General features: G+C 46.0%; 201 protein-coding genes, 1 tRNA gene, 1 other RNA gene and 2 pseudogenes (1 of these 205 cut by a window edge). 86 read left to right on the forward strand and 119 right to left on the reverse strand.

Translation table 11 applies throughout. The features are described from left to right. Positions 1 to 119: 119 nt before the first annotated feature. From NF543_RS13980 to NF543_RS14005, 6 genes are all read right to left on the reverse strand, one after another. On the reverse strand, positions 120 to 440 hold the full coding sequence (locus NF543_RS13980; protein ID WP_257957506.1) for a TfoX/Sxy family protein: 321 nt from the start codon (positions 438 to 440) through the stop codon (positions 120 to 122). A 7-nt stretch (positions 441 to 447) separates the two neighbouring features. Continuing rightward, entirely contained in the window at positions 448 to 813 is a 366-nt protein-coding gene (locus NF543_RS13985; RefSeq protein ID WP_257957507.1) for a VOC family protein, read from the reverse strand. A 176-nt stretch (positions 814 to 989) separates the two neighbouring features. Next, positions 990 to 1259, reverse strand: a complete 270-nt coding sequence (locus NF543_RS13990; RefSeq protein WP_257668955.1) for a cyclic nucleotide-binding domain-containing protein — start codon at positions 1257 to 1259, stop codon at positions 990 to 992. A 113-nt stretch (positions 1260 to 1372) separates the two neighbouring features. Further along, complete coding sequence (locus NF543_RS13995) at positions 1373 to 1864, reverse strand: anthrone oxygenase family protein (protein ID WP_257668956.1); 492 nt, start codon at positions 1862 to 1864, stop codon at positions 1373 to 1375. 11 nt (positions 1865 to 1875) lie between these two features. Continuing rightward, positions 1876 to 2703, reverse strand: coding sequence for an SDR family oxidoreductase (locus tag NF543_RS14000; RefSeq protein ID WP_257668957.1), 828 nt, complete (start codon positions 2701 to 2703; stop codon positions 1876 to 1878). A gap of 85 nt (positions 2704 to 2788) precedes the next feature. Then, the gene (locus tag NF543_RS14005; RefSeq protein ID WP_257668958.1) at positions 2789 to 3559 is read right to left on the reverse strand and encodes a helix-turn-helix domain-containing protein; all 771 of its coding nucleotides are present in this window, start codon (positions 3557 to 3559) and stop codon (positions 2789 to 2791) included. Between the two features lie 598 nt (positions 3560 to 4157). Between NF543_RS14005 and NF543_RS14010 the strand changes: the two genes are divergently transcribed. Both NF543_RS14010 and NF543_RS14015 read left to right on the forward strand, forming a co-directional pair. Beyond that, on the forward strand, positions 4158 to 5252 hold the full coding sequence (locus NF543_RS14010; RefSeq protein ID WP_257668959.1) for an AI-2E family transporter: 1095 nt from the start codon (positions 4158 to 4160) through the stop codon (positions 5250 to 5252). A gap of 53 nt (positions 5253 to 5305) precedes the next feature. Next, positions 5306 to 6118 (forward strand): hypothetical protein, encoded by an 813-nt coding sequence (locus tag NF543_RS14015; RefSeq protein WP_257668960.1) that lies wholly within the window; start codon positions 5306 to 5308, stop codon positions 6116 to 6118. Between the two features lie 109 nt (positions 6119 to 6227). Here NF543_RS14015 and NF543_RS14020 read toward each other — a convergent pair whose 3' ends face one another. Continuing rightward, positions 6228 to 6707: a dihydrofolate reductase family protein gene (locus tag NF543_RS14020; protein WP_257668961.1), complete on the reverse strand. Its 480-nt coding sequence runs from the start codon at positions 6705 to 6707 to the stop codon at positions 6228 to 6230. 180 nt (positions 6708 to 6887) lie between these two features. Here NF543_RS14020 and NF543_RS14025 point away from each other — a divergent pair, with 180 nt between their 5' ends. Then, a complete protein-coding gene (locus tag NF543_RS14025; protein WP_257668962.1) occupies positions 6888 to 7070 on the forward strand; it encodes a hypothetical protein in 183 nt (60 codons plus the stop codon). 3 nt (positions 7071 to 7073) lie between these two features. On the opposite strand, the gene NF543_RS14030 is transcribed toward NF543_RS14025, so the two are convergent. The 3 genes from NF543_RS14030 to NF543_RS14040 all read right to left on the reverse strand — a co-directional run bounded on the left by NF543_RS14030 (position 7074) and on the right by NF543_RS14040 (position 12424). Continuing rightward, on the reverse strand, positions 7074 to 7625 hold the full coding sequence (locus NF543_RS14030) for a hypothetical protein (RefSeq protein WP_257668963.1): 552 nt from the start codon (positions 7623 to 7625) through the stop codon (positions 7074 to 7076). A 41-nt stretch (positions 7626 to 7666) separates the two neighbouring features. Continuing rightward, positions 7667 to 8200 (reverse strand): hypothetical protein, encoded by a 534-nt coding sequence (locus NF543_RS14035; RefSeq protein WP_257668964.1) that lies wholly within the window; start codon positions 8198 to 8200, stop codon positions 7667 to 7669. Between the two features lie 225 nt (positions 8201 to 8425). Then, positions 8426 to 12424, reverse strand: a complete 3999-nt coding sequence (locus tag NF543_RS14040; protein WP_257668965.1) for an ATP-binding protein — start codon at positions 12422 to 12424, stop codon at positions 8426 to 8428. A gap of 215 nt (positions 12425 to 12639) precedes the next feature. On the opposite strand from NF543_RS14040, the gene NF543_RS14045 reads away from it, so the two are divergent. From NF543_RS14045 to NF543_RS14055, 3 genes are all read left to right on the forward strand, one after another. Beyond that, complete coding sequence (locus NF543_RS14045; RefSeq protein ID WP_257668966.1) at positions 12640 to 12990, forward strand: VOC family protein; 351 nt, start codon at positions 12640 to 12642, stop codon at positions 12988 to 12990. A gap of 362 nt (positions 12991 to 13352) precedes the next feature. Continuing rightward, positions 13353 to 14477: a DEAD/DEAH box helicase gene (locus NF543_RS14050; protein ID WP_257668967.1), complete on the forward strand. Its 1125-nt coding sequence runs from the start codon at positions 13353 to 13355 to the stop codon at positions 14475 to 14477. A 37-nt stretch (positions 14478 to 14514) separates the two neighbouring features. Beyond that, positions 14515 to 14835, forward strand: coding sequence for a hypothetical protein (locus tag NF543_RS14055; RefSeq protein WP_257668968.1), 321 nt, complete (start codon positions 14515 to 14517; stop codon positions 14833 to 14835). A gap of 108 nt (positions 14836 to 14943) precedes the next feature. Here NF543_RS14055 and NF543_RS14060 read toward each other — a convergent pair whose 3' ends face one another. From NF543_RS14060 to NF543_RS14070, 3 genes and pseudogenes are all read right to left on the reverse strand, one after another. Next, a complete protein-coding gene (locus NF543_RS14060; RefSeq protein ID WP_257668969.1) occupies positions 14944 to 15366 on the reverse strand; it encodes a DUF3995 domain-containing protein in 423 nt (140 codons plus the stop codon). Positions 15367 to 15392: 26 nt separating this feature from the next. After that, positions 15393 to 16391 carry a TlpA disulfide reductase family protein gene (locus tag NF543_RS14065; RefSeq protein WP_257668970.1) on the reverse strand — a complete coding sequence of 333 codons (999 nt, stop codon included), beginning with the start codon at positions 16389 to 16391 and terminating at the stop codon, positions 15393 to 15395. Between the two features lie 24 nt (positions 16392 to 16415). Beyond that, a pseudogene (locus NF543_RS14070) lies at positions 16416 to 16733 on the reverse strand (peroxiredoxin family protein); the annotation flags it as partial. Positions 16734 to 17831: 1098 nt separating this feature from the next. On the opposite strand from NF543_RS14070, the gene NF543_RS14075 reads away from it, so the two are divergent. The 4 genes from NF543_RS14075 (at position 17832) to NF543_RS14090 (ending at position 21335) form a co-directional block, all read left to right on the forward strand. Then, positions 17832 to 18197: a VOC family protein gene (locus NF543_RS14075; RefSeq protein WP_257668971.1), complete on the forward strand. Its 366-nt coding sequence runs from the start codon at positions 17832 to 17834 to the stop codon at positions 18195 to 18197. A 628-nt stretch (positions 18198 to 18825) separates the two neighbouring features. Next, positions 18826 to 19800 (forward strand): pentapeptide repeat-containing protein, encoded by a 975-nt coding sequence (locus tag NF543_RS14080; RefSeq protein WP_257668972.1) that lies wholly within the window; start codon positions 18826 to 18828, stop codon positions 19798 to 19800. Then, entirely contained in the window at positions 19800 to 20567 is a 768-nt protein-coding gene (locus tag NF543_RS14085; RefSeq protein ID WP_257668973.1) for an ABC transporter ATP-binding protein, read from the forward strand. The genes NF543_RS14080 and NF543_RS14085 overlap by 1 nt, the downstream gene beginning before the upstream one ends. Continuing rightward, positions 20568 to 21335 carry an ABC transporter permease gene (locus tag NF543_RS14090; protein ID WP_257668974.1) on the forward strand — a complete coding sequence of 256 codons (768 nt, stop codon included), beginning with the start codon at positions 20568 to 20570 and terminating at the stop codon, positions 21333 to 21335. 5 nt (positions 21336 to 21340) lie between these two features. Here NF543_RS14090 and glk read toward each other — a convergent pair whose 3' ends face one another. From glk to dinB, 10 genes are all read right to left on the reverse strand, one after another. Further along, positions 21341 to 22378, reverse strand: a complete 1038-nt coding sequence (gene glk / locus NF543_RS14095; RefSeq protein ID WP_257668975.1) for a glucokinase — start codon at positions 22376 to 22378, stop codon at positions 21341 to 21343. Positions 22379 to 22723: 345 nt separating this feature from the next. Next, positions 22724 to 24313, reverse strand: a complete 1590-nt coding sequence (locus tag NF543_RS14100) for an arylsulfatase (protein ID WP_257668976.1) — start codon at positions 24311 to 24313, stop codon at positions 22724 to 22726. Positions 24314 to 24315: 2 nt separating this feature from the next. Next, on the reverse strand, positions 24316 to 24513 hold the full coding sequence (locus NF543_RS14105; RefSeq protein WP_257668977.1) for a hypothetical protein: 198 nt from the start codon (positions 24511 to 24513) through the stop codon (positions 24316 to 24318). A 133-nt stretch (positions 24514 to 24646) separates the two neighbouring features. Continuing rightward, entirely contained in the window at positions 24647 to 25561 is a 915-nt protein-coding gene (locus NF543_RS14110; protein ID WP_257668978.1) for a helix-turn-helix domain-containing protein, read from the reverse strand. An 18-nt stretch (positions 25562 to 25579) separates the two neighbouring features. After that, complete coding sequence (locus tag NF543_RS14115; RefSeq protein WP_257668979.1) at positions 25580 to 25828, reverse strand: Atu4866 domain-containing protein; 249 nt, start codon at positions 25826 to 25828, stop codon at positions 25580 to 25582. Beyond that, on the reverse strand, positions 25795 to 26631 hold the full coding sequence (locus NF543_RS14120; protein WP_257668980.1) for an SDR family oxidoreductase: 837 nt from the start codon (positions 26629 to 26631) through the stop codon (positions 25795 to 25797). The genes NF543_RS14115 and NF543_RS14120 overlap by 34 nt, the downstream gene beginning before the upstream one ends. Before the next feature lie 201 nt (positions 26632 to 26832). Beyond that, a complete protein-coding gene (locus NF543_RS14125; protein WP_257668981.1) occupies positions 26833 to 27294 on the reverse strand; it encodes a VOC family protein in 462 nt (153 codons plus the stop codon). A 109-nt stretch (positions 27295 to 27403) separates the two neighbouring features. Continuing rightward, entirely contained in the window at positions 27404 to 28828 is a 1425-nt protein-coding gene (locus NF543_RS14130; RefSeq protein ID WP_257668982.1) for an exonuclease domain-containing protein, read from the reverse strand. Positions 28829 to 28832: 4 nt separating this feature from the next. Beyond that, a complete protein-coding gene (locus NF543_RS14135; protein WP_257668983.1) occupies positions 28833 to 31769 on the reverse strand; it encodes a DNA polymerase III subunit alpha in 2937 nt (978 codons plus the stop codon). Beyond that, the gene (dinB, locus tag NF543_RS14140) at positions 31750 to 32937 is read right to left on the reverse strand and encodes a DNA polymerase IV (protein ID WP_257668984.1); all 1188 of its coding nucleotides are present in this window, start codon (positions 32935 to 32937) and stop codon (positions 31750 to 31752) included. The genes NF543_RS14135 and dinB overlap by 20 nt, the downstream gene beginning before the upstream one ends. A gap of 74 nt (positions 32938 to 33011) precedes the next feature. Here dinB and NF543_RS14145 point away from each other — a divergent pair, with 74 nt between their 5' ends. Continuing rightward, entirely contained in the window at positions 33012 to 33806 is a 795-nt protein-coding gene (locus NF543_RS14145; RefSeq protein WP_257668985.1) for an XRE family transcriptional regulator, read from the forward strand. A 163-nt stretch (positions 33807 to 33969) separates the two neighbouring features. Here the strand turns inward: NF543_RS14145 and NF543_RS14150 are convergent, their stop codons facing one another. The 10 genes from NF543_RS14150 to NF543_RS14195 form a co-directional block, all read right to left on the reverse strand. After that, entirely contained in the window at positions 33970 to 34980 is a 1011-nt protein-coding gene (locus NF543_RS14150) for a glycosyl hydrolase family 28-related protein (RefSeq protein ID WP_257668986.1), read from the reverse strand. Positions 34981 to 35039: 59 nt separating this feature from the next. Continuing rightward, positions 35040 to 36548: a glycoside hydrolase family 28 protein gene (locus tag NF543_RS14155; RefSeq protein WP_257668987.1), complete on the reverse strand. Its 1509-nt coding sequence runs from the start codon at positions 36546 to 36548 to the stop codon at positions 35040 to 35042. A gap of 14 nt (positions 36549 to 36562) precedes the next feature. Beyond that, positions 36563 to 38746: an alpha/beta hydrolase gene (locus NF543_RS14160; protein ID WP_257668988.1), complete on the reverse strand. Its 2184-nt coding sequence runs from the start codon at positions 38744 to 38746 to the stop codon at positions 36563 to 36565. 25 nt (positions 38747 to 38771) lie between these two features. Further along, positions 38772 to 40760 carry a RagB/SusD family nutrient uptake outer membrane protein gene (locus NF543_RS14165; RefSeq protein WP_257668989.1) on the reverse strand — a complete coding sequence of 663 codons (1989 nt, stop codon included), beginning with the start codon at positions 40758 to 40760 and terminating at the stop codon, positions 38772 to 38774. A 12-nt stretch (positions 40761 to 40772) separates the two neighbouring features. Then, a complete protein-coding gene (locus tag NF543_RS14170; RefSeq protein WP_257668990.1) occupies positions 40773 to 44273 on the reverse strand; it encodes a TonB-dependent receptor in 3501 nt (1166 codons plus the stop codon). 128 nt (positions 44274 to 44401) lie between these two features. Continuing rightward, entirely contained in the window at positions 44402 to 45598 is a 1197-nt protein-coding gene (locus tag NF543_RS14175) for a FecR family protein (RefSeq protein ID WP_257668991.1), read from the reverse strand. 71 nt (positions 45599 to 45669) lie between these two features. Then, positions 45670 to 46248, reverse strand: a complete 579-nt coding sequence (locus NF543_RS14180; protein WP_257668992.1) for an RNA polymerase sigma factor — start codon at positions 46246 to 46248, stop codon at positions 45670 to 45672. A gap of 100 nt (positions 46249 to 46348) precedes the next feature. After that, entirely contained in the window at positions 46349 to 47455 is a 1107-nt protein-coding gene (locus NF543_RS14185; RefSeq protein WP_257668993.1) for an adenylate/guanylate cyclase domain-containing protein, read from the reverse strand. A gap of 221 nt (positions 47456 to 47676) precedes the next feature. Then, on the reverse strand, positions 47677 to 48627 hold the full coding sequence (locus tag NF543_RS14190) for an endonuclease/exonuclease/phosphatase family protein (protein WP_257668994.1): 951 nt from the start codon (positions 48625 to 48627) through the stop codon (positions 47677 to 47679). A 22-nt stretch (positions 48628 to 48649) separates the two neighbouring features. After that, on the reverse strand, positions 48650 to 48982 hold the full coding sequence (locus NF543_RS14195; protein WP_257668995.1) for an MmcQ/YjbR family DNA-binding protein: 333 nt from the start codon (positions 48980 to 48982) through the stop codon (positions 48650 to 48652). Between the two features lie 164 nt (positions 48983 to 49146). Between NF543_RS14195 and NF543_RS14200 the strand changes: the two genes are divergently transcribed. The 7 genes from NF543_RS14200 (at position 49147) to NF543_RS14230 (ending at position 54577) form a co-directional block, all read left to right on the forward strand. Continuing rightward, positions 49147 to 49707 carry an RNA polymerase sigma factor gene (locus NF543_RS14200; protein ID WP_257668996.1) on the forward strand — a complete coding sequence of 187 codons (561 nt, stop codon included), beginning with the start codon at positions 49147 to 49149 and terminating at the stop codon, positions 49705 to 49707. Positions 49708 to 49728: 21 nt separating this feature from the next. Further along, on the forward strand, positions 49729 to 50097 hold the full coding sequence (locus NF543_RS14205; protein WP_257668997.1) for a hypothetical protein: 369 nt from the start codon (positions 49729 to 49731) through the stop codon (positions 50095 to 50097). Between the two features lie 7 nt (positions 50098 to 50104). Further along, a complete protein-coding gene (locus NF543_RS14210; protein WP_257668998.1) occupies positions 50105 to 50329 on the forward strand; it encodes a hypothetical protein in 225 nt (74 codons plus the stop codon). A gap of 273 nt (positions 50330 to 50602) precedes the next feature. Beyond that, positions 50603 to 51610 carry a DHH family phosphoesterase gene (locus NF543_RS14215; RefSeq protein ID WP_257668999.1) on the forward strand — a complete coding sequence of 336 codons (1008 nt, stop codon included), beginning with the start codon at positions 50603 to 50605 and terminating at the stop codon, positions 51608 to 51610. 21 nt (positions 51611 to 51631) lie between these two features. Continuing rightward, complete coding sequence (locus NF543_RS14220) at positions 51632 to 52591, forward strand: FKBP-type peptidyl-prolyl cis-trans isomerase (RefSeq protein WP_257669000.1); 960 nt, start codon at positions 51632 to 51634, stop codon at positions 52589 to 52591. Between the two features lie 154 nt (positions 52592 to 52745). Then, on the forward strand, positions 52746 to 53525 hold the full coding sequence (locus NF543_RS14225; RefSeq protein WP_257669001.1) for a TatD family hydrolase: 780 nt from the start codon (positions 52746 to 52748) through the stop codon (positions 53523 to 53525). Positions 53526 to 53560: 35 nt separating this feature from the next. Next, on the forward strand, positions 53561 to 54577 hold the full coding sequence (locus NF543_RS14230) for an asparaginase (RefSeq protein WP_257669002.1): 1017 nt from the start codon (positions 53561 to 53563) through the stop codon (positions 54575 to 54577). A gap of 31 nt (positions 54578 to 54608) precedes the next feature. Here NF543_RS14230 and NF543_RS14235 read toward each other — a convergent pair whose 3' ends face one another. The 15 genes from NF543_RS14235 to NF543_RS14305 form a co-directional block, all read right to left on the reverse strand. Continuing rightward, positions 54609 to 55934 carry a bifunctional folylpolyglutamate synthase/dihydrofolate synthase gene (locus tag NF543_RS14235; protein ID WP_257669003.1) on the reverse strand — a complete coding sequence of 442 codons (1326 nt, stop codon included), beginning with the start codon at positions 55932 to 55934 and terminating at the stop codon, positions 54609 to 54611. Between the two features lie 25 nt (positions 55935 to 55959). Then, a complete protein-coding gene (locus tag NF543_RS14240; protein ID WP_257669004.1) occupies positions 55960 to 56781 on the reverse strand; it encodes an energy transducer TonB in 822 nt (273 codons plus the stop codon). Between the two features lie 106 nt (positions 56782 to 56887). Continuing rightward, on the reverse strand, positions 56888 to 57295 hold the full coding sequence (locus NF543_RS14245; RefSeq protein ID WP_257669005.1) for an ExbD/TolR family protein: 408 nt from the start codon (positions 57293 to 57295) through the stop codon (positions 56888 to 56890). A gap of 11 nt (positions 57296 to 57306) precedes the next feature. Further along, a complete protein-coding gene (locus tag NF543_RS14250; RefSeq protein WP_257669006.1) occupies positions 57307 to 58005 on the reverse strand; it encodes a MotA/TolQ/ExbB proton channel family protein in 699 nt (232 codons plus the stop codon). Positions 58006 to 58070: 65 nt separating this feature from the next. Beyond that, entirely contained in the window at positions 58071 to 59081 is a 1011-nt protein-coding gene (locus NF543_RS14255; protein WP_257669007.1) for an SPOR domain-containing protein, read from the reverse strand. A gap of 132 nt (positions 59082 to 59213) precedes the next feature. Continuing rightward, on the reverse strand, positions 59214 to 60908 hold the full coding sequence (locus NF543_RS14260) for a hypothetical protein (protein ID WP_257669008.1): 1695 nt from the start codon (positions 60906 to 60908) through the stop codon (positions 59214 to 59216). A gap of 33 nt (positions 60909 to 60941) precedes the next feature. Beyond that, a complete protein-coding gene (locus tag NF543_RS14265) occupies positions 60942 to 63971 on the reverse strand; it encodes a tetratricopeptide repeat protein (RefSeq protein WP_257669009.1) in 3030 nt (1009 codons plus the stop codon). A gap of 339 nt (positions 63972 to 64310) precedes the next feature. After that, positions 64311 to 65249, reverse strand: coding sequence for an aspartate carbamoyltransferase catalytic subunit (locus NF543_RS14270; protein ID WP_257669010.1), 939 nt, complete (start codon positions 65247 to 65249; stop codon positions 64311 to 64313). A gap of 36 nt (positions 65250 to 65285) precedes the next feature. Beyond that, a complete protein-coding gene (gene pyrR / locus NF543_RS14275) occupies positions 65286 to 65834 on the reverse strand; it encodes a bifunctional pyr operon transcriptional regulator/uracil phosphoribosyltransferase PyrR (protein ID WP_257669011.1) in 549 nt (182 codons plus the stop codon). A 174-nt stretch (positions 65835 to 66008) separates the two neighbouring features. Further along, positions 66009 to 67775 carry a M56 family metallopeptidase gene (locus NF543_RS14280; RefSeq protein WP_257669012.1) on the reverse strand — a complete coding sequence of 589 codons (1767 nt, stop codon included), beginning with the start codon at positions 67773 to 67775 and terminating at the stop codon, positions 66009 to 66011. Between the two features lie 6 nt (positions 67776 to 67781). Continuing rightward, complete coding sequence (locus NF543_RS14285; protein WP_257669013.1) at positions 67782 to 68168, reverse strand: BlaI/MecI/CopY family transcriptional regulator; 387 nt, start codon at positions 68166 to 68168, stop codon at positions 67782 to 67784. Between the two features lie 99 nt (positions 68169 to 68267). Further along, a complete protein-coding gene (locus NF543_RS14290; protein WP_257669014.1) occupies positions 68268 to 69296 on the reverse strand; it encodes a WD40/YVTN/BNR-like repeat-containing protein in 1029 nt (342 codons plus the stop codon). A 31-nt stretch (positions 69297 to 69327) separates the two neighbouring features. Then, the gene (locus NF543_RS14295; protein WP_257669015.1) at positions 69328 to 72345 is read right to left on the reverse strand and encodes a glycosyltransferase family 117 protein; all 3018 of its coding nucleotides are present in this window, start codon (positions 72343 to 72345) and stop codon (positions 69328 to 69330) included. A gap of 103 nt (positions 72346 to 72448) precedes the next feature. Beyond that, positions 72449 to 73138 carry a helix-turn-helix transcriptional regulator gene (locus NF543_RS14300; protein ID WP_257669016.1) on the reverse strand — a complete coding sequence of 230 codons (690 nt, stop codon included), beginning with the start codon at positions 73136 to 73138 and terminating at the stop codon, positions 72449 to 72451. A 91-nt stretch (positions 73139 to 73229) separates the two neighbouring features. Beyond that, positions 73230 to 76259 carry a glycosyltransferase family 117 protein gene (locus tag NF543_RS14305; RefSeq protein WP_257669017.1) on the reverse strand — a complete coding sequence of 1010 codons (3030 nt, stop codon included), beginning with the start codon at positions 76257 to 76259 and terminating at the stop codon, positions 73230 to 73232. Between the two features lie 356 nt (positions 76260 to 76615). Here NF543_RS14305 and NF543_RS14310 point away from each other — a divergent pair. The 4 genes from NF543_RS14310 (at position 76616) to pth (ending at position 79071) form a co-directional block, all read left to right on the forward strand. Further along, positions 76616 to 76686, forward strand: a tRNA-Gln gene (locus NF543_RS14310). Between the two features lie 115 nt (positions 76687 to 76801). Then, positions 76802 to 77746 carry a ribose-phosphate pyrophosphokinase gene (locus NF543_RS14315; RefSeq protein WP_257669018.1) on the forward strand — a complete coding sequence of 315 codons (945 nt, stop codon included), beginning with the start codon at positions 76802 to 76804 and terminating at the stop codon, positions 77744 to 77746. 62 nt (positions 77747 to 77808) lie between these two features. Then, positions 77809 to 78402 carry a 50S ribosomal protein L25/general stress protein Ctc gene (locus NF543_RS14320; RefSeq protein WP_257669019.1) on the forward strand — a complete coding sequence of 198 codons (594 nt, stop codon included), beginning with the start codon at positions 77809 to 77811 and terminating at the stop codon, positions 78400 to 78402. Positions 78403 to 78504: 102 nt separating this feature from the next. Beyond that, a complete protein-coding gene (pth, locus tag NF543_RS14325; protein ID WP_257669020.1) occupies positions 78505 to 79071 on the forward strand; it encodes an aminoacyl-tRNA hydrolase in 567 nt (188 codons plus the stop codon). A 7-nt stretch (positions 79072 to 79078) separates the two neighbouring features. Here the strand turns inward: pth and NF543_RS14330 are convergent, their stop codons facing one another. Together NF543_RS14330 and NF543_RS14335 are read right to left on the reverse strand one after the other, a co-directional pair. Beyond that, a complete protein-coding gene (locus tag NF543_RS14330) occupies positions 79079 to 80668 on the reverse strand; it encodes a M56 family metallopeptidase (RefSeq protein ID WP_257669021.1) in 1590 nt (529 codons plus the stop codon). Between the two features lie 2 nt (positions 80669 to 80670). Further along, complete coding sequence (locus NF543_RS14335) at positions 80671 to 81036, reverse strand: BlaI/MecI/CopY family transcriptional regulator (RefSeq protein WP_257669022.1); 366 nt, start codon at positions 81034 to 81036, stop codon at positions 80671 to 80673. Between the two features lie 225 nt (positions 81037 to 81261). Here NF543_RS14335 and NF543_RS14340 point away from each other — a divergent pair, with 225 nt between their 5' ends. The 11 genes from NF543_RS14340 (at position 81262) to NF543_RS14390 (ending at position 92878) form a co-directional block, all read left to right on the forward strand. Beyond that, positions 81262 to 82548 carry a citrate synthase gene (locus NF543_RS14340; protein ID WP_257669023.1) on the forward strand — a complete coding sequence of 429 codons (1287 nt, stop codon included), beginning with the start codon at positions 81262 to 81264 and terminating at the stop codon, positions 82546 to 82548. A 235-nt stretch (positions 82549 to 82783) separates the two neighbouring features. Further along, positions 82784 to 83836 (forward strand): complex I subunit 1/NuoH family protein, encoded by a 1053-nt coding sequence (locus NF543_RS14345; RefSeq protein ID WP_257669024.1) that lies wholly within the window; start codon positions 82784 to 82786, stop codon positions 83834 to 83836. A 118-nt stretch (positions 83837 to 83954) separates the two neighbouring features. Then, entirely contained in the window at positions 83955 to 84515 is a 561-nt protein-coding gene (locus tag NF543_RS14350) for a 4Fe-4S dicluster domain-containing protein (protein ID WP_257669025.1), read from the forward strand. Between the two features lie 5 nt (positions 84516 to 84520). Beyond that, the gene (locus NF543_RS14355; RefSeq protein WP_257669026.1) at positions 84521 to 85063 is read left to right on the forward strand and encodes an NADH-quinone oxidoreductase subunit J family protein; all 543 of its coding nucleotides are present in this window, start codon (positions 84521 to 84523) and stop codon (positions 85061 to 85063) included. Then, positions 85060 to 85365 carry an NADH-quinone oxidoreductase subunit NuoK gene (gene nuoK, locus NF543_RS14360; RefSeq protein WP_258171738.1) on the forward strand — a complete coding sequence of 102 codons (306 nt, stop codon included), beginning with the start codon at positions 85060 to 85062 and terminating at the stop codon, positions 85363 to 85365. The genes NF543_RS14355 and nuoK overlap by 4 nt, the downstream gene beginning before the upstream one ends. Positions 85366 to 85388: 23 nt before the next feature. Continuing rightward, a complete protein-coding gene (locus NF543_RS14365; protein ID WP_257669027.1) occupies positions 85389 to 87425 on the forward strand; it encodes an NADH-quinone oxidoreductase subunit 5 family protein in 2037 nt (678 codons plus the stop codon). Positions 87426 to 87427: 2 nt separating this feature from the next. Beyond that, complete coding sequence (locus tag NF543_RS14370) at positions 87428 to 89029, forward strand: complex I subunit 4 family protein (RefSeq protein WP_257669164.1); 1602 nt, start codon at positions 87428 to 87430, stop codon at positions 89027 to 89029. A 21-nt stretch (positions 89030 to 89050) separates the two neighbouring features. After that, positions 89051 to 90541, forward strand: a complete 1491-nt coding sequence (locus NF543_RS14375; RefSeq protein ID WP_257669028.1) for an NADH-quinone oxidoreductase subunit N — start codon at positions 89051 to 89053, stop codon at positions 90539 to 90541. Positions 90542 to 90990: 449 nt separating this feature from the next. Continuing rightward, positions 90991 to 91383, forward strand: a complete 393-nt coding sequence (locus NF543_RS14380; RefSeq protein ID WP_257669029.1) for a response regulator — start codon at positions 90991 to 90993, stop codon at positions 91381 to 91383. Positions 91384 to 91436: 53 nt separating this feature from the next. Then, complete coding sequence (locus NF543_RS14385; protein WP_257669030.1) at positions 91437 to 91778, forward strand: hypothetical protein; 342 nt, start codon at positions 91437 to 91439, stop codon at positions 91776 to 91778. 20 nt (positions 91779 to 91798) lie between these two features. Beyond that, positions 91799 to 92878: a sensor histidine kinase gene (locus NF543_RS14390; protein ID WP_257669031.1), complete on the forward strand. Its 1080-nt coding sequence runs from the start codon at positions 91799 to 91801 to the stop codon at positions 92876 to 92878. Positions 92879 to 92895: 17 nt separating this feature from the next. Here NF543_RS14390 and NF543_RS14395 read toward each other — a convergent pair whose 3' ends face one another. After that, positions 92896 to 93672, reverse strand: a complete 777-nt coding sequence (locus NF543_RS14395; RefSeq protein WP_257669032.1) for a GLPGLI family protein — start codon at positions 93670 to 93672, stop codon at positions 92896 to 92898. Between the two features lie 13 nt (positions 93673 to 93685). Beyond that, positions 93686 to 96484 (reverse strand): outer membrane beta-barrel family protein, encoded by a 2799-nt coding sequence (locus tag NF543_RS14400; protein ID WP_257669033.1) that lies wholly within the window; start codon positions 96482 to 96484, stop codon positions 93686 to 93688. Between the two features lie 323 nt (positions 96485 to 96807). On the opposite strand from NF543_RS14400, the gene NF543_RS14405 reads away from it, so the two are divergent. Continuing rightward, complete coding sequence (locus NF543_RS14405) at positions 96808 to 98175, forward strand: dipeptidase (protein ID WP_257669034.1); 1368 nt, start codon at positions 96808 to 96810, stop codon at positions 98173 to 98175. A 76-nt stretch (positions 98176 to 98251) separates the two neighbouring features. Here the strand turns inward: NF543_RS14405 and phnY are convergent, their stop codons facing one another. The 6 genes from phnY to NF543_RS14435 all read right to left on the reverse strand — a co-directional run bounded on the left by phnY (position 98252) and on the right by NF543_RS14435 (position 105813). Next, positions 98252 to 99721, reverse strand: coding sequence for a phosphonoacetaldehyde dehydrogenase (phnY, locus tag NF543_RS14410; protein ID WP_257669035.1), 1470 nt, complete (start codon positions 99719 to 99721; stop codon positions 98252 to 98254). A 24-nt stretch (positions 99722 to 99745) separates the two neighbouring features. Further along, positions 99746 to 100990 (reverse strand): phosphonoacetate hydrolase, encoded by a 1245-nt coding sequence (gene phnA, locus NF543_RS14415; protein ID WP_257669036.1) that lies wholly within the window; start codon positions 100988 to 100990, stop codon positions 99746 to 99748. Positions 100991 to 101138: 148 nt separating this feature from the next. Beyond that, entirely contained in the window at positions 101139 to 102374 is a 1236-nt protein-coding gene (locus NF543_RS14420; protein ID WP_257669037.1) for an MFS transporter, read from the reverse strand. A 1-nt stretch (position 102375) separates the two neighbouring features. Further along, complete coding sequence (locus NF543_RS14425) at positions 102376 to 103455, reverse strand: zinc-binding dehydrogenase (RefSeq protein WP_257669038.1); 1080 nt, start codon at positions 103453 to 103455, stop codon at positions 102376 to 102378. A 24-nt stretch (positions 103456 to 103479) separates the two neighbouring features. Beyond that, entirely contained in the window at positions 103480 to 105030 is a 1551-nt protein-coding gene (locus NF543_RS14430; protein WP_257669039.1) for an alkaline phosphatase D family protein, read from the reverse strand. 204 nt (positions 105031 to 105234) lie between these two features. Next, positions 105235 to 105813, reverse strand: a complete 579-nt coding sequence (locus NF543_RS14435) for a helix-turn-helix domain-containing protein (protein ID WP_257669040.1) — start codon at positions 105811 to 105813, stop codon at positions 105235 to 105237. Between the two features lie 161 nt (positions 105814 to 105974). Here NF543_RS14435 and NF543_RS14440 point away from each other — a divergent pair, with 161 nt between their 5' ends. From NF543_RS14440 to trpA, 7 genes are all read left to right on the forward strand, one after another. Continuing rightward, positions 105975 to 106628, forward strand: coding sequence for a lysophospholipid acyltransferase family protein (locus NF543_RS14440; protein ID WP_257669041.1), 654 nt, complete (start codon positions 105975 to 105977; stop codon positions 106626 to 106628). Positions 106629 to 106669: 41 nt separating this feature from the next. Then, positions 106670 to 107428, forward strand: coding sequence for an ABC transporter ATP-binding protein (locus NF543_RS14445; protein ID WP_257669042.1), 759 nt, complete (start codon positions 106670 to 106672; stop codon positions 107426 to 107428). 210 nt (positions 107429 to 107638) lie between these two features. Then, positions 107639 to 107860 (forward strand): DUF2795 domain-containing protein, encoded by a 222-nt coding sequence (locus tag NF543_RS14450; protein ID WP_002996718.1) that lies wholly within the window; start codon positions 107639 to 107641, stop codon positions 107858 to 107860. Between the two features lie 263 nt (positions 107861 to 108123). Beyond that, positions 108124 to 109110: an anthranilate phosphoribosyltransferase gene (trpD, locus tag NF543_RS14455; protein WP_257669043.1), complete on the forward strand. Its 987-nt coding sequence runs from the start codon at positions 108124 to 108126 to the stop codon at positions 109108 to 109110. Between the two features lie 119 nt (positions 109111 to 109229). Then, positions 109230 to 109853, forward strand: coding sequence for a phosphoribosylanthranilate isomerase (locus tag NF543_RS14460; protein WP_257669044.1), 624 nt, complete (start codon positions 109230 to 109232; stop codon positions 109851 to 109853). After that, the gene (trpB, locus tag NF543_RS14465; protein ID WP_257669045.1) at positions 109850 to 111034 is read left to right on the forward strand and encodes a tryptophan synthase subunit beta; all 1185 of its coding nucleotides are present in this window, start codon (positions 109850 to 109852) and stop codon (positions 111032 to 111034) included. Before NF543_RS14460 ends, trpB begins: the two co-directional genes overlap by 4 nt. Positions 111035 to 111036: 2 nt before the next feature. Further along, positions 111037 to 111810 (forward strand): tryptophan synthase subunit alpha, encoded by a 774-nt coding sequence (gene trpA / locus NF543_RS14470; protein ID WP_257669046.1) that lies wholly within the window; start codon positions 111037 to 111039, stop codon positions 111808 to 111810. Positions 111811 to 111937: 127 nt separating this feature from the next. Here trpA and NF543_RS14475 read toward each other — a convergent pair whose 3' ends face one another. The 3 genes from NF543_RS14475 to floA all read right to left on the reverse strand — a co-directional run bounded on the left by NF543_RS14475 (position 111938) and on the right by floA (position 114637). After that, complete coding sequence (locus NF543_RS14475) at positions 111938 to 112525, reverse strand: Maf family protein (protein WP_257669047.1); 588 nt, start codon at positions 112523 to 112525, stop codon at positions 111938 to 111940. A gap of 114 nt (positions 112526 to 112639) precedes the next feature. Further along, positions 112640 to 113158, reverse strand: a complete 519-nt coding sequence (locus NF543_RS14480; protein WP_257669048.1) for a KdsC family phosphatase — start codon at positions 113156 to 113158, stop codon at positions 112640 to 112642. Between the two features lie 483 nt (positions 113159 to 113641). Then, positions 113642 to 114637, reverse strand: a complete 996-nt coding sequence (floA, locus tag NF543_RS14485) for a flotillin-like protein FloA (protein ID WP_257669049.1) — start codon at positions 114635 to 114637, stop codon at positions 113642 to 113644. Positions 114638 to 114830: 193 nt separating this feature from the next. Between floA and NF543_RS14490 the strand changes: the two genes are divergently transcribed. After that, a complete protein-coding gene (locus tag NF543_RS14490; RefSeq protein ID WP_257669050.1) occupies positions 114831 to 115865 on the forward strand; it encodes a lipid A deacylase in 1035 nt (344 codons plus the stop codon). A gap of 6 nt (positions 115866 to 115871) precedes the next feature. Here the strand turns inward: NF543_RS14490 and NF543_RS14495 are convergent, their stop codons facing one another. Continuing rightward, complete coding sequence (locus NF543_RS14495) at positions 115872 to 116585, reverse strand: head GIN domain-containing protein (protein WP_257669051.1); 714 nt, start codon at positions 116583 to 116585, stop codon at positions 115872 to 115874. Between the two features lie 162 nt (positions 116586 to 116747). Here NF543_RS14495 and NF543_RS14500 point away from each other — a divergent pair, with 162 nt between their 5' ends. The 8 genes from NF543_RS14500 to NF543_RS14535 all read left to right on the forward strand — a co-directional run bounded on the left by NF543_RS14500 (position 116748) and on the right by NF543_RS14535 (position 127263). Further along, positions 116748 to 117917: a hypothetical protein gene (locus NF543_RS14500; protein WP_257669052.1), complete on the forward strand. Its 1170-nt coding sequence runs from the start codon at positions 116748 to 116750 to the stop codon at positions 117915 to 117917. Positions 117918 to 118009: 92 nt separating this feature from the next. Continuing rightward, positions 118010 to 121492 (forward strand): response regulator, encoded by a 3483-nt coding sequence (locus NF543_RS14505; protein WP_257669053.1) that lies wholly within the window; start codon positions 118010 to 118012, stop codon positions 121490 to 121492. A 10-nt stretch (positions 121493 to 121502) separates the two neighbouring features. Beyond that, positions 121503 to 122315, forward strand: a complete 813-nt coding sequence (locus tag NF543_RS14510; RefSeq protein ID WP_257669054.1) for a CheR family methyltransferase — start codon at positions 121503 to 121505, stop codon at positions 122313 to 122315. Continuing rightward, on the forward strand, positions 122308 to 122925 hold the full coding sequence (locus tag NF543_RS14515) for a chemotaxis protein CheB (RefSeq protein ID WP_257669055.1): 618 nt from the start codon (positions 122308 to 122310) through the stop codon (positions 122923 to 122925). Before NF543_RS14510 ends, NF543_RS14515 begins: the two co-directional genes overlap by 8 nt. 3 nt (positions 122926 to 122928) lie before the next feature. Beyond that, entirely contained in the window at positions 122929 to 124542 is a 1614-nt protein-coding gene (locus tag NF543_RS14520; protein ID WP_257669056.1) for a hybrid sensor histidine kinase/response regulator, read from the forward strand. A gap of 144 nt (positions 124543 to 124686) precedes the next feature. Next, on the forward strand, positions 124687 to 125220 hold the full coding sequence (locus NF543_RS14525; RefSeq protein ID WP_257669057.1) for a plastocyanin/azurin family copper-binding protein: 534 nt from the start codon (positions 124687 to 124689) through the stop codon (positions 125218 to 125220). Between the two features lie 116 nt (positions 125221 to 125336). Next, entirely contained in the window at positions 125337 to 126743 is a 1407-nt protein-coding gene (lpdA, locus tag NF543_RS14530) for a dihydrolipoyl dehydrogenase (protein ID WP_257669058.1), read from the forward strand. A 130-nt stretch (positions 126744 to 126873) separates the two neighbouring features. Further along, positions 126874 to 127263: an acyl-CoA thioesterase gene (locus tag NF543_RS14535; RefSeq protein WP_257669059.1), complete on the forward strand. Its 390-nt coding sequence runs from the start codon at positions 126874 to 126876 to the stop codon at positions 127261 to 127263. A 17-nt stretch (positions 127264 to 127280) separates the two neighbouring features. Here NF543_RS14535 and NF543_RS14540 read toward each other — a convergent pair whose 3' ends face one another. Continuing rightward, positions 127281 to 127583: a DUF3817 domain-containing protein gene (locus NF543_RS14540; RefSeq protein ID WP_257669060.1), complete on the reverse strand. Its 303-nt coding sequence runs from the start codon at positions 127581 to 127583 to the stop codon at positions 127281 to 127283. A 330-nt stretch (positions 127584 to 127913) separates the two neighbouring features. Here NF543_RS14540 and lpdA (NF543_RS14545) point away from each other — a divergent pair, with 330 nt between their 5' ends. Then, entirely contained in the window at positions 127914 to 129299 is a 1386-nt protein-coding gene (lpdA, locus tag NF543_RS14545; protein WP_257669061.1) for a dihydrolipoyl dehydrogenase, read from the forward strand. A gap of 140 nt (positions 129300 to 129439) precedes the next feature. Further along, positions 129440 to 130516 carry an acetate and sugar kinases/Hsc70/actin family protein gene (locus NF543_RS14550; RefSeq protein ID WP_257669062.1) on the forward strand — a complete coding sequence of 359 codons (1077 nt, stop codon included), beginning with the start codon at positions 129440 to 129442 and terminating at the stop codon, positions 130514 to 130516. A 3-nt stretch (positions 130517 to 130519) separates the two neighbouring features. On the opposite strand, the gene NF543_RS14555 is transcribed toward NF543_RS14550, so the two are convergent. The 5 genes from NF543_RS14555 to NF543_RS14575 all read right to left on the reverse strand — a co-directional run bounded on the left by NF543_RS14555 (position 130520) and on the right by NF543_RS14575 (position 134947). Beyond that, a complete protein-coding gene (locus NF543_RS14555; protein ID WP_257669063.1) occupies positions 130520 to 131530 on the reverse strand; it encodes a LacI family DNA-binding transcriptional regulator in 1011 nt (336 codons plus the stop codon). 67 nt (positions 131531 to 131597) lie between these two features. Beyond that, positions 131598 to 133061 (reverse strand): S41 family peptidase, encoded by a 1464-nt coding sequence (locus NF543_RS14560; RefSeq protein WP_257669064.1) that lies wholly within the window; start codon positions 133059 to 133061, stop codon positions 131598 to 131600. Between the two features lie 11 nt (positions 133062 to 133072). Next, the gene (locus NF543_RS14565; RefSeq protein ID WP_257957513.1) at positions 133073 to 133759 is read right to left on the reverse strand and encodes an HAD family hydrolase; all 687 of its coding nucleotides are present in this window, start codon (positions 133757 to 133759) and stop codon (positions 133073 to 133075) included. A 32-nt stretch (positions 133760 to 133791) separates the two neighbouring features. Next, complete coding sequence (locus tag NF543_RS14570; protein WP_257669066.1) at positions 133792 to 134283, reverse strand: hypothetical protein; 492 nt, start codon at positions 134281 to 134283, stop codon at positions 133792 to 133794. A 13-nt stretch (positions 134284 to 134296) separates the two neighbouring features. Continuing rightward, positions 134297 to 134947: an ABC transporter ATP-binding protein gene (locus tag NF543_RS14575; protein WP_257669067.1), complete on the reverse strand. Its 651-nt coding sequence runs from the start codon at positions 134945 to 134947 to the stop codon at positions 134297 to 134299. A gap of 152 nt (positions 134948 to 135099) precedes the next feature. On the opposite strand from NF543_RS14575, the gene sucC reads away from it, so the two are divergent. The 5 genes from sucC to nhaA all read left to right on the forward strand — a co-directional run bounded on the left by sucC (position 135100) and on the right by nhaA (position 140633). Next, the gene (sucC, locus tag NF543_RS14580; protein WP_257669068.1) at positions 135100 to 136290 is read left to right on the forward strand and encodes an ADP-forming succinate--CoA ligase subunit beta; all 1191 of its coding nucleotides are present in this window, start codon (positions 135100 to 135102) and stop codon (positions 136288 to 136290) included. 71 nt (positions 136291 to 136361) lie between these two features. Further along, positions 136362 to 137201, forward strand: a complete 840-nt coding sequence (lgt, locus tag NF543_RS14585; protein ID WP_257669069.1) for a prolipoprotein diacylglyceryl transferase — start codon at positions 136362 to 136364, stop codon at positions 137199 to 137201. Between the two features lie 54 nt (positions 137202 to 137255). Then, positions 137256 to 138701 (forward strand): asparagine--tRNA ligase, encoded by a 1446-nt coding sequence (asnS, locus tag NF543_RS14590; protein ID WP_257669070.1) that lies wholly within the window; start codon positions 137256 to 137258, stop codon positions 138699 to 138701. A gap of 54 nt (positions 138702 to 138755) precedes the next feature. Beyond that, positions 138756 to 139376: an L-threonylcarbamoyladenylate synthase gene (locus tag NF543_RS14595; RefSeq protein WP_257669071.1), complete on the forward strand. Its 621-nt coding sequence runs from the start codon at positions 138756 to 138758 to the stop codon at positions 139374 to 139376. Between the two features lie 75 nt (positions 139377 to 139451). Then, on the forward strand, positions 139452 to 140633 hold the full coding sequence (gene nhaA, locus NF543_RS14600) for a Na+/H+ antiporter NhaA (protein ID WP_257669072.1): 1182 nt from the start codon (positions 139452 to 139454) through the stop codon (positions 140631 to 140633). Positions 140634 to 140712: 79 nt separating this feature from the next. On the opposite strand, the gene NF543_RS14605 is transcribed toward nhaA, so the two are convergent. Together NF543_RS14605 and NF543_RS14610 are read right to left on the reverse strand one after the other, a co-directional pair. Beyond that, a complete protein-coding gene (locus NF543_RS14605) occupies positions 140713 to 142989 on the reverse strand; it encodes a GH92 family glycosyl hydrolase (RefSeq protein WP_257669165.1) in 2277 nt (758 codons plus the stop codon). After that, a pseudogene (locus NF543_RS14610) lies at positions 142966 to 143709 on the reverse strand (basic secretory protein-like protein); the annotation flags it as partial. The pseudogene NF543_RS14610 and the gene NF543_RS14605, both read right to left, overlap by 24 nt. Before the next feature lie 237 nt (positions 143710 to 143946). On the opposite strand from NF543_RS14610, the gene NF543_RS14615 reads away from it, so the two are divergent. Further along, positions 143947 to 145377: a sensor histidine kinase gene (locus NF543_RS14615; RefSeq protein ID WP_257669073.1), complete on the forward strand. Its 1431-nt coding sequence runs from the start codon at positions 143947 to 143949 to the stop codon at positions 145375 to 145377. Between the two features lie 114 nt (positions 145378 to 145491). Continuing rightward, on the forward strand, positions 145492 to 146193 hold the full coding sequence (locus NF543_RS14620) for a response regulator transcription factor (protein WP_257669074.1): 702 nt from the start codon (positions 145492 to 145494) through the stop codon (positions 146191 to 146193). 2 nt (positions 146194 to 146195) lie between these two features. Here the strand turns inward: NF543_RS14620 and NF543_RS14625 are convergent, their stop codons facing one another. The 5 genes from NF543_RS14625 to tilS all read right to left on the reverse strand — a co-directional run bounded on the left by NF543_RS14625 (position 146196) and on the right by tilS (position 149831). Continuing rightward, positions 146196 to 146486: a DciA family protein gene (locus NF543_RS14625; RefSeq protein WP_257669075.1), complete on the reverse strand. Its 291-nt coding sequence runs from the start codon at positions 146484 to 146486 to the stop codon at positions 146196 to 146198. Next, positions 146483 to 147601 (reverse strand): DNA replication/repair protein RecF, encoded by a 1119-nt coding sequence (gene recF, locus NF543_RS14630; protein ID WP_257669076.1) that lies wholly within the window; start codon positions 147599 to 147601, stop codon positions 146483 to 146485. Before recF ends, NF543_RS14625 begins: the two co-directional genes overlap by 4 nt. Positions 147602 to 147627: 26 nt before the next feature. Beyond that, positions 147628 to 147909 (reverse strand): DUF4834 family protein, encoded by a 282-nt coding sequence (locus NF543_RS14635; RefSeq protein WP_257669077.1) that lies wholly within the window; start codon positions 147907 to 147909, stop codon positions 147628 to 147630. A 106-nt stretch (positions 147910 to 148015) separates the two neighbouring features. Then, positions 148016 to 148498 carry a hypothetical protein gene (locus NF543_RS14640; RefSeq protein WP_257669078.1) on the reverse strand — a complete coding sequence of 161 codons (483 nt, stop codon included), beginning with the start codon at positions 148496 to 148498 and terminating at the stop codon, positions 148016 to 148018. Between the two features lie 4 nt (positions 148499 to 148502). Beyond that, the gene (gene tilS, locus NF543_RS14645; RefSeq protein ID WP_257669079.1) at positions 148503 to 149831 is read right to left on the reverse strand and encodes a tRNA lysidine(34) synthetase TilS; all 1329 of its coding nucleotides are present in this window, start codon (positions 149829 to 149831) and stop codon (positions 148503 to 148505) included. 74 nt (positions 149832 to 149905) lie between these two features. Between tilS and NF543_RS14650 the strand changes: the two genes are divergently transcribed. Further along, complete coding sequence (locus NF543_RS14650) at positions 149906 to 152503, forward strand: OstA-like protein (RefSeq protein ID WP_257669080.1); 2598 nt, start codon at positions 149906 to 149908, stop codon at positions 152501 to 152503. After that, on the forward strand, positions 152500 to 154359 hold the full coding sequence (locus tag NF543_RS14655; protein WP_257669081.1) for a CocE/NonD family hydrolase: 1860 nt from the start codon (positions 152500 to 152502) through the stop codon (positions 154357 to 154359). Before NF543_RS14650 ends, NF543_RS14655 begins: the two co-directional genes overlap by 4 nt. 112 nt (positions 154360 to 154471) lie before the next feature. Here NF543_RS14655 and NF543_RS14660 read toward each other — a convergent pair whose 3' ends face one another. The 3 genes from NF543_RS14660 to NF543_RS14670 all read right to left on the reverse strand — a co-directional run bounded on the left by NF543_RS14660 (position 154472) and on the right by NF543_RS14670 (position 157671). Beyond that, on the reverse strand, positions 154472 to 155152 hold the full coding sequence (locus tag NF543_RS14660; protein WP_257669082.1) for a YceI family protein: 681 nt from the start codon (positions 155150 to 155152) through the stop codon (positions 154472 to 154474). Between the two features lie 130 nt (positions 155153 to 155282). After that, complete coding sequence (locus tag NF543_RS14665) at positions 155283 to 155912, reverse strand: gluconate 2-dehydrogenase subunit 3 family protein (protein ID WP_257669083.1); 630 nt, start codon at positions 155910 to 155912, stop codon at positions 155283 to 155285. Between the two features lie 22 nt (positions 155913 to 155934). Then, a complete protein-coding gene (locus NF543_RS14670) occupies positions 155935 to 157671 on the reverse strand; it encodes a GMC family oxidoreductase (RefSeq protein WP_257669084.1) in 1737 nt (578 codons plus the stop codon). Positions 157672 to 157957: 286 nt separating this feature from the next. Here NF543_RS14670 and NF543_RS14675 point away from each other — a divergent pair, with 286 nt between their 5' ends. From NF543_RS14675 to NF543_RS14685, 3 genes are all read left to right on the forward strand, one after another. Then, complete coding sequence (locus NF543_RS14675) at positions 157958 to 158806, forward strand: bifunctional helix-turn-helix domain-containing protein/methylated-DNA--[protein]-cysteine S-methyltransferase (RefSeq protein ID WP_257669085.1); 849 nt, start codon at positions 157958 to 157960, stop codon at positions 158804 to 158806. 132 nt (positions 158807 to 158938) lie between these two features. Beyond that, positions 158939 to 159187 (forward strand): Ada metal-binding domain-containing protein, encoded by a 249-nt coding sequence (locus NF543_RS14680; protein WP_257669086.1) that lies wholly within the window; start codon positions 158939 to 158941, stop codon positions 159185 to 159187. Continuing rightward, complete coding sequence (locus NF543_RS14685) at positions 159171 to 159779, forward strand: alpha-ketoglutarate-dependent dioxygenase AlkB family protein (RefSeq protein WP_257669087.1); 609 nt, start codon at positions 159171 to 159173, stop codon at positions 159777 to 159779. The genes NF543_RS14680 and NF543_RS14685 overlap by 17 nt, the downstream gene beginning before the upstream one ends. Positions 159780 to 159785: 6 nt before the next feature. Here NF543_RS14685 and NF543_RS14690 read toward each other — a convergent pair whose 3' ends face one another. From NF543_RS14690 to NF543_RS14735, 10 genes are all read right to left on the reverse strand, one after another. Continuing rightward, complete coding sequence (locus NF543_RS14690; RefSeq protein WP_257669088.1) at positions 159786 to 159998, reverse strand: hypothetical protein; 213 nt, start codon at positions 159996 to 159998, stop codon at positions 159786 to 159788. Between the two features lie 56 nt (positions 159999 to 160054). After that, entirely contained in the window at positions 160055 to 160636 is a 582-nt protein-coding gene (gene rdgB, locus NF543_RS14695) for an RdgB/HAM1 family non-canonical purine NTP pyrophosphatase (protein WP_257669089.1), read from the reverse strand. Next, positions 160633 to 161154: a hypothetical protein gene (locus NF543_RS14700; protein ID WP_257669090.1), complete on the reverse strand. Its 522-nt coding sequence runs from the start codon at positions 161152 to 161154 to the stop codon at positions 160633 to 160635. The genes rdgB and NF543_RS14700 overlap by 4 nt, the downstream gene beginning before the upstream one ends. A gap of 18 nt (positions 161155 to 161172) precedes the next feature. Then, positions 161173 to 162153, reverse strand: coding sequence for a deoxyhypusine synthase family protein (locus NF543_RS14705; protein ID WP_257669091.1), 981 nt, complete (start codon positions 162151 to 162153; stop codon positions 161173 to 161175). 13 nt (positions 162154 to 162166) lie between these two features. Continuing rightward, positions 162167 to 162625, reverse strand: a complete 459-nt coding sequence (locus NF543_RS14710) for a hypothetical protein (RefSeq protein ID WP_257669092.1) — start codon at positions 162623 to 162625, stop codon at positions 162167 to 162169. Positions 162626 to 162728: 103 nt separating this feature from the next. Next, a complete protein-coding gene (locus tag NF543_RS14715; RefSeq protein ID WP_257669093.1) occupies positions 162729 to 163214 on the reverse strand; it encodes a hypothetical protein in 486 nt (161 codons plus the stop codon). 7 nt (positions 163215 to 163221) lie between these two features. Continuing rightward, positions 163222 to 163863, reverse strand: coding sequence for a fibronectin type III domain-containing protein (locus NF543_RS14720; protein ID WP_257669094.1), 642 nt, complete (start codon positions 163861 to 163863; stop codon positions 163222 to 163224). A 94-nt stretch (positions 163864 to 163957) separates the two neighbouring features. Continuing rightward, the gene (locus tag NF543_RS14725; protein WP_257669095.1) at positions 163958 to 164614 is read right to left on the reverse strand and encodes a CHAP domain-containing protein; all 657 of its coding nucleotides are present in this window, start codon (positions 164612 to 164614) and stop codon (positions 163958 to 163960) included. Beyond that, entirely contained in the window at positions 164533 to 164913 is a 381-nt protein-coding gene (locus NF543_RS14730; RefSeq protein ID WP_257669096.1) for a hypothetical protein, read from the reverse strand. Before NF543_RS14730 ends, NF543_RS14725 begins: the two co-directional genes overlap by 82 nt. Positions 164914 to 164957: 44 nt before the next feature. Beyond that, positions 164958 to 165488 (reverse strand): hypothetical protein, encoded by a 531-nt coding sequence (locus tag NF543_RS14735; RefSeq protein ID WP_257669097.1) that lies wholly within the window; start codon positions 165486 to 165488, stop codon positions 164958 to 164960. Positions 165489 to 165867: 379 nt separating this feature from the next. Between NF543_RS14735 and NF543_RS14740 the strand changes: the two genes are divergently transcribed. After that, on the forward strand, positions 165868 to 166065 hold the full coding sequence (locus NF543_RS14740) for a hypothetical protein (protein WP_257669098.1): 198 nt from the start codon (positions 165868 to 165870) through the stop codon (positions 166063 to 166065). Between the two features lie 210 nt (positions 166066 to 166275). On the opposite strand, the gene NF543_RS14745 is transcribed toward NF543_RS14740, so the two are convergent. The 10 genes from NF543_RS14745 to NF543_RS14790 all read right to left on the reverse strand — a co-directional run bounded on the left by NF543_RS14745 (position 166276) and on the right by NF543_RS14790 (position 178517). Then, entirely contained in the window at positions 166276 to 167202 is a 927-nt protein-coding gene (locus NF543_RS14745; RefSeq protein WP_257669099.1) for a nucleotidyl transferase AbiEii/AbiGii toxin family protein, read from the reverse strand. Beyond that, positions 167199 to 167966, reverse strand: coding sequence for a type IV toxin-antitoxin system AbiEi family antitoxin (locus tag NF543_RS14750; RefSeq protein ID WP_257669100.1), 768 nt, complete (start codon positions 167964 to 167966; stop codon positions 167199 to 167201). Before NF543_RS14750 ends, NF543_RS14745 begins: the two co-directional genes overlap by 4 nt. Before the next feature lie 189 nt (positions 167967 to 168155). Then, on the reverse strand, positions 168156 to 169091 hold the full coding sequence (locus tag NF543_RS14755) for a hypothetical protein (RefSeq protein ID WP_257957514.1): 936 nt from the start codon (positions 169089 to 169091) through the stop codon (positions 168156 to 168158). Positions 169092 to 169196: 105 nt separating this feature from the next. Further along, positions 169197 to 169598 (reverse strand): helix-turn-helix domain-containing protein, encoded by a 402-nt coding sequence (locus tag NF543_RS14760; protein WP_257669102.1) that lies wholly within the window; start codon positions 169596 to 169598, stop codon positions 169197 to 169199. A 167-nt stretch (positions 169599 to 169765) separates the two neighbouring features. After that, positions 169766 to 170017, reverse strand: coding sequence for a PIN domain-containing protein (locus tag NF543_RS14765; RefSeq protein ID WP_257669103.1), 252 nt, complete (start codon positions 170015 to 170017; stop codon positions 169766 to 169768). 6 nt (positions 170018 to 170023) lie between these two features. Then, positions 170024 to 170233: a DUF8507 family protein gene (locus tag NF543_RS14770; RefSeq protein ID WP_257669104.1), complete on the reverse strand. Its 210-nt coding sequence runs from the start codon at positions 170231 to 170233 to the stop codon at positions 170024 to 170026. A gap of 359 nt (positions 170234 to 170592) precedes the next feature. Beyond that, positions 170593 to 172173, reverse strand: a complete 1581-nt coding sequence (locus NF543_RS14775; RefSeq protein ID WP_257669105.1) for a TlpA family protein disulfide reductase — start codon at positions 172171 to 172173, stop codon at positions 170593 to 170595. A gap of 21 nt (positions 172174 to 172194) precedes the next feature. Continuing rightward, complete coding sequence (locus NF543_RS14780; RefSeq protein WP_257669106.1) at positions 172195 to 173520, reverse strand: RagB/SusD family nutrient uptake outer membrane protein; 1326 nt, start codon at positions 173518 to 173520, stop codon at positions 172195 to 172197. A gap of 111 nt (positions 173521 to 173631) precedes the next feature. After that, positions 173632 to 177141 carry a SusC/RagA family TonB-linked outer membrane protein gene (locus tag NF543_RS14785; RefSeq protein WP_257669107.1) on the reverse strand — a complete coding sequence of 1170 codons (3510 nt, stop codon included), beginning with the start codon at positions 177139 to 177141 and terminating at the stop codon, positions 173632 to 173634. Between the two features lie 203 nt (positions 177142 to 177344). After that, positions 177345 to 178517 (reverse strand): FecR family protein, encoded by a 1173-nt coding sequence (locus NF543_RS14790; RefSeq protein WP_257669108.1) that lies wholly within the window; start codon positions 178515 to 178517, stop codon positions 177345 to 177347. A gap of 178 nt (positions 178518 to 178695) precedes the next feature. Here NF543_RS14790 and NF543_RS14795 point away from each other — a divergent pair, with 178 nt between their 5' ends. The 3 genes from NF543_RS14795 to NF543_RS14805 are packed head-to-tail and all read left to right on the forward strand — an operon-like array spanning position 178696 to position 179517. Continuing rightward, positions 178696 to 178926, forward strand: coding sequence for an antitoxin VapB family protein (locus NF543_RS14795; protein ID WP_257669109.1), 231 nt, complete (start codon positions 178696 to 178698; stop codon positions 178924 to 178926). Continuing rightward, complete coding sequence (locus tag NF543_RS14800) at positions 178907 to 179326, forward strand: putative toxin-antitoxin system toxin component, PIN family (protein WP_257669110.1); 420 nt, start codon at positions 178907 to 178909, stop codon at positions 179324 to 179326. The genes NF543_RS14795 and NF543_RS14800 overlap by 20 nt, the downstream gene beginning before the upstream one ends. A gap of 2 nt (positions 179327 to 179328) precedes the next feature. Next, positions 179329 to 179517 (forward strand): hypothetical protein, encoded by a 189-nt coding sequence (locus NF543_RS14805; protein ID WP_257669111.1) that lies wholly within the window; start codon positions 179329 to 179331, stop codon positions 179515 to 179517. A 74-nt stretch (positions 179518 to 179591) separates the two neighbouring features. Here the strand turns inward: NF543_RS14805 and NF543_RS14810 are convergent, their stop codons facing one another. Next, on the reverse strand, positions 179592 to 180182 hold the full coding sequence (locus tag NF543_RS14810; protein WP_257669112.1) for an RNA polymerase sigma factor: 591 nt from the start codon (positions 180180 to 180182) through the stop codon (positions 179592 to 179594). A 383-nt stretch (positions 180183 to 180565) separates the two neighbouring features. Further along, positions 180566 to 181663, reverse strand: coding sequence for a mandelate racemase/muconate lactonizing enzyme family protein (locus NF543_RS14815; protein WP_257669113.1), 1098 nt, complete (start codon positions 181661 to 181663; stop codon positions 180566 to 180568). Positions 181664 to 181916: 253 nt separating this feature from the next. Between NF543_RS14815 and gltB the strand changes: the two genes are divergently transcribed. Continuing rightward, on the forward strand, positions 181917 to 186431 hold the full coding sequence (gene gltB, locus NF543_RS14820; RefSeq protein ID WP_257669114.1) for a glutamate synthase large subunit: 4515 nt from the start codon (positions 181917 to 181919) through the stop codon (positions 186429 to 186431). Positions 186432 to 186453: 22 nt separating this feature from the next. Next, positions 186454 to 187920 carry a glutamate synthase subunit beta gene (locus tag NF543_RS14825; protein WP_257669115.1) on the forward strand — a complete coding sequence of 489 codons (1467 nt, stop codon included), beginning with the start codon at positions 186454 to 186456 and terminating at the stop codon, positions 187918 to 187920. Between the two features lie 132 nt (positions 187921 to 188052). Here the strand turns inward: NF543_RS14825 and NF543_RS14830 are convergent, their stop codons facing one another. Genes NF543_RS14830 through tgt form a run of 3 tightly spaced genes read right to left on the reverse strand, consistent with a single transcriptional unit; the run spans position 188053 to position 191206 of the window. Next, positions 188053 to 188964, reverse strand: coding sequence for a DMT family transporter (locus tag NF543_RS14830; protein WP_257957515.1), 912 nt, complete (start codon positions 188962 to 188964; stop codon positions 188053 to 188055). A 14-nt stretch (positions 188965 to 188978) separates the two neighbouring features. Further along, complete coding sequence (locus tag NF543_RS14835) at positions 188979 to 190055, reverse strand: LptF/LptG family permease (protein WP_257669117.1); 1077 nt, start codon at positions 190053 to 190055, stop codon at positions 188979 to 188981. A 20-nt stretch (positions 190056 to 190075) separates the two neighbouring features. Then, positions 190076 to 191206 carry a tRNA guanosine(34) transglycosylase Tgt gene (gene tgt / locus NF543_RS14840; protein ID WP_257669118.1) on the reverse strand — a complete coding sequence of 377 codons (1131 nt, stop codon included), beginning with the start codon at positions 191204 to 191206 and terminating at the stop codon, positions 190076 to 190078. A 51-nt stretch (positions 191207 to 191257) separates the two neighbouring features. Here tgt and NF543_RS14845 point away from each other — a divergent pair, with 51 nt between their 5' ends. From NF543_RS14845 to NF543_RS14875, 7 genes are all read left to right on the forward strand, one after another. Continuing rightward, positions 191258 to 192442, forward strand: coding sequence for a glycosyltransferase (locus tag NF543_RS14845; RefSeq protein WP_257669119.1), 1185 nt, complete (start codon positions 191258 to 191260; stop codon positions 192440 to 192442). Positions 192443 to 192469: 27 nt separating this feature from the next. Further along, positions 192470 to 193105 carry a 16S rRNA (guanine(527)-N(7))-methyltransferase RsmG gene (gene rsmG / locus NF543_RS14850; RefSeq protein ID WP_257669120.1) on the forward strand — a complete coding sequence of 212 codons (636 nt, stop codon included), beginning with the start codon at positions 192470 to 192472 and terminating at the stop codon, positions 193103 to 193105. A 117-nt stretch (positions 193106 to 193222) separates the two neighbouring features. Next, complete coding sequence (dprA, locus tag NF543_RS14855; RefSeq protein WP_308378947.1) at positions 193223 to 194293, forward strand: DNA-processing protein DprA; 1071 nt, start codon at positions 193223 to 193225, stop codon at positions 194291 to 194293. 79 nt (positions 194294 to 194372) lie between these two features. Further along, positions 194373 to 194465, forward strand: an RNA gene (gene ffs / locus NF543_RS14860) — signal recognition particle sRNA small type. 116 nt (positions 194466 to 194581) lie between these two features. Then, complete coding sequence (gene accD / locus NF543_RS14865; protein WP_257669122.1) at positions 194582 to 195424, forward strand: acetyl-CoA carboxylase, carboxyltransferase subunit beta; 843 nt, start codon at positions 194582 to 194584, stop codon at positions 195422 to 195424. A 199-nt stretch (positions 195425 to 195623) separates the two neighbouring features. Beyond that, a complete protein-coding gene (locus NF543_RS14870; RefSeq protein WP_257669123.1) occupies positions 195624 to 196592 on the forward strand; it encodes a M23 family metallopeptidase in 969 nt (322 codons plus the stop codon). 96 nt (positions 196593 to 196688) lie between these two features. After that, complete coding sequence (locus NF543_RS14875; RefSeq protein ID WP_257669124.1) at positions 196689 to 197024, forward strand: MerR family transcriptional regulator; 336 nt, start codon at positions 196689 to 196691, stop codon at positions 197022 to 197024. Here NF543_RS14875 and fbp read toward each other — a convergent pair. From fbp to NF543_RS14890, 3 genes are all read right to left on the reverse strand, one after another. Further along, positions 197021 to 198046, reverse strand: coding sequence for a class 1 fructose-bisphosphatase (fbp, locus tag NF543_RS14880; RefSeq protein WP_257669125.1), 1026 nt, complete (start codon positions 198044 to 198046; stop codon positions 197021 to 197023). The genes NF543_RS14875 and fbp overlap by 4 nt on opposite strands. Positions 198047 to 198150: 104 nt before the next feature. Continuing rightward, positions 198151 to 198645 carry a metallophosphoesterase family protein gene (locus NF543_RS14885; protein WP_257669126.1) on the reverse strand — a complete coding sequence of 165 codons (495 nt, stop codon included), beginning with the start codon at positions 198643 to 198645 and terminating at the stop codon, positions 198151 to 198153. A gap of 12 nt (positions 198646 to 198657) precedes the next feature. Continuing rightward, entirely contained in the window at positions 198658 to 199371 is a 714-nt protein-coding gene (locus NF543_RS14890) for a tRNA1(Val) (adenine(37)-N6)-methyltransferase (RefSeq protein WP_257669127.1), read from the reverse strand. 123 nt (positions 199372 to 199494) lie between these two features. Between NF543_RS14890 and NF543_RS14895 the strand changes: the two genes are divergently transcribed. From NF543_RS14895 to hutG, 5 genes are all read left to right on the forward strand, one after another. Continuing rightward, positions 199495 to 199986, forward strand: a complete 492-nt coding sequence (locus NF543_RS14895; protein WP_257669128.1) for a MarR family winged helix-turn-helix transcriptional regulator — start codon at positions 199495 to 199497, stop codon at positions 199984 to 199986. Beyond that, a complete protein-coding gene (gene hutH, locus NF543_RS14900; protein WP_257669129.1) occupies positions 199983 to 201551 on the forward strand; it encodes a histidine ammonia-lyase in 1569 nt (522 codons plus the stop codon). The genes NF543_RS14895 and hutH overlap by 4 nt, the downstream gene beginning before the upstream one ends. Beyond that, positions 201529 to 203199, forward strand: coding sequence for a urocanate hydratase (hutU, locus tag NF543_RS14905; protein WP_257669130.1), 1671 nt, complete (start codon positions 201529 to 201531; stop codon positions 203197 to 203199). Before hutH ends, hutU begins: the two co-directional genes overlap by 23 nt. 84 nt (positions 203200 to 203283) lie before the next feature. Continuing rightward, on the forward strand, positions 203284 to 204507 hold the full coding sequence (gene hutI, locus NF543_RS14910) for an imidazolonepropionase (protein WP_257669131.1): 1224 nt from the start codon (positions 203284 to 203286) through the stop codon (positions 204505 to 204507). Continuing rightward, a complete protein-coding gene (gene hutG / locus NF543_RS14915) occupies positions 204483 to 205517 on the forward strand; it encodes a formimidoylglutamase (RefSeq protein WP_257669132.1) in 1035 nt (344 codons plus the stop codon). Before hutI ends, hutG begins: the two co-directional genes overlap by 25 nt. Here the strand turns inward: hutG and NF543_RS14920 are convergent. The 3 genes from NF543_RS14920 to alaS all read right to left on the reverse strand — a co-directional run bounded on the left by NF543_RS14920 (position 205496) and on the right by alaS (position 210012). After that, a complete protein-coding gene (locus NF543_RS14920) occupies positions 205496 to 206185 on the reverse strand; it encodes a response regulator transcription factor (RefSeq protein WP_257669133.1) in 690 nt (229 codons plus the stop codon). The genes hutG and NF543_RS14920 overlap by 22 nt on opposite strands. 100 nt (positions 206186 to 206285) lie before the next feature. Beyond that, complete coding sequence (locus tag NF543_RS14925; protein ID WP_257669134.1) at positions 206286 to 207383, reverse strand: TlpA disulfide reductase family protein; 1098 nt, start codon at positions 207381 to 207383, stop codon at positions 206286 to 206288. Between the two features lie 10 nt (positions 207384 to 207393). Then, a complete protein-coding gene (alaS, locus tag NF543_RS14930) occupies positions 207394 to 210012 on the reverse strand; it encodes an alanine--tRNA ligase (RefSeq protein ID WP_257669135.1) in 2619 nt (872 codons plus the stop codon). A gap of 252 nt (positions 210013 to 210264) precedes the next feature. Between alaS and NF543_RS14935 the strand changes: the two genes are divergently transcribed. The 4 genes from NF543_RS14935 to NF543_RS14950 all read left to right on the forward strand — a co-directional run bounded on the left by NF543_RS14935 (position 210265) and on the right by NF543_RS14950 (position 214928). Continuing rightward, complete coding sequence (locus NF543_RS14935) at positions 210265 to 210879, forward strand: sigma factor-like helix-turn-helix DNA-binding protein (protein WP_257669136.1); 615 nt, start codon at positions 210265 to 210267, stop codon at positions 210877 to 210879. Beyond that, on the forward strand, positions 210876 to 211610 hold the full coding sequence (locus NF543_RS14940; protein ID WP_257669137.1) for a DUF3307 domain-containing protein: 735 nt from the start codon (positions 210876 to 210878) through the stop codon (positions 211608 to 211610). The genes NF543_RS14935 and NF543_RS14940 overlap by 4 nt, the downstream gene beginning before the upstream one ends. Positions 211611 to 211704: 94 nt before the next feature. Further along, positions 211705 to 213027: an OmpA family protein gene (locus NF543_RS14945; protein ID WP_257669138.1), complete on the forward strand. Its 1323-nt coding sequence runs from the start codon at positions 211705 to 211707 to the stop codon at positions 213025 to 213027. Between the two features lie 128 nt (positions 213028 to 213155). Further along, positions 213156 to 214928, forward strand: a complete 1773-nt coding sequence (locus tag NF543_RS14950; RefSeq protein WP_257669139.1) for a DEAD/DEAH box helicase — start codon at positions 213156 to 213158, stop codon at positions 214926 to 214928. A gap of 84 nt (positions 214929 to 215012) precedes the next feature. On the opposite strand, the gene NF543_RS14955 is transcribed toward NF543_RS14950, so the two are convergent. The 10 genes from NF543_RS14955 to NF543_RS15000 form a co-directional block, all read right to left on the reverse strand. After that, positions 215013 to 216392, reverse strand: a complete 1380-nt coding sequence (locus NF543_RS14955; RefSeq protein WP_257669140.1) for an MFS transporter — start codon at positions 216390 to 216392, stop codon at positions 215013 to 215015. 195 nt (positions 216393 to 216587) lie between these two features. Further along, entirely contained in the window at positions 216588 to 217997 is a 1410-nt protein-coding gene (gene uxaC, locus NF543_RS14960) for a glucuronate isomerase (protein ID WP_257669141.1), read from the reverse strand. A 129-nt stretch (positions 217998 to 218126) separates the two neighbouring features. Beyond that, positions 218127 to 219770, reverse strand: coding sequence for a UxaA family hydrolase (locus NF543_RS14965; RefSeq protein WP_257669142.1), 1644 nt, complete (start codon positions 219768 to 219770; stop codon positions 218127 to 218129). Next, entirely contained in the window at positions 219770 to 221290 is a 1521-nt protein-coding gene (locus NF543_RS14970) for a tagaturonate reductase (RefSeq protein WP_257669143.1), read from the reverse strand. The genes NF543_RS14965 and NF543_RS14970 overlap by 1 nt, the downstream gene beginning before the upstream one ends. A gap of 40 nt (positions 221291 to 221330) precedes the next feature. Further along, the gene (locus NF543_RS14975; RefSeq protein ID WP_257669144.1) at positions 221331 to 223262 is read right to left on the reverse strand and encodes a glycoside hydrolase family 88 protein; all 1932 of its coding nucleotides are present in this window, start codon (positions 223260 to 223262) and stop codon (positions 221331 to 221333) included. 13 nt (positions 223263 to 223275) lie between these two features. After that, positions 223276 to 224916 (reverse strand): glycoside hydrolase family 28 protein, encoded by a 1641-nt coding sequence (locus NF543_RS14980; RefSeq protein ID WP_257669145.1) that lies wholly within the window; start codon positions 224914 to 224916, stop codon positions 223276 to 223278. A gap of 139 nt (positions 224917 to 225055) precedes the next feature. Continuing rightward, positions 225056 to 225826, reverse strand: a complete 771-nt coding sequence (locus NF543_RS14985) for a rhamnogalacturonan acetylesterase (RefSeq protein WP_257669146.1) — start codon at positions 225824 to 225826, stop codon at positions 225056 to 225058. Between the two features lie 12 nt (positions 225827 to 225838). Beyond that, a complete protein-coding gene (locus tag NF543_RS14990) occupies positions 225839 to 227242 on the reverse strand; it encodes a Gfo/Idh/MocA family protein (RefSeq protein ID WP_257669147.1) in 1404 nt (467 codons plus the stop codon). A 91-nt stretch (positions 227243 to 227333) separates the two neighbouring features. Beyond that, positions 227334 to 229013, reverse strand: coding sequence for a RagB/SusD family nutrient uptake outer membrane protein (locus NF543_RS14995; RefSeq protein WP_257669148.1), 1680 nt, complete (start codon positions 229011 to 229013; stop codon positions 227334 to 227336). A gap of 18 nt (positions 229014 to 229031) precedes the next feature. Next, positions 229032 to 230686, reverse strand: partial view of a SusC/RagA family TonB-linked outer membrane protein gene (locus NF543_RS15000; RefSeq protein WP_257669149.1) — the 3' portion only. It continues 1435 nt past the right edge of the window; 1655 of the gene's 3090 nt are visible here — the last part of the coding sequence; its start codon lies off the right edge, out of view; it ends in the stop codon at positions 229032 to 229034.

Genomic DNA, 230686 nt, shown 5'->3' on the forward strand with positions numbered 1-230686 from the left:
GCTTTGCCTGGATGCCTTGTTTTCCCTGTTACTAAAATCATAATTATAGCTTTTTTGAATAAATACCCTATATTTGTCTTAACTTTAATTTTCAAACCTTATGGCGGTGTTAGGGGCAGTTATTTCTTTTTTGGTTTTGGCAATGGCAACTCTTTAACTGAAATTCTGACCAACTCGCTTAACCATTCCTTGTCATCGATTTTGTCTTCAATCAGGAAACTCGGTTTTGCTCCTTGGTATGGAGGTGCTTCAACCACATCGCCAATAAATTCTCGTCCCGATTTAGTTGGTTTTACAAATAGTTTATTGTCGCATATTAGGCCGAATATCTTTCCATCCGAGTAAATTCCATATTCCCCGAACATTTTTTTAGCCGTCAATTCTCCAGCATTTTCGATTTGGTCTATGACATAATCCACAAATTTTTGGTCGGAAGCCATTTTTTGGTTAATCTTTTAGTTTGAAATGTGGATTATGAATAAGGCCAATAATGTTTCCGAACGGGTCTTTAACTGTTGCTGTCGTTAATTCACCGCCAACATTATACGGTTTTTCATTTTCCGTTGCTCCCAAGTCAATCAATCTGTCGTAAACTTCTTGAATTTTCTCGACACCCCAATATGATACGACACTCTCCTCTTTATCAGTTGTTGGATTTTCTTCAGGTTGGAGACCTAATTCATATCCGCCAATATTGAATCCAACATAATAGGGCTCTTCAAAATATGGTTCAGTTTTAAATGCTTTTGCATACCAATCTTTTGCTTTTTTGATGTCTCCAACTTTATAAATTGTTGTTCTTAATCCTAACATTCTATTCTTTTTAGCGGTTTCTCATAATTGTCCCTAACATCATCCCAATGTATTCCTTCAAAATTCATTTGTGCTTTTGGCTTTCTCATGTTGGTTTTTTATTCTTTGTTGCACATATTTTATTTGTTTACAAAGTTGGAAACTTGCAGGCAAACAAATCTTGGTCTACACCAATATCAAAATTTAACGTTGTTGAACAGCTTACCGAAATTAGTGGGGTCTATACCCAAATAAGAGGCGATGTACTTATGCGGCACAAGTTGAAGCAGGTGTGGGCTTTTCCGGCAAAAGGTTTTGTACCATTCTTCAATGGTCATTGCACGCAGTTCAATATGGAGATCAATCATACCTGCAAACATGGCTTCGGTCATTCGCCTGAAGAGCCTTTCTATTTGTTGTGATTGATCGACCAGTTTTTGCAGATCGTCATAGGTGATGTACTCCAATTCGCTGTCCGTTAAACAAGTTAAAAAGTATTTCGAAGGTACATGAAACGAAAAAGAACAGCTAATAAATAGCATAGTAGTTGAGCGTAACATCCATACTGCTAGTGCCATTCTTATATTTTTTTAATTAGGGGAATTATTAAGCAAATGAATGATGCAATTGAAGCTATAGTTCTTATTAAATGCCATTTATTCCAAGTACCTTCGAATTGAAGCCTCATTTCTTTTAACTGATTGGCACTTAAAGTATTAATGTCGGATGATGCAAGGGACTCGTTAAGTGGCACATTGAAAGCCACTGTTATGCCAAAAACGCCAATTGCATAGATAATTAATGAAGTAACTACATAAGGTAAAATTTGAGTGTCTCCTGTTTTGTAAAAAACAAATGTTGAAATAGCCAAGATGAATAAACTACCCATAAAGCTTAGAAAGAAAACAGGATTGAGAATCGCTTTATTTATACTTCGGAACGCCAATAGATATGCTTTATCATTTAACCTGCCAAGTCCATTGATAACTGAGCATTGATAACCGTAGAAGAGCCCTGCCAATAGCCCAGTAAGTGCTATACTTGCAAGATATAATAATTGATTTATATTCATTATTATCAAGTTTATGTGTTATTTGACCAAATACCTGTTAGGTTTGTTTTTGAAACATATTCATCAAATGAAGTGGCATTCCGACCTAATACCATAGGTATTGAACCATGAACCGATTCGTTTCTACCATCCAATAATTGTCCAAAAAGGTAAGTGATTAACCAAATGTAATCTTCAGTTACATTGTAGCTACGGAGCATAGTCGCATACTCATCCAATTCAACTTCAATTACGTTAACAGGCTTACCAATACCTTCAGAAATTTTGGCTGCTGTATCAGTAAACGATAATAATTCTGGACCAGTTAGTTCATAAATTTTGCCATTATGTTCATCTTCTAAAAGAGATTTAACCACCATCTCAGCAATATCATCAGCATCTACAAATGGTTCTTTAGCATTTACTTTTGGCACAATTAATTCTCCGCTAAGGATTCCATCCAACCAATAGCCTTCGCTATAGTTTTGCATAAAAAATGCTGCTCTGATAATTGTGTAATCTAAGCCTGAAGCTATAATTACATCCTCACAAGCTTTTGCTTCTAATTCACCTCTACCAGAAAGTAGCACTGATTTTTTTACGCCTGCATTTTTTGTGGCTGCTACAAACGCTGTTATTATATCTAATGATTGTGGTATCGCCAAATCTGGTTGAAATGTAATATATACCTTATTTATACCACTTAAAGCTTTTGCCCAGGTAGATTGGTCGTACCAATCAAATGGAATGTCAGAGTTACGAGAAGCGGGAATTACTTCCTCATTAAGTTGTTGAAGCCTTTTATAAACTCTTTTACCTGTTTTGCCTGTACTACCAAGTACTAAAATTTTGTTGCTCATTTTATGTTATTATTTAAATGTTATGAGACAAAATTATAGCTGTTCTAACTGGATTAATAGAACAAATACGACAAAATAAATGGCGCTATTTTTTGAGAAAGTTTTTTGGGGTTTTCCCTGTAAAGGCTTTGAATACTTTTATGAAATGAGATTGGTCAGCAAACCCATTATTATACACAATCTCAGTCAATTTTTCATATTCCTTTTCCGTGAGCTGTTCCAAGGATTGCTGAAACTTAATTATCTGAATAAATTCTTTTGGAGTAACCCCCACTTCTGCCAAAAAGTGTCTTTGAAAAGTTCTTACGGTTAAGTGAATTTTTTTGCTAATCTCTAATACTGTAAGTTGTGCGTTAGATTGAAATACTAACTGAATTGCTTCCCTAATCGCAAAATCTAATTTGTCTTTTTTGGATAATAATTCATCATATAGGAAAGCTTGAATTATTTCCGTTTGGTGTTTTGTATCATTCAAATTATTTAATTTGGGTAGAACCTTATTCCAACTATCAAGATTAGTTAAATCGAAGCAACCATCGTTGATATCCTTTGGGTTGATATGGAAGAAACTTGATAATACAAAAGGATACAATTGGAAAGTGATTATCTTGTAAGGCCCGTTCATGTGCAATTCTACAGGATTAATGGTTTGTCCGTAAATGTATAAGATAGGCATTTTTTTATTATGGGGTTGCACCCACTGTCCATTTGGGGTAATGTGAAACATTAGTCCAGGCAAGCCATCCGCAAAAAAGGGCAGAACAGTTTTTGAAGTAGTTGTTACATCTTCAAAAACCATAATGTCTTTGACAAGTATTGAAACATTGTCATTTGGAGCTATTTTGCTAAACTTCATATATGTTTTATTTAATAACTGATGTTGCTCAGAAGAGCAACGATAAAAGTACGTAAATCTTTGACGAATACTCCTACAGCAAAGATCCAGATCATTAACGGGAACAGTGCGTAAGGCCTGATGGAACTTTAGATCTCTTTTCTGATACTCAAGAAAAAGAGCGATGATTAAAACTGTCAAAACAGCGGAATTTTCTACTTTAGGATGCTCCTAGATTTGGGGAGAGGTCACTCAGCAAAGAAAATATCGACAAAAATAATGAATATCAGCTCCTTAAACGTTTTGGTAAGAAATCCATTAATAATCCATATGAGCTGGACTTGGTGTAAATCTTTATAAGTATTTGAATGAAATAGAAGCCCATAACAGGGGTTTTATTATTTTGACACGTTTTTTCTTTGTCATTCTTTCTTTCCTTTATAAATTCCAACAGGTTCATTTCTTCCGTTTTTTTACCAATATACGTGTTTTAGGAATCTTTTCCGATAGTCATTAAACTTTCCACTTACCCAATTTTTCTCTCCGCCTCAAATACTTAAATAGCGTATCTCTTTTGAAATAATAGGAATATCATTACTTTTGATTTAAACAACCCATTATGATATCCATAGAGCAGCGCAAAAATAGAAGAGACTATATAGAAAGGATCTTAGTTTTAATTTTATTTTTAGCGTTACTTTTAATGCTCTTTGATGTCCTAAAAGTTTTTTTTGGAATTTTGACTTTTGGATTAATTTTTTCAGTCTCTTTTTACCATGCTTTTGAAAAACTCACAAAATTAGCTAAAGGAAAAAAAAGTATAGCTACAGGTATCTATATAATAATATTGATAGTGCTATTATTAATACCTCTTATTTTTTTCACCTCTTCTCTAACTAAACATATTAAGGATATCATAGAGTTTGTAACTCGCTTAAAAAATAACGATGTTCCTGACTTACCAATTGCGATCACCGGTTTACCGCTTATTGGGGATGGCATAAGCGCATTGTGGAATAATCTGCAAAAAAGCCCAAAAGAAACCATTATTGCTCATGAGCATCAGATAAAAAACGTACTACACCATATCGTTACAAGTGGAATGGGTGTTATAGGCACTGGTATTCAATTTGTGCTCGGTATTATTATATCCGCTATGATTCTTGTAAAATCGGATACCATATTGCAACATATCCGGTTGGCGGCTCAACATTTATTCGGTGCTACTGATGGCATTGTATTATTGGACACCGCTACGCAAGCCATTAGAAGTGTTTCGTTGGGTGTTATGGGAACGGCATTCATCGCAGGGATCGTTGGGTGGATCGGGCTTACCATTACACACACCCCTTTTGCAATAGGTTTATCGGCACTCATCTTCTTCCTTGTCATGTTACAGATAGGCCCATTATTCGTTTGGATACCTGTTGTAATCTGGACGGGGCTTACAGGCCATACAGGTATGACCATTTTTTTAATAATATATGGTGTAGTTTTATCTTTGCTTGATGCCATATTGAAACCAATTTTCATTGCTAAGAGCGGAGGAAAATATCCTTTTTGGGTGATTTTTATTGGAGTAATAGGAGGCTTAGCGGCCTGGGGGTTTACAGGTATGTTTAAAGGCGCTATCATTATGTCAGTATTTTACACTATTTTTACTTCTTGGTTAGAAAGAAAAAAATTAAGCCCTTCAATCAATGGTGTAAGCTGAGAATGGAATTAACACGAAACTCAATATTTATAAACACATTTAAATACATCGCTATGCGTATCGCTATCTTTTTTATTCTAATACTGGCAGGTATCTGTACCAATGCACAAGAAACCACTAAAGCCGATGTCGTTTTAATGACCAACGGTGATCAAAAATCTGGCAAAGTAGTCGCAATTGTCGACGACGCAATCAAGTTTGTTTATGCTAATGAATCATTAGAGTATATAATCAAGAAAGTTGACATAAATAAAATAACTTTTGCGAGTGGTCGGATTGAATTCTATAACTCAACAGAAAGCAGCAATTCGACCACCCCAACGCTTGAAGACTTTCATAATAAAGTAGCTATTTTACCTTTTGGATATATTCGTGACCAAAAGGATGGTGGTCAAGAAATGCCAATTAAAATTCAAAACGAATGTTTCACTATCTTAAGCAAGAAAGCAGAAACTTTACAAATACAGGATGTTCAGACCACCAATGCCCTACTAACAAAGGCAGGTATTAACAATGGCAATATACAAGGTTATACCATGGGAGAAATTTGTCATATTTTAAATGTAGAATATGTAGTACAAGGTATGATAAGTGTCGATGAAACAAATGAAATTTCATCTTCGGTAGGGTCTACAAGTACCGATGTTAAAAATGGAAAAAATAATACTATCGGTAAGATATTTAGCACCTCCAGTGCAACTTCTATTTCATCTAAAAATTATAATACCGATGTAACGATGAATATTTACGATAACGGAGGTCAAAAATTATTTAACCAAAATCATAACTCCTTTTGGCCAAACTTAGATGCATATGATATTACGCTCAATTATTTATTAAAGAAAACTCCTCTTTATGGAAAATAGTCAATTAATAGCGTATTTATTTTTAATGACTATCGGGTATCATACCTAAAGCGGGCGGGGATAGAATTTTGAATTGTATATTGGCCACGTAAATACTGGATTTACTTCTTCATCTCGTATCGCAGCATAACCACGCCATTTTCGAACGACTCGGCCTTAATGAGCTGCATGTCATACCGGTACTCAAACATGCGCACTCCCTTGCCCCGGGTGGTGGGGCAGACTCGGAGGTGTGTACTTCATCAACCACGCCCGCTTCAAACATAGATTGCATGAGCTTCAGGCTCCCCCAGAGCCAAATGTCTTTACCGTCTTGCTCCTTCAACTCCCGGACGGAGGCAACGGGGTGGGCCGTTGCGGCTGGGAACTTACCCCAAGGGGCATCCTTAAGGCTCGATGAGGCGACGAACTTGGTAAGGTTATTGAGCTTTTCGCCGTACTCCCCTTGATCATCGGACGTGGGCCAGTAGTCTTTGGACATAGCATAGGTATTGGCGCCAAGGATCATGGTGTCGACGGTATCTATAAACTCGAGCGCGGCAGCCCCGAGGTCTTCGTCGCCCGGTTCGGTGAAGGACGATACCCTCAAAAAACTTAATCTTCCTCGGCGGCAATATTATCTACGGTAATATTTCCATCACTTGATTATGAACTGAACACCCAAGTACGCATCCATCGGGAAGCTGGTGGTTATACACAGGAGGAGTTTGCTTTCCTTATCGGTCGAGATGTGGTGGACCTAATAAAATATGAAGACCTCACCACGGATATGAAAAAGATGAACTATAGTCGTAAGAGATTAGAATGGCTAACCGCAAATATTGACGACCAATATGCAGAACCGCAGGTAAAAGCATTTTTGGACAAAATGGCGTTAAATTATACCATTAATGCTGCGCAAGCTTCTTACAACTGGTGGAAAGATGAGCCGCTTTTATTCCTAACCAAATAATAATTAATCCTTCAACCCGTAATGCGCTTTCACGGCCTCGTAGTCATGGTAGTCCAGTTCCGCCCGAAGATTGGCCGCGGGCATGCCGCCAGGGATCAATACATAGCGGACTTTCTGGACCCAGTTAACGTTTATATTACCGGTCAGCCCCGTAATTCTAGCGGCAATAAACCTTAACTCATGACCCACCTCGGAAACCAGAAAATACAGGGAGTAATTATCCCTGGACATTGGAACGGGCCAGGCGGTGTCGAATGATTTTACGAAAAAAAGAGGGACTCCTCCATCTTCTAAAAATTCTTCTGTGATTTGTGGAATATCTATATCCATTCTTTTTACCGTATTTCCGTCTATAATATTCCAATCTATGGGCATCCACTCGGAATAAATTACGTTGGCCGTTCCGGAATCACCTTTGGGGCCGGTGTCGCCCTGATCACCTTGTTCGCCTTGGACCCCTTGTTCGCCCTGCGGACCTGTGGGCCCTTCCTTTTTACAGGATAGGATTAATATAGAAAGAAACAGGATGGAAAGGATTGATCTTAGTGTTTTCATGCTTTCTTGATTATTATGGATTTGATAAAAATATTACTGATCTAATTCACTGCGGGAGGTTCCGGCTGTGGGTTGAACATCAGCTCCCCGCCAATCGATATTGTCCCATCATTGCTGCTTACCGCCTTGCCTTTGACGTGTGCCTGCCTGCCGTTCAGCACGATGATCCCAGTGGCGGTATTATGAATACCCTTGAAGATAATAGTGACAGGAGCGACAGGCTCCGGGGGATGTACGGGTTCGGGCGGATGCATCGGCTCAGGGGAGATTGTCCATGACTGAATCAGGTGAACGGTTCTTCCTTTTTTTACGGATGAAATGGTTTCAACCCGGAGCTGGCCTTGGTACATGTTGTTATGGAATTGACCGGACCAATTACCATCCAGCCTGCCTCTAGCCTCGAATTCGAAGACCTGGGCGGGCGGCTCCGGTTGCGGGTTAAAGGAAAGCTCATTGCTGCGGGCGCTAACCATAAATAATGAGTCCACACCCTCTTCACCTTGCACGGCTAAGGGATCAGCCAGTTCCACTTTTTCGCAGGAACTCGACATGACAAACGTGGTGTATGTGAGCATCACCGCAATAAATTTCAGCGTTTTCATTTTTTAGGTTTTTTTAATTTGATGATATCAGCTTAATTAATTACACAAAGTTCCTTATAAGCAAGCCTGTGCAGCTAACAGATATTTCACTTTTATTGATAGAAATTTCGTTATGAGCGTTGAAGGGAGGGTAAATAAAGTATGGTAAGCCAGTGCAACACCACATGGCGATAGGCAAGGTTTTGCATCAATGATTTTTCAGCCCGAGTAGGTGGATGGGGACTCTCCGAACTGTTCCTTAAAGCATCTGGCAAAATAGGAAAGATTGCTGAAACCCACGCTGTAAGCGATCTGGGAAACACTATTCTCTTTTTGGACGATCTTCTGGGCAGCCCTTTTTAGCCGCATGCTCCGGATAAATTCCACGGGAGTCTGGCCGGTGAGGCCTTTGAGTTTTCGTTCTACCTGGGCACGGCCCAATTGCATTCGCTCGATAAAAGCCTGCACATTAAAATCGAAATCGCCCATGTTGTCTTCGACAATATCCATGGTTTTTTGAAGAAAACGCTCATCAGCGCTGGTAACGGTAATATCTTTAGGTTGAACCCTGATCTCTTTTGAGAAGCGATCTTTAAGTATGCGCCTTTGCTCGATCCGGTTCTTCAGCAGGGCTAGCAGTTCATCGGCATCAAAAGGTTTGGTCAGGTAATCATCCGCACCAGTTTCCAGGCCTTCGATTTTAGGGGCCTTGCCCGACCGGGCTGTAAGCAGGATCACCGGAATATGGCTGGTATCTTCATTGAACTTCAGCTTTCGGCAAAGGGCCATTCCATCCATTCCGGGCATCATGACATCGCTGATTACCAGATCGGGTTGAAGTTCAGCCGCTTTTTTCAGCCCCTCCATTCCATCACATGCTTCCGCTATTTGAAAATGCGACGACAATACTTGGCCGATAAACTGGCGCATATCGGCATTGTCCTCTATAATCAATAGCCGTGGCGGGACAGGCCCGGAAGCAGAGAAGCCGGGAGTGGGGGAATCGGGAGCAATGGAAAGCTCAGCGAACGCTTTTTCAGCAGCGGCAGACTGTCCCGTACCAGGATCAGCTTCCACCAGGTCCGGGTTTCCCGGAGGTTTTGTTCCGGCGGCTGGGCTTACCTCCATCTCGTCAGGTGATAAATGCTGTTTTCCGAGGGGAAGCCAAAGGGTAAAGCTCGTCCCCCTTCCCGGCGCACTGCTTACCTCAATTTCTCCATGGTGTATGACAACCAGCTCCTTTGTCAGAGCCAGACCAATACCGGTTCCCTTATACTTTTGAACATGACCGCTTTCCGCCTGATAAAACCGGTCGAATATCCTGGGCAGCTCATCCGGTGCTATGCCCACTCCGGTATCCGAAATAACAATACAGGCATGCTTTTTCCCCTGGAAGGTGCTGGTACTCACCAACAAGGAAACAGCGCCTTCGACTTGGGTAAACTTAAAAGCATTAGACAATAGGTTGTGCAGGATTTTCTCCAACTTATCCGGATCGGCATACAATTCAATATCATCTTCGTCCACTTCAACAACAAAATCGATACCCCTATCCTGAGCCAGGGATTCATAAGCCGCGGTCACCGATTTAATAAACGTGGGCAAGTTGATATTTAGCGCTCGCAGCCGCATTTTATCCGATTCAATCTTTGACAGATCCAGCAGCTGATCCACCATACCCAGCAGGCGCTGCCCATTTCGCTGCATCATTTTGTATAAAGCCTGCTTATTCCCGTTGAACCTGCCCTTTTGCAATTCCCATAGTGGCCCAAGCATCAGCGTTAAAGGCGTGCGGAATTCATGGGAAATATTAGCGAAAAAGCGGGATTTAGTCTGGTCGAGCGACCGTAGCTTTTCAGTTTGATCAAGCAAAAGCATGTTTTTTTTCCTTACTTCTTCCGTACGTTCCTTAATGATTGCCTCTAAAGCCAGGTTTTCTTTTTTCAATCGCCTAGAGCGCCACCAGATAAGCAACCATAACGTGGCTATGCTCAGGAGGCCATAAACCAAATAAGCGAACCAGGTACGGTACCAGGGAGGCAAGATAATCAAGCGATAATGATCTTCTTCACTGATATTATCATAGCTATTTTTGGTCCTCACTTTAAAAATATAGCTTCCTTCGGGGAGATTGGTGTAATCTTTTTGGGTTTCCCCGGTCCAGGAAGACCAGTTTTTATCGAACCCTTCCAGGAGGACCTGATATTCATTTGCTTTTTCCTGAATGAAAAACGGACTTGAAAAGGAAAACCTAAATGAATTCTGCGTAAAAGGCAGCTCCGGCGGAGCAGGATTGGTCATGCCAGCAAATAATAGAGAGTCGGATTGAAAGTACACCCTTTTGATTATGCTGTGATATTTCCGGGGGCGGAGATTGTTTGATTTCAAATCCTGCCTTACCAAACCTGTTGTGCATCCATACCAAGCAATGCTGTCTTTCAAATCGATAAAGGTGGAGGTACCGGTTAAATCTGAAATCCGCTCAGTATGGAGATTGGCCACTTCATAATTTCCATGTCCTTTATTCCAGGCAACGAAATTCCGGGAATAGTCTTCGTCAAAAACCTTGAACCAGATATTCTCCTGTTGGTCTACATGATAAATGTTTATATCCACACCGGGCATGCCCAAACGTTTATTTAATGTTTTATCGGTAACAAACCGGTCGTTTTCCAGGACATAACATTCGTGGGTATTGTCAGAAACATAATAAATCTCGTGATCGATCGTGTAAATCTGGCCTACATCACCGGGCAACCCCTGCTTCTCACCCACTCTGCTGCATTTGGCGGCTGAAAGCCCGGATGCACCATGCAGACCGGGAAAGGTTACCTTATAAAGCCAATTCTCGCTGGTTTCCAGCCATAATTCACCTGAGGGCAGTTCAATGATCGTGTAGGTGGCGCCATTAATTCCTTTTATCAGGCCTTCATTGATCCATTCTCCTTTTTGGTAATACAAGGATCCCAGTCCCCTTCCGGATGAAACAAACACCCTGTTTGTATCTGTTTTCGACCTGTAAAATTTCGAAGGGTCGAGCGCCGCGATAAATTCAAGGCCTTCATCATTCAACTGATAGACCCCATTTTCCAACGCCACTAACAACACATCCTGGAAGGCCAAAAGATCCCACACAAGATCTTTGACACCCTGCACAGGCTCAAAATGAGGCATGTTGCCTGCCCTTTGAGTTAGTCGGAATAGCCCGTTGTTGGTGCCGGCGTATAGTTTATTTTTAAAACGGATAATTGCACCACATCTGTAATGAATCCCCAGCGCAGAGTATTCGGAATAAGCAGCAGGATACTCTATTTTTGAGATGCCATATCCCTGGCTCACCCATAGCAGTCCCGTATTATCCTGAAACAAGGCCGTTATGGTCGGGGAGGCAAGCACGCCTTCATCCTTAAGTACCAATTGTTGTTCCCCAAAGCGATCTATAATGGTTAATCCGCCGTTTAACGTCCCCAATGCATAGGAAGAGTCATTGAGTAATATGCCTGTATAAAGGTTGTTCCCCTTGATAAAGCTTGCAGCCTCTGTACGAAAGGAGCTGAGTTCTTTACCCCTTAACAAAAATAAATCTTCTTCTGTACCCACCAGGAAACTATTCTTATCCTGGTAAGGCAGGAAAACCGTGATCCATTTATTTTTATAAACGGCTCCATCAAGGAACATTTCCAGTTTGCTCTCCCCGAGCTGCATCAACCCTTTCTCCGAAACCTGAAGGTACAGCTTGCCATCAATCAAAAAGGAATTGTGAAACTCATGCCCCTTAATCTCCCATACCTTTAGCCTGCTCCCTGTCCATAGAAAAACTTTTGCAAAGCTTACGAAATAAACGCCCTCCTTGTTGGCATGTATTTTCCAAATGGTGGTAAAATCCTGGTCTTTTTCTTTTACATAGGGTAGCAGGGAAACATAGGTAAGCTTGCCGATACTATCCGCTTGCAGGTACCCGAATTCATGGGCAGCCCCAACGTAAATAGTGTTTTTGTTATCAATGGCAATGGATTTGGCATGCCCGCGATCCGGCAGAGGTACAATCTCCCAATTTACCCCGTCGTATAGCAATACGCCGTCGCCATTAGCAAAATACAGCTGACCCAGACTATCCTGTACACTTCCCCAATTTTGAGTAAACGCCTCATAATCAGTTGGGATATAATGCCTGATAAAAGGGTATCCGTTTTCAGCCAATGGGTCAGGCTGCGACATGCTTTTAGATCCTGTCTCAAGCTGGCAATGCGCAGTGCAATTAACAAAAACGGCAATGAGCAATATGAGTAATGCTTGCTTCACATAAACTAAGTTAGGAAAACACTTTGGTGATAGCTGCGAAAAAAACACGATAAATATTGATGTGTAAGTCTTCAAACTAACGTTCACCAGAGATAGTCGAAGTTAAGTTATAAATTCAGTCTTTGCAACTGGTGTCAAAGGATTTTGATGTATCCAGATCATTCTATGATGCACTGGATTTTACGCAAACCGTAATCAACGGAAATCTATCGCTCTATGAACGTGATGGAGTTAGCTTCTACCTACAGCGATACTATGTGAAAGAATGGCTTGAAAATACCATGCTTTTCGTAGTCGTGGATGATGTCCATCAGTTCTTTCAACACCTCCAGGAGCTTAAGCTCGACCAAATCTACCCAAGTGTAAAAGTGCTTCCCATTCAGAAAGAAGAATGGGGCGAAGTTGGCCTGTTTCAGCTCTACTCGGAAAGCCCGCTCGTTGCGTGCACCCAGCGCTTTCCCTACCATCATTTCCACACGTAGGCGTACCCGTCGAGAAAAAACGCCGACAGCGATATGTGAGAGATAGACGCTATGCCGGTATAGTGAAAATAACCGCAATAACGGATATACAATGTCGTAACCAATTTTAATCAATATACCGCAAATAAAAAAAATTATGCTTAAAAATTACTCAAATATCTCTTTATCAGTCGTCTTATTTTTGTCTGTAACCTCTTTAAATGCTCAGACTAACGCTATAAAGGGAGAAAAATTGGAGCCCCTGGAAACAGCGATCCTTGAGTTTAGAAGTTGGTCTGCGCTGCGGCAAGCCAAAGAATAGATCAATGAACGGCAGGCTCCATTGCTGGAGATATTTGTTTATTTTTGCATAAAAAGTGACTATGTCTTTTGAATCCTTAGGTCTATCACCTGCTTTATTAAAAGCACTAACAGATCAGCATTTTACCATCCCCACTCCTATTCAACTAGCCGCCATACCAGCTATTTTAAATAAAAAAGACGTTCTGGGAATAGCTAAAACTGGCTCAGGAAAAACTGCAGCTTATGTATTGCCACTGCTCATAAATCTTCAGGAAAACCTGACGGCAAAAAATCGTCATGTCAATGTGCTGGTTCTCGTACCAACACGTGAATTGGCTGAGCAGGTAAAAGAGGTGTTCAAAAGTTTTAGTCATGCACTGCCTCATCCAGTTAAAACACTAGCCGTGTACGGCGGTGCTTCCATCAATCCACAAATGATGGCATTACAGGGCGTAAATGTTCTTGTTGCCACACCTGGCAGGCTGTTAGAATTAGTGGAATCCAATGCGGTACATTTATCAAGTATTGAAACATTGGTGCTGGATGAAGCGGATAAGATGCTCAATCTTGGATTTAAGGAAGAAGTCGATAAAATTATAGCACTATTACCCAAAAAACGCCACAACATCTTATTATCTGCCACGTTGAGTAATGATCTGCGAAATATCCATCAAATCTTATTGCATGATCCAGTAATTATTCAAATTGATGCCGAAGAGGAATCTCTTGATCTGATCAAACAGGTGGCCTATCTAGTTTCAGCAGAGAAAAAGGGGCCCTATTTACGCTACCTGATCGAACACCATGATATGAAACAGGTTTTGATCTTTGCATCATCTATTCATCAGGTAGATGCCCTTGTCAATAAGCTTCGTAAAAACAATATCGATGCAAAAGCAATCCATAGCAAAATGAGCCAGGGTTCAAGAACCGAATCTTTAGCGGATTTCAAATCAGGCAAGCTGAGGGTATTGGTTGCGACCGACCTGATGGCCAGAGGCATCGACATCAGTTATCTTCCTTTTGTAATCAATTACGAATTACCACGATCTCCCAAGGATTATGTGCACCGTATTGGAAGAACTGGACGAGCAGACGCCTCTGGAGAGGCAATATCGCTGCTTACCCCGAAAGAATTGCATCATTTTGGGGTCATCCAAAAAAAGATGGGCAAGACCGTAGACTTGATTGATATCGAACGTTAGTCCAAATCCTCGAAAAAACTGTACCTTCGCGCTAATTATGGGTTTCGCAAAAGAGAGAAAAAAGCTTGAGAAGCTTTCGGAAAAAACTACTGGCCTTCAGCATTATGATGGTAAAAGTCTAGCCGTCATCACTGACATATTTGAGCAATATTCACATACGGTAAGGATCTTAAAAAACAAAAATGCAGAAGCGTTTAATGGCCTTTATCTGAACGAATTGCAACTGGTTAAAGAATGTAAAAGATCACTTAAATTAGCTAAAGAAGAGGAAGACCGTCAGGCTAATTTCATCAAGTATAAAGAGACCCTGCTGGATGCTTTAACAAAAACAATTCAGGCTTCAACGAATATTGCATAAGTAAATCAAAGGAAACGTCACAATCGAAGTTTCAGGAAAGACAGGGTAGAATACCGGAACCGAAGTCTCTCCATCTGAGCGGGGTAATCAAAGTTAGCTTGGTTGTAACTAAAGGGTATAGAGCAACCAATGGTTAATGGTTAACACGAGGCATAAGGGTGTGTATAGGCGGGTATCCCAATGGGCGAAGGGGCTTTGCTTGTGGCGCTTGGTGAGGCCGATGTACCGGAAGTCACCGATGGCGCGCATCAGGAAGATGATGGCGATGAGCAGGATACCATAACGGATGTGTAGCGGGTCCAGACCAACTTGGAGCCAACCCGCAAAGGCCAGGTTACATAGGGCAAACAGGAACAGGCCCAATGCGACAACAAGGGTGATCGCCCTGCCGGGGCGGAAGAGCTTCCGACCATTGCTGTCCATTGGAATAGTGGCGTCCATTCCGCCTCCACCACCTGTAACCCAATAGAGGTGAAGTGCAGCCAATAAAAGGAAAATAAAGGCGTTGATTGCGGCTAAAGCAGTTTCCATGTATCTGTTTGCAATGAGGACTTAAATTAATCCAATATTTCTCTTAGTTTTTCATTCAATTTTTCTCCTCGCAAATACCGACCGATGATTTCTCCGTTTTCCGATATGAGAAAGTTGTCAGGAATTTCGTTAACCCCATAGATGAGAGAGGCTTCATTTGCCTGACCTTTTAAGTCGCTAACGTGTTCCCATGTTAAACTGTCATTCTCGATTGCCTTTAACCAACTGTCTTTGTCCTCATCTAGGGAAACAGCAAATATTTCAAAGCCTTTGGGGTTAAATTCTTTATAGGTTTTTATCAAATTTGGATTTTCTTGTCGACACGGTCCGCACCAAGAGGCCCAAAACTCAAGAAGTACAGTTTTTCTTTTTAAATCAGATAACTTTTTAGTTTTTCCATTCACGTCTTGCATCTCAAAGTCTACGAATTGGTCTCCAACTTTTGGGTCTTTGTTCAGCTCGATGTATTTTGAAATTTTCTTTCCGTAATCAGAGTTTTTATTTTCTGGTGAAAATTGGTCAAATAATTCTTTGGTTTTCTCTTTCCCCCAAGTGGTTGAATAAACCGAAAGTATATTGGCACTGATGATGCTATTTGGGTTATTTTTTACAAATTCCATTTCTTTTTCTAATCGCTCTTCATAAGGAAGAGTGCCAATCTTCTGGTATAGCGATTGACTTAAAGATTCAGTTTGGGATCCCGTGACCGAGGCGTTCCTAAAATCGGACTGGGATTGGTCAAAAATCATAGCGGTATTTTCTAACCATAGATTTCGGTAATGGGAAAAATCCTTTGTTCGTAAAACTACCTGTACAGGTGTCTTTGGTAGTTTTGTGCTAAGACTGAATGAATTGTTTTGAACGCTCACTGAATCTATTATTTCTTTCGTCGAAATATTGTCAAGATAAAGTACTGTTCCATTTTCAATTCCGTTTGTCCTTCCAGTAAGGGAAAATTCATTTTTTGCTTTTTTACCACAAGAAACAACCGTTAGAATCAGTATTGCGAAGATTATATTTTTCATCTCGATTTTTGTTTTGTTTGCCGCTTACCTGTTGGTATTGCTGTGGAATAAATCTTTGAGTTTCTTTTCTAATTTCTCTCCCCTTATAAATCGGGCGATAATTATACCATTTTCATCAATTAAAAAATTATCAGCAATATCCCGAACTCCGTATATCATCGCCGCATCATTGTCATTTCCTTTTAAATCACTGACATTTTCCCACATCAATCCATCTTTTTCAATGGCTTTTTTCCATTTTTCTTCGTTGGTATCCAAGGATACCCCGAGAATTTCAAACCCTTTGTCTCTGTATAATTCGTATTGCTCTACCAGTTCTGGATTGGAACTTCTGCATGGGCCGCACCATTTTTTACGCTAAATTCTTTTTGCATCATTATACTTTATTTTTCCTCCACATATCTTTTAAACCGGTCCAAGACCGATTGACAAAAGGGTAGATTCAACTCACCAATGCAACTTTCTTGTCTAAGTTAGTGTAAAATATTTATTTTGGGTTTTGGTATTTGAGTTTTTTTCTTGGCCTTGCATTTATTTTGTGTTGTATTTCCTTGATATGCTGTTCGTTGAATCCTACACCATGGCTGACCTATTACCGGTGAAGGCGGTACCAAAACACTCAAAATCTAAAATCCGTAAGGGGATAAACAAATAGCCCCATACCCGTTCTGAATGACTTCCGGTCGCTAGTGGGTGGATGTCAGGTTAATATGCATATGATTAATTGCTTCGTCCAACCCGGAGCGTATGCCGAAAAGGGATTCACGAATCCGTGAAATCCACTCCCGAATCCGGAAAAACACTTACGAATCCATAGAAAACATTCCCTAATCCATAATGAATTGATTTTTGGCATGGTGTTTATTTCATCGGCCGCTTTCCACCATGGGAGGATTTGTAGTAACCTAACAGCGCGGATCGTTTTGTGTCTTTACCATTCATCATGCAATCTGACTGAAGAAGTTTAATAGGATTGCCACAAGATGGAACGGATGCCTGATGAAATCGGTGAGCAAATGCCAGGTATCTGAAAAAAAGAACCCCGTTCCATTTTCAGGAAACGGGGATCCGCCCCAATGGGATTAGGGGCTATCAACCTAAACCTAATTCAATAAACGCAACGTTATCGGATATATTGTGCCCATCTGTTCTTCTTATCAGCAGGCAACTTATCGAGTGAATTCATCAATCTTATTTTTGTAAGCATATACACCTCCTTTGACGAAGATAACGATAATATATAGCACAACTTTGCAAGGTTATAGGTTTTGAGAGCTATTACCTCATTACTATTCCATGCAGGACGATTGGTTTTGTCAAAACTATAATTAGAGAAGGTTTTGTTAGTTAAAAAAATAATCGATCTTTCACTACAGAAATAAATCCGTCAAATCTTATTTTTGTTGGAACGAACTACCAAAATAACATAAAGATAGCAATATGAAACAGAATAATACCATTACACATATCGAGATCCCGGCCCCTGACCTCATGAAAGCCATTGCTTTTTATACGTCAGTGTTCAATTGGAAAATTGAGATGATTGCAGAAAACAGTTACGCATTTTTCATGATAGGCGACACCAATACTGGTGGGGGGCTTGATGCATCCCTGAAACCTGCTCCGGAAAAATGCGGCCCACAGATTATCGTAGACGTTAATGACATTGAACAGACATTAGATCGAATTAAGGCGGCAGGCGGGTCAATTACAATTGAAAAAACCAGAATTGAAGGCGAGCATGGATTCTACGCGGCTTTTCAAGACGCTAACGGCAATCATCTACAGATTCATTGCAACCAATAAAATTCCTGGGAAATGGAATATAAATCCAACCCCTTCCGTTAGACATGACGATTCTGTTTTATTCTTCCTTAGTGCAATGGCCGCGAATCGATCCGGATAGTCCATAGCTACTTGCCAAGTACCGAAACCTCCGATGATACCTATGACATAAATTCTGGTGATATTAATACGATACTTGGAAGTCAGGTCTAGATAAAGGGAATCAAACTAGTTTTCTGAAGTCCAGTATTTGTCTGCTGGGCATTGCGGGGATGCAACAATAAAAGGATATTCTTGTCCTTGTTCGATATAAAAAGGTATACCATAGGTTTTGAGGCCAGCTAAATCACCAAAGGGAAACGTTTCTCTTGCACCGAGTAGTCCGTTGGAAGATATAGGAGATAAGGATAGTTTGCGCTAGGCTTTGAATTTCCTGAATATTCCACCTGTTAATGATTGCAAGCTTGTAGCAGGTGGTTTTCTGTTCACAAATAAAGCATGCATTAACCTTAAATTTCGACATATACCACTGATAGTTGTTAAATAACAACAATAAATAGCGTAATTACAACTAATAGTGCTTGTTTTTTTACTGATTCTGGAAATGAATCTAAATATCTTTGCAGTGTCAAAACAAAGAGATAGTACTATGTTAAATACTAAAATGATCGGCAATAAAATTGCCGAAGCACGAAAGAAAACAAATATTTCCCAAGCCCAGCTTGCTCAGCGTCTATTCATCAGTTCACAGGCCGTCGGAAAATGGGAGCGCGGAGAATCAATGCCAGACATCACTACTTTTAACCGTCTCGCGGAAATTCTGGGTGTTGACCTTAACTATTTTTCAGAAAGCTTCCAATCTGCAGCCACTGAAACGACACCCGTTGAGCCTTTGGTTAAACCATCCGATGAATTGCCATCCGGAAAGCAGGAGAAAAAACTTAAATGGGATATGTCACGCGGAAACTGGGTGGACGCTGACTTTTCCGAGTTGAAAAACCTGCATGAAAAATTCAGTTCATCCAACATGCAGCGTTGCAAGTTTATCGGTTCCGATTTGTCGGGACTTCTTCTAAAAAGCAATAATGTTGATAGCTGTGACTTTTCAGGTTCCGACATCAGCAGCAGCCACATTCAAGGCTCCAACTTAGTCAACAATCTATTTAAGGACTGTTCACTAAAAGAAACTGAATTTTCAGGAAGCAATATCGACAGATGCGATTTCTCCAGCGCCAATTTTACCGGAACCGAATTTTCAAAAAGCTATGCTAAAGACTGCGATTTTACCGGTGCCGATTTTACCGGAGCAGTTGTTAAATCTGGTGGCTTCGAGAAAAGCACCATGGCAGATGTAGTTTGGAATCGCACCTCTTTCAATGCCACGTATATTGCCGATATCGTTTTCGATAGTACAGTGGAGGACTGTTCTTTTGAAAACTGCTCCTTTAAAAAGGTGACATTCCAAAATGCAACGCTTATCAACGTGTTCTTTAAGAACACGAGTTTGAAACGAATCCGGTTTATAGACTGTCAAGCAGATCGGATGACTTACGAATTCCTGAAACAAGGGAATGCAGATTTAACTGGTATCTCTTTGTTAACACCAAAAGGAGGAAACGAATAATGTTACAAAATGAAATTGCCATTTCGGTACAAGGATTGAAAAAATCATATAAAAACATCCCTGTGTTGACAGGAGTAGATTTTCAGGTAAAAGCAGGCAGTATTTTCGCCCTGCTCGGCTCCAACGGTGCAGGCAAGACAACGATTGTCAAAATCCTCACCACGCTGCTGAAACAAGACGAGGGAAGTGCCTTCGTAAACAACTTCGATATTGCGTCTAACCCCGGCAATGTACGGCAGTCGATCAGCCTGACAGGGCAATTTGCAGCCGTGGACGAGGTTTTGACCGGACGGGAAAACCTTGTTATGATTGCCAAGCTGCGGCATCTTAGCAATCCGCATCAGGTCGCGGACGATTTGCTTAAACGCCTCGGTTTGACCGATGCCGCCGACCGCAGGGCGTCGACTTATTCGGGAGGTATGCGCCGTAGGCTCGACATCGCCATGAGCCTTGTGGGAAAACCGCAGCTCATTTTCTTAGACGAACCGACAACCGGGCTTGACCCCGAGGCACGTATTGAAGTTTGGAAGATTGTCAAAGAGCTTGCTGGTAACGGCACGACGGTATTCCTAACCACCCAGTATCTGGAGGAGGCTGAACAACTCGCCGATAGAATTGCTATTGTTCATAAGGGTAGGATTATCGTGAGCGGCACGCTTGCGGAGCTGAAAAAACTGTTCCCGCCCGCAAAAGTGGAATATATTGAAAAACAGCCGACTTTGGAGGAGATATTTCTTGCAATCATCGGCAAAAAGGAGGAAAACTAAATGGAAACGATAAAGAACTATTTTTTCAGGGATATGGGTGTTATGCTTGGACGTTCCATGCGCCATATTCTTCGCAGCATGGACACCATCATCACGGTTACCATCACGCCAATTGCGATGATGCTGCTGTTCGTATATGTATTTGGCGGCGCCATCCAAACCGACATGGATAACTATGTAAATTATCTGCTGCCCGGTATACTGTTGATTGCAATTGCAACCGGTATATCTTATACGGCTTACCGCTTGTTTATAGATATGCAACAGGGCATATTAGAGCGGTTCCACTCCATGCCGATTGCACGCTCCACTGTACTGTGGGGCCATGTGCTGACCTCGCTGGTATCAAATGCTATTTCAGTTGTCGTTATCATTCTTGTAGCGTTGATCATGGGCTTTCGCTCGTCGGCGGATATACTGTCATGGGTTGCTGTGGCTGGTATACTTGCGCTCTTCACACTAGCTTTGACCTGGATCGCTGTGATTGCCGGGTTGTCTGCAAAATCGGTGGACGGTGCAAGCGCCTTTTCCTATCCCATTATCTTCCTGCCGTTTATCAGCTCGGCGTTTGTGCCTACCGAGTCCATGCCGGCACCTGTTCGCGCCTTTGCCGAGAATCAGCCGGTGACCTCGATCGTGGAGACCATCCGTGCGCTACTTTCAAATCAGCCGGTAGGCAATGAAATATGGGTTGCTCTTGCATGGTGCATCGGAATTATGCTCGTGGCTTATATCTTCGCGATGAGAGCGTATAAAAAACGGGGGTAAGAGAATTAATATTGTCCATAAGCGCCATAGTAGGCAGCCCCGATGAGCGCAGCCTTGCTATTCAGTATGACCTTTATGGACACATTCTGTAGCAGCTCCGTCATCCGGGAATTTTGGATAAATTGTTGACGGAACAGGTCTTTGCGCAATAATGGGTAAATCCTGGGTGGTATACCTCCGCCCAATATGAGTCCACCCATAGCCTTATGCTTCAGCACCAAGCTCGTGGCCTCACGCGCCATGTAGCTTACGAACAACTCCATGGCCGTGATACAGGTAATGTCCAGCTGACGTATGGCCGCATGGCTGATCACAGCGGCCGGGTTGCTGTTATTCTTGAAATTTTCCATTAGCCAGGCGGGTTCTTTATTGCCCTTTACATCGCGTAGGAAACGGTAAATCCGGTAAATGCCGGGACCGGACACCAAGTGTTCCCAACTGATCATGTCGCTTGTCTCTTTTAGGTAAGCCCACAACTCCAGATCAAACTCCGTTCTGGGTGCAAAATCGCTATGTCCGCCTTCCGTGGCAAATGGCCTATAGGCCTCACCATCCCAGAAAAGGCCTGCCTCGCCTAAGCCTGTGCCAGGGGCCAGAATAGCCATATTGCCCAATGTATCCGCTCCATTGTCAACTATAGGGACTATGTCTTCTGAGGTCAAGCCGGCCATGCCATAGGCCGTGGCCTCCAGATCATTGATAATAACAACGCGGCCAATGCCCAGATCTCGCTCTAAAAGGCTGGCATCGAGTTCCCACGACAAATTTGTCAGCTTCACCTTATTGTCCAGAACAGGGCCAGCAACGCCGATGGATAATATGGAGGGGGCTTGCATGTCATCATTCCAAAACTTTTTTACAAGCTCTTCAAATGTGACATGTGCCTCGGATGGAAAGGTGGCTTCGCGCAAAAGCGAAAGCCTCTCCCCCTGTACCTCAAACAAACCCAAGCTGGTCTTAGTGCCGCCAATGTCGGCAGCCAAGATCTGCTGCTTTTGAATAGCCCTTTTCCCTTTTTTTGGCAAATACAGTAAATATGACATGGTTTCTTTATTTCAAAATAAGTTGTCCGTCTGAATTGTAACGACAAAATAAGAAAAAGGACGTTGTTGAACGAATTGGACTGCAAACAATTAATTAAATCGGAGTTCATTGTGTTGAAAATCAAGCAAACGATTGACTTCCATTATGCGAAGGGACTGAACCTTGGGGTGCATACCCCAACATAGCGCGGAAATAATTTCACCAAGATTGGCATATTTCTTTTTAATGGAATTGTCCAAAATGCCAGAGGACTCCGGAGGGGTCATGCATAAAGCATTCTTTACCCCAATTAGCTTCTCTAATGGGGGTCAGCTTTACGTTTGTATACTTTTATAAACAAGTTGTTACCGAGGTTTGGCGCCCACTTCATCGGCCCAAACCGTATATTCCTGTTTCATTTTTTCAACCAGGGCTGGATGCTTGTCGCTCAGGTCATTCAATTCGACCGGGTCATCGGTCAGGTCGTACAGTTCGCACCGCCCATCGGGAAACCCACCTACCAGCTTCCAATCCCCTTGGCGCATGGCCCATTTGCCCAAATGTTCCCAGTAAAGCGTACGCTGCCCGACACCACTGCGTGAAAAGGCGGGCAATAAGGAGGCACCCCTCAATGGGGTGATTTCCTGCCCACGATATTGATGTGGATAATCCGTCCTGGCGACGGCGACACAGGTTGCCATCACATCCACGATATGGCCTACGGCATCGGTAAACCTTCCCGGCCGCTGAATGCCTTTCGGCCAATGGGCAACAAAGGGGGTGATGATCCCTCCCTCCTGCGTCCAGGCTTTGTACTTCCGATAAGGTGTATTCGAAACATTGGCCCAGGGTTCTTCATATGCCAAATACGAACCCCGATACCCCACGTTTACACCTTGCTGGTGCAACTTGCGCCCATCGATGTTTTCAGCGGAGCCCCCGTTGTCCGAAAGAAACAGGATTAATGTATTTTCCAGCTTTCCCTGTCGTTCCAAGGTGGCTATAAGTTTACCAATTCCTTGGTCCATGCGATCTATCATCGCCGCATAAACCGCCATACGGTCTGTCCAATCTTGCTGATCAGGCAGCGAGTCCCATGCGGGGATATCCGGAGGCCTTGGGGAAAGCGGGTGGCGGTCATCGATGATTCCTAGCCGTTTCATCCGCTCGTACCGTTGCCGCCTAACTTCGTCCCAACCGCCGTCATACACGTCCTCATAGCGTTCGATATCCTCCTCCAGTGCGTGGAGTGGCCAATGGGGCGTCGTATAGGCCAGGTACAGGAAAAATGGTTTATCCCCATCGGTCTGCTCGTGGTTTTCGATAAACGTGATTGCCGTATCGGTGAGTGCATCGGTCATGTAAAAACCCTCGGCTGGCGGGAACCAGGGGTCATCGTCATAGACCATGCACCGCATGCGGGGTTCCTCCACCAGCTCGAAATAGCTACTGGCTCCGCTAATCAACCCAAAATAACGGTCGAATCCACGCTGGCGGGGCCAGTGTTCAGGCCGCTCCCCAACATGCCATTTTCCAGACATATAAGTTTTATATCCTGCTTGCTTCAGCACTTCGGCTACGGTGACGCTTTGTTGGTTCAAATAGCCTTGGTACGGCCCAGGTTGCGGAGCGCTCCCGGCATAACTCACCATCGCCCCCATGCCTGCCTCATGCGGATATACGCCGGTCAATAGGGATGCTCTCGTCGGGCAGCATCTTGCCGCATTGTAAAACGAACGGAACCGCAGCCCATTAGCGGCCAACTGATCCAGGTTAGGCGTGGATACTTCTCCTCCATAACATGCGATATCGGAATAACCCATATCATCTGCTAGAATGACCACGATATTCGGCCGTTCATCGCCTTTCTCCTGACCGAAGACCGCCCCAACCAACGGGGATGCCGCGATACTTACCAGAGCGTAAGCAATTAATCTATTTTGTCTGATTTCCATATTCAGTCATTAATTTCGGTAAGCGGCGGAAGATTTTGCTCAGCCTCGGATATCCAACATTGTGGGGCATCACCGTCTCTCATTTTCTGTACCGGCGCAATTTCATCTATTGAAACCATATCGATCAGCTTAATTGTTGTAGCGCTATAAATACAAGCGGAGTTTTTAAATCCAAAATCGGCCAGATGAATCGTATCCAAGCATTACGACGTTATGAACACGTCCATCGACCCAAAGGTATTAAAAGAAAATACAATTCCCCGTATGAACAAACGTTAACAAAGCATACAACCGTAACTAGTATACTATTGAAGGTTAATGCGGGTTCTCGTCTTAATTAAACGATTGTCGAAACTCAAGAGGCGAAAGGTCGGTTTTGCTTTTAAACAGTTTGCTGAACGACTGCGAATGCTCAAAACCTAATTCATAAGCGATTTCGCTTACGGATAGGCTGGTCGTTGATAATTTTTCTTTCGCTTTTTCAATCAGTTTGTTGTGTATATGCTGTTGCGTGGTTTGTCCCGTCAATGCTTTTAGTAAGCTACCCAAATAGTTGGGTGACACATTTAGTAACCCTGCAATATATTGAACAGCAGGCAAGCCTTTATCTATCAAATTATCACTATTAAAGCAATCATTAAGAATATTTTCCAATCTTTCCAGTATTTGATGGCTGCTCTTTTTTCGTGTAATGAATTGTCGCTGATAAAACCGTTCACCATAATTAAGTAGCAACTCTATTTGGGCAATGATAATATTCTGGCTGAATAGGTCTATATTGGATTGGTATTCACGTTCGATATTTTGCAGAATATCAACGATTATTTTTTCTTCTTTGTCTGAAAGAAACAGGGCTTCATTGACTGCATACTCAAAAAAATCGTAGGATTTAATGTTTTTAGCCAAAGAAGTATTCCACAAAAAGTCGGGATGAATCAATAATAACCATCCTGTTGGCTCTGTCTCAGCATCCTGATTGATTTCTAAACTTAAAAATTGAAGTGGTGCTATAAAAGTCAGAACACCAGAATCAAAATCGTATTGTTGCTGCCCATAATTGAATTTCGCATTGATATTTCGCTTTAAGCCAACCGAATAAAAATTCTGGATCCATTTCAGCTCACTGTCATCAACGGGATAAGAGACTTTGCTGTAATCGATCAGACTAATCAACGGATGTTCCGGCTTTGAAAGATTACAAAGAGTATGAAATTCGGAAATAGAATTAAAGTGAACTGTATTTTTCATTTATGCTAATTTAGAAAGTTATTTCTCTTTATACAAAATCATTCCCGCGTGATAAAGTATGTCGTCTTTGAATTCTCCATCTGCCGTAAATCCTGTATCGTCTTTGTAGTCAATATGATTTCTGGGAATAGTATAACTAACTGCCTTGATAAGCACTTTTTTGCTTCCTCTGGCTTCATCATAACGAAAATTCGGCAGTAATTGGTGTCGGATGTATCCGTCTATAGTGAGGACTAAAACGCCGTAAAAAGTGTGTAGCTTTTCCATTGTTCTGTTTCTTTAGTGATTAAATCTATTTTACTGTAAACCAAATCATACGCATCTTTCCCGAGGAATAAATGAACGGGAGGATTTTCTTCCTGAGTGATTTTAATTAATACTTCAGCCGCTTTTTGCGGATCGTTAGGTTGATTGCCGTTGATTTGGTTCAAATGGGCTGCTTCGCTTTCACGAGCGGAAGTATAAGCAGCAATAGGATTTTTAGGTGTTTGTGCTGAATCTTTTGATAAGAAATCGGTTCTGAAATACCCTGGATATACCAAGGTGGTATGAACGCCAAATGGTTTCATTTCTTCGGCAAGTGCTTCGGTAAATCCGGCAACTGCGAACTTGGTGGAACAGTAAATACCAAAGCCCGGAAAATTTCCCAGGTAACCACCAATCGAAGCGATATTGAAAATATGTCCGAACCGCTGATTACGTAAATGTTTCGCTGCGTTTCGGATGACATTTAGCGAGCCAAAAACATTGACATCAAAATTCTTTTTTACTTCTTCGTCCGAAAGTTCTTCCAAAGTTCCGATCTGACCGTATCCGGCATTATTGACAACAACATCAAGCTGTCCGAAATGACTAACTGTTGCCTCTATCGCTTTTGCCACATCATTATTACTCGTAATATCCATTTCGATGGGAAGGAAATTTTCATTTCTCCCAATGGCTTCTATTAAAGACTTTTGAGTTCTTGATGTCGCCGCAACACGATAATTATTTGCCAAAAGTTCTTTTACAAGCGTTAAACCTAATCCCTTTGATGCACCTGTAACAAACCATACTTTCTTTGTCTCCATTTTTTTTGAATTTTTAGATTAATAATTATTTACACTACAAAGTTGAGCATAGTGCAAATGATGGATGTAGTCTAATCAATGCTTGTTGTAGCCGAAACAAAGATTATAGTATATGTGGTCAAATAGAAAGATTACGGGAATGTCGCCATCGGAATACAGGATGAAATACAACAAAGATGAGGTCAATCGATAAATGAACGATTAGCGTTGTTCGTTGTTAACCTCTATCCAATATCCATCGGGGTCCTTGATGTAGAGCTGTTTCACGCCGTCCACGCGCGTACCTACTTTGCCTGGCTCATTCTGCACGTTATAATAGACGATGCCGGAATTAGCCAGTCGGTCAATGAAATCATCAATAGAGGCCACGCTAAAGCAAATATGGGTACTCCTATTGTGCGCTTTGATTTCCGTTGCATCCGCAATGAGGTGTAGTGAGAATCCCGAGGCGATCTCGAACCACGCGTGCTTGCCTATTTTAAAAGGCTCGGGAATGGTATCGAGCTGCAGTATTTCCTGATAAAAGGATGCACTTTTCTTGAGATCATAAACGGATAAGGCAATATGGTTGAACACCCCTTTGTTCTCTTGTGAATAGCCTTTAATATGGATTCCAATGAGACACATACCAATAAGTATGTACAGGATCAATGATTGTTTCATCCTTCAAATATACAGTAGGGAAAGGACACATGCAACTGCTGATGAGTAGGGATACACGAAGATAATCAAGCAGATCACTAGTGTGCGGGAAAAACCAACGTGTTTGAAATTACCGATAAGCGAATAAGGCCTCCCCGTGCTGTAGGTCGTCGTACGGGTAATCTCCACTCGCTGCATTGCCCTTTGACATATCTACCACTTTGGCGGGAAACTTCTCCGCAAAGGCATAGATGAGCTGCATCATGTAGTGGTTGCCGTAATACCGTGTCAGGCTATCCCTGATATCCTCGGGGGTATTCAGGTCTGTGTCGTTGAATATATAGCCCATCGCATAAAAGTTCCCCTTTTCCACCCAGACGCAGCTCCGTTCCGAAGCATCCCTCCCTTTGTCGATAATAGCAAATGTGGGACGCTTGGATTCCAGGGATTGGAGTGCTTCATCCATGAGCGCATTATGTTCGGCCATATCCGGCAATGCACCAGCCGAATCGTCGGGTATCGGCTGCCCATACCTGCATAGCCGATGGTCCAGCCCGAATTGATGGGCCAGTTCGCGCAACAAACGGATGCCGTCATACTCCCGGTTGAATACCTGAATGCACCTGTGATGCTTCGCCAGCTTACCCACAGCCAGGTAGGTATAACCATTCACCCCCTCATAGCAGAACAGCCCATATTTGGGCTCAAACCGTTTCAGTGCTCGGTTATACGCCGGCCATAAGCGCTTTATCTCGATGCATTCCAACAGCAGCGCCATCAGTTCAGTTGCGCATATTTCGAATGAAACCGAATAGATCTCCCTAAGAAAATGCTGGCGCTGGGGATTGATGTTATGCCCGGAGAAATGGGAGGCCACCCGCTTCTTTAGGTTGACCGCCTTCCCCACATAGATGATCTTACCCGCTCTGTTCCTCAAATAATATACGCCAGGTTTACCGGGCAATGCTTCAAAATCCGCTTTGGGCAGATTTGGGGGCAGCCGTTGGTCTTTGGAAGTCTTCTTGAGCATATCGGGGATATGGTTTTCCGTATCCCATTCCATCAGGCGGGTAAACAGAATAACAGTCGCATCCGCGTCCCCACCTGCACGGTGGCGGTTTTCAATGGGTATATCTAATGTATCGCATAGCTTGCCCAAACTGTACGAACGTAAACCTGGTCTTACCTTCCGGCTCATGCGTACCGTGCAAAGTTTTCTTGCATTCCATTTATAGCCGCATTCTTCCAACTGGTGTCGCACGAAGGAGTAATCGAAATTTACATTATGGGCCACGAACACCCGCTCCTCCAGCATGGTAAACACCTTTTCGGCAATATCGCCGAATAAAGGTGCATCCCTCACCATGTCGTTGTCAATCCCGGTAAGAGCGAAAATAGGTAACGGAATTTCTTTTTCCGGATTAACCAGGGTTTCAAAACGATCTATAATGTCGTGTCCGTCATGTATAATGATGGCGATCTCGGTAATCCTGCTTCCCGATGCATTACCTCCAGTGGTCTCGATGTCTACGATAGCGTATTCGATATGTTTCATTTTATCATTCACTCCTAGGGTCGTTTTTTAACGGCATCTTGCCACATCTTATCACTTCCAGTGCCGGACAGCCGAAATCTACGGTCACTTTGCCTTCTAACAGGTACAGGCCGTTGCCGAGCAGCGGATACTTGGCCAATGAGGGTGGGAAATGCACCGTATCGAAAAAGTCGCTGTTGGCATCAAAGAACGTCCCGAATTTCATACGCTGGCCGTTCTTCGTACGAACATCCTTATCCGCCACAAAATCGCCGACCATGCGCACCACCAGACCTTCGAGTTCCAATAGACCATCGGCATCCGTTTCACCGCGGAAGTCCGATTTAGCCAGATCGAACATAGAAGCGGAAACCGGGAAGCCCATCAATTCAATTTCATCATAGATGTCTTCCAATATGGAATACTCCAGTTTAGGCAATACCGGCCTAGATGCCATGCTTTCAAACAAGGGCACTGATTCCTGCTTCTGCTTCTTGCCGGATAAAAGTAAATGCGTCTCCCATAACAGTTCTTTTTTGCCTATGCCCGTAAACCGGAACGCTCCGCAGCGGATGAGCACCACCATCTGTTCCAAGCTCGCTCCGGTACGTAAGACGAAGTTTTCAATACCCGTATAATCCCCGTTTTGCTGCCGTTCATCCGGTATACGCTTCGCCAGCTTTTCTTCAAGATTCAGTAAGCAGTCGAATCCCAAATAAATATCATCACCGTAAATGGTGGCTTTGAAAACGCTCCTGTTCACACAGGGCAGGCAGATATTGGCCCCCGATTTCCGCGCTTCGTTTACATATACCTTACGGTTGTAAAAGCCACCGTAATTATTCAGCACGGCCACCATGAATTCTTTGGGATAGTAGGTCTTCAAATAGAGGCTCTGGTAGCTTTCTACGGCGAAGGAAGCGGAGTGTGCCTTGTTAAAGCTGTAACCGGCAAAGGATTCCATCTGCCGCCATATCTCCATCGAGGTAGCTTCGGGATAGTTCATCGCTTTGCAGTGGCTGAAAAACTTATCCTTTATTTCCAGCAGGTGATTGATATGGCGGTATTTGCCACTCATCATCCTTCTCAACACATCGGCGTCGGCTAGGTCAAGCCCACCATAATGGTGTCCGATTTTCATGACATCTTCTTGGTACACCATCACGCCGTAGGTTTCCCTTAGCTGTTCTTCGAATACCGGATGCGGGTATTCGACCTTTGAAGGATCATGATGCCGTTCTATATAAGCTTTCATCATACCGCTGCTGGCTACACCCGGTCTTATTATGGAAGATGCCGCCACAAGGGTAAGGTAATTGTCGCATGTTAACTTGGTGAGCAATTGCCGCATGGCAGGTGATTCGATGTAAAAACAGCCGATGGTATTTGCGGATTTCAGTTGCTTAGCGATTTTTTCATCGTTGAAAAAACGCCTTGGATTACCGGTATCGATCACAATCCCTTTATTTTGCTTTACGATTTCACGGCAATCTTTGATATGGCCGATACCGCGTTGGCTTAAAATATCGAACTTCTCAAAGCCGATATCCTCGGCTACATACATATCGAACTGTACGGTGGGCAGGCCCTTCGGCGGGTAGTCCAATGCCGAATAATTGGTAAGAGGCAGCTCCGAGATCAGTATCCCGCTGGCATGGATGGAGCGCTGGTTGGGGAAGTCTTTTACGCGGTTGCATACGGAAAGGATCATGTCCGTTACTTCATTCTTGTTGAGCATGTGCTGCGGCTCATGCACCAACCTGTCAATTTCGCCTTTCGGCAGTCCATATATCTTACCCAGTTCGCGGATCACGCTGCGTCCTTGGAAAGTGCTTATGGTACCCATGAGTGCGGTATGCCCGCTTTGGTAATGCTTGAAAATATAATCATAGATTTCATCGCGTTCATTCCAGGAAAAGTCTACATCAAAGTCGGGTGGGGATATGCGCTTGGGGTTCAAAAATCTTTCAAAATATAAATCTAACGCTATGGGGCAAACATCCGTGATGCCGAGGCAATAGGCCACTACGCTATTGGCGCCACTGCCCCTGCCCACATAGTGGAAATCCCGGCGGCGGGCATAGCGGCAGATGTCGTCTGTAATAAGGAAATAGGACGAGAAGTTAAGGTCGTCAATAATATCCAGTTCCTTCAGTACCCGTTCCCGCGCTTTCTTGTCGCCAGCTCCATACCTTCGTACAAAGCCGTCCATCGCGTATTTATATAACAATTGCTTGTCTTCATACCTGCTGCCGGTGAACGTTTCCTTGTTCTTTACCTTTTTGAAATCGAAATCGAAGGCACATTGCGCCAGTAACCTGTTTGTATTTCGGATCAATTGCGGGAATTGCTTATAGCATTCCATGAGTTTCACGTTAGGGAGGAACACGTCATCAGGCATTGCCACCTGTCCGGATTGCAACTGGGAAATCAGGATATTGTTGTCTATCGCCCTCAATTGGCTATGCAGTTTATAATCCTGTGGATGGAAAGAAACAGAGGCGAGTATTACATATTTTTCAAAATTTCTAGCGGGCTCCATAACGATCCGGTTCACTTCGGATGGCCTTATGCCGATGTATTCATTATCCCGTAAGTCCCTTACTTTCACGTTACCATAGGGATAGACGATAAACGCATGGCTTAACTCCGGTGCAATTTCCGGCAAAGGCTTATTCTCGCGGTTGGCTTCGGTCATCAGATCGTTTAGTTCCTGAAAGCCATTTCCATCCTTTGCAATACCGATATAGCGCAATGCGTCCTTATTGCGGTATTCCATGCCCGCAAGGATATTCAGGCCGGTTTCCTGCCCAAGCCTGATAAAATCGAGCACCCCGCTGCTGTTGTTGATGTCGGTGAGCACGGCCGTATCATAGCCATTGGCCAGCATCCCGCTTATGAGGTCTTCCAGGCTAAGTGTCCCATAACGTAGGCTATAATAGCTATGTAAATTGAGCAACATCCTTTCCTCCCTTTGCTTTGTCGTCGTCTTGTAAACATATCCCCCGCAGTATGTATTTCGCGCCATAGCGCATCCGTATCTCATCCATCGCCTGCATAAGACTAATTTCTTCCAGTGTGTCGTTGAACAAATCAACCTGGTAACTGCCGTATATCAGGTTGCTGAACTTCACCCCTACCAGCCGGATAAGCATACGCCTGCTATATAGCTTCCGGAATAATTCCATGACCTTTTCCATAATCACCCGGTCGGAGTTGGTAAAGGGTACCTTCACCTGTTGCGTATGCGTATCGAAATTGCTGTACCTTATTTTCAAGGTGATGCAGCCTGTGAGCTTCTTCTCTTTACGCAAATCAAAAGCCAGTTCGTCTACCATGCTCACCAACGTTTTTTTCAGGATATCCATATCAATGGTATCGCTTTCATACGTTGTTTCTTTGCTCATACTTTTCTGCTCATGAAAAGGTACTACTGGATTATTATCAATCCCATTGGCTTTTTTCCAGATTGACACACCATTTTCTCCCATAACCCGCCGCATGGTAAATACCTCCATCTCCTGTAAGGTGTGGATTTTGGAGATGCCCATATTGCGGAGCAAGGGATACGTTTTGTCACCGATACCCGGTATTTTCCGTATGGATAATGGCGCTAAAAATGGTTTCTCTGTACCATCATCCACTTTCTTTTCTCCGCATGGCTTGGCTTCACCGGTAGCAATTTTGCTAACGGTCTTGTTAATAGAAAGGCCGAAGGAAATAGGCAGCCCCGTTTCTTCAATGATCCGCTGGCGCAGTTCCTGGGTTATTTTCCAGGTTCCAAAAAATTTATCCATGCCGCTCATATCAATATAGTGTTCATCGATACTGGCCTTTTCCACCAGCGGTGCTTTTTCCTCGATAATCTCCGTGACGATATTGGAGTACTTTGAGTATAGATCATGATCGCCTTTTACCAGTATAGCCTCTGGACATAGTTGTCGTGCTAATCTCATCGGCATTGCAGAATGGATGCCGAATTTGCGTGCTTCATAGGAGCAGGATGCGACAACGCCCCGGTCACTGCTTCCACCGATCAGCACAGGCTTTCCCATAAGGTCACTATTGAGGAGCCTCTCCACGCTTACAAAGAAAGAGTCCAAATCGCAATGCACAATATGCCTTTCCATTTCACAAACAATTTTTATCTTTGACTAAATTATAGTCATAATCACGACTACAATTTACACAATAGTGAATGACAATGGCAAATATTTTTTTTGCGGGCAACATAAAATTCCTGCGCACCAGGCGAAAGTTGACACAGGAGGCATTTGCATCCAAACTTTCCATGACACGCTCCAAGCTGAATTGCATCGAGATGGGGCAGACTAGGTCACCGGCCATCGAAGACCTGTTAAAGTTTTCGGATTATTTTAAAGTGAGTATCGACAGCCTCATCAAGGTTGACCTATCTAAATTAGGCGAACTGAAGCTACGGGAACTGGAAGCGGGCACCGATGTGTACATCAAGGGCGGCAACCTGCGTGTGCTGGCCATCACGGTGGATAGGGATAACAACGAAAACGTAGAGTATGTACCCATTAAGGCAAAGGCGGGCTATCTGGCAGGATACAATGATCCAGAATTCATCGCTTCGCTTCCCAGGTATTCTTTGCCCAACCTGCCTAAACAGGGCACCTATCGCATTTTCCCTTCAGCGGGCGATTCCATGGTTCCCGTGCCTGAGGACAGCGACATTACAGTGGAATACATCGAGGATTGGGCTGCCATCAAACCGGAGACCCCCTGCATTGTAGTTATGAAAGGACAGGATTTTGTTTTTAAGCTGGTGACTTTGAAGGACAATGGCACATGTTTGCTGCGATCGCTCAATCCGCTTACTGAGCCTTATACGATACATGCCGATGATGTGCTGGAAATATGGAAATTTTATTCCTTTACCAGCCGAGATATCCCTGAGCCGGAAACAGATATGCGACAACTCGTGCGGATGGTGAAGGATTTACAGGATGAGGTAAAGGCACTATCGAAATGAGTGAATTTTACTCCATACTCAGGTAATGAACGGATAAATGAGGCATCGGCAGCAAAAACATAGCGTGAATTTGAATAATGAATCCCGAAAACGAGATTTTCTACACACGGTGTAGAAAATCTCGCTGAGGGCATCACTATGGGAATAGGTCGGTGATTATTGCTTATTGATAGGTGTTCGGCGTGAAAATACAATTGACGGTATCACGCGCGTAGACCAAGTTACGAACCCTGTTGTCGGTAAGACGATTGTGGTTAAACACCGAGTTTTGAACATGTTGGATATAACCACTATAAGCATTGTGATGGATATGGTTGTTTTGCACATGTATGTCCTTGATGACGGCCGTCGTGGAGGGTTTGGCATTCATCTCGACACCGTTGCCACCATTGTGGGCGATTTCGCAATTCGTGATATATACGCGTTGCGCGGTACCATTATCTGGCTCAATGTCGATGCCGTCCATTGGCAAAGTGCCTGATGTATAGAGAAAGGCGCAGGAATCCACAATGAGACTGTCTACGGATCCGATGGTCAACCCTTGCCGGCGGTTATTGCGGCAAACAACATTTTTTATTACCACTCTCACACTGCCGTTGGGCGCTCCATAGGCGGTGCGTGCCCCTACGGTAATACCATCCCCCCAGCAGTCGACAATACGTGTGTTGATCACTCGTACATTATAGGAGCCGTAAATGCAGATACCCATCCCCCATTCACCGGTAGTTCCCAAATGCGTGTAGCGATCGCCTTGTATTTTACCGCCGATCACCCTCGCATGCGATATGTTGATCATGCGTATCACATTGAAACGTTGACTTTCCGTAGGTTTTGCGATCAAAACCCGTGTGCTATCCACCATATCCAGGTACACGTTTGATCGCATCTTAATGGAAGTGTCGGCATCGATGAGGTAGTTGCCGGGTGGAACGTAAACTGTTCCTCCTCCTCTGGATGCCATGGAGTCGATTGCTTTTTGAAAAGCCCATGTATCATCCGTAACGCCATCTCCGACAGCTCCTACCGATTGCACATCGACGGTTCCTTCGTCATCCGGTAACACCGGCTGCTGGGAGCAGGCAGCGGACAGTATGACGGCGCCTAAGATTAAAAGCGGCAGAAATCGCACTGACGAGCCTGCGCCAGCATGTGGAAATAATTGGTCTTTTTTCATGATGTATATGTTTAATGGTTAGTGATTCGAGCTTTGCAATGAACTCGGCTTTATAAATATTAGTTGTTTTCTATTTCGATCACTTTTTTGTTCCACCCAAGCGGAGGGTCTACCTGTATATCGTTGACTTGCCATCCCTTGCAAAAAACCGGTGCATCGGAATGGGTGACGCGGCCGATAGTTTTGATCTGCAACCCCTCTGTATCTACAGCAATGACCGGTATGCGGGGGTCGCTTACTAAGGCACCCAGCAACAAGCCGTTTATCTGTATATTCCTGGCATGCCGTATGAACAGGCCGGAGGAAGGTAATTCTTTCCAGACCGTGGGCTGCGGATACCCTTTTTCATCCTCTTTTACCTGTTGGATATCGACGATAAAATCGCCTGCTTTCAAACCGCCTTTATGAAAAAACTGAATGTTTGATAAGGTCACATTTTCCACGTAGTGCCCAGAAATGCCGGTAATGGATGAACAATAATTACCGGTGTTATAAGCGGTGATATTGCTGATGACGATATTGCGCATGGCGCCCACGGGAGGATCGGGTGCTGCATCTGTATGTTTCCGTGCGCGGTTGGCCAAGCGTATATATAAGGGGCATGCTGTTCCTTCGATTACGATGTTGCTGATGCTAATACCTTCCATCACCCCGCCATCGACGATTTCTAATGACAACGCCGTGATTCCCCTTGCTGTGCCATAGATGGGCGGCTGTTTGTTGGTGCTTGGCTTAATAACGCAATTGGAAATGGTGATATTCTTGAACCCCCCAGTCGATTCGGTACCCGCTTTGATCGCATTGCAAAAGCTGGAAACCGTGCAGTTTGTAATCGTCACGTCTTCACAGCCCGCTGCCCCGGTACTCTTCAATACAATAGCGTCGTCATCGGTATCAAAGATGGAATTGGAAAGCACGAACCGACGGCAACCGTCAATATCAATACCGTCATTGTTGCGGTTGGCGTGGTTATATACATTGATCCGATCTACCATTACTTCTTCACAGTTAAGGTAGTGCTGATTCCATATACCTGCGTTGCGCATGTTGATGCCGGAGATCCTGATGTCACTGCACGATATGAAAAGAATATTCCTCGGCCGGCCGTCCATATCGCTGCCGTGCTTCGCATTTTTATCCGGTTTTTGTTTGGCGCCATTGCCGTCGATGGTGCCCAGACCGGTAATGGCAATATGGGCCACTTCATTCGCATAAATGAGCGCACGCCATCCTCCAGGGTCTTTCTGGGAGCGGTAGGTCGGTTGCGGTTGTAGGGGAAAATCCTTGATATCGGAGCTGGCCAACAGCACTGCCCCGGCTTCCAGATGCAGTTCGACATGGTTTTTCATCAGGATGGTTCCTGAACGGAAAGTACCGGCAGGTATAACGACCCTACCGCCGCCATTGCTAGCGCAGGCTTCTATTGCCTTATTAATGGGCACCGTATTGAGTGACTGAGGTCCGGGGCGGGCCCCAAATTCAGTAATGAGAAAATCTGCTGCGGTTACCGTTAGGACCATGCTACCCAATAACAGGCAGCAAATGATTTTTGCAAAATGTTGCGTCATCTTCAAAACTATTTTTAATGATCGATCCATGCTTTCAACTGATCATGGAACTGATCTGTGGTGCGTTCTATGATCCGCAGATGCGATGCGGCTTTCTTTTGATAAGCGTCGCGGATTAGCTGCATATCCTTTTCGATTTCATGAGCTTGGTCATTGTTCCCATTTCCGTCTGTTGCTCCTATGATCAACAGGATCCGGGGCGCAAGGGAGGCCGCGAGGTCGGGTAAATCATACTCACCTATCGAGCCGGGAACCGTGCTGTGTAAAAAAGTGGGTCGGTATATCGGGTTCATGACGATGGACCGGTAGGATGAATAGGGCGCTATAAGCACCACTTTCTCGATATCTTTTTCAAATGCGGCGGCATGCAACAAGGCAGGTGCCATTTCCGTTCTAGAAAAACCATAAACAGCATGCACACCCTTATCCACTTTCATAAATCTAGCCAGCCTGATGATATCACTGGCCTGTATCCCTACAATGGTTTTACCGATCTGCACAGTGGCGAACCATACGTTGTAGGAAACGCTGTCTAAATAAGAATCGCCTTTGAAGCTGCCTGGACCTATTTCACCGGTTCCAATCATATCGGGTGCCAATACGCTGACTCCATTTTGTACTAACCAATCAATCGTGCCGTGCCGTGCCGTATCGGCGTATTTCCCCGCTGGATCTAAATAAATCACTCCATGGCCAGTATGGCCTTCTTTTGGCGTAAATAGCAAGCAGGGTATGGGATAACCGTCTTCTCCAAAAAGGATATATTGCTCGATGGTACGGTCGCTTTTTTGCGAACGTCCAGTAAATACAGGTTTGGATGTATTGCTGGGTGTGGCATAACCGGTCAGTTCACGTGCCTTACGAACACGGGAGGAAGGGTCTCCCTTCCTTTCGGCGTCTAGCAGCTTTAATCGATGGACGGCGTCGCGGAGATTCAAACTATGCACCGTTTCGGCTGGATAGGAACTCCCTACTTGGCCGGTGGGTGTAACGCGCAGCTCATCGGCACTCAAAAGCTCCACTTCTTCATCAGCGGGGTTACCGGGGTTTTGCAAATGCTGTTGGAAAAAGGCATACATGGCTTCCCTATTAGGTTGGGTGGACGCGTGAGGGGCATCATCCGTTACCATCCGGAGCAAGTTTGGTTTTCCGTAGGCCTGGTAGATTTTCCCCACTTCTTCACAGGTCTCTATGGTGCCCTGTATCGGAAACATATCCCTACTGGTCGCCAACACAAGACAGGGAATAGGTGCCCTTGCTATCAATAGATCGCCCATATCAAGCCCTTCCCGAATCCCGTAAAGGAAATTCTGTTCCGCGTCTTGGGGTCCTATCGACTGGAACAGCCGGGTAAAATTGGTAATATAATTTTCAGGGGCATAGGCCTTGATGCGGTGGTCCATAGCCGCTATATAGGCAGTCTGCGTACCGCCCCCCGAACGACCGGTAATGCCGATGCGCGTGGTATCGACCTCCGGTCTGGTTACCAAATAGTCAATGGCCCGCATACCATCCCATAGCATGTTTCGAGCCAGTGTGTTTCCGGTCATGAACAGCTGCGCCCCGATATAAGAATGCTCCCAGGCCGGATACTTAAATAAAGGCTTTTTGTTGGTGGTATCCATATATTGCACCCGTTCTCCTTGTCCTATGGGATCAAAGGCCAATACAACAAATCCTTTATTGACCAAGTTGATGAGTATGCGCTGGTAAGACCGATAACCCGTCGCGGAATGCCCACTGCAATAAACAATGGCGGGTGCTTTTCCAGCTTTCAGTTGCCGGGGAACGAACAGGGCTGCAGTGACAAAATGCCCCGGTTGTGACTCAAATACGATGTTTTCAAGCTGGTAGGTTTCCTTTTCTATGATGTTGGTGATTTTCGGATTCAGTGATGTCCGATCCGGAAAAGGCCCGATGGCCGCCGATAGGGTCTTTTGTATCCAAGCCTGTCTTTCCTGCCATTGCGCCAATGAATGGATGCCATTGAGCATGGCCGTTCGGTTGGCTAAGTGCTTCTGGGCTTCGCTTGATACGTAGCGGTATAAGGCATTGGGTGCATCGCTGTATTGACTCCAGCGACTTAAAAATTGCTGGCTGTTTTGCCCCATAGCAAAATAAGGCAAAACAGCCATTGCCATCAGGAAAAGCACCATGCAATGTTTTGCAAACCTGTATTGATGTCCTATGTTGACCATTTTTTGTGTAAGGTTCGTAAGCTCGTTAATCCCACATCGGGTTTTGCTCCATAGCTGTATTTAATGACATTTCCGAACTGGGGATGGGATACCACAAATGCTTTTCGGAAACATTGGCGTAGGGCCGCGTGGTATATTGAAGGGAAGCGGGTGCATTTTGCTGGATATCCGTTTCCATGAGCTTCATCTGTTCAATGAAATTGCCCCACCGGATCAGATCGAATTTTCGCAAGCCTTCAAAACATAACTCCCTAGCCCTTTCATCCATGATTTGCTTTTGGAAATCATCCTGCGGAAGATCGGGCATATCCACTTCATAGGTACCAACTGTTGCGGTGGCCGTAGCCCGTTGTCCTGCATAGAGGAATTCGACACCCGTAACGTCGGCAGCAGAGGAGCCGCTGGTATGCGTTGGCGGAGTAGTGGTGGCCGTACCGGCCGTGGTGACGGTATAAAGATTTTCTTCATGGTAAACCTGTTTCCCCACCTCATAATGCGTATTCGCCACCCAGGCGGTGCCAATGCGGATATCCGGTGCGGTGGTATAACCGGAACCCGGATTGATAATATTTACCGATGTTACTTTTCCGGTGCTGGCTGAAACCGTAGCATTGGCTTCGGCACCGTTGCCACCGCCGCCGATGACCGTTACTGGAATAACGAGCTCCGTATTGAGATACCCAGTATTGCCGGCATCGGAAAGGTTTATGCTGTTAAGTACGGAAAGCGTAACACCCTGTTCCGAAGGGGATTGGTTATATGCCCTTCTCCTCACCTGGTTGACTGCGTCATAAGCGGCAGGGGTGGGCCCCTCGATCGCATTTACTGCTTCCGCATACATCAATAAAACATCCGCGTAACGGATTACCGGGAAATTGGTGGGTCCATAATCGGTATTCCTGGGAAGTACGGTTTCATATTTTCTTCTCCATTTCCCCACACCCCGGGTATAGATATCGGTGGCGGCCTTAGGGACTTCAATGGTGCCGTTGTTGTTCAAAAAGCTGTATGGGGCGATGGCCCAATCCCTCCTCGTGTCAACAATATCATACAATCGAAACAAATAACCCGTGGCACCAACACGGCCATACCCGATGCCGGCTTCTCGATTATTACTCGTTACGGAAAGGTAATTCACAAAACGCCCGCCGGCCCTGAGCGCACCTATATTATTACCATAAAACTCAATTTCCCAAATAACCTCTTTGTTGGCGTCATCATATTTATCAGCCGTTTGATTGATGAATATCTCCGAATAGCTGGGATTTAACCGATGCACACCTGATTGAATGACGCTGTCCGCCCAGTCCCGGGCTTCCGCATACTTGGAAAGGTCCTTTAGGGGTGCGCCGGCCATTTTCAAACATACCCTCGCCAGCATGGCCTCCACAGCTGTCTTTGAAACATGCACCGGAGTACCGTTGATCTCATAGGTATTGACCAAGTCTTTAGCTTCTTTAAGATCCTTGAGGATTTGTTCATATACCTCAATGGACGGGGTGCGTGGGTTGTTGACTTTTCTGCTATCGATAATGGGCTCGACAAACAACGGTACATCCCCCCACCCGCAAACCAGCTCGAAATAGATGAAGGCCCTTAAGAAAAGGGCTTCACCTTTTATCGCGTTTCGTTTTTGCTCGTCCATGTCAGGCCTATGCACATTTGCAAGTAGGTAGTTGGCGCGATTGATACCAATATAAAAGTCGCGCCAAGAATTTTCAAAATAGTTATCTGCCGATGTATTATCATATGCCATGGCGTTAGCGGTACTGGTTGTGCTTTTATAATAGCCTTCATCGGATGCATGCGGCAGGAAAGCAGACCGGTAAAGTCCATAGGTGGCGGTAGTCGTCAGCGAGGCGTATACCCCGGCGAGCGCGTCGTTCAGCTCGGACTCCGTACTGTAATATTGTTCAGGTGTTGAAAAATCCTCAGGTGTTGTTTGCAGGAACTTTTCACAGGACAACATGCCTGAAGCCGCGAACATCGTGAGAAAAATGAAAAATCTTTTCATATCGTCCTTTTTTTAAAATGAAATATTTGCGCCGAATGTAATCGTGAACGCGCGCGGATAAACAGAATAGTCAAAAGCGGGCATCAGCGCATTGCTGCCGTATGCTGAAACTTCCGGGTCAAAACCTTGGTATTTTGTCCAGGTATATATATTCTGGGCGGAAGCATAAACGCGGACCGTATTCATTTTCACTTTGCGTGTGATACTTGCAGGGAGTGTGTATCCCAACGCGATGGTTTTCAGGCGGAGATAGGAACCATCTTCAATAATTCTGGTAGAATATCCAAAATCAGAAGGGCCTCTGCCGTTTGTGCGGTAATATAGGTCATTCTGGTTTTCCGGTGTCCACCTGTTCAGGTAAGTGGCATACATGTTCTGGTTTACCCGTCCGCCCCCTTCAAATATGATCCTGTTGGCATTGAGCACATCATTTCCCGCGGAAAACTCGAAGAAGATGTTCAGATCGAAGTTTTTGTATGTCAGGTCATTAGAAAAACCACCGATATAGTTGGGGTTGGGGTCACCTATATTTGTCCGATCGGCTGTATTGACAACCCCGTCGCCATTTACGTCTTTGTATTTTATATCACCCGGCTGGGTGAGCGTACGGTTTGCATTGTAAGTGGCGATATGGTCTTTCAAGACATACGTACCCGGAGCGGTTTCATTGAAATCTTCATATTGATAGTTGCCTTCCCAAATGTAGCCGTAAAACCTCGCGATAGGATAACCTACTTCCGCGATATAAGGGGGCACATTCCTGAGATCAATGTTCCAGGTAGCAAGCGTGAGCATCGTTTGCTGGTTTTCAGTAAGGGCCAGTACCTTATTCCTGTTGAACGCAATATTAAAATTTGAGTTCCAGGAAAAGGCCTCGTTATTGAGTATCTGCGCATTGAGTGTAAATTCCAGCCCCCTGTTCTCTACACTTCCGATATTTTTTACGCCTGTTGTGAATCCCATCGAATTGGGGAGTCTGGCATTCAGCAATAGGTCTGTTGTGGTTTTCCGATATGCGTCGGTCGTCAACGTGATGCGTTCATCAAATAAACCGAGGTCGAGGCCGAGATTCAATTGATCAGTGCTTTCCCATTGCAGGTTGATATTGCCCAGTTCTGACAAGATAGCCGCCTTGACCGGGGTATTATTATAACTATAGCCAATGGAAGAGGGAAGGTCAATCCGGGAAAGATAGGCAAAGTCCAGCACGCGGTTGTTGCCTGTAACTCCATAGCTGAGGCGGATTTTAGCATCCGAAATGAAGGTCAAACCTTGCATGAAGTTTTCGCTGCCCAATCGCCAGGCAACGGCGCCGGAGGGGAAATAACCCCATTTATTACCTGGGGAAAATTTTGAAGAACCGTCAGCCCGTATGGATGCCGTAAAAAGATATTTAGCGCGATAAGCGTAATTTACCCTGCCCAAAAACGAAGCCAGTGTATGCTGTGAACTCCCCGAATTGATTCTCACCGGTTCGCCCTCACTGATGCCAGCGATACCTAATGATTCATTCGGTATATGATTGGCCGAGGCGCCGTAGGAGAACGTTCTAGTTTTCTGCACGGTAAACCCTGCAACGGCATCTAGTTTATGATGCTGATTGAATGTTTTATTAAAACTTAATGTGTTTTCATTGAGTAGGCTGGTCAGTTCACTATAGGTGACCGATCCATTCACACCGTTGTTCTGGCCGGAAGTGGTCAATGGGCTACCTAATGGAGTCAATGAATTATTGAAAGATTCGCGTTTTACTTTTGATTTTGTCACCCCGCCAGAAGCTCTAAGCTTCACATATTTTCCAAAGGAGTATTCGCCGAACACATTGGTTGTCAGCAGATCGGTTTTGTTAGCCCGGTATTCATTTTCGACGGTCTGTATCGGGTTAAATCCCATTAAATTCAGGAAATCTTCATCTGTTTGTTCCAACGGATCTTCAACGACCTGCCCCGATGCGGGCCGGTATGCCCAGACGCTATATAACAGGTTACCGTAAAAGAAACCGGTTCGTTGTTCGGACGGCACCGTGCCAAATCTTTCGGCCGCGGTATAATTGGCATTGACCCCTACCTTGAGTTTGGTGCCGATGGCTTGGTCAAGTGTGACACGTCCTTGATACCGGTCATACCCCGAATTCTTGATGACACCGTCCTGACCCAATATGGAACCTGAAATCGAATATCTCGTGCCTCCTTGTCCGCCATTTATTGACATGAAGTGATTTTGAAAAGGCGATGTTCTGAAAACCTGATCTTGAAGGTCGATGCTTGGTGCGTTTCGAAAATCCTCCAGCATTTTGCCGTTTATGAGATAGGTCTCTGCCGCATTTGCCGAGTCGCGCTCCATTTGATATTGCACGAACTCATGGGCATTCATCAGCTCCATTTTTCTCTTGTTTTTCAGGAAGCCATAATACATGTTATAAGAAATGACCGGCGCGCCTATTTTCCCTTTTTTAGTCGTGATGATGACAACGCCATTGGCACCTCTGGCACCATATATCGCGGTCGAAGAGGCATCTTTCAATATCTCAATGGATTCGATTTCCGAAGGGTTTAAGGTATAGTTATCAGGATTTTCCATGGGAAACCCGTCGATGACATATAGTGGGGAATTATCTTGCGTAACGGAATTGGTGCCTCTGATCACAATATTGATCGGCGCTCCCGGCTGGCCATCAGCGGAACTCACTTTAACACCAGCCACCCTTCCGGCCAACGCCTCTTCAAATGATATAATGGGCGCCTTCTGCATTTCCTCCACTTTTGCCTGGCCTACCGATCCTGTCAAATCTTTCCTTCTTACCGATCCGTAACCAATGACCACCACCTGCCCCATCTCGGAAATAGCCTCTTTTAATACGACCTTCACTTCCCTCCGGCTATTTACTGGGATTTCGCTTGTTTCATGTCCGATAGCTGAAAATATGAGAATGGCATTTGAATCAACTTCTATTGTGAAAATTCCATTTGCATCTGTCGTCGTGCCCCTCTTTTGTCGGGCCGACACGGTTTCCTTGACCTTCACTGTAACCCCACTGAGTGGATTGCCAAGGCTATCGGTGACATGCCCACGTACGGAGAATGGCTGTTGTGGTTTGGACGCGATGGATGCCATCTGCGTTTTGCGTGGACGGATGATGATCGTATGCTCGAAAATTTCATAGGTAAAGGGTTGCCCGGATAGAATTCTATCCAGCGCACTAGTAATCTCCGCATCTTTCAGGTTGATGGTGATGGGCTTTGCCTGGGCAACATGTTGTTTGTGGATCACAAAATCATACTCGGTCTGCCTGCTCAGCTCAACAATGACATCCTGCAATGACGCATTACGGAATGAATGGGTAATGCCCTGTGAGTAGGCATCGGCAGACACCTTGAAACTGAATAGCACGATAAGCAATACAGTGAGTTTCATTGGAAGTACAATGTGGCGGCTAAGCTGTTTGCCTGCCGTAATGGGCAGCAACATTAAATAAACATAGCCGATTTCCTTAAACTGGAAACCATATTTCATATATTTGTCTAGTTAGGTTAAAAAATTATTAACTGTCCGGTTAGTAATAGATTTGCCTGCTAATGGCCGTCCCGACGGCAATCGGGGCGGCTTCTTGCATTGATCAGGGCAAACACGTGAACGTTCTCTTATTCCAGAATGCTTAACCTCCCTTCCTTCAATTTGAATTTTAAACCGCTGGTGCTTTCGATCATGTATAGCACCGCAGATAGGTTTTTGTTTCTATCAATCCGAGCATATAGGCCTCCGGCCGGTACCGTAGCATAGTCAACCTCCACATCGTACCACCGCTCGACCTGCCGTAAGACATCTTTCAATTCGACGTCGTTGAACAGAAAATAGCCATTCTTCCAAGCGGCGTAATGGGTAGTATCCACGTCTTCAATCCGCATGGATTGACCGGTGAGCACCGATTGTTGGCCAGGTCGGATGGTTTTCGCTGATCCGGATTTGGGCATGATGCTAATGCTCCCCTTCACCAGTGTAGTCACCTTGGCTGGCTCGTTTTCATATGCGTTGACGTTGAATGCTGTCCCAAGTACCTGTACAGATTGGCCGCGGCTTTCCACAATGAATGGCACGGTGGCATTTGGGCTGACCTCGAAGAACCCTTCGCCATCCAGTTCCACCCGGCGCTCGCCACCGGCGAAGCGGGTGGGGTAGCGCAAGGACGATGCCGCATTGAGCCAGACCTTACTGCCGTCCGGAAGTTTCACCCTGTATTGCCCCCCATTTGGCGTGGCGATGGTATTGAACGCGGCAGTCCCTTGGATATTATCGCCCGCCTGCACTTCATAGGTAACCATATCGTCATCGTCTTTAATGATGTATACACCCTGTTGCTGCGCCAGCAGGCCGCTTCTCGTACTGTCCAGCTCGAGCACGCGGCCATCGGCAAGCCTCAGTGTGGCTCGGTTACTTCCTGGAAGCGCATCATCACCGTACTGGCTGGTGAGGCTAGGCTGCGCAGTGTCATTCGAAGTATAACGGTAAATGCCGATACCGACACCAAGTATTGCGAGGATAGCTGCCGCAACCGACACCCACCGTAGTGGCCTTGCTGTCCGAGCAGTCTTACCGTCTATCTCCAATCTCCGCTTAAATTCCTTGAGTGCCCCTTCCGTGTCCGTATCATGAAGTTCAGCAATGGCCTCGGCCAGATTGTTTTCGTCCACTATTAGGGCAAACAGCGCCTCGTTGCGTACGTTGCGTTTGCGCCAATATTCCAGCACTTCCCGCTCATCATCGGTAAGCGTGCCTTGCATATGCTTCCTGAGCAGTTGTACAATCTTGAAAGCATTATCCATACGGTTTTCGAGAGCCATAGCCAGTGATACCTGTTTTTATTATAGAAACAGGAACAACGTGGGTTTTCTCTAAAGGAGGAGGAAAAATTTTAAATAAAAATCAGGAAATGACCAAAACCGCTACCGGAAAGGCGTTTTTTGAGCAGGGAAATGCCGCGTGATTTCTGGTTGTTCACGGTAGAAACGGTGACGCCAAGCGTCTTTGAAATCTCATTTGCCGAAAGCCCTTCTTCGTAAATCATCTTGATGACCTTCCGACATTGTTCTGGAAGCGTATCGATAACCTCGGATACTTCCCGCAACACTTCAGCGTAGATAATCTCCGTGACCACCGCATCTTCAGTATCCTTGAAGTCGCCAAGGAATTGATTCTGGTGGGCGGTTCGTACCCTTTCTTTTTCGATATGGTTAAAACACGCGTTCTTCGTGGCGATGTAAAGAAATGCCTTAATGGAAGAAACCGAATCGAAGTTATCGCACCTATGCCATAGTTTCAGCATGGTATCCAATACGATTTCCTCGGCAATCCTCGGTTCATTGACCAAACGCCGGGCGAAAAAGCAGAGCGCAGGATGGAATTGCCTGAATAGGCTGTCATAGGCCACTTGATCTCCGTCCTGCAAGCGGTGTAGCAGATCTTTTTCTTCGAAGGCGTTGGGTAAAGCCAAAATATACTGGTTAGTTTCGGCTATAAAATTAATAATTTTTTAATACGAATGGAAATGAAGGATATATATAGGATTCAACTCACTAATGCAACTTTCTTATCTAAATTATTGCTGTTGAGATTGACGGTTTTATTGCCATGAGTAAAATTTCTTGTTGTTTGCCTCTTAGTTTTATAACCCCAAGCTGTCGAGAAATAAAATCCTTTTCATAATCCAATATTGCCAATAGATCGGACGAAACGATCAGCTCTTCATTAAACGATTTGCATTCTCCTAAAATACGGGAAGTTGTGTTCAAAACATCTCCAGAATAGGTAATGTCTCGCTTAATGATTCCTATTTCTCCAGCAACCATCTCTCCACAGTGAATACCTGCTTTAAACGAAGGAATTAGTCCATAACGTCCGATATACTTGTCTTTCTTTTCTTCTATATCCTTTTTCAAAGCGAAAAAACATTTCAGGCATTGTATATTTTCTATCCCTGCTCTAAATTTCCATACCACAACGACTTCATCCCCTACATACTGATAAATATTCCCGTTGTTTTCCAAAATGGGATCTGTGATATCTGCAAAAAAATCTTTGAGCAATGCATGGTAGGCCTCGTTTCCCAAACGCTCGGCGATTGCTGTAGATGAATTGATATCTAAAAACATGAATATCCGTTCTTCTCTTTTGGGGGTGTTGTATTTGCCTTTGATAATATTCCAAAAAGTATCGGGGCCAAACTTACTGTTCATCTGCATTAGCAACTGTGTGACGGCTACGATAAATGACCAAATCAACCCGTTTTTTAATGGATAACCATCAGTTACGAACGCATAGAACGCTTCCTTTGAAGCGGGGCTAAACAATGGTTGTCCGGTTTGCAGCGGAACGATGACCGCCGCCATGATAAGGGTGATAATGGCTATTACAAAAACAAAAGAAATACTCACTACCAATATGGTATATCCATATGGTTTGTCTCTGTATTTTACATTGACATAAAACACCAAAAGACTTCCACCCAATAATGCGCCTACCAAACCTGCGCCTACATTTCTCATCACAGAAAGCATAAACGAATAGCTTTCTACTGGACCGTTTGAGATACCTGCATGGAGTATAAGATGATCGTAGATGGCAATAACAAAGCCCAACATCATCCATACGATAATGATAATCAGAAGTTGTTTTAGCTTAATTTGTATGCCTTTCTTCATAACAAGCATAATTGGATGCAGGGTAATAGCAAGGCTAATATAATTACTTTTTATTCTTTATTGATAAAATACTTAGCTAGGGAAGTAGTTGTAGGGTGGAATATGTAAAAAACGTCCATGCCATAGCGTCTACCAAACCAACTATTGTAGTGCTAGGCATGGACAACGCTAAAGTAAGGGGTATACTAGGATGGGACAATACCTATTTTTAGGTATTTGATTCAAGTCAAAAACTCCGCCCATAGCGGAAAATGGTCGCTAATCCTCCAGGACAGCTGGCTTTCGGGATAATTCCTTGATAATAGCAGCTTGTCTCTGAAATCATAAACCCCGCCCCTACCGTACACCATCGAAAGCTCGCCATCGAACCAGGCAATCTGGTCGTAAAAGCTGTATGCCTTTTTGAAAACGGTACGGTCGATATCTTGCAAATCGTCCGGTACATGCAACCCCCGTGAAATAAATGCTTCATACGTTGGGTCGCCTGCTTTCACGATATTGAAATCCCCCAGTGTGATAAGACTGTGATTCCACTTATGCAGATCATCCGCCCAATCACGTATCCACTCGGCAATGGCTCGAAGTTCCGGTATCCGGCTTGCCGATGTACCATAAAGCACGTGGAGAGTGAGCAACACGAACGTTTTGCCGCCTGCAAGAAAGCTCACACCATAAGGTGTCCTTGCAAACTGTCGTTCGAGCGCATGGTTGCCGATAGCTTTGTTTGCGTGCAATACATCATCTGGTATGACAATTTCGCAGGCAAGGCCAGATAGTTTCACTTTCCTTGAATCGAACAAAAATGCCAGCCGCTCATCGTTACCCGGATTGCCTTTCGTCACATCCGTCATTAAAAAGCTCCAATGCGGTCCCAGCAACTTGAGCGCATGACGCAGCGCTTTCAATTCGCCTTTGACTTCCTGCACGGCAATGATATCGAAACGTTTCAGTACCTCCACAATGCAAAGCAGGCTGTGCAGGTCACGCTTTGGGCTTTGGCTATCTGTAGCCTCCCATTCTTCGGTAAGCCCACCGAAGGCACGGATGTTCCAAGTGCAGATCAGGATATTCTTATCCAGTTTCTTCGCGGGTATTCGCTCATCCAGATCCGCAGCGAGGACGTTGAACTCTTCTCGTATTTCCTGTGGGGGTGTATCCGTAATTTTAGGCATGACAAAGGTTTTAAGATGGGTTTTATTGCTTTTTCTTTGGTTTAACCTTGAATACATCCTTGTAAGCAGTATCCAAGGCATCAAGCATCAGCTCATGGGGGATCTTTTGGAGCTCAAAGGTTGTCCAACCTTGTTGCCCCCATTTATTAGGGATGGGATAAATTGCCCCCTTACCAAACGAACAAAAGGCAGATTGGTCGGCCTCGGGCAACTTTAGGTTGGCTGTACCGCTCTCCTCATGCAAGGAAGCAAAAATCCTTTTGTTTTCTACCTTGAAGGCTGCTCTGTCAAAATGGGGATTTTCAATTGTCCCAGGAAAGGATAGCGCCAGGTCCCTGAATGCTCTTGTTGTCATCTTGGCTGAATGTTGGTTATCATCAAACTTAACTAATATTTCTTTTTTTCACAAGCGTTATTTTTTTTGGTTTTCATACAACCGTTGCAAAAAATGAAAATTTTTTGAAATGTTTTCGACCCTTATTCGTCTATATCATTAAGCGGCAAACAGAATTATGTTCAATGGCATATGTAATGATCGATGAAAAGCAAAGTAAAATCTCAATAACTATCAAATCTTATGGAAAGGGGTTGCTTAGCTTTATTAGAAAACGGGTGAGTAATGATGCCGATGCCGAGGATGTGCTGCAAGATGTCTGGTACCGGTTGAGTTCAATCATTAATTCGCAGCCGGTTGAACAAATTGGGGCTTGGCTTTATCGGGTGGCAAAGAATAGGATCATTGATAAACACCGGAAAAAAACGGAATTGCCATGGCAGGATAGGGAAAATGATGATGAGAATAGTCTTGGGTTTGGCGATGTATTTGCCATAGCCGATAGCAATCCCGAAACGGAATATCAGGAACGCATGGTATGGCAGCAGCTCCACTTAGCCTTGGATGAGTTGCCGCCCGAACAAAGAAATGTGTTTGTGTGGCATGAATTGGAAGGGACACCATTTGCCGAGATTGCCGCCATGACCGGAGAACCGGTGGGCAAATTGATTTCTCGAAAACGTTATGCTGTGTTGCACTTGAGAAAACGGATGAAAGTTTATTATGATGAATTAGTTGATAGATAAATACAGAAAATGATGAAAAGGATGTATAGAAGTAAAATGCGATTTATTGTCATCCCCATATTGGGTGTTGCTTTCGTGTTTTTGGTGAGCTACCTGGTAATGTTTTTATGGAATTATACGTTGCCAGAACTATTTGACGTAAGAACTATAAACCTATGGCAATCCATGGCGCTGTTCGTATTATGTAAAATCCTCTTCGGTTTTGGAAAGGGGGGGCCTAGAGGAGGTGGCCCGCCATGGATGAGAAAATCTGGATACAGAAAGTCTAGTGGACTGAATGAAGAGGAAAGAGAAAAAATGAAAACCTATATGCGTTCCAAATGGTGTGATTGGGATGACCCTACGTTAGCGGCAGACAAAAACGACAATATTGAAAATCATGAAAAATAAATGAGTCATGGATCAAATATTCATATTCAAAACAAACGTAAGTGCCCAGGAGCAAGTACAAAAGGTAGCGGCCTTATTGGGGTCGATGACGTTGATCAAACAATGGAATTTCGATTTGGAAGACTGCGACCGGGTTTTAAGGGTAGTTTCTTTAAATCTGCAACCCGCATTGATTGAAAATCTGCTTCGACAAGAAGGCATAGACTGCGAACATATGGAATACCAATTATAATTGGTTATCTCCATTGCCCTAAGAATTTATATTGATTTACCGAGCCAGTGATATTATTGGGCTATTGCGATATGGAATCCTTTCCATATTTCCATTATAGTCGAGGAAGCGTTGCTTGATTCGCGAATCCCATAGCATTGAAGAAAGCTGTTTGTAAACATCCATACAAGGTGTGATCGCTACCGAGTGGCGTGTGTAAAATTTTCGATTTAATCTCCTAAAAATTCCTGAATCGGATTTTTTATAGTAGGTTTGCACACTTTTAGCATTTAAATGTTTACACCAGAAACGCTTAAGAAGGAACTTAACGCCCCAAAACATATTGTTGTCACCACGCACCATAAACCTGATGGGGATGCATTGGGTTCATCATTGGCAATTTACCATTGGTTGAAAGCAAAAGGCCATGTCGTATATGTCATCGTGCCTTCGGATTTCCCCATTTTCTTTGACTGGCTACCAGGTAGACAGGATGTGAAGATATACATGGAAGATAAATCAGCGAATGATGCATTGATTGCTGATGCCGATATGATTTTCTGTTTGGATTTCAATGGGCTTGCCCGTATCAACGCCATGGAACAGGCCGTGAGAAGCGCTGCGGGAACCAAGATCATGATTGACCATCATTTAGAGCCGGAAGGCTTTGATGACTACCGGCATTGGGACAGTGGTGCGGCTGCATCTGCTCAGTTGGTCTATGATTTCATCGTCGATGTGATGGACGATCACCAAGCCATCACCCTGGATATGGCTACTTGCCTATATACGGGAATCATGACAGACACAGGCTCTTTCCGTTTCCGAACCACCACATCATCGGTGCATTCGATTGTAGCCGATCTCATCACGCTGGGTGCCAAAAATTGGGAAATCCATGAGCATGTATACAACAGCTTTTCGGAAAACCACTTGAAATTCCTAGGGTTTTGCTTATTGAACAGGCTGGAAGTGCTGCATGAATATCATACGGCACTATTCAGCATTTCCCGGCAGGACCTCAACCGCTTCCAAACAACTACAGGCGATACGGAAGGATTGGTAAACTACGCGTTGGCCATCAGTGGCATGAAGCTTGCCGCACTTATCATCGATCGCACAGAGCAAGTAAAACTTTCCCTGCGATCTGTTGGGGATTTTCCATGCAATGAGGTTTGTAAAAAATATTTCAACGGCGGAGGGCATCGCAATGCCTCGGGAGGTAATTCTAATGAGCCTCTGGACAAAGTGGTTGAGCAATTCAAATCGATATTGCCGGAATATAAAGAACGTTTAACATAATAATTAATCACACAAAAAAAAATGAAGAAATCACTTTTAATTTTAGGACTTGCAGTGTTGGTTTTGACCGGCGCATGCCAGCAATTCAAAACCGATGAAGGGGGCTTGCAATACAAAATTGCAAAAGATAATGGGCAGCCGAAAGCACAATCAGGCGACTTGCTTTCTGTGGAGATGACGGTAACCACCGACCGGGACTCGGTGCTTTCAAGTACATATAAAATAGGGCTTCCACAAATTATCAATATTGCACCAGACACAATCCCCGGATTGTATGCCGGCGATTATAACTCCATGTTCAAGATGCTCGGCGAAGGCGATAGCGCTGTGTTTAAGCTTGACCTGGACACCATGGCTGCCAAAACCATGCAGCCCAAACCCGAGTTTGCGGACAAGTTTGTCACGTTCAACGTGAAAGTAAATAAGCATTTCAAAAAGGGTGAGCTGACCGATAGCGCATTGTATGCCGAGGTAAATACGTATTTCGACGGCGAAATCGAAAAACTGAAATTGGCCGAAGAGAGCAAAATCGACAATTACATCAAAAAGAATAACCTGGAACCGACGAAAACGGCTTCCGGACTGCAATACATCATCACCGAGGAGGGTACAGGCGAAAAGCCTGCAGCCGGCGATACGGTGCAGGTAAATTACACCGGTACGCTGATCAGCAGCGGGGAGGTATTCGATACCTCTATTAAGGAAGTGGCCGAAAAGAGCAACATCTATAATGCCATGCGTCCCTACGAGCCAGCTAAATTCGCCATCGGTGTACGCCAGGTTATCCCCGGATGGGATGAAGGCTTATTACTAATGGCCAAGGGAAGCAAGGCCAAATTAATTGTCCCTTCTGAATTGGGATATGGTGAACGCGGAGACGGACGGGGAGTCATACCCCCATTCGCACCATTGATATTCGACGTCGAATTAGTCGACGTCCTGAAATCCAAACCAGCGGAGCAGGACAGCACAGCAAACTAAATGACAGAACGCCTTCCCTAAAAATACGGAAGGCGTTCTTGTTTTGACTATATTTCGCCTTGAACACAAAAGAAAATTAATGTTTGTGAAAAAAATCAAGTTTATCTAAGTTTGTCTCTTACCTTCTTGGTCAATTCAATATAGCTAACACAACATGGCACATCAGGCACCGTTAACCGATACGCACACCCATATCTATTACCTATATGGCTCTCCGGAATTGGATATTCAAATGCACCGGTGTTTCGATAATGGTGTACAACGCCTTCTCCTGCCCAATGTAGATAGCGAATCCATCCCAAAAGTACTCGGTACAGTCGCTGCCTATCCACACAACTGCTATGCCATGATGGGCCTACACCCCTGTGATGTGAAGGTAAACTATCCCGATGAGCTAGCCATCATCGAGAAAACCATTTCCGAAAATAAGGTCTATGCCATCGGCGAAATCGGTATCGACCTCTATTGGGATAAAACAACATTACCCCTACAGCAAGAGGCATTCCGCATACAGGCCAATTGGGCTAAAGAGCTCCGTCTGCCAGTTTCCATCCACTGCCGGGACGCCTTTGACGAACTTTTCCAATTACTGGACGACGTGCAAGATGGACGGTTGACCGGCGTGCTGCATTGTTTTACTGGAAATATGGAACAGGCCCAACGTACCATTGACCTAGGCCTTTACTTGGGTATCGGCGGCGTAGTCACGTACAAAAATGCTGGACTTGATAAGGTAGTGGCTGAGCTCGACCTCAAACACATCGTATTGGAAACCGATGCGCCTTACCTATCACCGGTACCTTACCGTGGAAAGCGGAATGAGAGCAGTTACCTATTGTATATTGCGCAAAAAATCGCAGATTTGCACGGAATCACGTTGGAAGCTGTAACGGCAACAACCACGGAAAACGCTACGCAAGTTTTTGGGGTATAAATCTCACCAAAAGGCGTGCAACTAAAGCTAACTGGATGAACAATATCTTCGTAATCTATACTGGGGGAACCATCGGTATGGTCAAAGATGAAAAAAACGGCACGTTTATGCCTTTTGACTTTGACCTCATCGCCAAAAATATACCGGAGCTTGCCCGGCTTAATTATAACCTGAGTGTACATTCCTTCACCCCCATCATCGATTCATCAAATATGCAACCGTCCATCTGGACGGAAATGGCCAACATCATCAAGGAAAATTACGAAGATTATGATGGCTTTGTTATCCTGCATGGCTCGGATACCATGGCTTTTTCTGCCTCGGCATTGAGCTTTATGCTCGAAGGATTGCAAAAGCCGGTTATCCTATCTGGATCCCAATTGCCCATTGGCGAAATACGGACGGACGCCAGAGAAAACTTGATTACTGCACTGGAGCTAGCCTCGGCCAAGAAAAAAGGGAAATCCCTCATCCATGAGGTGTGCATCTTCTTTGACAATAAACTATTCCGGGGCAATCGCTCATTCAAATACAACTCAGCCAAATTCGAGGCCTTCCGCTCACCGAACTATCCTGTGCTCGTGGAAGCGGGCGTGCACCTGAAATACAACCGAGATGCCTTATTGGACAATAGTGACAAGGAATTTATCCTCCATACACAGCTTGACAATTCAGTTTCCGTCCTGAAGTTATATCCGGGCATCAGTAAACAGGTGGTACAAGCCGTGCTGGAATCCGATGCACGATCCGTTATCATGGAAACATTCGGTTCCGGAAATACCACTACCGACCAGTGGTTTCTCGACTTACTCCGCGATGCCGTCCGCAACGGCAAAAACATCCTGAATATTTCCCAATGTAGGGTTGGTAGTGTAGAATTAGGCCGGTATGAAACAAGCAGATACCTCAAGGAAATGGGTGTGCTCAGCGGGTATGACATGACATTTGAAGCCGCTGTGACCAAACTGATGTACTTACAGGGGGAGTTTAAGAGGCAGAGCGATGTGGCTTATTGGGTAGAGAAGAACATTCGAGGGGAATTGACGCCTTAATGGCATAATGAACCACGGATGCTGTGCAGGCCTACAATGGCAATTCACCCTCCGCCGTAAAACCTGTAGCAGCCAATGCATCAGCCACCACAAACGTGCTCCCCCCAATGAAAACGAGATCCTCGGCACCCGCCTTTTGCTTTGCAGCTTCCATGGCTGTGGCCACGCTGCTAAAGGCCTCGCCATGTAGTCCATAACGCCTTGCCTCATCCCGTAATTCCACTGACGGAAGCGCCCTCGGCATCGCTACTTGGCAGAAATAATAACCAGCATCTTGCGGCAGTAAGGGAAGCATCTTATCCAAGTCCTTATCGCGCATCACACCAATGACCACCTGAAGCGAATGATGGGGGGTTGCCTTGATATTTGCCAACACCTCCCGCCAGCCATCAACGTTGTGGCCCGTATCACAAATAACCAAAGGGTGTGTCGATAGGGTTTGCCAGCGACCCATCAGCCCAGTAAGCTGCTGCACTTGTTTCAGCGCCCGCTGGATGTGTGTATCCTCAATGGAAAAGCCCAGTCTACGCAACTCATCAATAGTACAAAGCACACCGGGTACATTATTGGCTTGGTAGATGCCTTTCAAATCCAATATATAGGTGGTTTCTTGGGCAATTTGCTGATGGACGGCATTCAGATAAAGATAATCGGTATCCCTCCCTGTGACGCGCACATGCCATAACTGTGGGGCATAGACCAACCTGCTACTCTTTTCCATGGCCACCCGCTCAAAAACCCCGGCCACCTCCCTTTGCCACTCGCCTATCACTATCGGCACATGTGGCTTGATGATGCCCGCTTTTTCATGGGCAATCTCCGCAAGCGTATTACCCAACATAAAGGTATGATCATAACCGATGTTGGTAATAACGGATACCAAAGGGGTGATTACATTGGTAGAATCAAGCCGCCCACCAAGCCCCGTTTCCACAATGACAATATCAACCTGCTCCCTAGCAAAATGATCAAAGGCCATCGCCACCGTTACTTCGAAGAACGACGGCCCAACAGCCGCTATCAACGCCATGTGATTATTGACAAAATCGACAACGGCCTGTTTCGGAATCATGGCGCCATTCACCCGGATTCGTTCCCTGAAATCAAGCAAATGCGGTGAAGTATATAAGCCGGTTTTGTAACCCGCTTGCTGTAGGATAGCGGCCAACATATGAGAAGTCGATCCTTTGCCATTAGTCCCTGCGATATGGACGGATTTAAACTTTAGGTGAGGATTATCCAATGCTTCGCAAAGCCGTAATGTATTGGTTAGGTCCTTTTTGAATGCCGATGCCCCGTCGCGTGTGAACATGGGCAACCGTGCGTACAAATACTCGATTACCTCATCGTATCCCATGGTGGATTAGGTGATGGATATGTTGTTATTTCAATCTGAACCTGACTGGAACGATAGCCTTTTGGACAGCAGGCGCGCGCTCCAGTTCATTTAACCTTGCTCCGCGCAATGCCCGTTCGCATTTTTCCCATAGGCTCCTATCAGGCAATGTGGTGCCTTTAACTCCGGCACGGGCATACGTAATGGTACCATTGGGTGCAACGTGCACCTCCACCGCTACAACACCGGCCTGTTGGCCATTATCTTCAATACTTGGTGGTACCACCCAACGTCTGTTGGCTATGGACAATCCCGATGTCCCGTCACCAGAACCTCCTTCACCATAATTTGCTGCAAGCGGGTCTCCTTGTGCACTACCTTGGTTACCACCTTCTGCCCCCGTGCCATCACCCCTACCCGATGCATCGTTACGCTTGCCGGTATATAGGGCATTCGGATTGACAGCCGGTTTGCTATCCTTCTTTTCTGCTGTTGCTTCCTCGGCATTGGCCTTCTTCGGCTCATTGGCCACTACAGCCGGAGCATCCTCCATATCCTGGGTGGCTACGCTTTGCTCAGTTACCTGCTGTGATGGTGTCGGTTGGATTTCCTCCCGCGGATCAATCCTGTCCGGCCGAACATTGTTGGCATTCGGATCCATAGACACTTCATCCACTGTCATATAATCATCACCCATCCCCACATCAGCCGTACCATAATTGACAATAATGCCTCCCATCCCGATTTGAGGGAAGGAAGAACCAATCATGATGAAAAAGCTAATGAGTAATAATCCACCCATGACGGCACCTGATATCCACATCGCCTTAGGATAATTATTCTCTTCTTGTAAATTATAGTAACTCATCCTGTTTAAATCCCTTTTTCTAAAATAAAAAGTGCCACAATTTTAATGCCTTTCTATGTATTCATTACTATGATGCCACTATGGCATAAATTCCATAAACCGAACATCATTCTCGTATAGGTTCTGTGGCTAACACCAATCTGATCCTCAATTTATTGGCAATATCCATCACGGAGATCACATTCTGGATGGGCACGGTGCTATCTGCATATAGCATAATGGTCAATTCTTCCCCGGGTTGAATATGTGCTTGGATTGCATTCAGCAAATTCTCATAGGGCACTTCTTGTTTATCCAAGTAATATTTGAGATCCTGTGTGACGGATATCGTAACCGTCTTCTTTGCAACAGATTGTTCTCCGGCACTCGAACGTGGCAATAGTAACTTAACTACTTGGGGATTGGCCACGGCCGACGCCAATAGGAAAAACAACATCAGGAAAAACATGATGTCATTCAATGCAGCGGTATGTACTTCCGCGGCTGGTCTGTTGCGCCTATTCTTTATATTCATACTTCCCTCCCTTATACACCTGGCTCATCAAGCAGGTCAATAAATTCAACGGCGTCCGTTTCCATACGCAGGATTAATCGCTCAACCATCATGTTCAGGGCATGATAGCCAATATACGCCAAGATCCCGATCGTAAGGCCTGCTGCTGAAGCGATCATCTTCACGTATAACCCTCCGGATACACTGGCAATATCGATCCCCCCAGCAGCTTCCACATCCCGGAATATAATAATCACCCCAAAAATGGTACCGACAAATCCAAGCATGGGCGCGATACCTGCAATAATACCCAATATATTGATGTTCTTTTCTAATCGGGCCACCTCCAATTTACCCACATTCTCGATGGCTGCCTCAATATCTTTAATGGGCCTACCGATGCGTAAAAGTCCTTTTTGCAACATGCGGCTCAGCGGACTGTCATTGCTGCGGCAGACGGCAAGGGCCGACTCCAATTTTCCTGATAATATGCTTTGTTTGATTTGAACCATTAAACTGGAATCATATCGGGATGCCTTACGTATGGTCAGGTACCGTTCAATGAAAATCACCAAAGCGATAAACAGCAATAATGCTAAAGGTAGCATGATCCATCCTGCCTTGAATAACAATCCGATCAAACTGATTTTCTCTCCCGCCATTTCAATGGTCTGCTGCGTTGCTCCCGCAAGTGTATCAAGCGGATAAACGGTATCTTGTAATAGTGACATAATGATTTTGTGTGATTTTCTTGTTATATGGTTTTAGCTATCTGCTTTTGATACTAAATTAGTTCTTAATCATGTTCTATCTTGGCAATCCATGCCCCAGGTTCAAAATTCTTTTGTACCCTTACCAATTCCTGATATGCCTCTCGCTCCGTGGTAAATGAACCCCAACTTATTTTCTTCCGGTTGCCCGGCATCCGGCTATTAATCGCATGTAGGTTGTAGCCTTTGGCTTTCATTTCGGCCACATATTTTTTCGCCTGCTGCATTGTGGCAAAGGAGCCGACAATGATTTCGTAAGTAACAGATGGCTTCACAGGCTTCGGTGCTGGCACGTCGGAAATGCGTTCCGCTGTAGCACTATCGGTGGCACCAACTACGTGAGTAGAATCTATAGCGATTGAATCATCAACGGCCATTTTCGCCGCTGTAGTTTGTTTTGGTGGCTCATCACCAGCCGGTTTAGCATCCCGCTTTCTGGTTTGCCCAAAGAATTGGGTAATTCCCGCCTGATCAAACCAAGCCTGCTTGTAATACCAAGCCAGCCCAGTAGCCGACAGCAAGACCAACAATACGGCCGCTACTACCCACTTGGTTGTTTGCCGTTTGCCAGACCCCTCATTCGTTTTTTCGTCTTCAACTTTCTCGTATTCGGCAAGGCCCACCGTGGATTTTTCCGTTGAAGGGCGATGCTGTTCCTTTATGGATTTCCATCCGAAACCATGGGATTCAATCGGTTTGAATACGATGGATGCTCCATCGGCAACCAAATATCCCAACCCTTCCAACAGGGCCTTCCCATTACGGCTTATTGCATCAAACAGCTCCTGCACAGCATTGTCCAACATGCCTATCGCCGTTTCCTCATCGACTTGCCGCTGCGCTTGCAGGTAATCCGTTATGGGAAAGCCTCCAGTCTTTCCTTCGGCCAATTCAACTTGGCGCACTGGCGGAAGGAAGGCTGATTGCTCCTTGTCGAACGGTGCAGGAGCACGCGTGATCTTGAAAACACCGATACCGGGCACCCCGACTTCTGGATATTGCCTCAATAAATTCGCTATACACAAGCCCAAATTCATACTATACACTATTTTTTCACGCCGGGGCCAGACTTGCTGACTTTCGGTCTTCCCAACTTCCGGTCTTCTTCCGCAAAGTTATAACCTTAACCGGTCAAAACGAAACTTGCATGAGCATTGCTCCGCAAATTATCAAAATGAGAAATTAACACCACCTATCACATTCAGGCCCAATCTTGGATAAAATAAGTAACGCTCATACGCTGTTCCCAACATATTATTTAACCGTATATAAACGCCAATCTGTTTGGTAGCCCGATACTCCGCTCCAGCACTGATGTCTACAAAAGTTGGGATAGTGACTTTCCGGGAAGTCGGCATCGTGGGGGACATTGGATCCACCGGATAGTCATATACTCGGCCATATGTCTGTCCTTGGAACAGCAATTCGCCGTCTACGTATACTTTGTCACTGATATTTATCCGGGTATTGGCCGCTATCCGCATCTTGGGTAAAAACCAAGCCTCTTCTTCATTCTGCAAGTCGAATTCGTTGAAATTGACCTTACCCCCGAGGCTCACCGTTTCCGAAACGCGTACATTAACCTCTCCCTCAAGCCCTACAATGGTGCTAGCGTCTTCGCCACTTTCATAAATAACATCAAATGCGTATGGCGAATATGGGCTATTCATATAAAATGGCATGCTTTCAATACGCTTGTAAAACGCTTGCACCTTATACCCAAAGGTGGCCCCTGCATTGCCCTTAATCCCGCCGAACACATGCATGCGATCCAGCGAGTTGCGTATGGAAATATCTTCGGATAGCCACGGGTTTTCTTTTGATAGCTCGCGCAAAGAGGTTTTATTCACATCGCCATTGATACCCCCGAAAAGATGCGCAAATTGGGGAACGAGGGCGAAATCTATTTCCGCAGAAGGGAAAATATTCGTTCGCGAGGAGTCGCCAAATTCAGCGACGAAATTAGCGCCAAGGGTAATGTTATAATTGGTGCCCTGAAAACGGATATAGGGATTGAGCCGGGCAATGTTGTTACCTAAGCGATAACTTGCGTCTTCAACGGTGGTAAAATCGCCCGAAATATTTGCTCCTATATTGAAGGCATTGATCCGTTTGTTGACATAACCACCCAACGCCACTGAATTTTCCTTAGCTTGGAAAGCATTGCTATAGGCATAGGCATCAGCCTTGAGGGAATAGCTGATCGCATCGGGGTCATTCTCCTCAAAATTGCTGGTAAGCTCGCCTGTAAAATAAATGTCATTAAACGCTTGCCTCGCAGGGTTTGGATTCATGTTCATTCCCAGCGTATCGTTGACCACGCCATAGAAATGCGTGGCATAGCGGTTGAACCCAAGTTCGCCATTCAATGTGATTTGGTCAAAAATCCGACGGCCAAATACCCCAATCTGCTGTTGGGAGAAAGTTTGCTCTTCCAGGCTACCTTTTTGGTTGAGGTGTTTCACATACCCTCCTATCCGTGTATCCACGAACTGGTCGGTACTAAAATAAGCCTCACCAAGTAGGGTTCCAAAATTGCCCGCACCGATCTTCACATAGTTATTTGTGAGGTCTTCCATACGGGTAAATGGCATCTCTTGTATGGTTAATTGCTTTGTCCCTGTCGTGATGTCCAGTTTCTTATCCAAAACATTGTAGGTCAGTTTGGGTTGATACTCCCGTTTGTTGGTCATATCCGGGCTCCGCCGTATCTTCACGGCATCCGCCAATATAGGCCGATAATCGCGTACCACATCGATGGAATCAATAGTAGCAGGCCTTTCATCCCTTCTCTCCTCTTGCTGGGCATACCCGGCCAGGAGTATCCCCGAAAAAAACACGGTAAACAAATATCTGTTGAGCATTGATTTTCGCAATATCATAGCTAAAAATTCCTTTTACTTATTGTTCAATTTTTGTAAACGTTCTTTTGCCGAAGGAATTACGTCGTCTTCTCCCTCGTAGTTTTCAATCACGCTTTCCAAGGTGCTCTTGGCCTGGAAATCATCATTTTGGGCTGCATATACATCGGCAAGCAAAATGAAACTCTTGGCTACCCAATAGTCATGGGAACCCATATTATTGATTACATCGAAGGCTGTTTCCGTGGCTTTGTCATATTCTTTGGCTTCGTATTGTAATTGGCCCATACGGTACCGGGCCTCCGCTCCGACCACGGTTTGGCTTTTCAGTGTGGCCAGATTCAGTTCCTTCATCGCCGGTTTCACATCCCCTTGCCTCAACATCGCTCGTGCCGAGTATAGGTGTGCCTTGGCTATATCTTCTTCAGATGAACGGTCATAATCCTTAATCAACTTGGCATACTTAATTACTTGTTCCATATCCCCAATTTCGAAATAACAAACCATCAGGTTATTTACCGCATACCCATAATTCGCTTTATATTCAGAAGTGAGTTCCAGTTTCTTGAGGTGCACAATAGCCTCGTTGTATTGCTCTAATCCAAGGTATAACTCAGCCGCTGTCAATAACGTATTCTCTGTGTACTGACTGGTCCAGTCGTTAAGGATAATGTTGAGATCATGAAGTGCCTCCTTTGGATGCCCCGTTCGATATAGGCTGACTCCACGGATATAACGTGCGTGCTTCTCCTGTATGGGTTTGGGGAACTTATCAAAATAGGCATTAATGGCCTGCACCGCAGCTTCAAATTCGCCCCGTGCGAAGAGGGTGTGGGCAGCTTGGAATGAGAGGTTGTCCTGTTCAGCAGTGGTGAGGTCGCCGATATTGGTGCTTGTAGCATAATTAATGTAACCGGATGCATCCCCTTTATCCAAGTAGATATTTTCTATGGAACGAAGGGCTTGCCTTGCCTCATCGGTAGTAGAATGCTCTTCTACCACCTTCCTAAAGGTAGCCATAGCAGCTTCGGTATCGTCTTTATTGTACTGAACAAGGCCAATGGTCATCAAAGCCCGTGGCGCATAACTGCTACGTGGGTATTTTTCTATCAATTGTTGCAGTCCCTCGATGGCTGTATCGTAATCGTCTAAGGTAAAATAGGTATAGGGGATTTCAAAAGCCACATCATCTGCATAATTTGAATTGGGAAACTGTTCGATGACGGAACGTAATGTGGCGATTTTCGCCTCATTGTTACCCTGTAGCCCTTGGATAACCCCTCGTTGGAACAAGGCATAATCCTGGCTTTGTGCCTTACCGTTAATCAACTTATCATAATGCTGCATGGCTCGGCCGTAATTCCGCATGGAAAAATAGGAATCACCAAGGCGGGCGATGGCATCGTTACGTACATTGGTTTCAATGGCATTGCCACCGGTAGATAGGAAACGTTCAAAATAATTGGCTGACGTATTGAAGCTGTTGTTACGGAATGCTGCATAGGCCAACGCATAGTTGGCATAACTGTATACATCCGTGTTCCTTGCTGCCGGCAACCGGAGGAAACGGGAAAAGTTTTCTACGGCCTCGCCATATTTTCGCACTTCATACATCGCTTCCGCTTTCCAATAGGTAGCCAATGCCACTATCTCAGGGTCGATAGGAAATTTTTCGGATCGCATAAACATAGAAATACCGTTTTCGAATGCCCGCTCATTGTAAAAATCCAATCCGCGGTAATAGGTGACTTTTTGATATGCGGCATTTGCTGCTTGACTTCGGTTGTTCATGGATTCCAGCACATCGACGGCGGCACGGTAATTACTAGTACCAAGCAAAGCCTCCGCTAACAACGTTTTGGCTTCTTCCAAACGTTTTGAATTAGGATAGGTATCCAGATATTCTTGGGCAGCATCCAAGGCCACTTGATGGAATTCGAGTTCGTAAGACAGCTTGGCATAATTGAACAGTCCTTCTTCTTTCAACGCTGGGTCAAAATCCAACTTAGAGGCCCGGAAAAAGGCGTTTCGAGCACTTTGCTTGTTACCTGTCTTCAGGAAGGCATCGCCGAGGGAAACCATTGCGCTTTGGTAGTAAGCATCTGGCTCGTCCATTTTTTCAAGCTCTGCAATGGCCTTCTCATAATCGCCCATCTTGTATGCCGTATAGCCAATTTGGTAGCTGTCTTGATTATTTTGCGTCTTACCTTGGTCGCCAGCCTGGAACTTGTCATAATATTCCTTTGCTTTTTCCAGATCGTTTTTTGCAAAATACGTGGCTCCTACAATACGGAACATATCTGTTTCGTTTTCCTGCTTGGTGGTCTCCAGAATTGGCAATGCGTATTCCAGTACATCATCGTATCGCTTGTCCAGAAAATACAGTGCCGACAGGTAGTATGGATAGCTGTTTTCGTAGGTCTTCGACCCTTTTAGCCGCTCGAACTCTTGCAATGCCGTTTTGTATTCCCCATCCAGGTAACAGAGGTATGCATAATAGTAAATCGATGCCTCAGCATACATGCCGCGCTCATCCTTAAGCTGTTCAAAGAGCGGTTTAGCGGAAGCATGATCTTCCGTCATGAAGAGGGAGTATGCCAGCTTATACCGAAACTCGGTGTTTTCACGGCCAGCCAGGTTGCGGCTGTCCAATTTATTAAACCACTCGATGGTTTTATCGTAGTTCTTTTGGGCAAAATACGAACGTCCAACCTGGAAATATGCCGCTTTGGCATTTGCGCTGGCTGGATAATCCCTGATATACTTGAGGAAACGACTTTCCGCATCAGACTCACCCAATTCCAATGCACAGATGGCCTGGTAAAAACGCGCATTTTCCTTCAATAAGGTCAACTCCACATGTTCATCCTGCTGTAGGGTGGAATTTATCCGTATATCCTCTATTTTGTCGAAATGCTTAGCAGCTGATGCATATTTCCCTTTTTCATACAATTCCATTCCGGTTTTGTAGGCCCAGTTGACCTCCTGCCATGCACTTTGCTGGGCCAAAGCAGGAGATGCCACCAAACTGAACGCAATACTTATCTGATAAATTCTCTTAAACATACTGTCAAATGGTCTATATTCTTATTGTATGGCATTACTTGTGTAATTCCTAAATACGGTTTACTTGTACGCGTACTGGGTCGGCATCCCTACAGTTATTTGGCCTTGGGGAAAAACTACTCATATACCCAGCTTCCTTATTCTTTATACAAAAAAAAGGCCACAAAATACACGTCATCCAATCTAACTCGCTAAATTAATGTGAAACCCGGAAGTTTTCCCCAAAAGTTGTCCACAAATGTTAATAACATTATATCGTCGACGATAATGCAACGCAAAACACGTGCCCTTGCTTGTAGGAATCCGGAAAGTGATCATAAATAAGGCAAATCCGATAAATCATCCTCGTTTATGTACAAGTAAGTACAGCACCGCCATACGGATGGCCACACCATTCTCTACCTGGTCAAGAATGATCGCATGTCGACTGTCGGCCACATCACTTGTAAGCTCTACCCCACGGTTTATCGGTCCGGGATGCATGATGGTAATTTCTTTACCAAGCGAATCGAGTAATTGCTTGTTCAAGCCATAGAGCATGGAGTACTCCCGCAGGGAGGGAAAATAGGCGATATCTTGGCGTTCCAGCTGGATACGGAGCATATTTGCCACATCGCACCATTTGAGGGCGTTAACCAAATTGTGCTCCACCTTTACCCCCAATGAAGAAATATATTTTGGTATCAGCGTAGTGGGGCCGCATACCATAACCTCTGCACCCAACTTGCGTAGGCAAAGAATATTGGATAAAGCCACCCGCGAATGCATAATATCCCCGATGATGGCTACCTTCTTGCCGGCTACGTCTCCGTAACGCTCCCGGATGGAAAAGGCATCAAGCAATGCTTGTGTCGGATGCTCATGAGCACCATCTCCCGCGTTAACAATTTGGGCATCTACATGCTTGCTTAGAAAAACCCCTGCGCCTGGATATGGATGGCGCATTACGATCATATCCACTTTCATGGCCAGGATATTGTTGACCGTGTCAATGAGGGTTTCCCCTTTACTCACGGAAGACGATGAGGCAGAGAAATTGACGATATCTGCAGACAACCGTTTCTCGGCCAATTCAAAAGACAACCGTGTACGGGTGGAGTTCTCAAAAAAGACATTCGCTATGGTGATATCGCGTAGCGACGGCACCTTTTTTATCGGCCGGTTGAGCACATCCTTGAAGTTGTCGGCCGTTTCGAAAATAAGTTGGATATCCCGCTCATCGAGATCTTTAATCCCCAAAAGATGTCGGGTACTGATTTGTTTTGCTGATGCTGTCATTTCCAAGTTAATGCACAATCACAACGATGGTATTAATTATTCCTCTTCTGTCAATAACGTAATGCGGTCATGCGTATCCGCTTCCTTCCAGCTTACAATAACTCGCTGGGAGTCAATTGAGTCTACCTGCATACCGATATAATCTGGCTCGATGGGCAATTGCCGCGAAAAGCGTCGGTCTACCAAAACCAGCAACTCAATCTTTGCCGGACGGCCAAACGCTTGTATTGCATCCATAGCAGCTCGGATGGTTCTACCTGTCCATAGTACATCATCTATCAGGATGACTTGCTTTCCTTCCATGATAAAATCGATATGCGTACTGCTTGGCACCAACGGCCCACTGTCCTTTCTCCTGAAATCGTCGCGGAAAAAAGTAATATCCAATTCGCCATAGGGAACATCCTGTAACGCCGGAATTCGCCGCAGTTCTTCCACAATCCGTTTGCCGAGGTAAATACCGCGAGGTTGGATACCAATAATCGCGGAATCGGCAAAGTCGGCATGGTTTTCAATCAATTGATGGCAGAGCCGTTGGATGGTAATCTGGAACTTTGGGCCGTCTAATAAAACAGATTGCTTCATGAGAGGAATGTTTGGGCAAACCTACTATATTTTTTTGACTTATACGGTTGAAAATGGGATATTTTTCTATTGCCCACCACCTACGCAAAAGCCTCGAATCCATTTTATATTCAACAGGTTTGAAAGGCATTAATAGTCCAATAAGCTAGCTTGGGGACGGGTGATGATGTGGTGTCAATTATTTCTGTCTTGCTTTTTTTGCCTCAATTTCTCCACATCTTTTTCAAACTTCTCCCGGAGGACCTTATATTCAGGGGAATTATACAACTCGGGGTCTACAAAATCTATTATTTTACCCTTAACGCTTTCCGGAAACTTCATCTTCTTACCATCTAGCATGCTTAGGGCTACCCGACTGTTTTTGTAGAGAGAATCAACAGATACAAGCGAAGAATCCATAAAAATCCCATCGAAAACTGGACCGTTGAATTCCATTTTAAATTCAGGCCCAACGTTACGTAACCAGATGGAATCGATAGCAAAATCTTTTTGGGACAGTTTAAACAACATCGAATCTTTTCTCATATCAAAATGAAACTTCATAGCCGAATCAAGGTGCATCTTTTGAATGGTCTTGGCCAATGAGTCCATATGAAATGTTTTCCCTTTGAGGCGTTTTACTAATACGCTGTCTGTCTCAAAGAATCGATATTTCGACGCGTAATTTTTGTGCACGTTAGCGATAATGGAATCAATCATTGCCCTATCATTGTCTTTTAACAATAGGACACGCCTTCCGGAAATCATTTTCAGCGTATCCATTAATTTTTGTAGCGAATCTGTATGGTATTCCAAATGTTCACCTCCCTTTAATATAACGATTCGTTTATTATTAGGTATTGAATCGACTTGTTTACCGGCATCCAATTTAACCACATGGCTTGTATCCATTCCTGTTGCTTCAGTGTATTCATGAGATTGCTCATTCTTGTTATCCGGTTCAAGGTCTCCTTTTGGCCCAATCCAAGCCAATGAAGCCGTTGCCAAAGCGGCAAAAGCCAATACCAGCAATTGCTGTCTGATGTTAATATATTTCGTTTTCATATTCGTAATACGTTCAATACGTTGAAATAATTGCGATTTCGTTTTCCCAGTGGCAGCCATGGCAAGTCTTCCCCCCGTTTCATCTGTCAAAAGTGCTACCTGGAGCAACGTTTGTGCATAGAATATCGGTTTGCCGGTTTGCTGTAGCACGATGTCATCGCAGGCATTTTCCCGTTCTTGGTTAATAATCCTACCTATTAACCAAACAAATGGATTGAAAAACAATACCGTTTCCATCATTGTTTTGAATAAATTGAGTAGGTAATCATTTCGCCTGACATGCGATAGTTCATGAATCAATATAGCCTCTACTTGGGTTGTGTCCAAGTGGTTGGCCATCGCCAGTGGGAAAAGCACCATAGGTTTGAGGTATCCCACCACCAATGGCATCTTTACTTTTCCGGAAAGCCGGAAACCAACGGGCTTAGCTATGCCCATCCGCAGCAGGGTATTGCTGAAAACACTCGCCCAGGCCGATGGCACGGCAAGCAAACCGATATGGCGCATGCGCCGAATACGGAAATAGCCAAGGCAAAGCAAAATAACCTGCAGGCAGAGCCCAGCATGGTATCCACCTACCAGGTAATTGAAAGCAGCGGGAGTAGGATTTTTTGGCAGACCTAATCGTACCAACGCTTCCACAGGAAAATAAAATCCAGCATCTTGTACGGCCTTACTTCCGTACGAAAATTCCAGTCTACCAAAAAAGACTGCGATAAACCCCATAAAGAGCAATACCAACGAAGAAAAAGAGAAGGCATATCTAGTCCGTGCATTTGAATCGGGAAATGCAGCAAATAACAGAAGCAATAGGCCATATGCAAGTGCCCCCATCCACAACGAATGGACAATGCTCCAACCTGTTGCTTCGATAAGATTATCAATGGAAAATAACATGGCTGTTTATGATTTGTTTTCAAGCTCATCCAGATACCGCTTGATGGCTTCAATTTCAGTTTTGCTCGTCTTGTGATTGCCTAGCGCTTGCATAACTAGGCGTGAGGCTGACCCTGAAAACATATTGTTAATCAACTTGTTCACCATCTGTTGGCTGGTTTGTTGTTGATCGACTTCCGATTGGTAAATATGGGTTTTGCTGGAGGTATCACGGCTTACCAACCCTTTCTCATGCATGATCTGCATCAGTTTCAACGTGGTTGTGTAGCCTACATCTTTACTTTTGGCCATCTCTTCATGTACTTTCCTCACCGTGCTGGGGCCGTGCTCCCACAATACTTGCAGGATTTCCAATTCGCTTTCCGTCGGTTTTATCTGTTTTTTGTTGGTCATTCTTGATTACGAATTTATTCGTAATCAAATATACGAACAAATTCGTAATAGCAAAATATTTTTATATTTTTTAACAAATAGAAGTATAATGCAGTGGATTTAAGGTTGCATGATGAGCTCCGCAATCTTTCCGGCGGCACCTGCCAATACCACCCACTCCCCTCTTTTCGCTTTCTTCACCACATGGAAACTGTCATTAGCTAGCATTTTCCAAGTTTTTCCCCCATCGAGCGAAACATCGACACCCGATGTCCCTGCAGCCACCAAAGTCTTTTCACCAATATATTCAACAGCCGACCGAAATCCGAACGTACCCACCATGGGAGGATTCCAAGTCAGTCCGCCATCAGCGGTCAGAAACACCGATAGCTCACGAGCGGTGTCCTGCAAGTAATCGCCGCCTACCACAACGCCATTTTTTCCATTCCAAAATGCAATCGAAAATATACCTGTTGAGGGAGCGCCTTGTACAATGGGACAGTCATGTGCCGACCAAGTGCGCCCATAATCGGTGGATGAAAACAGCCGCGATCGGGCTCCTCCTGTACCAATAAACATGCGGCCTCCCGATAATGTACGGATACCAGTACCACTCGCGGCAAACCCGGCTTCGCCTTCCACCAATTGAATGTTGGCTTTGCTGCTGATATCTTGCCAAGTTTGCCCGCCATCACCAGTCGCCAAAAGTTGCATGACCCCATTTATCGGGTCGCCGTAAGCCATACCTGCTCCAGCATCCCAGAAATCCATACCATCGAAGAAAATCTCCGGCCGGTCATCCCTATGAGTTTCCTGCCAGGTATTACCACCATCTGATGTGCTCAGTATGACCAATGGCGATCCGGCGCTGATGATGAGTGCCTCATGAGCCGAAAAAGCCTCAATATCCCTGAAGTCGATTTCTTCATATCCAGCAACCTGTTGCCAATCCCAACTATTACCCCGATCTGTGGTTTTGGCTATCCAGCCATCGCTACCGCTCACCCACGCCACGGAATCATCCACCACGGATAGGCCGCGTATGCTGGTTGGTTTACCTTGCTGGAGCATATCCAACGTCACCTGTTGGGCATAACATCCGCATGAAACAAGCAGTAAAAACAGCGATAAATAAGATTTGATTGTCATTCAAAAGAAATTATCATTCATGCGTATACGCCTATCCCCCGAAAAATTTGATCCGGTATCGATCAAAAACTTCCATGGCGGCATGGTGTTGTTTTTGCTGGCCATGTGTTTCTGCTGCAACGGCAAACTGCTGCAAGGCTATCAAACTATCCCGTATGGCAAAACGCTCCACATTGGGTTTGGTTTCGGCAATGGCGGCATAGTAAGCCAGATGTTCGTCCAAAAATTTCACATTGCGTTCGAGCAATTGATTGGCTTTAGTGGTTTCCCCCACCTTGTAAAGTTGGTCTGCCAACAATGGATAACGTGCGGCTATATCCACAAGATGTATCCGCTCCGGCATGATCTCCAATGTGCGGTTCAGCACGTCCTTGGCTGCTTCCTTGTTATCCTCCACAATCAGCATTTCGGCCGTATCCGAAAAGATCTTGAGTGATTGCCCCAGCATGGTATACGAAGTTGGATCAAGAAAGGAAGGCTTGTTTAGATCATTCCACGCATACTTATGCATGATGTTTTTATATGTGGCATCCGTGTTGACCAAACGCTGGCCACTGTTTTCGCCATGTTGGGCCTTTATGGGCATCAACCTCAAGGCGAATCCTTCGGATACCAAGTAATCTTCAAGCCCAAGCCGCTGGCTTGGAGGGGTTGTCGCAGTAAAATAAATAGGGCGCTCCCAGTTGTTATGCACCAAAATATCCATCAACGTCAGATCGGCACGGGTCACGATATTTTGGTTATAGGTCCAGACCATCGTATCAACGATATCATCATGCCACTTTTTGGGAACAACTGCATGCCGAACTACTTGTTCCTTATCTACCGTCAGCTTGAAGTTTTTGGTGGGTAAAAAATTCTTTCGCTCTCCATTCATATAGGCCAGTTGGTCGGTAGGATTATCGGATAATAACAAGGCCAACAATTTCTCGAGTTCAACCGAATCTTGGATATCGTAGTCGTGATAATACAAGAAATCACGTTTCCCTTTTACAAATTGACGCTCCTCCATGGAAATAGGCAGTGCTTCGGATTCGTTTATGGGTTTCTTTGCTTGCCGCACCTGCCAATCCATACCCAATAAACTCAAATTAACCACGCGCACGTCCTTCCGCACCCCTTCTACCTCCTGCAGGTACCATAGCGGAAACGTGTCGTTGTCTATATAAGTAAACAGGATAGCATTTGGCGCACAGGATTCGAGGTAATTGCGCGCCGTATCATGAGCAGTGTACTTTTGCGAACGATCATGGTCATCCCATCCTTCGACGCCCATCAGTACAGGTGCCATAAATAATCCCACCATTACGGCCGCCAGCGCAGCTATCCGTTGATTCAATTTTTTCTTCAACAAATCCATAAGCCCAGCCACGCCCATGCCCATCCATATGGCAAATGCATAAAACGATCCCGCATAAGCATAATCCCGCTCCCGAGGTTGCAACGGGCTTTGGTTGAGGTGAAGCACAATGGCTAATCCGGTGAAAAAGAATAAAAGACCTACTACCGCCATATCCTGACAGCTCCGTTTCAAGTGCCATACTAGACCAAATACACCAAGCAGCAGCGGAAGAAGGTAAAATGTGTTGCGCGACGGATCTATTTTCATCGCTTTGGGAAGGTTATCTTGCCCTCCCAATCGCCATTGGTCGATAAATTTGATGCCGGTGATCCAGTTCCCCTCGGTGTAATTTTCTAAAAGCGGCTGCTGGTCATTCTGACGCCCCACAAAATTCCACATAAAATAACGTGCATACATATGCCCGAGCTGGTAGAAAGTAAAGAATTTTAAGTTATCTGCCGTGGTAGGTTGTTGCCCCTCCCCTAAGCCCAACCAAGCATGGTAACCCTGTGGGTGGGAATCCCGCGTGCTGTAGATGCGGGGGAAAAGTGTCGTACGGTCATATATACGTTGATCATCACGACCCGAAACCTCATATTGGGTATCCCCTTTCCGGTATTCATTGCTCCCCCGTTTGATATCGATGACCTCCGAATCAAAATAGGGGCCGCTCATCAAAGGTTCGCTACCAAACTGCCCCCTATTCAGGTACCACAGAAAGGAAAATGCATCGTCCGGTTGGCTATTATTCAATGAAGGATTGGCCTTCGCACGGATGAGCACCATGGCAAACGAACTATAACCAAAGATCACAAAGCCGGTGCACACCAGCACAACATTTAGTATGGGTTTTGCCTTTCGGATAGAATACCATATCCCGTAGATAATCCCTCCTATTACCAACAGGGCGAATACCAAGACCCCGGAACCGAATCCCATCCCCAGGGTATTCACAAAGAATAGGTCGAAATAAGCCGCAAACTTAATCAAATATTGTATGACACCCCAAAGGATGAAGGCCAATACGATGCATCCGACAATGAAGGTCTTCGCCACCCCCACAACGGAAGGCCTAGATGTTTTTCGGAAGTAGATGACCAGTGCCAAGGCAGGTATGGCCAATAGGTTGAGCAGGTGCACACCGATGGAAAGACCTATAATGTAGGCAATGAAAACCAGCCACCTATCTGCGCCGGGTTCATCAGTCTTTGCTTCCCACTTGAAAATGGCCCAAAAGACCACAGCCGTACACAATGATGACAAGGCATACACCTCTGATTCTACCGCAGAAAACCAAAAGCTGTCTGAAAAAGCGTAGGCCAAAGCACCTACCATGCCTGCTCCCATAATTTGGATGAGTCCAGCTTGGGACAAGGGAGTGTTTGGTTTCCAAATGACCTTACGGGCTAGGGCCGTGATGGTCCAGAAAAGAAACAGGATAGTCAGCCCGCTCGACAATGCCGACCCGAAATTCATCCAATAAGCGATGCGTTCAGGATTGCCTAGTGCTAGGTTCGAAAATACATTTTGCAACATAAGGAATAGCGGAGCTCCCGGTTGGTGTACAATCTGCATCCGGTACGCGGCAGCGATAAACTCACCTGTGTCCCAGAAACCGGTGGAGGGTTCCATGGTCAATACATAGGTGGTAGCGGCTATCGCCGCGCAGAGCCAACCGATGAGGTTGTTGGTCTTTTGGTAGTTCATTGGCGTGGAAACTTACTGAATGATCAGGAAAATAATGGTTTAAAAATAGGTAAAACACTGCTAATCAAAGCAGGTAATTCTCATTTTTAACGTTTTTTAACAATCAATAATCCACGGGCAGTTTTTTCATGAATTCACTCATGGGTGGGTGGTCCTTCCTTTCGAAGGGCATCGCTGTGTCATGGATATTGCCAATGCGTGAGACTTTAAAGTCACGGTAGTCTTGCCTTAGGTGGCACCACCCGATCACATGCCAACTAAATGCGTAAAACACCAAACCCACTGGTTCGACCTTTCGGTTGCTGCGCTCACCATTTTCCTTACAATAAACTATATCGATGATGGTTTTGGTGGTTACCGCCTGCTGCAGCGTAGCCAGGTGCTCGTAATCCTGGTATAGCCGTTTTGGTATCTGAAATTTGATGCTATCAGCCAGCTGCTCGATTTTTTCCTTTTGGGAAGTCCGCATCACTGCTTTGACCTTGCTAAGCGCACTGGAGTAGTGTTTTTGGATAGACTTATCCGCAAAACCGATCAACAAATTTTCAACTAACAACAGCGCATTGGCCTCCTCTAGACCAAAAGACACCGGACGGAGAAAATACCCCTCCACCACAAAGTATCCCTTGTTAGGTTCAAAACCAACAGGTATCCCTTGTTCATTAAGGGCCTTAATATCACGGTATACCGTACGGATGCTAATGTCGAACTTCTGCGCAATTTGGTCGCCCATCACATACCTGCGTGATTGCAAAATCGTTAGGATACCAAACAAACGGTCTATTCTGTTCATGGCCGCTGATGATTTGATGCCTTTTAGTTAATCAGTCGCGCTGACGATGTATCTGCGCCGATCAGCCATATCTGTGTCATCCGTGTTCCATTCACTGATTCGATGGCATCCCGCCAAAGAACCTTGTTTCATATTGTCCGAAAATCTTTTCGATACGCGCTCCCAGTTCTTCCTGACCGTGTTCTTTTGCAGACTCCATAAATCGGTTCAATGTAAACATGCAGTACTGGATATTCTGCATTTCCAAATTTGGCTTGGTTTCCGTAATGGCTGCGTAATACTTGAGCTGGTCTTCAAGAAATTTCATGTTACGTTCAATCAGTTCATTGGCCTTTTCCGCTTCATTTACTTGATATAGGTTTTGGATAACAAACGAATAGCTATAGGAATCCATAATGCGGAAAATCCGTTCAGGCATGGATTCCAGCGCCTTATTCAGCAAATTTTGGGCTTCCTCTACCCTACCTTCAGCAATGAGGGCTTCGGAAGGAGCCGAGTAGATGTTATTCAGAATCAAGCTGATCATCCTATAGGATTCTGGATCAAGGTAGAGCGAGTTTTTGATATTGCCCCATTCGTATGTATTCATTGCATGGTCATATAACGCATCGGTATTGACCAAACCTTGGGAAGTATTGTCTTCCATATTTACGGGCATCAAGCGGAGCGCAAGTCCCTCTGATACGAGGTATTTGTCCAACCCCATGAAATTACTGCTCGGCACCGTGGTGGCAAAATAAATGGGGCGCTCCCAATTATTGTTTACTAAGATGTCCATGATGGCCAGTTCCGCCCGTGACACGTAGTTACCACCATATGTCCAACGGATGGTATCCGAAATACTATCCTGCCATTTTTCGGGTACAACATTGTTCTTAATTACGTCTTCCCTGTTGATGGTCAATTGCAGATTCTTGGTAGGCAAGAAGTTCTCGGGCGTTTCGCTCTGCACCTGCCGCTTGTCATTAGGGTTATCGGAAAGCATCAGCGCCACAATATTCTTCAGTTCTACGGGTCCTGATATTTTGGCATCTTGGTAATAAATTACATCGCGGACACCTTTCACATACTTCTCATCCGGAATGGTAATGGGCAATGCTTCTGCTTCGTTGACCTTTTTCTTCATTTGCCGCACATACCAGTCGGCACTCAACAAGCTCAGATTCACTACGCGTATATCCGGGCGCACATTCTCCACTTCCTGCACATACCATAGTGGATAGGTATCGTTATCACCATAAGTAAATAGAATCGCATTTGGTGCACAAGATTCGAGGTAATTTTTGGCAATATCACGTGCAAGGTATTTCTTAGACCGATCGTGGTCATCCCACCCTTCTTTAGCCATTAGCATCGGCCCTACAAGCAGCCCTATTGCTGTAGCCACAACCCCGGCCGTCTTCGCATTGAGCTTTTTGCGCAGCCATTCACTTATGCCCGCCACACCCAAGCCTATCCATATTGCATAGGCGTAGAAAGAACCTGCATAGGCATAATCTCGTTCACGGGGTTGCAGTGGGTTCTGGTTGAGGTACAATACGATGGCCAGTCCGGTGAAGAAAAATAATAGCCCGACTACCCCTGCGTCCTTTTGCCGGCGCTTGAAGTGCCAGAAGGCTCCAATCAGACCTAGAATCAGAGGCAGGAAATAAAATTTATTGTTAGATGGATCGGTTTTCAATGACTCGGGCAAGGCATCCTGCCCTCCAAGATGCCATTGGTCAATAAATTTGATTCCACTGATCCAATTGCCTGTGGTAAAGTCGCCATGTCCTTGTTGGTCATTCTGCCTTCCCGCAAAATTCCAAAGGAAATACCGCCCATACATGTGCCCTACCTGGTAACTGAAGAAAAACCGGAGGTTATCGCCAAATGTAGGTTGTTCGTTTTCACCCAGATTGAGGTAGCTGCGGTAATATTGCGCATGGCCATCCCTAGTACCACTATATATCCGCGGGAAAACCGTTTCGCGGTCATAGACATAACTAAAGTTCCGTCCCGCCACCTCATATTTATTGGCACCTTGGAGGTATATATTGCTTCCATAGTCGATGTCGACAACACGGGAATCAAAATATGGCCCTTTAAATTTAGGATCATCGCCGTATTGCTCTCGGTTGAGGTAACTCAAGAAGGAAAATGCATTATCCGGATCACTGTTGTTCAGTGTGGGGTCCGCCTTGGCACGGATGAGTATCATCGCAAAGGAACTATATCCAAAAATGATGAATGCCACAGATAGCAAGGTAATATTAAGGATGGGTTTTGCCCGTTGTATGGAATATCGGAGTCCATAAACGATGCCGCCCACCACTAACACGGCAAATACTAATACCCCCGAGCCAAACCATAGCCCCAATGTATTGACGAAGAATAGATCAAAATAAGCGGCAAATTTTATCAGATACTGGATAATACCCCATAGTACCACAGCAACCACTATACAGCCGAGAAGCAACGCTTTGATTGCACCGTTACTGGTGGCTTGTTTGATGCGGCGGAAATAGATGACCAAGGCAATGGCCGGGATAGCCAGCAAATTCAACAGATGCACCCCAATGGATAACCCCATAATGTAAGCGATGAAGATCAGCCATTTGTCAGCTCCGGGTTCATCGGCATGGGCTTCCCATTTCAAAATCGCCCAAAAAACTACAGCTGTGCATAAGGAAGACATAGCATATACTTCGGATTCAACGGCCGAAAACCAAAATGTATCCGAAAATGTGTAGGCTAATGCCCCAACTGCTCCAGCCCCCATGATTTGGATGACGCCTGCTACGGTAAGTTCGCTGCCTGGCTTCCATATCACTTTACGTGCAAGCGCCGTGATGCTCCAGAAGAGGAACAGGATGGTCAGCCCACTGGATACGGCCGATCCAATGTTCATCCAATAAGCAATACGTTCAGTGTTGCCAAAAGCGAGGTTGGAGAAAACATTCTGCAACATCAGGAATAATGGTGCACCCGGTTGGTGGACGATTTGCATCTTATAGGCAGAGGCGATAAACTCTCCAGTATCCCAAAAACTCGTTGTCCGTTCCACCGTTAGTACATACACAACCGTGGCGATCAATCCACATATCCATCCTATACTATTATTAATCCTGTTGTAGTTCATAAATTATTGTTCGTAGGGATATTAAAATGAGGATATTCAAAAGTTATTACGAAATAACGACTTTTTTAGACAACCCCATTATATTCAAACTTTAAAAATCACGCCCCGAAAATAAGGAATAGTATGGTATTGCAAGTAGAATATTTGGATTTTTAACAATTAGCTCCATGATTTGAGGCCTCATTGTAAGCAATGATGTGATAATTATAAAAGGGACAATGGCTCGATTGCTCTTCTAAAGACAACAAATCACTATTAATCAAATGCTTATCAAAAAGTAAAATATTTTTGCAACATTTAATCCATCCAGCTATATTTGCAGTCCCGTTCAAGAGGGCGGCACAACAAGTTCAAATTGCCCGATAGTATAATGGTAGTACAACTGATTTTGGTTCAGTTAGTCTAGGTTCGAACCCTGGTCGGGCAACAAAAAAGAAATTGCGGATTGCTTTATGGCAATCCGTAATTTTTTAATGTGTATTTTCTCTGGCACCATATAAGTTGCCGGTGAAAGAAACTAACCCACAAAAACGTACAACACCATGCCATTGCAATTCAATCCGGTAAAACTCTTCTCCGGCTCCGGCTCCAAGGAATTGGCTGAAAAAATCGGACGCTCTTATGGAAGAAATCTTGGCGCGATGACGCTTTCGCGTTTCAGCGACGGCGAAATCCAGCCGTTCTATAATGAGTCCGTCAGGGGATGTGATGTATTCCTGATCCAATCTACCAACCAACCCACAGACCATCTATTCGAGTTGCTGCTAATGGTAGATGCGGCTAAGCGTGCCTCTGCGCATTACATCACCGCGGTAGTACCCTATTTTGGCTTTGCCCGGCAAGACCGCAAGGACAAACCGCGTGTGGCCATAGGCGCTAAGATGATCGCCAACCTTATTACGGCGTCAGGGGCCCACCGCATCATGACTATGGACCTCCATGCCGCACAAATTCAGGGGTTCTTTGACATTCCTGTGGACCACTTGGATGCATCGGTGATTTTCGTGCCACATATCAAATCGCTGAATTTGCCAAACCTGACCATTGCCTCCCCAGACATGGGAGGATCTTACCGTGCACGCACCTTTGCTAAGTATTTCAATGCCGAAGTCGTCATCTGCGATAAACAGCGTAAACGGGCCAACGAGATTGAATCCATGTCTATTATTGGTGATGTTACTGGGCAGGATATTGTACTTATCGATGACATCTGCGACACGGCAGGAACGCTTTCAAAAGCGGCCTCACTCATCATGGAAAAAGGTGCCAGCAGTGTAAGGGCCGTGTGTACCCATCCTGTCCTATCTGGAAAGGCCTATGAAACCATCGAAAACTCTGCCTTGACCGAGCTGATTGTCACAGACACCATTCCTTTGAAACATCAAGGCAGCAAAATCAAGGTGCTTTCGACAGCCGATTTATTTGCCAATGCCATCAAAAATGTGAATGAACATGGTTCCATCAGCAATTTATTCCAGGTGGATTAGGAATTATTGATTATTTACAGTAGTTTTGCGGCCTTAAATTTCACAGAATAAATTACATAAAAATGAAATCAATTGCTATTAGCGGTTCTTTGAGAAAGAACGTAGGGAAAAGAGATGCGAAGGAGCTACGCTACGAAGGTAAGGTACCTGCAGTGCTCTACGGTGGTAAGGAACAGTACCACTTTGCCGTATCCGCAACTGATTTGAAGCCGGTAATCTATACACCGGATGTTCATTTCATCGATTTGGAAATCGATGGCAACCAGTACAAAGCCATCGTCCAAGACACACAATTCCATCCATTGACGGACCAAATCCGCCACATCGACTTCCTTGAATTGGATGACAAAAAGGAAGTTTCGGCGAATGTACCCATTAAATTGACCGGCACATCACCTGGTGTAAAAACAGGCGGTAAATTGATACAAAAACTACGCCAACTGCGTGTAAAGGCACTTCCAAAAGATTTACCTCAATACATTGAAGTCGGCATCGAGGGCTTAAACGTGGGTAATTCTGTACGTGTAGACGAGGTACAGTTGGAAAAAGCCAAAGTGCTTAACAACGTGGATGACACCATTGTTTCGGTAATCATGTCGCGTGCATTGCGCCAAGCAGAACAGGATGCCGCCAACAGTGCCGAAAAGAAAAAATAACATCGTGTACAATTGAATCTTGAACGATAAACGAAGCATCAGCCGGCAAGCTGATGCTTTTTGTTTAATGCATATTCCAAATATTTTTATGTTTGCATTGATATGGCAAAAAAACACCTAATAGTAGGCCTTGGCAATATCGGCATGGAATATGCAGATAACCGCCACAATATCGGTTTCATGGTGGCAAATGAATTGGCCAAACAAGCTAGTGTAACGTTCTCGACATTGCGGTATGCATATTATGCCGAATACCGCCAACGGGGGCACGGTATCTACATCATCAAACCCACCACTTACATGAACCTCAGTGGCAAGGCTGTGAATTATTGGATGCATGAGCTGAAAATACCACTGGAAGATATATTGGTCATTGTTGACGACTTGGCCTTGCCTTTCGGTAAAATACGGCTCAGGTCAAAAGGCAGTAGCGCCGGGCATAACGGACTAAAAAGTATCGAAGCGTTATGCGGGGGACAGCACTATCCCCGATTGCGATTCGGCATTGGCGACAACTTCCCCAAAGGCAGACAGGTGGATTACGTGTTGAGCGGATTCGACAATGACGAATTGATGGAATTGCCTCAGCTTATCGAGCGCTCCGTACAAATGGTCAATAGTTTTGCCCATGTAGGCGTGGAACTGACCATGACGCAATTCAACAGGTAACCCCACGTCATTGCTTCTGTTTGGACAGCTTGGTCATGATCTCAATCACGCCTTTGGCACTTTTAGCGCCATATTTCCCTGCCGCCGCCTCACCTTTCAATACATTAATAGCTTCAATTTCATTCGGCGATAATTTCTTGATCGCAGCAGCAGTCGTCTCCTTGCCATCAATGACAATCAGGGCGCCGTTAAAATCGCTGTTCGCTGACATGACCACACCACTACTATCTCTTACCCTCAAGGTGTTCGCACTATCAACAGTTATACTGCTCCCCTCAACAACCAAGATGTTGTCCGCGTTATCAATACCGTACAACCCAACGTTGCCTTCCTTATTTGCGGTTTTCGTTGTGATGACAACCACGCCATTGATACCCTTAGCCCCATACCCCGTCGTTGCCGAACTATCTTTGAATACGTCAACGCGCTCAATGTTCTTAGGATTTAACGACTTGAGGTCAAAACCCGGTTCCAACGGCTTTCCGTCCAGTATATAAAGTGGTTGCCTATCACCGCGCAGGTTGATTTTCGCCGTGTCTTTCCTGGATGTGTCTGCCACGACCCCTTCGTTTGTTTTATCCACCAACTTATCCCCATCAATCGGTGCAGGATCGACACCATGGGTCTGGCGTTCCTGTTGCTTGGCAACAACATCTCCTTGCTCCAATGTGCTGCTAGGCACCTCGCTTTCCTCCTCCAGCAAGATGCTTTCCGGCACGGTGTGGTCAGCGCGTTCATACGCTTTGGTAATGGTAAACACCAACACAAAGACTGCAATCACCGGAGCGGTCAACATATACCTTCCCAGGTTTAACTTCGACGACTTCTTCTTGTTCATCATCATGATTCTCCTTTTAAGACTTCTGAAACTAAAATTAGTTGCCAGTACAGGATTCTTTGCGGCATACTGCCCAATACGCAACAAGCTATATTGATAGTTCTTTTTATCAACGCCCTCTTGAAGCACACGTTTGTCCGTTATAAATTCAAGGTTTTCCTGAATCGCATGGCGAATTAACCAAACACCAGGATTGAACCAGCAGCAAATGCTGCTCAGCTCCGCCAACAATACATCTAACGTATGCAGGCCATGGACATGAACTTGTTCATGGGTAAAAATCTCGGCCAATTCTTTCTCGTCATGACGATACGCATTCAAGTATATGTTGCGCCAAAAAGAAAAGGGAAGTATAGCTCCGAAAATCTGGCGATAACGGAATTGCCGCCATGTCGCCGGACGTGAAGCGCGGTGCGCTTGCCATAAACTGACTAGCCGGATGAGCAGCCGAATCATTAACCAACTCGATCCCATCGCCACCAACGTCAAAATCCAAGACCATAAACTGAACGTTTCGGTGGGAACGGGTTGCCAATCGACGATGAGGTAATCTACTTCATGGGGCAATACTACCTTCCTTTTTGCAATCCAACTTGCCACATCCAACAAGGGATAACTGGCTGAAAAAACCAAAGCAAACAACAGGTAAAATCGGTTGAGGTTGTAAAATGTCAATTTACGCAACAAAAACCGATATCCCAAATAAAATAGGATAATCGATAGGTTGGCCTTCAGCAAGTACACCATAATGTCAGGCATGGCTATTCACTTTTATCGTCTTTGATCATCTTGATGATTTCGTCCAATTCATCGGCGCTTATCTTTTCCTCCTTGGCAAAGAAGCTCACCAGTTCCTTATAAGAATTCTTGAAATAATCGCTCACAAACCCATTCATGAACATTTTTTTGTAAACCTCTTCCTCAACCATCGCTTCATACCGGTATGCATTGGCATATTTCACAGCCTTGACATACCCTTTGCGTTGCAGGTTTTTGATGGTAGAAGCCAAGGTCGTATAGGGCACTTTTTCCCCAGGCATGCTGTCCAATAATTCCTTGATAAAGCCACCGCCATTGCGCCATATTAATTGCATAGCTTCTTCTTCCTGTATTGTTAGTTTTTCCATAGTTATTACGTCGATGACGTAAATATCCGAAAAAAACGTAGATTATAAATTAATTTTTAATTTATTTTATCGAAAAGCGGAAAAAGAGCATAGAAAACCACATCAAAGATTACTCATCTGCTACAGAAAATTGACTTTATATGATGAAATATGGCAACAATATTATATTCAAACACTTTATTATTATGCCATTTTCATTACATTTGCACTTCATCCAAAAAAATTATGTCAGAAATAGCTTCAATATCAGTAAACGGAAAATCTCATGAACTACCGGTAATTACAGGTACAGAAAATGAACAGGCTATCGATATTTCAAAACTTCGTGACATATCCAGTATTATTACCATAGACCCCGGATTCAAAAACACAGGTGCCACCAAAAGCGCCATTACCTTTTTGGATGGTGAGCAAGGCATCCTGCGCTATCGGGGCTATCCTATTGAGCAATTGGCGGAACATTCAACCTTTTTGGAAGTTACCTATTTACTCATCTACGGCGAATTGCCTACAGCAGACACGTTGCAGGATTTCAGAAATAAGATCAGCAGGCACACATTGATTCATGAGGATATGAAGAAGTTCTTTGATGGTTTCCCTTCAAAGTCGCATCCTATGGGCCAACTATCATGCCTTGTTGGCGCACTGTCTGCATTTTATCCAGAATCCCTCAACCCTAATCCGAGTGAAGAAGAAGAAAACCTGAGCATCATTAAATTATTGGCTAAGATGCCAACAATTGTCTCCTGGATATATAAAAAGTCGCTCGGTCATCCGGTCATTTACCCCAAGAATAACCTCAATTATGTGCACAATTTCCTAAACATGACATTTGGCCAAATTACGGAAGATATCACTGTAGATAAAGCGGTAGTAGATGCCATGCACACGCTCTTGATTTTGCATGCCGACCATGAGCAGAACTGCTCCACTTCTACCGTCCGCATCGTGGGATCATCCAATGCCAACCTGTATGCTTCCGTATCTGCCGGCATATCTGCACTTTGGGGCCCGTTGCATGGCGGGGCCAACCAAGCAGTTATTGAAATGCTTGAAAACATAAAAAACGACGGTGGCGGTAGCGCTAAATGGCTGGCCAAGGCCAAAGACAAAAACGACTCCTTCCGCCTGATGGGCTTTGGACACCGGGTGTACAAAAATTTCGACCCCCGTGCCAAAATCATTAAGAAAGCATGCGACGATGTATTGGAACGCCTCGGCATAAATGATCCGGTATTGGATATCGCCAAGGAATTGGAAGAAGCGGCATTGAAAGACCAATATTTTGTGGATCGCAAGTTGTATCCAAATGTGGATTTCTACTCGGGCATCATTTATAGGGCATTGGGTTTCCCAACGGATATGTTTACCGTGTTATTTGCCCTAGGCCGGTTACCGGGATGGATTGCACAATGGAGGGAAATGCGGGCAAACAAAGAACCCATTGGCCGACCAAGGCAGGTGTATATGGGTCACACCACGCGTGATTACGTCACACTGAACCAACGATAATTTTCTGTAAAACTCTCAGGTTTTGCTGTGCGTAGAGGCTTACGCGCAGGCCTATGAAGTTCCCCTGAAACTCTCTTTTAGAACCATCCAAAATAACTGCGAAGCAATCATGAGCACCAATGAAAACTAAGTGCCGCGAATAATCTATCAATCTACTATATATTATCCTCCCAAATCCTTATGTTTGCACGACGTAACCAGCGTGTAGAACGGATTGGCTTTTTATTTCACATATATGCTAGTAGCCGCATTGTTGTTTGGATTCATTGCGCTATTCACCTTGTTTGCGGTATATGCCGAGCGCAAATTAGCTGGGTTTGTACAAGACCGGTTGGGGCCCATGGAAACCGGCAAATATGGCAGCCTACAGACCTTTGCTGATATCCTTAAACTCATTCAAAAAGAATTCATCACCCCGTCTGCGGCAGATGGTGTATTGTTTGCGATGGCGCCCATCATCATTTTCTTGGCTGTTTTTATCGGCTTCGCCGTGATACCATGGGCACCTGGGCTGGCACCGGCCAACCTCAACCTTGGGATTTTTTACGTCATTGCCGTCATCTCCGTGGATGCCATTGGTCTCCTGATGGCAGGATGGGGCTCAAACAATAAATTCTCGCTGCTTGGCGCCATGCGAGCAGTGGCACAAATCGTTTCATACGAAATTCCCGCTGGCATTGCATTGATTGCTGCCATCATGATCACCCAAACGCTGAACATGCAGGAAATCACGCTCAACCAAGGTATCGAAACGGAAAACACGTTGCTGTTTATGGGATTATGGGATGTCAGTGGCATAGGGGGGCTACTTGCTTGGAATGTCTTCCAAGCGCCACACTTGCTGCTGGCTTACGTGATTTTCTTCATCGCATCACTTGCCGAATGTAACCGGGCACCCTTTGATATCCCCGAGGCCGAGTCGGAATTGGTGGGGGGGTTCCACACCGAGTATGGGGGCTTACGGTTTGCATTCATTTTCCTAGCGGAATACACCATGATGTTTTTGGTGGCGATAATCGGTGTCGTTGTTTTCCTTGGTGGCTGGAATACACCCTTACCAAATATTGGGGCATTGAAATTTGCGGATTGGACCACCGGATTAGTTTGGGGAATTTGGTGGACATTGTCTAAAACACTGCTTGTAGTGGGGATACAGATGTGGATCAGATGGACGTTGCCCCGCTTAAGGGCCGACCAGTTAATGTCGCTCTGTTGGAAGGTGCTTACCCCATTGGCCTTTCTCTGTATGGCCATTTCAGGAATATGGCGAGTCATGGTTATGGCGTGATTGGATTTTAGCCATACATAGTTTTTAATGGTTAACGTTAACATAAAGAGAGGAAATACGGAATACAGATCAAAGCTGATGGCTGATAGCCGAAAGCTGACAGCCAATAACTGAAAAAATGTTCAAAACTGCCTTACATGCATTCATTACCGCAGCAAAAGGGTTAACCATTACCCTTGGGCACCTTTTTGGTGCGCACAGGTCGCGCAAGGCGTTGGATGTACGGCAGGGAAATTATTTTGTTCAACAGAAGGGGGTCACCACTGTCCAGTTTCCAAAAGAAAAAATGCCCATCCCTGAGGTGGCGCGTTACCAGCTGGAGGTCGAAATGGATGACTGCATTGTCTGCGACTTGTGTGCCAAGTCGTGCCCTGTAGATTGCATAGCCATTCAATCCATTAGGGCTACAGATGTCATCGGCAAGACCTCAGATGGCAGTGTAAAGCGTCTTTATGCGGCCAAATTCGATATCGACATGGCTAAATGCATGTATTGTGGTCTATGTACCGTGGTGTGCCCCACTGAATGCATCACCATGACCGACCAATACGATCGCAGTACACCCAAACTGGCAGATTTGACTTATGCCTTTTCAGACATGACGGCTGAAGAAGTGGAAGCGAAAAAACAGGAATGGACTAAATTCCAAGCCGAAAAGGAGGCGGCAAAAAACAAATAGCGGGCATGGAAACGTTGTTGTTTTATCTCTTTTCAGTTGTTGCAGTCGGTTCAGCCATCTTGCTGGTGAGCATGAAAAATATTGTGAGGGCATTGTTCCTTTTCTTCGTTGTACTGTTTTCAGTTGCCGGCCTTTATGTATTTGCATTAGCTGATTTTGTAGCGATTACCCAAATACTGGTATATGTGGGCGGCGTATTGGTATTGATGCTTTTCGCCTTCATGCTTTCCAACAAGGAGCTCTTAAACCAACTCCAAAACGGCACATCTCATTTTTTTGCCTTACCCGTATGGCAGGCGCTTTTCATAGCCGTTTCTTTCCTCGCCGTATTAGTATACACGATGGTGCAGGCAACTGCATATGAACCCGAATGGATCACCGCTTCACGCGACGCGGGTGCCATCATCCGGCCAACGGACAATACGGTACAGCACCTAGGTGTGCACCTCATGACCCATTACTTGCTGCCGTTCGAGGTCGTCTCCGTGTTGCTGATGATGGCATTGATTGGTGCTGCCCACTTGACAAGGAAGGAGGATCGGATATGATTACGCTTACCCATTTCCTCATCGTCAGTGCTTGCCTCTTTTCAACCGGGCTGTACGCAGTCTTGGCCCGCCGTAATGCAATTTTGGTACTGGTGGGTATCGAGCTCATGATCAATGCAGCCATTTTAAACTTGGTGGCTTTCGGGCGTTATGACAAAGCGCTTTATGGCGGGCAAGTGTTCGCATTGTTTGCCATTGTATTGGCTGCTGCCGGAGTAGCCGTTGCACTGGCAATTATCCTCAATGTATATAAATACTACAAAACGGTGGATCCAGAAGACATCAGAAACTTGAAAGACTAAAAAACGTAACATTGCCCGAACCCATGCAGACATACCCCCTATTGGCCGCCTCATTGGCGATAATGTTGCCGTTCGCGGGATTCCTCCTATCAGCTATTTGTGGAAAAAGAAGCAAAAACGGCGTAATCGCCATTATCACCATCTCCTTGAGCCTGTTGGCTGCAGGCTATACATTCACGCAGGTATGGGACAATGCCCCCCTACATGTGCAATGGCATTGGTTTACCATTGGCCAGCAGGCGTTTCATGTGGGAATATGGTTAGACAATATGGCTGTGCTTATGCTGCTGCTGGTTCCGCTTGTGGCCTTGCCTGTACATATTTATTCGGTGGCTTACATGAAAGGCGATCCGGGACTTCACCGTTATTGGATGTATTTGAGCCTTTTCTGCTTTGCGATGCTGGGATTGGTGGCGGCCGACAATCTGCTGCTGATGTATTGCTGTTGGGAGCTGGTAGGGTTTGCGTCTTACTTACTCATCGGTTTCTGGTTTACCAAGGATGCTGCCGCCCAGGCCAGTAAAAAGGCTTTCATTATCAACCGCATTGGCGATGCGGGCTTCCTTATTGGAATCGCCATTGTATACAGCGGTTTTGGCACGGTGGATATCCAAGCGCTTTTCGGACCACAGGGACTACTTGCCCAATCAACTGTCGCAGGTGGTCAATGGCTGGTTCCAAGCATCTCTATGCCTGCCGTCTGGCTTACCGTGGCCGGTTTGGCCTTTTTCCTTGGTGCCATGGCCAAGTCGGCCCAATTCCCGCTGCACGTATGGTTGCCCGACGCCATGGAAGGCCCCACGTCCATATCATCGCTTATCCATGCCGCTACCATGGTGGCTGCAGGAGTGTTCCTGCTTGTCCGTGTATTCCCTGTATTCAATGAAACTACCCTGATGGTTATCGCGGGGGTGGGTACATTAACGGCGTTCATTGCGGCCTATTTTGCCCTTACCCAATGCGATATCAAAAGAATATTGGCCTTTTCCACCATTTCACAATTGGGTTTCATGATGGTTGGTGTTGGCATCGGCATGTCCCACGTATCCTTATTCCATCTGGTCACGCACGCATTTTTCAAATGCCTGCTGTTTCTCTGCGCTGGAGCGATCATACACGAAATGCAGCACCTCAACCAAAAGCATCAGCTGACAATAGACCCACAAGATATTCGCAACATGGGCGGGCTGGGTAAATACATGCCCATTACCTGTGCCACCATGCTTATCGCTGCGCTGGCATTGACTGGATTTCCGCTCACGGCGGGCTACCTATCCAAAGATGCCTTGCTTGTGCATGCGTTTGAATGGGGTGCCTTGCAACAAGGAGCAGCCAAGATCATTCCTTATATGCTGGTCATCGTAAGTGTGCTCACCAGCTTTTACATTTTCCGTTTGCTGTTCAAGGTCTTTTTTGCATCACCTGCGTATAAGCAGCCTATTGGAATGAACGTTAAGATCAAGGAAGCCTCGTGGTGGTTGCTTGCACCCATGTTGTTCTTGGCGGCTTGTTCATTATTTCCCTTCTTCACGGTTAATCCGTTGAATGATGGAGAAGTATGGTTGCTGCAGGGAATTGCACCACTGCCCACCCTACCACCACTTAGGCTATTGCACTTGGCCATCCCTATATTGACTACATTGACCACGTTATTGGTGGTTGTCGTCACCTGGCACTGGTATACGCTAGGGAAATACCCCCTGAAAACAGGAGGCTTCTTTTACAGGTTGTCGGTACACCAAGGTTATATGGATGCGTTTTACCATGTAACTGCTGTACAGCCTATCCTCAAGCTTTCGCGTGTATTGGTATGGGTAGATCGGCAGTTGGTAGATGGCCTGGTCAATGGAGTTGCCGCATTGGGCCGGACCACAGCCACACTGGCTGGGTGGATAGACCGGCATGTTGTAGACGGCGTGGTAAACCTGATAGGTAAGATTGCTTGGGGAATGGGCAATGTGTTACGGCGCTCCCAAACGGGGCGTGTGCAATATTACTTCTTTGTCCTGTTTTTTATTATTTTGGTGGTTTTGCTTTATCATATTATCGTTCAGGCATGAATTTGCACTTATTATCCATACTTATTTTTATGCCGCTGGTGGCCGCCCTGCTGATGTTCCTTGTTCCATCCAGCAAAAAAGGCGTATACAAGTATATCGCGCTCCTTATCGGAGCACTGCAGTTGTTGCTTAGTGGGGGTATGTACCACCTTTTCCATGTCAAGGGAGCGGGCATCACCCAGGAAAGGCTCTATCAGTTTAGCGAACACCTGCCTTGGATACGCTTGGATATGGGTGGTATGGGGCGCTTGGAAATCGATTATTTCATCGGTGTAGATGGGCTTTCCATGCCTTTCTTGGTCCTCACCGCCTTGATCATGCTCATCGCCATCGGTGCTTCATGGAACATGCAGAAGGGGCTGAAAGGCTATTTCATCCTATTGATGATCCTCGACATGGCTATGATGGGAGTATTCTCCGCATTGGATTTCTTCCTCTTCTATATCTTTTATGAATTGATGCTACTCCCTTTATATTTCCTCATCGGCATTTGGGGCGGGGCAAGGCGCGAATATGCGGCTATCAAGTTTTTCCTATACACCTTATTCGGTTCTGTCTTCATGCTGCTGGTCATCGTGGGGCTCTATTTTTCGGTAACGGATCCCGCAACAGGGGCCCACACCTTCAATATGCTACACATGATGGATCCGGCCAATTACGTACCTGGCTCCCTGTTTTCGGCAGCGGCTCATCAAGAGCTGTTCGGGATATCGGCACGGTTGCTGGGCTTCATCGTGCTATTCATTGCTTTCGCGATCAAGGTTCCGATTGTGCCGTTGCATACCTGGCTTCCTGACGCGCACGTAGAGGCACCTACGCCCGTATCCATCATCCTGGCAGGTATCCTGCTCAAAATCGGAGGTTACGGCATCCTACGCATCTGTTTCAGCATTTTCCCCGATGCAGCGCTGCAATCAGCGTGGTGGCTGGGCCTTATCGGAGTAATATCCATCATTTATGGAGCCTTGGTAGCCCTCGCACAACGTGATTTGAAGCGTTTGATTGCCTACTCATCCGTATCGCATATGGGATTCGTATTGCTCGGCGCCGCTTCGCTCACCGCCGAAGGCACGGCAGGCGCGGTATTCCAGATGATCAGCCATGGCTTTCTTTCAGCCGGTCTATTTTTCCTTGTGGGGATGCTGTACGATCGTGTGCACGATCGCGACATCTACCATTTCAGGGGTCTGGCCAGCATCATGCCCCGTTTCACGGCATTCGTGGCGATCGCATTTTTTGCGTCGTTGGGCTTGCCCGGATTCTCCGCATTCATTGGCGAAGCATTTGTGATTATCGGTGCCTTCAACTCGGAGAGTGTCCATGGTGCCCTCCCCCGTTGGATGGCACTGGCCGGTTCGCTGGGTATTTTATTGAGCGCTGCCTATTTTCTGTGGACATTGCAACGGATGTTTTTCGGGCAGATCAGGCTTAAGGGTGGGGATGAATGGGCAAAAGCATTGACAGATGCTTCACCGCGGGAAACGCTTGTGATGGTGCCTATGCTGGTCCTTGCACTTGTGCTAGGTGTATATCCTGCGTTGGCCTTGGATAAAATCAACGCATCAGTGTTGGCGTTGATGGAGCTGGTAATGAATACGAATTAGCGGAATGAATAAGCGTTAACGATGACTGAGTTTTTGTTGGATTTGAGCGAGCAATTGGACCACATCCTTTCCGGGCTGCCAGCCTTGGTGCCTGAGTTGGTATTGGCCGCTGCCTTCGTCGCCAGCATTTTTTCTGGATTATTCCTTGACCGCGGATGGCGGCACGCCACATTTACCTTCACCGTTGCCGGTATCGCACTTGCAGGAATATGTAGTGGATTGCAACTCGCCTCGCCGTCCACAGACAACCTATTGTTTGGGATGGTGTTGCCCGATGTCTTTGGCCAATACATCCGTATGCTTATTGCAGTGGTATGCCTGCTGTTTGCTACATTTGTACACTTCAACCCAGATTTTACATCGCATCATAAAAAAACAGCCGATTTGTACAGCATCCTGCTTGCCGTGAATATCGGTCTCAATCTTATGGCCATGGCCACCAATTGGCTGATGGCTTTCGTGGCTATTGAGTTGGTATCCATCGGTTCATATATCATGGTGGGCTACCTCGCCAAGGAGGCAAGGCAAACGGAGGCAGCCATGAAATATGCCCTATTCGGTGCCGTATGCTCCGCGGTGATGCTATATGGCTTGTCCTTGGTGTATGGTTTAACGGGGAACCTGGACTTCACTTCCGCGCAGCATATCCAGGGCTTGTCCGCTGCTCCTCCGGTGGTTACCGGCATTGCCTTGTTGCTCGTCTTTACAGGTATTGGGTTCAAGTTATCGTTCGTGCCTTTCCATTTCTGGAGCCCCGATGTTTACCAAGGGGCTCCCACACCGGTAACGGCCTTCCTTTCCACCGCACCGAAAATTGCGGGGATTGCCCTATTGACGAGGATCTTTTATGCTTGGCCTGAAAATAGTGCCCCTACCCAATCCCTGTACCTTATGCTATTGGTATCGGCCATTGCCACCATGTTGCTGGGCAACTTGGCTGCACTGCGCCAAAACAATGTGAAACGCATGATGGCCTACTCTTCCATCGGGCATACCGGATTTCTCATGATGGCCGTGTTGGCCTATTCCCCAAACGAACATGCTGTGCTACTGTTCTATCTTTCCGTATATGCACTGATGAATATGGGCACGTTCATCTTGGCCGATTACATCGAATCACGTACGGGAGCAACTGAGGTAACGGATTATAAAGGATTGGGCAAAATTTTGCCCGTTGCTTTTGTCTGTTTTGTCATCCTGCTGGTATCACTCACCGGCCTACCTCCTACTGCCGGCTTCATTGGTAAATTATTGGTCTTTTCCGCGGTATTCAGCAAATGGCAAGCTTCCGCAGATATCGGATTATTGGTATTACTCATCACTGGAGCACTCACCACGGTCATCTCCCTATTTTATTATTTTAAAGTGCCGCTGAATGCGTTTCTGCGCAAAGAAGAAACACCAATAGAAGCTCAACCACTATATCCAAACCTGCTCTGGCTGGCTGCATTGATTACGGCAGCGGTTTTACTGTTAGGTATTTTTCCGTATTGGCTGGTAGACCTGTTTTGATGGATCTCTAATTGGGCATTGTGGGGAAGCAATGATAAAAGTTATATTCCTATCCTTGTTCGATATAAAAAGGCATCCCATATGTTTTAAGTTTTGCTAGATCAATCCTCTCTTTGGCAATCTCCCCGAGGTAAATCATCAAAGGGAACATCTCATCTTTGGCCGAATGGCTCTTCGGTGGATAGCCTGGATAAAGATAGCTTAACTTAGGCTTTTGACTGGTTTGGGCATGTGGTATCAATCAAAGATTCAGCCGCGGAGATCGCCGAAACATCACCTAACCGATATGCTTGTATTCATGCAGGTTCCATCTTGTCAGAAATCCGCTACAATATCTGATTATCACGTAGTTTATATTTGTATAATAACTGCGCGTTGATACCTTTGCTTCCACTTATAAAACGGGTTTGCCAAATGAATGTTAGCTCTACTTACTGCCAAATAGGTATATGGATTTAAGTATATTTATTGTCGACGATGATATCATGCTGGGCACGATACAAAAAGCATTGATAAAATCAGTGCGACCATTTGATGAACCTATTGTATGCTATGATGGCTTTAGTGCACTTGACCTTATCGATCGGGAAGCAGCTTTGGGCAAAAAGATATTGGTACTACTTGATATCAATATGCCGGCGATGGACGGGTGGGGCGTTCTGGATCTGCTGTGCAACAAACCTTACCGCAAGAATGTTTGGGTAATTTTAAATACCTCGTCTGAAGAAGTTGAGGATGAAATAAAGTCAAAATCATACACCCAGGTAATTGCTTTTAATAAAAAGCCCCTGACCAGAGAAACACTGCGTAAATTAATGACACAGAAACCACTGACCGCGTAAATCAATGACACGGAAACCACTGGTCGTACTTTGCTAAAGAAAGGAATGTCCAATTGGATACAGGCAAAACATATGGAATTGATATCAGTTTTGAGGAGCTTAAGCTACCGCTGTTCCATGATGTACTGATCCTCGCAAAAAACGCAGCGCAGGGCCGATACGGGCTGGGCAAATCATTGGATATGCTTGCTCCGGGCACTTTTCAAGCAGTGGATACGGATGCGGGATATGAACGCATAGAAGCTGTTTTTATAAACAGAAATCTCCTTACTAAAATTCCGGCTGAAAGAATTACACAGTTATTACAACGGCATGTTTTTGAACATGTCGCTGAAGGCGAGTTAATACAGGTTAATATGAAGGTACGGATTTCGATGAACAATATTAATGGCTAAACCGGAGGTACACCTAATCTATGAATATAAAAACACTGATAACCAAGCAATATGCGACACTAGATGCATATGCCGGAACAGGTAGAGCAAAGGAGTTGTTGCGAACACAGGATGCAGCGGTCATTTTGGAAGAAAATAAGCCTATTGGTGTACTCACTGCGGCGGACCTAGCTATGAAACAGCATCAACTGGTTATTGATTGTTTAAGGAGCAAGCCTGCAGTAACTTGTACTGAATTAATAAGTGCTGTACTGAATCTGATGAAAACAACGGGTAATACGGTACTTCCCGTTACTTATGAAGATAGCTTTTACGGTATTATTAAACAGGGAGATATACTTTCTTACCTACATACCAGCCATGAAAAGCAAAAGGTGGCCTTACTGGCGGCAACACATGATTTGCACAGTCCGATAGCTTCCATCAGTATGCTGGGAACTATACTGAAAGCCGACCCGGCTCTAAATAAACATCAATACCTTATCGATAAGTTAAGTCAAACCTGCGACTACGCACTGGTGCTCATCCAAGACATCCTCTCTACCGAACAGTCCCAAAACGAAGCCCTTACGCTTCAGGATGAAAACCTGGATGACTTGGTCAACGAGTGCACAGTTTCCTTATCCGACAAACTGGAAAGTAAGCAGCTCATTTTATCAAAACAACTGAACTGCAACAAAACCATTAAGGCTGACCGCCTTAAACTAAAGCGGGCAATCAGCAATATACTTTGGAACAGTATCAAGTTTACGCATCCGGGTGGGATGATCAGCCTTTCCACTATGGAAGCAGCCGACAACCAGGTGTTGCTCGTTGTTCAGGATACAGGCATCGGTATTCCGGAAACCATAAGGGATAAGATATTTGATAAATTTACGAAAGCCAAGCGTCCTGGTACAGCAGGAGAACCGACAACCGGACTGGGATTATACCTTACTAAAACAATCATTGAATCGCACGGTGGCACAATCGAGATGGAAAGCGACGGAGAAACGGGCACCAGTTTCACTGTTTTATTACCGGCGGAAAGCCGATTTAACCGTATCCAAAATGGAAATGGTTCAAAGGGGGGGAAAGCGGATGGTGAAATGACTCATTAATGCCTGCATGAATCAACTTATAACATCATCGCCTTCAGGATGGATTGCGCATAGTCGCCCCAATTCCTCAGGCTCGCCTCCAATTGCGTACGCAGCTCGCGGTAATTAACGGCTTTCCCTTTCTTCGGCACTTCCAGTTCCTTGGCCGATACAGGCCGGTCATCTACTTTGGTGGCAAAATATGTGGTGTTTTCATAGGGAAGGGCCACACCAAGGATCATACCGGGCAGACCAGTGAACGATTCCGGACCACCGGACACAGGAATCTGGTCTGTATAGAAAGCAACCACATAAATGGAATCAAGCACCAATGCATTGGCCCTACGGCATTCATACCCTGCAATTTCTCGGGTCTCGTTGGTAATGCGCCATTGGATGTGCCGGATGCTGTCCGTTATCAGATAAGTCTCTTCATAAATGCTTTTCTGACTGACGTTTTGCGCGGCAAGCAAATCTGTAAATATGGTATTACCCATGTCTATGGAAGGATCGTTGCCGAAAAAACCACTCGCTGTAGCTCCTTTATCACTCTTCGGCCAATAAAGGGTTTTTGTTTGGTCAAATGCGAGGGAATAGGTGAACGATTTGAATTGGGGCTGTGTTTGCTTATATTGCTCAAAAGCTTGTTCCATAAACGTGCTATTGCCAACTCTGGCCTTGATCTTGGCATACATGTTTACCCGTTTTTCAAATTCGATGACACCACGCTCCACAAACCGGGCGTGCTGGGCAATCACGGTCTCCACTACAAACAACGATAGGGCAATAAATGATATAATAAACAATTTCTTCATGGTCGTCAGTCTGTTAATTTTGCATAGATGGGCCACCGCCCATTTTATTGAAGTCCCAAGTAAGTGAAAACATTAGAAAGCGAGTTATGGTGGTATAACTGTTCTGCGTGATCATGTTATTGTTGGCACGGCGGCTGAAACCCAGGTTTTGCTTGAAAATGTCATTCACCCCAACAGAGAAGCTCAGTGTTTCATCTTTCAGGAATTTCTTGCTTATGGAAGCATCGACGATGAAACGCTCGAAATCCTCAGCAAATGATTGGGTGGCCGCAGTGTATGTATAGCGGCCCACGAAGTTGATCTGAAATTTCAAGGGGAGGAAGATATTGAACGAGTAGTCGCCATTAAGGCCCCATCCATTGTTGTTTTGTTGTTGCTGCAATGAAGATTCACCGGCAGTATACGTAGGCCCGAAATTCAAGTTAAAATTGTATTTCTTTTGTTTATTTTTCCGGATGCTTACCGAGCTGGAATAGGTAGAAGATACCGTTCGGTTCAACTCACCGTTGACAATGTTGTAATAGATATTTCCATTTGCACTGAGACCACCGCCCAGATTGATATCCCATTTTTTCAGATTTTTGCTAAAGAATGCGTTAAACCAAAAATTCGAGGGCGCTTTATCTCCAAGGTTGTCATATTGGAACGTGCTTCTACCCACAGAATCGGTAAACGTGTTGCTCACAATGGGGTTATGAGTGGTAGAATAGTTGCCAAACACATAAAAATATTGACTGCCGAGCACCTTATAAGAGTTATAGGAAAGGTTCACCCGGTTGGTAAACGAGGGCCGAAGATCAGGGTTTCCCAATATGATATTCATGGGGTCGTCATTTACACGTACGGGTTGTATCTGGCTGATGGTGGGCTGTGTATTATTTCCATTGTAGGAGATGTGGAGCGACTTCTGCTGTGAAAAGCGGTATTGCCAACTGGCCTGGGGATTATAGTTGGTAAAACGACGTTCAAACCGGTTGTCTATATACCGATCGGTCTGGTCAAATTGTATCCGACTCACCCTTGTGCCAAAATTGACGGTGGATTTGCCTTTTTTATAGTTAAACACCGCCCCCAACTGATTAGATAATTGGTTTAGTTTGAAATCATTACTAAAGAGCGAATCCAGATCATCATATTGACCGGCACCGCTTTGGTTGAAGGATTGCCGAAGTGAAGTTCCATTATTTGCCGTGAGCCGGTAATTCAGAATCAGTGATAATGTCTTGCTGAATGGCTCGGAATAGGTAAGGTTGGAATTGAATACCGAGCTTTGGCTATCATTGATTTTCAGCTGGTCTACCAATAAAGTGCTATCTACCTCGCCATCGGTATAAAACTTGCTTTCGGAGTACAGCAGTCCATTCGCTTTGTTTTGGTTAATGGATTCATTGATTTCCCAAGAAATCGTGCGTCCCTGCTTGCGTAGTTTCTTTGTCCATAGCGCCGATAGGTAAAATTGCTGCCCTTCCGTTTCATTCCTGGTGCGCCTCATCGACTGGTTGAGCATATCCCCCGCGTTGTTCGTGCCTGCGGATTGGTTGAAATCCATCGTCTCTCCATTTTTGAGGGTTCCGTCAAAGGTCACTTTCAATGTGGATATAGAATCAAACTTGGATTCGTAGATAGCCCCGGCCCTTTGTCGGAAAATTCGCCGATCAAACACCTGGTCAGACGTCGTATTAATGGCCCCTATGGGAAGATTATTCTGGGTGACGGTATTGCTGGAACCATTGACACTCAGGTCGCCAACTTTGTAATTACCGTTAATGGAATGCTTGCCTTCACCCCATTTATTGCTATAAAAGGCACCGCCATTCCATACGGAAGGTATCCCGCGGCCATCGTAACGCCCACTCCATGACTCGATATCGTCCTGCCCGCCTGATACAGAAATCATAATGCCGCCATCGTCGGTAAAGGAAGTAGATCCTGATGATGAATACCTGTCGGCATCCTGCCGGGACAGTCCCGTACGGCCCGTGTTGCCAAGTGTGCCGAAAACAGAAAACCGTTGTTTATTATCGAACCTGTTAAACATGGCTTGCCCTTGGTACATTTCGTTAGTGCCCGCGCCGGCATCCACCTTCCCGAAATACCCCTTCTTTTTATCTTCTTTGAGTTTGATGTTAAGCGTCTTGGCACGTTCCCCGTCATCAATCCCGGTAAATTCGGCTTGGTCACTCCGCTTATCGTACAGCTGCACCTTATCCACCATGTCGCCCCGCAAGTTTTGAGTTACTAATGTGGGGTCATCCCCGAAAAACTCTTCCCCATCCACCAATACTTTGTTGACCGTTTGCCCTTGTGCCGTGATTTTGCCATCTTGGTCTACTTGTATGCCGGGCAACTGCTTGAGCAGGTCTTCCACTTTTGAATTGGGCTCGATGACAAAACTTGCCGCATCATACTCGGTTGTATCGCCCCTGATGGTGATAGCCTGCCTTCGATTCACCAACACTTCCTCCAGTAACTTGCTCCGCAATACCAATCCCAGATTACCCAGATCAACCAAATTTGAAGCACTATCAAGGGTAAAACGCTCCACATAATCCGCATAATCGGGATAAGTGGCAAAAAGGATATATTCACCCGGTTCCAACCCATCCAATTGAAAATTCCCCGACTCGTCCGCTCGGGTAAACCGGTAGAGCATGGAATCTTGGGCATGCACCAATACAATGGAAGATTTGGCTAGTTTGACACTTGAGGCGGTATCTACCACCGAACCTTTGATTATATGACCGTCCTGTTGTGCCACAACAGGGAGCCAACATATACATGCCACAATAAGCGCAATGAGTGTCTTCTTCATAACTAGGTTTTATGCTACAGTTTTTTGTCCGTGGGCAAAGAAGCCACCTCCCCGATTCCCACCATTTCTCAGCACACGGTGATTGATACAATTGACATCGTCATGCCCCGGCATCAATCGCCCCAAATATAAAACTAAAAAAATAGTTTTATGGCGTCTGTTGATTATTTAACATTTTTTATCATTTGCGTTAATGTTACCATCCTGCGATTTTGATGTAAAAACACGAAAAAATAGTAGACAATAAAACAAGTATTGTTTTGGGTAGCGTTTGCACAAGAAATCAACTTTATCTAAGTTTGTGGCAAACCCATTTTATTATTATGCAAAAAATCAAGGAATATGTGGAAACGAACCAACAGCGTTTCTTAGACGAGTTGTTTGAGTTGCTCCGGTTTCCATCAGTAAGCGCTGATCCTAAATACAAGGCCGATGTGCAGAACGCTGCAGAATACGTTGCCTTGAAATTACGGGATGCAGGTGCAGACCAAGTAGAAATATGCCCCACAGCTGGCCATCCCATAGTATATGGTGAAAAAATCATTGACCCCAGAAAGCCTACAGTACTGGTATACGGACACTACGATGTGCAACCGCCCGACCCACTGGAACTGTGGGAAACGCCGCCATTCGAGCCGACCGTACGTGATGGCAAGATATTCGCCCGCGGTGCCTGCGACGATAAGGGACAGTTTTACATGCATGTAAAAGCTTTTGAATTGATGCAGGAAACCGGTACACTCGCATGCAATATAAAATTCATGATTGAAGGTGAGGAGGAAGTAGGATCGGATAATTTGGGAGTTTTTGTCAAAGCCAATAAAGAACGGCTCGCCGCCGATGTGGTGCTTATTTCTGATACGGCAATGATTAGCTTGGATACCCCTTCATTGGAAACTGGCCTCCGTGGACTGTCATACCTGGAAGTGGAGGTTTTGGGCCCAAACCGCGACCTGCACTCTGGTGTATATGGCGGAGCCGTGGCCAATCCGGCCACTATCTTAGCCAAGATGATTGCATCCTTACATGATGATAACAACCGTATCGCCATTCCTGGATTTTACGATGATGTGGTCGAACTTGATGGAACCGAACGGAAAGCGTTGAATGAAGCTCCGTTTGACGAGGAGGAATACAAACGTGACCTTGGCATCCATGCATTATGGGGTGAAAAAGGCTATACCACCATCGAACGGACAGGTATCCGCCCTACCCTGGAGGTCAATGGCATTTGGGGGGGCTATATCGGTGAAGGAGCCAAGACGGTATTGCCTGCTAAGGCGAGCGCCAAGATTTCCATGCGTCTGGTGCCTAATCAGGATTCAGCGGAAATCACGATGCTGTTTACCAAACATTTTGAACGCATTGCACCCAATTATGTAAGCGTGAAGGTAACCGCGCATCATGGCGGCCAACCGGTGGTGACACCTACCGATAGCGTGGCCTACCAAGCTGCTGAAAAGGCTATTGAGGAGGCTTTTGGAAAGAAACCAATTCCTACGCGTGGAGGAGGGAGCATACCTATCGTTTCGCTATTCGAGGATGAATTGGGATTGAAAACGGTCTTGATGGGCTTCGGTTTGGATAGTGACAATTTACACTCGCCCAATGAGAAATACGATATTGCGAACTACCTCAAGGGGATTGAAACCATTCCGTTATTCCATAAATATTTTGCGGAATTGAGTTAAGGGTTTAGCAAAGAGGAAAACCTCATAGGTTTGCACGTAGGCTTCCGCGCCGAACAGCCTATGAGGTTTCAAAAATTCACCAAGGCAGTGAAAAGGTCTTGACGTAACTAAAGCATTTCATCGCTTCAATGACACCTTCCTTGATGCCAAGACCGGAATCTTTGATGCCTCCAAAAGGGGAACTTTCCAAACGGTACCCTGGCATCTCGTTGATATTTACAGTACCCGTTTTCAACTCCTTTATGGCTTTCAAGGCCTTTTGCATGTCATTGGTCACCACGCCAGACGACAGCCCATAGCTGGAGGCATTGGCTACCTCGATGGCATCGTTAATATCGCTTATGGTGATGATGGGTGCCAGTGGTCCAAACGATTCCTGTACAACCATTGGTGTAGTACGGGGCACGTGGGCCAATATGGTAGGCTCCATCACCGCATGTTGCCGCCTTCCACCCATTCGTACTTCGGCTCCATCAGATACAGCTTTCTGTACAACTTCTTCGAGATACATGGCGGCCGATTCGTCGATGACTGTTCCTATCCGGGTCTCCAGATCGAAGGGATCGCCTATACGATACGTTTTGCCTCTTTCTACCATCAACTCTGTAAATCGCTCGATGATCCCTTCCTGTACCAATAGGCGTTTCACGGAAGTGCAGCGCTGACCGGAATTACGAAAAGCCCCTTCAGCTGCCAGTGTAACGGCAAGCTCCATATCGGCGTCTTCTAACACGATCAAGGGGTCATTGCCCCCCAGCTCAAGAATCACTTTTTTATATCCAGCGGTATGTGCTATCCTTTTGCCTACTGCCACGCTGCCTGTAAAAGATACCAATGACACACGGGGGTCGGCCACCAATTGTTCGGCCACTTCTGAAGTAGGACCTACCAACACACTGAGCATGTACCCCGGAAGTCCCGCTTCATACAACAGTTCGACCAATCGAATGGCAGTTAACGGTGTTTTCTCCGATGGCTTCAAAATTACAGGTGTGCCGGCTGCTAGGGCAGGCGCCACTTTATGGACTACCTGATTCAATGGATGGTTGAATGGCGTGATCGCCACAGCCAAATCTAAAGGTTCACGCGTGGTAAAAATCTTTCGGGCCTTACCATTTGGCGAAATATCGCAAGAGAATATCTGTCCATCATCGCGCAGTGTTTCCATCGCTGCAAAGAACAATACATCTCGAGCACGTCCTGTTTCATATAAAGCATCCCGTATGCATAAACCCGATTCGGAGGTGATTAGCCTGGCAAACTCATCCTGACGGCTCTCCAGCAATTGACGGGCCTTATCAAGGATTTGGTAACGTTCATACCTGGAGAGATTCTTGGGGCCTTGCAACGCGCTTTTTATGGCGTCATCAACCAGGGTACGATTGGCCATGGTAACTGTACCCGCCAACTGTTTGTCATAGGGAAAGAAAACTTCGAGCTGCTCACCGGAATATATAGGCTTCCCAGCCACATAACTATTGAGGTGGACGGGTTTGATGGTTATTGAAGCACTTGGTTTACTAATATTTTGGTCAGTGGAACGCATATGGATTGAGCTTATAAATCGTTTTTAACAGGTACCGTTTATGGTAAAATCAAATATGTCGAAATTTCGGGGGTCGGTACTTGCCTTTATGCTGTAGCGCGCATTGAGGGGATGGGAGATAACCATAGGCACCATTTCTTCATACCGCCCGCCATGTGATCGCAGGCTACCATCCAATGCACTCAAGTCGTGGTATTCCGGACGGCGCCCAACGACCACATCCCTGGCTGACAACACGACTAAATCACCTGTCCGATCGGCGGGTTGTTCGAGTAACCGAACAGCGGCTTCCTTGTCATGCACCTCGGTGATACCAGGTTGCAAGACCAGCCAGCTCTTTGCCGCTTCAATTTGACTTTTGTCTTCGATATGTATGACCGCATAGGAACCCAACGCGCCATGATGTTTTACATAAGGATCTGTAATCGGGCAAATCACACGAAACCCAGCCCCAAATTGTGCCTCCAATATATCTTCAAGGTACAAAACGTGTGGGGAACCGTCCGCCTTGATTTTAGCATTCATGCCGTGATCAGCAGTGGCACCAACGATGGCTCCTAACGACACCAGTTTACCGAGCTCGGTATCAATGGCTTCATAAAAAGCCAACGATTCTTCTGTTTCCGGCGCATAGGTGTGCTGCATGTAATCGGTAAGGGAAAGGTATAAGAAATCGGCCAATCCGTTTTCGATCAAGGCTACACCTGCCCGCAACACAAACAGGCTGGCTTCCCCACTATAAATGGCTGGAATTGGATGCCCTACCAATTCTTCCACACCGTCGATGCCGTGTGTCTCCTTCTTTGCCAAACCAGCTTTTTCAGCCGAAAAAGCAATGCCATTGAGTTGATATGACAAAATATCCCGCAACTTTTCCTTTGCCGTGACCACACCTACCTTGCGCCCTGCATTGGCAGCCACAGCCAGGATGGTCCCGGTGCGGAGGTAATCCGAGGAATTCATCATCACTTCTTCGTCTTTGGTTTCATCATAGAAAAAATTCCCACTGATACCATGTACTGCCGGGGATACGCCTGTCACGATAGATGAATTATTAACATTGGTAAAGGAAGGTAATGCCCCACGCACCATCCCTTTGTATCCATATTGTGCCATCTTCTTGAGATTAGGCATTCGATCATGAGCTATGGTGATGTCTAAGTACTCGTCAGCGGATCCATCGATGCAAATGACGACGATAGGTAAGGCTTTCGGCGCATACAACCGATTATTTATTTGAAAAGATTGGGTAGATATCGTGTTCAACATAAGATTAAGTATTGCGTTATAACGAATTATACAAATTTAAGTATTCAGGCGAAAGTTTACAAATATTAAATATATTTTTACAAATACTAAAACAAAACAACATCAAAAATCCCTTGATGACGGCTTCTATGCGGCAACCATCCTTCAGTTAACTTGGTTTGTATTTGTAAACAAATGAAATCGAAATAGCGGACATCAAACAAATAACGGCGACCACAGCAAAAATGGAGGAGGTGCTGCCGCTCCAATCGATGACCCGGCCAAGAAAAGGCTCGCCAAGGCCTGCAAACAGATAAGCTGTCATATTCATCACACCAATTCCTGTTCCGGTATTGCGTTTACCAAGCAATTCTGGACTTAATGGCCAAAAATTGGCTTGGGGCCCATAAACAAAAAAACCGGCTAAAAACATTAACACACCTCCTACTAGGATGTCTTCAACGGGTACCATATACATTAACAAGGCAAGCCCTGCACTCATGCCCATCCCAAAGCGAATGGAAGCCACCCGGTTGTGCTTGAATATGGTATCGGAAATAATCCCAAAGGTGAGTGCCCCAAAAGCCATTCCGACAGGCATGAGAAAGGTAACCCACAGGTATTGGGGATTAGCTTTCCAATTGCTACCCAAATAATGCACGGGCACCCATAATAGCAATCCGTAACGGGCCATGCTTTGGAAACCGATGGCCAAACATGCAATTAAAAAATTGCGATTGGCCCATACGGCCCCATACCTTGCTTTCCAATCATGACCGTTTTTTCCTTGATGACCAGAATCACCATCTGGATCGGGGAAGCCAACATCGGATGGTTTATTGCGGGCAACAAAATAGAAGACAATGGAAGCGACCAAAAGAAAGGTCACGGGTATACGGAATAACATACGCCATTCCATATCCTGTTGCAGGAGATAAATGGAAAGCAGGTAAGTGACAGCCGAGGAACTGCCTGCGGCCATGGTGTAAAAGCCAAACGCTTTACCTCTTTCTGCTCCACCCCACCAATTGGTGATCAGCCGGCTTCCGGGCGCCCAAGCCATGGATTGGAAATAACCATTCATAGCCCAAAGCACGGAAATAGCCAAGGCAGATTGGGCATAACTGATGGCGAAGTTGGTAGCTACGGATAGGATGGCCCCTAGCGGAATCATGGTTCGTGGACTGAACCGATCGGCAAGATTACCGTTGATAAATTGACCTAAGCCGTAGCCAATCAACATGGAAAAGCTAATCCAGCCGATCATGGTATACGAAATATCCAGATCTGCAGCCATCCCCTGCGCTGCCCAACCAAAATTGTGCCGTCCGGTATAAAAAAATAGGTAACAAAACATGGTGATGAGCAACATCCTCCATTGCACTTTCCGAAAGTTCTTTGCCATCTTATTCACCTATTTTGATACCCACCCGCAGGGGCTTGTTGTCCAACGCATAATCAAAGGCTTGTTGCGCCTCCGACAGGGGAAACTCTTTTTCGACGATCCCATCGAATGGATAGTTGTTAAAATTCCGCAGTAAGAAATTCAATGCGTGCTGGAGGTCATCGTAGTTATAATTATGCAGGCCTTTTATGGTAACCAGCCTCCGTATTATACTTTCGGCATCGACCTGCAGTTTCCGGGCATTGAATACGGCACCCACCCATATGGCTATTCCGCCGGTGGATAACGTGTCCAATCCCATCTCCATGGCATCCGGTGACCCGCTCATGTCAAACACTACATCAATGGTCTTCTGCATGGCATTGCCCTCATCCGCTTGGAGGTTGATTAGCCGATCTACTCCGAATTGTATCGATCGCTGCAGGCGGACCTCGCTGATATCCGCTGCTGCTACAGAAGAAGCACCGGCGTCCTTACACATCGCCGCGCAAACCATACCCAGCAGCCCCATTCCCGTAATCAATACCTTTTTGTCTCGCAGGCTACCCGCCAAACGCAGCGCTCCTGCCACGGTGGCAACGGCACAGTTGATGGTAGCAGCGACAGGTAGTGGTAGTTCATCTGGTATTCTTAGGATAGCGGTGTAAGGTTTTAAGATACAGTATTCTGCTAGGCCACCATGGAAAATGTCTTCTCCACATAGTTGCGCATGGCCATATTTGAAAAGCCCATCCCCCTTCTGTGGCATGCCCTGTGTAGCGAGCGTCGACTGTGGATCGGAGGCAAATATTGACCACGTCACGATGTCTCCAGTTCGGAGAGGTTGCCCGGCATGATCATAGCCACCATGTTGCTCATCGATGGCCACTATACGCCCCACGATTTCATGGCCCAGCACGGAGGGGGTTTTCTCCTGCCGTACCCCGCAAAACGTATGTAGGTCGCTCCCACAAAGTGTCGTATACAGATTCTCGACCAGCACTTCGCCAGCCTGCAACGCCGGAACAGTGTACGATCGGATTTCCAGCGGCTGACCCGTAGCGGTAAAAACGGCGATTTTTCCAATAAGGTTTGTATTCATTTCCTCAGTAATCAGTCTTTTAAGTTATCCCTTTGTTGATTTCAACATAAAATCTTTGGCAGTCATCGCGAAAGAAGCCGCTTTTTGCTCATTTACTGTCCGGCTATATAGGTCATCGATAAAATAATAATCGGCTGTGAATGAATGCTCATCCACCCTCGCAATATAATAGCCATGGCTTTTGATATCGGCAAAAAGTAGGTGCGGATTTATTTCCTTCCGATAGAGTGTCTCCTCCATGGTTTTCACCTCGTTTGCCGGACGATAATCTTCGTTTTTGGATGTGACACTGGGCGTGAGTAATTCCCAGGCCAGCGGCTTTTCGGTATAGGCTTTGGTGTATTGCATATGTTCCTTTTCGCGATGCAGGGCAAGGACAAACGATTTATGGTGATCTCCGGTCAGAAAGATCGTGTTTTCTATTTTTTCCTTTTCCAAAAAACCTATCAATTTATTCCGTTCATGTGGGTAACCCAACCATTTGTCTTTATATGATGGTAAGCTTTCAGCATCAGGTTTATATCCGGTGATGGGCACCTGATTGCCGATCAGTTTCCAACGGGCCTGGCTATTCCTAAGGCCATTTTCAAGCCAATTATATTGTTCAGCTCCCAATATTCCTCTCGCGTCATCGTAAAAATTCGGGGCTTTGGCAGTAAGCTGTTCCGTCCTTGCTGACATCCGTTGGTCCAAAAGGAACAGTTCAAGTTCCTTCCCTATCGTGAGTTTTCGAATGAGATCTTTTGGGGAGTCGCCACGTACAGGCAACCACTCGAAATAGGCTTGTATACCTGCTTGCTTACGTGCTTCCCAATGGCCTTCCGTCTCCGGCTGATGGTTTTGGGCTCCATCCGCATAGGAGTCATTGGCAATTTCATGATCGTCCCATACCAAACAAAAAGGCTTTGAAGCGTGCAATAGTTGCAGATCTGGGTCGGTATGGTATTGTGCATATCGCCTCCGATAATCATCCAGCGTGACAATCTCGTGGCCGGGTTCATGGGTACGATCGGCCAAGTCGTTGCTGTATCTTCCCGCCTCGTATTCATAAATATAATCTCCTAAGTGAAGCACCATGTCTACTTCGTCCTTTTCGGCAAGTGTACGGAATGCGCTGAAATAACCAGCTTCCCAGTTGTTACATGCCACTACTGCGATGTGAAACGCACCACCATTAAGGGAGGTAGGCAATGTTTTCGTGGCACCTATGCTAGACGCTTCACCTTGATACTGGAAACGGTAGTAATACTGGGTACCAGACTGCAATCCGGTCACATCCACTTTGACGGTATAGTCTCGCTCCGGCGAGGTATTATAGGTGCCACGCTGTACCACCTGCTGAAACCGCTCATCGGTCGCAATCTCCCATTGTACTGTTGTATCAGGAATATTATCCGTCGTTATCCTTGTCCATATAATCACGCTGTCCTGCAGGGGATCGCCCGAAGCCACGCCGTGCTTGAAGACTGTTGCGCTTTTCGCTTTGACGCCAATTTTCGATAATAGTGCCTGTCCAATCAATGCGAGCAGGCTTGCGAGAAACTGTTTCCTGGTTAATAATAGAAATCTTCTCATTTCTTCTAGAATTGGTTAACATAATTGTTTAGCATTATTAAACAAATATAGATACCGCGTTTTGTAATATCAAACTTTTTTCTATTATTTATAAGCCAACAAATTGTCAAAGGCATGTTAACCTATATTTTGGTAGACGTCACCAAAAAATAGTTTACTTAAACTATACTTTTTGAAAAGAAAAATCAGGAGAAATAATAGGCTTTAATTTTCTTCCTCGAAGAAATAGACAACCAAGATGATAGCCTTCTCGGCACCCGTATTTCGTGGGGTATGGGGTAATCGCCCATCAAACAGCATGGAATCACCAGTGTTGAGGTGTATCACCTCATTTTTAAACTGATAATCCACTTTACCAGCAATGATGTACTTGTACTCAAAAGCCTCTGTTTTTACCATTGGGCGACTTGCATCGACATCAAGTTCGAGCAGCACGAAATCGACAGCTGAATTTTTAATGGATCTAGTAAAAATACGATGGTAATGAAAACCAGCGGCATCCTCCTTCTCAAAATGACTGTAATCGCCTTTCCGTTTTACCAATACGGAAGGCTGCTGTTTGCTCGCACTGATATCCTTAAAAAAAACATTCAAATCGATATCTAGGGCCTGAATGATATTAATCAATACCAACAGGGAAGGAATGGTTCGGCTATTTTCAATTTGGGATATTAACCCTTTACTCACCCCAGCTTTATCGGCCAACCCTTGCACCGTAATGTTCTTCTGCCGCCGGCGCTCTTTTATGTGTTGGCTGATTTGTATGAGGATGTCTTGCTGCATATTGATGGCTAAAGTACAAAGTTTTCGGACAGCACACAAAATCTCCCACAAATCCATACCTTTGGCTAATGATGATACGGTTGTTAAGGAAGTTACACAGGTACCTTTACTTGGCATCTGTTTTGTTTTTCTTTGCACTCTTTTATCCAGCCTTAACCATCATGGCGAAGAATCCGGAACGAAATTTCCATCACATTGCACGTTGCCGACGTATCATCGGTCTGCTAAGCTCCGCATGTGTAGGGATATTCTACCGGTTCAAGTTCGAAACTTCAATCGATTGGTCAAAACCCTATATCATCTGTCCAAACCATGCCTCAAACTTGGACATCACAGCTATGGTATTGCTCTGTCCTACTGATTTTTCTTTTATGGGAAAGATTGAGTTGTTGGATAATCCGGTGACGGGCATGTTTTTCAACACCATTGATATACCGGTGAATAGGGAGAGTAAAGTGTCGGCATTCAAGGCGTTTAAACGGGCGCATCAAAACCTACAAAAGGGCCGAAGCATGATTATATTCCCGGAAGGTCATATCGGAGAGGAGTACCCTCCCAGGCTTTATGATTTCAAAAACGGCCCCTTCAAACTAGCCATCGAAACACAGGTACCGATAATCCCTGTAATCATTCCTAATGCATGGAAGATTTTTTGGGATGGGGCCAAACGATACGGTAGTAGACCTGGTATCATCCGAGTAGAGGTATTGCAGCCTATAGGAACCGAGGATCTTGATCTGACCAACGCCGACCAGTTGCGCGATAAGGTGCACAATCGCATAAAAAAACGATGGAACAGTACCGGGGGATTGTAACTTTTCGTATGTTAGCACGTCTTACTTGAAAATTGATACTTATGTCGCAACAGCCACTCATTCAAATCACGGATATCGGACGCAAATATGTCATTGGAGCCGAAACCATCCATGCCTTGAAATCGGTGACCCTCCAAATCAACAAGGGCGAATTCGTGGCCTTAATGGGACCATCTGGATCAGGTAAATCTACCCTGATGAATATTTTGGGCTGCTTGGATACACCTACCCGTGGTGCATATGTCCTCAATGGTATCAATGTGAGTGACATGTCAGACGATGAGCTTGCCGAGGTGCGCAACAAGGAAATTGGCTTCGTATTTCAAACGTTCAATCTGCTTCCGCGTTCAACTTCGTTGGATAATGTAGCATTACCATTAGTCTATGCCGGTTTTAGCAAGAAAAAGCGAGAGGAGATGGCACAAAAAGTATTGGAAAGCGTGGGATTGGGCAATCGTGTGGATCATAAACCGAACGAACTTTCCGGCGGGCAACGCCAACGGGTAGCGGTAGCCCGGGCCCTCATCAATAACCCATCCATCATCTTGGCCGATGAACCCACCGGAAACCTGGATACTAAAACTTCCGTAGAAATCATGGGGTTGCTCGAAGAAATACACTCCGGAGGAAACACCATTATCCTCGTAACCCATGAAGAGGATATCGCGCAACATGCCCACCGCATTGTACGCATGCGGGATGGATTGATTGAAGACGATTATCCCAACAATGACATCAAGAATGTATCCCCTAGGCTCACTACGTTACGCGAAAAAGGTACCGACTTCGAAAACATTTAGAAAGACCCTATTACGCTTTTTTATTTCCTTTAGCTATACCCCAACTGGAAAATATGTCAATTTTTCGCAATAAAATCATCACAATATAAACATTAACTGCCTGACATAAAGATATTTATTATAAGTATCGAAAATATTAATAAAAAATTTCATAATCATAATAGAAATATTATATTTTTGCGCAAAATTGGAACTTAAAATAGTTGCGTTATGTATTGGACTTTAGAGTTAGCCTCACATTTGGAAGACGCTCCTTGGCCGGCGACAAAAGACGAGCTCATTGACTACGCCATCCGTTCAGGTGCACCCGTGGAAGTGATTGAGAATTTGCAGGCCCTGGAAGATGATGGTGAGCCTTATGAAAATATAGAGGAGATTTGGCCGGATTATCCCACCAAGGACGACTTCTTCTTCAATGAGGATGAATATTGAAGCATAACCGCCCCGCACCATGAAGTCCGGGGCGGTTTTGTTTTGCCGCTTCGACTCATAAAAATCTGCCTACCCCTTGCATCTTTCAAAACAAAAAACCATATTTGCATCACGATAACTAAATGGAATTTATAACGGTACATATTACTTGGTGGTGGCACAACAGTTGATTGTTGCGGCGAACTCCTATTAGTAAGTAATATCTACTCAAACGCATAGCGGCTTGCCCATCACCGGCAGGCTTTTTTTATGGCATAACAGGAATGAAACAAATACTAGCACATCTCTTCGAATTCAAAACCTTCACTAAAAGTGAAGCCTACGAGATATTAACCAACATTGCCTCGGGCAAGTACAATAACTCGCAGATTGCCGCCTTCATGACAGCTTATGGCATGCGAAGTATCCGCGTGGAGGAACTGGAAGGCTTCCGCGATGCCATGTACGACCTATGTCACAAGCTGGATTTCCCTGGATATAAGCTCATTGACCTATGCGGAACTGGTGGTGATGGCAAAAACACATTTAACATTTCTACACTGGCTTCCTTTATCGTTGCAGGAGCGGGATATCACGTGGCTAAACACGGCAACTACGGGGTGTCTTCGGGATGCGGGTCGTCCAATGTGATGGAATATCTCGGCTATCAATTCACTAACGACAAGGGCACCATTAGTCGCCAATTGGAAAATGCCAATATCTGCTTCCTCCATGCCCCGCTTTTCCATCCGGCGATGAAGACTGTCGCTCCTATCCGCCGCGAACTCGGAATCAAGACATTTTTCAATATGCTCGGCCCGTTGGTCAACCCTGCCAATCCACCATATCAGTCCGTGGGGGTTTTCAGCTTGGAATTGGCAAGGCTTTATGGCTACCTCTATCAACAATCTACCAAGCAATACAGCATCTTACATGCATTGGATGGATATGATGAGATTTCGTTGACCGGCGATTTCAAAGTAATCAGCAGTACTGGGGAACAATACCATACCTTGGCACATTTGGGCCTCGAAAGGGTTGAACCCGCTGATATCTCGGGAGGCAACACCGTGGAGGAAGCGGCGGCAATCTTCACTGATGTGTTGAACGGACAGGGCACATTGCCCCAAAATAACGTGGTACTGGCCAATGCCGCTATTGCCATACAGACCATCCATCCGGAAAAGAGCTTTGGCGATTGCTTCTATGAGGCGGAAGCTTCTTTGTTGGGCAAGAAAGCGCTGGAGAGTTTTAGGAGATTAGTTCAGTAAATAGAACACGGATGATGCGGATTCGGCGGATTTAGACGGATGGCTATTAGAAAAATCCGTGGTTATCAGCAACATCAGTGTCATCCCCGTTCAAACCGTTGCAAACGAGAAACAGATAAATGAACCCGAAAATAAAAATATGCGGCCTGAAATATCCGGAAAACATCCGGGATATACTCGCTTTGCAGCCAGACTACATTGGTTTCATTTTCCATCCGACTTCCAAACGCTTCATCGAGCAGCTGGATGCGGAATGGGTGGCCCAATTGCAGGGCGTAAAAAAGACGGGGGTCTTTGTCAATGATGATATTCATAAAGTGACGTCATCCCTCAATCAATACCGCTTCCAAGCCGTGCAATTACATGGAAATGAACCTCCTGCATATTGTGCTGCGCTGAAAGACCTTGGCGTGGAAACCATTAAGGCCTTTGGTATCGACAATATGTTCAACTGGGCACAATTGGCTGATTATGAAGACGTGGTAAATTATTATATGTTTGATACCCAAACCCAAAAATACGGGGGAAGCGGCAAAAGTTTTGATTGGAAACTGCTCAGGGAATACCCATCTGACAAACCCTTTTTCCTCAGTGGGGGAATAAGTGCGGATAACATCCGCCAAGCGCTGCAATTGAATGACCACAGGCTGTATGCCTTGGATTTGAACTCGAAATTTGAAACTGAACCGGGCATGAAGGATATCGAACTTTTGAAAAAAACAATTCAAACAATCGGAAGATGAGCGAATATCAAGTAAATGAAAACGGGTATTTTGGCAATTTCGGTGGGGCTTATATTCCCGAAATGCTCTACCCTAATGTGGAGGAACTGCGCGAGCAATACCTTCAAATCATTCAGCACGAAGATTTCCAACAGGAATTTAATCGGCTGTTGCGAGATTATGTGGGACGCCCATCTCCCTTATACCCTGCACAACGGCTTTCGGAACGCTATGGGACTACCATCTTCCTCAAGCGGGAAGATCTCAACCATACGGGGGCACACAAAATCAATAATACGATAGGACAGATATTGCTCGCCGGGAAATTGGGGAAGAAGCGTATCATCGCCGAAACCGGAGCTGGACAACATGGTGTCGCCACAGCCACAGTCTGCGCACTTATGGGCTTACAATGTGTGGTGTACATGGGCGCCATTGATATCGAGCGGCAGGCCCCCAATGTGGCTCGGATGAAGATGATGGGCGCAGAGGTAGTGGCCGCCACGTCGGGCAGCAAGACCCTCAAGGATGCCACCAACGAGGCCTTGCGCGATTGGATAAACAACCCTGTGGACACCCACTATATTATCGGTTCGGTAGTGGGACCTCACCCCTATCCAGATATGGTGGCACGTTTCCAATCGGTCATCTCTGCCGAGACCAAAAAACAATTGCTGGAGAAGACGGGCCGTGAAAATCCCGATTATGCTGTCGCCTGCGTGGGTGGAGGTAGCAACGCCATGGGTATGTTCTACCACTTCCTGGATAATCCAGACGTAAAATTGGTGGCTGTAGAGGCTGCAGGCAAGGGCGTATATTCCGGTGAATCAGCAGCCACCACAATACTGGGCAAGGAGGGCGTACTGCATGGCAGCCGCTCTATACTCATGCAAACGGATGATGGGCAAGTGATTGAACCGTATTCCATTTCAGCGGGGCTTGACTATCCGGGTATTGGCCCGCAACATGCTTGGCTGCACAAGACAGGGCGTGCCCAATATGCCAGCATCACAGATGACGAAGCCATGCATGCCGGGCTTCTGCTTACGCGGCTTGAAGGCATCATTCCTGCCATCGAAAGTGCCCATGCATTGGCTCAACTGGAAAAGATGGTTTTCAATGGCGATGAACATGTGGTGGTATGCCTCTCAGGGCGTGGCGACAAGGATTTGGACAATTATATGAAGTATTTTGGATTTTGATCATGAACAGAATCAACAAATTATTCGCTAACAAAGGCGATAGACGCATACTCTCCATCTATTATACAGCGGGGTACCCGACACTAAATAGCACCGTGGACATCGCCGAGGCCTTGGAAAAAGCCGGAGTGGATTTTCTTGAAATCGGATTTCCTTATTCAGATCCGGTGGCCGATGGACCGATAATCCAGCATAGCTCTGAAGAGGCCTTGCATAATGGCATGACATTGCATGTACTTTTTGAACAACTTAAGCACCTCCGAAAACGGGTGGCCCTCCCCATATTGTTAATGGGTTATGTTAATCCGGTCTTGCAATATGGCGTGGAGCGCTTCTGCAAATCTTGCAAGGAGGTGGGAGTAGATGGGGTGATTGTACCCGACTTACCCATGTATGAATACGAGGATCTGTACCGCCCTGCCTTCGAGGAAAATGGATTGAGCAACATCTTCCTTGTGACACCGCAAACTTCGGAAGCACGCATCCGTAAAATCGACGGACTATCTACGGGCTTTATCTACCTGTTATCTTCTTCGGCTACCACAGGCAAAAACTTGGCAGTATCTGAAAATATGGAAGCTTATTTTTCCCGTATCCGAGATATGGAATTACAAAACCCAATTGCTATCGGGTTCGGCATCTCCACTCGCGACACATTCATACGCGCCACCGACTATGCCGATGGGGCAATTGTGGGTAGTGCGTTTGTCCAATTATTGGCCAACCCTGATTACAAGGAAAAAATACCTGAATTTATCGGGCAATTCAAGCCATAGAAAATGGCGGCAACTAAGAAATCTGACCGATTTTAGAAACCTGTTAGGTTTTTCTTTATCCTTGTGCATATATGGTTCGATTTTTACCATATTACTTACCTTGATATATGTAGCTATCAAGCATTCATTAATGCCTCGATATCGAACTAGCGCTTAGCTCGTCCAATTTGCCTAACTCACTGTATAACCTCGCCGTAGGCAAGCCTACCACATTGGTATACGACCCCACGATTTTTTCAATGGCTACGGCTCCAATCCATTCTTGTATCCCATAGCCTCCAGCTTTATCAAACGGTTTATAATGCTGGATATAATAATCGATTTCGCCGGCTGTCAACTCCTTGAAATAAACCGCTGTCACTTCGTGGAATAACCGGAGCTTCCTTGATTGGAGTAAGGCTACTGCCGTAATGACCTCATGCTTCTTTCCCGATAGCAGGTTTAACATATCTGCAGCATGGGCGCCGTTGGACGGTTTACCAAGAATTTTCCCGTCTATGGTCACAATCGTATCGGCTGCGATAATCAATTTATCGGTCGATTCCATCAGGAATGCCTTTGCTTTTTTTTCAGCGATAAACCTCACAGCCTCCACTGGTCCCAAATCAGTTGGGAAAGATTCATCCACTTCCTTTATTATCACCTCGAAGGGGATGCCAATAAGTGCTAACAATTCTTTACGGCGTGGCGATTGGGAAGCGAGTATGACCTTCATTTTAGATTTACGATGTTAGATTTATGATTTTGACGTTAAACCATTAGCTGATCCCGAAGTCTTTCAGGAGTAGTACGCACTTGACAATATCTTACTTTCGGATTTCCAGACCCCTTATATACTGGCTACATGTTCATCTTCACTCCATGTCCTCTGTAATTTCATCACTTTCTCAATAACATCCCGCACGGCGCCCGCTCCACCATTTCGGAATGAAATATATGCTGCAACGGCTTTGATTTCCTCCACGGCATCGGCCGGGCAGGCGGCCAACCCAGCAATCTTCATGTTTTCCAAATCCGGGATATCATCACCCATGTACAAAATGTCATCTGCAGTCATCTCATTATGCGACAACCAGTCATGTAGCACTGCGCTTTTGTCATCGATTCCAATATAGATATCTTTAATTCCCAACCCTTCCATACGTAGCTTCACCCCAAGAGATCTGCCACCCGTGATAACGGCTATTGGATAACCCTTCTTTACAGCCAACTGTATAGCGTACCCATCTCTGGTGTTGAAAGTACGCAACTGTTCGCCTTGCTCCGTTACTAAGATACTACCGTCTGATAGCACACCGTCTACGTCAAATACGAAAGCTCTTACTTGCTTGAATTTTTCAAATAGCATAATACACCTATAATCGAGGCCAAACTTAGTAAAAAAACTCAATTTCGAACAATTGTAAGGATTTCTTGTACGTTATTGGCGACACAGCGTCCGCATAGGGTTTATAAATTTGGCACAGCATTTGATAATATACTCATGAAAGCTTGTAATAATGATTTAGAAGCTGATTTACTTAATGTTCTTTTGACAATTTGTTAACAAAAATTTCATTAACAAAACAAAAAAATAGTGTTAAATTTGCACTATAGAATTTAACCCAAGTAAAATTGGGAATTTAGGATAGTCTTTTCATAATTTAGGTTTATAATTGGTTAGTAACAAACCCCGATGCCCATCATCGGGGTTTTGTTTTTATTGACGTTCGGCAATGATTACCAAAATACACCTTGCATCCGTAAATCTTAAAAAGAAAACAACCGTTTGCTTTGGTTAAAGCAAACGGTCGGGTAATTTATGCTCGACGCCCAACTTTGGGTGTCCTTATTAATTCTTCTTGTCGCTTCCCTTACTGGTGCCACCTCCCGGTTTGGCGATGGAACTACGCATATCGGTATCCGCTTGGATATTCTGCATTTTATAGTAATCCATAATACCCAAGTTGCCACTCCTGAACGCTTCCGCCATAGCCAAGGGCACCTGAGCTTCCGCTTCTATCACTTTGGCCCGGGCTTCTTGAGCCTTGGCACGCATTTCCTGTTCAGACGCCACGGCCATCGCCCGGCGTTCCTCCGCACGGGCATTAGCCACCTTGAGGTCGGCCTCGGCCTGATCCGTCTGCAGTTTTGCACCTACGTTCTCGCCGATATCGATGTCTGCGATATCAATAGACAAAATCTCGAAGGCTGTTCCGCTATCCAGTCCTTTAGAAAGCACGGTCTTGGATATTTTATCAGGGTTTTCTAATACTTCCTTATGGTTAAGTGCCGATCCGATTGTGGTGACTATACCTTCACCTACACGTGCCAAAATAGTTTCCTCTCCCGCGCCACCTACCAATTGGTTGATATTGGCTCTTACCGTTACCCGGGCTTTGGCAATCAATTGAATGCCATCCTTGGCCACAGCTGCCACAGGTGGCGTATTGATGACTCGGGGGTTTACCGATAACTGCACGGCATCAAACACATCACGGCCTGCCAAATCGATTGCCGTGGCCAACTTGAAGTCCAAAGGGATATTGGCCTTATCGGCGGAAATCAGTGCTTTAATAACACTGTTGACGTTGCCTCCAGCCAAATAATGTGTTTCTATTTCATTTGAATTGATATCCAATCCCGCTTTAGTGGAAGTAATCATAGCATTAGTAACCAACGCGGGCGAGACTTTACGTAAGCGCATCAGCAACAAGTTCAACAAGTTGACACGTACGCCAGACAATTGCGCAGTAAACCAAAGGTTTACAGGGAGTAAGTAAAGCAAAAAAAAGAATGCTACGATAGCTCCAACAATAATCAAAATGGGAGTGAAATTAGGGTCCATAAGGTTTAAAAAAGTTAACTGTTCTATTTATAAGTTTTAAAGATACAACTATTTTGGCAGCCGTTCAAATAAAAGTCATTTGGACAGTAGGGCTGCCACTCTTTTAGTAATTATTTCATTATTTTTGGCCTCATTCAAAACTGAAAATGTATACAGCTGCCCAACCGCGCTTGCGTATAATGGTAAACTAAGAATGGACAACTACAGATTGAACTATTTCAGGATTTTCATGCTTACCACGTTGGTGTTTTGCATGGCATCTCTTTCATTACATGCCCAACACTTGGAGTGGAATGTAAACCTGCATGGGTTTGCAGACAACAGGGAATTTGCACGTTCAGGCAGCTATTCACAGACCATTTTTGGAGTAAGGTTTTCCCCTGAGATAGGCTTGCTGATTGATAGCACACACCGGGTAAGAGCCGGTGTGAATTTCATCCAGGAGTTTGGTGCAAGGAAAAACGACAAGCAATTCGAGCCGGTCATCTATTACAATTATCAACAACGGGGACTCGATTTTTATATGGGTTTATTTCCACGCTTCCAGCTACTGGACGACTATCCGCGGGCCATATTGAACGACACCTTATTGTATTACCGCCCCAATATAGAGGGAATGTTGCTCCGCTATGCAGGGAAATCAGTGCTTCAGCAGATTTGGATTGACTGGACTAGCCGTCAAACCGCCACAGATCGTGAGCAATTCATGGTGGGCCTTTCTGGAAAGGTGGAGGCAGCTTCCTTTTATTTCTCACATTATGCCATGCTTTGGCATAATGCTAGGGCTAGAGATGATGACGAAGGACAAGCCATCCGTGATAATGGTGCCATCATGGCCAGCATAGGGATGGATCTTTCCCATAGGGATGTCTTCTTGGATTCCATCGATTTCAATGTGGGTGGTATACTGGCTATCGATAGGTTACGGGGACAGTACGGCTGGCGTACCCCAAAAGGGTTCATCGCCAACGCATATTTTTCCCACAAACAATTTTTCCTTCAAAACACGTTCTATACGGGCGAGTCACTGGACATCCCCTACGGCGACCGCTTCTATACAGCTCCTTTGTATAACCGGCTAGGGTTGGGTTGGATCCCCCTTCGTTATGGACAATTGGAGGGTAAATTCATTGTCAGTTTCCATTTCACCCGTGGGGCAATAGACAACCAGCAACAGTTTCTGTTACGTTACAAAATTGGCCGCAGTCATAAGTTAAAGGCGTTCTAGGCCATATCAGATTTTTCGAACCTTGCCCGAACCCGAGGTTTTAACATTGGTACGCGCGTTGCCGCTATAGTGTATATTGCCAGAACCACTGATGGCCGCATCTAACTGGTCATTGGCATGGATACGGATATTGCCCGAACCGGATATCTTAAGGTTAGCCGATTGGCTTCTTAGGTCGCTTCCTTCGAACTGGCCTGACCCACTGATGGATACGTTGCTTTCCTTGGCGTTTCCATTAGCTGACATCCGGCCTGACCCGCTAATGGATGCGTTACATACTGCTACATCCGTCTCAAAGACGATCCGACCTGACCCACTTAGGGAGGTGTTTAATTTATTACCAGTTATTTTTCCCATCACCGTGATGCTTCCCGAACCTGATTGTGAAAGTCCATCGATTCGTTTTGCGGTCACATAGGCTGTCACTTTACCCCAATTACGGCCAACCATCTTAATCCCCCTTTTATACCTAATTTTCAATGTACCGCTTTCCACAACGGTTTCGATTTCTCTGATTGCCTCCTCATTGCCTTCAAGCCGTACGGATTCGTGTTCACCAACCTTCACCTCTACCACAATGCTTCCACTATTGGCGACAGCGTGGAATTCACCTACATTCCGGGTTTCATCGCGTTGCTGGCTTATGGAAGTTGCTTCTGCAAATTCCATGCATCCAAACGGCAACAATACAACTAAGCAGCACAATACTAATAGTTTCATATTCATAGCTTTTTCGTTTTCCATAAGACGCATGCTCAATCGGATATGTTGCACCAATTATTTTTTTGTTCCTCCCGCATTGGAATTTGACGCCGTGATTTCCAAAACTGGATATAAACCTATATTTTTAGCGCCTAATGTACCAACATTTATCCGCCATTCATGATGAACATCACCCCTGTAACGGACAAAAGGACGGAACGGTTGTTTTTGACGATGCCGCTGCCCTTGTATCGCAATGACCCAAACTACATCCGGCCGTTTGACAGCGACATACAAGCTGTATTTGACCCTGAGAAAAACCCACGTTATGAAAGCGGAGAATGCGCACGTTGGTTGTTGCTCAACCAATCTGGTAGCTGTATTGGTCGCATAGCCGCTTTTTATGATGGAAAAACCATCGACAATGATGAAGAGCGTATCGGTGGATGTGGCTTTTTCGAGTGCATTGATGACCAGGAAGCTGCCAATATGCTGTTTGACACGGCCAAGATATGGCTGGCAGACCGGGGCATGGAAGCCATGGATGGACCAATCAACTTTGGTAGCAGGGAACGGTGGTGGGGGCTCCTCATAGATGGTTTCCATGCTCCATGCTATTGCTGTAACTATAACCCCCCTTATTATCAACAGCTCTTCGAAAGCTACGGTTTTGAGGTATATTTTAAGCAATTTACCTACCGACGGGAAATGGCCGACAAAATGTCCAGCAAGATTGGCGAGAAAGCCATGCATGCGTTAAAAGACTCCGGGTACACATTTGCCCATATTGACCCGCGCCAACTAAGTAAGGCTGCTGAAGATTTCCGAACCGTTTATAACGGAGCGTGGGCCCGGCATACAGGTGTAAACCCGATAGATGAAAAAAGTGTCCATAAACTGATGAAAAGCCTGAAACCCGTTATAGACCCCAGGATTATCTGGTTTGCATACTACCACGGCAAGCCCGTAGGCTTTTGGGTAAGTATCCCCGATGTGAACCAGCTGATTGTAAAATATATGAATGGCCGACTCACCTTGTGGGGCAACGTCTTATTCCTCTGGAATCGTTGGAGAAGACAGTGCAAAACCATCTTTGGCATTGTATTCGGCGTGGTACCAGAGCACCAGCGAAAAGGCGTGGAAGCGGCAATGGTGATGACCGCGTCAAAGATTGTGCAAGATAGCAGTCTGATGCCCTATAAAGATTTACAGATGAACTGGATCGGTGATTTCAACCCCAAGATGATAAACTTGGTTCGCTATATAGGTGGTGCCATTTATAAAACCCACCATACCTATCGTTACCTTTTTGACCGCACTAAACCATTTGAAAGGCATCCTATACTTTGAGTCAATTCCATATAGGGAGAATAGCTATCTTCATGTGTTGACTTTTCGTATTTTTGGCAATTGCTAATGTAAGGGCAAACAAATGCTTTTGTATGAGAACATTAAAATTCAAGGGACAGGTATATTTCGGCTTTGCCATTTCCATTGTCATCATTGTGGTCACTGCGATTTTTTTTTACAGGAATCTCAATCACGCTAATGAGGACACCAGAAATTGGATGCAAATTACAGTCAATGCGAATACCGCGGTAGACAGTATCGAGCAACGAAAAAACCGTATAGACTTTGAAATCATAGCATTTGTTTCCAATGGCAACCCTACGCATCTCCGGAACATTCAAAGCGAACAGTTTACCATTTCCATGGACCTCGATATACTAGCTGAAAATACAAGAAAAATCGGTATCGGTGCTTTGATGATAGACCACCTTCGCATACTACTCAATAAACGAGATGAGGCGAATATCATTTCAATGGCGCAGAGAAGGCAATCGACTGTGCGAAAATTAGAAGAAGTAAAATTTGAAAGCCAACGGATTAGTCGCCAGCTCATTTTGTTGAAACAGGCCATTCGCTCCAAACGGAAAATTGAGCTGGAAAACAGGCAAAATAAAATTACAGAAACCAAGTATATTGCGCTTTCAGGGTTGGCGCTCACCGTATCTCTTCTACTTGCTTTAATTGGATATATCTTCCAGACTTTTAATGTGCAGAAAAAATCCGAGCGCCTTATCCGCAAGGCTAATATCGATTTGAATAAGCTTTCAAAAGAACGGGAAGCTGAAAATTGGATCTTGAAAGGCTTGGCGGTGCTTGACGATAAAACACGGGGTGGGTTGGGTGAGAATGAAATTGCAGCAAAGGCCATCCAATCCGTTTGCCAACATCTTAACGCAAAAATCGGGCTCATTTATCTGGAAAGCTCATCAAATGAAGAAGTATTCATACATGCAGGTTCGTATGCAGCGAGCAAAAAAAACATCCAACCTAAAATCATGAAAAGCCAAGGCCTTATCGGCGAATGCGTAGCTTCGAAAAGCCGAATGGTCCTCTCCGATGTCCCCGAAAATTATTTAACTGTACTATCGTCTTTAGGCAATGCTAACCTCAAAAACATCGTTATTCAACCTTTGGTATACGAAAATGAAGTGCTTGGCGTGATGGAAATTGGCTTTTTCCGTAAAATAGATAACGCCATACTCCAATTTCTGGATCGGGCAGGTATAATGTTGGCCGTAGCTACCAAGGTAGCGCGTACGCATGCCACACTTACCGGATTATTCGAAGAGACCCAACAACAAGCCGAAGAATTGGAAGCGCAACAGGAAGAGCTCCGTACAACCAATGATGAGCTGATGCATAAAACACATCTTTTGGAAGCATCGGAAGAAGAATTGAGGGTGCAACAGGAAGAACTCAAACACGCCAACCTGGAGCTCGAAGAGAAGGCTAGACTATTGGAAGAACATAACTTCTCCATTGAACAGGCTAGGCAATCTATTGCCATGAAAGCGAGTGAATTGGAGCAATCTGGCAGATATAAATCGGAGTTTCTAGCCAATATGAGCCATGAGCTTCGTACCCCCCTCAATAGCATACTGATACTTGCCAAACTTCTAGAAGATAATAAATCACGTAATCTTTTACCTGATCAGGTTAAATATGCGGCCGTTATCCATAACGCTGGAACAGATTTACTCAATCTCATCAATAACATCCTTGACCTGGCCAAAATCGAATCGGGTAACGTGGAATTGGTGGAAGAGGACATTGCGCCCGCTACATTGGCTGAAGACATGCGTGAATTATTCAACAGCGTCACGGAAAGCAAAGCCATCGATTTTGAGATCAGTATAAATAAAGACTTGCCAGATTCTTTACATACGGATGAACAGCGACTCAAACAGATATTGAAAAACTTACTCTCCAATGCCTTTAAATTTACCAAAGAAAACGGCCAGGTGAAGCTGCGGTTTAGCCGAGCAACACGAGCGAGGGAATGGAAGGAAGGTATGCTTGGAGGAATAAACCCAAACGATGCCATCGCTATAGCGGTAACAGATACAGGTATAGGCATTTCGGAAGATAAACAACAGTTGATTTTCGAAGCTTTCAAACAAGCAGATGGCTCAACAAGTCGGAAGTTTGGAGGTACCGGGCTGGGGCTGTCTATCTGCCGCGAACTGGCTACCGTACTTGGCGGTGAAATTCATGTGGCAAGCCAACTCGGAAAGGGTAGCACGTTCACACTGTTCCTGCCCTTCCATCGCATCCTTGGAACCAACGAACAACCAACGAAAAAGATGCAAACTTTACAAGACATCTCTCCAAATGAGGAAAAGTCCAGTAGCAAGCCGATCTTAAGCCAAAAACAAAAGACAAGTACTTCTAAACGCTTGCTTATCATAGAAGACGATCAAAATTTTGCTGAAATACTTGAACAGTATGCCCGCGAACAAGGCTTTGATACATTTGTAGCCCATCAAGGTGATACTGGTCTACAGATGGCAATGGACTACCTCCCGGATGCCATCATACTTGACATCATGCTGCCCGTGATGGATGGATGGAGTGTCCTTAAAAAGCTGAAAAGCACACCAGATACTAAGGACATACCCGTGCACTTGATCTCAGCAGCTTCTCCTGGAAACCACAACATCAAAAAAGAAGATGCTGTTGGCTTTCTCCAAAAGCCCATTGATAAAAAATCCCTCGAAGATGTTTTTGGTCATTTGCATAAGATAGTCTCATCGCCGTTGAAAAAGGTTTTGGTCGTTGAAGACCATAAAATTCAAAGTGACAGCCTCAGGTCAAACCTTGTAGAAAATGGTGTGGAGGTAAAACAGGCATTTACAGGCACCGAAGCTATTGATGCGTTGAAATCCGGCGAACACTTTGATTGCATTATCTTGGATATCAATTTGCCTGACAAATCAGGAATGGACCTACTGGACGATATAAAAAACATCAACCAACATGAAAATACGCCGGTCATCATAAACACAGCCATGGAACTCAATGCTGAAATGACAAACCGAATCTTGCAGTATACGAAAACCATGGTGATTAAATCGGATAAATCAAACAACAGAATCTTGGATGAGGTAAATCTATTTATCAATAAAGTCAAAAACAATAAAGGGTCGAACCTTCTATACGCATTCAACCACTTTGAATCGAAGGAATTGCAATTGGACAATGTGTTAGAAGGCAAACACATTTTGCTAGCGGATGACGATATGCGTAACATCTTTGCATTGAGTACCGTATTTGAATCGTATAATATAAAAGTAGAGATTGCCAACAACGGGCTTGAGGCCCTAGAGGTGCTCCAAAAAAAACAGAAAATAGATTTAGTATTGATGGATATCATGATGCCAGAGATGGATGGCTATGAAGCAATAACAAAGATAAGGTCAATCAAAAAGTTTGCTAAGCTACCTGTCATTGCAATCACGGCCAAGGCTATGCAGGGAGACCGACAACTTGTTCTTGATGCGGGAGCAAATGATTATATTGCAAAACCTGTGGATATAGACAAATTACTCTCTCTGATGCGGGTATGGCTGAGCTAAAACAACAAGAATGAGCATATCATTTGAAAACCTAGAAAAATTAATCGATTTGGTCAATAATGTCCATGGTTTTGATTTGAATGGCTATTCAAGGGCATCACTCAAAAGACGTGTATCTCGAATTATGGATTTATTCCATCTTGATTTTACTGACATAAAGGATAACTTAGTAAATACTCCTGGTTTTTTCAACATGTTCCTTATTGAAGTAACCGTAAATGTGACGGAGATGTTTCGTGATCCGACTTTTTTCATTGCGTTGCGTGAAGAGGTTCTACCCTATTTGGCCACATTTCCCTATATCAAGGTGTGGAGTGCTGGATGTTCAACTGGTGAAGAAGTGTATTCGCTAGTCATTGTACTTAAAAAACAAGGGCTGTATGACCGGTCTTTCATCTATGGTACTGACATAAACCACAACGTCTTGGAAAAGGCTAAACAAGGAATAATCGACTTAAAAAAAATGAAGGAATACTCTGACAATTACATGCAAACCCAGGCAGACGATTCGTTTTCAGAATATTATACAGCGCGGTACGATGCGGCTACTATACACCATGATTTGCGAAAAAACGTATTGTTTTCCATTCATAATTTGGTCTCGGATGGTGTATTCAATGAGTTTCAGCTCATCACTTGTCGCAATGTGTTAATCTATTTCAACCCACCGTTGCAACAACACGTGCTTACCTTATTGTATGAAAGTTTGGCGCTATTTGGATTTCTTTGCTTAGGTGCGAGGGAAACGCTACGATCAGATAAGTTGAAAGACAAATTCAGGTTAGTGAATAAAAAACAAAACATTTATCAGAAAATTGCGTAAAATAGACCAACAAATAAGAGGCAAACTTCACGGAATCGAACTTTTATTATTGGCTTGCTCGGCAGGTGGTTTTAAAGTTCTTTTCGATATCCTGAAGGCACTGCCGGGGAATCTTGCTATCGGGGTTTTAGTTATTATCCATCGAAATGCTAAATATGAAACCAATATAGAAGTAAGCATGACGGCCAAATGTGACATCCCCATCAAGGTGGCAGAAGAAAAGGAGCTGATAAAACCACCTATGGTATATTTTGCCCCGCCTGGATACCATTTGTTGGTTGAGCCGGATCACAGCATTTCTCTGGATATTTCCGAGCCCGTGAATTTCTGCAGGCCTTCCATCGATGTGACCATGCAAAGTGTGGCGGACGTATACGGTCCTTCTACAATTGCAATTTTGCTGTCGGGGGCAAATCAAGATGGAGCACAAGGCATGACAGCTATCCAACAGGCGGGTGGGGTATGCATTGTACAAGACCCGGAATGCGCAGAGATAAAAACCATGCCGGAAGCGGCTATAGCCTTGGGAGCAGTAGACATCATCCTCACGAATGAGGAACTCGTAACGTTCTGCAAAGAACTGAACAAACATATTTTGACAAGAAATTAGGTCATGAACAAACTGAAGTTGGTCATCGTGGATGACAAAGAAGAGAATGTATTGAGCCTAAAGGCGTTGCTGGCTGATGTCGACAACTTGAACATCTGGGGAAGCACTTCTCCTAACGAAGCGCTGCGCTACTGTTGGAACCAAGATGTGGCCATCGCATTAGTAGACGTGCAGATGCCTGAGATAAATGGGTTTGAATTCGTTTCCCTGCTGCAAAGCAACCCAAAAACATGGCAGATCATGGTCATCATGGTTACGGCGATATCTAAAGAAGATAAGTTCTTGCTGAAAGGACTTCATAGTGGAGCAATCGACTACCTATACAAACCCCTCAACCCTGATATCACGGTAGCAAAGGTGAAGTCATTCATGCAACAAGTATATATTCAACGTGAACTGAAACGAAAAAACGAAGAGCTTGAACGATCACATATTGAATTGATAAAAGCAAAGAAAGAAGCGGATTTAGCCCGAAAATCAAAAGAAAACTTCCTGGCCAACATGAGCCACGAAATACGTACCCCTATCAATGGCATTACGGGCATTACCACGATGCTTAGGAATTCTCCACTAAATGGAGAACAATCTGAGTGGCTTGATTACCTCGAAAATGCTTCGCAGTCGCTGTTATTGATCATCAATGACATCTTAGACCTATCTAAAATTGACTCGGGGAAAATGCGGTTAGACTATGCCAAAACGTCGTTGCCCAACATCATTAAGGAGCTCGGCAACCTATTTACTTATAAAGCTGAACAGAAAGGGATCACCTTTAAGGTTGCTCATGATGAAAATTTGCCCAAACATATCCTGGCTGATTCATTGCGTTTGACTCAAATATTGAGCAACCTCATCTCTAACGGCATCAAGTTTACGGAAAAAGGAAGCGTTTGTTTAGAAACAAAGTTGATCAAACGCTCCAAGCAACGTGTACATATCCAGTTTTCAGTTAAGGATACTGGCATCGGCATCAGTAGCAATGCGCTTGACAAGATTTTCCAATCGTTCGAACAAGGGGAAGAAGGCATTACCAAGCGCTTTGGCGGCACCGGTTTGGGATTGGCTATAGTCAAACGGCTGGTCAACTTGCACCAGGGCCAGATCCATGCCCACAGCGAATTGGGCAAAGGCAGTGAATTTATATTCCAATGCTGGTTCGATGAGGAGGCTTCAGAGATGATGCCGAAATCTGACAGGAAGCAGTATACCGATTTGCCCCTACTTAATGACGTCCGTGTCCTCCTTGCCGAAGACAATGACTTGAACAGTTTCATGGTTACCCATATGCTCAATACCTGGGGAATTACGGTAGATACCGTCAAAAATGGGAGAGAAGCCCTGGAAAAGGTGGAAAACACCGCATATAACCTCATCCTGATGGATGCTCATATGCCCGTCATGAGCGGATTTGATGCTATCCGCGCCATCAGGAACGATCATCGTGAATACCTCAGGCAAATTCCCATCATCTCCATTTCTGCTTCAGTATTGCAGCGTGAACAGCAAGCTGCTTATGCCGCCGGCGCAAATGCCGTGGTGGGCAAACCCTTTGATCCGGTGACACTTTATCAGATTATCAAAACACTGACCCACGGAAAGTCAAAAGCAGAAAAGTAATATTAAAATTACAATGTAATGATAAATGGACTTTTTTAACGTTGTATAATTTTGGGAAATCCCATACCTTTGGCCGCAAGCAAGCAGCGTAACCAACAATGCTATCCCATTTATGGGTGGTTTAATTAATTAGATTTAACAGAAATGAAGCGATTATTTTTAGCCCCTTTAGTTGTAAGTGCATTACTCATTGCCGCCTGCGGTGGCAACCAAAAAGAAGAATCATCGGACACAACTGAAACAACCACCTCGGAAACCGAAACTCCCAAAGTGGATATCCCTGGACTGGACACCGTAGCCTTGAGCAACGACTTGGCCCTGGCGGGTAATGATTTGATGAAATATGACAAAGAACTCTTTCGGGTTAAAGCGGGGGAGCCCATAAAGCTCACCTTTAAAAATATAGGGGAGATGCCCAAAGAATCCATGGGACACAACGTGGTTGTTCTCCAACCTGGGACCGATTTGCCTGCGTTCGGCGGTGAAGCCATTAAAGCCGTAGATAACGAGTATATCCCGGCTACTTTTGCTTCATCCATTTTGGCCCACACTAAGCTATTGGGGCCAGGAGAGACCGATGTAATTGAATTTACCTTGGAAGAAAAAGGTGTATATCCTTATTTATGCAGTTTCCCTGGCCATTATGGTGTTATGAAGGGAAAAATCGTAGCAGAATAAAAACCATATGAGACAATAAAGAAAGACAGTCAGCCGGCTGTCTTTTTTTATTGTTCACCTTCCCTAACAATGTAATTTTGCGTACTTTTGAATATCTAATAGATTAAATAATTCGCATGCAATACGACGTCATCGTAATCGGTAGCGGACCTGGGGGCTATGTGGCTGCCATTCGCTGCGCACAGTTGGGCTTAAAAACAGCCGTCATCGAAAAATACAAAACCCTTGGAGGCACCTGCCTCAACGTGGGATGCATCCCATCCAAAGCACTGTTGGATTCATCAGAACATTACCACAATGCTGCTAAACATTTCAGTGCACATGGCATCAACCTGAGCAACCTCCAAGTAGATATGAAGCAAATGATTGCGCGAAAGGATGATGTAATTGGTCAAAACGTGGCTGGTATTGAATTCCTCTTCAAAAAAAACAAAATTGATAGCCTCAATGGTGTGGGTTCGTTTGTCGACAAAAACACGATCAAAATTACGAAGGAAGGCGGTGAAACAACACAAATCACCAGTAAGAACATCATCATCGCCACGGGGTCAAAACCTACCGCCCTTCCCTTCCTCCCTGTAGATAAAAAACGGATTATTACTTCCACCGAGGCATTGACACTAACGGAAGTGCCTAACCATCTGATTATCATCGGTGGTGGTGTCATCGGACTTGAGCTCGGTTCGGTCTATGCCCGCTTGGGCAGCAAGGTTTCAGTCGTTGAGTATGAAAAATCCATAATTCCCACCATGGATGGAGCATTGGGCAAGGAATTGCAGCGAGTACTGAAAAAAACGCTTGGTATGGAATTTTACATGGGACACAAAGTAACCGGTGCTACGGCAAAAGGTAAAAAAGTAACCGTGACTGCGGAAAACCCTAAGGGAGAATCCGTGAAATGGGAAGGCGACCATTGCATTGTGGCCGTAGGCCGCACGGCGTATACTGAAGGGCTCGGTCTGGAAAACATTGGTATCACGCTGGAAGAGCGTGGCAAAAAAGTACCGGTGAACGAACACCTCGAAACCCCTATACAAGGTGTATATGCCATTGGCGATGCCATCAAAGGCGCCATGCTAGCCCATAAAGCCGAGGACGAAGGTGTTTTTGTGGCTGAGCGTATTGCGGGACAAAAGCCCCATATCGATTACAACCTTATCCCCGGCGTGGTCTATACCTGGCCAGAGGTGGCCAGCGTGGGCAAAACCGAAGAACAACTCAAGGCAGAAGGCCTCAAGTATAAGACAGGAGCCTTCCCGTTCAAGGCCAGTGGTCGGGCCAAGGCCAGCGGCGATACTGATGGGTTTGTAAAGGTACTTGCCAGTGCTGATACCGATGAAGTGCTGGGTGTCCATATGATTGGTCCTCGTGCTGCCGATATGATTGCTGAAGCCACCATAGCCATGGAGTACCGCGCATCGGCAGAGGACATCGCTCGTATATGCCATGCCCACCCCACCTATACAGAGGCTTTCAGGGAAGCAGCTCTCGCAGCCACGGCCAACCGGGCCATCCATATGTAAAACGCATAGGGTGTTCTAGAAGTCTTGCTTCGTTTAGATTTCTAGAACAGCTATTAACCCAATTTACAAACCGTGTTATGCAGTACAACGGGGGATGAAAGATACCGGAAAAATCACTGATAATACGAACATGAACTTCCATACTCGCAAATGGGTTAAACCTGAGGACCTCAACCCCAATGGGACATTGTTTGGTGGCACGCTACTTCGTTGGATTGATGAAGAAGCCGTCATTTATGCCATTGTACAATTAGGCAACCCTCACATCGTTACTAAATTTATTTCCGAAATCAATTTCGTGAGCTCGGCAAGACAAGGCGACATCATCGAACTGGGTATTACGGCCACGCACTTCGGCCGCACATCCATCACACTTACCTGCCAGGTACGTAACAAAATCACGCGGAAAAGTATACTCACAATAGACAAACTGGTGTTTGTGAATCTCGACAAGGACGGCAATCCCGCACACCACGGCAAAACGGAAATTACTTACGCATACGCTGGCAACAAGCCATAACGCAACAGGGGCATATGCTAACGCTCGTGCCTCAATTTCCGTTCTACGAAAAAAGGCGCAAAGGGAACTAACGAAGCGACAAAAAATAACACTATCCGGCCAAATTTCCATTTATATTTATCCCAGCACATCCATAACAGATATACGTAGGCAATGAATAAGATGCCATGCGCCCAACCCACGTATTTAACTCCCAATACAGCCCATCCAAAATCAGTGGTGCGCTTTAGTACGGAAAACGTTATCAGCACCACCATAGATATCCCTTCGATAAGGGCAATGTTGCAAAACCAGCTTAGCGTCTGTTTATTCTTGCTCATGATCAACGATTTGGATCGGCAAGTTAGCAATTATCCTGCGAGTGTATAGGCGTCCAAAAGGGTTTGACTGAAATGTGACGGTCTATAGATCGGAAGTTTTAGGTTTTAGCGCCAGATTAATTGTTAAAGGCTATTTGCTAATGCCTAATCACCTACCGCTTACAAAAAATTTTATGTAAGTTTGTAGCCGCCATATCGAATACGATAATTGAAAAAGTAAATCAATCCGAAGAAATAATATAAATATTTATGAAATATTCATGTGTCTTAAAAAACCATAATTATACATGAAGTATTCCATATGTCCATTAAAAATAGATCTTATACATAATGAATTACGACATCATTGTTATCGGGAGCGGACCGGGTGGTTATGTAGCTGCCATTAGGGCGTCCCAACTTGGATTTAAAACAGCCATCGTAGAGCGTGAATCCCTCGGTGGCATTTGCCTCAATTGGGGATGTATTCCCACCAAGGCCTTACTCAAGAGTGCCCAAGTATTTGAGTACCTCAACCATGCTGAAGACTACGGTATCAAGGTCAAAGGTGGCGAGGCCAACTTCGAAGCTATCATCAAACGTAGCCGTGGAGTAGCCGATGGCATGAGCAAAGGCATCCAATTTCTGATGAAAAAAAACAAGATTGATGTAATCATGGGTGCCGCCAAAATTAAGAAAGGTGGCAAAATAGAAGTAAATACTGACGGTTCCACTAAAGAATATACCGCCAAACATACCATTTTAGCCACCGGTGCTCGTTCGCGTGAGCTACCCAATTTGAAGCAGGACGGCAAAAAAATCATCGGCTACCGCCAGGCCATGAACCTGCAAAAACAACCCGAGTCGCTTGTTGTGGTCGGGTCGGGGGCTATCGGGGTCGAATTTGCCTATTTCTATAATGCCATCGGCACCAAAGTCACCGTCGTAGAATATCTTGATCGCATTGTCCCCGTTGAGGATGAAGAGATTTCTAAACAATTGGAACGCAGCCTCAAAAAAGCAGGCATCAGCATCCTTACCAATGCAGAAGTGCAATCCGTGGATACCTCCGGCAAATTGAGTAAGGTGCAAATCAAAACGGCTAAGGGTACGGAAACCATTGAAGCGGAGACCGTGCTTTCTGCAGTTGGGATTACCCCAAACATTGAGAACCTCGGTTTGGAGGAAGTGGGCGTCAAAACAGATAAGGGTCGGGTATTGGTAGACGATTTTTACAAAACTAATATAGATGGCGTATATGCCATTGGAGACCTTGTCAAAGGTCAGGCTTTGGCGCATGTGGCGTCTGCCGAAGGCATCACCTGTATAGAGAAAATAAAGGGGCATGATGTATCGCCCATCGATTACAACAACATACCTGGCTGCACCTATTGCTCACCCGAAATCGCCTCCGTAGGCTATACCGAGAAAGCAGCAAAAGAAGCCGGTTTTGAAATCAAAGTGGGTAAATTTCCTTTTTCCGCATCAGGCAAAGCCAGTGCTGCGGGGGCTAAGGATGGTTTCGTGAAAGTTATTTTCGATGCCAAGTATGGTGAATTGCTCGGTGCCCATATGATTGGTGCCAATGTCACCGAGATGATTGCAGAAGTGGTGGTGGCACGTAAATTGGAAACCACCGGTCATGAAGTCATCAAGGCCGTCCATCCCCACCCTACCATGAGTGAAGCCATCATGGAAGCCGCGGCGGATGCCTACGGTGAAGTGATACACCTATAGTCAGCCATACAAACCTGACAAGTTTTTGGAACCTGTCAGGTTTTTTTTCTTAACACAAATGTAACAACCAAAAAACCAATGGATTATTTTCCTAAGCCAAAACTATTATTATATTTGTACATCACCACCCCAATAGACTGATGAAGACAAAATATACAAGCATCCCAAGCGTCATCGAAAGGCATAACAAACCACTCGTACAGCTTACTTCTTCCTTAGATAAACGCATTCAGCTATTTGAGGCTGGTTCAGGCTTCCTCGTAGGTGAATTAGCGTTGACCCAAGGGCATGCTCCATACCGCAACATCAATAGTTCTCCCGTTGATTTGGACTACCAATTATTGGCCAAGGCCGGTTTGTTATTAGCCACCGAAGCCAAATCTGGTGAGTTGGTGATTACTACGGGGTTTCCATCTGCAGTATACGAATTGTTTAAGCAGCAAGCAGAAGAGTTTTTCTCCATACGCGATATCATCATTGAGTACAATGAAGACACGGTAAATGGCGGCGGGCGTGGCCGCGTCCAGCTAACCATTTCACATCTGGAAGTGATGTCCGAAATCATGGGGTGCATCAATGCCATTCGCAAAGGTCCGCTAGCAGATGAAGGTAATTTCTTCGTCGTGAGTTTAGGTTACGGCACCTGTGAAACCGCATTAAGTACAGCGGAGGGGCCTGTAGCCAGAACCTGTGTAAGCGTTCCAGGACTTAGGCGCTCGGTAAATACCCTCTATGACGAGTTGAGTGCGAGCTATTACCTGTCTATGAAAAACGAGCACATGATTAATCAAAGTTTCCAGCGTGGTGATATCGTTATCGGCCGAAAACGAATGAATCTGTTGAATGCCAGAAGCAACCATTTGGCAAGTTATTATGACGAAGTGATATCTCCCGCCATGCGGAAGGCCTTTACGGATACAGATTTTGAGAAAGCCAACCGCTTGTATTTAGTGGGTGGGGGGGCGCTGTATCCTGAATTGGTGAGCCATTTCCAACGCGAATTCGAAGGCGTACTTGATGTCATCGTGCCGGAAGGTGCAGATAATTATGCATCCATGGGCTATTTCTTGCGCTCGGCCCTATGGTGCGGTCCGAACCACATCGAGCGGGCCGTAGGCCTTGATATTGGCAATGCCTATACCGTTATCTCTACCCCTTGGGCGGAAACCAAACAGAAAAAGGAAAAAATCGTCGAATCGGAATTTCTGGAGGGATAATACCTATCCTTGGTTAATCAAACGCGATTTGAAGACCACTTTCGCAGGCTTCGGGCTCTCTTCGGTATCAATTAGTTCAAAAAGCAACTCTGCCGCCTTCTTCCCTTGCTTTCCTGGGAATTGTTCAATAGAAGCCATCGGCGGGTTTTCCATATATTTCCATAATGGATAGTTAGCGTAACTGATGAAATGGAGATCCTGGTTGAGTGCCAGACCTTTTTGGCGTACGGTTTTCATCACATCCAATGCCACATAATCGTTGAATGAAACCACGGCTGAGGGGCGGTCGTAGAGGGATAACAACTGCAGAATAGCAGCCTCATTACCATCTTGCGTAAGGTCCGTATTCACAATATATTCTTCCTTGAAGGCAATTTTCTGCCTTTTCAATCCTTTAATATAGGCTTTCTTACGTTCGACGCTGGCAGGCAATGCTGTTGGTCCGTTAATCAAGGATATAGCATTATGCCCACAAGAGACAAAGACGTCTATGGCTTCCAGCATTCCCGTTTCCAGATCGCTCACTACCTTGTTGATATTCTCCAAATCAGGCACACAGTCAAAAAAAACGATGGGAATGCCCGCACTTTCCAACAGGTCAATGAATCCATAGTTCTGCGTATTTTTCCCAATCGACATCAGGATGCCGTCTACCCGATGTGTCTTCAGTGTTTGCAATATCCGTAGTTCGCGGTCAGCATCGTCGAGCGATTGGCCCATGATTACGGTGTAGTTCTTTGAACTCGCTACATTTTCAATTTCGCTGATGGCTGCTGAAAAAAAAGGTTCAGATAAGCTAGGCAGCACCACACCTATGGTGAATGTTTTGCGTTGCTTAAAGAAAATAGCGGTTTGATTGGGTTCATAGTTCAACTCCTTTGCAACCTTCTTCACACGCATTGTCGTTACCAAGCCTATACTGGGATGGTCGTTCAGTGCTCTGGAAACGGTGGAAGGTGAAATCTTTAACCGTTTCGCAATTTCCTTTATTGTTGCAGGTTTGCCTTCCTTCATAAGCTGTTCAATATTAATGGCCAGATCCGGCATCAAAGAAAGCGCAATATACCAATTTAATTAAATATTATCGGCGCATTTGCTTGGGCATACGTAGGTTTTTGCCAAAATTGTACATGCCTTTGTTTCCATGCCGATCCAAGGTCCGGTTGAGCCGAGGCGCAATCCGGCTGGTATTACCTGCGCTGGAATTGGCCTGTAGGCTAACGGCTTCGGGCGAAAAATTATTGTTCTTGGCATAATATAAGGCCTCAGCAACCATGCTTTCCTCCGCATCCCCAAAATCCTTGGTCAGGTCGTCAAACACCAACTTATCCACAGGCATTCCCGAGAAATAATCACCATATCCTACTGAATTAAACGATTGAAAAGAAACGGCATAGAGATCTACACTCGATAAATCCAAGGCGAAGAACCCAACCGGCTTTCCGTACGTTGCATGTTCGCCTATCAATTTTACATCCATATGCGGTTGCAAGTTATTAATAAGCAGCTCACTTGCTGAAGCCGTACCTTCGGTTACTAGAAAATAAATCCGGCTGAGGTCAAGGATGTTGGTCTTATTGAAATTAACAGGTGCAAACAGCTGGGCCCAATCCTCATCATCCTGCAGGAGGTCGTTAATCCTCGAGGTGTACATCAATCCATTGCCCACCGAAGCCGGGGCTAGCATATCAGACAGGTATTCGGCTGTAATTACGGCCCCTCCCCCATTGTATCGTAGGTCTACAATCAATTCTTGCACACCTTCATTCTCAAAATATGCAATCAACTGGTCCAATTGGCTTTTCACATAAGTTGGATTATTATTCCCGCTTAATGTGGACACAAAGCTGTCAAACGCAAAATAACCTACTTTCTTGCTTCCTATGGTATATACTTGATTTGCCAGTATGGGTTGTATTTGGTAGTTTCCTCTACTTAGGTTGAGGGATGCTTCCTCGCCATCAGGTTTCCGCAGCCGCAGGCTAATGTTGCCGGCATCCAAGGCGTTGAATAGAAATGTGAAATTATCCTGTTCCATGGATGCCAAGGACAGGTTGTTGTTGCCATTGATTTCCAGGATTTGCCATCCCCGTCTTATTCCTTGCGTGTATGCCGGCGACCCAAGGTCTACCTTCTTCACATACAAATCAGTATCATTATCATAGCGTACATCAAGCCCAAAACTTCCTGCTAGGCCTTGTTGTATTTCGGCATTAATGGTACCTGTGCGATCCAAAAAACTAAACCGGTCGTAAGGATTTCCATCGGGATCCTTTGCATAGCCTTTCAGAGCCTCCAATACCGCATCGGCTGAATTATATCCCATGGTATATCTGCGTATATCCGAAAACCAATCAGGCAAGTCATCTTGCCATAAATAAAACAAGTAGGTATAGACATACACGGAGTCTTTTAATAAATCCTCATCGGTATCGGTCCGAGTTGGCCGTTCGAGTTCGGGCATAACGGTTTCCCGATTGCAACCAGTCATCGCGCCAGCCAACAGCAATAGGATGGTCAATAATTTCAAGATCGTTGCTTTCATTCCTGCTATAGCTAGTTATTATGTGTAATAGTTGATGGTTTCCAAAATCGTTCTGCACCTATGCAGTCCACCATTGGCGTATTTATTGATACAGCTGTATCGCCGGAATGAATGTATAGAACATCTTCAGCCTGTAGTCCATTATCTTTCAACAAAAAATCCATAGGTTCAAGCTGCTTGGCCATTAGTTCCTCTTGGAAATATACTTTCAATACCTTGTCAAGCCCATTCCATTCCATGTGTCGCATCTTGTTCAATTGCATCGTCTGGTTCCCTGCAGTCAACACCAGCAATTGCTTTCCTTGACTATCCAACGTCTGCATCAAATCCAGTATAGGTTTATATAACAGGAGCTTCAAGGGCAGCTGCGCCGCCAGGTGCAAGCGGTCTAAATGTTCCTTGTATTTGCTGTCGATCCCAAAAACCGCCGCTGCTCTTTCAAACAATCCCGCTTCACCATGGCGCTCATAAGCAGTTTTCAGAAAATCTACCAAGTCACTTGCCGGAGGTACTGTTTCCGTATATTCCAGCAAATTGGCAAACAAGTAATATACTTGTAGCAAATAGTCTTTTTTTGGAAAAAGCACATCGTCCAATTCAAAGACAATGGCTTTTTTATGCGTATCGATATCCGCGTAGGTCAACATATATCTGTTTGAATCAAAAACAAAAGCATGGTTTAATGATATCGTGTTCATTTTAGCGGAATCATTGAGATCGTTTCACTAAGTTAATCGGCGATGCAACATAATGCCATTTCATCGCCTGAATCTGATGGAATGAAAACACCAGATAAAGTGCCGTGCCGCTTCCCAGCCTCTGGGCCAGTTACCACCACCCCATCACTCACCACCAACAATGGCAGCTTTCTTGGCGGACTTTCGATGATAACCAACCCCGCCAGGTCCGCCACATCAGGCACCCATACCTCAACGCCATATTCGGCAAAAAGTGGGCGGGCTTTGGCCAATGGATACAGCTCATTTTTTCCCATTGGAATCAGGATGTCTACCTCGCTATCCAAACAAATCTTAAGCAATTCATGCACGAAAACCGGCATCGACGGATGTGGGATACGCAAGTAATTCCCTGTACGCAGCAATACATCAGGCACTTCATCAGCCGAACCGAAAAGCACTTGCTGTTTTGGGGAGGATAACTCCCGGGCCACCCGTTGTGCAAATGGCCGTGTACCTTGTGTAATTAGCACCTTGCTGGACATACCGCTGCCTTACTTACTCAATTACTCCATCCTTCATGTGTATGACACGGTCAGCAATATTGGCTAGTTCTTCATTGTGCGTCACCACCACGAACGTCTGGTTCAATCGGTCGCGTAACTCTATGAACAGCTGGTGCAATGCTGCTGCATTTTCGGAATCCAAATTACCTGAAGGTTCATCGGCGAGAATGATGGAAGGATTATTGATCAGCGCTCTGGCCACGGCTACCCGTTGTTGCTCTCCACCCGATAATTCATCTGGTTTATGATCCTTTCGATGGGACACGCCAAGGAGTTCCAATAGTTTCAATGCCTTGTTCTCCGCATCCTTCTTGTTCACTTTATTGATAAATGCTGGGATACAGGTGTTTTCCAGTGCCGTAAATTCAGGCAATAAGTGGTGAAATTGGAATACAAAACCAATGTGTGTATTGCGAAAGGCGCTTAATTGTTTGGTGGTCAGTGTACCCACATCCGTACCATTGATGCTTACTGTGCCGCGGTCGGGCTTATCTAATGAGCCTACGATATGGAGCAACGTACTTTTACCCGCTCCGGAAGCGCCCATGATGCTGACCAGCTCTCCCTTGGCAACATGCAAGTCGACCCCTTTGAGGATGGACAATGTGCCGTATGATTTATATATCCCCTTTGCATGTAGCATGTTGCGAAGGTAGGGATTTTTTGGTTGTTTCACGTAGATACATATATGCAAAAGCAAAACTTAGCGCCTTGGCGACCTTGCGTGAAAAATACCACCCAAATGGCTTGACCATTCCCGATTAAAACGCTACTTTTACGCCAAATTTTTCGCAAATGAACATTCACGAATATCAAGGTAAACAAATACTGAAAAGTTTTGGCGTACGGGTGCAGGAAGGCATCGTAGCCGAAACACCTGAGCAAGCTGTGGAAGCGGCCAAAAAGCTGAAGGAAGATTACAACTCAGACTGGGTAGTGGTGAAAGCCCAAATCCATGCCGGTGGACGCGGCAAAGGAGGCGGGGTGAAGCTCGCCAAGAACCTCGATGAAGTGAAACAACGGGCATCCGACATCATCGGCATGCAATTGGTGACGCCACAGACCGGACCCGAAGGAAAAAAGGTAAATAAGATATTGGTGGCCCAAGATGTTTATTATCCCGGAGAAAGTGAAACCAAGGAATTTTATATGAGCGTGCTGCTCGACCGTGGCCGTGGCCGCAACATCATCATGTATTCTACCGAAGGAGGCATGGATATCGAAGAAGTGGCTGAAAAAACGCCGCATCTGATTTTTAAGGAGGAAGTGGATCCCAAGGTAGGGTTGCAGGGTTTCCAGGCACGCAAAGTTGCTTTCAACCTCGGGTTGAACGGTGCGGCGTTCAAGGATATGACCAAGTTTGTGGCCGCTTTATACAAGGCGTATGATGCCACGGATTCCTCTCTTTTCGAAATCAACCCCGTTCTGAAAACTTCAGACGACAAGATAATGGCGGTAGATGCAAAGGTAAACCTTGATGAAAATGGTTTGTTCCGTCATCCCGACTATGCCGCTATGCGCGACATTGCAGAGGAAGATCCTACCGAGGTCGAAGCTGGTGAGTCAAACCTCAATTATGTGAAGCTTGACGGCAATGTGGGCTGTATGGTTAATGGTGCCGGGTTGGCCATGGCTACCATGGATATTATCAAGTTGGCAGGCGGAGAACCCGCCAATTTCCTTGATGTGGGTGGCACAGCCAATGCTGCAACTGTAAAAGCCGGATTCAACATTATCCTGAAGGATCCGAACGTGAAAGCCATCCTTATCAATATTTTCGGTGGTATCGTCCGTTGCGACCGGGTAGCACAAGGTGTAATCGATGCCTACAAAGAAATCGGCAATATTCCGGTACCCATCATCGTGAGGCTGCAGGGAACTAACGCCGAAGAGGCCAAACTGCTCATCGATGAATCCGGTCTGGAGGTGTATTCGGCCATCCTGCTCAAAGAAGCTGCGGAACTGGTGACGAAGGTGCTTAGTTAGACTTTAGATTGAACATATTTAAACAAAGAACCTCCTCCCTACTGGAGGTTCTTTACGTTTAACCCGCTAGTATGACTGCTTTCATTATACATTGGAGTGTCGAACCCGAACTCATAAAATTATTCGGTGTACTTCCTATCCGGTATTACGGGCTGTTTTTTACAGTGGGTATCGGATTGGCTTATTATGTGATTTCGCGCATATATAAGAAGGAAAATATTCCCGACGAACAGTTCGAGCGGTTGGCAATATACGTGATCCTCGGCACATTTATCGGAGCCAGACTCGGACATTTTCTTTTTTACCAACCGATGTACTTTTGGGAAGCGCCGCTGGAGGTGTTCCTACCCATTGCAAAAGTCGATGGCGGCTACCAATTTGTCGGATATATGGGGTTGGCGAGCCATGGTGGTGCCATCGGCATACTTCTTGCTATTATACTATATTGCCAAAAAACCAAACTTGGTTTCCTATGGGTGCTTGACAGGCTGGCGGTGGTCGTTCCATTGACCGGAGCATTCATCCGGATGGGCAATTTCATGAATTCAGAAATGATCGGCAAACCCACCGGCGCCGATTATGGTGTGGTATTTACCCTGATGGATGATCTGCCAAGACATCCCGGTCAGCTTTATGAAGCGGGCGCATACCTCATCATATTCGCGATAATGGTTGCGCTATACCGCAACCGCACGAAACAGGATGGATTTATTTTCGGAATATTCTTGATCTTGTTATTTTCGGCTCGGTTTTGTGTCGAGTACGTTAAAATAGAACAGGTGTCATTCGAAAAAGGGATGGCACTCAATATGGGGCAATGGCTGAGCATTCCTTTCATTCTATGCGGAATTTTCCTGGCTTTGTACAAAAACACCCCACCATTGACGACCATCCTAAATAACAAAAACTGAATTTAGCACGATGCTGCCGGCTGATGGCTGACAGCTAATAACTGATAGCTGAACATGAAACATACACGTATAAAGGATTTATTAAACACAACGGAATACGGGCACCGGGTGACCGTAAAGGGATGGGTAAAGACGTTTCGCAACAACCAGTTCATTGCCATCAACGATGGCTCTACCTTGGGTAATCTCCAAGCCGTCATTGACTTTGACCAGACGGACGAGATGTTGCTCAAACGCCTTACCACCGGAGCGGCTATCGCCGTGACGGGCCCCTTGGTCGAATCGCTGGGCAAAGGGCAGCGCGTGGAAATAAAAGTGGAATCGCTGGAAATACTTGGCGACAGTGACCCAGAGCGATTCCCGCTTCAACCCAAAAAACATAGCCTGGAATTTCTACGTGAAATCGCACACCTACGCTTCCGTACCAATACGTTCAATGCCGTATTCAAGGTGCGTAATGCATTGTCGTTTGCCGTTCACCAATTTTTCTATGAACGCGGCTTTGTATACATGCACACCCCTATCATCACCGGTTCGGATGCTGAGGGGGCAGGTGAAATGTTCAAAGTGACCACGCTGGATTTCGATAATACGCCAAGAAAAGAAGATGGTTCGGTGAACTACAAGGAAGATTTCTTCGGCAAACCCACTAACCTCACCGTATCCGGACAATTGGAAGGTGAGTTGGCCGCCATGGCATTGGGAAATATCTATACCTTCGGCCCGACATTCCGTGCAGAAAATTCAAACACTACGCGGCACCTCGCTGAATTTTGGATGATTGAGCCCGAAATGGCTTTCTATGACCTTGAAGACAATATGGATTTGGCCGAGGAGCTACTTAAATACATCATTAGATTTGCGCTCGACCATTGCCCAGATGAAATTGAATTTCTCAAAAACCGGTTGCTTGAAGAAGAAAAAAGTAAACCCCAGAACGAACGCTCGGAAATGGATTTGGTGGCCAAGCTCCATTTCTGTCTCGACCATGAATTTGAACGGCTTACTTATTCGGAGGCCATCGAAATACTGCGGCGTAGCAAGCCCAATCAAAAGAAACAATTTAAATACCCCATTGAAGATTGGGGTGCCGACCTACAATCCGAACACGAGCGGTACCTTGTTGAGAAGCATTTCAAAAAGCCCGTAGTCCTTACCGATTATCCAGCAGCTATCAAGGCATTCTATATGCGACAAAATGAGCCTGATGAGCAAGGGCGTCGTACCGTACGCGCCATGGACATCCTCTTTCCGGGCATCGGCGAGATGGTAGGTGGTTCACAGCGTGAGGAACGCCTTTCCCGTCTACAGCAACGCATGGAAGAGATGGATATCCCAGCGAAAGAGCTGGATTGGTACTTGGATACCCGGCGCTTCGGTACCGCACCGCACGCCGGATTCGGCTTAGGGTTTGAACGCCTCGTACAGTTTGTCACGGGCATGGGCAATATCCGGGATGTCATTCCATTCCCCCGCACGCCAAACAATGCGGAATTCTGATTGTTTATTGCGTAAATCTATCCAATCCACGTCATCCGCGTTCAAAAAAAGAATATGCTGCTCAAGATATATGAAGAAAATCCAAATCCAAACGCTATCCGACAGGTAGCAGAAGTGCTGCGCAGGGGTGGACTTATCATTTACCCTACGGATACAGTTTATGGTTTGGGTTGCGATATCAAAAACCACAAGGCCATTGAGCGGGTCTGTGAACTGCGTGGGCTGAAACCCGAGAAAGCCAATCTATCATTCGTCTGTTATGACCTTACAGACATCTCCCAGTATACCAAACCGTTTGATACAGCCACTTTCAGGATGTTGAAAAAATCACTACCCGGCCCCTTCACTTTTATCTTCAATGCCAGCAGCCAAGTACCTAAGCTCTTGAGCTCGAAGAAGAAAACCGTGGGTATCCGTGTACCCGACAATAACATTGCCCGAGAAATCGTACGCGAGTTGGGGAACCCCATCGTATCGACCTCCATCCATGACGAGGATGAAATCGTGGAATATGCTACCGATCCGGAGTTAATTTATGAAAAATACGGTGACTTGGTGGATCTTGTCATTGATGGAGGATATGGTGGAAATGTAGCTTCAACCGTGGTAGACGCCACTTCCGGAGAATTTGAAATTATTCGTGAAGGTAAAGGGGATTTAAGTCTCTTTTTGTAATTTAGCAGCCAAAATTCGTTTAACTCATTCTATTGACACAGTAAATCGTATTCATATACCCTATTTTCTTTTCAGATGCGCAAACAAATAAAGCAATTTTTTGAAGCAGACTCCGCGAGTGGCATTACCCTACTTGTTTTTTTGGTCATTTCTCTGATTATCGCCAATTCTCCTTTAGGAGAAGGGTTTGAACAGCTCTTGGTACAGAAAATCGGCTTTGAAACCAATCAGATTCACCTCAACTACAGTGTATTGCATTGGGTAAATGATGGCTTGATGGCCATCTTTTTCTTGATGGTGGGTATTGAGATCAAGCAAGAGTTGGCCCATGGGCAACTTTCATCGGCGAAAAAAGCTTCCCTGCCCTTTTTTGCAGCATTGGGTGGCATGGCGGTGCCAGCTGGCATTTACGTTCTATTTAACGCAGGCACCGAGACCAACCATGGCTGGGGTATTCCCATGGCCACGGATATTGCTTTTGCCATAGGTATATTATCTATCCTGGGCAAGCGAGTACCCGTTGCATTAAAGGTATTTCTAACGGCATTGGCAATCGTAGATGACCTAGGAGCCATCCTTGTCATCGCCATATTCTACACCGCAGACCTTGAAGCCAGCTACTTGTTATATGGAATGGGGATATTTGCACTCATGATGTTTATCAACCGTATGGGTGTTAAATCCTTATGGTTTTATCTTATACCCGGTATGGTCATGTGGTATTTCATACACCATTCGGGTGTGCATGCCACCATTGCCGGCGTACTCACCGCATTTGCTATCCCCATCAAAGGAAACAACCAGAAATCCTCGCCTATCCAGTCGGTGGAGCATGCCATTAGCACACCGGTCAATTTTATCATCATGCCTTTATTTGCTTTGGCTAACACCAACATTCGCTTCGAGAGTGGCATGGTAGAAGGACTTGCCAGTCCACTCGGCCTCGGGATCATTGCTGGGTTGTTTATTGGTAAACCATTGGGCATTACCTTGCTTTCATGGCTCTCTGTAAAATTAGGGCTCAGTGAATTACCCAAAGGCACCAAATGGATGCAAGTATTGGGCATAGGACTGATGGCGGGTATTGGGTTTACGATGTCGATCTTCATCGCACTATTGTCGTTCAGTGACTTATACCACCAAACGGAAGCTAAGTTTGCCATTTTGGTAGCCTCGGGGTTATCCGGAATCATTGGATACATTGCCCTTAGCAATTTAGGGAAAAGATACCTTGAAAAGCCAAATACAGAACCTTGATAAGCCCGCCATCAAATAAAGCACTCATTCATTTGGGTTGCGCAATTGGCTTGCACTCATTTTCGGTGACCAAAATCGCTTATCGTTTACGATTGGGTTTATCACCCATATGAAACTGAAGGTTACCTCCTTCAACGATATCGTGATGATTAATGATAAATCCATCAAGCGGCTTTCCGTTGAGCAACACCTGCTGCACATATACATGTTTATCACTTTGGTTCAGCGCTTCCACGGTAAAGGTCTTGCCGTTTTCAAGATTGATTACTGCTGACTGTACCAAGGGGCTTCCGAGCCAATATTCATCGGAACCCGGCGATACCGGATAAAAACCTAGGCTGCTGAATAGGTACCAAGCGCTCATCTGCCCACAATCGTCATTCCCCCCTAAACCATCGGGCCCGTTATGGTATTGGTTTTCTAGGATCATCCGCACCTTTTCCTGGGTTTTCCATGCTTCCCCCGTAATATTGTACAAATAGGCTACATGGTGCGAAGGTTCATTGCCATGCACGTAGTTACCGATAATGCCCTCACGTGTGATATCCTCGGTATGCGCAAAATACGCATCTGGCAGGTACATGGTAAATAGCGAATCCAGGTAGCGGGAAAACCGCTTTCTACCTCCCATTGTCTCCATCAAGCCCACAGGGCTGTGTGGCACATACAAGCTGTAGTTCCAGCTGTTGCCTTCAATGAAGCCCTGCCCATGGGTTTCGAGCACATCAAATGCCTCCCTAAATGTACCGTCGGCACGTCTTGGACGCATAAAACCAATGGAAGCATCATACACGTTACGCCAATTTTCAGCCCGTTTGATAAAAGTATCGTATATCTCTTGCTTGCCCAAGTATTGGGCAAGCTGAGCGATGCACCAATCATCGTAAGCATATTCCAACGTGTTTGATACAGAAGTACCGTTGGTTTCATCGGGAATATATCCATTATCTATATATTCACCGATACCCTCATATCGTCTGTGGTTGGCCGTAGCCACACAGGCATCCAGCGCCGCTTGGGCATCTCCGGTATATACGCCCTTGATGATGGCATCGGCCACAACTGATACACTGTGGTAGCCACTCATGCACCAGTTGTCATTGGCATAGTGCGACCAAATGGGCAACATCTGCAATACGCTTTGGTCGTAGTGCGCCATCATGGAGGCCACCATATCCGCATTGCGCGATGGATTGACGATATTGAGGTAAGGGTGGAACGCCCGAAACGTGTCCCATATGGAAAAAGACGTATAATTCACAAAGCCATCGGCTTGGTGAATTTCATAATCCAATCCCTTGTATTGCCCATCGATATCCATATATACAGTGGGCATCAATGCAGCATGGTACATCGCTGTGTAGAAATTCACATAGTCTGCTTCTGTTGGCAAAACTGCCTCAATACGCCGCAGCTCCTCTTCCCACTGTGCACGTCCTTCCCTTTTAATGCGGTCGAAATCCCAATGGGGTATTTCCGCACCCATATTTGCCAAGGCATTGGCCATGCCTACGGGTGACAACGCAAACTTTACCTGCACCTGTTCCCCCGCCTCCACATCGAAATCGAAATGCATGCGTAGCTTCTTTCCGGCAATATCTGGGAAATTGTCACGTTGGTCAAATTTACGCCAAAAGCCTTTATATACGGACGCCACATCGAAGTCCTTGCTTCCATATGCCTTAAACGGTTTGGAAAACGACATGGCAAAATACACCGTACGCGTACGTGCCCAGCCGTTGGTCTGCCGATAGCCCAGCACTGTGCTGTCATTAAGCACACGTGCCACCGTCCATACGGTCTTGTCATCATAATCATAGATACCATGCATCAGGTCGAGGACGATGTGTGCCTCATCCTTTTCGGCGAAGGTATAGCGATGAAAGCCGGTGCGGGTGCTTGTGGTCAACTCGGCGAGGATGCCATGGTCATCCAGTTTCACCCGGTAATAATTGGCCTCGGCCACTTCGTTATCATGTTGATAGGCCGAACGAAAACCGCTCTGAGGAATGTCGGCTGTGCCGGGATTAAGCTGCAACGCTCCTGTTGTAGGCATAATGAGGAAATCGCCCAAGTCTGAATGCCCGGTGCCACTGAAATGCGTATGGCTGAAGCCAACAATGGTAGGGTCGTCATATTGATACCCTGAGCAATATTTGTATACATCCGGATTGTATTTGCCATCCACGGCATATGGGATGGTGTCCGTATCGGGACTAAGCTGCACTGCCCCGAAAGGCACTGTTGCCCCCGGAAACGTGTGGCCCATCTTGGCCGTGCCAATGAGGGGTTGCACATAACGCACCAAGCCGTTCCCAACATAAATCGCCCACAATTCATCCAGTCCAATCCCCATTTCGGCTTCCCAGATTCCCTCCGTATAGGTTCCGGAGCGCATGGATTCATCGAGTATTTTTATGATACCACTTTTCCGCTTGCTTTCCAACCAGTCGAGGAAACGTGCGGTAATCCGGTAGCTGTTGGTATAATGGTGGTCGTCCTGTACATCCGGAAGTGACCATCCAGCTCCTACATTGTCTACACCGTACCGATGCCGTACATAATCGGCTATCCCTTCCACCAACCACCCTGGGCCGCTTCTAGGGGGATAGGCCTGTACGATGTGCATCACCTCGTGAGTCACCACATCCACATCACCGGGCATTTTTTCCAACCAAGCTTGGCTGATGACCACCTGGCCATCATGGGCATAAGCTACCCCATCATAGGCGGTGTCTACGGTAAGGGTCACTTTCCGCACCGCATTGGGATTGAACGCCTCCACAAGCATAGGGTACACTTGGAAAAACGTTTCCTTCAGCCGCTCCGCCACCTGCGCATCAAAACTCGTGTCTTGTCTGACAAAAATAAACTGAAATCCATTTTGAGCAAAGGAATCGATGTACGCTTTTTCGATAATTGGTGCTATGGTATGTGGGTTATCGGCATCATAAGCCATCAAACAATATTGAAATACAGTAAGCAATAACAGGGAGGAAAATAAAAATCGGATCATCATTTTTTTCTCGCTAAAAATCAGAATGGGCAATCTCCGTTGTTCACAAAAATTGCCCATTCAGCATTGGATGTATAAAATTTGCTTTAATAGGGTACGATTGTATTAGTAATCAGCATAAATCCATATCTTCGATTTATGCTAAACCAAAAGTAAGGCATACCATTGAAGGAGTATGTTAATGAATACCCAACGAAATGTTAATGAAAACCAAATGGCCTGGTATCAGCCATCTTATTTGTTGGTTTCCTTGCTATATTCGCCTGTACCGTGGGCAACATCCAAAACGATATCCCGATGAAATATTCATTGCGCATCCATAAGGGCATTTCGCTGTTGGGTTTCATCTTGCTAATATCCGTATTGTTTTACCTCACCTACAACACGTTCAAACTTAAAGACGAACAATACCAAACGGCGGAAGAAGCACTCATTAGCCAACGGTATACACAAAGCATCCGCAATGATAAGATATTTCCCGGAGGGGTTGCCATCATCGACCGTTACCTGATGGAAAACATCCATGCGTTGGAGGCTGCCTACGTGCAGGATAAAGATTCATTCGAAAACTATAAAAACAGGCTACTCGATAGCATGTTCAATGCCTTACGCCTTGCCAATACCATGGATAGCCTGTTTGCTCAAATAAAGGCCGAACATGAATTACGCGACAACCTTCAATATCTGCTCACCGTCAACACCATCCAGCTTGTTTTCAAAGACCTACATGTGGTAAGCATCTTCCAGGCCAATCAATCCGGTGAGTTTCTCCCCGACAGGCTAACCACTCCTTATGGCGCTTATATCGGCGGCACGCTGGAAAAACCATTGCCCCAAAACCAAATTACCAATCTTACGGTAAGCACCCAGGCCGACTACAATTACTGGATTGGGTTTTCACTCTATGCCGACTATGATAATCGCACCTGGAATATCTTCAAGCTGATGATGCCGTCCTTTCTACTGGCACTCTTTGCCATCGGCTGCGTGGTATCCATCTATTACATTACCTATCGGAATTGGCTCCGGCAGAAAAAACTCGCCGAAATGAAATCAGACTTCGTCAACAGCATCACGCATGAGTTCAATACGCCGCTTTCCACCATCATTGTGGCCAACAAAAACATGCAGAACGACAAGATCTTGGCCGATGCCAACAATATCAAACCGCTCACCAAAATTATCGAGCGCCAATCGCTACGCCTGCAGAAACTCTTCGACCAAGTGATTGATATCACCACAATGGACAATTCCTCATTACAGAAAGAATCCGGTGATATCCACCTTCTACTACGGGAAATCATCACAGACTATAATCTAAAAATATCCGGACAACACATTGACATCCAATTGAATGCACAGAATCAGCCATTTATCATCGAGCTGAACAAATTTTTCTTCACAACGATGATTTTTAATTTGTTTGACAATGCCATCAAATACAACGACCATGTGCAGAAACGCATTGTTGTGGATATCGAAACGACCGATGCGGCCATCAACTTGCGGATAACTGACAATGGGGTAGGCATGCCCAATAAGGAAATTGAACATGTCTTTGAAAAATTCTACCGCATACAGAAGCAGGGCAACCAACATATCTCCGGATTGGGATTGGGACTTTACTATACCTACCAATGCATCAAAAGCCACGGGTGGACGCTATCGGTAACGAGCGAAGAAATGGTAGGGAGCCAATTTACCATCTACATCCCTTATAAAACCTAATTGAGCCCTGGAGCCTATCGGGTATTTAACCTGCATATTTCGCCCGAAAACACCCACCAATTATGTATATTCGAACCAGTTTTACGTCACCTGTTAACGGGTTAATGAAGCGAAATGAAGCCGAAATTACTATATGTGGAGGACGAAACCGATTTGGGCAATGTGACCAAGCAATACCTCGAAGCCATGAACTTCGAAGTGGTATGGTGCACCACGGGGAAAGGCGCCTACCAAGAATACCTCCAACAACCCGATGCGTTCAGCCTGACCATTATCGATATCCAACTACCGGATACCAATGGGTTTGATTTGGCTCGGAAAATCGTGGAACACAATAAAAATGCTTACTTCCTATTCCTCACTGCGCGCAAGGAGAAAAAAGACCGATTGCATGGCCTAGACCTCGGTGCTGTGGACTACATCACCAAACCTTTTGATATCGATGAATTGGTGCTACGTATCCGCAACATCACGAGGCGGTTATTGCATTCAACGGCAGCACAGGACCATGCCAACACCATCCAGATAGGCGATATTACATTGAATAAGGAATCATTGAGTCTCGCTGTTGGAGGCCATACCCGAACAACCCTTACCCAGCGCGAAGCCGAACTGTTGGAATACCTCTATGCCCATCGAAATTCGATTGTGAAGCGGGAAGATATACTCATCCGGTTTTGGGGCGAAAATGACTATTTCATGGGTCGTAGCTTGGATGTGTTTATTTCCCGGCTACGTAAATTGTTACGGCATTCTGTCTCGGGAACGAAGATTGAGAATATCTATGGGGTGGGGTTTATTTTATCAGTGCCTTAACCTCAAAGCACGACCAGGTCTTCAATCACCACCTGTCCAACGTATTCGTTCATCCGGCCGATGATTTGCGAGCGCATGAGCAGCAGCTCATTTTTGATTACTGATGATTCCACCTTTACAAACAGTTTCTTGTCACGGATATAGAGCTGCTTGGTACGGTTAGCGATGGCCTTCCCCATCAGCTGGGGCCATGCGGCCACCAATGATGTTTCATCAAATTTACGCCGCAACTTGTACACATCGAGCATTTTATCGATGGCCTCCTTGATGGTCATGTCGTTGCCTCTGCTCATGCCATTTCCAGCTGCTGGTTTACGGTGCCTTTACTGATTTCAAATATGCACACTTTGCGGTTTATTTCTTCAAAGATACGGTTTATCCGCATGGTATCGGTATCGGTAAGGAATATTTGGCCGAAATCATCTGTTGATACCATCTGCATCAACTTGCGCGTACGTCTGTCATCAAGCTTATCAAAGATATCATCCAGCAACAACAGCGGCTTGAATCCTTTTTGTCGATGCAGGAAGCTATATTGGGCTAATTTCAACGCGATAAGGAACGACTTCTGTTGCCCCTGTGAGCCAAACTTTTTCAGCGGCATACCTTCATGTATGGAAAACAGCAAATCGTCTTTATGAATACCTACGGTGGTACGTTCCAGCACACAGTCGCGCTCAAGGCTTCGCTCCAACAGGTCAAGGAAAGCACCTTCCATCAGCGGTGATTCATACACCAACGATACCCGTTCAGCCGTTTCGGTAAGGAATTGGTAATGCCTATCAAACTCGGGGATGAATTCAGTCATGAAAGCCTTACGCTTTTCAAAAATCCTGTTACCTGCTTCCACCAGTTGTGCATTTAGGACATCCAGTAAGCTCTTATCCAACATTCTACCTTTGGCGGCCTGTTTCAGCAGGCTATTGCGCTGTATGAGGTAGCGGTTGTAAGCAATCAACCCATCGAGATACTGATGGTCGGTCTGTGAAATCACGTTATCCACAAAACGGCGGCGTTCCTCGCTGCCATCGGTTACGATGGCAGAGTCGTTTGGTGAAACCATCACTAAGGGGAACTGGCCAATGTGGTCGGCCAGTCGAGTATATTCCTTCTTGTTCTTCTTGAATTGCTTTTTCTGGTTGCGTTTCAGGCTACACGCCACCACATCAGGTTGGGCATCCTTATCGAATTCGCCCTGCACCATAAACCAATCTTCGCCCTGTTTAATTTGTTGGGAATCCACCGGATTGAAATAGCTCTTGCAAAGCGAAAGATAATGTATAGCATCCAATAGATTGGTCTTGCCTGCACCATTATCACCCGTGAAGGCATTCGCTTCTAGCGCGAAGTTAAGCGTGGCTTCGGTATAATTCTTGAAATTAAGTATGGACAATTGTTTCAGCCACATACCCACAAAGATAAGGTTTTTGTCGGCTATTTGGCAGATGATTTTATCTCTTCAAATTCCACAAATTCACCTGCCTTTTTCGCTCCATTTTTCGGTTTGCTTTGGGGCGGCATGTAATCTATGCGCACTTTGCCGTCCGGCTTGGTTTGCTGGGTACGGTTGTTATGCTGATGCTGATATTGCTGTTGGGCATTGCCCATAACTTTCTCTGCCATCTTACGCATTGCCCATGGGAAGATGAGCCGTGCTACCACGCGCACCAACCACAAAATGGCAACTGCAATAAGCAAAAATTTTAATAATCCCATATTCATTCGGATGTTAATCACACAAATTTAAGTAAAAAAGGGAAAACTCACCCTACCTTAAACCTATTTTTAACTAACTTTAACGAACAATTGACAATCTATGCCCCTATTTTCCTTTTGCCTTGAGGATAGCCTGTTGAAGTTCTACCTGACGTTGCGTGCCGATAATGTACGCCAAGCCATCGCGGTCTGTTAACCATATCGCATCTTTACCCCCCGCATAGAACTTGATTCTGCCTTTTTGATGGAGGTTGTATACCGGATTGTTGATGAAGAAATTGCTATAAGGTTTACGCTCTACTTTCACAATACTATTGAGGTCTATTTTCACCAATCGTGTAGTCCAGAGCCCACTTAGCTTCAAGCTATTATCTTCCACAGTAATGCGGTATTGAAGCATATACATCATCACGATGGATACAAAAATAATGGCGCTCCCTACCAATAGGAATAGCTGGCTTTCGCTCTCACGCTCGATATTGATGTAATAAGCGATAAAGCAAAACAGCGCCAGCACTAAGCGCACACTCACCCAACCTCGGTCGCGGCCCAAGTATTGGTTTTCCACGTATATCGGTTTCTCCTCCATTGGTTTAAAAACATGCTAATGTAAACACTTTTTTTGTTTTGCCGGTAATTTTATAACGATCGTCCATCCTATGGGGGGCCACCCAAATGATATCACCGTTGCCATTGACAACCACAGGTACCGATCGCTTCTGGTAGACCGGAATTTTGAGCGACACAAAAAGGTCGCTCAACTTCTTCTTGCCACTCATTCCCAATGGGTAAAACACGTCGGCCTCCTGCCAGGCTCTTATCTGGATAGGGAATGTGATCTTATCGGCATCGAATTGTGCGATATGGGATTCCCCCATGACAGCCCTATCAGTAGACAAGCTCGATTCAAAGCGATATTCGTCCCATTGTGCTCCATTCCCAGGTCTTTCAATGGTCGCCACCATATCTTCTTCGGTCTCCATGGGTTTCAGCACCAACTCGCCTCGATTGAGGTAAAGCACATGCGAGGGGGAGCGAAATTGTTTGCCCGGCACATTACGTATTGCCCCTTCTAAATCGCTCAATACCGGTTCTGTAAACCCAAATGGCTTGAATAGTTCATAAAGCAAGAATCGCCGTGGTTGCAAGTCCATCAACTTCGCAACGGAGATATGCCATTCCTTATCCGAAAACTCCGTAAACAAGCCATTACGTAGCTCCTCTACATACGCTTGCAGCACCGTGTAGGCATCCGTAAAGCGCACCATATTTTCGGCAAAGGTATATTCCAATACGGGGTTGAGTTCCTTCAGCTTGGGGACAACCTCCAGCCGGATCTTGTTTCGGGCATATTTAGTGGAGTAATTGGATGCATCGTCGCGGTATTCCAGTCCCTCGGCATGCACGTATGCCTGCACCTCTTCACTACTCAAGAAAAGTAACGGCCGGATGATGCGGTTGCGCTTAGGCTGTATGCCTCGCAAGCCCGCGAGCCCGGTACCTCGTACCAAGTTGAGTAGTAGGGTTTCCATGTTGTCATTCTGGTGCTGCGCCACCGCGATATAATCGTACCCTTGGGTAACGCGGATTGCTTCAAACCATTCGTAACGCAACTTACGCGCAGCCATCTGAATGGAAACTCCAGTCTGCTGTGCATGGGCTTCGGTCTCAAATGCTGTCGCATAAAATGGCACACGCAGTGTTTTAGCAAGTAGGTACACCAGCGCTTCATCGGCATCAGCAGCCTCCCCACGCAGGCGGAAATTGCAATGGGCTATACCGATTGCATATCCGGCTCTTGCAAAAAGGTGCGCCATCAGCACCGAATCCTTGCCCCCGCTCACCGCCAACAGGATGCGCTCATGTGGTTGGCACAATGCCTGCTCCTGAAGGTATTGAATGAATCGCTCTTGTACGTTCATATGCCCAAAGGTACATGATATTTGTGTATCCGTGTTAGTTAAAAAAACCATACTTTTTAGCTAAGTTTGCTCCCGTGAAGAAATGCTTGTTGCTCATCATACTCGCCGCATTGATTTCCTCATCCCTGTATGCACAACAGGATGAGCTGAGGTTGATATCGTCTTCGCACAGCCGACTTAACGCCGTCACGGGCAATGTGATGAATTATAGGCCGGTGTATGAACATAAAGGTTCCACCCTATCGGCCGATAGTGGGTATATCTATAATGATGATGAAGGTAAGCAATACTTCGATGCTTTCGGACGGGTCATCATCACTCAACCTAATGGCACCGTCATCTATGCTGACAAACTGCATTATATAGCCGAAACGCAGCTGGCCACCCTCACCAACAATGTACGCATGGTAGATGGCGATGCTGTACTGACTACCAATTACCTGACCTACAATATGAAAAACAGCGTGGGTACATACACAGGTGGAGGCAGGATTGTGAATAGCACAGATACCATTACCAGTAAGAATGCCTATTATTTTGACAATACCAAAGATGCTTATTTTAGATACGATGTCATTGTACGCACACCGGATGTAAAAATCTATACCGATACGATGCGCTACAATTCGGTCTCCAAGATGACCTATTTTTTCGGCCCCACCAACATCAAGGGTAATGAAGGCGAAAACCTCTATACCGAACGGGGCGAGTACAACACCGATACCGAGCAGGCTTGGTTTGACAAAAACAACCTGTATACCGAAGGAAGCCGGTTCCTCCGAGGCGATAGCCTCTATTACGATGGCACATCGGGCAATGGCCGGGCTGTAGACAATGTGGTGTTTATTGATACAGCTGACCAGTTTTTTGCTTTCGGAGGTGTAGGGCTCTACCATCGGGTCGACGAATCCATCACCATGACCAAAGATCCGCTCGTAGTTACCGTTACTCGCAATGACCGTGAGGAACCAGATAGCACAGCCATCTCGCAGGATAGCCTGAACGTAGATACACTACCCAATCGCGATAGCCTGGATGCTGATTCGTTGATAGGCATGCCCCAAAAGGAAAAACCGGCGGTAGACTCCATCTACATGACGGCCGACACATTGTTCTCACGGGTCATCCCGCTAAAAGACTACATAGCGCTCGAATTCAATCTCAATCGCGAAGGTGGCGAAGTGGAAGAATTCGATGATGAAGACTACGGGCCCGATTTTGATGCGGCGGATGATGTGGGCTTCCCCGATGGTTTTAACGACCCTCCCTTGGATAAGGATTCCTTGCAGGCAACCCCTGATTCCATCCCGAAGCTCCCCGTAGATAGCCTACAACGCCAAGGGATAGATAGCTTGCAGCAGCAAGCCATAGATTCATTGACAACCCCTTCTGATACCCTAGATGTCGTACTCGATAGCACCGCCGCGACTAAGGCTGATTCAATCCCCACCCCAAAGTCCAAAACGGATGCAGCCCTCCTCAAAACCCACCTTAAACGGGTAGAGGCCGTGCCGCTATCGGCCGGACGCGATATCTTGGAACGGAACCTCGCCGCGGACAGCGTACTACGCTCGCGGGCTGTGATCCCTACGGGCCTTGAGCCAGATAGCCTCATGGCCGGGGCTGTGGCGGCCGTTTCCCGTCCCTCGACGGATACGGTACCGAAGGATTCATTGACCAATGATACGGCCAAGACTCGCATTATCAAAGCGTATTACAACGTCCGGTTGTTCAAGTCGGATCTACAAGCTGTGGCCGATTCGGTTTACTATGGCTATCCCGACTCCTTGATGCGGTTCTTTGGCCGGCCCATGATTTGGGCACAAGGTTCGCAAATGACCTCAGATACCATCTATATGCAAATCCGTAATGAAAAGCTGGATAACATGCTGATGGTGAGCAATGCCTTTTTGGTAAATACCCAACTTGATTCGGTCAAATACAATCAAATCAAAGGTCGACGGATTACCGGATTCTTTACCAATAACGAGCTGGAACGCCTATTTATCGACGGTAATGCCGAAAGCATCTATTATGTCGTTGATGAAAAACGAAAGGCTTACTCTGATATGTACCATAGTCGTAGTAGCCGCATCAAGATCCTATTGGATAGCAATCAAATTACTCATTTCATCCCAATCAGGCGCGTGGATGGGAAGGTATATCCCTTCCACCTCGTCCCTCAGGATGCCGAGATACTGGGAGGTTTTGTATGGAAGCCGGGCGATCGCCCCACCTCCAAGGAAGACATTCTTGCGCGCAGACGGGCGTCGGAGGGTGCCGATTTGCTGATTCCCGCTGATTCCGCTGCCCAAGGGCAGCCTGCGAGCGATAACCGCCCCAATAACGATTCCACCCGGGCGGAGCTTCCTCCAGATAGCACAGCCTTGGATTCTATTGCAGCGGATAGCTTACGTAAGAATCAGATTCCACCTGATAGCCTTTCCGTAAAAGACACGGTCCGGATGGATAGCCTGCGTGCGGATTCTACACTGAAAAGGGATCCCATTCAGCAAACGGATTCTATATCCGTGATCGTTGACGATCGGTCGCCCATCTCGATTGGTCGCCCGCACCTTTGGAAGCAGCGGACCAAACTTGGAAATTCATCTCCTAAAAATTCGGCAATTTTACCGTCAGAAATAGGTTACCCAAAATCCATAACAACATGAAGAGCGTTTATTTTTTGGTTGTCTTTGCCCTGTACATCAGCTTGGGCTTTGCGCAGAACGACCACGTAAAAACACATTATGACAAAACCGAAACCTACATCACCATGCGCGATGGGGTGCGGCTCTATACCGTCATTTACTCACCCAAAGATAAAAGCCAGATCTATCCCATACTCATGCAGCGCACCTGCTATTCGGCTGGCCCTTATGGCGACGGGATGAAAACTACCCTCGGCCCCAATACCTTGCTCATGCAAGACGGCTATATCTTCGTATACCAGGATGTGCGGGGCCGCTACATGAGCGAAGGGGAATACACCAACATGCGACCCCAGCTTGCCGGGACTGAAAAACAGGATAAAACGGCCATAGACGAAAGCACTGACACTTACGATACCATCGATTGGCTGGTAAACAATCTCCAAGGCCACAATGGGCGCGTAGGACTCTATGGAGGCTCCTATCCCGGCTTCTATGCAGCTGCTGGTGCACTGAGCAACCACCCTGCGCTGAAAGCCGCCTCTCCACAGGCGCCCATCGGCGACTTCTTCTTTGATGATTTCCATCACAACGGCAGCATGCTGGCCAGCTATTTCTTTGCCGTGCCCGTATTCGGCTTCCAGAAAGACGGGGCCCAGCAAAAGGCGTGGTATCCATATAATCGTCCGCAGACCCAAGATTCATATGATTTCTTCCTACGCCTCGGTGCCATCGAAAATGGCACACCCTACCAAGGCGAGGATAACTTTTTCTGGCGCGAACTGCTGGACCATCCTAATTACGATGAATTCTGGCAAAAAAGAGGGCTTATCCAACATCTCAAGGACGTGAAACCCGCCATCATGGTAGTGGGTGGCTGGTTTGATGCGGAAGATCTATATGGCCCACTCCATATCTACGGTGGCATTGAGGCAAACAGCAACAACTACAATACCATTGTGATGGGCCCATGGAGCCATGGCGACTGGATCTTCGAACGCGGCAAACAGCAAATCGGCGACATTTATTTCGGCGACAGCCTTTCCACAGCCTACCAACGGGATATCGAATTTAGGTTCTTCGACCATTTTCTCAAAGGAAGTGGCGACCCAGCAAGCGGCCTTCCTGAAGCGCACATGTTTGATACGGGCAAGAAACAATGGCGTAATTTTGAGCAATGGCCTCCAGCCGCGGCCACCGATGCCACGCTTTACTTACAGCCCAATGGCAAACTCGCATTCAGCCCACCTACAATCGGGGATCAAGCTTCTGGCTTTACCAGTGATCCGATGAAGCCAGTGCCTTACGCGCAGTCGCAGGAAGTGGTGTTCACGCCGCGTAGTTACATGACCAGCGACCAGCGTGAAAATGCACGTAGGCCCGATGTGCTCGTATTTGAAACCGATACCCTCACCGAAGATATCACGCTGAGTGGCCATTTACTGGCTAAACTCTGGGTATCCACCTCCAGCACCGATGCCGACTGGGTGGTCAAACTCATCGATGTGCTACCTGGTTATACACAAAACCTCCCCGAAACACCGACAGGCACCACACTGAGCAATTACCACATGCTGGTACGGGGCGACATCATGCCCGGACGCTTCCGCAACAGCTTTGAAACACCCGAGGCTTTCACACCCAACACCATTACGGAAGTGCCCGTGAAGTTGCAGGATATCTACCATACGTTCAAGAAAGGCCACCGCATTCAGGTGCAAATCCAGAGTACATGGTTCCCATTGTTCGACCGTAATCCGCAGAAATTTGTGGAAAACCCCTATAAGGCAAAACCGGAGGATTATACCAAGGCCGAACATCAGGTCTACCATGATGTCGAACGGCCCAGTCACATTACTGTGCAGGTGTTGAAGTAAACACTGGTCAAAAGGAAGGGGCAAAAGGTAAAGAATGTAGCAAAAACAAAGCGGGTGCCTGAAAAATTCAAGCACCCGCTCTCCGGTATGGTTACCGAAATAATGAATGAGGTTATTTAGCCGCTATAACTGCTACACCTACTTCAAAGTCTTTGCTGATCATCCATTCTGCGGGGTCGGCTTCCGATGTACCGAATTTGATACCCCAAGCCGCGCGATCCACAGTAAAGTTAGCCGTTACAGAAGCCTTTCCATCTACAATAGCGATTTTTGCAGGGAACGATACGTTCACCGTACTGTCTAAGAGGGTAAGGTTGCCACTCACCATTTTGTTGGCGCCTTCCACGGCTCCGCTATCGGTGTCCGCGTCTAAGTCGGCAATCTGAGTGATCTTAAACACAGCTGTCGGATGCTTTGCCGTGTCGAAAAAGTCTTCATTTTTCAAATGTCCAGCCAAGTCTTCCGGTTTTTTATCGCCGTCAGTAACTGATAACGGGTCTACCAACAATGAATTCATGTCGATAACAAAGTTCCCTGACGTGATTTCGTCGTCAGCCACCGTTAGCTCACCGGATTGGATGCCCAGCGTGCCCCAACGGGGTGCAAAGCCACCTTTGTGAAAAGCTTTCCAGCTCACGTTGGTCGTGTCTAAATCCAGGATATAAACCTCCCCTTGTTGTTCGGCCACCTGTTGCTCCGCTGCCACCGAAGCCTTATCCGAGCTGCTGTTGTTACCACAAGCCGCGACGAACAATGCGACACCTGCAAAAATTGATACGGTTAATTTATTCATAGTTTCATTATTTTTTTTGCAAAGGAGCAGAAATTTATTTATATGTTCCAACATGAAAAACTAAAATTGACACAGCGCAGACACAGGTCGGCATCAACATGCGACCGTTGCGTGACGCACAAATAAGCTCTTAACCCCGCTCTTCCAAGAATCCATGCACTTCGAGGACATCAGGAGGCACACCTTCCCATACTCCTGGGCGGTTGCCCACATAACCAATATCCTTCACACCCATCTCACTCGTAAAAAAGCCGGAAGCGGTTAGGTTGCGCATCAACGTAAAGAAAGCAACTCCTTGTTGCATTTCTGGCCGAGCTTTACTGGGATAGGCAATATCATCGATTAGCTGCCTCTGCTGTTTATCATCGCAACCTATGAATACGTGGCCATATCGTCTTTGGCTCTGTACATCCAGCCATTTCAACCCTCCCCGCATCGGGATTTGATAATCAGGAACGTCTTTCGCCATGAATTCAATAAATTCTGGAACCCCAGCTTCCGTTGCGCTCCCCGAAACGTCATCCGCAGGAATGATGATATCGGCAAGCACCGAAATAGTGGCCATTTCATGGGAAGTGAAAAATTGGTCACCATATAGGCGTTGATTTCGTTGATGTTCAAAATCCTGCACACCAGGGAGCTTATCTTCCGAAGTGGATACAGCTTGTTCTTCTGTCTTTTCCGACCCGCATGAGCCGAGTAGTAATCCACTACCCGCCGCTGCAAGCCCCAATGCTTTGATGGAATCTCTTCTATTCATATCGTTAAGGATGTGTTTATAGCTAGATGTTCAGTTTAGTCCGTTGCTCCAAAATATAATCTGCCGTCCGCATAGAAAGGGCCAAAATAGTCCATGTGAGGTTTTTGTCACCTTGCTGTACAAAGGGCCCCGCATCCACTACAAACAGGTTATGGCAATCGTGCGATTGGCTCCATTTGTTCAGTACGGATGTTTTAGGATCGTTGCCCATACGTGTAGTGCCACCTTCATGGATAATTTTTCCCGGCACCTCCAATCCGTATGATGTTTCCGGTCCTGGAATGGGAGAAGTAATCACCGCTCCCATCTCATGCATGATCGACTGGAAAGTTTCCTGCATATGCTTCGCTTGAGCCACCTCTTCATTGGCCCATTTATAATGGAAGCGCAATACCGGAATCCCATACTTATCCACCTTATCGGGGTCTATCTCACAATAGTTATTTTTGTGGGCCAAAGCCGTACCCCTGCCAGCCATCCCTACATTTGCCCCATAGAAGCGGCGGTAATCTTCTTTCAAGGAGATTCCATATCCACCCTGTTCCTTTTGCTGCCCATCCTTGTCCGGCACCGTGTGGTTTATGTTGCCTACCCAATCAAGAAAGCCATAGGATGGCATACGCATACCTCCTCCATACTCAATATGGTAGCCACGGGGAAAACCAAGTTTTTTATTATCCAGCCACCAAGGCGAGTAGATGTGTATGGCCCCTACCCCATCTTCATTATACCGTTTCCGATCAAGCAACTGTGGGAGGTACCCACCCAAGCTGGCACCGGTGGAGTCGTGTAAATAACGCCCCACCAAGCCGCTACTATTGCTCAATCCACCGGGATGCGCGGCCGATTTGGAGTTGAGCAGGAGACGTGCACTCTCACAGGCACTTGCCCCCAAGATTACAATCTTGCCTTTTACGGTATGCTCCTGCAGGTCCTGGGTATTCACATAGGAAACACCGGTGGCTTGTCCCTCATCACTGGTAAGTACTTCACGGACCATCGCATTGTCGATGACCGTAAGGTTGCCGGTTGCCATGGCAGGCATCACCAAGCAAGACGATGAAGAAAAATCGCCATATACCTTACAACCTCTGCTACATTGCCCACAATAGAAGCATACCCCTCGTCCCTCTGCACCAGGCAGGGCCTCCGTGAGTACAGATCCTCGGCCAGGGATGACCGGCACACCGGCTTTCTCCGCACCACGTTTAATGTACAACTCGTTGAGCCGGGGTTTGGGTGGTTTCAGGAATATGCCATCCGGCTCGTTATGTATACCCTCCTTGGTACCATAGATTCCCACCAATCGGTCTACCCGATCATAATAAGGTTTCACTTCATCATAGGTAATGGGCCATTCGGCGGTTACCCCATCAGTCGGTTTGAAATCATCGGGACCCATCCGTAGGGAAATACGCCCCCAGTGGTTGGTCCTCCCCCCAAGCATCCTGGCTCTGAACCATTCGAATTCGGTACCAGATGCCCGGGTATAGGGCTCGCCTTCCAGCTCCCATCCGCCATATGCGGCATCGAAATCGCCAAAGGGACGTACAGTGGAGGCCCCGCGACGGGGCGATTCCCACGGCCACCGGAGTTGAAGGGTATCCTTGGCGGGGTCAAAAAACGGTCCTGCCTCAAGCATAAGCACTTTCAGGCCGGCGTTGGCCAATATATAACCGGCCATGCCTCCCCCAGCACCCGACCCGACTACGACGGCATCGTATAGCGTCTGGTTTTTTTTGATCTGATAAGAAATCATTCGTATGGTTTATCTGTAAATTGTTTAGTTCAACAGCAAATGACTTCATCATCAGCCAAATGCCGCCTGTCAAATATAAAATTTATTCGCAATAATGCGAATAAAAAAGCTAAAACGGTTGTGCGTTGTTTACCTTGGGCATGGGCATGCCATCAATGTAATGGCAAAGGCTCATAATCTATATAGCGTCGTTATACCAACGTATACCGGAAAATTAATTTGAGCAAGTTTCGGATTTTATGGCAACGAAATACTTGCGACTTTTGTTTTGTAAATTCGGAACGACATGAGCGAACAAGACAACATTAATTATAATCGCATTGCAGAAGCGATCGATTATATCAAACAACATTTCAAGGAGCAGCCCTCCCTTGATGAAGTGGCGGAACAAGTGCATCTAAGCCCGTTTCACTTCCAACGGCTTTTTACTGAATGGGCGGGTACAAGCCCCAAAAAATTTCTTCAATACACCAGCGTGGAACACGCCAAGAGCTTACTATCGGAAAAGCAGGCCACCTTATTTGAAACCGCCTTCGAAACAGGACTCTCAGGGACAAGCCGCCTGCATGATTTGTTCATCACCATTGAAGGGATGACCCCGGCCGAATATAAGAACGGTGGAAAAAACCTGGCTATCAATTACAGTTTTGCGGAAAGCCCTTTTGGAAACCTCATCGTGGCCTCAACAAGTAAGGGAATTTGCTACATGGCATTTTACGACCATGAACCGCTGGCCTTGGAGGCATTGAGGAATAAGTTCCCAAATGCTACGTTCAACCGTAAACTGGATTTAATCCAGCAGCATGCTTTATTTATTTTCCAGAACGACTGGAACAAACTTCCTGAAATCAAACTACACTTGAAAGGCACGGATTTCCAATTGAAAATATGGGAAACCTTATTGAAGATCCCCATGGGACAGCTCGCTACGTATGGGACTATCGCCAAAAAAATAGGCAACCCCAGTGCCTCGCGGGCAGTGGGAGCAGCTATCGGCAGCAATCCTGTCGCCTTTCTGATTCCCTGTCACCGGATTATTCAATCTACAGGAACCATTGGTGGCTATATGTGGGGGAATACGCGAAAAACAGCCATAATTGGCTGGGAAAGTGCAAAAACCTTGCCTTCCGGATAGCCAATCAGATTCATTAAATTAACCCCAAAAGCAATGCGGCACATCCATTCAAAATTAGCTTCCGTCGATTGGCCGGAGATTACCGAAACCATGCACGAAAAAGGGTATGCCCTGATGCATTAAGTTAATGGGATGATCAGGCATTTAGCAATCGATGATGAGCAGTTAAGAAAATACATCAGGCAAAACCGCATCTGCCTGGGTGGCAATAGAAAATTGAAAATATTTGGTTTACTTCGCTGCTCATCAGGCAAACGAATGAAAAAGGAAAACAGGGTTTTCTTCCAGTCAATGGAAGAAGCCATACGTGAAGGCTACCGGCCATGCGGCCATTGTATGAAAATGGAATACCAAAAGTGGAAAAATGGATTTATTCAGTAGTGAACTAGACGAAACCAAAAACCTATTGCCAATCGATGGCACGGTAAATTACTACGGCAAATTGCTACCTCCCCGAGAGGCAGATCGCTATTTCGAATGTTTGCTCACCACGATTATGTGGAAACACGATGAAGCTGTAATCTTTGGCAAACACATGACCACCAAAAGAAAGGTGGCTTGGTATGGCGATGAAAATTATGAGTATATGTATTCCAATGTCACTAAACATGCCTTGGCATGGACAACCGAATTGCTTGAGTTGAAAACCCTGGTGGAGGAAAAAACGGAGGAACATTTCAATTCCTGCCTATTGAACCTATACCACTCCGGGGAGGAGGGAATGGCGTGGCATAGCGATGGTGAAAAAGATTTAAAGAAAAATGGAGCCATCGCCTCGCTGAGCTTCGGGGCGGAGCGAAAATTTTCATTCAAACATAAGCAGACGAAGGAAAAGATCGCATTAACACTGGAGCATGGTAGTCTGCTGGTGATGAAAGGCACTACACAGACGCATTGGTTGCATCGTTTACCCCCAACCAAGCGGGTAACGCAACCCAGGATAAACCTGACTTTCCGGACGATTGTAGGATAGCAAATGTTACCTCTTTTTAGCGGTGACCAGCAATACGACGCCAGCAACCAATATAACACCACCTACATAGGGTGGCCAATTGACATGTTCTTCTTTGTCTGCCGAGACTTCAAGTGCGCCGATATCTATCACTTTTTCCTTCCGGGTAAACGAAAAGCCGGTCCACACCAGCATCACTACGCCGATGACCACTAAAATGATTCCTAATGTCTTTGCCATAAGAAGGGGTTTAGTGTTATCAACAAAAAGCCACAGGAAATGTTTGCGGCAAGCCGTTATCCGAACCTCTCGCGAAGGAAACCTGCCAGCTTAGCCACCGCAATAGCCCGGTGGCTGATGGCATTTTTCTCCGCAGCGGTCATCTGGGCAAAGGTTTTATGATAGCCATGAGGTGTAAACAGCGGGTCATAGCCAAATCCGCCATCCCCTTGACGCTCGAATCCGATTTCACCTTCCACCATCCCGTCAAAAAAAAACGCTTCCTTCCCTATCCGTAAGGATATGACGGTGCGGAAGCGGGCCTGCCGGTTCATGTTGTCACCCAGCCGCTGCAAGAGCAAGTCGATGTTTTGCTCCATATCGCGGGTTCCGGAATAACGGGCGGAATACACTCCCGGTTCATTGCCCAGCGCTTTCACCTCTAAACCAGAATCATCGGCAAAGCAATTGTATCCGTATTTCGTATGTAGATAGGTGCTCTTCTGCGAAGCGTTCGCTTCAAAGGTCTCACCCGTTTCCGGGATATCGTCGGTGCAGCCGACATCGGCAAGTGTAAGGATATGGAACGTATCGCCCACTACAGCCTGTACTTCGGCCAGCTTATGGGCGTTATTGGTGGCGAATACCAGTTCAATCATGCCAGTAATGTCTTTATGGTTGTCCAAAAAATCCGTTTCTTTTCTCCATCGGCCAGCATTTCATCAAAGGTATCGGTGTGGAATATCCTGATACCGCCATGCTCCACCACGGTTTTAGCCGATATGTCATCCAATCCTACCGATTGGGAGGAAGTTCCGAGGAAAACCATGGTTTTCGGATTAAAAAAGGAAATGATTTCTTCTTTTTTCGGGGCGGAGGGTAATGCGCCCAAATTCAAGACAGCAACGTCATCCAATGTCAACTTCAGTGCTTGCAAGGTTTTGGTAAATGCATCCAAGGCCATTTCTGACATGAATTCATGATGCGCTTCAAACGTCAAGAACAGGTGATTGCGTTTGTTTTTGCCATAAAAAACGAAATCCAATACCTGTTCACGTTCCTCCTGTGTTGGGGCTTTCAATAGGTTATCCCCTACTTCTCCTTCATCGATATCAAAAATCGTTTCGGACATCAGGTAGCGGAGCGCTGTTGGGTTATCGGTATGCAATCCTTCCAAAATCTAAAATCAATAATCCTACTGCTCTAATACCCAAGCAAATATCAAGGGCGCCACGATCGTTGCGTCAGATTCAATGATATATTTTGGTGTATCGATATCCAGTTTTCCCCAAGTGATTTTTTCATTTGGCACGGCACCTGAATATGAACCATAGGAGGTGGTAGAATCCGAAATCTGGCAGAAATAGCTCCAGAAAGGAATATTTTCCATTTCCAAATCTTGGTAAAGCATGGGTACCACACATATTGGGAAATCCCCTGCAATGCCTCCACCGATTTGGAAAAAACCAATGCCTTTGCCCCCAGAATTGCCGATGTACCAATCGGAAAGGTAAGCCATGTATTCGATACCGCTTTTCACGGTGGATGCTTTCAGTTCACCTTTGATGACATAAGAGGCGAAGATATTTCCCATCGTGCTGTCTTCCCATCCCGGCACCACGATGGGGAGGTTTTTTTCGGCTGCCGCCAGCATCCAGGAGTTTTTGGGATCTATTTCATAATACTGTTGCAACACACCGCTGTTCAGCATCTTGTACATGTATTCATGCGGAAAATACCGCTCCCCGGCCGCTTCCGCTTCCTTCCAGATCCTATGAATATGCTGTTGGAGACGGCGGAAAGCTTCCTCCTCGGGAATACAGGTGTCGGTGACTCGGTTATAGTGGTTTTCCAGCAGATCCCATTCATCCTGTGGGCTGAGCTCCCGGTAATTCGGCACCCGCTTATAATGGGAGTGGGCTACCAAATTCATGATGTCTTCTTCGAGGTTGGCTCCTGTACAACTGATGATGGCCACTTTATCTTGGCGGATCATTTCGGCAAGGGATATACCCAATTCCGCGGTACTCATGGCACCTGCCAACGTAACCATCATTTTGCCCCCGGCATCCAAATGCGCTTCATAACCTTTGGCCGCATCCACCAATGCCGCTGCATTGAAATGCAAGTAATTTTTTTCGATAAACTGGGATATGGGCCCTTTTTGCGTACTCATTTTTATGTTGTGCTTATTCTGAAAGACAAAGGTAGGGATAAGATATGACATGTGGAAAGTCAGGTTTTCTCGTTTTCTCGTCACCTGACAGCATAATATCGTGGCTATCGGTGGCGGTACAACGTTCACTGAAGACGGTATCGTGTCTGTTGGTCATGATACCGGGTTGATTGGGGAGGATAACATCTCTGTTGGAAATGATATCGTCTCTTGTCAAGACGACACGGTCTTTAATCAAAACGACATCGTGGCTAGCCGAGCCGGTATCGTGGCTGTTAGCGGCGGCTTCGTTTCTGTTCAACACGATACGGCCGCTACGCAAAACTTTACCCTGTTCACTCATCACGATACAATGATGCGTGAACCGGGTGATGTACCGAGCCGGCCCGGTATCATTTGGAGCCACCCAAAAAGCGTGACCGGCGGAGACGACCCCCATACTATCGGGAACAGTGCCGTTTAGAACGGCCATGGCATCGTGAGCGCTGAAAACAAGGCCGTGACCACGATGCACGATACCGTCCCGGTAAATGACGGTATCGTAGTGGCAAGAAACGGAATGGTGTTTAGGCCCCCTACAACCAACGGCGGAAAACAAACCGGAATAGCAAGGCGATCAGGATAACCCCGCCAATGGCCAACCACCAAGGGACACGGAACGCATGCCGGGCGTCACGGCTTTCGCTAACATGGGCGGTCTTTTCGTGGTGGATTGCTGCCTCTCCGGCGCTCACCTGTGTAGTTTCGCTGCCCTGCGAGCGACGCAGCGTGTCGGTTCGCTTAGTCTGCTTACGGTAGACGAAGATTTCAGACGCATTGCCGGAAAATCCGGAATCAGGATGGTAAGTGAACGCCCCTATGGGGGTAATGGCCAGTACTTGGTGACCAACCTCCAGTTGCCCTGCAAAAATCTCCGTCAGGGTGTCCTGCCGGTTGCGCCATTCATGGTGAACGAAAGTCTTCTGGGCCGAAGCTGTACGGCTGCTTTGGCTGTGCCGCTGCCGCGAAATGGAACAGGCCTGCACCAGCAGGCCTGTCCAAACGATCCAAATGATCCTCATCGTTGCATCACCGTTTTACCCGTGCCCGGAGCGAATCCACCGGGCTCCATTCACTTACGCCTTTCTTGTTACGCGAACGCACGCGGAAGTGGTAGGTGACACCATCGACGACCGGGGAATAGAAGTTGCCCACCGCGCGCGGTGCCGGCTCCAGGTCCTGCCAGACGGGTTGGCCGCTTTCGTCCAGTTCGAAGGCGAGCTGCATCTCGTACTGGTAGGCTTCACGGATGGCCTCAAACTGCAGGAGGATTTCCCCGGGTCGGTTGGAATCGGCAAGGCGCGCCCATGCCGAGGTACGCGGCACCTGTGAGCTCCTCGGCTCGCTGACCGGCAGGAAGCCGGAACCCAGCTGTATGGAACTCACATCGGTGCCATTGTTGATGTAGCTCGCCACCCTCCGCATCATTTTGAGCAGCGCCTCGCGCGCTTCATCCTTCTCTTTTTTCTGCTGGCCGCTGGCCCGTCCGTTTACCGTGATGGCCTGCTTGGCCACATAGTCCAGCGCATACGGTTCGTATTCCGCAAATGGGGGATCCAGATCCGGAAAATCCATGCTCGTGCGCAGGGCATCCGCCGTGCGCGTAGCCATATTCGCGAGCTCCGGGTCGCTCATATAGCCGTAATGTGTGATTAATTTGGGTGTTCTCATTTGTTTTATTGTTTTTGTGTTTTTCTATTGTTAATTGACCGCGGATTACACGGATTAAGCAGATCATCACCGCTAGCCCACCTGTGATAATCCGTTACATCCGCGTCATCGGTGTTCCATGATCCGTCCACCGCGAAACGGCATAGATGGTCTTTACCAGCCTTCGCTTACGCACCACGGCGTTTTCGGCATTTCCTTCCACCGTAATGCACCACGTGCCGTCCCAGTCGTCTACAAAACCGCAATGGGCAATTCGCTTTTTGGTGGTACTGTAGATGCCGAAGATATCACCGGCGCTAACGTCATTGCGATCCCGATTCATCGGGAGAAGCAATCTTTTGACGTTTGGGATACGCCACACGATCCTTTTCTCCGGGAATAGTGCCGCCGCCCAAGCATTCCGGGGCCCGGGATAACCGGCCTGCCCATGGCACCAGCTCACGAAGGCGGCGCACCATTCATACCCTTCGCCCAATCCGCAGTAGCGCAGGTATTCCGCTATGCGAGGCCCGTCATTGTTGCCCGTGGTTTCGCGTACACCGATTTCGGCGATGTAGGTTTCCCGCAATGGACGGAACGCGGATGACGCGGATGGAACGGATAACTGCTGATTATTCTTGGATACTAAATCCGTGATGATCTGCTTAATCCGCGTCATCCGTGTTCTATCTATATCAAGCTCACCACCACCCATATCATTGCCCAGAAATAGGACAGATACAAGCAGCCATAGCATAGTGTGCGTTGCCATAACGTCAATTGATTTAAAGATTCAACCATGTGATTGTAAACTCCTGCGGCGGACAGCCGTGCGAGCGCCACCACGAGCATGGCCAGCGGCAGCATGCTGAGGACACCGATGTCGAGTACGCCGGCCGTGGGATCCCACAGGTGCAACAGCGGACCGCTCCATAAAAACAAGCCCAACGCCAAAAGTGCCTGCATGACCCGCGTGCTCCACCAGCTCCGCAACCAGACGCGGAATTTGGAGTGGATACGCCGCACCTGTACTTGGTCTTCCAACCATATTTCATTACGTTCTACCTCCATCTTATTTTCTCCTTTCTTGTTTATTTAAAACCCTTGTTTACTCCTTAATAGCTAATCGTGAAACGAAGGTAATCCCCCTCTTCTCCCGCCTCCTGTTCGTCAACCGCCAATATCGCTGAGGCGACGCGGCTTTCCGACTCGATAAACTTGGTGCCATCTCTGAGGGCTGTTGCCGCGCGCTGCTCGGGCTTGACGAGTGTGATCGGGATTTCCATGCGGATGGCAAAGGCGATCTGTGTCGCCCACACGTTCAAAAGCGCCGGATCCAGGCTGTCCAACTGGGCCACTTGCTCCGCATCCAGGTGAAAACGTTTAGGCAGGTAAACCTGCAAGCCCTGTTCCACCAAAGTCGCTTCTTTGTCCAATTGCACGGGCGTCATGCCGTCCAACCACAGTTGCCACTGCAACACCCCGTTGCTGCTAAACGCATACATTACATGCTTCTTTTTCATCATGATTTTATTTTTGAACCACCAGACCCCATGTCTGGCGACGGCACAAAAGTAGAAGGGTATAGGCCCAAACAGGGGTCGGTCAACAGGCAAGAAATGGATAGGCGTAAGCGTTGGTGACAAGTGAAATGTGTATATTTACCACTGTGGAAGAAATCGAAAATCCGTTAACACAGCAAGTTCGGAGCTATATGCATTAGAGATCATCCAGAAGACGCGGTGCGTGCGATTGAAATTGTATTATTGGAGATTGGGAGTCGAAACATAGGCAGTAAAAAACCATATGATGGAATCGGAGGTTGTTTGATTGCGTTCGCTTGCAGAGCATCATTTCAACATGGTTATGAAGGCTGTGTTTACTTAATACCCAAAACAACATTGGTATCACATTATTCATCAAAATACGGGTTCTATCATTTGCCCCTGAAGACCCCAACACGTCCGGAAGGATTGATGATTTTATACGATGTAGAAGCGCTTAGGCTAATAAAAAAATACACGCATGAAGAAGACCGATAAAACGGAAAAGATATACCAAGATCTAATGGCTACACATTCGGCCAAAGAGGTCGCAGAAAGTTTCGTATTCCCTTCAGAAATATCAAAGAAGGATGAAAAAGCAATTGCTTTGGCTATACTCGGGGCGTGGTCTGTGGAAATGGTATCCCTCGTGCTTCGCAAAAAATCCTTCATCGTATAGGGTTCCTTGTCCGTCTTCCCATCCAGGCACGTGCAAAAGCAGGTATTGTTTTCCTTACTGTAGGGCTCCAGCAGTGCGATCGCGGCTACGGAACTTGTCCATGATCTCCAGCGTACGCAGGCCGAAGGTCAGTTGTTGGATTACCCAGATTGGCGGGCCTCGCCGCCAATTGATCGCCCGTTTGGCTTAGGGCTGCGGGAAGGCTCGTTTTTAAATCAGTCCCAGTTTCTTACCGAGTTCACTGAGTTGAACCTCGTGCTTCTTAGGATTGGTTGCCACCAGCTTCCGGATATTGGCCAGCTTCCACTTGATGGAGGGAAATGCTTCCAAAGACCCAATGGGGAACAACGACCAATTCGGATCGCCGGCCTTAAAACTCATCAGGAATTTGCGGTCATCAGGCGTAAGCATGGCATCTACCTGTTGCACGAGCTTAATCCGTACTTCCTCGTAGTCGTCATAGCTGAATGGTACATCCACCATGCCGGCAAATTGGGTATCAAAAGCCGATCGCTGGTCAAGGTAGTTCGGGAACATCACTTCGCTTATCGGTCTCGCATGGCTCAGCAGGAAATACAGGAACCCGATTCGAATGTCTTCATTAAAATCTTTGTCGTCTAATAGCAGCCTTACATCAAACAAGTCCCTCGGATGCTGCCTATCCAATGCGGCACATATCTTCCCACCATAAAGTTCACCTGACGAAACCACATTGATGGCTGCAAACTTACCGAACGACTCCTGCACAGTGTCTGTAACCTGCATCAGTCGGGTTGGAAAGATATGCCCACGCGTTGTGGCATTTACTTCTATTTTGACATGGACATTCCTCAGCTGGCAATTCAGTTTCACTTCGTGACCCGCTACCTGTGGAGATGCGGTCACGCTGATCCCACGTATGCTGTTTTTTATCCGATCACGTATATTCCCTAATGACTGCTGGATTTGCTTGAGGGCTGATTCGCGTTCATCAAGAGGCAGGTAAACAAGGTCCAGATCAACCGATAGCCGTGGCATTTCACGGCAGAACAGGTTGATGGCTGTGCCACCTTTCAGCGCAAAAGTCGTTTCCTTCGCCACGTGGGGCAATACTTGCAACAAGAGATCAACTTGGGAGCGGTAAACATTCGATATCATAACTCGGTCAATGTTTTGGGGACGCTTAAACCATATTTCCGGATATAGGCACCACCTGCCCCGATCTTGCGGTCTCCGCTGCCAAGTGCTATCCGGGAAGTGTCGACAAACGACATCCACGCATGTCCGGCTTTATCCGCCATGTACAGGAACAGGCGCTTCACCTTAATAGAGCTGCATTTTTCCAGCAACGTTTGCACAAGCTTCGGCCGCAGATTGGTCAGCCCTTCCATGATTTGGTAACACTCCAATAGATCCACATCATCGGGTGCCAGGTAGAGGCATTCCATGATAGCCCGTTCCGCGCCGGATATCGTTATCCCAAAAGTACGCTCATCATTCATCTCCAGCCCAATTCCATCGGGCAACATGGATGTACGTATGTATTCCATCGGCTGGCCCCAGTCAGTCTTCAACAGCCAAGCAGGTACATTTGCCCTCGCACTTGTAAACAGGAATACCCGTTCACGGCCGCCTCGCAGGTAATGGGTCTGCCCCAACTTGGCCAATGCGGTCAATGCGCCCGCATGGACTGGCAGTGCAACTTGGCTTTGCAAAGCAAATACCGCACCTTCCCATGGCACATCCTCATTTGGTCTGGCGTACGCTCCGCGGGCCACAGGCGCCAGCCAACCGCTTTTTAGATAAAACGCCTGCAAATCCCGCGAAATCCCCAGCGCTTCCAACCATGGCGCCAATAGCAGCGTACCTTGAACATGGTTATCCAATAAAACCTTTAATTTATTTCCTGAATCTGTAGTCACACTACAAATATAAGGATTATTTTAAAGAAATTCGTTTTTATACTTTTCCCAAAACCTATTTTCAAAGAACGGTCCGTATTTCCTTCGTGCCAACGGGTAGACGCACTAACATGTTGCTATCAACCAATCACCACGCGCTTCCTACTTCCTTCCCCCCTCGCAAAAACTATATTTACCCACTCTCGCAGATTAATCCGCTCCCTCCTCCCACCACGCCAAAAACTCATTTCTCTTCCGCACACTTACCGTAATCTCCTCCCCCGGCCTGCCTTGATCCAGTATGATGACCACATCCTTGCCCAACTTGTACACCTCCCGGATGGCCGCACGGTTCAGGATGATTTCGGGGCGTGGTCTGTGGAAATGGTATCCCTCGTGCTTCGCGAAAAAATCCTTCATCGTATAGGGTTCCTTGTCCGTCTTCCCATCCAGGTACGTGCAAAAGCAGGTATTGTTTTCCTTGCTGTAGGGTTCCAGCAGTGCGATCGCGGCTACGGCCTTGTCCAGCCCAGGCACCACGTCCATGCTGCCCTCCTGCCACCGCCGTTCCATCTCCTTGTCGCTCTTGCCGTGATCGCGGCCCCATTTGCGGAATTTATGCATGATCTCTACCGTGCGCAAGCGGTAGTACACCCAGGCAAGTACATTGAAGCCGAGGAACATCAGCAGCACAAACGGAAAATCCTCCAGCGCATAGCGGATGATGCGGTCGGCATGGCCCCGTACCAGGAAGTAAATGGCAAATACCCCGAAGATAAAAAAGCCGGGCATGACGATGCCGAAACCCAATTGCAACAGCATCCGGTTCAACGGGCCGCGGTACCAGCGTATGGCCCAGGGGTGGGTGTCATCCAACACATACGTCACCTGCACGATGCTCCACATCACCACCCAGGCGGATAACACGCTGGGGATGGCCGCTTTGTAAAATGCAAGCATGAAGATCGCCTCGCCAAAACTGCGGTGGTGGGCATAGAGCACAATGAAGATGCCCACGAATACCGCCAGCGGCGGCAGCAGCCACTTTTCGTGGTAGTTCACCTTGTAGGGCTCCAAGCGCCGGAGCGGTTTCTTGTTGAATGGACGGATAATGGATTTCAGGGTTTTAAGTAGTTTGTTCATCATGGATTGGCAAATGTTTCGGCTGCGATTTGGTCAAAGGCGTGGCCATGGCCGCCAGTCGCTGGCGGCCCAATAACAGCCCAGTTAAAAAATTAGTTTATTGTCTAGTTAATTGTTGTCCAGTAAACGTTGTAGGTAGACGTTCTTTTCCTTTTCGGCTTCGAGCAGGCGTTCGTACAATTCCTCATTCTTACCTGCCAACTCGACCACCTTTTCAATGGGGTTGAAATTATTTGTATTAAACGGGCCGAAAGCCTGCGCTTGGTCATGCACATGGTATACCGTAGATCCAAATGCGCCCTCATCCATTTCCTTGAATCGTTCAATGGTAATACCCAGCGGGCCGAGCAACCGCATCAACACCTCATCCGCCAATTCGGGCTTGCCTTCAAAATCAGAAACCTCCTGTTGTTTAAAGCCTGATTGTTCGCCCAATTGCCCTTGCGTCATCCGGTAAAGGCCGCGCAAAAACGCTATCCGGCGGCCAAAGTGGGGTGCTGTCGTATTCATTTTCTGTAGTTTTTGAACTCGTGTTCTCATTGCAAATATATGTTTATGTTTATAAATAAGTGATGATTTTTCTTTCTTGGGCCGTATACGTACCGTAAATACGGCAATACGGTTCTAAAAAAACCAGCGTTACTGCCGGTTGAAACTAGCTCTTTGGAGAAGGGAGGCTATGACCACTTGGCCATAAACGTGCCGAACTTTTTTGGGTGGACGATATTCAGTGTTGGAAAAGGCAAATTCTTGAACACGCTGAAGTGCTTGTCAAAAGTCACCATTGCATCGGCTGTGGCCGAAAGGGCCAAATCGGCGAACTTGTTATCATCGGGATCTTCCTCGATAATCCCCCACCGAAAATACGGCTCCGCAAAAATGACATTGGTATTGGTATCGATGACCAGCTTCGGTTTAGGCAGGTGCATGCTCAATTAGCCACGGAGTTTATCATAGTCTTTGTCCGTGATTCTTTTCTTGGCAACTACTCGATCCACCTCCGCTGCCAGCTTTTGCGAATGATGCTGCGTGAGCAAATCTCGTATTTCCACGGATTCCTCCACACTCATCCTCCGGTTGAACATCCGGAGCAAGCTCAATTGGACATCATTCAATCCCTTTACGTGTTTATCAATTGTAGCCATCTGCTTGTACTTTATTGCCTGTCATACAAAATTAACCAATCGAATCCACTTCTCAAAATCATTGTCTCAAAGAACATCCCCTGTTTCCGTCCGAGGCCGACATTTTTATCCGTGCAACCGTAAGGGTTGCACCTACATTATCCATTGAAAATAACCATATACCATTATTCTCAATGATATTTATGAGCCTTTCCCAAGACTCTGCTCAGGAAAGGTGCTTCGTCAGGTTTAACTAATGACAATTAACCATTAACAATTTTAAAAAACGCCCTCACCCACCTAAGCGGGCAAGGAACGTTTTGCAAACACATGAAGCCGTTATGCGGATTCGCTCTGCTCATCGGTGACCATTAAAAATCTTATTTTTCGATCAAATCTTCAATTTCCTGAATCAGCTCTTCGGTAGTCAGCGAACCCAGTCCGCTTGACCGGAAGAGCCTCCCCTCCTGATCTACGAGCATCAAATAAGGATAACTACGAACATCAAAGGTATCCAGCAGTTCATGATTATTGCCCGTGGTGGTCAGGTTTACCGAGGAGGGTGAAGTGTATTCACCCTCCTCCACACTCTTTAACCATTTTGCTCGGTCTTTATCGACAGATATGGCGATCTTGACAAACCTATCGTTGTCCTTGAAATGCTGGGTCAGGTCTTTTAGCGTGTGTTGGTATAGCCATTTGCAGGGCATGCATCCGGTAAACCAAAAGTCGACGAGCGCAACTTTCCCTTTAAAATCACTCATTTTAACAAGACGATCTTCCGTATCGGGCAATTCGAAAGTTACCGCTTTGCCGGCACTACTATTTTCTAGGATGCCTTGAAGCTCTTCTCGTATCCAGGGTGTCTCCACCTGCCCCAGTGCCTTTTCGACAAGGCCTGCGCCGTCAGGTGAAACTTTGTACCGCTGGAAAACATACCGGGCTATGACCTTGTCCCTAATTACACCCGACAACTGTTTGCGCACAGCTTCCGTCATGGATTTGCCTTCCTTGATTGCGATGACCATCATGCGTTCCATCAAGTAATTTATATAAGGCTCGGAATATTGCAGCTCGTCACCGCCATCAAGATCCAAAGGACTATCCGCTAGTAATTGCTTATATACGGAGTCTACCCACACATTCTCAATCCTAAGATAGTTTTTGAGAAATCTCATTCGTCGACTGAAAAACTCACCTACCACGTTCGCCTGGAGAAGGTTATAAAATTGTTCAGGTATTTCACTCTTATTACGCTCCAATGCGCGCCATTGCGCGGTTTCCCTTATATCTTCCCGCAGGTACTGCTCTATATAGTCTACCTCTTCGTTGCTAGGATTGCCCGTACTCAAATATTGCAATACCCGGCCATAACCCTCCTTTGCTTTTGCCTGTGCCACTTTGTGGGCCGATTGATGAGTGCTATTGGAGAAGAATTTTGTTTGTGTTACTCCTCCAAACATAACCGGTGTCGTTCCAAGTTCGTCTGTAACTGCTGCCTCAGCCAGCTCATGCTGTATGCGGAATTTTTCCGCGGCATTGCCGACGAAACCCATACTCATTTGTGAATTTACCGTGTTGATTCGCAACAAAACGCTGTCACCAGGCTCAATCAAAAATTGCTTTAGTATACCATAAGCCTTAGTCCGCAAACTTACCTGTGCCGGACCAGAAAAAAGTGGCAACTTGATTTCAAACGTACGTTCCTTTATATTGCCTTGAAAAGCATTTCCGGGAACAGTTGCGACTTGGAAACTGAAAGCTTCAGGATAGTTTGACGTAACGAATCTTTCAAAGAAAATCACCTCCACCGTATCAACATCTCCATAATGGCTAATTTCGCCATAGATTACTGCAGGAGCTTGTTTTACCACTTCATTTTCAGGGAGCTGGGCATACATCTGCTGAGCCAGCCCAATAATAAGCCCAATTAGAGCCACTCGCCATAAAATACTTGACATAAAATGGTGTTTGATTAATAGTTAATGTCGTCGTTCAAGCTCAATTTCGTACGGCGGAACCTCCATGTAAAACTGCTCTTCGGCTGACAAAGTGTAAATGATGCCGTTAATTTCCCTTTCCGCTTTATAATCTGAATTTAACCCCTTAAATCGCTTCATATCCATCCAACGGGTTCCCCTAAACACCTGTTCCTTTCTTCGCTCAAGCAATACTTCCTCCAAAGCTTCTTCCACTGTCAGGCTTTCCCATTTCACAAAATCCACATACCTGTTTTCACCCAATTGATTTAGATAAGCTATTCCATCTTCCACATTACCTGCTCTTATGGAAGATTCGGCAGCTGTCAGATACATTTCCGGTAGGCTTATGCCCGTAAAAAGGTCCAAACTTCCTGTCAGCGAACCTTTATACAATGGATTTTCATCACTATCCAGCTTAAAAAACAAGTTCTTTCGTACATCATTTTCTCCATATGCTTTATAAAGCTCCGGATTGATAAATGATTCGGGACTTGCCGTCACTGAATAGCTACTCGTTATACTGTAGAAAACTGTCTCCTTATTGAATAGCGCAAATGGATAAGCCAACGAGGCATCCAACTCTTTATAGTCCAACAACCCATCAACGTGCTCCATCACATAGGCTGCTGCGTTATATGCCTCTTCCCAATTTTCTTCGTACAAATAAACCCTGGCGAGATAGGCTTTTACGGCGGCTTTGTCAGGCCTTGATTTGTAGAGTTGTTTCTCGGGAAGAAGCGTAAATGCCATTTCCAAATCTTGCTTTACCATGTCAAGTACTTCGGAAATCCCCAACATTGCCAACGGTGCATTGATGTCCGATTTCAAATTTACGGGTACCTTGACCTGATTAATCAAGTTACTTTTAGGTCCCGGCAAGAACAATTCTGCCAACTCAAACAGCGCTCTTCCCCTTAATGCCATGGCTTCTCCTTTAAAATAGGAGAATTCTTGACTGGAACGATCTTCAAGATTTTCTAATACATCCATACTGATATGGGAATAGAATATCTTTAGATGGATTCCATTATAATCTCCGGATCGCTGCGTAGGTTCATATATATCTTTCTGCCATAAGTAAGCGTTTTGTTCCCAGGGGTTCATGGCAGTCCATTTTTGGGAAGTTATTTCCCAATCATCCGAGATCAGGAAAGTAGCCAGAGAATTAGTATTTAATCCCGGATAGTAATCCAATAAAGTACGAACGTCTTCCAACGTTGAGGGCACCAGGATATCTTTCACAGGCTTCACTTCGAGATAATCCTGACAGGAGACCGAGCTAAAGAGGAATATTCCATAAAGAGATCTTGTTATGTATTTTTTCATTTTGTGTAGAATTTTGAAAGTGATTGAAAAATGGGGTGGCGGGTATTGACCTGCCGGGTGACAGACGTTGACCTTATGAAGAATGTCTGTCTCCTTTTCCCCTTTTAGTTTCTAGAAATTCAACCGTACCCCCATGGCAATGGATCTTAGCGGTCTGGAAGTTCTATAGTCAGGATCAAAGTCATCCTTGGAGGCTTTCCAGATAATTCCCAAATTATTGGCATAGGCATATACCTCCGCAGACTTGAATGGCATGGCCGAAAACTTTGCCTGGCTTATGCTGTAGGAAAAGCGTACATCATTAAGCCGGATATGGTCACCTTTTTCCACCAAGGCCCCCGAATTAATATAGAAGTTGTTCCTTCGCGAATCCGCCGTTTCCGGCAAAGAAGGAATCTGGGTCCATGTCTCATCCCCCGGTTGCTGCCATCTCCTATCGAAATCACCATGCCCCATCGTTCCCCGCAATAGTGTATAATAATTGATCGATCCCCTCTTATAATAATACCCAAAGCGATACGAAACATTGATTGATAAGGAGAACCCTCTGTATGAAAAATCATTTCTTAAAGCCCCAAAACTTGTTGGCCTTACCGGACCATGATACTGTAGATTGTCTATGGTAGCTTCCCGGGTAATCGCCAGGTAATCGCTGCTCGGCTCTCCGTCCACAAAGCCCCTGGGATCGCCGGTATCAGGATCCAAACCGGCCCACTCGTAGGTGTATATTCCATACAATGGCCGGCCGACTTTAGGATAAGGCATCCCTGTATTGGCAATGTTCAGCAGATTACTGACAGTCGGCAACTTCTCAAAATCAGTCACCTTTTCTTTCAATCCACTGTAGATGAGATTAGAAGTCCAGGAAAAATCCCTTCTGAACCATCTGGCCGATAAAGTAAGGTCTGCTCCGCGCACCTGGCTTCCGGCAAAATTCCCTGTATAGCTTCTCAATCCGGTAGCAGAAGTAACTGAATACTCCCCTAATAGGTCCTTAGAGTCCTTAAAATAATACTCAAATGAAGCTGCCAAAAATCCGTTTTGAGTTTCTATATCCAACGCCAGATTGGTTGTCCTAATTCTTTCCCAACTCAGTTCTGGATTGGGCGGGTTTCCGATTGAAGCAATGGTTAGCTGCGGTAAAACACTTCCTGGAACAAGGCGCACGTAAGAGGCTGTGACTTCAGAAGAGAGACTTTTATCCACATTTCCACTGAACCCATAGGTGGCCCGAAGTTTTATAAAAGGCATATTGGGAAGCTGGGCAAACTTCTCATCGGAGAGAACCCATCCTGCGCCTACAGACCAAAGCGGCACTCCACGCATGTTAGCATCTACACCGAAGATATTTGCCTGATCCTTTCTTGCGCTCAATGTAAGAAAATACCGGTGTTTCAGATCATAGCCCAGGTTGGCATAATAAGACACAAACCGGTCCACTTTCCCTCCATGGGAATCCCCTGAAGTAATATTCCCCTGTACCCCGGGGTTAAAGTAATACGGATACCTGTTCACCATATCCACCGGGACACTCATTCCCATATCATCGCGGTATCCGTAGTAACGATTGGACCAATCCAGCCCTTGAAGATCTCTCACCTCCAGTCCCGCAATGCCGTTTAGAAAGTGTTTCCCCTGCCATTCTTTGGCATAAGTGAGCTGGGGGCGGAACGTATGGGAATAGGTATCCGATTCAGACACATCCAGAATGTCACCAATAGGGACAGGATATCTAAAATTGCCATCTTCATCTACCTGAACAACTTTGTTGATGCGGTCACGGGTTACAAACAGATCCAATGGATCCCGGTTTCTGGAATTCCTTACGTTTTTCCAGTATTGATAGAAGATGCCCACCTTCAGGTCAGGGGTGATGGAATATTGGAGCGAAGGGCTCACTCTCAAATCATAGGCCTGGGTACGATGGTCGAGTTTTCCGATTTCGTTTAGCGGCACATAACTCCAGTCCAATAGCCCACTATCTTCTACTGAAGTAATGTGTCTCGTGCTGTATGACCTGGCTATGGCGAGAAGGCTTCCGTTTCCATCCACAAGCCGGTCGTAGGCGTAGCCGACCGGAAGTTCGGTGCCTGTCTGGATATTTTGATTGGCAAGATTGACCGAAAGCCCAATCTCCAATCGGTCTCCCGCTATTTTCCAGCGATCACCCATGGCGAGCGTCCAGCGGTTGCTGCTATTATCTATCACATCCGGTCGGATTTTGTCGTAGCCCAGCGATAACTGATAGGCATGCCTTGCGCTTCCTCCGGCTATGGAAAGAGCATATTGCTGGTTGATCCCGGGCTGCAGATAGTGATCGTGGATATCATTGCGGACATCTGATTGTCTGTAAAGAGCCATGCTCGCATACGCTTCCTCTTGCGTAATCCCTCCATCCCTGAGCGCGATCAAAGTCTCCACCGCCGGAGAAAGGTGGGATTTGTTTGCATTATTTTCCTGAGTCCTGTAGAAGTTTCTGGAAAATAACTCCTCTTCAATTCCGATAAAATCAGAAATATTCATCCTGGGGGCATAGAACAAATCCCTGTGCTCAGTAAGTGTCACGTTGGAATTGAGACTGACCCTCATGGGCTGATCGTTTTGGCCTTTTACAGTAGTGATCACAATCACCCCATTGCCCGCCCTGGCTCCCCAGATGGATGCCGCTGCTGCATCTTTGAGTACGGTGATAGAAGCGATGCCGTTAGGGTTGATGTTTTCCAATGGACCGTCATACGGAAAATTGTCGACAATGATAAGTGGTGAGGTGTCCGAATTGATGGTACTCCGACCCCGGATAGTGATCGGTTCGTTGGTGGCGTGGATACCCCGATTAAAGATCAGACCGGGAGTGACATCTTCAAGCCTTTCCAGGATATTGGCACTTACTTTTCTATCTATCAGATCTTCATCAAGAAACACGAAGCTGCCTGTAGCCCGTTCTTTTGGTATCTGTTGGTAGCCGGTGCTAAACATTACCTCCACTTCTTCTAATTCACTGGAGGTAACCAGCAGTATGATGACACCCATATTTGCCGATGTTGGCACGGTCCGGGTGATATAACCTACATACGACACCTCTATCATAGACTCCTCCGGCACATCCCGTAGCACAAACTCCCCATTGCGATCGGTTCGGGTTTGCAGCGAGGTACGCTGGCCCTCGGCGTTCAGCACGCGAACCGATGCACCGGCTAATGGACTCCCTAGACTATCCACCACACGGCCGTGGACTTCGGGGTGGGCGAGGATTAATTCACGAAGCGACCCGTTCGACTCCGCTGCGCTCCGCTCAGGGTGACGCAGAGGTGTGGATGACGAGGGGGTGGATTTGGGAAGCAGCGTGACGATGCCGCTTTGGATGCGGTAGTCGATGGGTTTGCCTTGGAGACACGCCCGGAGCGCTTCTTCGAGCGTAGCTTTCTCGAGTTGTACGCTGACCGTACCGGCCTTGCGCATCAGTTGCCTATCGGCCACGAAATCATAGCCGGTTTGCTGGCGCAACTGCTGGATAACCGTGGCTAAGGGTGTGTCTTTAGCGGTGAGGGTAACCTGCTGCCCGTAGGTATTTGCGCTTACGTGCAATAAGCCGAGGCAGAAGAAGAGGAAGATTAGCTTCATATAAAGCCAGATTTTTTGCGGCGGATGCCGCACGTATGTATAAAAATGCATACTTTTGTTTGGTTTGGTAATGGTTAAAACATCCATATTGTTTAGTCGCAAGTGGGTAACGGGCCTACCAAGCTTCGCCGGATTCCGATGGCCGTCGGGATTCGGTTTTTTGTTGGCAGCCTTAGGCTGTGGTTATGTTTTCATGCTCTTCATTATTTAGGGTTTACGATTAGTGTATTGCCATCCATGCGGAACTGCACCGTGCCAGTGGCTTCCATGGCTTCTAGCACCGCAGACAACTTGCGCTGCCGCGATACGGTGCCGAAAAACTCAACCGATCCGGGATCTTTTTCTATGCGTACTTCGATGTCATACCAGCGTGCGATCTGCCGCATGAGCGTGGGTAAGGGTACGCCCGTGAGGACGATGTCGCCGGATTTCCATGAAACGTATTGCTGTACGTCCACTTCGTTTATTTTGATGTTTCCTTTATGGACGATACTTTGTTCTCCGGGCGAAAGTCGATTTAAGATTTTAGATTTTAAATTTACGATTTCTACAACCCCTTCTACTAGCGTCGTTTTGGTCTCGGGCTCATCACCGTATGCCGATATATTAAACTCCGTACCCAATACTTCGACCGTTTGGCCTGCACTTTTTATCCGGAAGGGTTTTCGTTCGTCTTTCTCTACGGAGAAATAGCCCTCTCCTATTAGTTCGACTACTCGTTCGTTTTCGGAAAATCGGGATGGATATTTCAGGCTGGAGCAGGCATTGAGCCAGATGTTGGAGCCATCGGGAAGGGTAAGTTGGTAGGTGCCGCCTTTTGGAGTATTTAGTACATAGTAGTTAGTAGTTAGCTCTCCTTTCTCCGTGCCGGACGGGCTATCTTGCCCCCGCTCCAATACCTCACTGCCGTCATTATATACCACTTCGTCCCCTACGATAATCCCCGTTTGTGCCTCGCTCAGATCTATGGTGCGACCGTCGGCCAGGGTGAGCGTGGCCCGGTTGCCGCCGGGTGCGATGTCATCCACATTTACGATTGTCGATTTACGATTTACGATTTGGTCGCCAAAGAAAATCCATGTAGCGGCTGTCGCCGCTATAAGCACGGCTGCGGCATAGGGTAGCCAATGGGTGAGACGACGGGCAGGTTTATCCAATGGTAGCTTGGCTGCTACACGGTCTTTGATGGCTTTCACCTGCTCATGATCGATGGCGTCTGACGCAGGTTTTGCCAATGCTTGCTCAATCAACGAGGTGAGCTGATCGGATGCTTCCTCCATGTCAAAATACTGAAGCAACGTATCCAACTCCTTGCTGGTGTATGTTCCGTCGAGGTACTTTCGAAACAGGATGGTGATATATTCGTCGGGTGTCAATGCCTTGGGTTTTCCTTAAATACAATCTTCCGGAAAAATCCAATACACCTAAATTGGATAATTTTTGTAATTCACTGGTTTATAGAAAGAAAAAATTTGAATCGCACTCTAGATGACCCATGTACTTTTACAATGGGATATATTTATTATCTTTGTAGTAACTAATGGCAATACAATCATGAAGACACTAAATATATCCATATCTGATTACGAATATGATAAACTGGGATTAAAAGGCAATATGCTTTCGTTTAGTGACTTTGTAGACTTGTTAAGCAGACAAATTTCCAGGCAGCAATTGCGGGCCAGTGTACAGCTCGCTGAAAAATATGGGCTTTCAAAAATGACCATGGATGACATCAATAAAGAGGTAAAGACCGTCCGTAAGAATGCAAAAAATAGTCATTGATACCAATGTCATTGTTTCCGCATTAATCCAGCGCGGTTATCCCTTTTTGATTGTCGATGCTATTTTTGACAATATAAACATTCAGGTATGTATATCCGAAGAACTCTTTCAGGAATATTACGATGTGCTAAACCGAAAGAAGTTTGCCAAATTCCCGGATTTCCTTATGCGGGCACAAACGTTATTGGCCGATATTGAACTCCGGGCAGTTAAATTTACCCCGACTGCTGAAGTTATGATCATAAAAGACGATGATGACAATATGTTGCTGGAGTTGGCAGAAGTCAGCGATGCAGCGTATTTGATCACCGGGAACAGCAATGACTTCACGATAACAGCATATAAAAACACAAAAATTGTCTCTCCTAAAGAATTTTGGGAAATCTATACACTTTCGTAGGAATGAAGAAAGGCGGCCTTATCGCAAAGTGGGTTTTCCTTAAACACAATCTTCCGGAAAAATCCAATACACCTAAATTGGATAATTTTTGTATACTGGTAGCTGACTATAGCTACTATGGAACAGCAATTGATCGGCAGAAAAGCGGACTTTTTGTTGGTGTACGTTCCGTGGAGGTACTTCCGAAATAGCCCGCTATTCCAGCGTCGCTTTCAGTTGAACCTGACTATTTCAAAGCGTTCTGAGCAGCAAAGAATAACCGAACTCAGGTTATTAAAACAGCAAACAGCAATAGCATAAACTGAGGGTAATTGACCAATTGCTCCTTTAGAAACGCATTGGCCCGTTGGATGTGTGCGTTCACGGCGCTTTCGGAAATGCCCAAGCATTCGGCCACCTCGCGATAACTCAGCCCTTCCAGCTTGCACAAGGTGTACACTTCACGCTGTTTGGCGGGCAGTTTGCTGAGCAGCCCGTGCAGGAGTTTCTCGTTCTCCTTTTGGAACAGTTGTGTCTCGATCTGCTCATACCCACCGGCAATAACCGGCTGGAAATATGCCCGCATTTTCTCGTCATGCACCGCCCGCTTGAACAGGTTCTTAGCCTTATTGGCCGAAATACGGAATAGGTAGCCTGCCACCGGCTTATCCGGATCTATCTCCCCCCGCTTCTCCCATAAGGCCATGAAGGTCTCCTGCAAAACCTCCTCCACGAGCACATCGTTTTTGAGCAGTTTGATCAGGTTGGCAATGAGCGCCGGGCTATATTGATGGTAGAGGTGGCTGAAGGCGTGATGATCCCCATCCCGCAGTCTGAGCAGCAAGTCCCTTTCATCGGTAGCGGAGGTAGGTTTCATTGTGTTGATGTCGTTTGTTAACTCAAAGTTAAGGATTTCGATTGGGAGTTACAAACGGATGAGGCTGGATTTTTTGCATTAGCCGATCTTCCGCGGATGGTTGCCGAATATCCCGATGGGAAAATCGAGTTGATTTAACATTGGCCATCACCTTCATCTTGTTCCTCCCGAAAGCATTCACGAAATGTGTGACCTCAAAGAACGAGTTAACGACAGCTAAGCCCGACCGTACGTCTGGTGCAGGCTCCTCGTCTTTTATGCAGCCAGCGAAAAAGATTATCCCTAGAAACAAGGCTAAAGGCGCTTTTCCTTTTAAACTTACAAAACTAACGCTTGCCACCTGTTTATGACGCAAATCACCTTTCATAACTGGTTGCGCGTCCCTATACTACCCACCGCTCACATTCCTCCAAAAACGCTTCATCGGCATCGGCGCCGATACCGGGCAAATCAGGCAATGAAACGCGAAAACCATCAAACGCCACGCCACGCACAACGGGGTCTTCCAAATGCCCAATCATACAAGTATCCAAGTCAAAAAACTGCACATTGGGCGCCGCGTATGCAAAATGGACTTTGGCCGATAAGGCTACGCGGCTTTCCAGCATACCTCCGATCATACAGGGGATCTTGTATTCCGCAGCAGTCTGCTGGATGCGCAATGCCTCAGTAATACCGCCAGATTTGGAGAATTTGATGTTGATGTAATCGCAGGCTTCTTGTGCAGCGAGCCGCTGGGCATCGCGATGGTCATAGCAGCTTTCGTCGGCCATGATGGGGATGGTGGTTTCCTTACGCAATTGTGGCAAAAGGTGATCATCGTAGCTGCGCATGGGCTGTTCGCAGAATTGGATATTCAATGCTTCCAACCCCCGCAGGGCTTTAGTAGCCTGGGTAAAATCCCAGCCTTGGTTGGCGTCTATCCGTATGGGGATCTCCTGCCCAATCGCATCCCGGATGGCCCCTATCCGGGCAATGTCTGCCTCGGGCTCCTTGCCTAATTTGACCTTGAGTACTTCAGCCCCTTGGTTTTTGAAGGCCAGCGCTTTATTGGCCATCTCCATCGGGCTGCTGATGCCTACCGTGATGTCCGTAATGATATCACGGATGGTGCCCCCGAGGTATTTGTATAAAGGTATACCCGCATACTTGGCAGCCAAATCATGAAGGGCAATATCAAAGGCACTTTTGATGGTGGTATTTCTGGCTATAAATGCATCGAGCTCAGCTAACCGTGCGTGAATATCCAATGGATCCCTTCTTTTCCACAGCCGTGCAAAATCACGGGCAAGAACCAGACAGGTATCCTGGGTTTCCCCTACAATCATTGGGAAGGCTGAACATTCGCCTACACCGTACATCCCATTATCTGCATATACCCTAATTAAGGTGTTTTGTGCGTAATCCATCGTGCCCGTGGCTATGACAAAGGGTTCCATGGGGATACTGAAGCGATAAATCTCAGTATGGGTTATCTTCATTTTTTCTTATATTTATCAGTGGTTATAAATGCGCCCGAAATTAGCGTTTTAATTACCGGCAACCAAAAGACGGATGCACTGACAAATCATCATTATGAAATCGTCAAACAAGGGTGCCTGTTTTTGTTATTTTATCAAAAATCATTATAAATAATAGGTAATTAACAATAAAATGAATAATAATTTGAAAATAATTTAATTTTCAACAAAATAATTACTATTTTAGCAAATTGAATACAGCTAACTAAATAGAATGACTAATATATTGAGACAACAGGAGGGGCTTTATCATCCTGATTTTGAGCGTGATTCGTGTGGCGTAGGTTTTATTGCAAACCTCAAGGGTAACAAAACACACACGCAAGTAAGGGATGCGTTGACCATGCTGGAAAACATGGAGCATCGCGGTGCTTGCGGTTGTGATCCAGAAAGTGGCGACGGTGCCGGCATCATGATTCAATTGCCCCATGAATTTCTTTGGGAAGAATGCATATCACTTGGTATCCAGCTAAATGAACCTGGCTACTATGGTACCGGAATGGCATTTTTGCCAAAAAACGCAGAAGCGAACCGCATCTGCCGCAAGCTTATCCAAAGCGCAACCGAAGATAGGGGGATGGAATTCCTTGGTTTCCGGCGTGTGCCTGTAAATGCCGAAGGTATTGGCAGTACGGCGCTGAGCGTGGAACCGGAAATCGTCCAATTTTTCGTTTCGCGGCCAACCGAAATTACTACAACAGAAGATTTTGAACGTAAGCTCTTTGTGCTGAGGCGGCTCATCGCTAAAAAAGTGCGGGAGACCGCTGCGCTCGCTGAAGAACTGTACATCGCATCCTTATCATGCAAAGTGGTGATATACAAAGGGCAGTTGACCACTTACCAAGTTGGCACGTATTTCCCCGACCTTTCGGATGAAAGGGTGGTGTCTGCCTTTGGCTTGGTACACTCCCGCTTTTCTACCAATACATTCCCATCGTGGCAATTGGCCCAACCTTTCCGGATGTTGGCACACAATGGCGAAATCAACACCTTGACGGGGAACCTCAATTGGTTTTATGCGGGTTTACGCTCATTGTCTTCGCCATACTTTACCGAAGAGGAGTTGGAACTGCTGCTTCCTGTGGTGGACGGTCACCAATCGGACTCGGCATGTTTGGATAACGTGGCCGAGCTGCTACTGCACAGTGGACGCAGCATCGCGCATGTGATGCTCATGATGGTGCCCGAAGCATGGGATGGAAACAACCAGATGGAGCCACTCAAAAAGGCTTTCTATGAATATCATGCCACATTGATGGAGCCTTGGGATGGTCCAGCGGCACTCTGCTTCACCGATGGCAAGACCATCGGCGCGATGCTGGATAGAAACGGCCTCAGGCCATTGCGGTTTGCAGTCACTTCAGACAACCGCGTCATTGTGGCATCAGAAGCCGGAGCCCTGCCCGTAGACGAAAACCTCATCATCAAAAAAGGACGCCAACAGCCTGGAAAAATCTTGCTTATCGACATGGAGAAAGGCGAAATCCTTTCGGATGAGCAAGTAAAAGGTGAGCTTTCCAGCAGGCAGCCGTACAATGACTGGCTGCACCAATACAAAATCCGTATGGAGGAGCTAGCCGAACCTCGGGTTACGTTTACTTATCTTTCCAAAGAATCGGTATTCAAATACCAACAAATATTTGGCTACTCAAGGGAAGATGTGGAAGGCATCCTCACCCCAATGGCGCTCGATGGCAAGGAACCTATAGGCTCCATGGGGACAGATGTTCCGCTGGCTGTACTCTCCAACCATCCGCAGCACCTATCAAGCTATTTCAAGCAATTTTTCGCGCAAGTTACAAATCCACCCATCGACCCCATCCGGGAACGTTTGGTGATGAGCCTTGCCACCTTTATCGGCAACGCGGGAAATATCCTCGATGAAGATAAAATGCACTGCCATTGCGTGGCCCTTGAACATCCCATATTGACCAGCAGGGAACTTGAAAAACTCCGTAGCATAGATACTGGAGTGTTTCAGGCCAAGACGTTGCAATGCTATTTCAACGCCAACGGCAAACCTGGATCGCTCGAAGAAGGGCTGACCCGACTGTGCCGTTATGCCGAGGACGCCGTGAAGGATGGGTTTGAGGTAATCATCCTTTCCGACCGTGCCATCGATTCGCAACATGCAGCCATACCATCGTTACTGGCCGTATCGGCCGTACACCACCACCTCATCAAAACTGGGCACCGTGGTGCCGTGGGTCTCGTGGTAGAGGGTGGCGATGTATGGGAAGTGCATCATTTTGCTTGCCTGCTTGCCTTTGGTGCTACAGCCATCAACCCGTATATGGCGCTGGCTACCATCCGCACGCTCAAGGAGCAGAAGGTACTTGAAACCGATTTGAACTGGCCTCAATTGGCCAAAAACTACGTAAAGGCCGTATGCGGGGGTTTGCTTAAGATTTTCTCGAAAATGGGCATTTCCACCTTGCAGTCGTACCACGGCGCTCAGATATTTGAGGTGCTGGGCATCAATAAAGACGTGGTAGATCTATATTTCTGTGGTGCGGTATCCCGCATCGGCGGCTTGGGCCTCGACGATATCGCCCGGGAAGTGCTGAGCAAGCATAACCGTGGTTTTACCAGCTCGCGTAATGCCAAGGATCTATTGCCTGAAGGGGGAATATACCAATGGAAAAGAAGGGGCGAAGCACACCTGTTCAACCCGCAGACGGTGCATCTCCTGCAGCAGGCATGCCGCACGGGTGACTATGAGACCTACAAGAAATATGCGGCGCTCATCAATAATCAAAAAGAGCGCATGTATACGCTACGCGGGTTACTTGATTTCGCGAGGCACCGTACTCCCCTACCCCTTGAGGAGGTGGAGCCAGCCGAAAACATCATGAAGCGTTTCGCCACGGGTGCCATGTCATTCGGATCCATATCCCATGAAGCGCACAGCACCCTGGCCATTGCCATGAACCGCATCGGCGGTAAAAGCAATACCGGCGAGGGTGGCGAAGATGAAATCCGCTTTAAGCCATTAGCCAATGGCGATTCAATGCGTTCGGCCATCAAGCAAATCGCTTCAGGCCGATTTGGCGTGACATCAAACTACCTCACGCAGGCTGATGAATTGCAAATCAAGATGGCCCAGGGTGCAAAGCCCGGTGAGGGCGGCCAATTGCCGGGCCATAAGGTAGACGATTGGATTGCCAAGGTGCGGCATTCTACCCCGGGTGTGGGGCTGATATCTCCGCCACCACACCATGATATTTATTCCATCGAAGATTTGTCGCAACTTATTTTCGACCTGAAAAACGCTAACCGCGAGGCCCGGATAAACGTGAAACTGGTATCAAAGGCCGGCGTGGGTACCATTGCCGCTGGAGTGGCTAAGGCACATGCTGATGTCATCCTTATTGCCGGGTATGATGGTGGTACCGGAGCTTCACCTGTCAGCTCCATCAAACATGCGGGGTTGCCTTGGGAATTGGGCTTGGCGGAATCGCATCAAACCTTGGTCAAAAACAAGCTCCGCAGCCGTGTGGTGTTGCAAACTGACGGGCAGCTCAAAACAGGCCGGGATATCGCTATCGCCACGTTATTGGGCGCTGAGGAGTGGGGCGTAGCTACCGCGGCTTTGGTGGCAGGAGGATGCATCATGATGCGTAAATGCCATTTGAACACCTGCCCTGTAGGTGTGGCTACGCAAGATCCTGAACTCCGTAAATTGTTTACCGGTAAGCCGGAAGATATTGTCAACTTGTTTAAGTTCCTTGCTGAGGAATTGCGCGAAATCATGGCTGAGCTGGGTTTCCGCACCATCAATGAAATGGTAGGACGGGCCCAGTTTCTCAAAAAACGGGAAGATATAAACCATTGGAAAGTCGACAAACTTGACCTTTCGGGCATTCTCTATGTGGCACACAGCGATAGCGGTGAAACGCTGTACCAAACCGAGCAGCAGGACCATGGCATGGACATGATCTTGGACTGGGGCTTGCTGAAGCAGGCCCGCAAGGCACTGGACAGCAAAACTCCTGTATTCGGCGCGTTCAATGTGAAAAACACGGACCGTACCATCGGTACCTTGCTATCCAATGAGATATCCAAAATATATGGTGGCGAGGGTCTTCCAGACAATACCATTAACTACAAATTCACCGGTTCGGCCGGGCAGAGTTTTGGTGCATTTGCGGCCAAAGGACTATCTTTTGAGTTGCAAGGAGAGGCCAACGACTATGTAGGAAAGGGTCTCTCCGGTGCGCAATTGGCGATATATCCCGCTGAAGACAGTCCATTGGTGCCACATGAAAACATCATCATCGGAAACGTGGCCTTATATGGAGCTACATCTGGCCATCTCTTTGTATGTGGCCAGGCAGGCGAACGATTTGCCGTGCGTAACTCCGGAGCGACCGCTGTGGTGGAGGGTGTGGGCGACCACGGCTGCGAGTACATGACTGGTGGACGGGCGTTGATACTTGGTGCGACGGGCCGCAATTTTGCTGCAGGCATGAGCGGGGGCATCGCATGGGTATATGACATGGAAGGCACATTCAGGAGCAACTGCAACACCGAAATGGTAGACCTTGATCCATTGGAAACCGAAGATGAAACCGCCATCATTGCCTTGCTCAAACGGCATATCCACCTCACAGGAAGCAAGCGTGCCACCCATATCCTTAAACACTGGAAAACGGAGAAGGCTTGTTTCATCAAGGTATTCCCGAGGGAATATAAAAATGTGTTGCAGTCAAAATTAGTAGAAGCATAAACAATTATATAGCGAGATAAAGATGGGAAAACCAACTGGCTTTAAGGAATTTGAAAGGGTCCTCCCAAAGAAGGATACCGTGGCTAACCGGAAAAAAACATACGATGAGTTTGTGCAACCTTACAGTGATGAGGAACTGAACAAGCAAGCGGCCCGGTGTATGGACTGCGGTATACCGTTTTGCCACTCAGGTTGCCCGCTTGGCAACGTGATTCCTGAATTCAATGATGCCATATATGATGGGAAATGGGAAGAGGCTTATCGGATACTGGTATCTACCAATAATTTCCCCGAATTTACGGGGAGGATATGCCCCGCGCCATGCGAAGCAGCCTGCGTACTAGGCATCAACCGCCCACCCGTGGCCATTGAGGAGATTGAAAAACACATCATCGAAATTGCGTTTAAACGGGAGTTTGTAAAAGCACGGCCTACACACCTGAAAACCGGAAAACGCATTGCGGTGGTAGGAAGTGGCCCTGCTGGCCTAGCCGCAGCGGCCCAATTAATCAAGGTGGGCCATGAAGTAACCGTATATGAACGGGACGACAAGCCCGGAGGCCTGCTTCGCTATGGAATTCCGGATTTCAAACTGGAGAAGTGGGTCATAGACCGCCGGATAACATTGATGGAAGAAGAAGGCGTAGTATTCCGATGCAACGCCGAAGTAGGGAAAAACGTGCCGACTAGTGAGCTCCAAGCCTATGATGCCGTGGTGCTAGCGGGGGGGTCTACTATCCCCCGTAACCTTAACATCCCGGGAAGGGAACTGAAAGGGGTACATTTTGCGATGGAATTCCTGAAACAACAAAACAAACGTGTGGGTAACTTGCCTTTTGACGAGGAAGATATCCTAGCCAATGGTAAAAACGTATTGGTCATCGGTGGTGGTGATACCGGATCAGACTGCGTGGGCACATCAAACCGACATGGCGCCAAATCGGTTACTCAGTTTGAGCTGATGCCTCAGCCTCCCAAGGACCGTACCCAAGCCATGCCCTGGCCTACCTATCCGATGTTGCTCAAGACAACCACCTCGCATGAGGAAGGCTGCCAACGATATTGGAGTATCAGCACCAAGGAATTTATTGGCGATGGTAAGGGGAACCTTAAAGGCGCCCGTGTGGTCGACCTGGAATGGGAGCTTGACCAATTGGGCCGTCCGGTGAAATTCAAGGAGGTGGAGGGCTCTGAACGTGAACTCCCTTGTGAACTGGTGCTACTGGCCATGGGTTTCTTACACCCGCAACGTGATGGACTTCTACAGCAACTGGGCGTAGAACTAGACGAACGAGGCAACGTGCGCGCCAACGAAGGAGACTACCAATCTTCTTCAGCACGGATTTTCGCAGCCGGTGACATGCGCCGTGGGCAGTCGCTCGTCGTATGGGCGATCTCCGAAGGCCGTGAATGTGCACGCAAAGTGGATGAGTATCTGATGGGTTATTCCGAATTGGAAAGCAAGGATGCTATCTATGATTATGCGTGATTTACCAAACCTCATCGGTTTTGCCGCATGGCTTCGCACACTTGTGTCGCCTCGGGCGGTAAATCTATGAAACGTACATTTTTTTTCTACCTATGAATAGAACGCTGGGATAATTCGGTTCCGGCGTTTTTTTTAGTGGGAGGTGAACCGGTTGTTCAACTTCCTTTTTTCCACTTGGAGCCGTACGATAGGATATATAAAAACCGCTGTCAGGATGATAATGGCCCCAGCATAAAAACCAATACTCATCACCTCCTTTTGACCAAAAAACAGCCATGCCAGCAAGATACCATATATAGGTTCCATATTGCTGGCCAACGCCACACGGAACGGACTGATCTCTTTCATGACGGATACCGCAGCAACATATGCACCTGATGTACATACCGTGCCCAACAGCAGTAGATAAAGCAAGTCATTGCCAAGGAGCGTCATCCCATCATGACCGAAACCACCGGATGCGGCCATAAAAATTGAAATCCATACCCATGCGCCCAACATTTCATAGAAACTGATGATCGTAGCTCCGTTCTTCTTGATCAGTTTGGAATTGATGGTACCAAAGAGTGCGGCAGCCAATGCGGCCAACAGTCCCAGAATAATACCGCTTATGTATTGGCTTTCGAATTTGAAAATGAGATAGATACCTATGATAATGAATAGGCCAACGAGCACTTCCATCTTGGATGTCCGCCGTTTGTAAAACAAAGGCTCAATGATGGCGGTAAATAGCGTAATGGACGATATACATACTAATGTAACCGATACCGTGGATACATTGATGGACTCAAAAAAGAGCACCCAATGTAATCCCACCAACCCACCGGTGAGAAAAAAATTGATAAAGTCCTTCCTGCTCACGGCAAAGGATTGCCGTTTGCAGAAAAAATAGATTGCTAATGACATAAAGGCAATCAACACGCGGTACCATACCAAGTGGGTGGCTGAAATGGAAATAAGATTGCCCAGTATCCCCGTAAAACCCCATACAATGACCGTGAGGTGGAGGATAAACAAATTGCGGCTGACCATAGAACTTCCCATATGGAGCGTATGCATTATTTTGGAGCCCGGTACAACAGATAGAATGCAAGCAGTCCAAAAACCACATTGGGGAAAAATACTGCAATAATGGGTGGAAGCCCACCCTTGAGCGAAAACATGGTAGAAAACTGGATGAATACAATATAGGTAAAACTCAATGCAATACCAGCCCCTAAACTCAGGCCAATCCCTCCCCTCACTTTCTTAGATGAAAGAGCCACTCCCATCAAGGTAAGCACATAAGCCGAGAGGGGATATACAAACCGTTTATACTTCTCCAGCAACAAATCAACCATCATGCCCGTGCCCCTTGTCTTTTCCTTTTCGATACGATCATTCAGCTCAGACATGTTCATGGCTGTGAAGATATTATCGTATACTTCAAAATCACGCGGTTCCATATCCAATATGGTATCCCTGCTCGTGCCCTTAATCATTTCTTCCTTCAAACCATCGATTTTTCGGACCGTGTAGTTTTCAATCCGCCAATGATTTTGAAGGGAATCCCAAGTGATACGTTCGGCCATCAGTTTCTCCACCATGTTGTCACCTTCAAATATCTCCAACACAAAATTATATCCTACTTTTCGATTATTGTCAAAATTATCGATATAGACATAGCTATTGCTGTCAATCTGCATGTGCGTGGAGCTCTTTGTATTGTTTTCAACAGGTTTCACGTATACCCGTTCAAAACCTACCTTCAGTTTATTTGTACGGGGTATAATATAGATGTTGAAAGCAAATGTGACCACGAATATCAAACTTGCTGCGATGATATAGGGACGTAGCAGTCTGTTAAAACTCATTCCTCCGCTCAAGATGGGAACAATCTCCGTTTGGTCGGCCATCTTGGCGGTAAAGAAAATAACAGCGATGAAATTGATGAGTGGCGACAGAAAATTAAGATAAAAAGGGATGAACCCCGCATAATACTCAAACACAATCTTTGATAAAGGGGCCTTGTGTTTCATGAAGTCGTCCAATCGCTCAGATATATCGAAGATGACCATAACGACCGTGAAAATCGCCATGGTGAACATAAAGGTGCTCAGGTATTTCTTAATGATATATTTGTCAATGGTGTTCATATGTGATACAAACCTACCCCCTATAATTTTTCGCCCAATTGTTTGACCATCTTGTTTTTCCATTCATGGAAATTGCCCGCTAAGATACGCTCACGGGCCTCTTTGACCAACCACAGGTAAAATTGCAAGTTATGCAGCGATGCAATTTGTGCGCCAAGAATCTCTTGCGAGCGTATGAGATGTCTCAGATAGGCCTTGCTGTACACCTTATCGGTCAATAAATCGCTTTCGGCGTCTATGGGTGAAAAATCCGTTTCCCATTTCTTGTTCTTGATATTGATGATACCGTTCCGGGTAAATAGCATTCCGTTTCGCCCGTTTCGTGTAGGCATCACGCAGTCAAACATATCAATCCCCAATGCGATGTTCTCCAAGATGTTAACCGGTGTACCCACCCCCATCAAATAACGTGGCTTTTCGGAGGGAAGTATATCACAAACAACTTCCGTCATGGCATACATTTCTTCTGCCGGCTCGCCAACCGAAAGGCCTCCAATCGCATTGCCATCGCGACCGAAAGACGCAATGGTTTCAGCTGATTTTTCCCGCAAATCGCGGTATACGGACCCTTGAACAATTGGAAACAAGGTCTGTTCGTAACCATATAGTGGTTCCGTGCCATCAAACCGGTCGCAGCATCGCTTAAGCCAGCGGTGCGTCATATCCAAAGATCGCTTAGCATACCGATAATCACAAGGATAAGGGGTACACTCGTCAAAAGCCATCACAATATCGGCTCCTATGATGCGTTGGGTATCCATCACGTTTTCGGGTGTAAAAAGGTGCTTGGAGCCATCGATATGCGAACGGAAGGTTACTCCTTCCTCCTTGATTTTGCGCACCTCCGTGAGCGAATAGACCTGATACCCCCCACTATCGGTAAGTATTGGTTTTTCCCATGCATTGAATCGATGCAATCCTCCGGCTCGCTGCAGCACATCCAAGCCCGGCCGTAGGTACAGGTGATAAGTATTGCCCAAAATAATTTGGGCCTTGATATCGTTCACCAATTCATGTTGGTGCACAGCCTTAACCGTTCCCGCGGTACCCACGGGCATAAAGATAGGTGTCGCTATCGCACCGTGCGCAGTCTCTATAATACCTGCCCGTGCCTTTGATTGGTTGTCTTTTGCCTGAAGGGTAAATCTCATTCCGTATCGTGTGGCGCAAAAATAGCAAAACAAAAGGATAGGAATGCACCCATGCATGATTTTAAAATTAACCTATTATCTTTGGCAGCAGATATGGATATACTCAACCAAATAACCGAAAATGCCCTTTTCCTGATATTCGGGATATGTGGGCTCCTATTGGCGTTCCAACTGTATTTTCTGCTGTTTGTGTACAGCAGACTGACATGCTATAAGGCCGTATCAAAACAAGATAAGGCAATAACGCCGCCCTTATCTGTGATTATCTGTGCCCGTAACGAGGAAGAAAACTTACGGCAGAACCTGCCAAAAATACTTAACCAAGATTATCCGGAATTCGAAGTGATATTGGTCAATGACTTTTCGGAAGATGATACCAAATGGCTATTGAAGGAATTGTGTACGCAATACCAACACCTGAAGGTGGTAGAGATCGCAGAACATGTACGCCTCAAACATGGGAAAAAATTTGCTGTCTCACTGGGTATCAAAGGGGCCGAACACGAGCACTTGGTTTTTACGGACGCTGATTGTATACCACAGTCTGACAAATGGCTCAGGCACATGGCCAATGCTTTTGGTAGAGGCGAAGAAATCGTATTGGGCTACTCACCGTATTTAAAAAAACCAGGATTCTTAAACGCCTTAATCCGTTTCGAAACCTTCCATACCGCTATGAGCTATCTTTCCTACGCGCTCAAGGGAAATGCATATATGGGTGTAGGTCGTAATCTTGCTTATACCAAAAGCTTGTTTTTCAGGGGCAAGGGCTTTGCCGCGCATATGCATATTCCTTCGGGGGATGATGATCTCTTTGTCAATCAAAATGCTACGCCACATAACACGACAATCTGTATCCATCCCGAAGCCCAGGTATGGAGTGAGCCCAAAACCACTTTTTCAGCATATTCCCAACAGAAAACACGGCATGCTGGGGCATCAAAAGCCTACAGACCGTCGCATCGACGGATGTTAGCCATGCAATTGATCAGTGCAGCACTATTTTACATCGCTGTAATCATTGCGGTGGTGCTGTATCCTCAGTATTGGTATGTCGTGCTTGGGATTTATCTATTGAGATTATTGATCCAAGTGCTCATTTATTTCCCCATCATGGGAAAACTCCAAGTGAAGGGGTTGAAATGGGGGCTCCCTTTTTTGGATGTCGCTTATTATGGCTATATCTGCGTCAATGGCTTTTTTGCGTTGTTTAAGAAGGAAGTGAAATGGAAGTGAGGTTTTAGATTTTAGACACGAAACAGTATGTTAAATCCCGCAGTTGATATTATTTACCAATATTTCCCAAAGCTGTCTGAAAAGCAACGGGAGCAATTTCGGCAATTGGGCGAACTATATCCGCATTGGAATGCGCAAATTAACGTCGTATCACGCAAGGATATCGAAAGCCTGTACTTGCATCATGTATTGCATTCGCTTGGTATTGCCAAATTCACCAATTTTGTGGCAGGAACCCGTATATTGGATATAGGAACAGGCGGCGGCTTTCCAGGCATTCCCTTGGCTATACTGTTTCCAGCGGTGCATTTCCATTTGGTTGATTCCATCGGCAAGAAAATCAAAGTGGTGAGGGAAATAGCATCAGGTATTGGGTTGGAAAATGTGGAAGCAGACCATATCCGTGCCGAGCAATTGGATGAAAAATACGATTTCGTTGTGTCACGTGCAGTTACGCGCTTGGTTGAATTTTATCCCTGGGTGCATAATAGGTTCCTGAAAAAAGACAGCAATGCCATCCCAAACGGAATCCTTTACCTCAAGGGCGGTGATTTGCAAGAAGAAATTAAAGAAGCACGGCTTAAGGCAGAGGTTTATAACCTTTCAGATTATTTCGCAGAAGAATATTTCGAAACAAAACATATCGTTTATATCCCGGTATAACTCCGCTTTCTCGCAAAGGTCACGAAGGAATGGGCTTGGTGCACCCATAGCGATATCCACTTTAACATACTTTTCATTATATTCGCATGTCAAATGAGCCTTCAACACCAAATAGCATTGACCAAGATAAATGGTGTAGGACCAGTAGTGGCCCGTCACCTTCTTTCGCACTGCGGGAGTGCGGAGGCGGTCTTTGCGGCTTCCAAGAAACAACTCACGACCATTCCGGGTATAGGCAACTACTTAGCCGAGTCCATCCTTGGAACAAAGGCACTTCACGAGGCTGAAGATGAACTCCGTTTTGTGCAAAAACATGGCATCCAAATGCTTTTCTGGGGCAGTGAGGATTATCCGAAGCGTCTCAGCGATTGTTTTGACGCTCCCGTATTGCTTTACTATAAAGGGAATGCCAACCTCAATTCTTCACGTATCATCAGCATCGTGGGCACGAGGAACGCAACGTCCTATGGCAAATCCATCTGTGCGGAATTTATTCAAAACCTTACCCCATACAATGTAATGGTGGTAAGCGGATTGGCTCACGGAATAGATACCCATGCGCACAGGAATTCCTTGAAACAAGGCATACCCACCATCGGTGTATTAGGGCACGGCCTCGACCGTATTTACCCAGCTACAAACCGCGAAATGGCTGCAAAAATGCTTGAATGCGGAGGATTGCTCACGGAATTCCCCTCAGGCACCAATCCCGACAGGCAGAATTTTCCGATGCGCAACCGTATCATCGCCGGCTTGGCCGATGTGACTGTCGTCGTAGAAGCTGCCGTCAAAGGGGGAGCGCTTATTACTGCCGAAATTGCCAACAACTACAACCGCGATGTGTTTGCTTTCCCGGGGAACCTAAATCAGGAATTTTCCGCGGGATGCAATTACTTAATTAAAACCAACCGTGCACACCTCATTGGCAGCGTGAGAGACCTGGAGTACCTGATGAATTGGACGCTTGATACACAGCCATCAGCGCCCAAACAATTGCAACTGCATGTGTCGCTAAGCGCTTCCGAACAGCAAGCATATGACCTGATTAACACATCGGGGCAAATCGGTATTGATGACCTATCCCTGCAACTCAAATGGCCACAAAGTAAATTGGCCATCGTATTGCTAGAAATGGAAATGAAAGGTGTCATTGCGGCATTACCCGGCAAGGTGTATCGGGTGTTATGAATTGACCTGTGACCCAATGATTTGGGAAGCAATAGCAATCTTTATTGGCTGTTACCACAATTTTCATTACTTTTGCCGTGGGTAAGTCTTTTACGACCAGCTCCTCAAGAATCCCCCAGGGTGGGAACACAGCAAGGGTATTGAGTTGTAGCGGTGCGATAAAAGGAGCTTACCCATTTTTTATTCTACCCCTATCAATCCCAATAACCCATATTTATATGTAAAATAAGTAAACTTGCATATAAACACAAGTTTATCTAAGTTTGCACTCCAATAACGACGATTTGCATGAGTTGGTTTAGACGCGATAAAGCCGGGATAAATACGGCCACCGAGAACAAAAAGGAAGCGCCAGATGGCCTATGGAACAAATGTCCGTCCTGCAAAAAGCCATTGCTGAACATTGAGCAAATCGAAAACAAGTATGTTTGCCACTATTGTGGATACCACTTACGAATAGGTTCGGCTGCATATTTTTCCATACTTTTTGACGATAACCAATTCACTGAACTCTTTGCCGGGCTTCGCTCTGCGGATCCGCTCCATTTTGAGGATACCAAAAAATATGCAGAACGGCTGGAAGAAAGTTATGCTAAAACCGGATTGAATGATGCTATCCGGTGCGCACATGGCAAAATCGAAGAGCAAGACTTGGTATTGGCATGTATGGACTTCACCTTTATCGGTGGATCTATGGGATCTGTGGTCGGTGAAAAAATCGCGCGTTCCATTGACTATTCCATACAGCATAAAACTCCCTTCATGCTGATATCCAAATCGGGAGGAGCGCGTATGATGGAGGCAGCTTTCTCGCTTATGCAAATGGCAAAGACTTCAGCCAAACTGGCCATGCTGAACGAAGCGAAAATCCCCTATATCTGCCTATTGACAGATCCTACAACTGGTGGAGTGACTGCGTCATACGCAATGCTGGGTGACATTAATATCGCCGAACCCGGGGCACTCATCGGTTTTGCGGGACCTCGTGTAATCAAGGAAACCATCAAAAAGGACTTGCCAAAAGGATTCCAAACATCCGAATTTTTGCTTGAACATGGATTCCTCGATTTTATCGTCGATCGCCGACAGCTCAAGCAAAAAGTGGCGCTATTCCTAAGTATGCTCAAGTAATGGCTTAGTCAATGGGAATATCATCATCCATTGCACAGAAAAAGCAAGGTAAAAAAGGCCTATTATAACCAATGACGCAATAATACAACGTCAAAATGTGATTTTAACATTTTTTTACATTTATACTTAGTGTAAAATAGTTACATTTGCGGCGAGCTCCGTCTAACCATTATATAAAAATTAATCGAAAACAACGCGGATGGCGAAAACGAAGTATTATTACAATTCACATACGCTCAAGTATGAAAAAGTAAAAACAAGCACCAAAGCATGGGCTTTTCGGACGCTTGGATTCCTAACCAGTTCTTTCGGATGTGCAATTTTCCTGCTCTATGTAGGCTTCACTTTTATAGATTCACCCAAGGAAAAGCAACTTCAACGGGAGGTCAATCAGATGGCGCTGCAATACAACATCATGCAGGAGCGTCTAAAACAGGTTGACGCCGCGCTGGAGAACATGCAACACCGTGACGACAACATTTACCGGGTTATCTTCGAGGCGGATCCAATTGATTCGGATGTACGCAAAGCGGGTTTCGGGGGAGTAAACCGTTATAAAAACTTGGAGCATTTCAGTAACTCGGACCTGATGATTGAAACCGCCAAAAAACTTGATTACATATCGAAAGCATTATATATACAATCAAAGTCATATGATGACCTTACCGAAATGGCTAAATCCAAAGTGGAAATGATGGCCAGTATTCCCGCCATCCAACCGGTGGACAGCCGGAAGATACGTGGAGGCATTTCGGGCTTCGGTATCCGGATACACCCTGTTTACAAAATCCGGAAAATGCATTCCGGCATTGATTTCACGGCACCCGTTGGCACGGCGATATACGCCACCGGAAACGGCCAAGTAGAAGCTGCTGGTGCGGATGGCGGTTACGGACACCGCGTAGTTATCAACCATGGATACAGCTACAAGACACTATATGGCCATATGAGCCGATTTACCGTAAAGGTAGGCCAACAGGTAAAACGCGGGGACCTCATTGGTTATGTCGGCAATACGGGTACTTCAACTGGCCCACATTTGCATTACGAGGTGCATAAAAACGATATCCCTGTAAACCCGATCAATTTCATTTATAATGACCTTACGCCATCAGAATACATGGCCATTTTGGAAGCTGCCTCTCAGGAAAACCAATCTTTTGACTAGGGCGAGGTGCTGTTTGCAAAATACTTAGATAGGATTATCCTATAATTCCAAAGCTAATCGTATATTTGTTACACAAACGATACTTCCTTTCGTAGCATGCCATACAAAGAGCGCGAAATAAATAAACTTTATTACACCATGGGCGAGGTGACCGCCATGTTTGAGGTCAATGCATCCCAAATACGGTTTTATGAGCGCGAATTTGACATCCTACAACCCAAAAAGAACAAGAAAGGCAATCGATTATTCACCCCAGAAGATATTGCTAATCTGAAAATCATTTTCAATCTGGTCAAAGACAAAGGGTATACGTTGCAAGGTGCGCGTGAATACCTCAAAAGTAATAAAAGTGAAGCTCGCGAAAATCAACGCGTCATCGATTCGCTTGAACGACTGAAGACCTTTTTGCTGGAAGTACGCGACAGCCTCTAGCCCACCGGCTGTGTTTCCGTTTCAGCCAACCGGATAAACTCCTCTACTTTTTCAACCATTTGGGTACTACCGATAAAGATAGGTGTACGTTGGTGCAGGTGTTCCGGCGGGGTTTCCAATATCCTGCTGCTACCATTGCTAGCTTTTCCACCTGCCTGTTCGATGATAAAGGCCAGCGGGTTGCATTCGTACATCAACCTCAATTTGCCTTGCGGGTGGGAAGAGGTGGTTGGATACAGAAAAACCCCTCCTTTGATAAGGTTGCGGTGCACGTCGGCAACCATGGAGCCAATATAACGCGAAGTAAATGGCCTCGATGTTGCCTGGTCTTCCACCTGGCAATACTTGATATAATCCTTTAATCCTTGTGGAAATTTGATATAGTTTCCTTCATTGATGGAGTAAATTGTACCGTTCTGCGGAATCTCCATGTTGGGATGGGACAAGCAAAACTCACCGATTGATGGATCCAACGTAAAGCCGTTTACGCCTTTGCCCGTTGTGTATACCAGCATGGTGGATGACCCATACACGACATAGCCTGCGGCCACTTGTTGGGTGCCCTTTTGCAATACTTCTCCCAACTGCACCCTTCCTTCCTTGGATGTACGCCTATAAACTGAAAATATGGTGCCCACAGACACATTCACATCGATATTTGACGAACCATCCAATGGATCTATGCATACAATGTATTTAGCATCGCGAGATATCTCCGATTCGATGAAGATACAGTCGTCATGTTCTTCTGAGGCTACCACACAACATTCCCCACCACTGCGCAGCGCGGAAATGAATTGCCCATCAGCATACACATCTAGTTTTTTCTGCCCCTCGCCCTGTATATTGGTGGTGCCATTGTCGCCCAGGATGTCTACAAGTCCAGCTTTATTGACCTCTCGATTTACAATCTTGGCGGCAATTCCAATGTCTCGCAATAACCTGGACAACTCACCTTTTGCGTATGGAAAATCGGCTTGCTTTTCGATAATGAATTGCCCTAGTGTGGTTACCTTTGTCATAAGAAGAAATTTAGTTAGTGTATTTTAATTTTTTAAATTCGCGCAAAAATAACCAAACAAACATTAATTTGGGCAAAAAAATAAAACATAGTGTAAAACACTATCTATCTCTCAGCCAATTCTACGACTTCAAGATTTTCAATACGATTCCCTTCAATGCTAAATCGTAAAAGCGTTCGGACCTTATGCCAACCGTGCTTTCCGGCGGCGCCGGGATTGAGGTAAAGACATTGTAACTTTTGGTCATACATCACTTTGAGGATATGCGAATGCCCACAGATGAAAAGCTTCGGTGGATGCAACTGGATTTCCGGTTTCACTTGCGGGCTATAACGGCCCGGATAACCACCGATATGAGTTATCCACACATCCACCTCTTCACAGTTGAACCGTAAGTGTTCGGGATAGGTCTTGCGGATATCTTGTCCATCGATATTTCCGTACACACCCCTCAACGGTTTGAATGCCGCCAGTGTATCAGCCACCGCGATGTCACCGAAATCACCGGCATGCCATATTTCATCACAGCGTTCAAAATGTCGGAATATGGCATCATCAAGATAGCTATGTGTGTCTGCCAATAAACCTATTGTTTTCATACGGTAGATCAATCAAAAACCCAAAAAGAAGTCTTTCAGCAATTCCTTGTATGAATCACTATACACGCCTTTACTTTCATAAATCACAAAGTCATCTTTCAGCCCATCGCTGTCTTTTGGCGTTTTGCCAAGAGCCAATATCCGTCTGATGGGGCTATCATGAACAAAGGAACGGATTCCCACTTCCCATTGAATCATCAACCCGTATTCGTCTAGGGCTTTCTGCCCTACATCAGCTGCCAGTAGGCTTGGAAGCACCAACTGCAAACTTCCTTCATAGGTTAGCCATTTTTCCGACCGCGCTAGCAAATCATCAAAAAATGACATATCAGTATGCCGGGCCACTCGTTTTCGCTCATCCGGATTCCTGAGTGAGCGCAGGAAATAAGGTGGGTTGGATACGATTAAATCATAGTTCACATCCGTTTCAAAATCACCCAGAGCCACGTTTTCACAAGCAAGTCTACTAAAAAAAGGCGACATATCGAAATTTTGTTGAGCGGTTTTGGATGCAAGGCTATCCAATTCGATGGCATTGATTTTTGCCCAAGGATGACGCTGTGCCAACATCAACGCAATAACACCCGTACCCGTCCCAATGTCTAGGATATGTAAAGGATCCTTCGCGGTAGACATTGCTCCTAGTAATACGCCATCGGTATTGATCTTCATGGCACATCCGGACTGGTCAACCTCAAACTGCTTGAATTTAAATACGCTTGACATATGGATGTAAAATTAGTTTTATCAAACGAAAAAAACTACCCATTCCAAAAACCTATGGAAACATTTGCATATTTCAGTAATGTTTCCGAATATTGTATAAGCACTTATATAATTTATCCTTCCATGGATTTTTATCAATCATTAGGGCCATTGATATTAGGAAGTCGTTTGCGTAGGATAAGCGAGTATTTCATCGCAGAGATCAATAAGGTGTACCAAGAGCGGGGTGTAGATTTCGATGCCAGCTGGTTTCCGATCTTTTACATATTGGCGCAGGAACACCCAGTTACCATACGTGACATATCGGGCACATTGCAAGTATCCCACTCCGCTATCAGTCAACTGGTGAGCAACCTCAAAAGACGGCAGTTGGTAGAAACTCGGGTCAGCGGAGAAGACGCACGGCGTCAATTGGTGAGACTCACCCCGAAGGGGAAGGAGCTTCTTGCCCACATCACTCCGATATGGGAGGGGATTACCGTCGCCATTTCGAAAATGCAAGACTACAATATGGATATTTCATCCCTATTACCCAGTATTGCTGCTATTGAACAGGCTTTTACAGAAAAAGGACTCGCTACACGCATCATGGAGTCTATAACACAGCAAGTATGAAAGATGAGTTTAGATACGGTACAGATAGATTAACCATTGGGTTGGCCATGGCATTGACCCAAGGCAAGCTCCGAGGCACATTATCATCCAAGACGAGGCACAAAGTTGACCGGTCAGCGGCATTTGTGGAAGACATCGTGGCCCAGGGCGATGTGGTGTATGGCATCAATACCGGGTTTGGTCCGCTTTGCGACACCATCATTTCACCCGAAGAGACCGCCAACCTGCAGCACAACCTACTCAAAAGCCATGCGGTAGGTGTAGGCAATCCTATTCCTGCAAGTATTGCTAAGACCATGATGATTATCAAAGTGCAGGCACTGGCACAGGGATACTCCGGCATACAACTACGCACACTCGAACGAATCATGTGGATGACCGCACAGGATATCATTCCCGTAGTCCCCGCACAAGGTTCCGTAGGAGCATCGGGCGATCTCGCTCCGCTTGCCCATTTGTTTTTACCCCTTATCGGGCTTGGTGAAGTATATTATAAAGGCAACATCGTGCCTGCAGAGAAAGCGTTAGCAGCAGAGGTAATGCCCCCATTGCAGCTTGGCCCCAAGGAGGGCCTCGCACTGATCAATGGCACACAATTTATCGCCGCCCATGCTGTACATGCATTGTATCGTATGCACAATGCGTTAGATGCGGCAGATGTCATTGGTGCCATGTCACTCGAAGGCTTAATGGGTTCTTACAAGCCCTTTGATGCCCGCTTACATGAAATCCGTCCTTTCCCTGGCAACCAATTAGTAGCACATCGCCTATGGGAATTGCTGAGTAAATCCGAAATTGCCAATTCTCATCCCGATTGTGGCCGTGTGCAAGATCCCTACTCATTACGGTGCATGCCCCAAGTGCACGGTGCATCACGCACGGCATGGCGTCATCTAAAGGAGCTTACAGAAATAGAAATCAATGCCGTTACAGATAACCCTATTGTACTGGGTCCGCACGACACCATCAGCGGTGGAAATTTCCATGGTCAGCCGCTAGCCATCGCCCTTGATTATGCCACAGTGGGCGCAGCGGAATTGGGCAACATCTCTGATCGCCGTAGTTATCTAATCATCGAGGGGCGCTATGGCCTTCCCAAACTACTCATACAAGATGCAGGTTTGAATTCTGGATTTATGATACCGCAGTACACCACTGCGGCCTTGGTATCAGAAAACAAAACCCTCTGTTTTCCGGCAAGCGCCGATAGCATCCCGACTTCACTGGGGCAGGAAGACCATGTATCCATGGGATCCATCAGCGGGCGTAAATTAAACCAAGTCATCGATAACCTGGAATATATCCTCGCCATTGAGCTGCTGTATGCCGCGCAGGCGTTAGATTTCCGCAGGCCACTCAAGTCGTCCGAGGTATTGGAAGCCTGCCACACATTGGTCAGGACAGAAGTACCCTTTGCCGATAAGGATCGCATCTTTGCCTACGACATCAAAAAACTCCAACAACTCCTCAGCAGCGGAAGGTTTGTCCACGAGGCAAACCAAGCCGCCGAAACATACGATTATCACCTCAATAAAACAGTTTATGAACCTTTCGGCATTTCTTGATCAATACGCGAAGCACCCACATTATTATGCCCCTACAGGCAACACGCTGCATGCCAAAAGTTGGCAGACCGAGGCGCCATTGCGCATGCTCTTGAATAATTTGAATGCCGAAGTCGCTGAAAATCCGGAAGAATTGGTCGTTTATGGCGGCATCGGGCAGGCCGCACGCAACCCGGCAGCGCTGCGCAAAATCATAGCGCTATTACTCCAATTGGATGAAAATCATTCCTTGCTTGTACAGTCCGGCAAACCGGTCGGCATCGTACGTACCCACCCACAAGCCCCCCGCGTACTCATTGCCAACAGTAATCTCGTGCCCAAATGGGCCACGTGGGAACATTTCAACGAATTGCGTAGTAAGGGACTTATGATGTATGGACAGATGACGGCCGGCAGCTGGATATACATCGGATCGCAAGGCATCCTGCAGGGGACCTATGAAACCTTTGTCGAATGTGGCCGTCAGCATTTCGGTAATGATTTGGCCGGTAAGCTGCTGGTCACTGCCGGACTAGGGGGTATGGGTGGTGCTCAACCCCTTGCCGCGACCATGGCTGGGGTCGTTTTCCTCGGTGCGGACGTGGACAGCACGCGGATTCAGAAACGACTTGATACGAAGTATATCGACCGGATGACAACATCTTATGAGGAAGCTGTCAGCTGGGCCAGGGAAGCTATGGATAAAAAACAGGCCCTATCCATAGGCTTGGTGAGCGACGCGGGCGACCTGCTCCAAAAACTACTACATGACGGCATCATCCCCGATATTCTCACCGATCAAACTTCAGCCCATGATCCGATCAATGGATATGTGCCTAATGGCTTGAACCTTGAAGAAGCCGCCGCATTGCGCATAACCGACCCGACATCCTATAAAGATCGAGCCTTGAAAAGCATGGCCCGACATGTGGGTTTTATGCTGGAAATGCAACGCAAAGGAGCTGTCACCTTCGACTACGGCAACAATCTCCGTGAATTTGCCAAGGAGGGCGGTGAAGCCCATGCGTATGACTTCCCGGGATTCACTCCCGCATTTATCCGGCCCCTATTTTGTGAGGGAAAAGGCCCATTCCGGTGGGTAGCGCTTTCGGGAGACCCGCAGGACATCTATACGACAGATGATGCATTGATGAAAGCATTCCCCGATGATAAGGCTTTGCACAATTGGCTCACCCAAGCTCAGGAGAAAATCGCCTTCCAAGGCTTACCTGCACGCATCTGCTGGCTTGGCATGGGTGAACGTGAAAAAGCAGGTTTGATTTTCAATGAACTGGTACGCTCGGGTAACGTAAAAGCCCCCATCGTCATTGGGCGCGACCACTTAGATTGCGGTTCGGTAGCTTCACCCAATCGGGAAACCGAAACCATGAAAGATGGATCAGACGCCGTATCGGATTGGGCACTGCTCAATTTGATGAGCAATACATCGGGGGGCGCCACCTGGGTATCGTTCCACCATGGGGGCGGTGTGGGCATGGGGTATTCACAGCACGCCGGTATGGTGGTGCTGGCCGATGGCACCGATCGTGCCGCAGAATGCCTCCGAAGGGTATTGTATAATGATCCTGCCATGGGCATCTTCCGGCATCATGATGCGGGTTATGAAAAAGCCACCGAATGGGGAGAGCAGTTTGATCTGATAATTTAATGGTTGGAACGCGGACGACACAGATTGATAATAACCAACAAGGTTAATGCCTGATAGCGACTACCAAAAGCTGACAACAAAAAAATGAAACTCATAGGCCCATTTTCTCAGATAGTTACCTTCCGGGGCGCTTTATTGCAAGGCCCCATTGCAGATGAGCAATTGGAAATCATTGCACAAGGAGGCGTAATTATTGAAATGGGTCACATCCTTGCTGTGGGCATATTTGATAAACTCAGGAGACAATATCCACAAGCCACTATTGAAGAAATCCACGGAAAACAAACCTTGGTATCCGGTTTCATCGATTGCCATACACATATTTGTTTTGCGGGCAACCGGGCCAGAGACTACGCTATGCGTGTAGCGGGAAAGAGTTACCTTGAAATTGCCAAGGCTGGCGGCGGCATCTGGGATTCAGTGACCCAAACAAGGGAAGCGACGCTGCCGGAATTGGCTGCATTGACTATTGACCGTGCGAACCGGCTTCTGCATTCGGGTGTGACCACCATTGAAGTGAAAAGTGGGTATGGCCTTAATGTTGAAAGTGAACTTAACATATTACGGGCTATATCAAAAGCCAATGAGTGTACCCAAGCCGATCTAATTCCCACCTGTCTGGCAGCACACATGAGACCCCGAGATTTTAATGGTAGTGAAACAAGTTATCTTGACCATATCATTACGGATTTACTACCCGTCTTACACCAAGAAGGATTAGCCAATCGCGTTGATATTTTCGTTGAGGATTCCGCATTTGGACTGGAAAGTAGTAGCAATTATTTAAGGCAGGCCAAACAGCTTGGTTTTGCGCTCACTGTCCATGCTGACCAATTCAATACAGGTGGCTCAGCACTCGCTGTGGAATACGGTGCCGTATCAGCGGATCACCTTGAAGCCAGCACAGACAAGGAAATTATGCTGCTTGCTCAATCTAATACCGTTGCCGTCGTGTTACCAGGAGCATCTATTGGTCTAGGCATGGGATTCGCCCCTGCGAGAAAATTGCTCAATGCAGGTGCGTGTGTGGCGATTGCTAGTGATTGGAACCCCGGCTCGGCACCCATGGGTGACTTGTTAACTCAAGCAGCGGTGTTGGGTGTATACGAAAAGCTCACATTGGCCGAAACGGCAGCGGGACTCACCTTCCGGGCGGCCAAAGCACTTAACCTGATTGACAGGGGTATGCTCGAAGCAGGCAAACTGGCCGATATGCAAGCTTACCCCACTGCCGATTATCGGGATATTTTTTATAATCAAGGCACATTAAGACCCATACAAGTATGGAAACAAGGGGAGACCATCTGATAGACAGCCGTTGCTATAGGCCTAGCAGCATGCAACAATGGCAAGGGCGGGTAGATAGCACGGGGGAGGCACAATTGCGCTGGCATCAGCATATGAAAGTGCTTGACCTGTTACAACCGGCAAACGAAGTGTCGCCACACGCTATCGTACTATTGGGCTTCGAGTGCGATGAAGGAGTGAAACGCAATAAAGGTCGACCGGGAGCAGCTAAGGGCCCGGATGCTATCCGAAAAGCACTGTGTAACCTACCTGTATTTTACCCAGCGCTACCTATTTACGATGCAGGCAATATCTTATGCCCCGATCACGATCTTGAAGCAGCCCAATGTAACCTGGCTTTGGCCATAACCCAAATATTACAATTGAGTGCTTTCCCGATCCTACTTGGAGGGGGCCATGAAATCACCTATGGACACTATTATGGTATTCGCAATTTCTTGAAAAAGGGAGCTGCTTTACCGATAGGCACCGTTAATTTTGATGCACATTTTGACAATCGCGAGCCGATGGAATCCGGTGCAAACTCAGGTACCGGATTTTGGCAGATCGCTCAAGATTGCAGAGAAAATAATGAGCCATTTCATTGCCTTACCTTAGGCATCCAGAAAACGAGCAACACCCCTCTCCTATTTGAGACCGCGCATCAAACAAACACACATTATGCCTTGGCCCACCATTTCCACACGGATCACAAGCATATCCTCCAGCAACTGACCACTGCATTCCCCGAAGAAGTGAACCAATTATATATAACCATTGATATGGATGTCTTTGCCGCTGCATACGCGCCTGGCGTGAGTGCACCAGCTTATAACGGCATCCTGCCGGACGTTATCTTTTTCGACTGTTTGGATAAGCTGTTTGACAGTGGTAAGGTCATTTCATTGGATATTGCAGAGCTCAATCCTGGATACGACATCGATATGCGCACTGCAAAATTAGCAGCGAGCATTATTTTTCATGTAGTGGAACGATTAGCGACGCAAAATTATAAGGCTTCAAACTTATAGCCTACGCCTTTTACGGTAGAAACATAGTTTTCGCCGATTTTCTCTCTCAACTTGCGGATATGTACATCAATGGTACGATTGGTTACCACTACGGAATCCTCCCAAATGTTCTTAAGGATGACTTCACGTGTATATACCTTACCTGGTTTGGAAGCCAGTAAATAGAGCAACTCGAATTCCTTTTTGGCCAACACAATCTTTTCTCCGTTTTTGAACACCAGAAAAGCTTCCCGATCGACGACTAGATCAGAAATTTCCAATTTCTCACTGGGGAGTTCTTCGTTTTGTGCGTTGCGGCGTAGGATAGCATTGATGCGACTCAGTAAGGCCCGTGGTTTGATAGGTTTAGCGATATAATCATCTGCACCCACATTGAATCCGGCAATTTCGGAATATTCTTCGCTACGGGCGGTGAGAAATACCATGAACGTACTCTTGAATTCAGGCATGGCCCGCATAATGCGGCAGGCTTCAATACCATCCATCTTGGGCATCATCACGTCGAGGATAATCAAATCCGGCATGATTTTCTTGGCTGTAGATACCGCCTCTTGTCCATTGGACGCTGTATATACCTGATAACCTTCGCGCTTGAGGTTATAGGCAATCAGTTCTACAATATCCGGCTCATCATCTACCACCAGTATCTTTTGTTTTGCAGTGCTCATGGTGTTATTTTTTGCTAAAATATGTACTTAATGGCAAATAATGGTTAATATAATATTAATAAATCGTTAAACAGCTATACCAATTAACATAAAGGAAGCACTAATCAAATGTTTTCTTCAAAAAGGCTTCCAATTCGACACCCCTTAGGTTTTTAGCTACAATGATGCCTTTGGGATCCAACAAGTAAGAAGTGGGGATAGCTTGTATACGGTATAGCCCCACTACTTCGCTGCCCCATTGCTGCAAATCAGAAACGTTAGTCCACTCAAGGCCGTCTTCCTTGATGGCGCGCATCCATGAGCCCGGGTTGCCATCCAACGAAACACCCAATACAGTAAATCCGTTATCCTTATAGGTATGGTATTGCGCTACGATATTAGGGTTTTCTTCACGGCAAGGCACACACCACGAAGCCCAAAAATCTACCAAGGTATATTTGCCCTTGAAATCAGACAGTTTTACGCGTTGGTTGTTTGGTGTAAGTGATTCAAATTCGGGTGCGGGTTGGCCTACTGCTAACCGTTTTCGGTTGGCCATTTCTTCCAAAAACCTCCGTACGCTCGCATTATCATCCCACCGCCCTGCAATGCGATCGGCATAGGCTACCAATTCGACCTCCGCGATATCGACATCTAACGTACTCATGGCGTAGAAACCTGCCAGATCATCATTTTGGTTGGCAAATCGTATGGTAGCTTCCGTATAACCCTGCATACCTTCACGGTATTTTTGTAGGAATTGTTGCTGGAGGTTCATCACCGCTTCATTGTCCAGCCCCACCGCCTGATCAGCAAATTCATCATCCAATTCGCTCATAAACCGTTCCTTCTCGGTAATCGTGCCGGCAAAACTTTTTATTTTTTCCGAGAGCGGCGAACCTTCGACCTTGTATATATCAGCATTTTGCATGAGGTCAGCCTCGAATGAAACCTCATCTCCATTTTTCAGAATGAGGTGATATTTATTTTTCCCAGCGACTAAGGTGAGCAACCTCGGATGAGACGCCGTGCGGTGAAGCTTGAACTTGCCTTGTTCATTGAGAAAAACGGAATCTAACTTCCGCTCTCCTTCATACAGCACAACGGTTTTCGTACTTCCTGCGTTACTAATTTGGCCGTCAACCGTAAATCCATCATGACCGCCACATGCGGAGAAGATAAGTATCGCCCAACTGATCATGACAAGAAGCTTTCCCATATTCCTGATGTTATCGTTCTACAAATTCCCTGGCTCTGGCTATCGCATTGTCCAAACCACTCCCATCTTTACCACCCGCAGTGGCGTAAAACGGTTGTCCGCCTCCACCACCTTGTATTTCTTTTGCTAACTCCCGTACAATCGTTCCCGCGTTCCAGCCCTTATCCCTAACCAGGTTGTCTGAAATGACCACCGTGAGCCCCGGTTTCCCGTTGATTTCCGTACCCAATACAAGGAATAAATTCTCCATATGTCCTTTCAATGCATATGCCAAGGTTTTCACCGCGTCGGCATTGGGCAGATCTACCCGTGCGGCAATAAGATTGACCCCATTGATATCCAAGGCCTTGCCGGCAAGCTCGCTTTTAAGTTGCAATGCCTTATCCGTTATGGCATGTTCCACTTCTTTTTTAAGGGAGTTATTTTCCACCAGCAATCGATCGAGCGCTACCATCAAATCCTGCGGATTATTAAGCAATTCCTTGAATTTATTGACAGTGTCTGTTTGCTCATACACAAACTCCTCGGCCTTACGCCCAGAGATGGCCTCTAGACGTCGAACGCCTGCTGCAACGGCATTTTCGGAGACGATTTTGAAAAAACCAATTTGTCCAGTTGCTTGTACATGTATGCCGCCGCACAATTCCTTTGAAAAATCATCGTCAAATGTGATGACACGTACGTAATCCCCATATTTTTCACCAAACAAGGCTATCACACCCCCTTCGATGGCTTTTTGGAATGGCACATGACGTTCTTCTTTCAGGGCGATGTTGTCCCGGATTTTTGCGTTTACAATTTTTTCTATCTGTCGTAATTCTTCTTCAGTTACTTTGGCAAAATGTGAAAAATCAAATCGCAGGTAATCTGCATTGACCAGCGACCCTTTTTGGTTGACATGGCTGCCAAGCACCTGTTTGAGCGCCGCATGTAGTAAATGGGTGGCCGAATGGTTGCCCGCTATGTCGCGTCGTTTGATCTTATCGACTTTCGCAATGAAGGCCCCTTGTAATTCCTTGGGTAACGATTGTGCATTATGCACGATGAGCCCGTTTTCCTTTTTGGTATCCGTTATTATTATTCGTTTATCACTTTCTTGCGATACCAACTCACCGGTATCTCCTACCTGACCACCACCGGCTGCATAGAACGGTGTTACAGACAACACCAATTGGTATTGGTCTTTACCTTTTACAGTGATTTTTCGGTACTTTAAGATTGTGGTTTCACATTCCAGCTGGTCATACCCCACAAAATCTACCGTTTCTCTTTTTTGCAAAACAACCCAATCGCCTGTATCGATGGTGGTAGCAGCCCGTGAGCGGGTTTTTTGCGCCTCCAAGGCTTGTTGGAATCCTTCCATGTCTACATTCCGGCCCTTTTCTTTTGCGAGCAAACTAGTCAAATCAATAGGGAAACCAAAGGTATCGTAGAGCTCAAATGCAAAATCACCCGTTATTGCTTGGTGTTCGGCCATATACGCCTCAAACCGTTGTACACCGGTAACCAAGGTACGTAGAAAGGATTGTTCTTCTTCCAGCACCACTTTTTGTACAAAATCTTGCTGTGAAGCCAATTCATTGAAGACGCCTTCAAATTGCTGAGCCAGTAACGGTACCAATTCATGTAAAAACGGTTCCTTGAAATGAAGAAATGTATAAGCATACCGCACAGCGCGTCGTAGGATACGACGGATGACGTAGCCTGCTTTGTTATTGGATGGCAATTGACCATCGGCAATGGCAAAGCTAATCGCACGGATATGGTCTGCCAATACCCGCATGGCAATGTCTGTCTGTTCGCTGCTACCGTACGGTATCCCGGCCTTATTGGCAATGTAACCGATGATAGGCTGGAACACATCCGTATCATAATTGGATGCTTTGCCTTGGATAACACGCACCAGTCGCTCGAACCCCATACCTGTATCCACGTGTTTTGCAGGAAGCGGTTTCAATGAACCATCCTTTTGTCGGTTGAACTGCATGAACACCAAATTCCAAATCTCAATAACTTGCGGATGATCTGCATTGACCAAAGTACTTCCATCTACCGCTTCGCGTTCAGCATCTGGGCGGCAATCTACATGGATTTCAGAGCAAGGCCCACAAGGCCCTATGTCACCCATTTCCCAAAAATTGTCTTTCTTATTGCCTAAGCATATCCGCTCTTCGGCAATGACCTCTTTCCAAAAACCATAAGCTTCCTCGTCCTTAGATAGGTCGTCTGTATGATCTCCTTCAAATATCGTGACGTAGAGCCTATCTTTGTCTATCTTATACACTTCGGTAAGCAATTGCCAACTCCACATGATAGCCTCCCGTTTGAAATAGTCGCCAAAACTCCAGTTTCCCAACATTTCGAACAGCGTATGATGATAGGTGTCTATCCCCACTTCCTCCAAGTCGTTGTGCTTGCCCGACACCCGGAGGCATCGTTGCGTGTCTGCCACACGCGGGTATTGCGCATGCACTTGCCCCAAAAAGATGTCTTTGAATTGGTTCATCCCCGCATTGGTAAACATCAATGTAGGATCATTCTTGATTACTACCGGGGCCGATGGTACAATTTGGTGGCCTTTATCGTTGAAAAAAGCCAAAAAGGCTTCGCGGATTTCCCTGCTTGTCATGAAAACACAAAAATGTTTGTTGATATTTTCCGCAAACTTAGCTAAAATGCATGGCATTCACCAATACCATAGCAAACAACAATCCAGTAAAGCGATTGCTCCTAGCCACTTAGCTTAAATATCTGCTTAAATCCAGATATTTAAAATTATCTGTATACAGGCAGATAAATAAAATTATCTGTTTTTAAGCAGATAAATTTGCATTTCTCAAACCTATCTTTTACTTTTGACCTACCAATTTATCTATTGAACATGACAGGCATTATCACTGGTGATATTATCAATTCCCGAAAGTATGCTAATCCTGACGAATGGCTGATTAGGTTGAAGGTTGCTTTCAACAACATCGGGCCGACACCAAAAACATGGGAAATCAACCGTGGAGATAGTTTTCAATTGGAAATAACCCAACTACAGGAAACACTAAAAGAAGCCCTATATATCAAAGCCATTGTCAAAAGTGTATCGGGTTTGGATGTAAGGATGGCTATCGGTATAGGAACAAAAACATATGATGCGCCGAAAATCAGCGAAGCGAACGGCGAGGCTTTCGTCAATTCAGGGAGGTTGTTCGACCAGTTGAAAAAAATCACCCTTGCTATTAAATCGCCATGGCATGACATGGATCGATCCATCAACATGTGCTTGGAACTGGCCTTGCTAACCATGGATCGTTGGACAGCTAATTCGGCGGAAATAATGGCCCTTTCTATGGAGCACCCAGAAAAAACGCAATCCGAACTAGGCAATATGCTGCAAATTAGCCAAGGCAGGGTGAGCGAAAGGCAACAACGTGCTGGATATGACGAAATCATGAAAATGGAAACTTATTTCAGGGAACTGGTACAACAAAAAATAAAGGGATGACATTGTTTTTAAAATTATTGTTGGCGCATATTATCGGAGATTTTTGCTTTCAACCAAACAGTTGGGTCGCCGACAAACGGAAATATAAATACAAATCGAAAAAACTGTACCTCCACACGTTCATCCATGCTGCTTTAGTAGCCACGGCCTTCGGTTTCAATACGAGGTATTGGATGGGTTTCCTATTCATCATCGTATCTCATTACTTGATTGATTTGGTAAAACTATATGCGGAAAACAGAAAAAATGCGCTATTATACTTTTCGCTTGATCAGGCCCTTCACCTCATCATCTTAGCCATTGTTACGCATCATTATCAACCCTTTGATTACTCATTTACGGGTATCCTATCAACACCGCATCTGCTTTTCATTACCGCATTGGCGTTGGTCATCTTCGTTCCAGCGGTATTGATTAAAATGATGATTGCACAATGGCGCCTTGAAACAAAAGATCGACAGGGAAGCTCCTTGTTTCAAGAGGAAGATTCATTAATCCGCGCGGGAAGATTCATCGGGATATTGGAACGCCTTTTCGTATTCATATTCATCATCACCGACCACTGGGAAGCCGTTGGTTTCCTGTTAGCAGCCAAATCCATCTTCCGGTTCGGTGATCTCCGGGAAGGGAAAGATCGCAAATTGACTGAATATGTACTTATTGGCACATTACTCAGTTTTGGCATTGCTATCCTTATCGGATTGGGTTATCTGTATTTGGCAGCAACATGATGGGCAAACCAAGGCTGATATTTAACAGATTGAACGCGACCAAGAACAAGCAAAACGTATAAAAATTAGACAAAAACGAAAAACAATTATGCATATGAACATTACCTTTAAGAAGGCCGGACTACTTGCCGCCGCCAGTATCCTTTCCGCAACTCAATTGATTGGGCAGACCCATGTAGTTAATGAAGTAAGACCTTTTGCGCCCGAAACGGAATACCGGACATGGTCTATCGGAGTACATGGTGGTCTGCTGAACCAGTCCAACCTCATTGGTCTACGTCGTGAATTTGATAAAGTGGAACAAAACCTCGGATATGGCGTATATATTAAAAGACAAATCCTCCCTGGGTTCGGTGTCCAAGCAGAATTTGTCGGGGGAAAAGTAGGTGGCGCATATAAAGATAACAACAACACCTTCGAGACCAAACTACCTTGGTCTTTGGCATTATCGGCGCATATTACCCTAGCCAACATCAATTGGAGGCACCACCAAGGCGTCATCAAACCGTATTTGAATGCTGGATTAGGTGCGCTTAGTTTTGAACCAACGGCGGAAGTCGATGGAATCAGCATGGAATACGATGCCTCCACTAAGCTTTTTATACCTGGTGGAATAGGGCTAAAGTTTGCCGTCGCAAATGACCTCAATATTGATCTGGGATACCGGTTAAATCTTGTACAGTCGACAACCTTCGATGGCATAGTCAATGGTGGGTCTAAAGACATATATTCATATGCCCATTTGGGTGTCGAATTTGCATTGGGCAATAAGAGCAAACCGTTCATGGCCAACAGTAATCCGGTATCGGCCATGCAAAAAGAATACATGGCGCAATATGATGAATTATTGGCCCAAAAGGCCGCCTTGGAAGCACAGCAAGCGGAAAACAAAAAACTGCAATCCCAGATGGAACGCCTATATGCCGACCTCGCCGATGAGGATGGAGATGGCGTGGCCAACAGGTACGACAAGTGCCCTGACACACCTGAAAAAACCAAAGTGGATGGAGCAGGATGTCCTTTACCTGAGCCCAAAGCACCTGTTGTCCAACAAGTAGCCGTTACCGAAGAAGACCGCCGGGTAGTGGATGAAGCCATCCAAAACTTGGAGTTTGATTTAGGAAAAGCAACAATCCGGCAACCATCGCACACAAGCCTCAACAAGGTTGCTGTCTTGCTCATTGAGAAAAACTTCAGCCTCAAATTGGCAGGCCATACGGACAATACCGGGTCCATGCAAACCAACATGCGTCTCTCAAAAGAGCGTGCCGAAGCCGTGAAGGCATACTTGGTAAGCAAGGGGGCCAATCCTTCACGTATCGAAGCAACAGGATACGGCCCTACACAACCCATTGCAAACAATAGCACGGCAGAAGGCCGTCAACAAAATCGCAGGGTAGAGTTTACACTGTATTAAGTAAGCTATGAGAAGGCCTCAACCAAGGGGCCTTCTTTTTATTTTTCATCATTAAGTTTTGAAATTCAATTTATTATCCCTACATTTGCACCGCCTTAGGCAATAGTGCCTATTGTATATATAATTTCATGAACCCATTTATTGAACTGGGAATCCGTCATGATATTGTTAATGCCATCACTGAGTTAGGCTTTGAAAAACCTACTCCTATCCAGGAACAAGCCGTTCCCGTATTACTTGCAGGCAGCAACGATTTTGTCGGATTAGCCCAAACCGGCACCGGTAAAACCGCAGCATTTGGTCTGCCCTTATTAGAACTATTGGACTTTTCGCAAAAACATCCGCAGGCGCTCATTTTGTGTCCTACGCGTGAACTGTGTTTGCAAATTTCCAAAGACATTGAGAAATACGCAAAAAATCTCCCTGATGCACGTGTTGTTGCCGTTTACGGTGGTGCAAACATCAGTGACCAGTTGCGTCAAATACGACGTGGGGTGCAAATCGTAGTTGCCACTCCCGGACGTATGCTCGATATCATTGGCCGAAAAGCCATTGATTTTTCTAATGTACGTTACGTAGTATTGGATGAAGCCGATGAAATGCTCAACATGGGCTTTCAGGAAGACATCAACAATATCCTTTCCACTACTCCCGAAGAAAAGAAAACATGGCTGTTTTCAGCCACCATGCCCGCAGAGGTACGTCGTATCGCCAAGAAATACATGACCGATCCGCACGAACTCACCATGGGCACCAAAAACACCGGCAACGAAAACATCGAACACCAATATTATGTGGTGCGTGCCCGTGACAAGTATCCCGCATTCAAGCGTATCGTGGATTCAAATCCCCAAATTTTTGGCATCGTGTTTTGCCGCACCAAAATCGAGACGCAAGAAATTGCCGAAACACTGATCAAGGACGGTTACAATGCCGATGCGTTGCATGGTGACCTTTCACAGCAACAACGTGACAAGGTGATGAGACGTTACCGTGACCGCAGTCTCCAATTGCTCATCGCTACGGATGTAGCCGCGCGCGGTATTGACGTCAATAATGTGACGCATGTCATCAATTATTCCTTACCAGACGAAATCGAGAACTATACCCACCGAAGCGGCCGTACGGCCCGTGCAGGTAAAACCGGTATATCCCTTTCGTTGGTAAACCTCAAAGAGCTCGGTAAGATTCGCCAAATCGAAAAAGTTGTTGGCAAATCTTTCGTGAAAGCAGAAGTACCAAAGGGCGAGGCCGTAGTTGAAAAGCAACTGTTTGCCCTGATTGAAAAGGTACAACAAGTATCGGTTAGTGAAAACCATATCGATCCTTACTTGCCAAAGATCATGGAAAGCTTTGCTGAACTGAGCAAAGAAGATATTGTCAAGCGGTTTGCTTCACTTGAATTCAACCGCTTCCTGGAATATTACCAGAATGCACCCGATCTCAATGTAGACCCAAGCGAGAGCCGTGGCAGTGAGCGCAGCAAGGGAAAAAGCGACCGTTTCGGCCGTGATGAATACAAATCGGATTATACCCGCCTATTCATTAACCTTGGCTCGGTGGACGAGTTCACCCGTGGCGACATATTGGGATATATCTGCAATACCACCCAGATCAGTGGCAAAGCCATTGGCAAAATCGACCTCAAAGGGGTTTATACCTTCTTCGAAGTTGAAAATGCATCGGTTGACAAGGTATTCAGTGGATTCCAGCATATTGATTTCAATGGCCGCTCGGTCCGTGTGGAAAACGCAGGGGAGCGGGGAGCCGATGAAGGTCGCAGTGAAAAACGCAACCGTTCATTCCGAAATGGAGATGGCGGTGGTCGTAAGCGACGGGAAAACGGCGGCGGAGGCTTCCGTGACTTCTCTGGAAGACGCCGGGAAAAAAGCCGTTGGTAATCTATTAGTAGAACCCAAATAAAAAGGGCTTGCAGAATATAATCTGCAAGCCCTTTTCTATTTTATTCCTTACCGGGTATCACCCTAATCTTTCAAATTGACCAACTTCATTTTCGGAACCAAGGATTTCATAATTACCCATGCCAGCAAATAAGCCACGGCACACACCGAAAACATAATGGTATACCCTGTTGTGATATCATCTATCGATGCGTAATGGTCAAAAACGGCCCCGCCCGTTTTACTCATCACCACACCACCCATACCACCTGCCATACCACCAATACCCGTCACCGAGGCAACGGTGATTTTAGGAAACATGTCTGACACCGTTGTGAAGATGTTGGCAGACCACGCTTGGTGGGCAGATGCACCAATACCAATCAGTACTACTGGAATCCAGAAGCTTATGCCGCCCAAGGGTTGTGCAGCCAATACTAGTAACGGGAATAAGGCAATGATGAGCATCGCCTTCATGCGCCCATCGTATGGCGTGTATCCTTTCTTAATATAGTACATCGGGAACCACCCACCACCAATGCTGCCGAACATCGTCATGCTGTACAGCACCGCAAGTGGCAATATGATGGCCGTACCCTCCATGCCATATTGTGCCTTAAGATAAGCCGGCAACCAAAACAGGAAAAACCACCAGACGCCATCGGTCAGGAATTTCCCAATCGCAAACGCCCATGTCTGTCGGTATCCCAATAATTTCACCCATGGCACTTTCTCGGCCTTTTCTTCCTCCTTGTCGGCAGGCACATCCACTATCTCCTCGTCACTTTGGATATAGGCCAGCTCTGCAGCTGACAACCGTTTTTGCTTCTCTGGCTTTTCGTAGAACCAAAACCAGAAAATAAGCCAAAGAAAACCTACCGCTCCTACGCCGATAAATGTGCTCTGCCATCCCCAATGATAGGCCATCCAAGGCACGGTAAGTGGTGCAAGTATAGCGCCTACATTTGACCCCGAATTGAATATTCCCGTAGCAAACGCTCGGTCTTTCTTCGGGAAATATTCCGCCGTGGCTTTAATCGCAGCAGGAAAGTTGCCCGATTCCCCGAATCCAAGGAACGAACGTGATACAATGAAGCCCACCACGGAAAAGGACAACCCTGAAATCCCCACAATTCCAAGGATAGCCACGGTACCTTGGCCGATTGGTATGGCAACGGCGTGGATCATTGCTGCCACTGACCAAATAATGATGGCCAAGGCAAATCCCCATCTGGTGCCCAAACGGTCAATAATACGTCCAGCGAATAACATGGAAATGGCATAAACAAACTGAAAGGCCGCTGTAATATTGGCGTAGTCTGTATTTGTCCAGTTAAACTCTTCTTCCAAGGCGGGTTGGAGTAAACTGAGCACTTGCCGGTCTAAATAATTTATAGTTGTTGCTACAAATAATAATGCACATATCGTCCATCTGTATTTGCCTATTGGCTGAGGTAATGACATAATATAAGTTTAATAGAATTAGTCGTTGTCGATGTAAACGTTTACATCAACCAAATATATAAAGAGTTGAAAGAAAACCATTCCTTTACCCTAATTAATTTGCGAAATCGTTTTCGTTCATTACTGATTTTTCCGGTAATCTCATTTTATTCCTTTTAATTATCCAAGCTGATGTCATATAGGTATTCCCATCATTTAAGCATTATTCCAACCGAAATAATTATTTGCATTGTTGTATGAAATATCCTGCACAATTTGGCCCACCCATTCCATATCATGAGGAAGCTCGCCATTCTCGATTTCCGTGCCGAACAAATCACACAACAGGCGCCGGAAATATTCATGCCTTGGGAAGGAAAGAAAGCTTCGTGAATCGGTCAACATGCCCACAAATCGGCTCAAAAAACCCATATTGGACAGTGCGTTTATTTGTTTGGTCATTCCATCTTTTTGGTCGAGAAACCACCAAGCTGAGCCATACTGGATTTTGCCTGCCATCGAGCCGTCATTGAAATTACCAATCATCGTAGCCATCAACTCATTATCGGCCGGATTGAGGTTATATAAGATGGTCTTGGCCAACTTGTCTTCCTTGTCGAGCCTATCGAGAAACTTCGACAGGTTTCTCCCCTGTGAAAAATCTCCGATGGAATCCCATCCCGTATCTGGACCCAATTGGCGCATCATACGCGTATTATTGTTACGCATCGCCCCTAAATGGAACTGCTGCACCCATCCTTTTTCGGCATCCCATTGGCCAAAGAGCAGCAGCATCGCCGACTTAAACTTGCGATGTTCTTCCACGGATATTTCTTTGCCACTCATTGACTTGTCAAACACCCGATTAATCTCATCGTCGGTGAAATCATCACAATAGATTTCTTCCAATCCATGGTCAGACACCGAACAGCCCATTATGGCAAAGAAATCATGGCGGTTTTTCAAGGCACGCACAAAATCCGCATATGAACCAATGGTGATGTCTGTAGCGGCTTCCAACGTGGTGACGTATGCTTTGAATTTACCCAAATCATCGAGGTTCATGGCATTATCCGGGCGAAAAGCGGGTAAAACCGGTATTTCATACCCCTCATCTTTCAATTGCTGATGGAAGTGTAGTGGATCCACAGGGTCGTCTGTTGTACAGATGAGCTTCACGTTCATTTTTTTGAGTAGGCTCCGTACCCGATATTCAGGTGTTTGCAGTTTTTCTTGTGTCTCGTCGAATATCCTATCTGCGCTCGCTGCGTTCAATGGTTCGTATATTCCAAAATACCGTTGCAATTCAAGATGTGTCCAATGGTATAGTGGATTCCTTAGCGTATAGGGTACCGTCTCCGCCCATTTGCGGAATTTCTCCCGGTCTGGTCGATCACCCGTGATATAGCTTTCATCCACACCGTTGGTCCGCATGGCCCGCCATTTATAGTGGTCACCATTGAGCCATACCCGTGTGATGTTGTCGAATTGGGTGTTTTCCGCTATCTGTTGCTGAGGGAGGTGGCAATGGTAATCAATGATGGGCATATGAGCAGCATAATCATGATATAATGTCTGGGCCGTCTTGGTGTTCAGCAGGAAGTGCTCATCTAAAAACTTTTTCATACTGTATAAGTTCGCTTATTTGTTTATTTGCCTATTTGTTTATTCGTTTATTTGCCCATTCGTTTATTCGCTGATTTGCGTAGTCGCTAACGGCAAATTAGCGAAGAGCAAATCTTCAAATCAGCAAAATCATAAAGAGACTCCTCGTTTCCAAGGGATAAAATCATCTTGGTTGAGCCGTACGGCATGGGGAACGGCCGCTCCTGAGGCCACTTTTATGCAATATTCAAGAATTTCCGCTCCCATTTCCTCAACGGATTGTTGCCCGGAGATAATCGGTCCACAATCCACATCAATGATATCGGCCATCCGTTTGGCCAGTTCGCTATTGGTTGCCACTTTAATAACCGGACATATGGGATTGCCCGTGGGCGTTCCCAACCCGGTGGTAAACAGGATCAATGTTGCCCCGCTGGCCGCTTTCCCGGTAGTTGCCTCTACGTCATTTCCGGGTGTGCAGACCAGGTTTAGACCGGCTTTTACGGCAGGTTCGGTGTAATCGAGCACATCCACCACCGGAGCCGTTCCGCCCTTTTTGGCCGCGCCATTGCTTTTGATGGCATCGGTGATAAGCCCATCCTTGATGTTTCCAGGAGACGGATTCATATGAAACCCAGATCCCACACGTTCTGCAGAATCGCCATATGCACGCATCAATCCGATGAATTTTTTTGCAGCGGCTTCATCCAACGTTCTATCGATGAGATGCTGTTCGGCGCCACACAGTTCCGGAAATTCGGCCAGCAGCACCTTCCCTCCCAATGCTACTAGAAGGTCCGAACAATAGCCTACCGCAGGATTAGCCGAGATACCGCTAAAGCCATCGCTTCCCCCACACTTCACCCCGATCGTCAATTGGCTAAGTGGTGCCGGTTTACGCTCCATTTTATTGGCTTCCACCAAACCAGTGAATGTCTTCTTGATCGCATCGGTAATCAGTTGTTCCTCACTCACAGATTGTTGCTGTTCGAAAATCGCTAGCGGTTTATCAAAACCTGGGTTACGGGCCTTCAAATCAGCCAAGAAATCCTGCACTTGCAAATTCTGGCAACCAAGGCTTAGTACGGTCACGCCGGCCACATTAGGATGATCTGTATAGGCGGCTAGGAGTTTGCTCAGTACTGCTGCATCCTGTCTGATGCCCCCACACCCCCCTTGGTGGTTGAGGAATTTAATGCCATCGATGTTTTTGAATAACCTATCTACCGGTACGATGGATTCCTTAATCTCCAAAGAAGCTGATCTGTAATTACCTCCCTGTTCGTACAATTCCCGTAGCATCTTAGTCTTTGCTTTATACCGGTCTGTCACGGCATAGCCAAGTTCCGCATGGAGCGCCTCCTTAATGACATCGAGGTTTCTATTCTCACAAAACACCGTGGGAATAAACAACCAATGGTTGGCCGTCCCTACCTTACCGTCGCTTCTGTGGTATCCGTTGAAGGTGCGCCCCTCAAAACGGGAAACATCAGGAGGTGACCACTGATATTTATAGGGTCTATATTCATATGGAGCCGCAGCATGTTTTACATTATCTGTGGTCATACGCTCACCCTCATGCACATCCCATTGTATTTTTCCTACCAATGTCCCGTACATGATTACCGCATCGCCTTGCTGCAAGTCTTTCGTAAAAAATTTATGTTTGGATGGGATGTCCTCCACGAGGTGGTATTCCTTGCCTTCATGGATAATGGTGTCACCTGCCCCCACATCCTGCAGCGCTACCAATACATTATCACTTGGATGGATTTTCAATACACGTTGTGCCATTACGCTGTTGGGTTGCTATTACGTAGTACTTCCAAAGCCGGGGCGCGCAGGAAATCCTGCAAATATCCGGTCACTGCCGAAGCAAAACCAGGGATAAGGCTGAGGTTGGTATGCCATAGACTTTGGTTATTCAGTACTCGTTCCACCAAGGTTTCCGCATCGTATTTGGCCCAAAGGCTTTCAAAATACGCAGCTTGTTCGTCATTGATGGAATAAAAGCCATTGCCCACATTGCCTCGGTACGTATCATCCACGCTACGCTTGCAGCGCATGAAGCGTAGGTAAGCTGCAAAACCCATTGCCATGTAGGTCGGCGGTTGTTGTTTTTGAGCATACCCTTCAAGCAAAGCGACATTCCGCATCTGCATTTTGGAGGTATAATTGAGGCCAATGCTCAGCCATTGGTGATCCAAGAAGGGGTTGCGGAATCTGTCGATGACGCTAGTGGCAAAGTCAAGGGCTTCTGCCTCACTGATTTTATCCCCTACGATAGTAGGGACAATTTCCCGTTCCATGAGGTGTTTGATATATCGCGAAAAATCGGCATCCTGCATGGCTTCCCTGACCGTAGTGAAGCCGCATAAAACGGCAAGTCCGCAGGAGAAGGTATGGCTTCCATTGAGCAATCGCAATTTAAGTTCCTTGAATTTCCAGATATCAGGAGCAATGGCTATCCCTGTATCCACTTGGGAAAACGTGAGTTTGCGTGCTACCTCTGGATGGTCGGCTGCAATGGCCCATAAGCGGAAAGGCTCCGCCATAATGGCCAATTCGTCGCTATAACCTAGTTTTTCCTCCACTTTTTCGAGTTCGGCCATAGGTAGCTTACCCGGTACGATACGGTCAACGAGCGTATCGCAAAACTGGTTGGCTTCTTTAAGCCAATCCATAAAATCCGCACCCAATCCGTGGAACTCGGCAAGCTGGAGCACTATTTCCTTGAGCTTGTCACCATTGTTACTGATCAATTCAGTGGGCAAAATCACCAATCCCCTGCTTTTATCACCATTGAAGTGCCTAAAACGGCTATATAGAACCGCCGTAAGCTTGCCTGGAAACGAACGTGGCGGCTGTGCTTTCAAATCATCATGCTCATCCAGCACGATGCCTACTTCGGTCGTATTGGATATCACGACTTCCAGTTCCGGCTTGGCCGCAACTTTCATAATTTCATCCCATTGTTGGGCAGCCGATAGCACCCGGCTGATTGCAGACACCAAGATGGTTTCTTGTTTTTCTCCCCCCCCTTCAATTCCTTTGACATGAAGGGTATACAGACCATCTTGTTCAGCAAAAGCGTCCGTCCTTCCATTGGCTGTGGACTTCACCACTACAATCCGTCCATTGAAAACGCCTTGTCTGTTTGCTTTATCAATAAAATAATCCGGTAGGCCTCGTAGCAACACGCCGGTTCCAAATTGGAGTACCTTTTCAGGTAGTTTTGCCCATCCATCCGGAGGCATGGTGATCCGTTGATTTTCTCGGTTGCCTATTACCCAATCGCTATTTAGCTTAACCATATCCCTGTTGTGTTCTATTTCAAAATCCTGTATTATAAAATCAATTTTTACTCCGCGCACGTTTGAGCAACCAGTTTACCCAGTCTTGTGTGGCTGCATAGTTCTGAAACGTAGGTGGGAGCTTCCTGCCATCCACATATTCATTGTATATCCAAGGATCACCCAATGCGAAGACCGTACCTTTTCCATACTTGGCATATGCCATGAGGTCTTTCCCCTCATGAGACAAGAGTGGACGTGCAGGCGCTGAAAGGTCGAGCGTGCTTACTTCTTTCAAGAACAACGTTAAACCCTTGGTAAAAACCGGGTTACGGGGCGGCACAACTACCGTCCCCTGGCTGAAGTCATTGTTTTTGACCATCAGCTCATTGTCTTCGTTGAAACGAATACCGAAACGTTGGGCCAAGCGGTTGAAGTGTTCGAATTCCGCATTGCCAGCATCGTTGCTCAGCAACACCAGCACCCCACCGCTATGCACCCAATCGGCAATGACGGATAGCTGAGGCTCCTCCAGGTAATTCGGGTTTGGCGTTTCTTTGTCCGTATCCGGATCCACGATGATATAGATGGAAGCATTGCTTAGCGTTTCTTTATCCGGCTTGGTTGTCAAATTCGTGGTCTTTGCTCCATACATCCGGAATATGTGCCCAAGGAATGCGTATCCACCATGGGATTGTTCTTCCCAAACGTAATGGAATCGCACGTCTTGACCAGCTAGGTTTTTACGATATTCATTGTTGTAAAAATAATCCAGCACCACGGTCTTACCCTTGCCTAATTTCAACTGGGGGAGCATTTCCATTTCGGTGGCGCATTTGATAAATGCGCCGATTCCTTTCGGGTCATTCTGAATCACCGGTTCGCTCATGTAATATTCAAAGCTACCATCGCGGTACCTACCGCTACCGCCAAGGCCGGAAACCATCACGGTTCCTTCGAGGTTGATACCACCGTCTTCCCGCTCACTGATGAACTCGTTAAGTATCCCTTGATATCCCTTGCGTGCATTTTTCAAGAATCGATCCGGTAAATACCCCAAGCGTACTCCCTTGGCCAAGGTATAGACGAGCATGGCGGAGGCAGAGGCTTCCAGGTAATTCCCCTCGCGATACCCCATATCCACCACATCATACCACACCCCGGATTTCCTATCCTGAAATTGCACCACAGCATCCGCCAGGCGAACCAAGATATTGGCAAGCGAGTCGACACCAGGATGCCCATCGGGAAAATGCTCAATGGCATCTACCAGCGCCATGCCAAACCAACCAAGGGAACGCCCCCAGAAATTGGGAGATCTGCCCGTCACGTCATCCGCCCATGCCTGTTCACGTGACTCGTCCCAACCATGGTAGAGCAATCCGGTTTTATCATCGCGGCTGTGCTTTTCCATCAGCACAAATTGGTTGGTGATGTCGTCAAACGCTTCCGGCTCCCCATATAGCTTGGCATATTCCGCATAGAACGGTTGCCCCATATAAAGCCCATCCAACCACATTTGGTGCGTATATATTTTTTTATGCCAAAACCCTCCTTCCGAGGTCCGTGGATGGGTGCGTAATTGATCGCGAAGCAGATTGGCCGCTTTGTAATATTTTTCCTTGCCGGTCACTTGTGCTAGTAGCAGCAATACCTTTCCATTATTGACGAAGTCGATATTATAATCTTCTCTCTTGTAGGAACGGATGGTACCGTCTTCCTGCACATACCGATCCATCTGCAGCTGAATGTAATCAAACCATTTGGCATCCCCTGTGGCTTTCCACACCGCTTCGGTCCCTTTGAGGATCACACCAAGGTCGTAACTCCATTTTGCCGGCGTACCGGGTTTCCCCAGATTGAATGAATCGGGCCAAAGCTTCATGGCCGTCGCAGCCATCAGCTCACTATACTTAGTCGTTTCGTTTTGTGCAAAACCCACCTGCACCATTATGCAGGAAACCAACAACGCAATTATACTTCCTTTCTTCATGTTTGTCGTTTTATTAATTAAATGAAACCACCTGAGCTTTCGCGCCGAAATCCCCCAGCACAGGTCTAGCAGCTTTCCCGGCATCCGTGTTCTCCACCCGGATATCCTTGCTTCTATCCCCTTGTATGTGTACCAATACCTCCGCCCCTTTATTATAGGTTATCTGGTCTAATAGAACACCATCGCTATTCAGGATATAGGCCACAGGGCCAGCTTCCGTATTGTCTACCGTTATATGCTTTAAGCTGATGCCGCTCGCTTCCTGGATATCAATCCCCTGTTTTGCCCGCACATGCAGGTTGTTGATATGGATATCACGGATATGCATCTCGGGGAGTCCCCTTATAAACAATCCTTTGTTGGCGCCATCGCAAAACACATTGCTGATGTGGAAGTTACGGAACTGAGGCGTACCTTCATCCACGGCCATCATTTCCACTTTGGGTGGTTGCCGGGTTTCGCCCGTTGCCGGAACCGGATCCACGGCTTCATAATACATATCAAAAAGTATGGCCTCGCCGGGAATATCCTTCATGAAGATATCTTTTATAAATACGTTTTCAACTACCCCCCCTCGTCCGCGGGTTGTCTTGAAACGTAAGCCAATATCTGTACCTACGAAGGTAAGGTTAGAAATATAGAGGTTGCGTGCACCGCCGCTCATTTCACTCCCCACCACAAAACCTCCATGCGCATGATATACCGTGCAATTACGCACCCATAGATTTTCGGTGGGCATCCCTATTTTGCGGCCATATTCATTCTTGCCACTTTTTACACAGATGGCGTCATCACCCACGTCAAATGAACAATTTTCCACTAACACATTGGTACATGATTCGATATCCAAACCATCCCCGTTTTGCGAGTACCATGGGTTGCGAACCGTGATTCCCTTTATCGTGATGTCGCGGCTCATTAGGGGGTGGATGTTCCAAGCTCCTGAATTCTGGAAGGTTACCCCTTCCAATAAAATACCTTCACATCTTTCCAGTACGATTAGGTTAGGCCGCAGAAAATCCTTGATTTCTTCAAAAAACCGTTGGTCCTTTTCCGGGGTAATTTCCCCAGCGTCTTTATATCGCTTTCCCTTTAATGCATTTTCCGTAGGATACCACTCTTTGCCGTCAGGTGTGAGCACTCCACCGGAGGCGACCAATTTTTTCCATTGGGAGTCCGTCATTTTTCCTTTTTTCACGAATCGCCAAGCATCACCATTACCATCAATAATTCCATGGCCTGTAATGGCGATGTTCCGTTGCCCTTCGGCCCGGATTGGAGAATGCCTACGCACCTGCTTTAGCCCTTCCCAACCGGTTTCTATTAATGGGTATTGGTCAAAATCATCGGTAAATTGCAACAAGGCATTGCGTTCCAGGTACAGGTTTACATTGCTTTTGAGCACAAAGGGTCCTGACACCCATACCCCTGCTGGAATACGCACCACACCACCGCCGTTGCCATGGCAAGCGTCAATAGCCGTAGTAATGCTTGCCGTGTTTAATGTATGGAGTGTGGCATTTGCCCCAAAATCCCGGATATCAAACGTGTCCGTTTTGAATGTAGGCAATGGGACATCCGCTTCTGGCCACTGCGCTTGCGCAGAGGCAAAAGAAAGAGCCATTATCCACGCTACAGTGGTTAGTTTCTTCATGTTTACGCGTAATCTTATAAGTTGTTTATATCTCATGAATGCTTACAATGTTAATGCTATGCGGATTTGTTATCAACGAATTGCTAACATTTATTTGCGCAAACGATACCGACAACGATTGCATACAGGTGCTTCGCCATCAATCCTTGAAATACATCTCCAATTCAGGGATTTTTGCCTTCATTTCCGCCACAGCCAGATCACATAGCTTGAATGCTCCGGTACCCGATAAGTGTGTGTCATCCGTAGCGCCTTTTGCCAGCGTTTCATATTGACCGGGCGCTAGATGGAGGAATAACGACTTGGAACGCTCTGGACCCCACTCCAGCAGCAGCTCCCTTGTCCGGGCATGCATATCCAGCAACACCACTCCCTGTTCCTCGGCCACCTTACGTACAGCCTCCGGGTATTTTCCGTGTGTTTCAAGCAAATAACCGCGGTCATCAAATTTTCGACGTACAATGGGTGTGGCCAATACCGGAATCCCGCCCCGTTCCTGTGTCTCTTGGATGTATTGTTCTAATTGCTGTGGATATTCAACATCCGGATCCGCATATCGCGCTGGACTGTTCGCCTTCTGGTCATTGTGCCCAAATTCAATAATCACATAATCTCCGGTTTTTATCCGTTCTTTCACTTTGTCCCAATGGCCTTCATCCCGGAAGCTTTTCGTGCTTCTGCCGTTCAGTGCATGGTTTTCTACCCGTACGCCTTCATCGAAATACAACGGCAGCACCTGCCCCCACCCTTTTTCGGGATTGCTCTCCCGGTAGGGCTTGTCGGCCACCGTGGAATCGCCGATGAGAAATACCGTTATCTGTCGTTGGTCGTTCCATGCGAAGGCAGTAAACAGCGCTACTAGTGGAACGATCATCCATTTCACCCGCCTTGCCAAACAATTTTGCTTCATCAGTCAACACGTTTAAGAAATGCGCTTGGGCATGGGTTTAAGATCAGTGAGTGACGCTATCTTTACCGGCGCATTCGCATCGATGCTTTTCCTCGCCGCAATACCGATGAGGACAGACATCACGCCGTCTCGAACGCCGGCAGCATGACCGAAAGGATCTGGCGCCTCTTTGTTCTTAAAAATCTTATCGTGCAAGCGCCTGTCGCCACCACCATGGCCGCTCCGTTCGCTTGCCACCTGGATAACTTTATAGTCAGACCAGTTTTTGTAAAGCACTAGCGGCTCTTGAATCATGTCTTCTTGCTTTGTTTGGTTCATTTCAGCCGCATGCAGGTCTTCTTGATCCAAGTGATCGTTTTTCATCCACGGAATGTCCAGCCAAGCTTCAATCCGCCCCTTATGGCCGTTGAACGCTATACGCCAGCCCTCGAAAGGCGAATAGGTGGTGAGCGAATAGTTAACGACGACCTTATTCGCATACTTGATCTGGGCAGACATTTTATCATAGATATCGATTTCATTCCGATACACACAGCCATCCCGGATGTATCCATCATGCTCCTCATGGGCCACATACAGCTTCATGCTATGTGCATCTTTGGTGATATCCCAATAGTATGCACATTCCTGTTTGTGTGGGCAACTGCGACAACTTTTGCCTCGGAAAGGGCCGTTGCTTCCATAGTGTTCGAGCGCACCATAAGCGAAAACCTCCTCAGGATCCGAGTCGATCCACCAGTTCAATAAGTCAAAATGATGGGTGGCTTTATGCACCCATAGCGAACCACCGCTATTCATCAATCCATGCCACCTTCGATAATAAGATGCCCCATGGTGGGTATTCAGATACCAGTTGAAATCCACTGAAGTAATTTCGCCGATTTCATTGTTCTGAAGCAATTCCTTGATTTTGGTCATGTAGGGGCTCCAGCGGTAATTAAAACCGACAATCAGGTTTTTCCCATATTTCCGTTCCGCGTCCAATATGGCCTGCGCCTTAGTCTCGTCAGTAGTTAGCGGCTTTTCGGTAAGCACATCGCTACCAGCCGCCAGCCCTTTGATGATAAACTCATGGTGTGTGGAGTCTTTGGTACACACGATGACCAGATCCGGTTTGGATTTTTGCAACATTTCATCGAAATCCACATAAATCGGGCAGTTTACTTTCATGTATTCCTTAGCAAATGCGAGCCTACCGGGATTGATATCACTTAATCCGACGAACTCCAGCAAATCGGGATATTGTTCCACGAGCCGTTTGCCCCAGAATGATATGCCGCGTACACCGGTGCCTACCAATACGACACGAAGTTTCCTTGTTAAACCAAAAGCATGGTTAGGCATGGAAACCGCACTCCCTGCTGCCAGCACACCTATCGAATAAAGAAAAGAGCGTCTTGAAAGATTAGTTTTCATTGTTGTTTGTTGTTTAGAAGTTAGTTAGTTGCATCGTCATGATGCACATGGGTTGTTTCTTGAAAGCAAGTTATCAAAAAATATGGAACCGCTAATAGCCAGGATTCTGCGGAATATCCGCTTCATTGATGTCGATGGCATCCTGAGGAATTGGCCGGTATATCTTATCCTGACCACCTATTCCCCTAAAAGCAGCATCTACCCCAACCTGCTTGATATCATAGTTATACTTGCCGCAAAATTCCTTAAGCTTACCGGTACGCCGCAGCTCGGCCCATCTCAAGTATTCCCCTGCAAATTCCTTGGCGCTTTCAATCAAGTAAGCATCCAATGCTTCACTTTGGTTTCCAGCAGCCGCAATGTCATATGTTGGGTTCAATTTTACCCCATCTTTAGCATTGCCGGGTCTATCCAACACATGCTGCACATATTGCGCAGCGGTAGCAAAATCATTAAGCCCTATGCAAGCCTCGGCATAAAGGAAATACGTTTCCGCTATGCGGGCCAGCACAATATCGCGCACACTGGAATGTGTATCAAAGATCGTACGCGTGGCGGGGCTATCAAACTTTTTGATGACCGGAGAGCTCATGTCAATCTGATAAGCTGCCCTATAGGCCTGTTCATTATATTTAAAAGGATAATGTCGAAAATTGTTGGCAATTTGGTGTTCTCTGCCTTGCACCCAAGCCAAGGAATCAACTTGCGTGTATTCCCTTCCCCACACCCTTGGATAATAAACCCGAATGAGTATCTCGTCTTTGTCTTTACCGGCATCATAGTAGTCAAAATACTGGTCATAGATCGTCAGCATGAATGTAGCTTCATACCTTGCATCGTTCTCTTCATAAAAATTATGCAGGTTCCAAGAAGGCACCAGGCCTCCTGACATGTATTTATGGTTGGACTCGGAACCTCCCAAATATGGACCGAAAACAGCTTGCTGTTCATTCCCCTGGTTTGTATTCGGAATAGACTCCTGATCGTACTGCACCGAGAAAATAAACTCGTCATTGTTTTCGTTGGTTGGATCCCAAAGCTGCTCGAAAGGAATAGATATGTTATACCCGTTAATAGCAGCTTCGGCATAGGTCTTGGCTGTTTCAAAATCAGCGGCCTGCCCCAAATCCCAGCCGCGGGTCAGATAGGCCTTGGCCAAATAGTGATTTGCTGCGGCCTTGCTCACACGCAGCTTATTATCACTGAGGTGGGGCAAAGCGGCTTCCAGCTCGGATATGACAAATTGATAGGATTCTTCCAGCGATGCCCGGGGCAGGTTCACACGAGGGCCTTCCAATGTTGGCTCGTTGTTGATGATGATGCCCCCAAATTGCTCGATTAACTGGAGGTGGTAAAACGCTCGCAGAAACATAAATTCAGCTTTCCATTGATTGCGTGAGGCCTCATCGGTATCCACTAAATCATTGTAATGCAATCCGATATTTGTCGTTTGGATACCATTGTAGCAATTACGGTAAAAGGTCAGTATATCGTCATTGTTGGCAAATAGCTGCGTATATTCCATTAAGGCACGATTCCCAGCCGATCGGTTCATTTGGTACATATCCGTTCCAGCAATCATGAGCCAGGGTGTACTCCTAAAAACAGTCCGCAAGGAGCTATAAGAGGCGGTCAGCACGGTCTTGTAACCTGTTTCCGTTTGATAAAATTCTTCATTGGTAATTCCCCCTTTGTTGTCTTCATCAAGAAATTTCTTACATCCAACAAGAACAAACAGGCATAAAATGACTAAACCAAAAATATTCTTCATAACGTTAATCCTCCTAAATTAAAATTTGACATTGACACCAAGCTGATATGTGATGTTGCTCGGGCCATTTCCACTGGCCAAAGCCGTAGTGGCATATTCCGGATCCCAACCTGCATACTCAGTAAATGTAAAGGGATTGAGCACATTGGCATATACCCTGAATTGCGACATGCCCCATCGCGAAGTCACATTTTGGGGTAAGGTATAGCCCAATATGATGTTACGTACTTTAACGAACGAGGCATCCGTATACTTTCCATTATCGCCATAGTACGGCCCTTTATTTTGCGGATGTGGATATTGTGCCTGCTCATTACCTTGGCCGCTATCACCCCAAGTAGCTTGCGGATTCCCGTTGGCGTGTGTGCCCCAGTTATTCCAGTCGTAGCGAAGCAAATTGGGTGGTACATAATAGTCATAGCGCACCTTGGGTCTTCCTCGTTGTACGTTATGGGGGCCAAATTCATCAAGGAAGCTATCGCTCACGAAAACACCCTGTCGAGTGAAGATATTGAATGAGAAATCCCAGTTTTTATACCGCAGATTGGAGGTAAAACTACCTGTCCATTGGGGATCAACTGACCCCAGAATGGCCCGGTCGCCCTCTGGCGTAATGGCACCATCGCCGTCGATATCCTGCGCAATGGCTTGCCCCGGCTGCTGCCCCAATTGGGCAGCTTCATTCAATTGATCCATTCGCCAAAGACCAATAATCCGATAGTCGTAGATGACATTGATAGGCTGTCCGATGAAACGTTTTTCACCGACCACGTCTTCTTTTTTACCATATAATGTTTGGATGGCGTTTTTATTATGGGCAAACACCACGGAAGTGTTCCATTCCCAATCCCGCGTACGCACATTCGTGGAGTTAAGTCCCACTTCAATCCCTCGGTTGTTCACGGATCCAATATTGTCGGTCATATAAGACACGCCCGATTCTACGGTCAAGGTTCTGTTCATCAATAGGCCGTCAGATAGCTTATCATATAAGTCCACTGTACCCGATAACCGATAATTGAACAGGCTGAAATCAAACCCAAGGTTTGTTTCCCGTGTTTTTTCCCAAGTAATAAACTCATTTACCGGTCGACCAGGGGCAAAGCCCGATACCACATCTCCTCCGAAATCATACCACACTAAACTATTCGTTTCCGGTGTTTGCTGGGCACCAAAAGGCAGTATGCCATAGTTATTGCCGGAATACCCAAAACTAAACCGGACCTTCAAATCGTTCAGGAAGCTCGCTTGCATAAAATCCTCCTCTGAAATCCGCCAGGCTAACGCAGCCGACGGGAACGCTTTCCATTTGTCGCGCAGTTTAGAGCTGCCATCATAGCGAATGGTTCCCGTTAGCAGGTATTTGCCTTTGTAATCGTAATTGGCTCGCGCCGCATAGGAAAGCAATGTTGATTCCGTATAGGCTGTATTGGAACTTCCCACTACGAAGCTTCCACTGAAAAGATTGTACCACCAGGATGGGTAAGGCAAGTCGTTAGCCGCTGCTTGAATCCCTTCCCACCGCGTTTTATAAGCACTTTGAATAAGTGACACATTAATGTTATGGTCATTGCCCAAGGTTTTCGTATAATTTATTACGTTGTCCCAAGTCCATTCAAAGCTTTCAGCATTCGATTGAAATGCGTGGTCCTGGTTACGCTGCCCTTCCACCA

Source organism: Parapedobacter tibetensis (genome assembly GCF_024704835.1).
GTDB lineage: Bacteria > Bacteroidota > Bacteroidia > Sphingobacteriales > Sphingobacteriaceae > Parapedobacter > Parapedobacter tibetensis.

What these genes read in the sequence shown, in the direction of transcription:
- NF543_RS14665 (WP_257669083.1), bottom strand. Translation starts at nt 155,912, where the DNA reads ATGAATAGAAGAGATTCCATCAAAGCATTGGGGCTTGCAGCGGCGGGT.
- phnA (WP_257669036.1), bottom strand. Translation starts at nt 100,990, where the DNA reads ATGTTGAACACGATATCTACCCAATCTTTTCAAATAAATAATCGGTTG.
- NF543_RS14185 (WP_257668993.1), bottom strand. Translation starts at nt 47,455, where the DNA reads ATGAAGAAAGGCATACAAATTAAGCTAAAACAACTTCTGATTATCATT.
- nhaA (WP_257669072.1), top strand. Translation starts at nt 139,452, where the DNA reads ATGCGCAAACAAATAAAGCAATTTTTTGAAGCAGACTCCGCGAGTGGC.
- NF543_RS14280 (WP_257669012.1), bottom strand. Translation starts at nt 67,775, where the DNA reads ATGTTATTTTCCATTGATAATCTTATCGAAGCAACAGGTTGGAGCATT.
- NF543_RS14595 (WP_257669071.1), top strand. Translation starts at nt 138,756, where the DNA reads ATGCTGCTCAAGATATATGAAGAAAATCCAAATCCAAACGCTATCCGA.
- NF543_RS14775 (WP_257669105.1), bottom strand. Translation starts at nt 172,173, where the DNA reads ATGTCAAGTATTTTATGGCGAGTGGCTCTAATTGGGCTTATTATTGGG.
- NF543_RS14830 (WP_257957515.1), bottom strand. Translation starts at nt 188,964, where the DNA reads ATGGGAAGTTCTATGGTCAGCCGCAATTTGTTTATCCTCCACCTCACG.
- asnS (WP_257669070.1), top strand. Translation starts at nt 137,256, where the DNA reads ATGAAACATACACGTATAAAGGATTTATTAAACACAACGGAATACGGG.
- NF543_RS14365 (WP_257669027.1), top strand. Translation starts at nt 85,389, where the DNA reads ATGCAGACATACCCCCTATTGGCCGCCTCATTGGCGATAATGTTGCCG.
- NF543_RS14085 (WP_257668973.1), top strand. Translation starts at nt 19,800, where the DNA reads ATGTTACAAAATGAAATTGCCATTTCGGTACAAGGATTGAAAAAATCA.
- NF543_RS14675 (WP_257669085.1), top strand. Translation starts at nt 157,958, where the DNA reads ATGAGCGAACAAGACAACATTAATTATAATCGCATTGCAGAAGCGATC.
- NF543_RS14875 (WP_257669124.1), top strand. Translation starts at nt 196,689, where the DNA reads ATGCCATACAAAGAGCGCGAAATAAATAAACTTTATTACACCATGGGC.
- NF543_RS14715 (WP_257669093.1), bottom strand. Translation starts at nt 163,214, where the DNA reads ATGAGGATCATTTGGATCGTTTGGACAGGCCTGCTGGTGCAGGCCTGT.
- phnY (WP_257669035.1), bottom strand. Translation starts at nt 99,721, where the DNA reads ATGCGTTCCACTGACCAAAATATTAGTAAACCAAGTGCTTCAATAACC.
- NF543_RS14680 (WP_257669086.1), top strand. Translation starts at nt 158,939, where the DNA reads ATGATCAGGCATTTAGCAATCGATGATGAGCAGTTAAGAAAATACATC.
- NF543_RS14200 (WP_257668996.1), top strand. Translation starts at nt 49,147, where the DNA reads ATGGCATATGTAATGATCGATGAAAAGCAAAGTAAAATCTCAATAACT.
- NF543_RS14125 (WP_257668981.1), bottom strand. Translation starts at nt 27,294, where the DNA reads ATGAAACAATCATTGATCCTGTACATACTTATTGGTATGTGTCTCATT.
- NF543_RS14060 (WP_257668969.1), bottom strand. Translation starts at nt 15,366, where the DNA reads ATGGAAACTGCTTTAGCCGCAATCAACGCCTTTATTTTCCTTTTATTG.
- glk (WP_257668975.1), bottom strand. Translation starts at nt 22,378, where the DNA reads ATGTCATATTTACTGTATTTGCCAAAAAAAGGGAAAAGGGCTATTCAA.
- NF543_RS14030 (WP_257668963.1), bottom strand. Translation starts at nt 7,625, where the DNA reads ATGAAAACACTAAGATCAATCCTTTCCATCCTGTTTCTTTCTATATTA.
- NF543_RS14980 (WP_257669145.1), bottom strand. Translation starts at nt 224,916, where the DNA reads ATGAAGAAACTAACCACTGTAGCGTGGATAATGGCTCTTTCTTTTGCC.
- NF543_RS14175 (WP_257668991.1), bottom strand. Translation starts at nt 45,598, where the DNA reads ATGGCTCTCGAAAACCGTATGGATAATGCTTTCAAGATTGTACAACTG.
- NF543_RS14655 (WP_257669081.1), top strand. Translation starts at nt 152,500, where the DNA reads ATGAAGAGCGTTTATTTTTTGGTTGTCTTTGCCCTGTACATCAGCTTG.
- NF543_RS14495 (WP_257669051.1), bottom strand. Translation starts at nt 116,585, where the DNA reads ATGAAACTATTAGTATTGTGCTGCTTAGTTGTATTGTTGCCGTTTGGA.
- NF543_RS14575 (WP_257669067.1), bottom strand. Translation starts at nt 134,947, where the DNA reads ATGCTACATGCAAAGGGGATATATAAATCATACGGCACATTGTCCATC.
- NF543_RS14605 (WP_257669165.1), bottom strand. Translation starts at nt 142,989, where the DNA reads ATGGGGATTGGACTGGATGAATTGTGGGCGATTTATGTTGGGAACGGC.
- NF543_RS14535 (WP_257669059.1), top strand. Translation starts at nt 126,874, where the DNA reads ATGAACTTCCATACTCGCAAATGGGTTAAACCTGAGGACCTCAACCCC.
- NF543_RS14785 (WP_257669107.1), bottom strand. Translation starts at nt 177,141, where the DNA reads ATGAAGCTAATCTTCCTCTTCTTCTGCCTCGGCTTATTGCACGTAAGC.
- NF543_RS14090 (WP_257668974.1), top strand. Translation starts at nt 20,568, where the DNA reads ATGGAAACGATAAAGAACTATTTTTTCAGGGATATGGGTGTTATGCTT.
- NF543_RS14805 (WP_257669111.1), top strand. Translation starts at nt 179,329, where the DNA reads ATGAAGAAAGGCGGCCTTATCGCAAAGTGGGTTTTCCTTAAACACAAT.
- NF543_RS14380 (WP_257669029.1), top strand. Translation starts at nt 90,991, where the DNA reads ATGGATTTAAGTATATTTATTGTCGACGATGATATCATGCTGGGCACG.
- NF543_RS14705 (WP_257669091.1), bottom strand. Translation starts at nt 162,153, where the DNA reads ATGAGTACGCAAAAAGGGCCCATATCCCAGTTTATCGAAAAAAATTAC.
- NF543_RS14220 (WP_257669000.1), top strand. Translation starts at nt 51,632, where the DNA reads ATGAAGAAATCACTTTTAATTTTAGGACTTGCAGTGTTGGTTTTGACC.
- NF543_RS14340 (WP_257669023.1), top strand. Translation starts at nt 81,262, where the DNA reads ATGTCAGAAATAGCTTCAATATCAGTAAACGGAAAATCTCATGAACTA.
- lgt (WP_257669069.1), top strand. Translation starts at nt 136,362, where the DNA reads ATGACTGCTTTCATTATACATTGGAGTGTCGAACCCGAACTCATAAAA.
- fbp (WP_257669125.1), bottom strand. Translation starts at nt 198,046, where the DNA reads ATGACAAAGGTAACCACACTAGGGCAATTCATTATCGAAAAGCAAGCC.
- NF543_RS14710 (WP_257669092.1), bottom strand. Translation starts at nt 162,625, where the DNA reads ATGGCCGTTCTAAACGGCACTGTTCCCGATAGTATGGGGGTCGTCTCC.
- NF543_RS14815 (WP_257669113.1), bottom strand. Translation starts at nt 181,663, where the DNA reads ATGAAGATAACCCATACTGAGATTTATCGCTTCAGTATCCCCATGGAA.
- NF543_RS14050 (WP_257668967.1), top strand. Translation starts at nt 13,353, where the DNA reads ATGTCTTTTGAATCCTTAGGTCTATCACCTGCTTTATTAAAAGCACTA.
- NF543_RS14720 (WP_257669094.1), bottom strand. Translation starts at nt 163,863, where the DNA reads ATGAGAACACCCAAATTAATCACACATTACGGCTATATGAGCGACCCG.
- NF543_RS14635 (WP_257669077.1), bottom strand. Translation starts at nt 147,909, where the DNA reads ATGGGATTATTAAAATTTTTGCTTATTGCAGTTGCCATTTTGTGGTTG.
- NF543_RS14950 (WP_257669139.1), top strand. Translation starts at nt 213,156, where the DNA reads ATGAACCCATTTATTGAACTGGGAATCCGTCATGATATTGTTAATGCC.
- NF543_RS14460 (WP_257669044.1), top strand. Translation starts at nt 109,230, where the DNA reads ATGAACCCGAAAATAAAAATATGCGGCCTGAAATATCCGGAAAACATC.
- NF543_RS14510 (WP_257669054.1), top strand. Translation starts at nt 121,503, where the DNA reads ATGAGCATATCATTTGAAAACCTAGAAAAATTAATCGATTTGGTCAAT.
- NF543_RS14285 (WP_257669013.1), bottom strand. Translation starts at nt 68,168, where the DNA reads ATGACCAACAAAAAACAGATAAAACCGACGGAAAGCGAATTGGAAATC.
- NF543_RS14870 (WP_257669123.1), top strand. Translation starts at nt 195,624, where the DNA reads ATGGCGAAAACGAAGTATTATTACAATTCACATACGCTCAAGTATGAA.
- NF543_RS14295 (WP_257669015.1), bottom strand. Translation starts at nt 72,345, where the DNA reads ATGAACTACCAAAAGACCAACAACCTCATCGGTTGGCTCTGCGCGGCG.
- NF543_RS14430 (WP_257669039.1), bottom strand. Translation starts at nt 105,030, where the DNA reads ATGAGAAGATTTCTATTATTAACCAGGAAACAGTTTCTCGCAAGCCTG.
- NF543_RS14290 (WP_257669014.1), bottom strand. Translation starts at nt 69,296, where the DNA reads ATGACAATCAAATCTTATTTATCGCTGTTTTTACTGCTTGTTTCATGC.
- NF543_RS14940 (WP_257669137.1), top strand. Translation starts at nt 210,876, where the DNA reads ATGACATTGTTTTTAAAATTATTGTTGGCGCATATTATCGGAGATTTT.
- NF543_RS14155 (WP_257668987.1), bottom strand. Translation starts at nt 36,548, where the DNA reads ATGACGCAACATTTTGCAAAAATCATTTGCTGCCTGTTATTGGGTAGC.
- NF543_RS14725 (WP_257669095.1), bottom strand. Translation starts at nt 164,614, where the DNA reads ATGGCAACGCACACTATGCTATGGCTGCTTGTATCTGTCCTATTTCTG.
- NF543_RS14235 (WP_257669003.1), bottom strand. Translation starts at nt 55,934, where the DNA reads ATGGGATACGATGAGGTAATCGAGTATTTGTACGCACGGTTGCCCATG.
- NF543_RS14500 (WP_257669052.1), top strand. Translation starts at nt 116,748, where the DNA reads ATGATGAACATCACCCCTGTAACGGACAAAAGGACGGAACGGTTGTTT.
- NF543_RS14195 (WP_257668995.1), bottom strand. Translation starts at nt 48,982, where the DNA reads ATGACAACAAGAGCATTCAGGGACCTGGCGCTATCCTTTCCTGGGACA.
- uxaC (WP_257669141.1), bottom strand. Translation starts at nt 217,997, where the DNA reads ATGAAAAAGTTTTTAGATGAGCACTTCCTGCTGAACACCAAGACGGCC.
- NF543_RS14240 (WP_257669004.1), bottom strand. Translation starts at nt 56,781, where the DNA reads ATGAGTTACTATAATTTACAAGAAGAGAATAATTATCCTAAGGCGATG.
- tgt (WP_257669118.1), bottom strand. Translation starts at nt 191,206, where the DNA reads ATGAGATTTACCCTTCAGGCAAAAGACAACCAATCAAAGGCACGGGCA.
- NF543_RS14555 (WP_257669063.1), bottom strand. Translation starts at nt 131,530, where the DNA reads ATGAAGGAAGGCAAACCTGCAACAATAAAGGAAATTGCGAAACGGTTA.
- trpB (WP_257669045.1), top strand. Translation starts at nt 109,850, where the DNA reads ATGAGCGAATATCAAGTAAATGAAAACGGGTATTTTGGCAATTTCGGT.
- NF543_RS14075 (WP_257668971.1), top strand. Translation starts at nt 17,832, where the DNA reads ATGAAACAGAATAATACCATTACACATATCGAGATCCCGGCCCCTGAC.
- NF543_RS14990 (WP_257669147.1), bottom strand. Translation starts at nt 227,242, where the DNA reads ATGAAAACTAATCTTTCAAGACGCTCTTTTCTTTATTCGATAGGTGTG.
- NF543_RS14480 (WP_257669048.1), bottom strand. Translation starts at nt 113,158, where the DNA reads ATGCTATTTGAAAAATTCAAGCAAGTAAGAGCTTTCGTATTTGACGTA.
- NF543_RS14985 (WP_257669146.1), bottom strand. Translation starts at nt 225,826, where the DNA reads ATGAAGCAAAATTGTTTGGCAAGGCGGGTGAAATGGATGATCGTTCCA.
- pyrR (WP_257669011.1), bottom strand. Translation starts at nt 65,834, where the DNA reads ATGAAGCAATCTGTTTTATTAGACGGCCCAAAGTTCCAGATTACCATC.
- NF543_RS14040 (WP_257668965.1), bottom strand. Translation starts at nt 12,424, where the DNA reads ATGTCGCAGCCTGACCCATTGGCTGAAAACGGATACCCTTTTATCAGG.
- NF543_RS14375 (WP_257669028.1), top strand. Translation starts at nt 89,051, where the DNA reads ATGACTGAGTTTTTGTTGGATTTGAGCGAGCAATTGGACCACATCCTT.
- NF543_RS14995 (WP_257669148.1), bottom strand. Translation starts at nt 229,013, where the DNA reads ATGAAGAATATTTTTGGTTTAGTCATTTTATGCCTGTTTGTTCTTGTT.
- NF543_RS14120 (WP_257668980.1), bottom strand. Translation starts at nt 26,631, where the DNA reads ATGGAGACAAAGAAAGTATGGTTTGTTACAGGTGCATCAAAGGGATTA.
- sucC (WP_257669068.1), top strand. Translation starts at nt 135,100, where the DNA reads ATGAACATTCACGAATATCAAGGTAAACAAATACTGAAAAGTTTTGGC.
- NF543_RS14505 (WP_257669053.1), top strand. Translation starts at nt 118,010, where the DNA reads ATGAGAACATTAAAATTCAAGGGACAGGTATATTTCGGCTTTGCCATT.
- NF543_RS14615 (WP_257669073.1), top strand. Translation starts at nt 143,947, where the DNA reads ATGAAATATTCATTGCGCATCCATAAGGGCATTTCGCTGTTGGGTTTC.
- NF543_RS14730 (WP_257669096.1), bottom strand. Translation starts at nt 164,913, where the DNA reads ATGGAGGTAGAACGTAATGAAATATGGTTGGAAGACCAAGTACAGGTG.
- NF543_RS14825 (WP_257669115.1), top strand. Translation starts at nt 186,454, where the DNA reads ATGGGAAAACCAACTGGCTTTAAGGAATTTGAAAGGGTCCTCCCAAAG.
- NF543_RS14390 (WP_257669031.1), top strand. Translation starts at nt 91,799, where the DNA reads ATGAATATAAAAACACTGATAACCAAGCAATATGCGACACTAGATGCA.
- NF543_RS14270 (WP_257669010.1), bottom strand. Translation starts at nt 65,249, where the DNA reads ATGACAGCATCAGCAAAACAAATCAGTACCCGACATCTTTTGGGGATT.
- NF543_RS14885 (WP_257669126.1), bottom strand. Translation starts at nt 198,645, where the DNA reads ATGAAAACAATAGGTTTATTGGCAGACACACATAGCTATCTTGATGAT.
- dinB (WP_257668984.1), bottom strand. Translation starts at nt 32,937, where the DNA reads ATGGAAAGGCATATTGTGCATTGCGATTTGGACTCTTTCTTTGTAAGC.
- NF543_RS14920 (WP_257669133.1), bottom strand. Translation starts at nt 206,185, where the DNA reads ATGAGCACTGCAAAACAAAAGATACTGGTGGTAGATGATGAGCCGGAT.
- NF543_RS14000 (WP_257668957.1), bottom strand. Translation starts at nt 2,703, where the DNA reads ATGAGCAACAAAATTTTAGTACTTGGTAGTACAGGCAAAACAGGTAAA.
- NF543_RS14800 (WP_257669110.1), top strand. Translation starts at nt 178,907, where the DNA reads ATGCAAAAAATAGTCATTGATACCAATGTCATTGTTTCCGCATTAATC.
- NF543_RS14760 (WP_257669102.1), bottom strand. Translation starts at nt 169,598, where the DNA reads ATGAATACGACAGCACCCCACTTTGGCCGCCGGATAGCGTTTTTGCGC.
- hutG (WP_257669132.1), top strand. Translation starts at nt 204,483, where the DNA reads ATGGAAACAAGGGGAGACCATCTGATAGACAGCCGTTGCTATAGGCCT.
- NF543_RS14970 (WP_257669143.1), bottom strand. Translation starts at nt 221,290, where the DNA reads ATGGTTAAGCTAAATAGCGATTGGGTAATAGGCAACCGAGAAAATCAA.
- NF543_RS14795 (WP_257669109.1), top strand. Translation starts at nt 178,696, where the DNA reads ATGAAGACACTAAATATATCCATATCTGATTACGAATATGATAAACTG.
- NF543_RS14925 (WP_257669134.1), bottom strand. Translation starts at nt 207,383, where the DNA reads ATGGGAAAGCTTCTTGTCATGATCAGTTGGGCGATACTTATCTTCTCC.
- NF543_RS14560 (WP_257669064.1), bottom strand. Translation starts at nt 133,061, where the DNA reads ATGAAAGCAACGATCTTGAAATTATTGACCATCCTATTGCTGTTGGCT.
- NF543_RS14265 (WP_257669009.1), bottom strand. Translation starts at nt 63,971, where the DNA reads ATGTTTAAGAGAATTTATCAGATAAGTATTGCGTTCAGTTTGGTGGCA.
- NF543_RS14475 (WP_257669047.1), bottom strand. Translation starts at nt 112,525, where the DNA reads ATGAAGGTCATACTCGCTTCCCAATCGCCACGCCGTAAAGAATTGTTA.
- NF543_RS14205 (WP_257668997.1), top strand. Translation starts at nt 49,729, where the DNA reads ATGTATAGAAGTAAAATGCGATTTATTGTCATCCCCATATTGGGTGTT.
- NF543_RS14565 (WP_257957513.1), bottom strand. Translation starts at nt 133,759, where the DNA reads ATGAACACGATATCATTAAACCATGCTTTTGTTTTTGATTCAAACAGA.
- trpA (WP_257669046.1), top strand. Translation starts at nt 111,037, where the DNA reads ATGAACAGAATCAACAAATTATTCGCTAACAAAGGCGATAGACGCATA.
- NF543_RS14685 (WP_257669087.1), top strand. Translation starts at nt 159,171, where the DNA reads ATGGATTTATTCAGTAGTGAACTAGACGAAACCAAAAACCTATTGCCA.
- NF543_RS14420 (WP_257669037.1), bottom strand. Translation starts at nt 102,374, where the DNA reads ATGGCAAAGAACTTTCGGAAAGTGCAATGGAGGATGTTGCTCATCACC.
- NF543_RS14550 (WP_257669062.1), top strand. Translation starts at nt 129,440, where the DNA reads ATGAAGACAAAATATACAAGCATCCCAAGCGTCATCGAAAGGCATAAC.
- NF543_RS14305 (WP_257669017.1), bottom strand. Translation starts at nt 76,259, where the DNA reads ATGAACTACAACAGGATTAATAATAGTATAGGATGGATATGTGGATTG.
- NF543_RS14190 (WP_257668994.1), bottom strand. Translation starts at nt 48,627, where the DNA reads ATGCCTAAAATTACGGATACACCCCCACAGGAAATACGAGAAGAGTTC.
- NF543_RS14015 (WP_257668960.1), top strand. Translation starts at nt 5,306, where the DNA reads ATGCGTATCGCTATCTTTTTTATTCTAATACTGGCAGGTATCTGTACC.
- NF543_RS14005 (WP_257668958.1), bottom strand. Translation starts at nt 3,559, where the DNA reads ATGAAGTTTAGCAAAATAGCTCCAAATGACAATGTTTCAATACTTGTC.
- NF543_RS14335 (WP_257669022.1), bottom strand. Translation starts at nt 81,036, where the DNA reads ATGGAAAAACTAACAATACAGGAAGAAGAAGCTATGCAATTAATATGG.
- NF543_RS14835 (WP_257669117.1), bottom strand. Translation starts at nt 190,055, where the DNA reads ATGAACACCATTGACAAATATATCATTAAGAAATACCTGAGCACCTTT.
- NF543_RS14250 (WP_257669006.1), bottom strand. Translation starts at nt 58,005, where the DNA reads ATGTCACTATTACAAGATACCGTTTATCCGCTTGATACACTTGCGGGA.
- NF543_RS14965 (WP_257669142.1), bottom strand. Translation starts at nt 219,770, where the DNA reads ATGGCACAACGTGTATTGAAAATCCATCCAAGTGATAATGTATTGGTA.
- NF543_RS14845 (WP_257669119.1), top strand. Translation starts at nt 191,258, where the DNA reads ATGCATGATTTTAAAATTAACCTATTATCTTTGGCAGCAGATATGGAT.
- NF543_RS14445 (WP_257669042.1), top strand. Translation starts at nt 106,670, where the DNA reads ATGTCGCAACAGCCACTCATTCAAATCACGGATATCGGACGCAAATAT.
- NF543_RS14065 (WP_257668970.1), bottom strand. Translation starts at nt 16,391, where the DNA reads ATGAAAAATATAATCTTCGCAATACTGATTCTAACGGTTGTTTCTTGT.
- NF543_RS14660 (WP_257669082.1), bottom strand. Translation starts at nt 155,152, where the DNA reads ATGAATAAATTAACCGTATCAATTTTTGCAGGTGTCGCATTGTTCGTC.
- NF543_RS14115 (WP_257668979.1), bottom strand. Translation starts at nt 25,828, where the DNA reads ATGGAAAAGCTACACACTTTTTACGGCGTTTTAGTCCTCACTATAGAC.
- recF (WP_257669076.1), bottom strand. Translation starts at nt 147,601, where the DNA reads ATGTGGCTGAAACAATTGTCCATACTTAATTTCAAGAATTATACCGAA.
- NF543_RS14160 (WP_257668988.1), bottom strand. Translation starts at nt 38,746, where the DNA reads ATGGTCAACATAGGACATCAATACAGGTTTGCAAAACATTGCATGGTG.
- NF543_RS14890 (WP_257669127.1), bottom strand. Translation starts at nt 199,371, where the DNA reads ATGTCAAGCGTATTTAAATTCAAGCAGTTTGAGGTTGACCAGTCCGGA.
- NF543_RS14055 (WP_257668968.1), top strand. Translation starts at nt 14,515, where the DNA reads ATGGGTTTCGCAAAAGAGAGAAAAAAGCTTGAGAAGCTTTCGGAAAAA.
- NF543_RS14345 (WP_257669024.1), top strand. Translation starts at nt 82,784, where the DNA reads ATGCTAGTAGCCGCATTGTTGTTTGGATTCATTGCGCTATTCACCTTG.
- lpdA (WP_257669058.1), top strand. Translation starts at nt 125,337, where the DNA reads ATGCAATACGACGTCATCGTAATCGGTAGCGGACCTGGGGGCTATGTG.
- NF543_RS14770 (WP_257669104.1), bottom strand. Translation starts at nt 170,233, where the DNA reads ATGGCTACAATTGATAAACACGTAAAGGGATTGAATGATGTCCAATTG.
- NF543_RS14260 (WP_257669008.1), bottom strand. Translation starts at nt 60,908, where the DNA reads ATGCTCAACAGATATTTGTTTACCGTGTTTTTTTCGGGGATACTCCTG.
- rsmG (WP_257669120.1), top strand. Translation starts at nt 192,470, where the DNA reads ATGTTAAATCCCGCAGTTGATATTATTTACCAATATTTCCCAAAGCTG.
- floA (WP_257669049.1), bottom strand. Translation starts at nt 114,637, where the DNA reads ATGGACCCTAATTTCACTCCCATTTTGATTATTGTTGGAGCTATCGTA.
- NF543_RS14935 (WP_257669136.1), top strand. Translation starts at nt 210,265, where the DNA reads ATGACAGGCATTATCACTGGTGATATTATCAATTCCCGAAAGTATGCT.
- NF543_RS14755 (WP_257957514.1), bottom strand. Translation starts at nt 169,091, where the DNA reads ATGATGAACAAACTACTTAAAACCCTGAAATCCATTATCCGTCCATTC.
- rdgB (WP_257669089.1), bottom strand. Translation starts at nt 160,636, where the DNA reads ATGATTGAACTGGTATTCGCCACCAATAACGCCCATAAGCTGGCCGAA.
- NF543_RS14625 (WP_257669075.1), bottom strand. Translation starts at nt 146,486, where the DNA reads ATGAGCAGAGGCAACGACATGACCATCAAGGAGGCCATCGATAAAATG.
- NF543_RS14315 (WP_257669018.1), top strand. Translation starts at nt 76,802, where the DNA reads ATGCCATTGCAATTCAATCCGGTAAAACTCTTCTCCGGCTCCGGCTCC.
- NF543_RS14350 (WP_257669025.1), top strand. Translation starts at nt 83,955, where the DNA reads ATGTTCAAAACTGCCTTACATGCATTCATTACCGCAGCAAAAGGGTTA.
- hutH (WP_257669129.1), top strand. Translation starts at nt 199,983, where the DNA reads ATGAAAGATGAGTTTAGATACGGTACAGATAGATTAACCATTGGGTTG.
- NF543_RS14440 (WP_257669041.1), top strand. Translation starts at nt 105,975, where the DNA reads ATGGCGAAGAATCCGGAACGAAATTTCCATCACATTGCACGTTGCCGA.
- pth (WP_257669020.1), top strand. Translation starts at nt 78,505, where the DNA reads ATGGCAAAAAAACACCTAATAGTAGGCCTTGGCAATATCGGCATGGAA.
- NF543_RS14895 (WP_257669128.1), top strand. Translation starts at nt 199,495, where the DNA reads ATGGATTTTTATCAATCATTAGGGCCATTGATATTAGGAAGTCGTTTG.
- NF543_RS14405 (WP_257669034.1), top strand. Translation starts at nt 96,808, where the DNA reads ATGCAAAAAATCAAGGAATATGTGGAAACGAACCAACAGCGTTTCTTA.
- NF543_RS14540 (WP_257669060.1), bottom strand. Translation starts at nt 127,583, where the DNA reads ATGAGCAAGAATAAACAGACGCTAAGCTGGTTTTGCAACATTGCCCTT.
- NF543_RS14810 (WP_257669112.1), bottom strand. Translation starts at nt 180,182, where the DNA reads ATGAAACCTACCTCCGCTACCGATGAAAGGGACTTGCTGCTCAGACTG.
- NF543_RS14740 (WP_257669098.1), top strand. Translation starts at nt 165,868, where the DNA reads ATGAAGAAGACCGATAAAACGGAAAAGATATACCAAGATCTAATGGCT.
- NF543_RS14080 (WP_257668972.1), top strand. Translation starts at nt 18,826, where the DNA reads ATGTTAAATACTAAAATGATCGGCAATAAAATTGCCGAAGCACGAAAG.
- NF543_RS14355 (WP_257669026.1), top strand. Translation starts at nt 84,521, where the DNA reads ATGGAAACGTTGTTGTTTTATCTCTTTTCAGTTGTTGCAGTCGGTTCA.
- NF543_RS14300 (WP_257669016.1), bottom strand. Translation starts at nt 73,138, where the DNA reads ATGAACAGAATAGACCGTTTGTTTGGTATCCTAACGATTTTGCAATCA.
- NF543_RS14130 (WP_257668982.1), bottom strand. Translation starts at nt 28,828, where the DNA reads ATGAAACATATCGAATACGCTATCGTAGACATCGAGACCACTGGAGGT.
- NF543_RS14745 (WP_257669099.1), bottom strand. Translation starts at nt 167,202, where the DNA reads ATGATATCGAATGTTTACCGCTCCCAAGTTGATCTCTTGTTGCAAGTA.
- NF543_RS14450 (WP_002996718.1), top strand. Translation starts at nt 107,639, where the DNA reads ATGTATTGGACTTTAGAGTTAGCCTCACATTTGGAAGACGCTCCTTGG.
- NF543_RS14975 (WP_257669144.1), bottom strand. Translation starts at nt 223,262, where the DNA reads ATGAAGAAAGGAAGTATAATTGCGTTGTTGGTTTCCTGCATAATGGTG.
- NF543_RS14520 (WP_257669056.1), top strand. Translation starts at nt 122,929, where the DNA reads ATGAACAAACTGAAGTTGGTCATCGTGGATGACAAAGAAGAGAATGTA.
- NF543_RS14135 (WP_257668983.1), bottom strand. Translation starts at nt 31,769, where the DNA reads ATGTTGCTCAATTTACATAGCTATTATAGCCTACGTTATGGGACACTT.
- NF543_RS14955 (WP_257669140.1), bottom strand. Translation starts at nt 216,392, where the DNA reads ATGTCATTACCTCAGCCAATAGGCAAATACAGATGGACGATATGTGCA.
- NF543_RS14145 (WP_257668985.1), top strand. Translation starts at nt 33,012, where the DNA reads ATGGCAAATATTTTTTTTGCGGGCAACATAAAATTCCTGCGCACCAGG.
- NF543_RS14245 (WP_257669005.1), bottom strand. Translation starts at nt 57,295, where the DNA reads ATGAATATAAAGAATAGGCGCAACAGACCAGCCGCGGAAGTACATACC.
- NF543_RS14780 (WP_257669106.1), bottom strand. Translation starts at nt 173,520, where the DNA reads ATGAAAAAATACATAACAAGATCTCTTTATGGAATATTCCTCTTTAGC.
- tilS (WP_257669079.1), bottom strand. Translation starts at nt 149,831, where the DNA reads ATGAACGTACAAGAGCGATTCATTCAATACCTTCAGGAGCAGGCATTG.
- lpdA (WP_257669061.1), top strand. Translation starts at nt 127,914, where the DNA reads ATGAATTACGACATCATTGTTATCGGGAGCGGACCGGGTGGTTATGTA.
- NF543_RS14620 (WP_257669074.1), top strand. Translation starts at nt 145,492, where the DNA reads ATGAAGCCGAAATTACTATATGTGGAGGACGAAACCGATTTGGGCAAT.
- NF543_RS13995 (WP_257668956.1), bottom strand. Translation starts at nt 1,864, where the DNA reads ATGAATATAAATCAATTATTATATCTTGCAAGTATAGCACTTACTGGG.
- NF543_RS14640 (WP_257669078.1), bottom strand. Translation starts at nt 148,498, where the DNA reads ATGGAGGAGAAACCGATATACGTGGAAAACCAATACTTGGGCCGCGAC.
- NF543_RS14110 (WP_257668978.1), bottom strand. Translation starts at nt 25,561, where the DNA reads ATGAAAAATACAGTTCACTTTAATTCTATTTCCGAATTTCATACTCTT.
- NF543_RS14215 (WP_257668999.1), top strand. Translation starts at nt 50,603, where the DNA reads ATGTTTACACCAGAAACGCTTAAGAAGGAACTTAACGCCCCAAAACAT.
- NF543_RS14320 (WP_257669019.1), top strand. Translation starts at nt 77,809, where the DNA reads ATGAAATCAATTGCTATTAGCGGTTCTTTGAGAAAGAACGTAGGGAAA.
- NF543_RS14330 (WP_257669021.1), bottom strand. Translation starts at nt 80,668, where the DNA reads ATGCCTGACATTATGGTGTACTTGCTGAAGGCCAACCTATCGATTATC.
- NF543_RS14490 (WP_257669050.1), top strand. Translation starts at nt 114,831, where the DNA reads ATGGACAACTACAGATTGAACTATTTCAGGATTTTCATGCTTACCACG.
- hutU (WP_257669130.1), top strand. Translation starts at nt 201,529, where the DNA reads ATGAACCTTTCGGCATTTCTTGATCAATACGCGAAGCACCCACATTAT.
- NF543_RS14230 (WP_257669002.1), top strand. Translation starts at nt 53,561, where the DNA reads ATGAACAATATCTTCGTAATCTATACTGGGGGAACCATCGGTATGGTC.
- NF543_RS14210 (WP_257668998.1), top strand. Translation starts at nt 50,105, where the DNA reads ATGGATCAAATATTCATATTCAAAACAAACGTAAGTGCCCAGGAGCAA.
- NF543_RS14395 (WP_257669032.1), bottom strand. Translation starts at nt 93,672, where the DNA reads ATGAAGAAATTGTTTATTATATCATTTATTGCCCTATCGTTGTTTGTA.
- NF543_RS14255 (WP_257669007.1), bottom strand. Translation starts at nt 59,081, where the DNA reads ATGAATTTGGGCTTGTGTATAGCGAATTTATTGAGGCAATATCCAGAA.
- NF543_RS14765 (WP_257669103.1), bottom strand. Translation starts at nt 170,017, where the DNA reads ATGCACCTGCCTAAACCGAAGCTGGTCATCGATACCAATACCAATGTC.
- alaS (WP_257669135.1), bottom strand. Translation starts at nt 210,012, where the DNA reads ATGACAAGCAGGGAAATCCGCGAAGCCTTTTTGGCTTTTTTCAACGAT.
- hutI (WP_257669131.1), top strand. Translation starts at nt 203,284, where the DNA reads ATGAAACTCATAGGCCCATTTTCTCAGATAGTTACCTTCCGGGGCGCT.
- NF543_RS14435 (WP_257669040.1), bottom strand. Translation starts at nt 105,813, where the DNA reads ATGCAGCAAGACATCCTCATACAAATCAGCCAACACATAAAAGAGCGC.
- NF543_RS14425 (WP_257669038.1), bottom strand. Translation starts at nt 103,455, where the DNA reads ATGAATACAAACCTTATTGGAAAAATCGCCGTTTTTACCGCTACGGGT.
- nuoK (WP_258171738.1), top strand. Translation starts at nt 85,060, where the DNA reads ATGATTACGCTTACCCATTTCCTCATCGTCAGTGCTTGCCTCTTTTCA.
- NF543_RS14100 (WP_257668976.1), bottom strand. Translation starts at nt 24,313, where the DNA reads ATGGAAATCAGACAAAATAGATTAATTGCTTACGCTCTGGTAAGTATC.
- NF543_RS14165 (WP_257668989.1), bottom strand. Translation starts at nt 40,760, where the DNA reads ATGAAAAGATTTTTCATTTTTCTCACGATGTTCGCGGCTTCAGGCATG.
- NF543_RS14010 (WP_257668959.1), top strand. Translation starts at nt 4,158, where the DNA reads ATGATATCCATAGAGCAGCGCAAAAATAGAAGAGACTATATAGAAAGG.
- NF543_RS14690 (WP_257669088.1), bottom strand. Translation starts at nt 159,998, where the DNA reads ATGGCAAAGACATTAGGAATCATTTTAGTGGTCATCGGCGTAGTGATG.
- NF543_RS14525 (WP_257669057.1), top strand. Translation starts at nt 124,687, where the DNA reads ATGAAGCGATTATTTTTAGCCCCTTTAGTTGTAAGTGCATTACTCATT.
- NF543_RS14570 (WP_257669066.1), bottom strand. Translation starts at nt 134,283, where the DNA reads ATGTCCAGCAAGGTGCTAATTACACAAGGTACACGGCCATTTGCACAA.
- gltB (WP_257669114.1), top strand. Translation starts at nt 181,917, where the DNA reads ATGACTAATATATTGAGACAACAGGAGGGGCTTTATCATCCTGATTTT.
- NF543_RS14025 (WP_257668962.1), top strand. Translation starts at nt 6,888, where the DNA reads ATGAAAAAGATGAACTATAGTCGTAAGAGATTAGAATGGCTAACCGCA.
- NF543_RS14400 (WP_257669033.1), bottom strand. Translation starts at nt 96,484, where the DNA reads ATGAAGAAGACACTCATTGCGCTTATTGTGGCATGTATATGTTGGCTC.
- NF543_RS14670 (WP_257669084.1), bottom strand. Translation starts at nt 157,671, where the DNA reads ATGATTTCTTATCAGATCAAAAAAAACCAGACGCTATACGATGCCGTC.
- NF543_RS13985 (WP_257957507.1), bottom strand. Translation starts at nt 813, where the DNA reads ATGTTAGGATTAAGAACAACAATTTATAAAGTTGGAGACATCAAAAAA.
- NF543_RS14035 (WP_257668964.1), bottom strand. Translation starts at nt 8,200, where the DNA reads ATGCTCACATACACCACGTTTGTCATGTCGAGTTCCTGCGAAAAAGTG.
- trpD (WP_257669043.1), top strand. Translation starts at nt 108,124, where the DNA reads ATGAAACAAATACTAGCACATCTCTTCGAATTCAAAACCTTCACTAAA.
- NF543_RS13980 (WP_257957506.1), bottom strand. Translation starts at nt 440, where the DNA reads ATGGCTTCCGACCAAAAATTTGTGGATTATGTCATAGACCAAATCGAA.
- accD (WP_257669122.1), top strand. Translation starts at nt 194,582, where the DNA reads ATGAGTTGGTTTAGACGCGATAAAGCCGGGATAAATACGGCCACCGAG.
- NF543_RS14945 (WP_257669138.1), top strand. Translation starts at nt 211,705, where the DNA reads ATGAACATTACCTTTAAGAAGGCCGGACTACTTGCCGCCGCCAGTATC.
- NF543_RS14170 (WP_257668990.1), bottom strand. Translation starts at nt 44,273, where the DNA reads ATGAAATATGGTTTCCAGTTTAAGGAAATCGGCTATGTTTATTTAATG.
- NF543_RS14225 (WP_257669001.1), top strand. Translation starts at nt 52,746, where the DNA reads ATGGCACATCAGGCACCGTTAACCGATACGCACACCCATATCTATTAC.
- NF543_RS14150 (WP_257668986.1), bottom strand. Translation starts at nt 34,980, where the DNA reads ATGAAAAAAGACCAATTATTTCCACATGCTGGCGCAGGCTCGTCAGTG.